Consider the following 180211-nt stretch of genomic DNA (forward strand, 5'->3'; position numbering starts at 1 on the left):
AGTTAAATCAGCGTTGCTAGCGGAAACTGCACATTCGTAAAGGTTTAGTGCAGACCGTGCCGCTAGCGACATTTAATAGATTTTTGATTGCGTCAAAATGAACTTCAGACTTCACGTTTGAAGATTACGGCATAACGCGTTTGGTGAAAGACCAGACACATTCCTTGATGTGGCTTTGAGAAATCAAAGTTATAGGGTCAAGTGAATAAGAGCACATGGTGGATGCCTTGGCAATGATAGGCGACGAAAGACGTGATAGCCTGCGATAAGCTTCGGGGAGCTGGCAAATTAGCTTTGATCCGGAGATTTCTGAATGGGGAAACCCACCGAAAGGTATCGCATACTGAATACATAGGTATGCGAGGCGAACCGGGTGAACTGAAACATCTCAGTAGCTCGAGGAAAAGACATCAACCGAGATTCCGAAAGTAGTGGCGAGCGAAATCGGAGAAGCCTGTTAGTGATAGCAAGACTCTTAGCAGAACAGCCTGGAAAGGTTGGCCATAGCGGGTGATAGCCCCGTATGTAAAAAGAGACTTGTGATACTAAGCTAACGAAAAGTAGGGCGGGACACGAGAAATCCTGTCTGAATATGGGGGGACCATCCTCCAAGGCTAAATACTCATCATTGACCGATAGTGAACTAGTACCGTGAGGGAAAGGCGAAAAGAACCCCGGGAGGGGAGTGAAATAGATCCTGAAACCGTGTGCTTACAAAAAGTAGGAGCCTCGCAAGGGGTGACTGCGTACCTTTTGTATAATGGGTCAGCGACTTACATTCAGTGGCAAGCTTAACCGAATAGGGAAGGCGTAGGGAAACCGAGTCCGAATAGGGCGATTCAGTCGCTGGGTGTAGACCCGAAACCAAGTGATCTATCCATGGCCAGGATGAAGGTGCGGTAACACGCACTGGAGGTCCGAACCGACTAGTGTTGCAAAACTAGCGGATGAGCTGTGGATAGGGGTGAAAGGCTAAACAAACTTGGAAATAGCTGGTTCTCTCCGAAAACTATTTAGGTAGTGCCTCAAGTATTACCGTCGGGGGTAGAGCACTGTTTTGGCTAGGGGGTCATGGCGACTTACCAAACCAATGCAAACTCCGAATACCGACGAGTACAGCTTGGGAGACAGAGCACCGGGTGCTAACGTCCGGACTCAAGAGGGAAACAACCCAGACCGCCAGCTAAGGTCCCTAAAATTGGCTAAGTGGGAAACGAAGTGGGAAGGCTATAACAGTCAGGATGTTGGCTTAGAAGCAGCCATCATTTAAAGAAAGCGTAATAGCTCACTGATCGAGTCGTCCTGCGCGGAAGATGTAACGGGGCTAAGCCAGTTACCGAAGCTGCGGATTTGCAATTTATTGCAAGTGGTAGGAGAGCGTTCTGTAAGCCTGTGAAGGTGGTGGTGTAAACCCTGCTGGAGGTATCAGAAGTGCGAATGCTGACATGAGTAGCGTTAAAGGGGGTGAAAAGCCCCCTCGCCGTAAGCGCAAGGTTTTCTACGCAACGTTCATCGGCGTAGAGTGAGTCGGCCCCTAAGGCGAGGCAGAGATGCGTAGCTGATGGGAAACAGGTCAATATTCCTGTACCGATGTGTAGTGCGATGTGGGGACGGAGAAGGTTAGCTCAGCCAACTGTTGGATATGTTGGTTCAAGCCTGTAGTCGTGCCTGGTAGGTAAATCCGCCGGGCTTAGATGAGGGGTGATAACGAGTCTGCTTGCAGACGAAGTGAGTGATACCCTGCTTCCAGGAAAAGCCACTAAGCTTCAGCTACACACGACCGTACCGCAAACCGACACTGGTGCGCGAGATGAGTATTCTAAGGCGCTTGAGAGAACTCAGGAGAAGGAACTCGGCAAATTGACACCGTAACTTCGGAAGAAGGTGTGCCTTTAGTAGGTGAACCATTTACTTGGGGAGCCCAATGAGGTTGCAAAAAATCGGTGGCTGCGACTGTTTATTAAAAACACAGCACTCTGCTAAGACGAAAGTCGACGTATAGGGTGTGACGCCTGCCCGGTGCTGGAAGATTAAATGATGGGGTGCAAGCTCTTGATTGAAGTCCCAGTAAACGGCGGCCGTAACTATAACGGTCCTAAGGTAGCGAAATTCCTTGTCGGGTAAGTTCCGACCTGCACGAATGGCGTAACGATGGCCACACTGTCTCCTCCTGAGACTCAGCGAAGTTGAAATGTTTGTGATGATGCAATCTCCCCGCGGAAAGACGGAAAGACCCCATGAACCTTTACTGTAGCTTTGTATTGGACTTTGAACAGATCTGTGTAGGATAGGTGGGAGGCTTTGAAGCCGGGACGCTAGTCTCGGTGGAGCCAACGTTGAAATACCACCCTGGTGTGTTTGAGGTTCTAACCTAGGTCCATTATCTGGATCGGGGACAGTGCATGGTAGGCAGTTTGACTGGGGCGGTCTCCTCCCAAAGTGTAACGGAGGAGTTCGAAGGTACGCTAGTTACGGTCGGACATCGTGATAATAGTGCAATGGCATAAGCGTGCTTAACTGCGAGACTGACAAGTCGAGCAGATGCGAAAGCAGGACATAGTGATCCGGTGGTTCTGTATGGAAGGGCCATCGCTCAACGGATAAAAGGTACTCTGGGGATAACAGGCTGATACCGCCCAAGAGTTCATATCGACGGCGGTGTTTGGCACCTCGATGTCGGCTCATCTCATCCTGGGGCTGTAGCCGGTCCCAAGGGTATGGCTGTTCGCCATTTAAAGAGGTACGTGAGCTGGGTTTAAAACGTCGTGAGACAGTTTGGTCCCTATCTTCCGTGGGCGCTGCAGATTTGAGGAAGCCTGCTCCTAGTACGAGAGGACCGGAGTGGACGAACCTCTGGTGTACCGGTTGTCACGCCAGTGGCATTGCCGGGTAGCTAAGTTCGGAAGAGATAACCGCTGAAAGCATCTAAGCGGGAAACTCGTTTCAAGATTAGATCTGCCGGGGCCTTGAGCCCCCTAAAGAGTCGTTCAAGACCAGGACGTTGATAGGTCAGGTGTGGAAGCGCAGTAATGCGTTAAGCTAACTGATACTAATTGCTCGTGCGACTTGACCCTATAACTTTGATTGATTTCAAAGTTGTTATGCCCAAGTGACGCATTCAAAAACTGTGCTCGCAAGAGTGCAAGACATTAAATAAAAGCTGATTTGCTCTATGAATTCGATGGATTGTTCTTTGAACAGTCTGTCAACAAGTTATGCCTGATGACCATAGCAAGTTGGTACCACTCCTTCCCATCCCGAACAGGACAGTGAAACGACTTAGCGCCGATGATAGTGCGGATTCCCGTGTGAAAGTAGGACATTGTCAGGCTCTTACAGCAAGAAACGCCCAGTTGATTCAGTCAACTGGGCGTTTTCTTTTGGGCGAAAGAAAATACAAAATTTAGCGTGCAGCAGGCCGGCGCCTTTCAGCCATCGTTTCAAAAGTGAGAGTTTGCTGCAGAACACGGCCAGGGTTGTCTGCCTTCAGGCGTTAAAGATCAATGCTCCGTTTCGATGGGCTACAACAGAACGTACAAGTTCGGCAGTCAGCTGATCCAGCCAGTCCTCAAATGAAATTGATGCGAAAAACATTTCGCGTATTCGCGCGAAGTAGTTGGTATGCCTAGCCCACTCGAGAAGATCCACAAATGGAAGTTGCTGCTGTTCCAGGAGTTTGAATTTAAGCAGTACCTTTGCCGCGTGATGCGCATGCCGGCTGGGATTGGAGACAAAGACATCTAATCGTTGACGTGCGGATGCCAGCACTTCGGGACGGTAACTAAACACCGGACCGTGGCCGGGTATGACAGTACGCGGGTCCAGGCTTTCGATAAGGTCCAATGTGGCCGCCACCTCGGCAAAAGCGCTGCCTCCCTGCAGCTCGGGAAAGACGACCCCGAAACCACTCTCCCATAAAGCGTCAGCCGAAATCAGGGTGCGTGACTGGGATTCAAAGAAAATCACCGAATGAGGATCGTGGCCTGGCGCCGCATGAATCTGCCAAGCTTTGTCTGCTAGCTGGATCTCACTACCTGGTTGCAGCAAATCGGTGAACTCAAACCGCGGGCACAACTGGCCAGTAGGAGCGTACGTCAAGGCTACAGGATCCCAGGTCGAAACAAAATGCGCTTGCCCGGGCGGAATAAGCGTCTGCAACTCCGGATAAATGGCCTGAAGGGCTGAATTTCCACCGCAGTGGTCGCTGTGCAAATGGGTATTGAGAAGGACATCAAGAGTGCGCCCTTGCAAAGCGCCCACCACAAGGTCGACTGTCTGTTCAGCATGCGTCGCATATCCGCTATCAATCATGGCGGTGGATTGCGCCCCACGAAAAAGAATGTTGTTGGATGACAACCATCCACGTTCAAAAACCAGCAAGCCGGCTGGCAGGTTCGCGTCAGGCATGGCTGTCTGTCACCGATCCGTCGGGTCAGGCGGTAGCACGCAGTTCGCGCCTGAGAATTTTGCCCACATTGGTTTTCGGTAAATCTTCGCGGAATTCGATGTACTTCGGGCGCTTGTACCCCGTCAAATTCTGCTTGCAATACTCACTCACGGCTTCTTCTGTGAGTGTTGGATCGTTTTTCACCACAAAGACCTTGATGGCCTCTCCCTGCTTTTCGTCCGCGATGCCGATGGCTGCGCATTCAACCACGCCGGGGCACGATGAAATCACATTCTCAAGCTCATTGGGAAATACGTTGAAGCCGGAAACGATGATCATGTCCTTCTTCCGGTCCACGATTTTGGTGTATCCGTTCGCGCCCATGATTCCGATGTCTCCGGTACGCATGAAGCCGTCGGATGTGAATGCTTTTTCATTTTCTGCGGGCTGTTGATAGTAGCCCGTCATGACCTGTGGTCCGCGGATACAGATTTCACCGGATTCACCGATGGGAAGCGAATGCCCGTTATCGTCCTTGATCGAGATGTCTATTCCCGGCAAAGGCAGCCCAATCGTGCCTGTGAACTCCCGGTTGAGCACTGGATTGTTGGTGCCGATCGCGCAGGTTTCGCTCATGCCCCACCCCTCGATCATCGGGCTGCCTGTCACCTCCAGCCAATGTCTTGCAGTGCCTTCGGATGCCGCCATGCCGCCTGCCTGCGACACGCATAAGTTGGAAAAATCCACCGACTTGATCTGGGGGTGTTGCAACAAGGCATTGAAGAGGGTATTCACAGCCGGAAGCATGTGAAATGGACGCTTTTTCAGAACCTCGATGAACTGACCGAAGTCGCGCGGATTCGGGATCAGGGTGAGGTGAGAGCCCCAGCGAATTGCCAGCAGACACAGCGTCAATGCGAAGATGTGATACAGCGGCAACGCGGCAATGCCGTTGGTCTTGCTGACATCACCGATACGGCGCAAGGCTGGTGTAAACCAGGCTTCTGCCTGCAGGACGGCGGCGACGATATTCCTGTGGGTCAGCACTGCGCCTTTCGATAGACCCGTGGTGCCGCCGGTGTATTGCAAAAAAGCAATGGAATCGAGGCTGGTTTGAGATGGTTTGAGCGCCATTCCCATCCCCTCGGCCATCACACGCTCGAAGGGCGTCACGGTGCGCCCGTTCGTTAGCGGCAGCTTATAAGCCGGAACCACCTTGGCCAGGTGACGCACCGCAAAAGTGATCCATCGCCCGTACCAGAACCCCAGCAAATCACCCATTGACGCAACCACCACATGCTTGATCGGTGTCTTGTCGATGACCTCTTCGAGGGTAGTGACGAAGTTTTCGAGAATGACAATGGTTGTCGCTCCTGAGTCCTTGAGCTGGTGCTCCAGTTCGCGGGCGGTATACAGGGGGTTGACATTCACGCAGGTATAGCCCGCCCGCAAGATGCCGGCCATGGTTACCGCGAATTGTGGAATATTGGGCAGCATGATGGCCACGCGCGCATCGGGCTCCAGCCCCAAGTGCTGCAACCATGCGCCGAGTGCGGAGGAGAGTTCATCAAGTTCTCCGTAAGACATCCAGCGCTCCATGCACACTGAGAACGGCTTGGCGGCATTTTTCTTGAAGGAGTCCTCAAGCAGCTGATTCAGTGAGCGAAACTGTTCAGGATGAACATCGTGAGGAACACCTTCAGGGTAACTTTTCAGCCAAAACTTATCCATTGACAAACTCCTTGTGCCTTATTGTGTAAGCACCGAGGCTGCAGTTGTATGGGGCTTGTCCTAGTCCAGAGGCGTACCAGCAAGAAGTTGGCTCAAACGGGTCTCACAGGCGACAGGGTCAGCCTCAAACAAGGACCTTATCCAGTTTGATTCGCGCTCTTCCACTACATCCAAAAACTCGGTGGCCCCCTTCATATCGGCAAAGGCATCAAATCCTGACTCCAAAAATCGCTGCAGTGAACTCAATCCAGCGGCTCCGGCAGGCGTTCGCATCACTTTCAACAAGCTGCGTAGACCGCGCATGCGCGTTAGCTGATCCAGCTCCGTACCCAAATGCAGGATCACCTGCAACTGATGTTGCCGTGTCGGAATGTCGGCAACGGCGCGCCAACACTGGATGTACCGGGCCGCTAAAGTGCCGTCGGGGTGTTGCAGCCACTGTTTGGCCATCCTTTCATCCAGCTGCTCAGTGAGCGCATGCACCTCCGCCATTGAGACAGCGGTTTCAACCACCGCGGCGGGAAAGAGGCGCGCAATGGTGTTGGCGATGCGGGAAAACTGTTGATCCCTATGAGCATAGTCCCTGTCGCTGTACAACTCGTTCAAGAAGAAGTTGGCCGCTCGCTGATAGCGAGGACTTTGGAGTAAATCCGCATAACTTGCCTTGAACCGCTGCGCTTGCAGACGCTTGATCTCCAGGCTGGCGGCGTGGTGTACCCGGTCGGCTGCACGTTCTTGCCTCAGCTCGGAAACTGTCTCCATGGCTTCACGAATACGGGTAGCAGAAGGGTCCATATAAACACCGAGTCTATCTAGGTACGGCGCCCTATTGAAACCGATAGGCCTCGTGAGAAACTCACTCGATGCAAAGAAGGACCTTACTCAAGCTTGGCGTGGCGTCGGCAGCCGTTCTCGCAATTGCCGGTGGGGCTGCTGCGTTGCTGTCTCCCGGGTTGACTGACGGCCGACTCAGCCCGGTTGGGCGCGAGGTGTTCAGGTCTATCGGCCGCGCTATTCTCGATGAAACCCTACCACGAGACGAGATATCAAGACAGACCGCGCTGGACGGTCTGCTGAATCGTATCGACGAGTTGTCCATTGCGCTGGCGCCGCATGCGCAAGCCGAGTTGTCGCAATTGCTGTCGCTACTCGCCAGTGCGGCGGGCCGACACGGGCTGGCTGGCCTGAGCGAACCGTGGTCATCGGCGACAGAAGCGCAAATACAGCAGGCGTTGCAAGAAATGCGCTTGTCCAACCTGATGCTGCGTCGCCAAGCCTATGCGGCATTGCACGACATCACGGCCGCCGCTTATTTTTCTGACGCGGCCACTTGGCCCCAACTTGGTTATCCGGGCCCAGTCCGGATTTGAAAGACAGGAATACATGAGCCAGGTTCAAGATCCGATTCGCGAAGGTTTGAAGCGCGGCTGGAAAGTGCGGGGAGGCGCCCTGGGCGAGATTCCGGAATCGATCGTTTGCGATGTCGCCATTGTCGGTAGCGGTGCAGGGGCCGGCATTACCGCCGAGCTATTGTCAAAGGCAGGACTGCAGGTGGTGATCATTGAAGAGGGGCCGCTTAAAAGCAGCGCTGACTTCAACCAGAAAGAGTCGGAAGCTTATCCTCAGCTCTACCAGGAAAGCGCTGCACGAAAAACTGAAGACAAGGCCATCAACATTCTCCAGGGCCGTTGCGTTGGAGGCTCCACCACCGTCAACTGGACAAGTTCATTCAGGACGCCCAAGCCTACGTTGAATTTCTGGCAGGAAAAGTTTCGCCTACCGGACTACACCGTCGAAGCGCTGGCGCCCTACTTCGCGCAGGCCGAACAGCGCCTGAACATTTCGCCTTGGCTTACGCCCCCGAATGAAAACAACGATCTGCTGCGCCGCGGTGCCAGCAAGTTGGGAATTGATTCAGCGGTAATTTCCCGCAACGTCAAAGGATGCTGGAACCTCGGCTCCTGCGGCCTGGGCTGTCCGACCAATGCAAAGCAGTCAATGCTTGTCACGACCATTCCAGCGGCACTGGAGCGCGGAGCGCAGCTGTTGACGGAAACGAGGGTGGAAAGATTTGAGCTGGTCAACGGCAAGGTGACGGCGCTCTATTGCCGGCCTGTCATGCCAAATGGGGCTCTAGCCCTTTCGGTATCTGCGCAAGCAGCTACAAAAATAGTAGCAAAACATTATGTGCTCGCAGCCGGAGCCATCAACTCCCCTGCAGTGTTGTTGCGCTCCAATGCGCCAGATCCGCACGGATTGCTGGGAGCCCGTACTTTTCTGCACCCGGTCGTGATGAGCTCGGCGGTATTCGACCAGAAGATCGAAGCCTGGAATGGGGCGCCGCAAACCATCTACACCGATCATTTTCTCGACACGCAGGCTATCGATGGCCCCATTGGCTACAAGCTGGAAGCACCCCCGCTGCATCCGATTATTTTTGCTTCGACCGTGCCTGGGTTTGGTCAAAGTCAGCAGGCATTGCTCAAAACCTTCGCGAACAACCACACCCTGCTGGCACTTCTGCGCGATGGTTTTCACGACCAGTCACGTGGTGGCAAGGTCAAATTGCGCGACGACGGTTCCGCTGTACTGGACTATCCGCTGACAGACTATGTGATGGACGGAGCCCGCCGGGCCTTGCTGTCGATGCTGGAAATCCAGTTTGCCGCAGGCGCTCGCCAGGTGTTGCCTCTGCATGAAATGGCCGAGCCCTACACGAGCTGGGAGCAGGCGCGTGAGGCGGTCAAGGCATTGCCCATGAAGCCGTTGCTGACCAAGGTTGTGAGTGCGCACGTCATGGGCGGCTGTGGTTTGGGCGGTGACGAAAAGCTCGGTGTGATACGGCCCGATGGCGTGCACTGGCAACTTGAAAACCTGTCCATTCACGACGGCTCCATTTTCCCGACCAGCATTGGTGCAAATCCGCAGCTGTCCATCTACGGTGTCGTGAATCGGTTGGCACAGGAGCTGGCGAGAAAACTTACTGGACGCGCTGTCGCACTAGCCTGAAGCGTAGCCGGCACTCCGTTCTTCATGCTGGCTCGGCTCCAACAACTCATCACCATCACGCTGCTAACTGCAGCGTTGACCTGGCTGGGCTTCTTCTGGGAGCGCTCTGTGGCTCTTGCCTTTGCAGGTTTTGCGATCCTGGTCTTGGGCTACTCTGGCTTTCTGGCGGTGGAGTTTGTGGCCTTGCGCTTCGTCGGCCGGAGCGATTCTGTTCCGCGGCCATCGTGGAAGGAACTGGTTGGTGCGTGGTGGAGCGAGACCCTAACCGCACCGCGGGTGTTTTGCTGGCGCCAACCGTTTCGTTCCAACGCTGTTCCCGACCAACTGTCTGTCGAGTCCGTTGTGCCGGGTCGCTGCGGAATTGTCTTTATCCATGGGTTTTTCTGCAACCGCGGTTTCTGGACGCCTTGGTTGAAACAACTCGCAGGAACGGGGCAGGCGTTTATAGCCCTCGATCTCGAGCCGCCCTTTGGATCCATCGACGATTACGTGCCGCAAATTGAAGACGCTGTTGCACGAATCACCGCGGCTACCGGGGTACCTCCACTGCTGGTGTGTCACAGCATGGGCGGGCTTGCTGCCCGCGCCTGGCTCAAGGTCATGAAGGCTGAAGCGCGCGTCTGCCATGTAGTGACGATAGGCACGCCGCATCGCGGAACCTGGCTGGCACGTTTTAGCTTCGTCGCCAACGGCCGGCAGATGCAGCTGTCCGGCCAATGGCACCGTGAACTGGATCTGGGCATGCCGTCGAACCGGCATGCCTTGTTTACCTGTTGGTACTCCAACTGCGACAATATTGTCTTTCCGAATTCCACCGCAACATTGCCCGGCGCCGACAATCGCCTGGTACGCGGTGCGGCGCATGTGCAAATGGCTTTTTTGCCGATGCTGATGAGAGACACTTTGGCAATGACTGAGGGGCCTCTGTGGAAAAGTACTCAAAAGTAGTAACAAGTTCCACCAATCGGTAACAAATTGTGTAAGCTGGGGCTATTTCCCGCTTGGGTTAACGCTTGGGATCAAGATGCCTCTGATAGTTGTCATGGAAGACGACGCCGCTACACGTACTTTGGTGGCCTCCGTCCTCCGAAAAGACGGATATGACGTGTTGTCGGCAGACAATGGACTTGCTGGCCTTGAGCTGGTGCGCCAAAACAAGCCAGACCTGGTCATCAGCGACGTGCAGATGCCTGTGATGGACGGGTTCTCCATGCTGCAGGCCCTGCGTGCCGACCCCGCGATACTGGCCACGCCGGTTGTGTTGCTGACTTCCCTCCAGGAACGTGCCCACATGCGCATTGGTATGACCAGTGGCGCAGACGACTACATCACAAAACCCTTCAGACCCGGAGAACTGCGGGAGGCCGCCGCGGCGCAACTGAACAAGCGGCATATGCAGGCAGCCGTGCAGGACATGGCCGTCGAGGCGGCAGTTCAGGCTGCGCTGGAGGACCAGAAGCAGCAACTGGCCCGGTTGTACGAGAAAAAGCTCGCTGCGGAGTTGAGCGAAAAATGGCCAGCCGCTGACGCGACAAGTCAGGACGAAAAATTCTCCAATGCCACGGTATTGTTTGTGGACGTGCTGAACTATGCGGGGCTGGCGGAAAAGCTGTCCAGCAGCGATTTGAGCGACGTCGTCAGGCAGTTCTATACCAATGCGGGTGACACCGTGCATCTCTTCGGTGCGCGTCACATGCAGTTTGTCGGCGAAGGGTTGCTGGTGGTCTTTGTGGATGCCACCGACACTACCTCTGTCAACCATGGGCTGCGCGCTGCACGCGCCGCCCTGGGCCTGATCGACTCCGCCAAACGTGTGCAGCAATTTCTCAACTCCCGTTTCCCCGGCCATGACCTGCCGCGCTTCGACGTCAGTGTCGCCCTTAACAGCGGACCTGTGGCGCTGGCCAAGCTGGAGGACCCTCTTCGTGGCGGGGTGCATATTCTGCCGGTAGGCGACACCGTGAGTGCCACCCTGTTGCTGCAAAAACAGGCTTGCAAGGCGGGGTGGCAGATTGCGGCCAGTATCACAATGCTGCGGGGCGTCACCGGGGCAGTCAATACAGGCGGGCGGGCGCTTCTTCCCCTGCCCGGCCGCTCGGCAGCGATCGATGCTGCCGAGTTGCTCGGTCTCGCCTTGGCCTGACCAACGCCTCGACGGAGCGTCATGGGAAAAAGAACGGTTTCACTCCGCCGCGTTCTGGTGACCAGCCTGCTGGCATTTGCCATCGTGCCGTCCGCCCTGGTGGTATGGCTGATGGCCCGCGGCAGTGAACGGGCCGTTCAGGACCTGGCCGGGGGAATTCTCTTCAATGTCGCAGCGCGAATTCAGGCAGGCACAGAAGCGCATCTGAGCCAGGCGCATACGGCGCTCAATGGGCTCTTCCCCGAGAGGCTGAGTGCGGTCCAGACCGAACAAGCCAGGGACTGGCTACGGCAGAGCGCATTGTTTGAGCCAATGGCGTTTGCGCTTAGCAGGCAATCACCAGACGTTCCCAGTCTGTATTTTGGTAACAACCGCGGCGAGTACTTCTCAGTTGAAAGTGCGACGGGAGGCGCCACGGTACTGCTCCGCGGTCCTACGGATACGGGACTGCAGGCTTTTATGGCACGACGCCCCGGCGATCGCAGTCGGCCGTTGGCCGTTTCGCAAGCCAGCTTTGAACCGCGAACCCGGAGCTGGTATCAAGGGGCGCTGGCCGCCAAGGGTCGTGTTTTCTCTGCAATCCAGGTTGGTCCGGGCGAACCGCAGCTGCTTGTTACGCTTTCCCAGCCCGTCTATGACAACGACGGAGGTGCGGCCGGCGTGGCCGGCGTTGACCTGTACCTGCAGCGCTTGTCTGCGCTGCTGCAAACCCAGCGTCTGAGCGCGCACGGTGCCGCTTTTATTGTGGACGAGGCGGGGGCGCTGGTTGCCGGATCTGCGGGTGACGCCCTGTTCCACGACGTGCAGGGGCAGTCAGTGCGCAGAAGCCCACAAAACAGCGCCAACCCGGTTATTCGGGCAAGTTTTGCGGCGCTGCTGTCCGAGCAGGCCCGCAAACGCGACGACACCGTCGCCAGCAACACGGCCTTGCAGAGGCTGCCTATGGGTGAGAGCACCCTGATGATGGTGCAGCGACCGTTTGGAGAGTCGCTCGGGCTGCGGTGGACCCTGGTGGTTGCGGCTCCAGAAAGTGATTTCACCGCAGAAATCACCCGCGCCTGGCAGGTGTCGCTGTCGCTCATCGTCGCAGTGATTCTTCTCGGGGGCGGGCTGGCGTTCTATGTGGCCAACCGCATTGGCAAGCGGCTCAGGCGACTGAGTGTGGCGGCGCAAAAGCTTGGGAAGGGCGAGATTCCCCGCATCGACAGAGGCACGCATTTGCATGAGGTGATGGAGCTGTCGCGTGTGATGCACGCCAGCGCCGAGCAGCTCAAGAGTTATCGCGCCGAAGTGCAAGCCAAAACGCGGAGCATCGAAGAGGCCAATGAGTTGCTGGAAGAGCGCGTGGCGCAGCGCACGGTAGAGTTGTTGGCCTCGCGTGAAGACGCCCTGCAGGCGGCCCGTGCCAAGGCTGCGTTTCTTGCAACGATGAGTCACGAGATCCGAACGCCGCTCAATGGTGTTGTCGGCATGAGCACCCTGCTGGCTGAGACGGCACTTGATGAGGAGCAAACCGACTACCTGCAGACCATCCGGTTGTCGAGCGATCAATTGCTGGCAGTCATCAACGATATCCTGGATTTTTCAAAAATTGAGTCCGGTAAGCTCGACCTTGAGGCAGAGCCTCTGAGTTTGCGCAGCACCATCGAGGAGGCCTGTGACATAGCCGCTTCGCGAGCTCGCGAGAAAAATCTGGAGTTGATTGTCGACATACCGGAAACTTCGGGAAGCGGCGTCCCGCAACTGCCGGTGGCCATTCTGGGAGACGTGACCCGCATTCGCCAGGTTTTGATCAACCTGATAAACAACGCAGTCAAGTTCACTGAACGAGGCGAAGTTACCGTGAGTCTGCGGGCACTACCCAGTCTCGATGCGGACCGGGCACTTGTTGAATTTCGTGTCACGGATACCGGCATCGGCATACCACCAGAGCGCGTCAGTGCACTGTTCCAGGCATTTACCCAGGTGGACGCCTCCACCACCCGCAAGTACGGCGGTACGGGCCTCGGGCTGGCGATATGCAAGCGCCTGGTCGAACTCATGGGTGGAGATATCGGCGTGGACAGTGTTCAGGGCCAGGGTTCTGCCTTTTGGTTCACTGTGCAGGCGCTGCCTGCCGAACTTCCTCCGGCGACTGCGACCGTGGATGCAGCTGCGTTGGCCGGAAAACACGCGATGGTAGTGGACGACCATCTGACCAATGTCCGTGTGTTGTCTCGCCAACTTCAGTTGTGGGGCATGCAAGTCAGCACGGCCGAGTCGGGCGCGCAGGCGCTACAGGCGCTGACCTTGGCGCAAAGCGGTGGTGTATTGCCTGACATCGTTATCACCGACATGCATATGCCCGAGATGGACGGGATGGCGTTGGCAAAAGTCGTCAAAGCCACCCCCGCCATGGCCGGTTTGCCACTGGTGCTGCTGACCTCCGGTTTCATGCCTCCCGGCAATGAAGCGACCCGGCTGTTCGAGGCCCGGTTGCTTAAGCCGGCCCGGCAGAGGCAATTGTTCGATGCGCTGGCGCGCTGCCTGTCGCTGCCTGGCAGCTATAAGCCACAGAACACACTACCTGATGCTGTGGCTAATGCAGAGGCCGTAGCGAACAAGAACCTGACCTTGCTGGTGGTGGACGACAATGCCGTCAATTTGAAGGTCGCTTGCGCCATGCTTGCCAAGCTGGGGTATCGAACGGCGACCGCACTCGATGGGCGAGAAGCTGTGCAGGCTGTAGCAAGCGCTCATGGCGCGGGATTACGCTTTGGTGCGGTGCTGATGGATATCAACATGCCGCGCATGAATGGTTTTCAGGCCACCCAGCAGATACAGGCCATGATGGGCAAGAAAGCGCCCCCCGTCATTGCGTTGACCGCCGCGGCATCGCCCGAAGACCGCGCCCGTTGCATGGCAGCGGGCATGGACGACTATTTGACCAAACCACTGCATGTGGCTGCACTGGCACAGGCGCTGGAGCGTTGGTTGCCCAAGATGCAGAAGGCATCCGAAGGCTCCCCAGGATTCCCAACCGACCGACCCGGCCCCGGCACGACCCATGAGGTTCCGCTCGGGGTGAGTCATCCGGAGCCCCCGCTGATGGATTTGGAACGTCTGGCGCAGTTCAAGGAGTTCGATGATGAAGAACTCAGCATGACGCGCGAGGTGATAGGGCTGTTTATGGCCGACGCCGCACAACGTCTGAAGGCTATTGAGGAGGGCATTCGTGCGAACGATGCTGTCGCCCTGGCGTGGGCAACTCATGCCCTGATCGGCTCCACGAGCAACGTGGGTGCTGTGGCAATGCATTCTGTTTGCAGTGCACTCGAGCGGGCCGCGAAAAGGGGTGTTGTGCCGGCCGATGGACTTGAGCAGCTGGAGAAACTCCGCGCTTATTGGGTACAAACCAAGGTGGTTCTTGACTCTTGGGTCTGACTGGCGACGCTGGAGGGCTCGTCAAAGATTTTGACCCACTTCAATCTCACAAGCAACAATCATAGTGAGTACTTACATTTTTGCCGCATCTCTTGTCTGGTTGAGGTCTTTGGGGTGTGAATTTTTTCACAAAGAACGGGCTACTTAGTTCCTATCCACTTCTTGCGGGTCTTCATACGCTTAACAAGCTGTAACACCCGAGAATGAAGATGAACACCTTGTTGAAAGCCGGTTTTCTGGAGTCCCCCCTCACCAAGGACGTTGGCCGTTTGGACTCTGGCCCGGACGTGCTTTCCCTGTTGATCGATGTGCTTGGGCATGGCGTCATTGTGGTCGATGAGCGGGGGCGGATCCTTCATACCAACAGGGCTGCCCGTACAGAATTGAACCGTCGCCGTGTCATCGACAAAGTGGCTGGAGAGGTTCATGCGGTTTCGCCTGTAGACAGTCGTGTCCTCCAAAATGCCTTGAGCAAGGCGATCGCGGGCAAACGCAGCCTTATCAATGTATCGGCCGATGGGCTGAGCCTGGCGCTGGCTGTGGTCCCGCTCAAGCTGGACGCTGAGGCATGGGAAACCCGGATCGCACTGTTTTTTGCGCGTGCCGAAGTCTGTGAATCAGGCATGTTCGGATTTTTCGCCCGCAGCTACGGCCTGACACAGACGGAAGAGCAGGTGTTGACGATTCTGTGTAGGGGCTTGAGTACGCCGGAAATTGCCGTTCAGATGAAGGTGGCGGTGTCCACTGTACGTAGCCATGTACGCAGCCTCTGCGCAAAAACCGGCTCCAGCGGGGTCCGTGAACTTGTCAACCGTGTGGCCGTATTGCCGCCGGTGGCGCCTTTGCATCTGGCCCAAATTCACTGAAAAGAGCCATTAGCCCTCATGCTGCCCACACCGGCAGCCCGCCGCGTGCTAGATTACGGCTCATCATGAGCACGTCAATACCTCCCAGCGAAGATCTTTATACGCCACTGGTGCCCGAACTGCGGTCACTGGCACGCCGTGGCGTCCTGCGTACTTACCGGAAAAATGCGGTTCTGATCAACGAGGGCGAGTCCGGGGACAGCTTGTTCGTACTGCTCAAAGGCAGCGTCAAGATCTTCGCCATGGACGAAAGCGGGCGTGAAATTACCTATGGAACCGTCGAAGCGGGTGACTATTTTGGTGAAATGTCGCTCGATGGTGGGCCACGCTCGGCTTCGGTCATGACACTCGAACCCTGCACCTGCGCCGTGTTGGGCCGAACGGATGTTAGCGAGCATCTGGTGGAAGAGCCCGAATTTGCCATCAATCTCGTGGTGCAGGTGATACGCCGGGCTCGTTCTGCAACCGAAACGGCGCGAAACATGGCGCTGCTTGATGTGTATGGCCGGCTGGTAGCTCTGCTTGAAGAGCGCAGGGATGAAACAGGTGAAGAGGCGAGCGGCAGCACCACGCTGGAATCCATCACTCACCAAGATATTGCCAACCGCGTGGGTGCGTCGCGTGAAATGGTAAGCCGCCTCCTCAAGGACCTTGAAAAGGGCGGCTATATCGAGCTGGGCATCCGGCGAATCACACTGCTCAAGAAGTTGCCCAGCCGCTGGTAGCCGTGCCGGTAAGTGTTATTCCTTCGGGTCCCTGGCATGCAAGGGGCGCTCAGCCGAGCGTGCCGGTGTGCGCAGGCGTCCTTCGCGTTGAAGGGCCGCACAGATGAAACCCGCGTACAACTGCTTCTGTTTTGCCGTTCCGTCCAAACTCTTTCGCAAGCTCGCCGAAAAAGCCGGGGAAGATGAGGGCAAGCGGCTCAACAGCCACATAGAGCACAGCACGCGACTGCGTACACAGCGCCATGTCTGTTCCAAGCAGGGAGTTGTCCCCCGCACGGTCCAGTCCCCCCAGTCTTTCATGCCGGCTCAGGCCTATCGCCGCAGTATTTTTAATGCAGGCACCGACACCGACCTGCCGGGCAAGCCGGTGCGGCATGAGGGCGACAAACCGATCAGGGACCGCGCTGTCAACCGGGTGTACGACAACACCGGCATCGCCCTGAATTTCTACCACCAGGTGTTCGGGCGGGAATCCCTCGACGACCGCAGCATGCGTGTGGAGTCGGCCGTGCATTTCGGCAAGAACTTCGCCAATGCCATGTGGACCGGCGAGCAAATGGTCTACGGCGATGGCGACGAAAACGTCGGCGGATTCACCGAGGCGCTGGACATCATCGCCCACGAACTGACCCACGGTGTCATCCAGCACATGATTCCGGGTGGGCTGGGCGTGGTCAAGCTGGCGCGCAAGGATCGCGAGTTCGAGGAACAGACACATGCACTCCAGGGCCAGGCCGGCGCCCTTAACGAATCCTTCGCCGATGTCATGGGCAGCATGGTCAAGCAGTGGCATGCGCGCCAGACCGTGACCCAGGCCAACTGGCTGCTCGGCGAGAACATGCTGGCACCGCAGCATGGGTTGGCCATCCGCTCCCTCAAAGACCCCGGCAATCGCAAGCTGACCTGGTACGACGATGACCAGATCAAGACCATGGAACAGTATCTCGACGGTGCCGATGTTCACGACAGTTCAGGCATACCCAACCACGCTTTCTACCTCGCAGCCAAAAAAATGGGCGGATTTTCCTGGGAGAAGGCCGGGTTGATCTGGTATGGGGCATTTGCCAAACTGAAACCCCGGGCCAGCTTTCTGGATGCCGCTCGAGCCACCTGTGCAGCGGCAGAATCCCGCTTTGGCAGTAAGTCAAAAGAATACCTGGCAGTCCACTCGGCCTGGCAAGCTGTGAAGGTCATCACCTAGACCGGGATACTAATGCCTTGCATCACCGGCGGCTGCATGCAAGCATTCACAGGGTCGGCCGGAAAATCGGCCTGTTGTTGAGGATTCAAAGAAAAACATGTCGTTGCGCTGCTTATCCTGCTTGACGGTCAACCCTGACACAAACCGCTTTTGCGGAAACTGCGGTGCCGCATTGGGGCACGGCGTGCTGGATCCGGTCCCGGTCATGGAACCCCTGAGGCCGGAAGTCCAATGGGGCGCCCTCAAGCACGCGACCATTCTGTTCGCCGATATCGTCAGTTCCACCGAGCACGTAGCTGATCTTGACCCCGAGCAGGCCATGGAGCAGCTGCGGCCTGCTGTTCAGCGCATGTGTGACGCGGTGGAGCGTTTTGGCGGAACAGTGGTACGCACTTTGGGCGACGGTGTCATGGCCTTGTTCGGAGTGCCCCGAGCGCTGGAAGGCCATGCCAGTCTGGCATGTGAAGCTGCCCTCGCCATGCAGGCAGCATTCGAAAATCCCGGGGAGCGCCTGCGCATCCGGGTCGGCCTGCACTCGGGCCAGGTTGCGTTGGATACGGGGGCGGTTGACGCAACCAAGGGCGGAGGCGTGCATGGGCACGCCATCCATCTCGCCAGCCGTGTGGTCGGCCAGGCAGAGCCTGGTGGGATCTGCATCACGGCCGACTGCCTTGCTTTGGTTCGTCCAGCCCCCGACGTCAGGCGGATGGGTCCGCATTTGCTCAAAGGCATCGCGGAGCCCGTCGAATTGCATGCATTGCTGGGCATCAAGAGTGATGTGCGGCATCACCAGTTTCACGAGGCAGCCGTGTCTGTCTTCCGTGGCCGCGATCTGGAGCTTGGCATCCTGAAAGAAGCCTTCGACAGTGCGCAGGAAGGCCGTGGTTCGGTGGTCGGATTGTCGGGCGCTCCCGGTACCGGAAAAAGCCGGCTTTGCCACGAATTCGCCCAGTGGTGTCGTGAGCGCCCTGTGCCTGTCTTTGAAGTACGCACCCAGCTTTATGGGCATGCCACGCCGTTGCAACCGGTGTTGATGTTGCTGCGGACCTGCTTTTTTGAGATATCTCCTGTAGACGATGCAGCCACAGCAAGGCGGCGTATCGAACAGGGGCTTGCCAGGCTTGGCGCAGTCTCGGCAGATGACCTGGCACTGCTCCATGAGTTTCTGGGCGTTGCAGACATCAGCAGCCAGCCATGTTCACTGAACCCCAAGGCGCGCCTCGCAAGGCTTTTGGGCTTGCTGGGTGAACTGGTGCGCCATGCCGGCCGCAGTACCTCAGTCATTATTTTTGAAGACCTGCATTGGCTTGACGAAGCCAGTGCGGTCTTTCTTTCGGCGCTGGTGGACGCGGTTGGCGGTACGCACACCCTGCTTCTTCTCAACTACCGCCCTGGCTATCAAGCGCCATGGAAGGATGTCTCTCATTTCCAGCCGCTGGTGCTGGCAGACCTGAGCGCTACCGATACCGAGGCTCTTGTACGCGAGCAGCTTGAGCGCTATCCGGAATTGCAGCGCTTCTTCTCGCTCATCGTGGAACGTTCCGCAGGCAATCCTTTTTTTGCCGAAGAATTGACTCACTCACTGATCGAAAAGCGCGCATTGCTGACCGCCTCGGGGTATACGGACCGTGATCTTGCGGCCCTGGGCCAGGAAGCACTCCCTGCTACCGTGCAGGCTGTGATCGGTGAGCGCCTTGACAGGTTGGTCGCCACCCAAAAAACACTGTTGCATATCTGTGCAGTGATCGGAAAAGAAATTCCGCTGGCTGTTCTTCAAGAGGTGGCCGTCTATCTGGTGAGCCAGATGGAGAGCGGCCTGGACGGGCTCTGTGAGGCCGAGTTGCTGCAGCTGCTGCGTGAAATCGCCGGCGGGCGCCGCTTTGCTTTCCGTCATCCACTCATTCAGGAGGTGGCCTACAGTACCCAGCTCAAGGCCCGGCGGGCCAATCTGCACGCGGCAGTGGCTGCCGCGATGGAAGTGCACTACAGCGCACAGCCGGGAGAGTTCGCCGCGCTGATTGCCTACCACTACGCAGCCGCCGGGCAATTCGTCAATGCTGCGCAACATGAGGCACGGGCGGCAAAGTGGGCCGGCTCCACCAACTCTGCACAGGCCATCAAGCATTGGCGCAAGGTGTGGACGCTGCTGGAGGGGCAGGAACGGTCGCAGCAGGTCAACAGCCTGCGGGCTCTGGCGGGTGGCCGAATCGTTTACCTCGGCTGGCGGGAGGGGCTCAGTCCGCAGGAAGTTCAAGAGATCTGCCAGGAAGCCATAGGGCTTGCGAGAGATGTGGACAACCGGCTGGAGCAATTGTTGCTTTTTGCGCAGGGACGCATCCTGCAGTCGGGCGGTGGCCCGGCAGATGACTATGTGGCGAGCGTTCTCAAGGCGCTTTCGCTGACTCCACCGGGTCAGGATGTCGGGCGTGTTGCGATGCTCAACGTGGCGCTCAGCCAGGCCTATGCCTGGGCCGGTCTGCTGGAGCAGGGGCTTGCGGCAAATGACGCCGCCTTGCTGGGGGTAGAAAACATCGACAAATTCGACCGGGAATTTATTGATTTCAGCATTGAACAGTGGGCGCTGGGGATTCGCGCCCGGTTGTTGATACGCATGAACCGATTGGATGAGGCAGAGGCCTGCTTGCTGCAAATGTTGTCTGTTGACGAAAGGCTGGATGACCCCGTGATTCAGCAGATCACTCATCATTTGCACGTGGAGCTTGCGGCGGTTACCCAGAACGCTGAACTCGCCCAGCGGCATGTTGAAATCGTCGTTGACCTTGGGCAGCGGTATGCCAGCCCATACTCAAAAATCTTTGCTCTTTGGTGCTCCGGCTTGGCTGAAGTAAGCGTTGGAAAACTGACAGCTGCGCAACATTGTTTTTCTCAAGCACTCGAACTTATCGCGAGTTCGAAAGTGGCTCTTGAGTTTGAAGCCGAAATACAGGCTTGCTTGGCCGAGTGCCATCACAAGCAGGGCAACCTTGATCTCGCGCTGGCAGTTGCCCAAACAAACATTGATATATCGAAGCCGAGAAACAATCGCTTGGCCGAATGCCGGGCGTTGATTGTTCTTGGTGGCGTGCTGGGTCAAAAGGCTGATGTCAAATCCCGGCAGGAAGCATTGATCCATTTCAACCAGGCGGAACAGCTGATTCAGCTGACCGGCGCCAAGATTTACGAGCCGCTTTTGCGGAATGAGCGGAGTCGCGTAGTGGGGATCTGACCAAAGCCGGGCGCGACTGCTTAAGTAGTCTTTCGTATCAGCAAGGTGTATTCACGCATTCCATAGCTGTTCAGTATTTCCACGGTGGCGCCAAACCTCTTCTGGCAATAGTTGCTCCACAATTCAGAAGGCGGCCTGTAGAGCTCCGTTATGCCAATTACTCCTTCGGGCAGCGGAGTAAGAAAATTGACCGCAAAACCACGACGACTGGTGGCGTGCATGTTCGCCAATGTTGTTGCGACAAACTGTGTCCACAAGTCGTCAGTTTGGGTTAGTTTCACATTGAAAATTCCGCTGGCAATCGAGTAGTCCGCGATGCGGGGACTGTTGCTTGCTACTACGAATTTCGTTTCGCGCCGCTTGCCCCATAGTTTTTGTGCCTGAGCGATCATGGCTGGTGAGAGGTCTATGCCCAAATAGTTAATTGCCTTGCCGCGAAAGCGTTTGGACAAAAAAGCGAGCAAGGCGCCATAGCCGCATCCCAAGTCGTTAAGCGTCACTGGCGAATCAAAATTACAGAACTTGAGCAACTGCACGAAACGCATTTGCTGGGTAGGCACACATGCCCAATCGACCCCAAGCGGGGTAGCCCCGTAGGTGTCGATTTTTCGGGTGTAGTACTGCTCGACTTCGGCAAGCAATACGTCCATGGGGTTTTGCGAAAAGGTCCCGGCCACTAAACAATACCCGGGTGAACGGATTTTCGGGGAGCGCCCCCGAAAACGCTTTATTTCTTTGCGCCGGGTTTGCTGGCTTTAGTCGCAGCCTTGCTCTGGCGCGCCGCGCTTGCCGCTTGCACTGACTGCATCGGCAATGAAATCGTGAGGTAGTCCTGCTCCAGGTAATGTACGGGGCGGCTCTTGTCTGTGATCTTTACTTGCGCATTTTGTTTTTCACCGCGCATATCGTGGGAGGTAAAAAAAACAGGCAAAGGCGTTTTCGAAGCCAAATTTTTAATCAAGGCATTGACGATTGCAACATCACCGTTCTGTTTGGGACGATTGGAGTCGTGCTTGCTGAGTGCTCCTACCAGGTCGTACCAACGGTTTTTAACTTCATTGTTCCAGGCGCCAAGATTGAGTGCTGTCACACTGGTTTTGAAGGAACGTCCCTTTTTGAAGATCTTGAACTCTTTTTGCAACGCCACCATTTCCTCAATTCCGCCGTGGTGCGTGTCCTTGCCTTGGGGCGGCGCAAAACGCAAATTCAGTTCATCCAACATGCTACCGATGTAGATGTCGTGCTCTTTCATGAAATAACCCATGTGACTCTCCTAATGCTGACGGTTAATGGAATCTCGGCGTTTTGGTAAAAGTTGCAACCTACTGTTAAAGGCCTATCGGAGTTTAGGCCGAAGTTTTTTGTTTGAAAAGGGGCATGGACTCACCTAAGAGAATTACCTCTTTGTTTGGCAACGCGTAGATGCAGCGTGTTGCATCAATGCCAAACCGCCAATGTAAATCGAAAAGCTACATCGCCTCCGTCGTGAAGGGTGTGGCGGCAAGCAGGCAATGGCGCCATTGCGCTACATCGCGTTAAATACTTTCCGGGTAACTTGGGGCGCAGCGTCACTGGTGCCAACCAGACGGACCGCGGACCCGCTGCGAGTGCTCGCACCACGCACGCCTATCAACGCCGCATTTTCATCACTAAATGCTTGAGTGTGAGGTATCTTTACTACGCCGGGGCGTGTGGGACGTGCATGGTCGGGGTCCGGGTTTTGCGGCGAGTAGTTCGCCCACTTTGGGCCTGCAATACGTGTGCCACCGACCGACACTGTCTTGTTACCCGTGGCAATGCTATTGAAATTGCCGCTTCGCCGAATGGGCGTGGGGTTGGTTGGGTCGTCTACCAAGGCCTGCATGTCGTAGAGCGCATCTTCCAAATGCGATTGGCGTATGCCCGTGTGATGCGCAAGAACCTCGTCATCCCGCTCTACATAGGCGTCAATCGTAACTGCACCCGTACCGACATTGGTTAGCTTTATTTGCCAAGCCCCGCTGGGTGCAGTGGCCGTGCCGTCATCAAAACTGAACGTGGGAGCTACAGCGATAAGCGCGCAAGTCCCGTTGCGCCCCGTCGCTACTGCTTCGGGGTAGATCAGTGCGCACAGCGGCTGCGTGCCACCGTCCAGCCACATACGTGATTCGCCAAAGGAAAGTGCGGGTAGTGCTGTGCGACCTGGCGGTGTGATTTCAATTTCGATGCCGGTCGCTCCTTCGGGTAGCCATAGTTCCAGGAAGTTTTGAGATAAATCGGCTGGTTGCCCACGCCAATGGAATGTCACGCGCTCATTTTTTGATAGCGCTGCATTTGCGTGTGTGCGCCACTGGTAGCTGTTACTCACCGGCAAGATTATCTGCAATCGTTTGCCGCTCAAGGCGATCAATTGATCCATAGCGGCTTCCAGGATTGAGCTGCCGTCGTGCGGCCCTGCCAACGTGCCCCAACTGAGATTGACGGCAATTTTGGCGGTCAATGCGCATCTAGACATGATGTACATCAGTCCATCAAGTATGTGCACGTTCATTGCACCGCCTGACGTGTCTCGGATGGTGTCCCAGTCCAACTGAACCGACACGATGTTAGCGCGGCTGGCATCGTCATTGGCGAGATCCCAACTGGGTGGTGCGTCAAACGAGGGCGGCAAATTGGCCACCTGCGCTAGCAGTGTGCGAGGCCCGCAGGCCAGATCCAGCACCTGCGTGCCGTGGTTCAATAGCCTTTGCAGGGCCGTTAGCTTGAACTGCTGATACACAGCACCTTCATCGACCATTCCGCCAAAGGTGTTTTGTTGCATGGCCTGGTTGATTTGGGCCGCCGTGAGTTCATGGCCGTATCCCAATCCAGCAGGTGTACTACCGACACCTTCGCCGTCCTGTCGCCAGAAGTATTGCGTGCGTGCCTTGCCGTTCTTCAGGAAGCGGTTATTCGCAAACGCAAGCCCGCCATCAATTTGGCCAATCACTTTGCCCTGGAGTAGGACCGGGGCCGCACCCGGAGGGGCGGCTGAAGGTGCCGTGGGGTCATCCGTCTGGTGCCCCGCTGGCAGCCCCATCTCTAATCGCTGCACCAATGCATGTAAGCTGCCGCCGAGACGAATGTGTTTAAAAAACGCCGGTTTTACGCGGGCCGTGCAGAACCGTAGGCCCGCAGGCGCTGCGCTGCTCGTATATACGGGCGGCACATGCAGCCACAGGGGCGAACCTGCAGCAATGAATTGAGCGATGCTGACGCCGGGGTTGAGCTCTATGGTGACGGGCAACCACCGAGGTGGTTTGCCGCCATAGCCGGCAAATTTATCAGCCTCGGCCCACACAAGATAGGGGTCAGCTCCAGTAGTAGCTCCGGGCTTCGCCCAGTCTATGCCAGTGAAGCTGCCTTTTGGCAATTTGGTCCAGGACATGGTGGCTTACCTGACTATTGAATTGGTTGCCACTCTTTGGCGGCTTTGGCCCACATGAACGCCATCAATGGCGAGGCGGCAATGCTGCCTACTGCGGAGAGATATTCGTAGTAACCACTTTGGTTGTTGGCCATCGAAACACGTGGATCAAAGTCAATCGTGTGGCCTTGAGCGTCGTGAAACTTCCTGCCGTTAAAACCTCGCTCATGCAGCTTGTTGTTACCGATGCATCGCGCCACGAAAAAATCGGCGAGTCCCGTGCCTAGAAGACGGCCCACCGCACTGTCCACCGGGTAATGCAGTCCGGCCACTGTACGGTTGACGGCTATGCGCGCTGCCTGGCGCTCCAGCTGTTCTTTGTATTTGGCCCCGTGAGGCAGTAGTGCTTGCACGACCGTGGACACCACGTAGGCTTCGGTTGCGTGTCCGCTTGGCCAACTAGCGTGGCCTGGGGTCGGGATCGGCGGTTGGATTTGTGGCGATAGCTCCACAGGCCGAGGGCAGGCGAAAGCATGCTTAAAGCGCATCTCCACGTGCGATGCAAGAGAGAGGCTGAGATCAAGCAGTTCAAGCGTCCACTTGTGGCGATGTGCATGCAAGCCAATGATCGCAGCCGTAAAGGCGAGAAATCCGTTGGCTTGAGTGAGAATTTCACTGCCTCGGTCTTCGCGTAACTCACTGTAGTTGGCAACCAGCTCCAGTTGCTGCTTGAATACTTTGGCTGTGGGGCGAACTAAGCGGATCAAGGTGCGACTCTTGAGCGGTTTTTTGTTCAAGTCGACAAAATCGACCGACACCAACTCCTTCGATTGATTCACGTCAAAGTGCAATCCAGCCAAAAGATCCAATTCGCAGATTTGCATGCGTGGACCCACAGCCCAGTCTGCCAGGCGGTCGGGCTTATCCAGTGGCGTCGGCAAATTGATAGGAAGGGTTGCTCCCTGAAAGGGACCCACCAAAGCAGCTCGACTCAGAGTAATTGCGTTCGCGAGTACTCCTTGGTTGTCCGCGGGGCCCTGACCAAAGCCGGCACCGAAACCGGCTCCAAAACCTGCACCAAAACCGGCACCGAAACCGGCTCCAAAACCTGCGCCCATATTCATCACTCCCTTTTAAGCAATTGACACTCTAAACCTCTGGAACACCTAATGCTCTCAACGCTGCTGCGCAACGCTTCCGAGTAACGCTGGCACCGCTACCGACACCTAGATACGATGAGATGGTCAGCCCCGGTTCTTCTGCCAGTAAAAGCGCCAGCGTTTTTTTTGCATCTTCTAGCAGACCGAATTCAACTTGCGCTGTCAACAGCACTCGAAGCGTAGGCGAATGGTGTCTGTTGGCCCTGAGCGACCGACCCGCTGAGGCGATCGCCCCTTCATGGTTGTTGTTGGCCAACAGCGCCGCCGACCGATGCAACTCGAAGAAATAGGTCAATGGATCTACTGGGGACAGGGCGGCAGCAAACTCCACTTCGGAGACTGACTCAGCCGCGGCGCCCCACATGGTAGACAAGACACTTTTAAACAACCAAGCCAGAGGCTCATTCGGATTCACTGCTACAGCCCGCGACAATCTTTTCTCCGCTACTGCAGCATCCCCCACCAACTGACAGTGAGCGTACCCCTCAACTGCAAGGGCAAGGGCGTTCTCGGGCTCTGCATCGAGAGCTCTCTGAGTCTGCTGTAGGGCCAACTTCCCCTCGCGCTCAGGCGAGGCACTGATCCCGCGCATAACTCTAAGTACATGCCATTTGGCAAGCCAGGCTCTTGCTGTTGCGGCCCGGCTGTGACGCTCAACTACCGCTTCCAGCGCCTCCCTGCTGCGATCAAAGTCTTGCAGTGTGGATCGGTGCATTAGCGAGATGCCGCTGAGAAGCAGGGAGCTACTGTCCAATCTGGGAAGTGGTTGAGCAAGCGCTTGTTGAACTTCCGACTCAACCAGGGTTTTGTGCGCAACGTTCGCTATGCGGGTTATAAGCTCGCTTTGCGCCTGCAATAGATCACCAGTTTCACCTGAGAAACGATCCGCCCAAACTATTCGACTGTTGCGGACATCCGCTAGCTCTGCCATTAAGAGAAGTTTTGTGCCACTAGCGACATAGCTTCCAGAGAGAACAAAAGTGGCATTAAGGTGGCTATTCACCTCACTAAGACTGGCGTCCCGGCCACGGAATACGGTTGTCGAAAGGCGGGAGATCACTCGCAAACCCGACGTACGCGAGAGCTGAGCAATGATGCCGTCTGCGATAAGCTCACCAATCGCAAAGTGTTCTGGCTCATTGCTGCGAGCCTCAAAAGGGATAACGGCAATTGTGGGAAGCAGATCCTTGTGAGGTGTGCGACTAGGCTCCACTATTGACGCATACCCTGGTGGGGTGACGCGATAGACGCGAATGGGTTTGTCAACATGCTTAAGATAGCATTCGCCTAGATCTTCTATTTCCGCGTCCAATGCTGCCGTGAGTTGATCCCGTAGCTCTGCAGACACCACGATTTCGCTGGGCTGGGCCAGTGTGCAGAAGCGCGCAGTCAGGTTGACGTCGGTTCCATAAATGTCGTGCTGGTCAGTTACAAAGCTGGCCAAATGACCGCCTATGCGCAAATGCATTTGCTGCTCGGAGCGCAGCCCGACATTGGCCTGCTGACTGAAATGCTGAATAGCGAAGCTTGCCCGAACGCTGCCTTGAGCCGTGGCAAATTCAAGCATCAGGCCGTCACCCAGGCTTTTGACAATGCGGCCACCGTGCAATGGCAGCACTTGCTGCTCTGCATGTTGCACCAGTTGCTGCCACCGCCGCACAAAGTCATCTTGGTCTTGCTCCATTAACCTGACCGACTCCACCACGTCCATGACCAACAACACTTTCGTGCTTCTTGTCACGGCAACAGGGAGTTCGATCACGGGAGCCTCATCGTAGATGGTGTAACAAAATTTTACCTCCTCCTTTTGTAGGAGGAGTGGTCTGGGGGAGGCAGATGATGAAAGAGTCGCTTAAAACTTGGTGGCGTTGCTTTAGTGCTGAATTATTACTGCCGTGGGGGAGACTCTCCCGCCGCGGCAACGCAGAAGTCATGAGTGGCTATGGCTGGGAAGCCGCGCAAGAATCTCACCGACTGCTACAGGAGAGAAGTTCATGGGTGCAAGCGACACGGTCGCGGGTGGCGGTTAGGGACAGAAGAGCAACAGAAACCGGTTCCCTTGTCGTGCGCAGATTCGTCGAGCATGCGGCGGTAACGGTCGACCTGTTGCGGGAATACCCGGATCAACGAGGTAACTGAAAAGTCTGCATGGGAGCACCGCCCGCGGCGCGCCTGTCGTTGATTAACGACTGTCTGACCAAGTCGCCAACGATATTTTGTAAGCTGGCAAAAGTGCATGTTAGATTGCATTCGGCCACTCGTCCGGGTGGCTATCAATCTTTATTCAGGAGAGTCAGATGAAGAAAGTGCAGTTTGGTGCGGGTTTTATTTCCCCTGCCGTCAAGGCGCATGTGCAGAAAAAGCCGGGAGTCTTGATGGGCGGAGGTTTTATAGCGCCCGCTTTAGCCACTCATCTGGCAAAGAAAAGAGTGGAGATGGGTACCGGCTTGATCAGCCCCGTCGTGAAGTCACATTTGCAGAAGAAGACCGTGCAGATGGGCAACGGTTTGATCAGTCCTGCGGTCAAAGCGCACCTGCAGAAAAAAGTAGTCTTGATGGGCGGGGGCTTGATCACTCCAACTCTGGCAGTTCATCTGGCGAAGAAAAGAGTGGAGATGGGAACGGGCTGGATCAGTCCTGTCGTGAAATCACATCTGCAGAAAAAAACTGTGCAAATGGGCAATGGCATTATCAGTCCAGCCATCAAAACTCACTTGCAAAAACGGACCGTACAGATGGGCGCGGGATGGATTTCCCCTGTGATCAAAGCACATGTTCAGCGGCGGGTTTTGTCCGGGGCGGGAACGATTTCTCCGACTATCAAGACACATTTGCAGAAGAAAACTGTGTTGATGGGTGGCGGATATGTCACACCGACTTTGGCCATGCATTTGGCCAAGAAAAGAGTGGAAATGGGAACCGGCTTAATCAGCCCAATCGTGAAGACACATTTGCAGAAAAAAACGGTTCAGATGGGCAACGGTTTGATCAGTCCTGCGGTTAAAGCACACCTGCAAAAAAGAACTGTGCAAATGGGCGCTGGCGCCATCAACCCAACCGTTAAGGCTCACGTCCAGAAACGGGTGGTGTCTGGCGCCGGACTGATCTCTCCCACCGTCAAAGCACATGTAGCCAGGAAGCCGGTAGTCCTGATGGGCGGCGGCATCATCACGCCGACGCTCGCTGCGCATTTTGCCAAACAAGCCGCTTAAGAAGATCTAGTTAGCACAGGGAAGAAACAAGTCGATGCAGCCGGATAACAATAATTCCGAGGACGGACCTACCGTTACTTTTCACACTGTTTATCCGGCTGCCATCCCGCCCATGCGTGCGGACAAGGCAGCGCTGGGCACCATGCCCACAATGGCCTTCCGCCATTGCGAGCCCATGCGAACAGCCTCGTCATTCGGCTGGTACATCTTTCCCCCCGAGGACATATCGCTCAAATGGAATGGCGCCGACGTTTCCTATCTCGACCTTGAGACGCAAGAGTGGACGCCGCTTTCCCAGGCCTATCTGCCCGGTTTTTCCGACTACTGGGATGAACATGCGCCCGAAGACATCAAGGGCCTGGCGCCTCCCTATCTGTCCGTCCTGCCCATGCGGGGCTTTGTGCAAATATGGTCGGGCTTGTTGTGTGCCACGCGGACGGACTGGAGCGTACTGATTCGTCCGCTGGCGAACATCCGCGCGAGTCACCAGTATTCGTGTTTCGAGGGGCTGCTCGAGTCCGATCGATTCCAGCCCTTTCCCCTGTTCATCAACATCCAGTTGCTCGCAACTGACGTGCCGATCAATATTTCCAAAGTCACACCGCTGTTTCAGGTGCAACCTCTGATGCGCGGTACTTACGGCGAAACTGCCCATAAGTTTGCGGAGCGGGATGGTTTGGGACTCATGGTCAATGGCGAACCGGCAATGACAGCTGAAGACTGGGTGGGTTATCGCAAGACCATTCGGGTGGAAGTCCCCAATGAAGCGCCGGAATCCGGGCAGTACACAGCTGCAACGCGTAAACGCACCAAGCACGAAGAGTAGCCGGTGGTTTTCCCCGTTCTCGGCGCGAGCCTCCTGTCTGCGGCGGCTTCCTTGCCCTTGCATCTCATGCCCCTGCTTGTGGTGGCTTTGGTCGCTGAGTCGCGCCTTCCGTTTGCACAAGCGGGATTGATTGCCAGTGCCTATATGGTGGGGCAGATGGTGGCCACTTTAGGGCTGCCTGCGCTGAAGTTTGCACGCTTGAAGCGCCAACATGCAATGGCTGCGGTGGGTATTCTGCTGACAAGTGTGTTGGTATCGGCCCGGTTGTCTTCCCAGGCCATGATTGCTTGCTGGTTTGTTGTGGGCGCAGCTTGTGGCGCATTGCAATTTCTGGGGGTCACCACTGCCGCAGCTGCGGCCAATCGGCAATCGGCTTTTGCGCTGCGACTCGCCGTTACTTTGATCATCAGCGGCTTTGTCATTGTGGCGGTGCAGTTGACGGGCGGCTTTGGAGGTTATGCGTTCCTGATGGTGCAGTTGGGCATTGTCTTTTTGATAATCACCGGCACTGGTCTTGTGCTTTATCGCGCCCCTGCCGCGACCCTTGCATTAAACAACCCAGCCAAATCAGCAGCCCGGCCTGACCGGCTGCTGGGTCTTGCCGTCATTTTTCTCCTCTTCGTCGGGCAACCCGGATTTTGGGCCTACGCTGTGCAAAACGTTCAGCAGCGCGGCGTGGTGCTTGATCATCTGGCGTACGCCATTGCTTTTTGCAAAGCTGCGGCAGGGTTTGTGCTGCTGTTAGGTGCCATTCGCCCGCCAAGCAAGACAAAAGACGGTCTGCTCTTTCCTGGTTTGGTGGTGGCGCTGAGTGTGGTCGGCATAGCGACAGCTAACGATACCGCCAGCTTCATGTTGAGCTTGCTGCTATGGGAACTTAGTCTCAATGTGCTTTCCGCAAGGCTGCAGGCGGCAGTGGTGCAGGACAACCCTGCAACTGCGGGCCCATGGTTGACCGGCGCTGTGTTCCTGGGTGCGGCGACAGGGCCTTTGCTGCACGGAATGGCCATCCAGGCGCAAGTGCCGCTTGTTTTTGCGGCCTATGCCTGCCTTTCTGCATTGATTCCCGTTGCCTGGGTATATCTGCGCGCTCAGATTGTGCTGGCTAAACCTTCGTAAGGTTTTACGAAAGGCAGCTTGCGCCAGAGCTGTTCCACTTTTCGCCGATGTTCAGTATGGAAGTGCCTCTTCTTCCGCGAGCCTTTCATTCGCTGCTATTTCGGGCAGGCCGCGAAGGCGCTGGTAAATCGGCGTGAAGTCCGGCGCCGTCTTGTCAAACAGTTCCTGAAAACTCTCGATGACAAAGTAGGTCTGCTGGTAGCTGTCGATCTTGTAGCGGGTGCGCATGACGCGTTCGATGTCTAGCGGCAGCCGCTGGGGTTCGGGGCTTTGTACTGAATACTGCAACTCGCCCGAGGAACTCAAAATACCGGCACCGTAAGCGCGCAAACCATCTTTTTGGCGGATCAGCCCGAACTCGATGGTGTACCAGTAGAGTCTGCTTAGCTGCTCGCAGGCGCCCAGCCCGTGGGCCTTTAGCCCGCCTTTGCCGTACTCCTGCATGTGGTCGGCAAAGATGGGGTTGAACAGCAGCGGCACATGGCCGAACAGGTCGTGAAAAACATCGGGCTCGACGATGTAATCGAACTCTTCCGGCTTGCGGATCCAGTCGGTCACCGGAAACTTGCGGTTGGCCAGCAGCGTGAAGAAGGGCACCTCGGGAATCAGTCCGGGCACCGTGACGATTTCCCAACCGGTGGCCTTGCGAAGGCGCTGGTTGATATCTTCAAAGCGCGGAATGTGGTCGCTGGCGCCCAGTGAGGGCAGGGCGGCGATGAACTCGTCGCAGGCCAAGCCGGGCAGCAGCGCGGCTTGGCGCTCATACAGTCGGCGGTAGGTGTCGTGGTCGGCCTCCGTGTAAGCCGCGTAGTTTTGCGGGCAGGTGTAGTCTGCGCCGGCGCGTGTGTAGTCGCCGCGTGGTGGGCGGTCGCTGGCGCCGTAGGATGTGACCCCCACGCTCCCCACTGCGTGTGGTTCGCTGCCCCCCGAGGGGGCCGTCGCTTGCTCGGGGCGGCCCTTCGCGGCGCGAATGGCCTGTTCATCTTCGAGTGGCATGGTGGTTGTCATGCTGTTTGCAGCACGCCGCGGCGCATCTGGTCCAGCTCTATGCTTTCAAACAAGGCCTTGAAATTGCCTTCGCCAAAGCCCTGATTGCCCTTGCGCTGAATGAACTCGAAGAAGATCGGGCCGAGCTGGTTCTCGCTGAAGATCTGCAGCAGCAGTTCGCCCGGTGTGCCGTCCACCAGGATATTGCGCGCCTGCAGCTCGCCCACGTTCTCGCCGTGGCCAGGGATGCGCTTGTCCAGCAGCTCGTAATAGGTGTCGCCTGTCGTCAGCAGCTTCATGCCGCTGAGTTGCAGGGCATCTACCGTGGCATACAGGTCGTCCGAACCCATCGCAATGTGCTGGATGCCTTCGCCCTGGTACCTGTCCAGGTACTCCTGGATCTGGCCGGCTTTCTCGTTGCCTTCTTCGTTGATGGGGATGCGGATCTTCCCGCAGGGGCTGGTCATGGCCTTGCTCTTGACGCCGGTGGCCTGGCCTTCGATGTCGAAGTAACGCACTTCGCGGAAATTGAACAGGCGCTCGTAAAAACCCGACCACTCGGCCATGCGGCCGCGGTGCACGTTGTGTGTCAGGTGATCGATATAAGTCAGGCCGTGGCCTACGGGGTTCAATTCGGCGCCAGGCAGGGGCTCGAAGTCCACGTCGAAGAAGCCGATGTTGCCGATATCACCGTCTTTCGCGCCGTTCTTGCCGCGCCACCGGTCGATGAAGTAAATGATGGAGTCGCCAATGCCCTTGATGGCGGGGATGTTCAGCTCGCCGGGGCCGGCAGTGTGCGCATAACCCCAGGCGCCCAGCGCAATGGCGCGCTCATAAGCGGCCTTGGCGTCCTGCACGCGAAACGCGATGGCGCAAACGCTGGGCCCGTGCTGGCGCGCGAAGCGTTGGGCAAAAGAGTCTGGCTCGGCATTGATGATGAAGTTGATGCCGCCCTGGCGGTACAGCGTCACGTTCTTGTGGCGGTGTTTGGCAATCGGCTTGAAGCCCATCCGCTCGAACAGGGCGCCCATGGCGGCCGGGTCGGGTGCGGCGTATTCAATGAACTCAAAGCCGTCTGTACCCATGGGGTTGTCCCAAGTGGTGGCAGCGGCTGGCCGTGTGGCGGAAGGGGCAGATTTGGTGACGGCAGCATTCATGGGTGTCTCCAGGATTCAAAAAATTCGGATACGACCACTTTAAATGCGGTCAACGTCACTTTTTATGCAAGTTGAGGCGCTGCTATTGAGAAATGCGCAGTAAACCTGCAAAATATGAAAGATGGAAGCACTAGACAAGCTGGATAAGCTCATATTGCGCAGCCTTCAGGTAGACGGGCGCGCCACTTACGATCAGATTGCGGAGCAGGTTAGCCTCTCGCCCAGTGCCGTGTTGCGCCGGGTGAAGCGGCTGGAGGAAAGCGGCGTGATTGACCGCTACGTGGCATTGGTCAAACCTGAGTCGGTGGGTTTGGGGCTCACCGCCTATATCAATGTGCGGCTTGAAAAACACACCGAATCGCACAAGCGCAACCCGATGGACTTGTTTCGTGCCAGTGTGCAGACCTGGCCCGAGGTGGTGGAATGCGCGGCCCTTACCGGCGAGATGGATTACCTGCTGCGTGTGGTGGTGGCAGACATGGGCCACTACAGCCGCTTCATCATGGACACCCTGCTCAAGCACCCCAGCGTGCAGGACTGCAAGACCAGTTTTGTGCTGGACCGCGTCAAGACGACCACGGCGGTGCCGGTGTGACGAGACCGAAAGGGGGTTGATCCCCTTGTTTTTGGCACTTCGGGAGCGCCTGATGGGTGCTGAATTAGGGGGTGGTGCCCGTTTGGGTGTCGACTAATGCCAACACCGGGGCAGCTCAAGGCCCAAAAATACTATCTTTTTGATAGCTGCTGGCGCCCGTACCGCAAGGGGAAAATGCCAATTTGATATAGAAATTGGAGCGTCTGCCCTAGTTTGCAGTACGCAGATGACCGTTGGACTGGACATTCTAGGGAAAACCCTTATATTGAACCCATGGTTACCCCAAGCACCCTGATCAAGGCATCCTTTTCCGCAGGCAAGGAATTCTTCCGCGCGCCTGTGGAAGCCCCGGAGCGCGTCCCACACAAGGCGCCTGTGATGGTGCCCATTCGTTCCCTCGGCCCCAGCCATGGTGAGCGCATTGAAAAACACCTGCTGGCGCTCGATGCGCAGGACCGTTACCTGCGTTTTGGCTATGCCGCCAGCGATGAGCAGATTCACCGTTACGTTGCGGGCCTGAACTTCGAGCGGGACGAGATTTTTGGCATTTACAACCGTAAGCTCGAACTCATCGCCATGGCGCATCTGGCGTTTTCGATCGACCCCGAACTCAAGAGCTGCGCCGAATTTGGTGTGTCGGTGCTCAAGCACGCACGCGGGCGCGGCTACGGCGCGCGCCTGTTCGACCGCGCCGTGATGCATGCGCGCAATGACGGCGTGAGCATGATGTTCATCCACGCGCTCAGCGAAAACACCGCCATGCTGAACATTGCCCGCAAAGCCGGCGCAGTGATCGAGCGCGACGGCTCCGAGAGCGAGGCCTATCTCAAGCTTCCGCCGGCCGATTTGGATTCGCGCGTCACGGAAATCGTCGAAGAGCAGATCGCCCAGACCGACTACCGACTGAAAGTGCAGGCCAAGCAGTTCTGGGACATTCTGGCGATGGTTCAGGAAGTGCGGCAGGGCGTGCGCGACGGGCGCGACCGCATGCCCATATAAAGCCCCCACGGTCGCTCACTGCGTGTAGCTCCCGAGGCCTTGCAGGCTGCGGCTCGCGAGACGCTCCGCCTCTGTCGCCTGTCCAAACCTGCTCAAGCAGGTTTGGAGCCGCAGGCTCCAGCCCCTCGGGGGCCGCTGCGCCTGCGGTCTGGCAAAGCCAGATCCGCGGCCCCTGCTTGAATGGGGATGACCCCAGGCCAACAGTCAATCTGCAGCAGGTTTGTAGCGTCGCGCGCTACTGCCATGGCGCCGGTCGGCCAAAGGAAGGCCGCTCTGCTCCGCCATGACGTTGGCGCGCTGCTGCAGGCGCTCCAGCATGTCTCCGAGCAATGCGGTTTCCTGGGTCGTCAGGGCTGCAAGCACATCGCCGTTGATCTGGCTGACCAGCGGAAACAGCTCGCTGTGCAGCGCAACACCCGCAGGCGTGAGCGTCAGCAGGATGTGCCGTGCGTCTCCCGCACGACTGGTGCGGCTGACGAGCTTTTTGCCGGCCAGTGCCGTCACGGCTTTGGAGGTGCGTGGACGATCCAGGTGCGCCTGCTCCGCCAGCGCGGATGAGCCCATGGGCCCGCGCGCAGCGAGCACGGCCAGGATGCGCCACTCGCGCCGGGTGATGCCGAACTTGCCTTCGCAGTAGCGCACTACGACGCCACCGGCGGCCGCCTGCAGGCGGCTCAGCCGGTACAGCAGGAGGTCGTCGAGTGTCTCGGGCTGCGTCAGGCGCGGCAAGGCGGGAGAGGCGTTCGGCATAAGGGTTTGTACCTGTGATGGTTGATTTCCGCAATCAATAGGGTGGCCGGGACAATCGCGGCTCCCAACCGGAGAATCATCATGTCACTGCCCATCGTGTCCCCACAGTTTGCCTCTAACCGCCGGAAAGTTCTGGTTCATGCGGCCGCAGGGGCGCTGGCCGCCAGCGTTGCGCTGCCGCGCTGGGCAAGTGCTCAAAGCAGTCCGATACGCATCGTGGTGGGTTATCCGCCGGGTGGTGGCACAGACCGCGCGGCCCGTCTCGTGGCTGAGCGTTTGCAGCAGTTGCTCAAACGCACAGTCGTCGTGGAGAACCGCGTGGGTGCGGGTGGCCGGCTGGCTGCGCAGCAACTGGTCAATACACCGCCAGACCAGACGGTGCTGATGATCGGTAATCCGGCCGTGATGAGCGTGTCACCCCTCATTTATAAAGACCTCAAATATGACGTGCAAAAGGACTTCGTACCGGTAGCCGCTGTCACTGATTACGATTTTGGCGTGGCGGTGGGGGCCGCCCTGCCGGTGAAAGAGGTGCAGCACATGCTGGCATGGATTCGCGCCAACCCGAACAAGGCCAATGCCGGTGTGCCCGGCACCGGCAGCCTGCCGCATTTTTTCGCATTGATGCTCAGCTACATGGCACAGGTAAACATCGAGGTCGTGGGTTACCGGGGCTCGGCTCCTCTGGTCACCGAGCTGATTGGTGGGCAGATTCCGTTCGCTTTTGACACGCTGGACTCCTTGCTGCCGCATCACGAAGGCGGCAAGCTGCGCATTCTGGCCACGTCGGGCGTGAAGCGCTCGCCGTTTTCACCCACGGTGCCCACCTTTAAAGAGCAGGGGTTGCCGCTGAGTGCCATCGGCTGGAACACGTTCTTCGCGCCGTCCACCACGCCCAAGGCCACCGTGGAGTTGCTCAGCAAGACAGTGTTCCAGATCATGTCGGAGCCCGACACACGTGCCAAGTTCACGGCCGCCAAAATGGTGCCCGTGGCAATGACCCAGGCGCAGACAGAGGCGTCGTTCAAGGCCTTCAACGTGCAGTGGGCGCCGGTGATCCGGCGTTCGGGCTTCAAGCCCGAGTCCTGAGCGGGTGAACGCTGCCTTGACCGCCTCGCCACGCCCCAACATCGTCTTCATCGTCGCGGATGACCTCGGCTACGCCGACCTCGGCTGCTACGGCGGCCGGGCGCCGGTGTCGCCGGTACTCGACGGCTTGGCCGCTGCAGGCATGAAGTTCACCCAAGGGTATTCCAACTCCCCGGTGTGTTCGCCCACCCGTTTTGCTCTGATGACGGCGCGCTACCAATACCGTCTGCGCGGCGCCGCCGAAGAACCGATCAACAATAAAAGCCGCGGCAGCACCACGCTGGGCCTGCCGCCCGACCACCCGACGCTGCCCTCGCTGCTGAAGGCGAGTGGTTACCGCACGGCCTTGATGGGCAAATGGCATCTGGGCTACCCGCCGTCGTTTGGCCCCTTGCGCTCGGGGTATGAAGAATTTTTCGGCCCCATGTCCGGCGGGGTGGACTACTTCACGCATTGCAGCTCGGGGGGCAGCCACGACCTGTGGTTCGGCGAGGAAGAAAAAAAGGAAGACGGCTACCTGACCGACCTGATCTCGCAGCGCTCGGTGGACTACATAGGCCGCATGGCGGGTGGCGCAAAGGCAGGCACGCCCTTCTTCCTGAGCATGCACTACACCGCGCCGCACTGGCCCTGGGAGACGCGTGACGACGAGGCGCTGGCGCAGGAAATCAAAAGCAACCTGTTTCACCTGCACGGCGGCAACATTCACAGCTACCGCCGCATGATCCACCACATGGACGAAGGCATCGGCCAGATGATGGAAGCCCTGCGCCGGCATGGGCTGGCCGACAACACGCTGGTGGTGTTCACCAGCGACAACGGTGGTGAACGCTTTTCCGACAACTGGCCGCTGGTCGGCGGCAAGATGGACCTCACCGAAGGCGGTATCCGCGTGCCGTGGATTGCGCACTGGCCCGCGCAGATCGCAGCCGGACTTGTCAGCGAGCAGCACTGCATGAGCATGGACTGGTCAGCCACCATGCTGGATGCGGCCGGCGTGCAGGCCGCTCCCGGCTATCCGCTGGACGGCGTCTCGTTGCTGCCGGTGTTGCAGCAGCCCGGCCACCACTTTCACCGGCCGCTGCACTGGCGCATGAACCACCGGGGCCAACGCGCGCTGCGCGACGGCGACTGGAAGTACCTGCAGGTGGACGGCAACGAATACCTCTTCAACATCCCCGCCGACGAGCGCGAGCGCGCCAACCTGGCCGGCCACGAACCCGAACGGCTGGCGGCCATGCGCGATGAATGGACACGCTGGAACGAAAGCATGCCGCCGATTCCCGCCGATGCCACCGTGAGCCTGGGCTATTCGGTCAAGGACATGCCGCAGCGCTAGATATGTTGACCCCCACGGTCGCTCACTGCGTGTAGCTCCCTGCCCCCCGAGGGGGCCGCTGCGCCTGCGGCCCGGCTAAGCCGGTTCCGCGGCCCCTGCTTGGAAAGAGATGCCTTCACGGGCGGCCACTTCTTGACCCGTTCGTCCTGAGCCTGTCGAAGGATGCTCTCCGAGGGGGCGCGGGCGAATACGTTATCCTTGGCAGCTTCGCAACTACCGAACACCGCCCGTGTCCGACGCCCCCCCCAGTAGACCGCCCAAGCCCGAAGACAAACGCGGCTTTCTCCAGAAGCTTGCCGAGATGCTTCACCCCGGGCCCGATTCCAAAGCCGAGCTGATTGAAACCTTGGTTGAGGCGCAGGACAACGAGGTCATAGGCGCGCAAAGCCGCGAGATGCTCGAAGGCGTGATCCGCATGGCCGACATGACGGCCGGGGACGTGATGGTGGCTGCTCCCCGCATGGATGCCATCAACATCGAGGCACCCTTTGACGAGCTGCTGCACCTGGTGATCGACACCGCCCACTCGCGTTTTCCCGTCTACGAGAACGAAAAAGAAAACATCATTGGCATCCTGATGGCCAAGGATCTGCTCAAGCTGCAGCGCGCACCCGAGCTCAACATCCGCGCGCTGCTGCGGCCGGCGGTGTTTGTGCCCGAGAGCAAGGGGCTGAACGACCTGCTGCGCGAGTTTCGCGGCAACCGAAACCACCTGGCCATCGTTATTGACGAGTTCGGCCGCGTCGCCGGGCTCATCACGATTGAAGACGTGCTCGAGCAGATCGTCGGTGAGATCGAAGACGAGTTTGATATCGCCGAGGACGATGGCGACATCTTCGGCCTGACGGACCACACCTACCGCGTCAGCGGCGACACCGACATCGAGCGTGTCAACGAGGCCTTCGGTGTGGAGCTGCCCGAGACCGACTTTGAAACCATAGGCGGACTGGTGGCCCATGAAATGGGCCATGTGCCCAAACGCGGCGAGCTGTACGTGCTGGCCGGCCTGCAGTTCACGGTGCTGCATACCAAGGGTGGGGCGGTACGCTGGTTCAAGGTTTCGCCGGTGGCGGCGAGTGTCTGACGCTTTGCGGGAATAACAACAGATGGGCAAGCATTCGATCCACAGCATGATGTCCCAGTTGCCCACCATGCCGGCGTTGCTGGAGCATATCGGCTACCCCCAGCCGCGCAAGCGTTTCTCGTGGATGGAGCTTGTGATTGTTCTGCTGGCCGGTTGCGCGCATGCCCTCAGCATCGCCTGGCCTTTTTCTTTCGGCCTCGTGCAGGGGCAGCCTGTCTGGTGGCTGCAGTTGCTGGCCATGGCCATTCTTGTGCGCCAGCTGAACAGCCGCAGGCGCTTGGGGCAAGGCCTGTTGCTAGGCTGGGTGTTTGCCACCGCCTGGCTGTGCGGGATTTTCTGGTGGTTGTATATCTCGATGCACGTCTATGGTGGCCTGGCCGCGCCGCTCGCGGTGGTGGCTGTTGTTGGGCTGGCGATGCTTCTGGCTATCTACTATGCCGTGGCCTGTGCGGCATTTGTGGTCCTCGCCCCCATCGGGCCGACACGGCGTGCTATTGTTTTTGCGGCACTCTGGCTGCTGGCCGAATTGGCCCGGGTGGAGTTTTTCACCGGCTTCCCCTGGGGCGAAGCCGGTTATGCGCACCTGAGCGGCTGGCTCGATGACTATGCGCGCTGGGTCGGCGTTCACGGCATCACTTTCCTGGCTGCTTTTCTGGCCGCTGGCTTTGCAGGCCTGGGACGCTCGCGGCGCCATCTTTTGTTGTTTCCGGCGTTGGTGTTGTTGATTGCGGTTTCCCCCGTTCTCGTGGAAAGCCCTGGCTCCACCTCGGCCGGTACCCTGCAGGTCACGCTGCTGCAGGGGAACATTCCCCAGGACGAGAAATTCCAGCCGGGCTCCGGCCTGCCGACGGCACTGCGCTGGTATGGCGAGCAGTTGCAGGGCGCCAAAACGGCGCTGGTGGTGGCGCCCGAGACCGCGCTTCCCTTGCTGCCGCAGCAATTGCCGGAAGGTTACTGGAGCGCCGTGCAGAAGCGGTTTTCCACTGGCCAGCAGGCAGCCCTGATAGGTATTCCGCTGGGCAGCTCCAGCGCGGGGTACGCCAACTCGGTGGTGGGGCTCAAGCCGGGTCAGGCGCAGGCCTTTCGTTTTGACAAACACCATCTGGTGCCTTTTGGCGAGTTTGTGCCGCCGGGCTTTCGCTGGTTCACCAACCTGATGAATATTCCCTTGGGTGATTTTTCGCGCGGCCCGCTCGGGCAGCCCGCCTTTGACTGGCAGGGCCAGCGCCTGGCGCCCAATATCTGCTACGAAGACTTGTTTGGTGAAGAGCTGGGCGCCAGCTTTGGCGATGCGGCCACCGCGCCGACCGTCCTTGTGAACTTCAGTAACATCGGCTGGTTCGGCAACACCATTGCCATTGACCAGCACCTGGCCATCTCGCGCATGCGCACGCTGGAGTTTGAACGCCCCATGCTGCGTGCCACCAACACCGGCGCCACGGCCATCATCGACCACCACGGCAAGGTCACCCACGAGTTGCCGCGCCACACGCGCGGTGCGTTGACGGGCGAGGTTGAAGGCCGCAACGGCATCACGCCGTACGCATGGTGGATCTCGCGTTACGGCCTGTGGCCTCTGTGGGCCCTGGGCCTTGCGCTGGTGCTGCTGGCTGCCGCGCTGCGCCGCCGCTAGGCTGGCCTGGTCTGCGGTTAGTCCGCGCTTAATCCGCAGTGATGCCCGCACCCATCACCTGGTGCAACAAGCCAGGCAGCATGTCCAGCATGCGCAGGGCGTCCTGGCCGGGTGGGGTGCTGCTCGCAAAATAGAGATACAGCGCAATCGGTGCGAAGTCATGCAGCGGCACCGCCGTGAGTGTCGAGGTATCCAGATTGCTGGCCGTCAGAAAGTCGACCACCGTCCAGCCCATGCCGCGCTTGACCAGTTCCAGCGCAAGCCGCGAGGTATGTACCTGCAGATTGGCTGACGCCGTCAAGCCAAGGTTGCGGGCCAACTCGTCAATCGACTGGCACATCGGGTCTTCGCCCACCAGCCGCACCAGCGGCATGCTTGAGAGAAAAGTCATCGGGTTCTGGCGCCGCGCCCGCACGGCGCGTTGCCAGATGTCGCGCGTGACGCACAGATAAAGCGGGCCGGTCACCTGCATGGTGCTGGTCAGCAGCGGATGCGGGTGCTCGTAAAACCCCAGCGCAAAGTCCACGCTCCGTGTCAGCAGGGCCTGCACCATCTGGTCCTGATGCAGGGTGCGCACTTCCACGCTGACGCGGGGATGGCGGGCCATGTGCTTTTCCAGCACCAGCGGCAAAAATTCATGGCTGATGGACGGAATGGCCGCCAGCCGGATCTGGCCCCCATCGGCCTGGCGCAGGTTGACCGCAATGCGCTTGAGCTCGTCAAGCTTGCGGTGAATCAGCGTGGACTCTTCAAACAGAACCCTGGCCTCGGGCGTTGGGGCCAGCGTGCCCTTGGCCCGGGTGAAGAGCTTGTAGCCAAGTTGCAGCTCGGTGTGTGAGATGGTTTTGCTCACCGCTGAGGGGGTGATGCAGATCAGGCGCGCAGCCGCACTCATGTTGCCGGTCTGCATGACCGCCTGGAAAACTTCAAGTTGCCTGAGATTCATGGCGCCGGAGTTTGTGCGGGGCGTGCTGTTCGGGGGGAAACGGCGTGGGAGCAGGTGTTTTGAGAGGGGTGTGAATTTTAGTCACACCCTGCGGCGCATTATGCATCGCTGCTCCTTTTTGGCCTGACTACCATGAGCCACCCGGGAGCCCTCTGGCAGCAAGGTGCCGGCCACGAGCCGGCGGCAGACAGCATTTTGAGCAAGCAACCCGGGTACCAAAAAACTGTGAGGCAATGAAACAGGGCGTTCCCAATGGCCTGTTCTTTGCGTGTGAACTAGAACTATTAATCCCTGGAAGACATGACATGCAAATCAAACTGAAACTTGGAAAACTGGCCGCCGGCTTCGGGCTGGCGTCCTTTGTGGCGCTGGGCACGATGTCCGCTCCGGTTGCCGCGCAAACCAAACCCAACGTGGTGATCCTGGCCACTGGCGGCACCATCGCCGGCGCTGGCGCATCGGCGCTGAACAGTGCCACCTATGCTGCGGCCAAGGTGCCGGTCGACAAGCTGCTGGCAGGCTTGCCCGAGCTGGCCAATGTGGCCAATGTGCGCGGCGAGCAGGTGGCGCAGATCGCCTCGGAAAGTTTTGACAACGAAACCCTGATGAAGCTGGGCAAACGCGTCTCGGCACTCGTCAAACAGGCCGACGTGGACGGCATTGTCGTGACCCACGGCACCGACACGCTGGAAGAAACCGCTTACTTCCTGAGCCTTGTGATCCGCACCAGCAAGCCCATCGTGGTGGTGGGCTCCATGCGCCCAGGTACGGCATTGTCGGCCGACGGTGCGCTGAACCTGTTCAACGCCGTCAGCGTGGCGGGCAGCAAGGACGCCGCAGGCAAAGGCGTGCTGGTCACCATGAACGACGAAATTCAGAGCGGCCGCGATGTCGCCAAGACCATCAACATCAAGACCGAGGCATTCAAGAGCCAGTGGGGTCCGCTGGGCATGGTCGTGGAAGGCAAGAACTACTGGTTCCGCGCACCGGTGAAACGCCACACCGCGCAGTCCGAGTTCAACATTGACGAGTTCGAGGCGCTGGCGCCGGTTGACATCGTGTACAGCTACGGCAACGTGCCGCGCACCCTGGTGGACACCACGGGCAAGTCGGGCGTGAAAGCCCTTATCCACGCCGGCACCGGCAATGGCTCGGTGGCCAACCGTGTGGTTCCAGCCCTGCAGGAAGTGCGCGCCAAAGGCGTGCAGGTGATTCGCTCTTCACGCGTGGCTGACGGCTTTGTGCTGCGCAATGCCGAGCAACCTGATGACAAGTACGACTGGGTGGTTGCGCATGACCTGAACCCGCAGAAGGCCCGCATTCTGGCTGCAGTGGCGCTCACCAAAAATATCGACAGCAAGCAGTTGCAGCGGATTTTCTGGGAGTATTGATCCCGCACCACGCGCCAGGCTTGCTATGTAAATAATAGCTGCTTGCGCAGGTGGAACAAGGGCTGACGTCACATTTGCTTGTGACTTCAGCCCTTTTTCCGTTTGTTGGCCCTATTTGCCCGCGCGCACCAGCCGCCCTGGCCGTGCCGCGGTGACTTCACCCTCGCGCGCCACACACTGTCCTGCAACCCAGGTGCCGATGTAGCCCTGTGCTTTTTGCAGAAAGCGTTTGCCGCCGCCGGGCAGGTCACGCACGAGTTTGGGCACACCCACGCTCAGACGCGCCGGGTCGATGACGTTGATATCGGCACGCAGACCGGGCGCCAGCAGCCCGCGGTCTGCCAGGCCCAGGTAACGTGCATTGCGCGAGGTCATCATCTCCACCGCTTGCTCCAGTGCCAGTCGGTCTTGCGCGCGGTGCTGCACCCAGTGGGTGAGCATGAAGGTTGAAAAACTGGCGTCGCACACCGTACCCACATGCGCGCCGGCATCGCCCAGCCCGAACAGGGCGCGCGGGTGGCCCAGCATTTGGCGCACCGCATCCAGCGAGCCCTGGTTGTAGTTGAAGATCGGGAAGTACACCAGGTTGCTGCCGTCGCCCTCGCTGAAGTGGTCGTACAGCGCCTCCAGCGCGGTGGTGCCGCGCTGTTTGGCGCGCACCAGAAAGCTTTGCATCACGTTGGGCTCGTAGTTGAGCATGGCGTCCAGCGGGAACATGCGCCCGGCAATCATTTCAATACGCGCCAGCAGCATGTCCACCAGCGGCGGAATCGGCGTGCCGTCGCCCGCCAGGCGTTCTGACTTCTCACTCAATATGCGGGCTTTTCGTGCTGGTTCCCGCATGGCGGCTGCGCGAGCAGCTACTGAAAGCATAGCAATTTCCTTGTAGCCCGGAAACCCCATGAAGGGATGAAAACTCGCATCCAGCCCGTTGATGACGCCTATGCCGCGCGCCGCCGTCTGCAAGTAAAGAGGCAGGCCGCGCGCCACTGCGGCCTCCACCCGGGCCTGCATGGCCAGGTACTGCTCGCCCCCGGGGTCGCGCTGCAGCCAGCTCATCGAGAGTGGCCGCCCGCTGGCGGTTGCGAGCTGCTCCACCAGGTCAAACTCGGCGTCAAAGTTCTGCGGACCCTGCATCAGGTCGAAGTCGCTGACCACCTGCACTACGCCGTGTTTCAGCCCGGCAAAAGCCTGCGCAATGCCGGTCAGCTCGGCCGCGCTGGCAATCGAGGCCGGCGTGTCATGCCCTTCGGCCGTGCGGTGGTTGTCCGATCGGCCGGTGGAAAAGCCTGCGGCCCCGGCCTCCAGCGCCGCGCGCAGATGGCTGCGCATGGCCGCAATGTCTTGTGCGGTCGCCACTTCGCGCGTTTCGGCGCGTTCGCCCATCACCAGCATGCGCAGCGGGTCGTGCGGCACCATGGCCAGAAAGTCCAGGCTGTGCGGCATGGCGTCCAACGCGTTCAGGTAGTCGCCAAAACTCTCCCATGAAAATTTCACGCCTTCTTTCAGCGCCACTCCGGGAATGTCTTCCACGCCTTCCATCAGTTTGATCAACCGGTCTTCGCTGCCCGGCCGCAGCGGTGCAAAGCCGACGCCGCAATTGCCCATGACCAGCGTCGTCACGCCGTGGTGAATGCTGGGGCTGAAGGTTTCATCCCAGCTGGCCTGGCCGTCGTAATGGGTGTGAATGTCCACAAAGCCCGGTGTGACCCAGGCGCCGCTGGCGTCCACGGTTTCGCGCGCCGCGGCCGTGATGTGGCCGATCTCCACGATGAGGCCATTGCGTACGCCGACATCGGCCGCGAAAGGTGCAGCGCCGCTGCCATCGACAACGGTGCCGCCCTTAATGAGCAAGTCGAGCATCTTTTCTCCTCCAAAACCAGACCAGCGACAGGCCGCTCACGATATGCCAGATGCCCCACAGGCTGGCAATGATGACCATGCCCAAGTCTGAATTGAACTGCACGGCAATGATGCCCAGCGCCAGGCCCGAGTTCTGCATGCCGCCTTCAATCATCACGGCGCGCCGATCGCGTTCGCTCACGCCCATCGCCTTGCTCGTGGCCCAGCCGAAGAACAGACCACTCGCGTTGTGCGCAATCACGATGCCCAGCATGGGCAACAGGCCCAGCGTGAGCAACTGGCGCTCCTTGATCAGCCCGATCACGATGAAGGCCAGCAGCGCCACCAGCGAAAAATTGCCCAATGGTTTCTGGATGCGCGCCGTCAGCGCAGGCAGCTTGTGCGAGACCAGCAGGCCCAGCGCCATCGGCAGGGCCAGCAGCACAAACAGGCTGATCCAGATGCCGGAGGGGTCGATGTCCAGCTTCTTGAGCCAGCTCGCGGTAGCCGGATTGGCGGCGACCATCCAGCTGAAGTTGAAGGGCGTGGCCACCAGCGCGATCAGGCTGGCGACTGCCGAGACACTGACCGACAGCGCGGCGTTGCCGCGCCCCAAGTGGGTGATGACATTGCTCAGGCTACCGCCGGGGCAGGCTGCCACCAGGATCATGGCGGCTTCGACATTGGGCGGCAGGTCCAGCGCCAGGGTGGCCAGCCAGGTGCCGACGGGCAGAAGGATGAACTGCGGAATCAACCCGCAAACCACGGCTTTGGGCGTTTGCGCGACGCGCCTGAAGTCGTCCAGCCTCAGCTCCAGCGCGACAGAAAACACCATGGTGGCCAGCACCAGGCTCAGGATCAGTTGTTGGGTTGTCATGACACTTTCCTTGTGCACCAGGAGCCTGTCGGACTTGGGAGCCGTCGGCTGCAAATCGACCGCAGCGGTCCATTTTTCACCGTCTTCTTGTCCCATAGCTGGGCTATGGGCCTGCAAACCCGGCAAAAACTGTCCTCGCTGGGGCCGATTTTCGCTACTCGACCCCCAAGCCCGACAGGCTCCTAGGGTAAACCGGAAAAAGCTCCGTAAAATCAAGGGTTTTCGCGGGTTCAGGCCCGTGCGGTCCTTTACCTGCGTTTATCTGCGCTTACCCGCGGCCACGCGTCTCGGCACACCCAATTTATGTTGACCTTTCAGCAAATCATCTTGAAGTTGCAGTCCTACTGGGACGCCCAGGGCTGCGCGCTTTTGCAGCCTTATGACATGGAAGTCGGCGCCGGTACGTCGCACACTGCTACGTTCTTAAGAGCGCTGGGCCCCGAGCCCTGGAAGGCCGCCTATGTGCAACCCAGCCGCCGCCCGAAGGACGGCCGCTACGGCGAAAACCCGAACCGCCTGCAGCACTACTACCAGTACCAGGTGGTGCTCAAGCCGGCGCCCGCCAACATCCTGGAGCTCTACCTCGGCTCGCTCGAGGCGCTGGGCTTCGACCTGAAGAAAAACGACATCCGTTTTGTGGAAGACGACTGGGAGAACCCCACCCTGGGCGCCTGGGGCCTGGGCTGGGAAGTCTGGCTCAACGGTATGGAAGTCACGCAGTTCACCTACTTCCAGCAGGTCGGCGGCATCGACTGCAAGCCCATTACCGGCGAGATCACCTACGGCCTGGAGCGCTTGGCCATGTATTTGCAGGGCGTGGACAACGTCTACAACCTGACCTGGACCGAAGGCGCGGACGGCTCCAAACTGAGCTACGGCGACGTCTACAAACAAAACGAGGTAGAGCAATCGACCTACAACTTCGAACACAGCGACGCCGACTTTTTGTTCACGGCTTTCACCGCGCACGAGAAACAGGCCAAACACCTGATCGAAGTTCAGCTCGCCTTGCCGGCGTATGAGCAGGTGCTGAAAGCCGCACACAGCTTCAACCTGCTGGACGCGCGCGGCGCCATCAGCGTGACGGAGCGCGCCGCCTACATCGGCCGCATCCGCAACCTGGCACGCGCCGTGGCGCAAAGTTATTACGAAAGCCGCGAACGGCTGGGCTTTCCCATGGCGCCGCGCGAATGGGTGGATCAGATGACGAAGAAGGCCGCATAAAAAATGACAACGAAGAACCTTCTGGTTGAACTGTTTGTTGAAGAGCTGCCTCCCAAGGCACTCAAAAAACTGGGTGACGCATTTGCCGGCGTGCTGTTTGAACAACTCAAGGCCCAGGGCCTCACCGGTGCCGATTCCGCGCTGACTTCCTTTGCCTCGCCGCGGCGTCTGGCTGCGCATGTGACGGCCGTCTTGGCACAAGCCGCCGACAAGGCCGTCTCGCAAAAGCTCATGCCGGTGACGGTGGGCCTGGACGCCTCGGGCAATGCCACGCCGGCCCTGCTGAAAAAGCTGCAGGCACTGGGCGCCGACGCGTCTGCTGTGGCCGGCCTCAAGCGCGCGCCCGACGGCAAGGCCGAGGCGCTGTTTTATGACAGCAATGTCAAAGGCGCCACCTTGGTCGAAGGCTTGCAGAAGGCCTTGCTTCAAACCATTGCCAAATTGCCAACTGACAAGAACATGACTTATCAGCTGGCCGATGGCTGGAGCGATGTGAAGTTTGTACGTCCGGCTCACGGCCTAGTGGCCTTGCACGGCAGCGATGTCGTGGCCATTGAGGCGCTGGGCCTGAAGGCCGGCAACAGCACACACGGCCATCGTTTTGAAGCATCGGTGGACCCGGTTGTGTTGAAAGATGCCGACAGTTATGCGGCCACGCTGAAAAAAGACGGTGCGGTGATCGCCAGTTTCGCCGAGCGAAAGACCGAGATCGCCAGGCAGCTCGCTGCGGCGGCTGCCAAGGTCGGTGGCGGCGTCAAGGCGATTGAAGATGACGCGCTGCTGGACGAAGTCACCGCGCTGGTCGAACGTCCGAATGTGCTGGTCTGTGAATTCGAAAAGGAGTTCCTTGATGTGCCGCAGGAGTGCCTGATCCTCACGATGAAGGCCAACCAGAAATACTTCCCGCTGCTGGAAGCTTCCGGCAAGCTGAGCAACAAATTTCTGGTCGTAAGCAACATCAGCCCGGCCGATGCGAGCGCCGTGATCCAGGGTAACGAACGCGTGGTGCGCCCACGCCTGGCCGATGCCAAGTTCTTTTTCGACCAGGATCGCAAGAAGACGCTGGCTTCGCGCGTGGCGGGGCTCGATAAAGTCGTTTATCACAACAAGCTCGGCTCCCAGGGTGAACGCGTCAAGCGTGTGCGTGCGATTGCCGAGGCGATCGCGAACCGGCTGAATGCCAATGTGGCCGACGTGCAGCGCGCCGCCGAACTCGCCAAGACCGATCTGGTGACCGACATGGTGGGCGAATTCCCTGAACTGCAGGGCACCATGGGCCGCTACTACGCGCTGAATGACGGCCTGGGTGCCGACGTGGCCGACGCGATTGAAGACCACTACAAGCCGCGCTTTGCTGGCGACGAGTTGCCACGCAATACCGTGGGCGTGATTGTTGCGCTGGCCGACAAGCTGGAAACCCTGGTTGGCATGTTCGGCATCGGCAACCTGCCTACTGGTGATAAAGACCCGTTTGCGTTGCGCCGTCATGCGTTGGGCGTGATTCGCATGCTGGTCGAGAAAGACCTGCCCCTGGACCTGCGCGAACTGGTTCAGGGCGCCCAGCCGGTGTTTGGCGACAAGATCGAGGACGCCTCCACCGCATTGGTCGATTTTATTTACGACCGCCTCGCCGGTTCCCTGCGCGAGCAGGGTTTCAGCGCTCAGGAGGTTGACGCCGTGCTGGCGCTTCAGCCCCAGCGCCTGGGCGATGTGGCCAAACGCCTGTCGGCCGTGCGTGCCTTCGCCGCGCTGCCTGAAGCCCCTGCGCTGGCAGCGGCCAACAAGCGCATTTCCAACATCCTCAAGAAGGCGCAGGACGTCGATGCGCACGTGAGCGAAGTGCTGCTCAAGGAGCCTGCGGAAGTTGCCCTGTACGCTGCACTGCGCGACGTGGTGCCCAAGGCCAATGCCCAGTTCGAATCCGGTGACTACACCGCTTCGCTGCAGTCGCTCGCCGCACTGCGCGCCCCGGTCGATGCCTTCTTCGACGGCGTGATGGTCAACGCCGAGGCGACGGACTTACGCCTGAACCGGCAAGGCCTGCTTAAAAGCCTGCATGACGCGATGAACCGCGTGGCCGACCTCTCCAAGCTTGCGGCATGATGAGCCCCCACGCTCCGCACTTCGTGTCGTCGCTGCCCCCCGAGGGGGCTGGCCGGCCTTGGGGCGGCCCTGCGGCCGGCCGCTCTTTTTGGTAAGGCAACACCATGAAACTCGTCATCCTCGACCGCGACGGCACTATCAACAGCGACAGCGAAGACTTCGTCAAGTCGCCCGAGGAATGGGTGCCGTTGCCGGGCGCGCTTGAAGCCATTGCACGGCTCAACCATGCTGGCTGCCATGTGGTGATTGCGTCCAACCAGTCGGGTCTGGGGCGCGGTCTGTTTGATGTCGGCTCGCTCAACGCCATGCACGCAAAGATGCACAAGATGCTGGCCGCTGTGGGCGGGCGTGTGGATGCGGTGTTTTACTGCCCGCACAGCCCGGAGGAAAGCTGCACCTGCCGCAAGCCGCTGCCAGGTTTGTTCGAACAGATAGGCGCACGTTTTGGCGTGCCCCTCAAGGGTGTGCCGACAGCCGGGGACTCGGTGCGTGACCTGCTGGCGGGTGCTGCCGCAGGCTGTGAGCCGCACCTGGTGCTGACCGGAAAATCCGCCCAGTACAAAGACGGTGGCCAGCCTGACGGCCTGCCGCCCGGCACACGGCTGCATGCCGATCTGCCGGCTTTTGTGGAACACCTGCTGAGTCGTGGCGCAGTTGCCTGATGCTATTAAAAGCATAGCTACTTGTGCCCGTGTTTAAAGGGCAAAAGCCATAAAACATCATGAAGAACGACAGAAGAGACTTGCCATGCCCTTGATTCGCTCCGTCCTGCACCTGCTGTGGATGATCGTCACCGTGATTCCATGGGCGTTGGCCGTGCTGGTTTTTTCGTTGTTCGGCAGCAGCACGCAGATCTACTGGATGTGCGCGGGCTGGTTGCGCCTGGCCGTCACTGGCGGCACGGTGATTCTTGGTATCAAAAATCGTGTGACCGGCATGGAAAACCTGCCTTCGGGCGAAACCAGCGCCGCTGTGCTGCTGGTCAAGCACCAAAGCACCTGGGAGACTTTTTCCATGGTGACCCTGATGCCGCATCCGCTGGCTTTTGTGTTCAAGCGTGAGCTGCTTTACGTTCCCTTCTTCGGCTGGGCCATGGCGAGGATGGACATGATCCACATCGACCGCAACCAGCGCGCCCAGGCTTTCAACAAGGTGGTGGAGCAGGGCCGCCGCCTGATGAGTCAGGGCGTCTGGGTCATCATGTTCCCCGAAGGCACGCGTATTGAGCGCGGGCAAAAAGGTGTCTACAAGAGCGGCGGCACGCGGCTGGCCATCGAAACCGGCGCGCCAGTCATTCCGGTGGCCGTCACTTCAGCCAAATGCTGGCCGCGCAAGGCCTTCGTCAAGAAGCCGGGCATCGTGGACATTTCCATCGGCAAACCCATCAGCAGCGTGGGCCGCAAGCCCGACGAGCTGATGCGCGAAGTGGAAGCGTGGATAGAAACCGAGATGCGCAGGCTGGACCCTGAGGCTTACCGTTAGCCCCCACGTTCGCGCACTGCGTGTCGCTCTCTGCCCCCCGAGGGGGCGCTGCGCCTTCGGGCCGGCAAAGCCGGACCCGCGACCCCGGCTGGTTTGAAGAGAGAGCCATGCTGCAACACTTGGGCGGCGCTACACTGGTTAGCATGCAACGGCTTCTTCAGTTCACCTTGGACCTCTTTGATCTGGAGCCGGCCAGCGCGACTGAAAATACCAAGACTTCAGAGCCAAAAAAGCCGCCAGCCCTTGTTAGTCCTGCGCCAACAGCTATTGAAAATATAGCGAATGAGCAAAACCATCCACCCGCCCAGACCCTGGAGCAGTTGCTGGCGCCGGCGACCTACCGGCACCCGGCAGCCAGCCGCGAGGCCTTGCTTGAAGGCACGGTGGTGGGCTACCAGTTCCGCCGCGGCAAGCGCCGCACCATCGGATTTTCAGTCGGCGCCGAAGGTCTGGTTGTCAGTGCACCCAAGTGGGTGCCGCTGTATGAAATTGACAAGGCCGTGCAGGAAAAGTCCGGCTGGATCGTCAAAAAGCTGCAGGAAACCCGCGCGCGCCACGACCGCATGGAGTCGGCGCGCATTGAGTGGAAGGACGGCACGACCCTGCCTTTTCTCGGCGAGCAGGTGATTGTGGTGATTGACCCGCGGCACGCCTTCGGTGGTGTCGGCGGTGAGTTGAAAAACACCGCGGCTTCATCCGCGGCCGTGTTGCACACCGGGGCCGGCGCGCAAAACACCAGCCTGCCGGGTGTGGCAGAGCTGACGTTGCATATTGCGCTGGCACATGACGCAACGCCGGAGCAGATTCGCGACTCCGTGCAGGCCTGGCTGATGCGCCAGGCCAAGCGCGTCTTTACCGAACGTCTCAACCACTTCGCACCGCATCTGGGTGTGCAGTGGCGCAAGCTGAGCCTGAGCAGCGCCGGCACCCGTTGGGGCAGCGCCAGTGCCGACGGCTCCATCCGGCTTAACTGGCGCTTGATCCATTTCAAGCAGTCGGTGATTGACTATGTGGTGGTGCACGAGCTCAGCCATCTGAGGGTGATGGACCACAGCCCGCGGTTCTGGGATACGGTGCGCACCGTGGTGCCGGACTATGCCGAGTTGCGCAGTCAACTTAAGGAAGAAGCGCTTCCCCGGTGGTAATTTTGTCCGGGCAAGGGTCTAATAGTGAGGGTTTTGCGACGCATCAAGCGGCAGGCGCTGATCGGGCTGGACAAAAGTGTAATTTTACGTAATATGAAAAATATGATGGAAATGACAGAGTCAGCAGGAAGTCAGCAGGGAAATAGCCTCTCCGGCATCTAATAGCACCCTGGTAAAGGCCTTTATGAACGAAAAACCGATTCTTGTCGTTGAAGACAACCCTGACCATCTGGAGCTGACTGTACTGACCTTGCAGGAACAAGGTGCGGACACGACCATTGTGACGGCGCGCGATGGCGCCGAGGCGCTGGACTACCTGTTTGGCCAAGGGGCGCATGCGGGCCGGGATACGCAAAAGCAGCCCGCCTTCGTACTGCTCGACATGAAACTTCCCAAGTTGTCGGGCCTGGACGTGCTGCGCAGCCTGCGTGCCAATCCTCTGACAGCATTGGTTCCGGTGGTCATGCTGACGTCATCGAGCGAGCAGTCGGACATCATTGCCTGCTACCAGAGCGGCGCCAACGGTTTTGTACGCAAGCCGGTGGACTTCGGCGACTTCACCGAAAAACTCAGCCGCCTGCAACACTACTGGCTGCACGTCAACGAGTCAATCGCTTCGGCTTGATATCTCTCGCGTTTGTGGCTGGGCGGAAGCAAAAACGCCGGCCACGCAAAAACGAATCCTTTTTACTGCAAAGTATCCAGTACAGTCGGGTGAGTTAACCTGAGGCTGGCAGAGTCTGCCCGCCCCGGAAACAGGCCGGCCACATGAAAACTGACTTGTCCTTTCTCCAGGAACCGCCGAAGCGCCTGGCGCTTCATGTTCCCTCCTGCGGGCGGCGCTCCGAACGCCGGTGTGCGCGGGCCGCTGAAGACACCTCTTGTCATTTTCACCCGCGTTGTGCCGCGGCGGGGCTGGCTGAACGCCGGTATGTATTCCGCTCCGGATTGCCCGGTTCATGCTGGAAGGCTGCATGAACTTCGGGACCAGCCTGCGAGCCCGCCTTGTCTTGTTGGTGGTCGTGGCCATCGTTCCGCTGTTTGGACTGTCCATCTTCAAGGCTTTGCACGCTGCTAACATTGCGGTCGAACAGGCCGAGGACGATCTGAGATTCGCCGCTTCCCTTGCGGCGGCCAACCAGCAGCGGATTGCCGACTCGGCCAGGCAGGTGTTGTCGGTCATTGCCTCGTTGCCGGGCATGCAGGATGGTGGCGCAAACTTCGACTGCGACCGCTACTTTTCCGGCCTGACCCGGCAGCTCCCCGAATACGCCAATCTCGGCGTGGTGAACCTGGATGGCCAGACCCGTTGCCATGCCCTGGGCAGTGCAAAAAAAACCTTTCTCGGTGACCGCCCCTATTTCAGGGACGCGATCGCCCTGCGCCGCTTTGTGGTCGGCCTTTACGCCGTAGGTCGGCTCGCCGACAAGCCGGTCCTGACTTTTGCGCAGCCGCTGTTGGGGGGCAATGGCAAGGTGACAGGCGTGGTGTATGCCTCTTTCGACCTGGCGCGGCTGGGCGAATCCATTGCCGGGATAGCCTTGCCCGATGGCGCCGCCGTGGGCATTCAGGATCGCGAGGGCACCCTGCTTGCGGGCAAACCGGTGCTGCCCATCAAGGTGGGGGAAAAGGTTCGCAGCCCTGTCTTGATAGAAGCCCTGAAAACCATGGATGCAGGCGTGCGCCAGGGCGTGGACGGCGCAGGCCGGGAGCGGTTGTGGGCTTACATGGCGAGCAGTCCGCACCTGGAATCGGCCGTGTTTGTTTCGGTCAGCATGGACCGTAACCTCATCGTTGGCCCCAGCCAGCGTTTGTTATGGCTGGAGCTGGCAGCGTTGGCGCTGGTGGCTTTTCTCGGCGGCTGGGTTGCCTGGATGATTGCCGGCAGGGGCATCGTGGCGCCGGCACGGCAAATTCTCCATGCGACATGGAGGCTGGAGAAAGGGCATCTGGACGAACGAATTCCCGTTCACCCCGGTGACTCCCAATCCGAATTCTCCAGAATTTCCGCCGGCTTTAACCTGATGGCGGATTCCCTGGAACAGCGCGCAAAGGATCTGGAAACCGAGCTGACGCGAAACCGCCAGGCCTATGAAACGCTGGAGTTGACGATCAACAGCATGCAGGAGGGCCTGATAGCGGTGGATGCCACCGGCCGCTTGTTGCTGGTCAACGAAACGGCGGCGCACCTGTTTGCCGTGGACGACATGTCCCTGGTGCTCGCGCCGAGTTGGCCGCAGCTGCAGGGTCTGTTTGTGCCGGGCACGCAGACCTTGTACGGTTTCGAGGAACTGCCTCTTTACAAGGCCCTGCAGGGTGACAGCGGAGGGCCGCAGCCCGTACTGATGCGAAACGATCGGGAGCCTGCGGGCCGGCTGATCAGCTGCACCTACCGGCCTGTCGAGGAAGGCGGCCGCATTGTGGGTGCGCTGATGGTTTTTTCCGACATCACCCAGATGGAGCGGCTTCAGCTGGAGCAGATGCGCGGCTATGAGCAGCTGCGCGAAGTCCAGCGCAAGTTGCTTAACGCACAGCGGCTGGGCCGCATCGGCAACTGGGAGCTTGACCTTAGCAGCGGACAGCTCTGGTGGTCCGACGAGGTGTACGAGCTTTTTGGGCTGGCCCCCGAGGCTTTCGATCGCAATCCCGACACCGTGACGGCAATGATTCACCCCGACGATCGGCCCGCGTACACGCGGCAGCGTGACGAGGCGATGCGCGCGGGGCTGGGCCTTGATGTGGAGTACCGGATCATCACGCCCACGGGGCAAACCCGGTGGATCCACCAGATCGGCGAACTTTATGCCGACGACAAAGGCACGCCGCTGTTGCGCGCGGGTGTTGTACAGGAAATTACGAGCCGTAAGTTGGCGGAGCAAGCCGCAGCGCGGACGACGGATTTGTTGCAGCGAACGGGAGAGATGGGAAAGATCGGCGGCTGGGAAGTCGTTCTTGGTGACATGGTGGTGGTCTGGTCAGAGCAGGTTTACCGCATCCACGAGGTAGACCTGGGCACGCCGATCAGCGTCGCCGAGTCCCTGACGTTTTACGCTCCCGAAGTCCAACCCCTGGTAAGCGCGGCCGCACGGGCCGCTGCAGCGCATGGCATACCCTGGGATCTGGAAGTGCCGATGGTGACCGCCAAGGGGCGCCGCATCTGGGTCAAGTCCCAAGGGCGTGCGCTGTGGCAAGACGGCAAAGTGATCCGGCTGGTAGGCGCACTTCAGGACATCACGGAAACACATGAATCGGAGGAGCAGCTGCGTTTGCTGGAAACCGCCATCGCGCGGTTGAACGACATCGTGCTGATCACCGCGGCGGAGCCGATCGACGAGTCGGGACCGCGCATTGTGTTTGTCAACGACGCCTTCGAGCGCCGGACAGGTTACCGGCGCGAAGAAGTGCTGGGACAGTCTCCCAGGTTGCTGCAGGGGCCGGACACGCAGCGCGCCGAACTCGACCGCATTGGCGCGGCGCTCAGGAGCTGGCAGCCGGTGCGTGCGGAGTTGATCAACTACACCAAGAGCGGCCAGGCGTTTTGGGTCGAACTGGACATTGTGCCCATTGCCAACGCCAGCGGCCGGTACACCCACTGGGTGGCGGTGGAGCGTGATATCACCGGGCGCAAGCTTGCAGAGCAGGCGCTTGTCAGCAGTGAACAGCGTTACGCGGTCCTCTTCAAGTCGGCGCCCGTACCGATGTGGATCATCGACGTGCAGACCCAGATGTTCATCGCAGTCAATGAAGCCTGTGTCCGTCGTTATGGCTACACGCGCGACGAATTCCTGACGATGACCATTTTTGACATCCGCTCCGACATCGAAAATCGCCGCTTGAAGGCCGAGATATCCAGCGGGGTGCGCGAAGACGTCAACCGCCGCCTGCATCGCGGCAAGGACGGCGTCGACTTCGACGTGGAAACCGTGTCCCGGACGATTCAATACGAAGGCCGGGATGCGCGTTTTGTGGTCGCCATGGACGTGACGGCGCAAGTCAAGGCCGAAAAAGATGTACAGGACTACTTGTTCACTTTGCAGCGCGCGGCCGACGCAACACAGGCCATTACCAGCCACCACACTGTCGAGGCCACGGTCCAGGAAACCGCGGACCAGGTGCGTGCCGTGGTGGGCGCACACCAGGCCGTGGTGGGGTTGACGGTCATCGGCGAGCAACGGCGCGCGATCAATGCGATCTCGCATTCGGACCGCTACCCCCACTGCCGGGACATGGTGCGCCTTGTCCACAGCAGCGGCCTTGATGTCGCCGTCTGCACAAGCAACCGCCCTCTGCGCTTGACCCAGTCCGAACTGGAGGCTCACCCGGAGTGGCCGGATTCCGGCAACGACGCGGGCGAGGATGCGCTCATGCGAGGTTGGCTGGCCGTGCCGTTGACGGGGCGCAGTGGAGAAAACATCGGACTGCTCCAGATGAGCGACAAATACCACGGTGAATTTACCCTGCAGGACCAGTACGTCGCTGTCGAGCTCGCGCAACTGGCATCCATCGCCATTGAAAACGCCAACCTCTTTGAGCAGGTCCAGCAACTTAACCAGGGGCTGGAAGAAAAAGTCGCAGAACGTACTGCCGCGCTGGCGCGGCAGGAAGTCCTGTTCAGGGCACTGACGGAGCAGGCGCCGCAGGTGGTCTGGAACGCCGATCCCGCGGGCAAGCTGACCTACCTGAACCGCAAGTGGTACGAGTTGATGGGGGGCGCACCCGAAGACTGGATGGGCGACAAATGGCGGGCGGTGATTCATCCCGACGATCTTGCGGAGCTGGCTGCCAATTGGGCCCGGTCACGCGAGAGCCTGAAACCCTACGAAGGCATGCGCCGGCTGCGGGCGCTCGACGGCACTTATCACACCATGGCTTACCGCGGGTCTCCTGTGCTTGATGAAAGCGGGAACGTGCTGTTCTGGGTCGGTATTGATGCGGACGTGACGGAGATCAAATCCATCGAAACTGCCCTGCGCCTGTCCAATCAGGAGCTGGAGGCTTTTTCCTATTCGGTCTCACACGATCTGCGCTCGCCCCTGAACACGGTAGACGGATTCAGCCGCCTGCTGGCCAAGCAGCTCGATCCCAACAACCCCAACGAAAAAATCCAGCACTACCTGTCGCGCATTCAGGCGGGGGTCGCCCAGATGGGGCGCCTGATTGAAGACCTGCTGTCGCTTGCTCAGGTTTCGCGCATGCAAATGCGTCATGAAAATGTGGATCTGAGCGCAATTGCACGGGAGATTGCCGAAGAATGCCGGGGCCGCCAGCCGGAGCGCGTGGTCGACATCCAGGTCGAGGACGGCTTGCTGGTTCAAGGCGACGGACGGCTGATTCGCGTGGTGATGGAAAACCTCGTTGGCAATGCCTGGAAATTTTCTTCCCGGAAAACACACGCAAAAATTCGCGTAGGCCGAACTGTCGACGCGGCAGGGCAACCCGTGTTCTTTGTGCGGGACAACGGGGCCGGCTTCGATATGGCTTATGCCGACAAGCTATTCAATACTTTCCAGCGTTTGCATGCCGTCACCGAATTTCCCGGAACCGGGGTAGGGCTGGCTACCGTCAGCCGTGTGATCGGTCGCCACGGCGGCCATGTCTGGGCAGAGGCTGAACCGGGCAAAGGCGCCACCTTCTTCTTCACACTGCCTGGTCATCCGGTAGTCGCCTGAGTGTGCGGCGGGCAGATGCTGTAAAAAAGTCAAGAATTGATAGACGTTAAATTCAATTGATTAAATCAATTAATTTGTTTAAATTGTCAGATTCATCTTATTGGGTACTTTATGCCGCGCGAACCCCAAACCTTCGAGAACGCCATCACGGCGAACGACTTTTCCAGCGACGACTACTGCGGCACCACCTATGCAGCGAAACTGCTGGGCCTGTCAGTGGCCACCGTGCAGTCGTTGGTTGAAAAAGGCGAAATTGACGCTTGGAAGACCCTGGGCGGCCACCGCCGGCTGTCTTTGCGCGCCATCAACAATTACCTGCTGAAAAACAGCCCGCAACGGGCGCAGGTCGACGCTGACCCCCGCAACCGCCTTAGCATTCTGGTGGTCGAGGATGAAGAAGCCACTTGCGAGCTCTACAAAGCCCAGTTCGACGAATGGAACATGGCCGTGGATTGCAGTTTCATGCCGTCTGCCCTCGAAGCCCTGATGGACATCGCCAGCATGCGGCCCGACCTCCTGATCACCGACCTGAACATGCCCGGGGTCGATGGCATGGAATTGCTTCGTGCGCTCAAGCGCAACCAGCAGCTGGCGTCCATGCAGATCCTCGTGATCAGCGGCTTGCCCAGCGAGGCCATCAAAGAACGGGGCGGCCTTCCTCCCAACTCCCATTACCTTGAAAAACCGATCAACTTCGACTGGTTGCATGGCTACGTCACGGCGCTGCTGGTGGCCAATCGCAAGTGGCGGTAAAAGGTCCGTTCACCGGTCTTTGACGCAAGCTCTGGAACGGACCACCGACTGTGCTCAAGACCTTGCTGAAGTCGCTGGCAAGAAAGCGTCCACCGTTCCTGTGGACGCGCAGCCAGGCAGACGGTGCGGCAAGAGACGCAAATACCCTGCAGGCCGGTCTGGAGCTGACGGGCGAGGGCGTCATCCTGCTGGACGAAAACGGCCGGGTGATCACCTGCAACAGCAGCGCCCACGCGTTGGCGCATACCGCGCTGGCCGATCTGCGGGGTGCTGATTTCTGGGACGCCATTCCCGAAGACATTGCAGAGAGCCATCGCGAAGCTGCCGAGCGGACCCTGCAGGAGCGCGGCAGTTGTAGGTTTGTCGCGCGGTATCCCTTTGACGACCAATGGGTCGACTGCATGTTTCGCCGGCATTCCTCGGGCTTGCTGGTCACGTTGAGGGATGTCAGCGAAACCTACCGGGCCTTCCGCCTGTTGCGGGCCAGCGAGTCCTGCAACCAGAGCCTGTTCGATGCTCATCCCCAGGCGATGTGGCTGTTTGACATCCACTCCCGACATGTGTTGACCGCCAACAAGGCTGCCGCTGAGCTGTACGGCATGACGCAGGCATCTCTGGCGGGTTTTTTTGCGGAAGCACTTTTCCCCGAAGGCGAGGGGGCCGCGCTGCTGGCTTCCCTGCCTCCCGGAGAGTTCCAGCAGGAAATGAGACTCTGCACGCAGAAAAAGGCCGGCGGCGAGTCCATGCTGGTTGAGCTGGCCTTTGGCAGCGTTCAATGGGAATTGCGGCCGGCCATGCTGGTCAGCGTGACCGACGTCGGGGCCCGGCACCTGGCCGACTCGCATCTGTGCAGGCTCAATGAAGAGCTGGAAGCGCGTATCGAGCAATGCACGGGCGAGTTGCAGCACAACCGCAGCGAACACACGGCTTTCACCAGCGCCATGCTGCACGATCTGAAGTCGCCCCTGCATGTGATTGATGGTTTTGCCAGCACACTGGCGGAGCGCTACGGTGCGACGCTGGACGTGCAGGCGCAGCATTACCTGTCGCGCATTCAGGCCAGCACCCGCCAGCTGGCTCGATTGATGGATGACCTGCGCATTCTGAATTACCTGCCGCGCATGAGCCTGGCACTCGAAATGGTGGACCTCGCGCCCCTATGCCAGCACCTGGTGAATGCGATGCGCAAGAAGGCCCCCGAACGGCAGTTGGTATTGGAGATGGAGCCTACGCTTCCCGTGATGTGCGACAAGGGTTTGCTGGTCACCGCACTTTCATGCCTGCTCGACAACGCCTGGAAATTCACCTCCAAAAAGGAGCAGAGCTGGATCAAGGTCGGCCTGCAAGAGGGTGAGCTGCCTGGTGAAATCGTGGTGTGCGTGTCGGACAACGGCGTCGGTTTTGACGCCGCCTATGCCCATAAGTTGTTTACCGCCTTTCAGCGCCTGCACTCCTCCGTTGACTATCCCGGCAGCGGTTTGGGGCTGGCCATCGTCCAGCGGGTGGCGCAGATGCACGGCGGGCATGCGTGGGCCGTTCCTGCGGCCCAGGGCGGCGCCAGTTTTTTCATGTCACTGCCGAACGGTGCCGAGCTATCCGACACCTACAACCCCGAGACAGAGATCATTCAGCTCGCGTAGAAGCGGTAGATGCCGTCGGCATCACGCCGACGCTGAAGCTGGCCCTCAAACCATAACGTATGCAGATGGGCCACCGCCTCGCCCATGGCGAAGGTGGTTTGGTGCAGGTCCAGCGGGCGCTTGAACATCACCGGCAGAATATCGGTGCCGCTGCAGGGGTTGGTGCTGCAGGCCTGCATGACTTCCGCCAGCCGGTCGCGGTGATGTTCGTGCAGCTGTGCAATTCGCGTGTGCAGGCCGCGAAAAGGCTTGCCGTGCGAGGGCAGGGTCAGTGTATCGGGGTGCAGCGGCAAAAACTTGTCGATGGATTGCAGGAACAGCATGAGCGGGTTGGATTCCGGCTCGGTGTCGTACACGCTCACGTTGGTTGAAATGCGCGGCAGAATCATGTCGCCGCTGATGAGAACGCCGACCGGTCGCTGGGCCGCCCCAAGACCGGTCGCACCCCCTCGGGGGGCAGGGGCCGAAGGCGCCGTGGGGGCTAACGACATTTCGGCGCAGTGCAGCGCAATATGTTCAGGTGCATGGCCGTAACCACTGATGCAGGTCCAGCTGCGCCCGCCAATGGCAATCACCTGGCCGTCCATGATGCGGTGAAAATGCCCCGGCACGGCCGGAACCAGGCCGGGATAGTAGTTGGAGCGTGCCCGAATCATCTCCAGCGAGCCGGGGTCGGTCAGGCCGTGCGATGCAAAAAAGGCCGCGGCACTTTCTCCGCCAAACCCCGTGCTGTTCTGCGTGCCAAGGCGGGCTGCGTTGTAGTCTGTGGCGCTGATCCACAGTGGTGCGTTCCAGCGTTCGCACAGCCAGTGTGCCAGCCCGATGTGGTCCGGGTGCATGTGGGTAACAATGACGCGCAGCACCGGCAGACCGTCGAGTTCATTGGCAAAAACCTGTTCCCACTGCGCCTTGGCTTCATCCCTGCTGATGCAGCAGTCCACCACGGTCCAGCCCTGCACCAGGCCTTGCGGGCCGGGCAGCGCATCGCGCAGCAGCCACAGGTTGATGTGGTCCAGCGCGAAGGGCAGCCGCATGCGGATCCACTTGACGCCGGGCGCCACCTCCAACGCGCCACCGGACGGCGGCAGGGTATCGCCGAAAGGGTAGTGGAGCTGGGCTTCCTGTTCATTCATCTTGTAAGATCACTCGTTGAATTGACGTTTACGTTAACGTAAGCATGGTTCATGCATTAAACCTGATTTACCGATCGGCTACACGAGGGCCCTGTCACCAGGGTTTCACCACATGGCAACCACAACCACCCACTCCATCAGCGATCTGGCCAAAGAGTTCGACCTGACCACACGCGCCATCCGTTTTTACGAAGACATGGGCCTGCTGCAGCCGCAGCGCGAAGGCCCGGGTGGGCGCAACCGCGTGTACAGCGCACGCGACCGCACCCGGCTCAAGCTCACGCTACGCGCCAAGCGCCTGGGCCTGAGCCTGACGGAAGCCAAGGAAATCATCGACACCTACGACAGCCCGCGCGACACCGGCCCGCAGCTGACAAAATTCTTGACCGTGCTGGCGCAACACCGTAAACAGCTGGAAGAGCAGATGGCAGATCTGCAGGCCAACCTCGAAGAGGTGAAAGTGCACGAGAAGGAAGCCCGGGCACTGCTGGCCAAGACGGCCAAAAAGACAAAATAGGCCATAATTGACGTTTACGTAAACGTCAACTAAAAACCGGCCATGGAACTTCCCCAATTCGAGCCCCAAACCCCTGGCTACGCGGCGCGTGTGCAAGCCAGCTTTGCACGCCAGGGCGCCATGGCCACCCTGGGCGCGTCGCTCGGAGACATTCAACCCGGCCGCGTGGTGATCGAGATGGCCTGGGCCGCCGGCCTGAGCCAGCAGCATGGCTTTTTACATGCAGGCATGGTGGCCACCGCACTCGACTCGGCCTGCGGTTACGCCGGCTTCACGCTGATGCCGGAGGGCACCGGCGTGTTGACCATCGAATACAAAATCAATCTGCTTGCGCCTGCCAAAGGCCAGCGTTTTCGCATGGTCGGCCAGGTGATCAAACCCGGCCGCACCATTACCGTGACCGAAGGGCGGGCCTACGCTATCGACGACGGCCGCGAAAAACTGATTGCCACCATGGGCGCCACGCTAATGACCGTCACCGGCCGTGACGACGTGAAAAACTGATCATCGAATGCCGAATCAATTCAAGGAGATTTCATGAACAACCTGCCCGGACTCAACTTCCAGCTCGGCGAAGACATTGATGCACTGCGCGATGCCGTGCGCGAATTCGCCCAGGCCGAAATCGCACCGCGCGCCACAGAGATTGACGCCAACGACCAGTTCCCCATGGACCTCTGGCAAAAAATGGGTGGACTCGGCGTGCTCGGCATCACCGTCAGTGAGGAATACGGCGGCGCCAACATGGGCTACCTGGCGCACATGATCGCCATGGAAGAAATCAGCCGCGCCAGTGCCTCGGTGGGCTTGTCTTATGGGGCGCATAGCAATTTGTGCGTCAACCAGATCAAGCGCAACGGCACCGAAGCGCAGCGCCAGAAATACCTGCCCAAGCTGATAAACGGCGAACACGTCGGCGCCCTGGCCATGAGTGAGCCTGGTGCCGGCAGCGATGTCATCTCCATGAAGCTGAAAGCCGAATGGAAGGAGCCAAGTGCCTCGGGGGGCGGTTATTACCTGCTCAACGGAAGCAAGATGTGGATCACCAACGGGCCTGATGCCGACACGCTGGTGGTCTACGCCAAGACCGAACCCGAGCTGGGTGCACGCGGCGTCACCGCCTTCCTGATCGAAAAAGGCATGAAGGGCTTTTCTGTAGCGCAAAAGCTCAACAAGCTGGGCATGCGCGGCTCCCACACCGGCGAGCTGGTGTTCAGCAATGTCGAAGTGCCGGCACAAAACATCCTGGGTGGCCTGAACAGCGGGGCCAAGGTGCTCATGAGCGGGCTTGACTACGAACGTGCCGTGCTCACCGGCGGCCCGCTGGGCATCATGCAGTCCGTCATGGACAACGTTATTCCCTACATCCATGACCGCAAGCAGTTCGGCACCAGCATCGGCGAGTTCCAGCTGATCCAGGGCAAGGTCGCCGACATGTACACCGTGTTGCAGGCCGGGCGCTCCTTTGCCTACACCGTGGCCAAAAACCTGGACCTGCTGGGTACCGAACATGTGCGCCAGGTTCGGAAGGACTGCGCCTCGGTCATTCTCTGGTGTGCCGAAAAAGCCACCTGGATGGCTGGCGAGGGCGTGCAGATCTTCGGTGGCAACGGTTACATCAACGATTACCCGCTGGGCCGCCTGTGGCGTGACGCCAAGCTTTATGAAATTGGAGCAGGTACCAGCGAGATCCGCCGCATGCTGATCGGGCGCGAGCTGTTTGCAGAGACCATGTGAGAATCGGTTGATGTCATCTGAAATCCAAACCCTCTTTGCCCACAACCGTGCCTGGGCCGCGCAAATGGAGCGCGAGCGCCCCGGTTTCTTCACGGGCCTGATCAAGCAGCAAACGCCCCGCTACATGTGGATAGGCTGCTCCGACAGCCGCGTACCTGCCAACCAGATCACCGGGCTGGAGCCGGGCGAGGTGTTTGTGCACCGCAACGTGGCCAACATCGTCGTGCATTCTGACCTCAATGCACTGTCGGCCATCCAGTTTGCGGTTGAGCGGCTCAAGGTCAAAGACATCATGGTGGTTGGGCACTACGGCTGCTCGGGCGTGCAGGCCGCGCTGGAAGGCGCGCGCATCGGCCTGGCCGACAACTGGATACGCCACATCCAGGACGTGCGGCACCGCCACCGGCAGTTGCTCGACAGCTTGCCCGAAGCTGTGCGAGCCAATGCCCTGTGCGACATCAATGTGATTGAACAGGTGGTGAATGTCTCTGTGAGCACGGTCATGGTCGATGCATGGGCGCGTGGCCAGGAGGTCGTGGTGCACGGTTGGGCCTTTGGTGTGCATGACGGCCTGCTGCAGGACCTGCAGATGAGCATCGCCAACCCGGAGCAGCTCGATACGCTCTATAGCAAGGCGGTAGACCGAGTCTGGGACGTCTGGAGCGCTGACAAGTACAAAGACGACAAAAACATCGCTGCAAAGGTCTAGCCGTGTTTCCACAGCGTCTCGACTCCCCGCTTGCCTACGAAATCGCCAAGGCGATGATGGATGGCTTCAACCGCCACTATCAGCTGTTTCGCACCGAGTCGGCCCGTGCCAAACACCGGTTTGAAACCGCTGACTGGCACGGCCAGCAAAGGGCGCAGCGCGAGCGCATCGAGTTTTACGACCTGCGTGTGCGCGAAGCTTCCATGCGCCTGGAGCGCGAGTTCAAGGCGGGTGAACAACCCATGGACGTCTGGCACCAGATCAAGCTGCATTACATCGGTTTGCTGGTGGACCACCACCAGCCCGAGCTGGCCGAAACCTTTTTCAACTCGGTCACCACCAAGATCCTGCATCGCAGCTACTTCCACAACGACTTCATCTTTGTCCGGCCGGCCGTGAGCACCGAATACATCGAAAACGACGAGCTGGCCACGCAGCCAACTTATCGCGCCTACTACCCCCAGCGCGACACCTTGCAGGAACATCTGATCGGGCTCGTCAATGACTTCGAACTGCGTGTGGAGTTTGAAGACCTGGAGCGGGATGCCGGTTATGTGGTGGAAGAGCTGAGCCAGCGCCTTGGCGAGGTGAAATTGCGTGCCAATTTCCAGATCCAGGTGCTTTCCAGCATGTTTTTCAGGAACAAGGGCGCCTACATCGTTGGCAAGCTGATCAACGGTTTCAGCGAGCTGCCTTTTGCGCTGCCTCTGCTGCATGTCAAATCGGGCAAGCTGGCCATTGACTCGGTGTTGATGGGTGAAGACGACCTGCTCATCCTTTTCAGCTTTGCGCGCGCCTACTTCATGGTCGACATGGGGATTCCTTCGGCCTATGTGCAGTTCCTGCGCAGCATGATGCCGCGTATGCCGCGTGCCGAAATCTACAACGCGCTCGGGTTGGCCAAGCAGGGCAAAACACTTTTCTACCGCGATTTTCTGTACCACCTGCGCCATTCGACGGACAAGTTTCGTATCGCACCCGGCATCAAGGGCATGGTCATGCTGGTGTTTGACCTGCCTTCTTTTCCCTATGTGTTCAAGGTCATCAAGGACTACTACCCGCCGCAGAAAGACACGACGCGCGAGCAGATCAAGGGCAAATACCTGTTGGTCAAGCAGCACGACCGCGTCGGCCGCATGGCCGACACCCAGGAGTACAGCGAGGTGGCCTTTCCACGCGAGCGTTTCGACGACGAGCTGCTTGCCGAAATCGAGAAGTTCGCGCCCAGCCAGCTCGAAGTCAGCGACCGTGACGGCGACGGCAACATCGAAGTCATCATCAAGCATGTGTACATCGAGCGCCGCATGATTCCGCTGAACATCTACCTCCAGGAAGCGTTCGACACCGGCGTTGACGACCCGTTTGCCAAGGGCCAGATTGAGCGCGCCGTGGTCGAGTACGGCAACGCCATCAAGGATCTGGTGGCCGCCAACATCTTCCCGGGCGACATGTTGTGGAAAAACTTCGGCATCACACGCCACGGCAAGGTGGTGTTCTACGACTATGACGAGATTGAATACATCACCGACTGCAATTTCCGCAAGGTTCCCACGCCGCGCAATGAAGAAGAAGAGATGAGCGGCGAGGTCTGGTACTCCGTCGGGCCCAAAGACGTGTTCCCTGAAACCTTCGAGCCCTTCCTGTTGGGCAACGACGCCGTGCGCGAAGTTTTCATGAAGCACCACGCCGACCTGCTCGACGCCACCTTCTGGCAGCAGCACAAGGACCGCATTGCCGCGGGCCACGTGCACGACGTTTTTCCCTATGAACGCGAGCGGCGCTTCATACGCAAACACGCGGAGCAGAAAGCCTGAGCACCGCCATGAGAGACGCCTGGGAATACGCCAGCTTTGTAGTAACCGCACTGGCCCTGCCGTTTGCGATTGTTTTCTTTGTGCTCGAGCAGCGCAAGGAGCGGAACAACGAGGAAGAAGCGGCTTATCAGCTGCTGTCAGACGCCTACAACGACTTCCTGAAAGTCGTGCTGGCCAATCCCGACCTGCACCTTCGCACCAGCGAAGCGCTGGAGCACCCCACACCTGACCAGAACGAGCGCATCATGATCATCTACGAGATGCTGATCTCCCTGTTCGAGCGTGCCTACATCGTCGCCTGGAACGAGCGCATGAGCGAGGTCGAGGCGCGCCGCTGGAACAGCTGGGACGACTACATGCGTGAGTGGTGCCGGCGCGAGAATTTTTTCAATGCCCTGCCGCTGTTGCTGCGCGGTGAAGACCCGGGCTTTCAGCAATACATCCTGCGCGTCGCCCAGGAAGAGCGCGGCACCGTCATTCAACCTGCCTGACCTGTTCAACTTACCTGAAGGAGAAAACCATGTCCACTTCCATCGCTGATCCCATCGTCATCCTTGGCGCAGCCCGCACTCCCATGGGGGGCTTCCAGGGCGACTTTTCCAGCCTGTCAGCCCACGACCTGGGCGGTGCCGCCATCAAAGCCGCCATCGAACGCTCGGGCATTGCGCCCGAAAAAGTCGACGAAGTGCTGTTCGGCAACTGCCTGATGGCCGGCCTGGGCCAGGCGCCCGCCCGCCAGGCCGGCTTCAAGGGCGGCCTGCCGGCCAGCACCGGCGCCGTCACCCTCTCCAAAATGTGCGGCTCCGGCATGGAAGCCACCATGCTCGCGCACGACCAGCTCGTCGCCGGCAGCCGCGACGTGATGGTCACCGGCGGCATGGAAAGCATGACCAATGCGCCGCACCTGCTGCTCAAGGGCCGCAGCGGCATCCGCATCGGCCACGACCGTATTTTTGACCACATGATGCTCGACGGTCTGGAAGACGCCTACGAACCCGGCCGCGCCATGGGCACCTTCGGCGAGCAGTGCGCCGAGAAGTACCAGTTCACACGCGAGGCACAGGACGCCTTTGCCATTGCCAGCGTGCAGCGCGCCAAGGCCGCTACCGAGTCCGGCGCCTTCAAGGCCGAGATTACCCCTGTCACCGTCAAGGGCCGCGCTGGCGACACCGTGATCTCCATCGACGAAGGTCCGGGCAAGGTCAAGCTCGACAAGGTCGCTACGCTCAAGCCAGCCTTCAAGAAAGATGGCACTATCACCGCCGCCTCCAGCTCGTCCATCAACGACGGTGCCGCGGCGCTGGTGCTGGCGCGAGCGTCCACCGCCAAAGAGCTCGGCGCCACGCCGATTGCCCGCATCGTCGGCCACGCCACCTTCGCGCAGGCGCCCGAGTGGTTCACCACCGCGCCGGTCGGTGCAGTGCAGAAGTTGTTCAAGAAGATCGGCTGGAGCGTGAAAGACGTGGACCTGTGGGAGGTTAACGAGGCCTTTGCCGTCGTGCCCATGGCCGCAATGAAGGAGCTTGGCATCAGCCACGACATCGTCAACGTCAACGGCGGCGCCTGTGCGCTGGGCCACCCGATTGGTAGCAGCGGCGCTCGCATCATCGTCACGCTGATCCATGCGCTGAAAGCCCGCGGCCTCAAGAAAGGCGTGGCCACCTTGTGCATTGGCGGCGGTGAAGGCACGGCGCTGGCTGTGGAGTTGCTATAAATAAAGTAGCTGCTTGTGCCCACTGCATAAGGGCGAACAGCCAATTTTGCTTGTAAATTTACTGAAATGAGCACTGTCCTCATCGTCGGCGCTTCGCGGGGCATTGGCCTGGAGTTTGTGCGCCAGTACGGCGAGGCCGGTGCGCGCGTGATCGCCACCGCGCGCGACGAAGCGGGGCTGGAGCGGCTCAAGGCGCTCAACGCCATCGCCTTGCGCGTGGATGTGGCGAACCCGGCCAGCATCAGCGGCCTGGCCTGGCAGCTCGACGGCGAGAAGATTGACGTGGCACTGTACGTCGCAGGCGTGTTTCCGCAGGGCGATGCGCTGTCGCCGCCCACCCAGCAGGAGTTTGACCGCACCATGCACACCAACGTCCTGGGTGCCATGCAAGCCCTGCCGCAAGTGGCGCCGCTGGTGGAGGCTGCCGGTGGCTGCTTCGCCTTCATTACCAGTGAGATGGGGTGCATTGGCGAGGTGCCATCCAGCAGCAACTGGACCTACCGCGTCAGCAAGGCCGCGCTCAACATGGCGGTGGCCGCCGCGCAGCATGACTATCCCGGCGCCATCCTGGTGGCGCTGTCGCCCGGCTGGGTACAGACCGAGATGGGCGGCACTGGCGCACCGTTGACCTTGCAACACAGTGTGGAGGCCATGCGCAAGACACTGGCCGCACTGACCCAGAAACACAAAGGCGCGTTCCTCAACTACGACGGATCGCGTTTTGCAACTTGGTGAACTGACATGCTTTTGACGCAAGACCAGCAAATGATCCGCGACGCCGTCCGGGCTTTTGCGCAGCAGGAGCTCTGGCCCCACGCCGCGCGCTGGGACAAGGAGCACCACTTTCCGGTGGAGGCGCATAAAGGCCTGGCCGCGCTGGGCGCTTACGGCATTTGTGTGCCGGAAGAGTTTGGTGGCGCCAACCTCGACTACGTCACGCTGGCCCTGGTGCTCGAAGAAATTGCCGCCGGCGATGGCGGCACCAGCACCGCCATCAGCGTGACCAACTGCCCCGTCAACGCCATCCTCATGCGTTACGGCAATGCGCAGCAGAAAAAGCAGTGGCTGACACCGTTGGCACAGGGCAACATGCTCGGCGTGTTCTGCCTGACCGAACCACACGTGGGAAGCGATGCATCGTCGCTGCGTACCACCGCCGTGAAAGAGGGCGACGGCTACGTGCTCAACGGCGTCAAGCAATTCATCACCAGCGGCAAGAACGGCCACGCGGCTGTGGTGATTGCCGTTACCGACAAGGGCGCCGGCAAGAAGGGCATGAGCGCCTTCATGGTGCCCACCGATGCACCGGGTTACGTCGTCGCGCGGCTGGAAGACAAGCTGGGCCAGCACAGCAGCGACACTGCGCAGATCAACTTTGACAATTGCCGCATCCCCGCCGAGAACCTGATCGGCGCCGAAGGTGAGGGGTACAAGATCGCGCTGGGTGCGCTTGAAGGTGGGCGCATCGGCATTGCCGCGCAAAGTGTGGGCATGGCGCGCAGCGCGTTCGAGGTCGCTGTGTCGTACGCCAAAGAGCGCCAGAGCTTCGGCACTGCCATCTTCAACCATCAGGCGGTTGGCTTTCGCCTGGCAGATTGCGCCACGAAGATAGAAGCCGCGCGCCAGCTGATCTGGCACGCGGCCAGCCTGCGCGATGCAGGCCTGCCGTGTTTGAAGGAAGCGGCCATGGCCAAGCTTTTCGCCAGCGAAATGGCCGAGGAAGTCTGCAGCGCCGCCATACAGACGCTGGGTGGCTACGGTTATGTGAACGACTTTCCAGTGGAACGCATTTACCGTGACGTGCGTGTGTGCCAGATATACGAAGGTACGAGCGACGTACAAAAAATCATCATCCAAAGAGCACTGACCTAAGAGCTTGTCATTGCGGACTCGATCCGCAATCCATGCCGGCATACCGGCGTCGGTAGTTGATGCAGATGGATACCGGGTCAAGCCCGGTATGACAAGAAGCAGCCTAAACTTGCCATGACCATTCACCGATCAGGAGATCAATCCCATGCCCATCACCAAAGGATTCCGCGCCCTCGTCGATGAGGCTATGGCGCAGGTCAAGACTTATTCAGTGAGCGAGGCGCAGGCAAAACTCACTGACCCGCAGGTTCAGATCGTTGACATCCGCGATGTGCGCGAGCTCGAACGCGAAGGCACCGTGCCCGGGGCCCTGCTGGCACCGCGCGGCATGCTGGAGTTCTGGGTGGACCCGGCCTCGCCCTATTTCAAGCCAGTGTTTGGCGACGAAGGCAAGGAGTTCATCCTGTTTTGCGGTGCCGGCTGGCGCAGCGCGCTGGCCACCAAAACCCTGCAGGACATGGGCATGACCAACGTGGCGCATATCGACGGCGGCTTTGCCGAGTGGAGAAAGCAGGGCGCGCCCATGGAAACCCTGGAAGCGCACAAGCAGGCCCACGCTGCGCGCCAGCCCTCCAAAGGCTGACGGTGGCTGCCTGCCCTTGCGGCCGGGCCGATGCGCACGGCCGGCCGATGGCTTACACCGCCTGCTGCGGCCGCTTCATCGAAAATTTTGAGGCCATGCCGGCGCCCGATGCCGAGTCCCTCATGCGTTCGCGTTACAGCGCTTTTGTGCTCGAGCGCGCCGACTACCTGCTCGCCACCTGGCACACCAGCCGGCGCCCGTCAGGCATCGCGTTTGACCCGGGCGTCAAATGGCTGGGCCTGGAAGTGCGCCAGCATCGCCCGCTGGACGACACCCACGCCGAAGTCGAATTCGTCGCCCGCCAGAAAAGCGCGGGCAGCCCGGCCGTCCGCCTGCACGAGCGCAGCCGCTTCGTTCGCGAGTTAGGCCGTTGGTACTATGTTGACGGTGACCACCTGTGATGAGATATAAAAGGTGCTTTCAGCCCTTAATTGACGGGTGCTGATTGCTCCTGTATTAATAGCATCTCGGGTAAAGAATGAATTTCATGAAAGAACAGCGCGCAGCCCGTGCGGCTTCGTGGCGGCGGTGCCAGCCCCTGCTTTGGGCCGGTGTGCTGGGGCTGGTGTTTCTGCTCGGGCTGAATTCCATGCCTGCCGCTGCCGTAGGCACGCCCAACCTGCATGCCGGCAGCCCGAGCCCGGCGTCCTACCCCGCCCCGTTGCAGGTGCTGGAAGGCTTGCCCGCAAGCGCCACCGTTGAGCAGGTTGCGGCCATGGATGCCGCGCTCTTCAAGCCCCTGGTGAGCGGCAAGCGTTATGCGGTGAGTGCGGCCTCACCGCTCTGGCTGCGCATGACGCTGGCGCCGGGTGGCGTGGTCGATGGCGCCGGTTGGCTGCTGGAATTTCCCACCGTGATCGTGGATCGTTATGAGTTCTTTCAGCGCGATGCCAACAGCACATGGCGCATGGCCGTGGCCGGCGACTTTGTGGCGCATGTGCAGTGGCCTGTCGATTCGCTGCGGCCGCGCTTTCCGCTGCCGGAGCCCAGTGCGGACGCGCAGGAGATTTTTGTCCGTGTGGTGCACCGCTTGCCGGTCAACCTGAGTCCTGTGCTGGTGAGTACGGCAGAGGCGTCCCGGCGCGATGTGGTGCAGATGTTGTGGGTTGGCCTGCAGCTGGGGGTGATCATCACGCTGGCTCTTTTCTGCGCCCAGATGGCGCTGGCCTACCGCGACCGCACTTATGCCTGGTATGCGGGCTACCTTGTGTTTACCGTCATGGCCACTCTTTGCTACACCGGCGTGGCCCAGCGTTACCTGTGGCCCCACGCCACAACCTTTGCCAGCCACGCCATTGTGTTGTCTGTGATGGGCGCGCTGGCCTTCAACCTTCAGTTCACCCGGTCCATCTTCGGCGGGCTGCAGGGGCGCAACTTTCACCGCATGGCGCGTGCGCTGGTTGCGCTGTGTCTCGTGTACATGACGGCGAGCCCCTTCGTCGAGCAGTACGACCGCATGGTGCCGATGTTTCACGTCATCACACTCAGCGTTTTTGCCTTCACCATCACCTGCGCCTGGCGCGCCTGGCGGCGCGGCGTGGCCTTCGGCGGCTACTGGCTGCTGGTGTACGTGCCCTACCTCGTCAGCGTGGCGCTGGCGCTCGCCGAAAGTTCGGGGCTCATCAGCGCGCCCTGGCTGCCTAACGAAACCCCGGTCGCCGCTGCCCTGGTGGAGGTGGTCGTCATGATGTTGTGCATCAACGCATGGAGCCGTCTGCGCCACGCCGATACCGTGCGGGAGCAGGCGGCCAAAGAGCACGACCCGCTCACCGGCTTTTTGAACCGGAAGACATTTCGTGAGCGTGCGGCCCGCATCTGGCACGCTGCACCGGAGCTGGGGCGCGACCTGGCCATCATCTACGTGACCGTGGAGCCGGCCGAGCCGGACGGCTTGAACACCGTCGAGGCCGAAGAGCTGCTGGCCCGCAGTGTGCGGCTGGTGCGCACCATCACGCGCGACTTCGACACCGTGGGGCGACTTGGCCGCAACATGCTGGGCATCGTGATGGAGGGCGTGACACCTGGCGAGGCGCTTACGGCCCGCCTGTCCCGGCTGGTGGCCCTGGGCCTGATGCGCGATGCCGACGACCCCACCTCCATGGCGCTGCGCTTCACCGTGGCGGTAGGCAGCCGCCGCAGCGAGGCAGGAGACTTCGCGTCGCTCGACGCGGCGCTACAGGCCTTGATGGTGGACGACGGCAACACCTACCGCGCGATCCGTTTCATGCGTCCCCCCGGAGTCGGTGGCGACTCCATCCCTGTGCGCCGTTTCGGATCCGTCCCTGGCCAGCTGCAATGAGCCGGTTCCGGGCCGGCATTGGTACCATGGCATCTCGCACGCTTCATGCAACAGCGCAGTTCATCATGAAAAGTGACTTCTGCCCTTATTCCACGGGCGCAAGCAGCTCCTGAATTAATAGCATAAACCATGACCCTCAAATTCGATGCCGTGTTGTTTGACTGTGATGGCGTGCTGGTAGACAGCGAACCCATCACCAACGGCGTGTTGCGCGACATGCTGGAAGAGGCCGGATGGGAGCTCAGCAGCGACGAATGCATGCGCCTGTTCATCGGCAAGGCCGTCAAGGACGAGGCCGCCATGATCGAAGCCAACACGGGCCGCCCCCTGACCCAGGAGTGGCTGGACGAGTTTCGCGGTCGCCGCAATGAGGGGTTGGTCGAAGGCTTGCTGGCAATCCGCGGCGCGGTGGAAGCGGTGGCGTTGATTCATGAGCTGTACGACGGCTGCATCGCCTGCGGCTCTGGTGCCGACCGCTTCAAGGTGGAGCTGCAGCTGGAGAAATGCGGGTTCATGCCTTACTTCAAAGACCGCATCTTCAGCGGCCACGAGCTGCCACGCTCCAAACCCGCGCCTGATGTGTATCTGGCCGCAGCTGCGGCATTGGGCGTCGACCCCAGGCGCTGCGCGGTGGTGGAAGACACCGTCACCGGCGTGACCTCCGGGGTAGCCGCCGGCGCCACCGTGTTCGGCTATAGCCCGCCCGAAGCCGGGCACGACGCGCCCGAGGCCCTGAGGCAGGCTGGTGCCAGCGCCATTTTTACCGACATGGCGGCACTGCCCACGCTCCTTGAAGCCTAGGGAAGCGCTGAATAAGTCCTTGCGGATGTGCGGCAGCCGGATCGGGATGGGATGCAAGGCGGATTTCGCAGGCAATAGCTGGCTATTGGCAAGAAATTCAACGCAGCAGACCGCCCGAGCCCGGCTGATCGTACGCCGCAGCGACTTGTTCAGCACTTCCCTAGGCACGGCAGAAAACCGGCAGGCACCAGGAAATGGCGAGCAGTGCTAAGCTGCCAACCCGACTTAGTTCCAACTACTCCGAGAAAACCCTATGCCTGGATTGCTGCCCAACGTTGACCCTGATGGCCTGCTTGAGTTTTCGGTGGTCTACACCGACCGCGCGCTCAACCACATGTCCAAGAATTTCCAGGGCGTGATGACCGACATCTCCAGCATCCTGAAGGAGGTGTACAACGCGCCGTCTGCGGTGCTGGTGCCAGGCAGCGGCACCTACGGCATGGAAGCCGTGGCACGCCAGTTTGCCGCCGGCAAACATGTGATGGTCATTCGCAATGGCTGGTTCAGCTACCGCTGGACGCAGATTTTTGACATGGGCAGCATCCCTGCCTCGTCCTCCGTGCTCAAGGCCCGCCAGACCGGCGCTGGCGCGCAGGCACCTTGGGCGCCAGCGCCGATTGCCGAAGTGCAGGCCGCCATCGCCAAAGAAAAACCCGCCGTCGTGTTTGCCCCGCATGTGGAAACCGCCTCCGGCATGATCCTGCCCGACAGCTACCTCAAGGCCGTGGCCGAAGCTGTGCACGCCGTGGGCGGCTTGTTTGTGCTTGACTGCATCGCCTCCGGCGCCATGTGGGTCGACATGAAAGCCACTGGCGTTGACGTGCTGATCTCGGCTCCGCAAAAAGGCTGGAGCAGCTCGCCCTGCTGCGCCATGGTCATGCTCAGCGAGCGTGCCCGCACCGCCATCGAAGGAACCACCAGCTCAAGTTTTGCCTGCGACCTCAAGAAGTGGCTGCAGATCATGGAAACATATGAAAAAGGCGGCCACGCCTACCACGCCACTTTGCCTACCGACGCCCTCACGCGCCTGCGCGCCGCCATGAAGGAAACGCAGGCCTACGGGTTTGCGAAAGTGAAAGCCGAGCAGGAAGCGCTGGGCAGCAAGGTTCGCAAGCTGTTCGAATCAAGAGGCCTGCCCAGCGTGGCGGTCGAAGGCTTCAAGGCCCCGGGCGTGGTGGTCAGCTACACCACCGACCCCGACATCCAGTCCGGCAAAAAATTCTTGGCCGAAGGCCTGCAGACTGCAGCCGGCGTGCCGCTGCAATGCGACGAAGGTGCCGACTTCAAGACCTTCCGTATCGGCCTGTTCGGGCTGGAGAAATGGCACCACACCGACCGCACGGTTGGCCAGTTGGTTGCTGCGCTCGACCGCATCGGCCTCAAGGCGCCGGTGGCCGAAACGGTTGCCGGTTGAAGCCTGGTCCGCTTCGGTATTCCGCTTTTCCGTTCCTTTTTTAATCTGAAGAAGAGATGTGCCCATGAAATGCGCATTGGTAGGCTCCCGTTTTTTTGCTGCCTCGGTTTTTGAGGCGCTGCGCAAGGAAGAAGGCATAGAGTTCACCAGCATCGTTGCCCCAGCGGCCGATGACCGGCTTGCGCTGGCAGCAAAAGCGGCGGGCATTGCGGTGCATGTGCTCGCCAACCCGAAGATGGTGCCGGGCGAGGCGATTGCCGAGGGCACCGACCTCATCATCGCCGCGCACACGCATGCGCGGGTGAGCGACGAGGCGCTCGCGCGTTCGCGCCTGGGCGGCATCGGTTACCACCCCTCGCTGCTGCCGCGGCACCGGGGCATTGCGGCTGTGGAATGGACCATCCTCGAAGGCGACGCCATCGCCGGCGGCTCGGTCTACCACCTGGCCGACGGCTGGGACGCCGGCGCTATTGCCGCGCAGGACTGGTGTTTTGTCAAAAAGGGCGAAACCGCACGCGAGCTTTGGGAGCGCGCGCTGGCACCCATGGGGCTGGCCCTGCTCAGCAAGGTGGTCCAGATCGCCCGCCTGGAAGGCCGCGTTCCCGCCAACCTGCAAGACACGACCTTCGCCACCCGGGCGCCCATGATTCGCCGGGCTGTGGTGTTGACCGAAGAGGCCTCGCCAACAACCACCTCGCTCGTCGTCTCCATCGTGGGGGCAGACCGCCACGGCATCGTGAGCTCGCTGGCTGAGCGTGCACAGCGCTTCGGCGCCAACTGGGCAGCCAGCCGCATGACCCGGCTGGCCGGCGAGTTTGCCGGCATGGTTCACTTCGAGGTGCCGCACGAAAACGCGGATGCCCTGGCCGCCTCGCTGCGCGGGCTGGAGTCCAGCGGCCTGCAGGTGGTCGTTACCCGCAGCAACGGCGCCAACGTGCCCACCTCGCTGCGCGTGGTGGAGTTGGAGCTTGTCGGCGAAGACAGGATGGGCATCGTCAGCAACCTGACGAAGATGCTGGCCGAGCGCGGCATCAGCATCGAGAACATTCACACCGACATCATTCGCAGCGGTGTGTCGGGCAAGCAGACCTTCAAGGTCGAAGCGCACCTGCTGGTGCCTGGCAGTTTGTCGGTAGACGCGCTACAAAAAGAGCTGGGCACTTTGGCCAGCGAGATGATGCTGGATATTGCGCTGGGTGAGCGGCAGGTTGCTGGCAAGTGATCTGAGTGTCGGCTTGGCGGCCTGACTGCTGACTTCAAATCGCTACTTCAACTCGGCTTTTTGAATGCTTTGCGAGCGTTTTCTGCGCGGGGCCTGATGGTGCATTGCTCTGCATGGTCATTGATCAACCCCATGGCCTGCATAAAAGCATAGACCGTGGTTGGCCCCACAAATTTCCAGCCGAGCTTTTTAAGATCCTTGGCCAACAAATCTGACTGCGCTGACCTCGATACCGACTGGGGCGGAGCTGTTTGCGCTGCGTTGGGTTCATAGCGCCAGATGAACGCAGCCAGCGATCCTTCTTTCTGGACCAGTTCCACCGCCCGAGCGGCATTGTTGATGACCGCTTCGATCTTTCCCCGATGACGGACGATCCCCGTGTCGTTAAGCAAGCGCTCAATGTCACGCTGTGTGTACCGCGCAATCCTGTGAAAGTCGAACGCATGAAAGGCTGCACGAAAGTTTTCCCTTTTTGCAAGAATCGTTCGCCAGCTCAGCCCCGACTGAAATGCTTCCAGGCTGATTTTCTCGAACAGGCGCTGATCGTCACGCGCCGGAAAGCCCCACTCATTGTCGTGATACGCCAGGAACTCTGGCGCCGCCCCGCACCAGCGACACCGCGGCCCCCCATCGGGGCCCATGAACATTTCACTCATGTTCTCGCGTCTCCTTTTTCAATGGCCTCACTGCCAGGCGGTTCAACCAAGCAAAAATTGAAGTCGCTCGTCCACTCTCGATGGCGCAATCTCCGTGATCTCGGCTGTCACCACGTCTGCAGCAACAAAGGGGTCTTCGTTCACCCGCACTTCGAGGTCTGATCTGCTTGTATTGCCAGCCAGCAGTGCTCCGCCCTGGTTGGGTTGAATGTTGCCCACCAAAAGGAAGACGCCATCGTCAAAGCCGCGGTTGATCCACCGCTTGTGCTCATCCATGAGCGGACCAGCCTGCGCCTTGTTGTTCGAGAATTTGAGTAACACGACATACATGGCAGCTTCACTCCTTTTCAAATCGCAAATTTGCTACTTACGCCAAGTGACGGTCTCTGGCCGCCACAACCCGGTCAAGCCACTCATGCATTTGCCGTACTTCCTGAGACACAAAGCGCGCATCCCCAAACGCGTTCGCCAGGGTCGCTACCCCCTGGCTGCAGACAAGGGCATGCGTGGCCAGCGTATTGGCCTCGGCCCCAAAACCGAGTGCTTCGAACTGCTTGGTCAACCAGTTGCCAAACAAGGAGAACAGCAAGGCTGCCTGCTCTTTGGAGGCGTGGCTTAGCTTGGCGAGCTCGGTGCAAAGCGTGCCGACCGGGCAACCGAATTGCATGATCAGCGCTTGGTTAGCGATCAGCAGGTTGATAAAACTCCGAATGCGCTCGACAGGGTCTTCGGAATCCAACTCCCATTGACTCAACATATTCTGGGTGTTTGCCAAACGCAGGTTGATCACTGCACTCAGGATGTCGTCTTTGGTCTGGAAGTGGTAGTAGAAGTTGCCGCGCGAGATATTGACCGAGTTGGCGATATCTGAAAACGAGGTATGTTCGAAGCCGTTTTCATAGAACAACTGGTCGGCGGCTTCAACAATGTGGGCGTTGGTCGGTTTTTCACGCATGGCGTTTTCTCGGGATTAGGACGATTGTCCAAATTTTGGCAAAGTATAGGACAATCGTCCTACGTGTGTCAAATCCCGCCGAACCTCTAAGCCAAAGCTATATGTTTGGCCAGGTGGCTGAACACGGTAGACACCCGCCTCAGGTGGCGTGACTCGGTGTGCGTCAGCAGCCAGAGCTCTGTCTGGCACTCGTCCAGTGCATCCGTCAGCGCCACCAGGTCGTTGCGGCCTCGTGCAAGAAACACCGGCAGCAAACCAATGCCCATGCCTTGCCCCACCATTTCTGTCACGGTCAGGATGCTGTTCACGCGGTAGCGCGGGGCCACTTTGGGAAAGTGCCTCTTGCGCCACACAACAGAAGGATGGTCGGGCAGGGCGTCGTCTGGCGCAACCCAGTGGGCCGCGGCGGCCACGTCGGCATCAAAGCGTTTGGGGCCGCCTTTTTTTGCAGCAAACAGTGCCATGCGTATCGGCCCCACATGTTTGCCCACCAGGTGTTGCGGCGGCCGGCGCGTGGCGCGTACGGCAATGTCGGCGTCGCGCCGCGTCAGGCTGGCCAGCTCATTGCCTGCGTGCAGCTCATAACTCAGCAGCGGGTGCGCCGGCTGCAGCAGCTTGAGGGCGGGCGCCACCAGGCCATGCAAGAGGGTGTCGGTGGTGGTAATGCGCACGCTGCCCGACACTTGCTCCGGGCTGGCCTGTGCGGCAGAGCGGGCTGACTCCAGCTGCACTTCCAGCTGTTCCCCGTGTGTGGCCAGCACTTGCGCCAGCTCCAGCGGCTGGTAGCCCGTGCGCGAGCGTTCAAACAAGCGCTGGCCCAAACCTTTTTCAATCCGCTGCAAAGAGCGGAACACCGTCGAGGCATCCACGCCCAGCCGCTCCCCGGCGCCGGCCAGCGTGTTGGCCCGCACCAGGGCCAGCACCAGCTCCACATCCGGTGCACCTAATTTGTATTGCGTTGCTGCATTCATGGTTTGCGTGGGTGCCTATTTTCATTGCGTTGATGCAATCCTACATTACATCCATCAATTCATTCAATGGAGAAACGCAATGCAAACCTCAACCACCGACCATGCTGCGCCCTATGGCGTGGCCCTGCTGCGCATCAGCTTGGGCGCCATGTGGATAGCCCACGCCCTGCTGAAGTGGCTGGTATTTACCTTGCCCGGAACCGCACAGTTTTTTGCAAGTGTGGGCTTGCCCGGCGCACTGGCTTACCCCGTGTTTGCCGCAGAGCTGCTGGGCGGTACGGCCATCCTGCTCGGGCTGTATGCGCGGCAGGTCTCGCTGGCGCTGGTGCCCATCATGCTCGGCGCCGCCTCGGTGCACTTTGGCAATGGCTGGGTTTTCACCAGCCAGGGTGGCGGCTGGGAATACCCGGTTTTTCTCGCCGTGGCTTCCGTGGCGCTTTGGCTGGCTGGTGACGGCGCCCTGGCCCTGCGCAGCAGCTGGCGTTTTGTGCCCGTGCTGTGATGCAGGCGCCCACCATGAACACGCTCATGCTCACACTCATCAGCCACCCGCTGTGCCCCTATGTTCAGCGCGCGGCAATTGTTCTTGCCGAGAAAGGCATCGCCTTCGAACGCAAAGACATTGACCTCGCCCACAAGCCCGACTGGTTTCTCAAGCTTTCTCCGCTTGGCAAAACACCGGTGCTGCTGGTGGGGGACGAAGCCATTTTCGAATCCGCCGTCATCTGCGAATACCTGGACGAAACCGCCGCGCCTCGCTTGCATCCAAAAGACGCATTGCAGCGTGCGCGGCACCGCAGCTGGATGGAGTTCGGCTCCGCCGTCCTCAACAAGGTAGGCGCGTTTTACAGCGCACCTGATGAAGAAGCCCTCACAGCCCGCGCCGCCGAATTGCGCGCCATGTTCCAGCAGGTAGAAGCTGCGCTTGGGCAGGGTCCGTGGTTCGCCGGCGAAGAGTTTTGCATCGTTGACGCGGTCTTTGGCCCGGTCTTCAGGTACTTCGACGTGTTCGACAGCATTGACGACTTCGGCGTGTTTGCCGGCATGCCCAAGGTCAAGGCCTGGCGGCTTGCGTTGGCGGGGCGAGCCTCAGTGCGCAAGGCTGTCCGGCCAGACTATCCGGCGTTGCTGCGCACCTTTCTGTTGCAGCGTAAGTCTGCGCTTTCAAGCCGCATGGCTATTGCGCCGCCAGCATGAGGGGCGATCACTCATGCGCGGCCGTGCGTGGAACAGCCGATCTTGGCCCGCTCCACATCGCTGGCGATGCGGTGTCCGCCTTGCCCGAGTCCGGGCCTGCGTCCAGCTCAGTTCGCATAGATGCCGGCGGCTTTGATCACCGGCGTCCATCGGTCAAGTTCGCTTCGCAGAAAAGCGCGATGCCCGGCGGGCGTTGCGCGGACGTCCTGGACGACCTGGATGCCGGCGGCCGATTGTGCCCGCTTGAAAGCCTCGTTTTTGACACTGGCCAGCAGCGCTTCATTGATGCGTTTTAGAATCTCCGGGGGTGTGCTCTTGGGGGCATAAACGGCGTACCAGATGCTCAATTCGGAATCGACGATGCCAAATCGAGCGGTCGTGGGAACCGCGGCCAGCGGTGTGCCGACCAGCGGCTTGCCGGAGGTGACAGCGATGGCCTTGAGCTTGCCGGACTGCACGTGCGGCATGGCGTTCGCGGTGAGGTCGCACATCAGATCGACGTGGCCGCCCAGTAGATCCGTCATGGCGGGCGCGGTGCCCCGATAGGGGATGGTTGCCATGCGGATTTTCAACGCCTCCTGGATCAAGAGGCCGCACAGGTGCGACGCGGAGCCGGCCCCCGCGTTGGCCAGTTTGACTTGGGGTTGTACCGCCATCCATCGAATCAGGTCCACCACGGAGCTTGAAGGCACCTGGGGCCGCGCGACAAATACCAGGGGCGATTCGACGATGACGCCCAGCGGCTCAAAATCTCTGTCCGGCTGAAATCCCAGATTCCGGTACAGGGCCGGCGAAGTGGCCATGCTGATATGGTTCAACAACAAGGTGTAGCCGTCCGCCGGTGCTCGCATGGCAATGGTCGTCCCGAGGTTGCCGCCCGCACCCGAAAGATTCTGGATGACGACAGGCTGCCCCAGCCGGGCCTTCAGGGGTTCGGCCAGCTCCCGCGCAAGCTTGTCCATGGGCCCGCCCACCGGGAATGGCACGATCAGCGTGACGGGCCTGGCCGGATAGGTGCCCTGCGCCAGGGCCCCGGTTGCCGAAGATGCGAGTATCAATACAAGGAAGATTATTCGGAACATAGGGCTCTCCTGGGTGGTTGGGCGGGTAGGGCCGCAGCGGCCTTCCTGACCGCGGCTTCTCTCAGCGTGCGCCGCGCCTGCGTGGCGGCGAGGCACTTCTGGACGATGTGCGCCTCGGACGTGCGGGGTGTGCCGCCTGGAAACGGAGGCTCGGGGTCGTACTCGATCTGCAGCTGGATTTCCTGGGCGACAGCTGGCCCGCAAAGGATCGCGACCACCTTGAGGGCCATGTCAATGCCGGAAGTCACGCCGCCCGAGGTGTAAAGATTGCCATCGACGCACATGCGATCCTCGCTCGTGATGGCGCCAAAGTACGGGAGGAATTCTCTTGCCTGCCAATGGCAGGAGCTGCGACGCCCCTCGAGCAGGCCGGCGGCGCCCAGCAGCAGCGAGCCCGTGCAGATGCCGAAAACATACCGCGCGGTGGCCGCCTGCCGGCGCGTGAATTCGACCCATTCGGCATCCAGGATCGCGTCATCGGTACCCGGCCCTCCCGGCACGACGAGAAGGTCGCAGGCTTCGGCCAGGGCGATCGTGGTCGATGGCACAAGCATCAGCCCCCGGTCCGAGCGAACCGGGTGCGCGGTCTTGGCGACAAGTTCGATCTCGAATCCGGGTGCGCGCGCCAGCACTTCATAGGGACCCGTCAGGTCCAATTGTGTTACCCCGGCAAAAAGCAGAAAATGAACCTTCATGGTTGCTCCTCATGTCGGCTAGCGTAGATTCAAACAAGGCCGGATGTGCGCCAAAGATGCCCGTCTTTGCGCCAATTTCGGTGGCATTCCTGCTCTTCAATGGCTTCCAGCCCATTGACATGACCGGCCCGTGGCAGGCGTTCTGCACCGCGAATGAAGAGCTCGGCCGGCCGTTCTACCGGCTTGAAACCCTGGGCTGGACGGCAACTGCCCTGTCGGCTGATGGCGGCCTTTGCGTTCATGTCGGAACTGTCATCGGCGACGTTGCGCTGCCGGTCGATATGCTCATCGTGCCGGGAGGCCCAGGGGTGCACCAGTTGAACCAGCAGGCCGGGACGAGCGCTTGGTTGCGCGAGATGGACCGCTCGACCCAACGCACCTGCAGCGTCTGCACAGGCGCTTTTGTGCTCGCGGCGGCAGGGCTCCTGGACGGACGCAGGGTGACGACGCACTGGCGGTCGGCGCAGCAGTTGCGCCTGTCGTACCCCCAACTGCGGGTGAACGATGAGTTGATCTATTGCGAAAGCGGCAAATACTGGACAACAGCCGGCGTCACGGCCGGCATAGACCTTGCCCTGGCGCTGATCGAGCGCGATTGTGGTGCCGACGTGGCGCTCAGGGTGGCGCGGCGTCTGGTCGTTTACCTGCGCCGGGATGGCGACCAGCGCCAGTTCAGCCAGATGCTGCGGTTGCAGGATCGGGCGGCTGCGCCGTTCAGAGAGCTGATCAGCCAGCTGGAGGGCTCACTGGAGCAGGATTGGCCGGTGGACAGGATGGCTGAACGATGTGGCATGTCCAGGCGGTCATTCCAGCGCAAATTTACCGAGAGCTTCGGCATGTCGCCTGTCGCGGCACTGAGTTCACTTCGCCTGGAGCACGCGCAGCTTCTCACCCGTGCGGGCTCCCTTTCCAGGAAGGCCATAGCGAGGGAGGTGGGGCTCCAGGAGTTGCCACCGCAAGAAGCCTCGTAGCGCCTCGGGCTCAGGGCTTGCGTTGGCGGCATGCCCAAGGGCAAGGCCTGGCGGGGCCAGCCTCAGTGCGCAAGGCTGTTCGGCCAAGCTATCCGGCGTTGCCGCGCACCTTTCTGTTGCAGCGTAAGTCTGCGCTTTCAAGTCTCATGGTTGGCCGGTCTAGCGGTCTCCAATCAGTTGCTGCGGTGGAATGAAGATGAGGAAATAGGTACTTTGGTGTCGGCCCCAAGGCGGAATTTTGCACATTGATGAAACAGAAAAAATGCCTTAAGGTGGCGTGCCTGCCCGGGAAGGCAGGCGCGCCGGGTTCAAGAACGATAAGGAGTACACCTCATGCAAAGAACGCTCGCATATTTGATCGCGGTTATGGTCTCGATGGCATTGACCGCGTGCGGCAGCTTCTCAAAAATTGGAACTGCACCTCCTGTTGGCGTCGACGGCGTGGCGTGTGTGGGCACGGTAGCCGACTCGCTTGCCCAGGCCATTGACACCACCGATACAGCATCGCTCAACGAAGCGCGCGCTGCCTCCGGCAAGGGCGGGGTTTGCGCAGGCAAAGCCTTTGTGGTGCAGCAACCGATCAAGGTCTACCGCGTTTTTGATTCAAGCCGCAGCAGCTCCGCTTTTGGAAGGTGGTGGTCCCTGGACAAGCCGGCAGGTGCCAAAGAAAAATATCGCCAGGACTTTGCAATCTGCAATGCGTGGAGCGCCCTGGATCGCCTGACCTCGTGCGAAATCAAACCGGGCTCAACCCTTGTCATTGGCACCACGCAGAGTGTGGTGTGCGAAGAGGGCACCTATCCAAAATCTGCCAACCTTCAGGTCTACCTGCAAAACGACGCACCAGCCAACAAACTCGTTGTCGAGAACTGCCGCGACGAGGGTGCGTGGCCGTAACCTGCTGCCGTGAGCCATACCGCTTCGATGCGGTGAAATCAGCGCCTATTTCAGTGCTATCAGCTTGAACCGTTCGCCCTGCGGCTTTGCGCAGGGCTGCTTTTTTTGCGGCTTTCATGTCGAAATACGGGCGCCCCGTTCGTCGTGCAGGTGTAACGTTCAAAACCTGAAAGGAACCTGCCATGAAATACCTGTGCCTCGCCTACTACAACCCCGAAAAATTCGCCGCCATGGCACCTGCCGACGTGCAGGCGCTGGTGAGCCAGTGCCCGGCCAAAGATGCAGAACTCAAGAAAACCGGACGCATGGTGGTCAGCGCGTCACTCGACGGCCCGCAAGCCGCGTTTGCCCTGCGCCCAATCGGCGGCAAGACGGTTGTGACCGATGGGCCCTATGCCGAAGCCAAGGAAATGGTTGGGGGTTTCTTCATCATTGAAGCAGCGGATCGGGAGGAGGCGGTGCGGGTGGCTTCGCTGCATCCGGCGGCTACATTGGGCGAGAGTGTGGGATGGGCGATTGAGCTGCACCCTATTGGGTTTTTTGAGATGGACCGTACACGCGGCACATAAGGCATTGATGGATATTCTGCGTTCGATGGCGGTACTGATCAGCCAACCCTGGCTTGCCTTGATGCCTGCGGCCTTGTTTGCCGTGTGTGCAATGGCAACAAAGAGCCGGACGGTATTTGTTGTGGCGGCCCTCTGGCTTCTGTATGGCCTCTACGAGCTCGCGATGAAATTCCGCGTCCTCTGTTCTGGTGAATGCAACATACGCATCGACCTGCTGGTGTTGTATCCGCTCCTGCTCGTGGCTACGTTGGTCGGGTTGGTGACGGTTGTGCTCGCGGCAGTGCGGCGGGCTCAAGCGTAAGGGTGAATGGATGGCCGAGGAGCGGCTGGCCGGAATAGACCCTAACGAGCCGCCATGCCGAAACCGCGGAGAAAACTCTCTACAGCGGCAGACCAAACAGGTAAACCATCCTGGGCGTAGAAAAGCAGGTGTCCGTCATTGCCATGCGGCGGGCCCATGACAAAGCGCCCCTTCCCACCCGCAGACTGAAACGCGTTGTACCAGGCCCTCGAAGCGGCGGGGCCGAAGTACTTGTCGTTCTCGGAATACAGCCACAGCACCGGCACGGTGGTGGTGCGCGCGTAGCCGGATATGACGTTGGCCATGGTGTCGGCTGCGCAGGGAATGCCGTCTTTGCCGTTTCCGCCTCGCCCGCCCGACATGTTGATTACCGCTACGACACCCTGCGGGTTCAGCGCCGCCGTTGCCAGCGAAGCGAAACCGCCAGCCGACTGGCCCATAAGAACAATGCGCCGGTGATCGAGTGAAGGGCGCTTGCGCACGAATTCAATCGCCGACAACACGTCGCGGGCGGCTTCGCTTCCTGCCCGGTCGTACCGCGGGCCGTTCTCGCAGGAACCGGTGCTTTCGGCGTAGTTGCCTGGCGAGGCGCCATAACCTCGCCGCATGGGCACGAGTACGGCGAAACCCAGTCGCAACATTTCCTTGATCTGCGGGATGAGTCTGTAGCGGCCCATGATGTCGCGGTCGCGCGCGCGGGAGGGGCTGCCGTGACTGAGCACAATGACGGGAAACGGCCCGGTGCCCTGTGGCTGAAAAAGCGTTCCGGTTAACGGAAAGGCCTGTTCCTGCGCAGTGGCCGCATGCAGCGGAATCGTGACGATTTCTTCGCGCAGTTCCGGCAAAATTTCCTGTGCACTGCCCAAGGCGTTTTTCCATGAATCGTCTTGCCCGCGTGCGGGCAGGGATGTCAGGGCGATTGCGGCAAGCAAGACGGCGCACCCCGTCTGCAAATGAAGTTTGGCCATCAGTCATTCTAGGCAGTGCTTGCCGATCAAAGCCACTATTTCAGTGCTTACCTTCTTGCCGCTTCGATGCCGCATACGTAATGAGGCTCAAGGCCTTCATCGCTTGGCCCGGGTGGCGCTGCCGGTAGCGCCGGCAACCGCGCGGGCTTTGGCTGTCTTGGCAACCTTCGTCGCATGGCCGCCTTTCGCAGGCCGGTCCCAGGGCGCAACATCACCACTGAAGCGCTTAGCCAGAAAGTCCAGCATCACGCGCAGCACCAGGGGCTGGTGCTGGCGCGACAGGTACACCGCGTGAATGCCCAGTGTTTCCGGTTCGTAGCCCGGCAGCAGGCGCACCAGCCGGCCCTCGGCAACGTCTGCGCTGATGAAGTAGGTGGGCATCAGCGCAACGCCCAGGCCGTCCAGCGCAGCCTGGCGCGTTGCGGCCACTTCGTTGCTTTGCAGCGGCCCGCTTACCGGCACCTTCACGGTTTTGCCATCGCGTTGCAGGCGCCACTCGGTCGGGCCCACGTGGGCGTGCGTCAGGCAGCGGTGTGTGCGCAACTGCTCTGGCGTGGTGGGCGTGCCGTGGGCGGCCAGGTAGGCCGGGGCTGCGCACACCACGGAATGGCAACTGGCCAAACGCCGCGCCACCAAGGTGTCGTCGAGCTGGTTGCCAATGCGTATGGCCAGGTCCATGCGCTCTTCGACCAAATTCACTGTGCGCTCCAGCGCGATCAACTCAATCTGCGTTTGCGTGTGCTGCTTCAGGAAGTCAGAAACCGCAGCCGCCAGGTGAGCCTGCGCGAAGGAGGTGCTGGCGGTGATGCGCAGCTTGCCGGTGGGAACCGTGCTGCGCGCGCCGGCGGCGGCTTGAACATCATTCGTCAGCTCCAGCACCTGGCGGCAGCGCGGCAGGGCCTCTGCACCGGCGTCGGTCAGGCTCACGCGCCGGGTGGTGCGGTGCAGCAGGCGTGCACCCAGCCAGCTCTCCAGGCTCTCCAGGTAGCGCGACACCATGGCACGTGAGATGTCGAGCGCCTCGCCCGCCTCGGTCAGGCTGCCGCGGTCGGCCACCTCTGTAAACACCTGCATTGCGCGGATTCGATCCATAGAGCGGCGCGGCTAATTAGGCCGATTTAGTAGACAAATTGATGTCTAGTCTACTGTTTATCTCTTGAGATAGAGCTAATAAAGTTCAATCTTCTTCAACACCAACCGAAAGATTGAACATGTCCACCTTCAAAACCCTGGTCCGACTGATTGCTCCCGCTGCCCTGACGCTGGGCGTAGCCGCCACCGATGTTGCGGCGCAAACAGCTGCTGCGCCGTTGACCCTGCAGGTCTACAACGCCGATGCCAACAGCTTCCATGTGAATGCCGTGCTGGTCGCCGGCCAGACCGACGCCGTTCTGCTGGACACCGGCTTCACCCGTGCCGATGCCCTGCGCATTGCGGCCATGGTGCTGGACAGCAAGAAGACGCTCAAGACCATTTTTATCAGCCAGTCCGACCCTGACTATTACTTTGGTATCGAGGTGCTCAAGCAATATTTTCCGGACGCCAAAGTGGTGACCACTGCACCGACGCTGAAAAAGATTCAGGCGACCCTGGCCACCAAGCTGCAGGTGTGGGGCCCGCGCATGGGTGCCAATGCACCCAAAAACGTGCCGCTGCCGGAAGTGCTGGCAGGCAACAGCATTGCGCTGGAAGGCCAGACGCTTGAAGTGCGCGGCCTCGACGACAGCCTGCCGCACCGCAGCTATGTGTGGATTCCATCCCTCAAGGCCATTGCCGGCGGCGTGAACGTTTACGCCGGCCTGCACCTCTGGACGGCCGATGCGCAAAGCGTGCAGGAGCGTGCTGACTGGTCGAAGAAACTGGGCGTCATGGCTGCGCTGCAACCTGCGGTTGTGATTCCTGGCCACAGTGCGTCGGGCGCGAAGCAGGATGCATCGCAGATCGCGTGGAGCCAGGCCTACCTGACGCGCTTTGAGCAAGAGCTGCCCAAGGCTGCCAACAGCGGCGCTTTGATTGGTGCAATGAAGCAGGCTTATCCCGATGCGGGCCTGGGCATTGCGCTGGATATCGGCGCCAAGGTCAACAAGGGCGAAATGAAGTGGTAAGCCTCCTGGGCGCCCGGATTTATCCGGGTGCCCGGTTCACGGCTAGCCGAAAAGATTGAAACGGAACAGGACAACAACCATGTCAACCACGACTCTGCATTACATCCATGACCCGCTATGCGGGTGGTGCTACGGTGCAGCACCGCTTGTTGCTGCCGCCCGCAAGGTAGTGGCGGTGCAGGCGCACGGCGGCGGCATGATGGCAGGCCAGAACCGGCAGCCCGTCACGCCCCAACTGAGCGCCCATGTGGTTGCGCATGACAGGCGCATCGCTCAACTGAGCGGGCAGCCATTTGGTGACGCCTATGTCAATGGGCTTTTGCGCGACACATCGGCCGTGTTCGATTCTGAGCCACCCATTGCGGCCGTGCTCGCCGCAGATGAAGTCGGCTCTCGTGGGCTAGACATGCTGGCGCGGCTTCAGGTGGCGCACTACGTGGAGGGCCGGCGCATTGCAGATCGCGCCGTTCTCGTTGCGCTTGCTACGGACTTGGGGATGGAACGCGTAGCGTTCGAGCAAGCGCTGGATCGCGTAAGCGGCGAAGCGACGCAGCGCCACGTGGCGGAGAGCCGGGCCCTGCTGGCGCGCGTGGGCGGCGGAGGTTTCCCGACCTTCGCGCTCGAACGCGATGGGCGTACGAGCCTCATAGACTTCGGCCAATACCTTGGGCGGCCGCAGGAGTGGCAGGCATGGCTGAAGACCCAGGTTCCGGCGGAGGCAGCATCCGCGGCCGCGACGGAGTTTGGCTGTTCACCCGATGGATGCGTCATTCCCGCTCCCACCAACACGGATCAGACAAAATGAAAACCAACATCGACATCATCAAGGCCCACTATGCAGCCTCTGACCGCCTCGACATCGCCGCAATGATGGCCGACGTTTCGCCTGAAGTGCGCTGGACCGAAATGGCAGGCTTTCCGTGTGCCGGTACCTGGGTCGGGCCACAGCAAGTCGTCAACAACGTTTTTGCTGTGTTGGGTTCAAACTGGGAGGGCTATCGGTTCAAGCTGGAGCGCCTGATCGATGCCGGCGACAACATCGTGGGCATCGGCGACTACCAGGGAAGGTACCGCACCAGCGGCAAGTCGATGCAGGCGCGGGTTGTCCATGTCTGGCAGCTGCAGGGTGGCCAGATTGTTGCCTTCGAGCAGTTCACGGACACGCTGCTTGTGCAAAGGGCAATGGCTTAGTTGCGGCTAGTCTTGTTGGTGTGCAGAGAAATCCAGAATCGCCTGGATGACGGGTTCGCTGTCCCCGCACCACCAGAAATGATCGTCCCCTTCGAGCGGGCGCCAGACTGCACCGGGAATGTTTCGCGCAAGATGTTCGCCCGCTTCAAAACGGACTGCCCGGTCGCCTCGCCGGTGCATCACAAGTGTTGGCACGGCGATGCGCTCCAGATCGGCGCGCATGTCGGTATCGCGCAGGCCTGCAAGAATGGTTTCGAGCCCTCCGGGAGACGCCGCATGCCGCACGAGGCGCGCCCACCAAGCGCGTAGCGCGGGGTCGTCCTTCTCGCTTGGCGCAAACGTCTCGATGCCTACCGGCCCGCCCCAGGCCGCACTGAGCCGCTCCAGCCACACGCCATACGCACCTGCGGACAAAGCCCAGGGGTAGTCGGGAGCAGCGGAGCCTCGGGCCAGTGATCCAAACAGGCATAGGCCCTGGATCCGGTCCGGATGATCGATGGCCAGGCGCATCGCTCCCATGCCGCCCTCGGACGATCCGAAGAGCCATGCCTTGGGCACGCCCGCATGCTCGAGGATGGCCGCGATATCGGCAGCCATGGCAGAAGGCGTGCTGGTTGCGCCCAGGCGCTCGGATAAGCCGACACCGCGCCGGTCGAACATGATCACCTGGAAGCGATCCGTCAATGCCTCGATAAGTGCGCGAAACGGTGGGTATTCCAGCACGATCTCAATCTGGCAAACGAAGCCGGGAGCGATCACCAGGGTTTGTTCGCCTGCTCCGAGTGCCGTATAGGCAACGACGCCAAAACGGCTTTCGGCGAAACGCACGTTCGGCCGAACCATCCGGTTGGACGACACACGCTTCAGGTCTTCCGTCAATCGCAGGTAGGCCTTCTCGGTTTGCGGGCCAGGCCGGATGCCGAACTCCGCTCTCAAGGCGTCCGCACAGCGCGTGTAGGCCGCCTCGACGCCGGCGCTATGGCCCTGGCGAGCGTGCAACTGCATCAGCAGCACGTAGCTCGGTTCACGGTACACGTCCTGCGCAATTAAAACTTCGGCAAGCTCCAGCGCCGGCGCCAGGTCGCTCTGCCTGCCAAGCGCGTCAATCAGGCGCTCGAGCAGACGCGCCAGCAGGCGCTCGTGCTCAATGGAGGCTGCCTTGAGCCAGTCGTCAAAAATGTCAGACCCGAAAGCGATACCTTGCAGCAGTTGGCGGCGCGCCCGCTCCACCCATTGGCTGGCTTCCGTCAGGGCGTTGTCGTCGAGAGCCGCCGCAGCGACTGCTCCACGGGCGAAAAGCATGAATTGAAGTGCATCGATCTCGACCACCTGGGCAATGAGCGCGAGGCAATCATTGTTGGAAGAAAAAATCCTGCTGCTGACCGCGCCTTCGATCGTATAGATCAACCTGCGCAGGCGGGCGCGCCCCCGCGTTTCGTCCGCGTCCGGCCACAGTACGGTTACCAGATGCGCCCGTGGTACGGGCCCGGTGTTGAAGGCGAGATAGGCGAGCAGCGCGACGGCGCGCTTTAGCGGGAGTGGTGTTTCACGTCCCTGTACGAGGGTCAGGGGCACGCCGAAGATTTGCAGTTGCAGCGCGGGTGATGGAAGGTGCGGCGGCATGGGGTGTTTATAGCGGCGCAGGCGTTTTTTGCATAGGGACGTTCAAGGGACGCCAACCTTCTAACCTTGCGCACATCGCTATGCCATTCCATATACCCAAGAGGCTTTCGCGATATGCTGCGGCAGCCAGGTCAAGCGCTCGGGCGCTGCACATGCTTCCCCATTCTTGCCTCAGCGCGCAGCGCCGGGGCGTCAGTTCATCTTTGCAAACAGGAGGTCGCCCATGCGCGGTCTGTTTTCGTTTCTCTACGGCGTGATTGCCTACATGGCCGGTATGTCCGCTTTGCTGTACTTCGTTGGCTTCAGCGGCAACCTGTTGGTGCCCAAGTCGGTGGATGTTGGCGGGAGCGCACCTACGGGCGTTGCCGTGTTAACTGATGTTCTGCTATTGGCCCTGTTCGGCATTCAGCACAGCGTGATGGCCCGCCAGGGCTTCAAGCGCTGGTGGACACGCATCGTCCCTCCCGTCGTGGAGCGCAGCACCTATCTGGTGGCCACATGTACCGTGCTGGCGGCGATGTTCTGGTTCTGGGTGCCGATAGCCGAGCCGATCGTGTGGCGGGTCGAACACGGCACCACTGCGGCATTGCTGTGGGGCCTGTTCGGGCTCGGTTGGTTGCTGGCTCTGGTCAGCACCTTTTTGATCAACCATTTCGAGCTCTTCGGACTGCAACAGGTCCTTGTACGCCTGATGCGGCGTGCTCAGCCCGAGACCCAATTCAGGACGCCACTGCTTTACCGCTATGTGCGGCACCCGCTGTATGCAGGTCTGCTGCTGGGCCTCTGGGCTGTGCCGGTCATGACGGCCGGGCGACTGCTGTTCGCCCTCGGGCTTAGCGCCTACATCCTGATCGGCATCGCCTTCGAGGAACGCGACCTCCTCAAGCAATTCGGTGACCGCTACCGCAGGTATCGCGAGCAGGTCGGCATGCTGATTCCCCGCGCGGGATCTTCCACGGGAGTGACGGGCGGTCGCCTGGATGCCGAGGACCAGTGATTTCTGCAGATTTTTCCAACGAGGACCTGAGTATGGAATCAGTGACACACAGTCCGCGCGCATTCGATGCGGCCCACGACCCCTTTGACGATGGCCGCGCCCTGCAGGACCGCCTGCAGGTACATTGCTTCGGCTGCGGCACGCTCAATGAACGGGGGTTGCACATCAAGAGCCGCTGGGACGGTGGCGAGTTCGTCTGCATCTGGCAACCCGGGCCCGAGCACATAGGGTTCCCGGGCTACGTCTACGGCGGCACGATTGCGTCTGTTGTTGATTGCCACGCCATCTGGGCGTCGGTGTCAATGCATTGCCGGGAGACGGCGCATGACCTGAACAGCGGCCCACCGCCCTTTGCCGTGGTGACTGGCAGCTTGCGTGTGAACTACCTTAAACCGGCATTGGTGGCCCAGGCGCTGGAATTGCGCGCGCGTATCGTCGAGCATGGTGAGCGCAAGTCGATCGTGGCCTGCAGCGTGCGCCAAGGTTCGGTGGAATGCGCCACAGCCGAAGTGATCACCGTGCGCGTGAAGGCATTGGGCTGAGATGCGCGCCGTCATCTGCAACAGCTTCAACGGCATTGGCGCACTTGAGTTTGGTGAGATTGCTGACCCTGTCCCGGGTCCGGGTCAGGTGCTGGTTGACGTTCATGCGGCCGCAGTCAGCTTCATGGACACGCTGATCGTATCCGGCCGCTACCAGTTGAAGCCGGTCCTGCCTTTTGTTCCTGGCAGCGACGCCGCGGGGATCGTGCTGGCTGTTGGCGAGGGCGTCCAGCGGGTGCGCGTGGGGGACAGGGTGGCCTGCAGCCACTGGTACGGTGGCATGGCCGAGCGCATGGTGACACCCGAGTGGGGGGTCACGAAACTGCCGGACAGTGTCAGTTTTGAGATCGGCTCGACGGTGCGATACGCCTACGGTACCGCTCACTACGCGCTGACTCGCGCACAGTTGCAGCCGGGGGAAACCGTGTTTGTCAGCGGCGCGGCCGGTGGTGTTGGCATGGCCGCTGTCAACCTGGCGAGCCAGCAGGGTGCCACGGTGATTGCCGGCACCAGCTCGGCAGCCAAGGGCGACGCGGCACGCGAGCAGGGTGCGGCCCATACCATTGACTACTCTTATGAACCAGTACGCAGCCGGTTATTGGAACTGACCGAGGGTCGTGGCGTGGACGTTTATTTCGACAACGTCGGTGGTGCCCTGTTCAGCACCGTGTCGCGGGTGATGGCTTGGGGTGGTCGCATTCTGCCGATCGGGTTCACGGGCGGCGAAATACCCAGCCTCGCCATGAACCTTCCGCTGATGAAGAACTACAGCGTGATGGGTTGCTACTGGGGCGCCTGGACGGAGCGGCAGCCGCAGGAAAGCCATCTCGCTGACGAGCAACTTTTTGCTGCGGTGGGGCAGGGCACTCTTCGGCCCCAGGTCTCGGAAGTTCTGCCCTTGCCGTCATTCGCCGAAGCCTTGCAGCGGCTCGAACGCCGTGAAGTGATGGGACGGATTGTCCTGCGCGCAAAACAGGGCCCTGACGCGCCCGCATGACGCCGATGAGGCAGCGACGGGTTACGGGAGGGGCTGTTACGCACGCGACAGCCGTCGCGCAGGTTGTCCCCCAGAGCGCGGCAAGCTGGCACTGACCACCGCTGCGGCCAGCGTGACGAGCCACGAGTAATACACCCACACCAGAAAGGCCAGCAGGGGCGCGAAGGCTCCGTAGATCGTGCGGTAGGTGGGCACGTTGGCCAGGTAAATCGCAAAGCCGTGCTTGCCCAGCTCGAAGGCAACGCCGGCCAGCAGGCCGCCCACGATGGCGTCACGCCACCGCACGACGGTGTGCGGCACAAAGCGGAACAGGCAGGCAAAACCGGCAACACCCAGAGTGAGAGATCCCAGGTTCAGGGCGTGAGGCACCCACGCGGGCCGCGGCCCCACCAGGCCAGCCGAGGCGGCCGAGAGATAAGACGCAGCCCACAGGCTGGCGCCGATGATCACCGGGCCGGTGAGCAACATGGAAACGTAAAGAACCAGCCGGCGCAGCACGGTGCGCGGCTTCTTCACTTGCCATATCCGGTTGAGCGTGTTCTCCATGCTCAGGAGCATGGTCAAGGCCGACACCAGCAAAATCACAAAGCCCACCTGCGTGAGGCCGCCGGCGTTGCCCGCGAACTGCGCCAGATGTTTCAACACCGTCTTGGCGATGTCGGCCGGCAGCAGGCCGCGCAGCAGGTGGCCGCGAATCGCTTCGCCAGTCGTACGCAAGGCGGGGACCTGCGCAAACAAGGCGAAGCTCACCGCCAACAGCGGCACCATGGACACCACCATCGTGAACGTGAGGCCACCCGCCGCCTGGGCAAGGCGTTCCTCCCGGCCACGCCGGAGAATGAGGCTGATCAGGTTGCCCTGTTTTCGGCTTGTGTTTGTCATGGAAGCGATGGATTTACGCCAGTCAGACCAGGATGTGCGCCTGTGGGCTTAACCCAATATGCGCACCAGTCCATAGATGGAAAGTATTCCGCATAGCACCAGGAGTGCGGTTTTTGCTGTGCGGGCACCGACCAATGTACCGATGACGCTGCAGGCCAGGATGGCGCCGAAGATGTAGCTTGTTTTCATGCCTCGATGGTAAAGCCTCGCCTGGCCCGACATACGGCGTGGGTTGAGGATTCGCAACACCCTTACCCCTGCGAACCCTTGCGAAATTCCCCGGGACTGGTTCCCGCCCATGCCTTGAACGCCCGGGTGAAACTTTTTTCGTTGGTGAATCCTGCGGCCGCTGCCACTTGCTTGACCGGCTTGCTGCTGCGGTACAGCAGTTCTTTTGCCCGCTCGAAGCGCACTTCGTCTTTCAAGGCCTGGAGTGAAGCGCCTTCTTCCTTGAGCTGCCGGTGCAGCGTGCGCGCAGAAATGTTCAATAAAGCCGACACGCCCTCGGCGTTATGGGCCAGATCAGGGTGCGTAGACAAAACCTGCCGGACCTGCTGCACCAGCAACCTGTCCCGGCGGTATTGAAGCACCGTCAGCGGCAGGGCGCGTTGCAACATCTGCTGCAAGGCCTTTTCATCGCGGCGCAGCGGCAGTGCCAGGTAACGCGCATCGAAACGGATTTCGGCGTGTGCGGCATTGAAGCGCAGTGGGCCGGGAAACATCAGTGTGTAGGCGTCTTCATGCGGCGGCGCGGCAAACGGAAAACGCGCGCCTTGCAGCGGAATCCGCGAGTCGATGTACCAGCAGGCCAGGCCGTGGATGTTGCGCAGCACGTGCACCAGGCAGAACTCGCGCGCAGCTTGCCCATGGCGAGCCAGGTCACCGCGCTCCTCGATCTGGATGGCGGCGCTGTCGCCGGTGATCACCAGCTTCAGGCGGATGTCATATGCCAGCAGGCCATGGTGGCGACACCATCGCTTCAGCGCCACGCCCAGGTCGGGCGCGCTGAGCGAGGCCCTGGCCAGCATGCCGTAGCTGCCCCAGGGCAGTTTTCTGGAGAAGGCGCCCAGGGCTTCATCATCGAGCTCCTGCATCGCGGTGCCGGAAAGAATTTCCATCTGCCGGGCACTGATGTGGGCCGCAGCTTGCTGCAGTTTGGCTGGCGTGATCTGTGCCAGCTTGAGGGCGTTATGGGGGCTTTGATGGCGTTGCTGGTAAGCCGCAGCAATGACCCGTGCAAAAGCCATGGGTGTAGCAGCGGGGGCTTGGACGGGGGCGGTGTTCGGCGTGCTGGCGAGCATGCACCGAGTTTGTCTCAGCTTGGCACGATTTGCAACCTGCATGGCGGCTACAGGACGGGATTTGGGCCTAAGCTGGCGGATTGGCGGTAAGGTGTGGCTTGGCCGCGCCTGGCCCGAACGCGAGATGCGTTTGCACCCCAAGCCGCGCGATTCGAATCGAGGAGACACATGCCAGTTCTGGAAACCAAACTCAACGCCCGCTCTGCCGACTTTCAGGCTAATGCTGCCGCCATGCGCGCGCTGGTGGACGACCTGAAGGTGCAGGTGGCCAAGGCCGCTGCCGGCGGCGGTGAGGCGGCCCGTGCCAAACACGTGGCGCGCGGCAAGCTGCCGCCGCGCGAGCGGGTGCAGATGCTGCTGGACCCGGGCACGCCTTTTCTGGAGCTGGCTCCGCTGGCCGCCCTGGCGATGTACCCCGACCGTGACGGAACCGACAGCGCGCCGTGCGCCGGCCTGATCACCGGCATAGGTCGTGTCAACGGCGTGGACTGCATGATTGTCTGCAACGACGCCACGGTCAAGGGCGGCACCTACTACCCGATGACGGTCAAGAAACACTTGCGCGCGCAGGAAGTGGCGCAGCAAAACTGCCTGCCCTGCGTTTATCTGGTGGACTCGGGCGGCGCCAACCTGCCCAACCAGGATGAGGTGTTTCCCGACCGCGACCATTTCGGCCGCATCTTCTACAACCAGGCCAACATGAGTGCGCAGGGCATTGCGCAGATTGCTGTCGTCATGGGCAGTTGCACGGCAGGTGGCGCTTACGTGCCGGCCATGAGTGACGAAAGCATCATCGTCAAGAACCAGGGCACGATTTTTCTGGGTGGCCCACCGCTGGTCAAGGCTGCAACAGGCGAGGTGGTCACGGCCGAAGACCTGGGTGGGGGCGACGTGCATACCCGTCTCTCGGGTGTGGCTGACCACTTGGCCCAGGACGACCTGCACGCCCTCGCGCTGGCGCGCAATTGCGTCAAGAATTTGAATAAAAATACGGCTCCAGCCCTTATTGCACGCGCGCCAGCAGCTCCTAAATTAGTAGCGGAAGAGCTTTACGGCGTGATTCCGGTGGACACGCGCAAACCCTTTGATGTGCGCGAGATCATTGCCCGCATCGTGGACGGCAGCGAGTTTGACGAGTTCAAGGCACGCTATGGCACCACGCTGATTTGCGGCTTCGCCCTTATTGAAGGCATGCCGGTTGGCATCATCGCCAACAACGGGATTTTGTTCAGCGAGTCGGCCCTGAAAGCCACCCACTTCATTGAGCTGTGTTGCCAGCGGAAAATTCCGCTGGTGTTTTTGCAGAACATCACCGGCTTCATGGTGGGCCGCAAATACGAAAACGAAGGCATCGCCCGCAACGGCGCCAAGATGGTGACGGCCGTGGCCACCGCCCAGGTGCCCAAGTTCACCATCATCATTGGCGGGAGTTTTGGTGCAGGCAATTACGGCATGTGCGGTCGGGCTTATTCGCCGCGTTTTCTCTGGATGTGGCCCAACGCGCGCATCAGCGTCATGGGGGGTGAACAGGCCGCTGGTGTGCTGGCAACAGTCAAGCGCGACGGTATTGAAGGCAAGGGCGGCAGCTGGAGTGCCGAAGAAGAGGAAGCGTTCAAGGCCCCGATACGCCGCCAGTATGAAGACCAGGGCCACCCCTATTACGCTAGCGCACGCCTCTGGGATGATGGGGTGATTGACCCGGCCGATACCCGCCGCGTTCTGGCACTGGGTTTGAGGGCCTCCCTTAACGCGCCGATTCCCGAAACGAAGTTCGGCTTGTTCCGGATGTAAGCCATGAAACATCTTCAACTCAACCTGCAGGGCAGCGTGGCAACGCTGGTTCTCAACCGCCCCGAAGTGCGCAATGCCTTCAATGACGAGGTGATTGCCGAATTGACCCAGGCCTTTACAGAACTGGGCCAGCGTGATGAGGTGCGCTGCATTGTGCTGGCCGCAGAGGGCGTGGCCTTTTGCGCCGGCGCCGACCTGAACTGGATGAAGCGCATGGCGGACTACACGCGCGATGAAAATGTTGCCGACGCCGGTGCGCTGGCCGAAATGCTGCGTGTGGTCTACACCTGCCCCAAACCGACGATTGCCAAAGTGCAGGGTGATGTGTATGCCGGCGGTACCGGGCTGGTCGCAGCTTGCGATATTGCGGTGTCGGTGGATACAGCCGGCTATTGCCTGAGCGAGGTCAAGCTGGGCTTGATACCGGCAACGATCAGCCCCTACGTGATTCTCGCCATGGGCGCCCGCGCGGCCCATCGCTACTTTCTGACGGCCGAGCGCTTCAGTGCGGCGGAGGCCTTGCGCATTGGTTTTGTGCATGAGGTGGTGCCCGCCGCTGAGCTTGATGCGAAGGTGGCGGAAATAGCCAAGTCCCTGGTCAATGCCGGACCACAGGCGGTTCGCCTCTGCAAGAAGCTGGTGCAGGACGTGGCGGAGCAGGAGATCACGCCCGCGCTGATCAAGGCGACGGTGGAAGGCATTGCCGACATCCGCGTCAGCCCGGAAGGGCGTGAGGGCGTGCAGTCTTTTCTGCAGAAGCGCAAGCCTGGCTGGTTTGGGCAGACTTGATCGTTGTATGGGACCTTTACGCTGTATCGTCCCCCACCAGGGCCTGGTTCAGGCAAGGAGTGTTGCATGGCTGCTGCGATGAGAAACGTTTTTTGTTCCGTCCTGGTGCTGGCCACGGGGCTGTCCGGGCACGCGATCGCGCAGGCGCCGTTGGCCGACACGATCACCGAGGCACAAGCCAGAGCTTTGCTGCTAACGGCCGCTCATCGGATAGGCCATGCGCTGGCACCGTTTTGCGCGCCGAAGGCGTTTGCGAATGCTGGCGCCCTGGTTCTCACACTGTCCAAAGACCCGTCACACAGGGTCCAAGCGTTCGCTGTTGTTGAGGGTGGGCCGGCTTATCTTGCGGGTTTGCGTAATCGTGATACGGTGCTGTCGGTCAATGGCCGGGTAGTCGTCGCCCAGACCCAGCTTGAATTGATGCAACAGGTCTGGCGGCCGGCCGTCAACGCGGCTCTGGATGGGCCGCCCATGGCGTTGCGCATCAGAACCGAAGGCGCGGACGCGCAGGAGCGCGAGATCAGCATCAAGCCGGTGCCGACCTGCTACGGCGGCGTAGCGCACCTGAAAGCGCGGGAGCTTGATGAAGAACTCCGGGTCGCCGGAACAGTCGGGCTCGATCCCTCCACGGTAATGATATTTTTGCAGGCGCGCACCTCGGGTTTCGCGGCGGTGGAGGCCAATAGCTACGGCCACTCTTTGAAGTCTGTCGGCCAGGTGTTGAACCTCTTTGCCGCTATCACGGGTAAGCCGACGTCCGACACGCTACGCGACGTGACGCCTTATATGCAGGCCGACCATCTGCGCGCGGACTTCGTGGCGATGCTCGCGCTGTTGCGGGCCGGCCAGGCGCTGGACAAATACCTGGACTACCTGGGCCAAAACCCTGCCCTGCACGGGACCGAAATGGGCGTGAAGCGCCAGAACGTCAGCTACAGCACCGACCAGCTGAATCTGCTCAAAGAAGTCATGCAACTGGTGGTTGCCCGTGAGTTCGGAGCGGCAGCCCAAAAGGTGTCGTTCTCCCTGCCGCCGGGCCTGGCGACGCCCCCTGCCGCGATGGCGGGAGTGTCAAACGTTCCGGTGGCGCCATCGGCTATGGAGGCGTCTGTCTCAGCGCCTGTTGCTCCCGCGCCGGCTGTGGCCACCGCCGTGCCAGCCGTTGAAGAAAAGCGTGTGCCAGCTCACGCGCAGCCCGTGCCGCTGCCCTCCGGTTTTGCCCCTGATACCAGCCCTCAATTCCTGCCGCGAAAACTCGGGGATAAAAGCTTCAGCATTTACGAACGTTGGCTCAAGGCCCCGGCACCCAAGGCGGTCGCGATTTCCGGGCGCGGTGCGATAGGTACGGGTCGCGGCTTCAACGCCATGCAGGATGCCCTGGCGCTGTGCAACCAGCATGGCGCCGTGTGCGCACTTTATGCGGTGGACGATCATGTGGTCTGGGACCCTTCCAGCGAAGCGGCATTGGCGGCTGCGGCTTACCGGCGCAAGCTGGAACTGCCTGCTCCGGACGCGACCGGTTTTGCCGCGTTGGACGATATCGAAGCCGTGCCTCGTCTGAGTGCCAAAGGGCGGGAGCTTTATCGCGAATGGCTGGACAAGCCCTTTCCGCGTGCCGTGGCTATCTCGGAGAAAGGTGCGATCGCGCGCGGATACGGGGATGTGGGGGTCGCCAAGGCCCTGGAAAATTGTGAGCGCTTCAAGTCGCCCTGCCGCCTGTATGCCGTCAATGACAAAGTGGTATTCGTGCCCTTTGCGCCAAAGTAAGGTCGCGTCGCAACATGCAAGCTATGGACACCGCGCAACTGATTGCCCTCGCCGGTGCGCTGGGTTGGGCCAGTGGCGTGCGGCTTTACCTTGTGGTTCTGCTCACCGGCTTGGCCGGATTCATGGGCTGGATCCAGTTGCCGCAGGGGCTCCACCTGTTAGCGCATCCGGTGGTGCTAGGTGCCAGCGGCTTCATGGTGTTCGTGGAGTTTTTTGCAGACAAGATTCCCGGGCTCGATTCGTTGTGGGATGTGGTCCACACCATGATCCGCATCCCAGCCGGTGCCGCACTCGCGGCGGGCGTGTTCGGCGCTGACAGCGGGTTGATGGCGCTGGTGGCAGCGCTGATGGGTGGCACGCTGGCGGCCACCAGCCACGCGGCGAAGGCCACAACCCGCGCAGCCATCAATACCTCGCCGGAACCTTTTACCAACGTGGGGGTTTCGCTGCTGGAAGACGGCATGGTTCCCGCGGGCTTATGGCTGGCGATTGCGCATCCCCTGGTGTTTTTGGTTTTGCTGATTCTCGTGCTGATTCTCAGCGTGTGGTTGATCCGCATTTGCTGGCGCTTTCTGAGGCAGCTTTTTGCCCGGGTGGCGCGCATCTTCAGTGGCAAGCCCGATATTGGGCCGTCACCGGCTTTCACCCTGAAATCTCCCTTCTCAAAGAACGATCGACATGTTTAAAAAAATACTGATTGCCAATCGCGGTGAAATCGCCTGCAGGGTGGCTGAGACCGCCCGGCGCATGGCGATCCAGACCGTGGCTGTCTACTCTGATGCGGACGCTGGCGCCAAACATGTGAGCGTGTGCGATGAAGCCATCCACATCGGAGGCAGCGCGCCCAAGGACAGCTACCTGCGCTGGGAAAAAATCATTGCTGCAGCCAAGGCCACTGGCGCGGAAGCGATTCACCCCGGTTACGGTTTTCTCAGCGAGAACGAGGAGTTTGCCCAGGCCTGCGGTGACGCCGGACTGGTTTTCATCGGCCCACCTGCTTCGGCCATCAAGGCCATGGGGTTGAAAGCCGAGTCCAAGCAGCTGATGGAAAAAGCCGGTGTTCCGCTGGTGCCCGGTTATCACGGCAGCGACCAGGATCCGGCTCTGCTCAAGCGGGAGGCGGACCGCATTGGATACCCTGTGCTGATCAAGGCCAGCGCCGGTGGCGGTGGCAAGGGCATGCGCGCGGTGGAGAAGTCGGAAGATTTCGAAGCGGCATTGGCTTCCTGCAAGCGCGAAGCCATCAACAGCTTTGGCGACGACGCGGTGCTCGTGGAGAAGTATGCGCAGCGTCCGCGTCATATCGAAATCCAGGTGTTCGGCGACACGCACGGCAACTACGTTTATCTGTTCGAGCGTGACTGCTCGGTTCAGCGCCGCCACCAGAAGGTGCTGGAAGAAGCCCCGGCGCCAGGCATGACGCCAGCGATGCGCAAGCAGATGGGTGAAGCGGCGGTGGCGGCTGCCCGCGCCGTCAATTACGTTGGGGCGGGTACGGTCGAGTTCATCGTTGAGCAGCGCAGCGATGGAACCATGAATTTCTTCTTCATGGAGATGAATACGCGGTTGCAGGTCGAGCACCCTGTGACGGAGGCCATCACGGGGCTGGACCTGGTGGAGTGGCAACTGCGCGTGGCTTCGGGCGAGAAGCTGCCGCTGGCGCAGGAGCAGTTGCGCATCCACGGTCATGCGATTGAAGCGCGTATCTGCGCCGAAAGTCCTGACAACAACTTCCTGCCGGCCACAGGCACGCTGCACGTGTACGGCTTGCCGCCTTCGGTGTCATTTGAGCGCGGCCTGGTACGTGTGGACGCTGGCGTGCGCGAGGGCGATGTCATTTCGCCGTTTTACGACTCGATGATCGCCAAGCTGATCGTGCATGGCGACACGCGTGAGCAGGCGCTGGCACGCATGGACGAGGCGTTGGCGCAGGTGCACATCGTGGGCCTGAGTACCAATGTGCAGTTTTTGCGGCATGTGGTGCAAAGCCGCTCGTTTGCCGAAGCCGACCTGGACACCGCGCTGATTCCGCGCGAACAGGCGGTGTTGTTCAACCAGGAGAAGATTGGATTGCCTGCGGCTGCCGCGGCTGCCGTGGCCTTGAGCTTGTTGGAAGAAAAGGCGCAGGAAACCGACGACCCTTTCAGCAAGCGCGATGGCTGGCGTTCGCACGGTGTGACCCTGCGGCGGTTTGAGTTCGAGTTCCATGGCGAGCCGGCCCGGGCCGCGCTGACCTATCTGCATGACGGTGGGCTGCGTCTGGCCGTGGGCGGTGCGGATGACACCCTGGTGTTTGCCAGCAAAGGCGGCGCGGTGGATGTCCGGTTCGGCGAGCAGCGGTTCAGCGCGCATATCTATCGCCGCGGCGAAACCGTGCATGTGTTCGCGCGCCAGGGTGCCACGCAGATCACGGTTATTGACCAGTTGGCCCATGCCGGTGAAGCCCATGGCGAGGCCGGCCGGCTGACTGCGCCCATGCCTGGCAAGGTGGTGTCGTTCGCCGTAAAGGCCGGCGACAAGGTCGCCAAGGGCCAGGCGCTGGCTGTGATGGAAGCCATGAAGATGGAGCACACGATTGCGGCACCGGCCGATGGCGTGGTGCAGGAAATTCTGTACGCACCCGGCGACCAGGTGACCGAGGGCGCAGAACTGCTCAAGATGGTTGCTTAGGGATGATGGTCTGCACGCTTGTGCAGACATGACGTTAACGCGCGGCACAATCACGGCATGAAAATTTCCTTCTGTTGCACTGATACCAAAGCCGAACCCTGGCTGGCCGGATTGCGCGCTGCCCTTCCAGGTGACGAGGTTGAGCAATGGGAGCCGGGTGCTCCGCCCGTCGACTATGCCGTGGTGTGGATGCCGCCACAGCAATTTCTGGATGAGCAGCCACAGCTCAAGGCCCTGTTCAATATTGGTGCGGGCGTAGACGCGTTGATGAAGATGCGCCTGCCTTTGCATGCCGCTGTGGTGCGGCTGGACGATGCCGGCATGTCGGTCCAGATGGCTGAATATGTTAGCCACGCGGTGATCCGGCATTTCCGCGAGTTCGACGGCTATGAGGCCGATGTGAAGCAGGGAAAATGGTCCTACCGCAAGCCCCGACTACGCACGGACTTCCCGGTCGGCGTAATGGGGCTGGGGGTGCTGGGTGAGCGCGTCGCCACGACACTTCGGCAGTTTGAATTTCCGGTGCTCGGCTGGAGCCGATCCCCGAAAGAAATTCCGGGTATGCAGTGTTTTTCGGGCGATGCGGGATTTGAGGATTTCCTGTCTGCAACCCGCATCCTGGTGTGTTTGCTGCCGCTCACACCCGGCACCCAGGACATCATGAATCGGAAAAACCTGTCCCGACTGATGCCGGGCGGCTATGTCATCAATGTGGCGCGCGGCGCACATCTGGTGGACGAAGACCTGATTGCGCTGATCGACAGTGGTCACCTGGCCGGCGCGACACTGGATGTGTTTCGCACCGAACCGCTGCCGCCGGCACACCCGTTCTGGCAGCACCCCAGGATCACTGTCACGCCACATACCTCGGCGCGTACCCTGCGTGAGGAGAGCATTGCGCAGATTGCGGGCAAGATCGCGGCGGTCCAGGCGGGGCTGACCATTTCCAGTCTTGCCGGTGTGGTTGACCCGAAAAAAGGATACTAGACATATGCAATTACCTTCCAAAGTCAAAATTGTTGACGTCGGTCCGCGCGACGGCCTGCAAAACGAAAAGGCGCCAGTACCGGCTGCGGTCAAGATCGAGCTGGTGCATCGCCTGCAGGACGCGGGCCTCACTGAGATCGAGGTCACGAGTTTTGTGTCGCCTAAATGGGTGCCGCAAATGGCTGACAACGCGGAAGTGATGATGGGCATCAAGCGCAAGCCCGGCGTGCGTTATTCGGTGCTTACACCCAACATGAAGGGGTTCGAAGCTGCGGTGTTGTCCAAACCTGACGAAATCGTGGTGTTTGCTGCAGCCAGCGAGGCATTCAGCCAGCGCAACATCAACTGCTCGATAGAAGAAAGTATTGAACGCTTTCGTCCGGTGACTGAAGCTGCACTGGCCAAGGGCATCCGCGTGCGGGGAGCCATCTCCTGCGCCGTCGGTTGCCCTTATGAAGGCGAAGTGGCGCCGGAGCGTGTGGAGATGGTGGCACGTCTGCTGAAAGACATCGGCGTACAGCACGTTGGGGTGGCCGACACGATTGGCGTGGGCACGCCGCTGAAAGTGCGACGCGCAATGGAAGCGGCGCTGCAGCACTATGACATCGACGACGTGTCGGGGCATTTTCACGATACCTACGGCCAGGCCCTGGGTAATACGCTGATTTGCCTGGAAATGGGTATCTGGAATTACGACACCTCGTCGGCCGGCCTGGGCGGCTGCCCGTATGCCAAGGGCGCAACTGGCAACGTGGCTACAGAGGACGTGGTCTACATGTTGCATGGAATGGGCATAGATACAGGCATTGATCTGGACAAGCTGATCGACGCCGGCAAGTTCATCAGTGACTTCCTGGAGCGCAAGCCCAACTCGCGCGCGGCCACCGCACTGCTGAACAAGAGGGCTGGCTGATGTGTGGCGCGGAGTTGACTGTGTTGCCTGAGGGTGTGCGGCGTGTGGCTGCCGTGCTGCAGGCTCAGGGCCACCCCCATATGCCCGTTATGTTGGACGATGCAGCCCGCACTGCGCAGCAGGCGGCGGATGCACTGGGCATTGCGCTCGGACAAATTGCCAAGAGCATTATCTTTCGCCGTAAATCCGATGATGCAGCGGTGCTGGTCATCACGGCGGGTGATCAGCGGGTAGACGAGAAGAAGGTGGAAGCCCTGATTTGCCCGGACGGAAAACGACTCGGGCGGGCCGATGCCGAGTTTGTGAAAGCGCGTACCGGTTTTTCGATTGGCGGCGTATCGCCTATCGCGCATGCCACGCCGCCTGTCACGCTGATCGACCAGAGCCTGTTTCGTTTCGACGAAATCTGGGCAGCGGCCGGCCATCCGCACGGCGTCTTCAAACTGGAACCGCAGCAATTGGTGACATTGACCGGCGCGCCGGTGGCCGATGTGGCCGTAGACCCGGTTCAGGAAAAGCTGACGCAGGCTCGCGCTATCTATTTGGTAGCTGCCCGGGCCGATGAAATAAGGGCTTTAACCGAAAACATCCCGTCTCCCTGCATCTCGGTGTGCCGCATGGATGCAATCAGCGGGTTGTGTGAGGGCTGCTTCAGGACACGTGATGAAATTGCCGCCTGGAGCCAGGCAAGCGATGCCGGCAAGCGGGGCGTGTGGAACCTGATCGAACAACGGATGGCAGCGTTGCAGTTGTTGGCCGCTTCATGAAGCACATAACCTTTTACCTGGACTTCATCTCGCCTTACGCCTATCTGGCGTTCGAGAAATTGCCTGAAGCATTGAAAGGCATCAGCTACAGCGTGACCTACAAGCCGCTGCTGTTTGGCGGGTTGCTCAAGCATCACGGCCAGCTCGGTCCTGCGGAAATTGGCGGCAAGCGCGAATGGACTTACCGCCAGGTGTTGTGGCTGGCCCATCAGCAGGGCGTTTCCCTGCAACTGCCTGCCAGCCATCCTTTCAATCCACTGCCGCTTCTGCGACTGGCCGTGGCGAGCGATACACACGGCACGCCCAATCGTTATGTCTGCGAGACGATTTTTCGCCATGTCTGGCAGACAGGCCTGGACGCCACGGATGCGCAGCGCACCGACGCACTCGCGGCGCAGCTGGCTCCTCAGCGCGAGGTCAACGGTGGAGACGTCAAGGACCAATTGAAATCTCACGGTGACGAGGCTATCTCGCAAGGGCTGTTTGGCGTGCCTGCGATGGTGGTGGACGGCAAGGTGTTCTGGGGGTTTGACGCCTTGCCGATGCTGCGTGCCTACCTGCACGGTGATGCGTGGTTTGACGGCGCCGAATGGAATGGCGTGGCCAGAATACCCAGTGAGCAGCGCAAAAAATAGCGAGCCGGCAACGTAAGGGATCGGTACGCGATCTGTCTGCTTTCCGTAGAGAGGTGGCTACAAGCTGAAATTTTGTTCGGGTTTTCCCTTGAGTTGTCAGGAGCCAATAAGTTTGGCGCAAGGTTCTGTTGGTTTCACGTCAGAGCTGGGTCAGTCACTCCAAAAATAATTGCGCAAGCCTCCATGTCGGGGGCCTTTATTTTTTGGAGACAAGATCATGACAACAGCTGTCGCCAACAGGCCGATGACGGGTGAGGAGAAGAAAGTTATCTTCGCTTCTTCCCTCGGTACTGTTTTTGAGTGGTACGACTTTTATCTTTACGGTTCGCTGGCCCCCATCATTGCCAAGCAATTCTTCAGCGGCGTGGATGCTGGTTCGGCCTTCATTTTTGCCCTGCTCGCATTTGCCGCCGGTTTCATCGTGCGCCCCTTCGGTGCGCTGGTGTTCGGCCGGCTCGGCGACATGATCGGCCGTAAATACACCTTCCTGATCACCATCCTGATCATGGGTTTGTCGACCTTTATCGTCGGCTTGCTGCCAAGTTACGCCACCATTGGCGTTGCCGCTCCGGTCATCCTGATCGCACTGCGCATGCTGCAAGGCCTGGCACTGGGTGGTGAGTACGGTGGCGCAGCCGTGTACGTTGCAGAACACGCGCCTCAGGGCAAGCGTGGTGCTTACACCTCCTGGATTCAAACCACCGCTACGCTGGGTCTGTTCCTGTCGCTGATGGTGATTCTGGGTACGCGAACCGCCTTGGGCGAAGCCGCGTTTGCCGAATGGGGCTGGCGCATTCCCTTCGTGGTCTCCATTCTGCTGCTGGGCGTGTCGGTGTACATCCGCCTGAGCATGAACGAGTCGCCGGCTTTCACCAAGATGAAGGCTGAAGGCAAGACCTCGAAGGCACCCTTGTCCGAATCTTTCGGCCAGTGGAAAAACCTGAAGATCGTTATCCTGGCACTGATCGGCCTGACCGCCGGCCAGGCCGTGGTCTGGTATTCGGGCCAGTTCTACGCGCTGTTCTTCCTGACACAGGCGCTCAAAGTGGACGGCGCAACGGCCAACATCTTTGTGGCTGTTTCGCTGCTGATCGGTACGCCTTTCTTCATCGTGTTCGGTGCGCTGTCGGACAAGATAGGCCGCAAGCCCATCATCATGGCCGGTTGCCTGCTGGCTGCGCTGACCTACTTCCCCGTGTTCACCGCGCTGACGAAAGCCGCTAATCCTGATCTGGCTGCTGCCCAGGCGAAGAACAAGGTGGTTGTGACTGCCGATGCGAACGAATGCTCGTTCCAGTTCAACCCCACGGGTACCGTCAAGTTCACCAGTTCTTGCGACATTGCCAAACAGGTGCTTGCCGGAGCCTCAGTGAGTTATGAGAATGCACCGGGCGCCGCCGGCACACCTGCCAGCATCGCCATTGGTGACACCGTCATCCCCGGTTATTCCGCCAAGGGTCTGCCTGCCGACGAAGCCAAGAAGAAAGACGCCGAGTTCAAAAAAGGTGTGGCTGACGCACTGAAGACCGCGGGCTACCCCACCAAGGCCGATCCGGCGAAGGTGGACAAGTTCATGGTGATCGCCATCCTGACTTACCTGGTGCTGCTGGTGACCATGGTTTACGGTCCGATTGCAGCCATGCTGGTGGAGATGTTCCCGACACGCATTCGCTACACCTCCATGAGTCTGCCGTACCACATCGGCAACGGCTGGTTCGGCGGCCTGCTGCCAACTACCGCGTTTGCCATCGTGGCCCAGACCGGCAACATGTACAACGGCTTGTGGTATCCGATCATCATCGCTGGAGCCACGGTTGTCATCGGCACCTTGTTCATCAAGGAAACCAAGGACGTTGATATCTACGCTGACGACTGAAGCGAGTTATGAAAAACAGGCGGTTCTGGACACAGACGACCAGACCGCCCAGAGCAAGTTCGCAGGCTCCCCTTTGAACGGGAGCCTGTTTTTTTTTGGAGAAACCTCATGTGGAAAATTGCAGTAGGATTTATTATTTTTGCGGGGCTGGCCCTGTTTATGTTGAGCAAAGGCGGCGACATCGACATGGGTGGCGAGAAACACGGCGCTGACGCGGTGCATGCGCCCGAACCCGCCGCCAGCAGCGCGAAGTAAAACAGGATTTTTTATGCGTTACGTCAAGACTGAAGCCGGGCAGAAGGCGCTGAAGGACCGGTCGTTGCTGGCGCCGCGGCAGCGCTCCGCTTTCATTCTTTTTGACGGAAAACGCTCGCTGAAAGAGGTGCTGGAGGCCACAGCGGGCCTGGGCGTGACGTCCGACGAGCTGGTGCAGCTGGTGGAACTCGGTTTACTCGAACCCGATCCGCAGTCTATTCGTGAGCAGACGGACAAGTTGGCAACGGCGGCTGCCGTGGTGGCGGGGAAAGAAAGCAGCGACGCTGCGAACGACCGCTACAGGAAGGCCTATCCGCTGGCCGTCCAGCTGACCAGTGCCTTGGGCTTGCGTGGCTTCAGGCTGACCCTGGCTGTGGAGGGGGCAGCCGACGTCGAGGCCTTGCGCGCCTTGCTGCCCAAGATCAGAGACGCGGTCGGCGCGGACAAGTGCCGCGAGCTGGAGCAGGCACTTAACGCCTGAATTTTCCGTCGGTGCCGATGATGGAGAGATCGGCGAAGTCAAGGCCGGTATGGTCTTCGGGTGAAAAGTTCACCTCCAGGCCGCCGATGTCGAGCTTGCGTATGCTTTCAAGCGCGACCTGGATTTTTTCGCGGGTTGGTTTCGGGCCGGCGCGGCGCAGGCCTTCGACAAGCACCTTCGCGGCAGCAAATCCTTCAAGCATGGCCGGGCTGATGTCGCTCGCACCTTTGGCTTTGGCCATTTCCTGGGCTTCCTTGACCATGCCGTAGGAAATCGAACGCTCATAAGGGAAGACCTGGGTCACGATCACGCCGCGCGCATTCTCACCCAGGCTTTTGATGAAGCCACTTGACGCATTGTTCGACAAGGTCACGATCTGCGCCGCGGAACCCGCTGCGCGGAAAGCCTTGGTGCCGTCCACCACGGCTTGCCCCGAGGCCACCATGATGACCGCTTGCGCATTGGACTGGACAATCTTCGGCGTAATGAGGGTGAAATCAGGCTTGCTTCGATTGAATTTTTCCAGCACTGCGGGCTGCAGCTTGGCGGTGGCCAGGCCTTTTTGCGCACCAGCCACGCCATCTGCACCAAAGCTGTCATCGGCGTGAACAATGGCAATGCGCGTGATGCCCATGGAGTGCAGGTGTGTGATGGCTTTTTCAGCCTCGCGCTGGTAAGTGGCGCGCACATTGAATACATATTTCTTGACGGGCTGGTGCAGCACCATGGCGCCAGTGGACGGACCCACCAATGCCACACCATGTTTTTCAAGGTGCGGAAGGATGGCCTCGGTATGTGGTGTTCCGCGTGTCAGGAAGAGCGCCACCACGTTTTTTTCCTCAATCAGCAGCCGGGCGTTTTCACTTGCGGTCTTGGGATCAAACTTGTCGTCCATCGAGATGAGTTCGATCTTCTGGCCGTTAACTCCGCCTTTGGCATTGATGGCATCAATGTAAAGTTTTGCGCCGTCCGTCGTTTCTTTCACACCCGCGCCCACCGGGCCGGTAAATCCGGCGGTTTGCCCGACCAGGATTTGTGCCTGACTGGCGTGAGTCAGTGCGGCCATGACAAGGGCTGCGCACCATAAGCTGGGTTTTCTCATTGAAAGCCTTTAACGGGTTGATTTGTTGTAGAAAATTGGAGCATCAAAGCGCGAACTTCGCAGTAGGACAAACCGCATACAAGTGCAAATCAGTGGTCCAAGTGGTTTTGACCCCACACGGTGCAGACGCAAAAAGCGCTGACTAGAATGTTTGACCTACAGGAAAGCACCCCACCCATGTCTCAGGGAATCATCCGCATTCGCGGCGCGCGTCAGCACAACCTCAAAAACCTCGATCTCGACATTCGCACCGGGGAGATGACGGTGGTCACGGGCCCCAGCGGCTCCGGCAAGTCATCGCTGGTGTTTGACACCTTGTTTGCCGAGGGCCAGCGCCGTTACGTGGAAACTTTTTCGGCGTACGCGCGGCAGTTTCTGGACCGCATGGACAAGCCGGCCGTCGACAAGGTCGAAGGCGTGCCGCCGGCGATTGCCATCGACCAGACCAACCCGGTGCGCAGCTCGCGCTCCACCGTGGGCACGATGACGGAGCTCAACGACCATCTCAAACTTCTGTATGCGCGCGCTGCGCAGTTGTTCGACAAAAAAACAGCTCAGGCCGTGCGGCATGACACGCCCGAATCGATTTATGCCGAGCTGATGGCACGCACGGCCTCGACCGATCCGAGAGTGATCATGACCTTTCCGGTGGAGCTGCCTGGCAACACCAGTGCCGAAGAGGTGACGCAGTGGCTCTCGGCCAGCGGTTTCACGCGTGTACATGCCGAGCGCGATGTGGCCACGCCGGCGGGGCCGCACAAGCTGCTCGACGTGGTGGCCGATCGTTTCCGTGTTCATGCCGCCGAAAAGTCGCGTGTGGTGGAAGCGATTGAAATGGCACTCAAGCGTGGTGGCCGCCTCAATGTGTATGTTCAGGCGGCAGAGGAAGGAGGCGCTGAACAGATGTGGCGCTTCTCGACCGGCCTGCATTGCCCCGACAGTGACCTGCGTTATGGAGAGCCGACGCCTTCGCTGTTTTCTTTCAACTCGGCCATGGGCGCCTGCGAAACCTGCCGTGGCTTTGGTCGTGTCATCGGGGTTGACTATGGCCTGGTGATTCCCAATGACAAGCTGACCCTGCGCGCCGGCGCGATCAAGACCTTGCAAACCCCTGCCTGGGCCGAAAACCAGGACGACCTGATGCGCCACGCCGAAGCCGCAGGCATTCCGCGTGATACGCCCTGGTACAAGCTCACGCCAGCGCAGCAGCATTGGGTGATCCACGGCACGCCGGGCTACAAGGACGGCCAGTGGAAGAAGCAGTGGTATGGCATCAAGCGTTTTTTCGCCTACCTGGAGACCAAGGCCTACAAGATGCACATTCGTGTGCTGCTGTCCAAGTACCGCAGCTACACGCCGTGCGAAACCTGCGGCGGCGCGCGCCTGAAGCTCGAGGCCTTGCTCTGGCGCCTGGGCTCCAAAGAAGCGGCTGACGCCGTGCTGCCACCCGGCAAACGCTTCATGCCGGTTGGTGTGGACTGGACTCGCACCCAGCTCGAAGCCTTGCCCGGCCTGAGCCTGCATGACCTGATGCAACTGCCAATTGATCGCCTGCGCGATTTTTTCAACGGGCTGGCACCAGTCGCACTGCAGGACGGCAGCGCACCCGATGCTGAATTCAAGGCGCTCAAGTCGCTGTTCGAGGAAATCCACACCCGCCTCAAATACCTGTGTGATGTGGGCATCGGTTACCTGACGCTGGACCGGCAAAGCCGCACGCTGTCGGGCGGCGAGGTGCAGCGCATCAACCTCACGACGGCGCTGGGTACCTCGCTGGTCAACACGCTGTTTGTGCTTGATGAACCTTCGATTGGCCTGCACCCGCGCGACATGAACCGCATCACCCAGGCCATGCACCGCCTGCGCGACGCCGGCAACACGCTGGTGGTGGTTGAGCACGATCCCGCGGTCATGCTGGCGGCCGACCGCATGATCGACATGGGCCCCGGCCCCGGTGAAAAGGGCGGCCAGATTGTTTTTGACGGCACACCCGAAGACCTCAAACACGCCGACACACTGACCGGTGCCTACCTCGGTTCACGCAAGCAGGTGGGCATGGGCTTCAAGCGACCAGTGAGCGACAACACGCCGCGTCTCATTCTGGAAGGTGCGCGTGACCACAACCTGAAGAACCTGACGGTGGAATTTCCGCTGCAGCGCCTGGTATGCGTCACAGGCGTCAGCGGGTCTGGCAAGTCCACGCTGATGCAGGACATTCTTGCACCGGCCCTGCTGCGCCAGTTCGGCAAGGCGACGGAAACGCCGGGCCTGCATGACAGGCTGATGGGTGCGGACTACCTGACCGACGTGGTGTTCGTGGACCAGTCGCCCATCGGGAAAACGGCGCGCTCGAACCCAGCGAGTTATGTGGGTGCGTGGGACGCCGTGCGCGAACTTTTCGCCCAGACCCCGATGGCGAAGCAGCGCAGCTATACCTCTTCCAAGTTCAGCTTCAACAATGGCGACGGGCGCTGCCCGACCTGCGGTGGCTCGGGGTTCGAGCACGTGGAGATGCAGTTTCTCAGCGACGTGTACTTGCGTTGCCCCGACTGCGATGGCAAACGTTACCGTCCAGAAATTCTGGAAGTCACGATCGAACGCAAGGCAATGGGGGATGTGCGTCCGCGGCTGATGAGTGTGTCGGACGTACTGGATCTGACGGTAAGCGAGGCCTGCGCGCTTTTTGCGCAGGACCGCGAAGTGATACGCGCGCTGCAGCCGATTGTTGATGTGGGCCTGGAGTACGTGAAACTGGGCCAACCTGTGCCGACGCTGTCAGGCGGCGAAGCTCAGCGCCTCAAGCTCGCCGGGTTTCTGGCGGGCGCATCCAAAACAGCCAGCAACAGCCGCCAGCCACTGGCGTTGAAAAACATCAACCGCGGAACCTTGTTCCTGTTTGACGAGCCCACCACCGGACTGCACTTTGACGACATTGCCAAGCTGATGCGCGCCTTGCGCAAGCTGCTTGACGTCGGCCATTCGCTGATCGTCATCGAACATAACCTCGACGTCATCCGCTCGGCCGACTGGCTGATTGACCTGGGTCCGGAAGGCGGGGAAGCCGGCGGCCTGCTGGTTGCCCAGGGAACACCTGAGACGGTGCGCGAGCACCCGACCTCGCATACAGCGCTGGCGCTGCGCGAGTACGAGCAGGCCATGGGCAAGGTGCACGGTGTGGAAGAAGCACGCGCCAAGGCCTGGACCACCAAGCCGGCCTTCTCCAACCTGATCCAGATCGTCAATGCCAAGGAGCACAACCTCAAAAGCCTGTCGGTCAACATTCCGCGCGGCCAGTTCAATGTGGTGACCGGCGTGTCGGGTTCCGGCAAGTCCACGCTGGCTTTTGACATCCTGTTCAACGAAGGCCAGCGGCGCTACCTTGAATCACTCAACGCTTATGCACGCAGCATTGTGCAGCCGGCGGGCAGGCCCGAGGTGGATGCGGTTTATGGCATTCCGCCCACCGTGGCGATCGAGCAGCGCCTGTCGCGCGGTGGGCGCAAGTCCACCGTGGGCACCACGACGGAGGTCTGGCACTTTTTGCGTTTGCTGTATGTGAAGCTCGGTATCCAGCACTGCACCAAAGACGGGGCCGCCGTGATGCCGCAAAGCGCTGACAGCATTGCGGCGCAACTGCTCAAGGCCTACCGCGGCCAGCACATCGGCCTGCTCGCGCCGCTGGTGATCAACCGCAAGGGCGTCTACACCGAGCTGGCTGACTGGGCGCGGCCGCGTGGCTACACACACCTGCGTGTGGACGGCGAGTTCTTGCCGACCACCGGGTTTCCGCGCATCGACCGTTTCAAGGAACACACGGTGGAGCTGCCGATTGCCGACATCCATGTGACACCGGCCAACGAAGCCTTGTTGCGCCAGGCGCTGGCCACCGCGCTGGAACATGGCAAGGGCATCGTCCATGTGCTGGCCCCACTGGACGGACTGCGCGGCGCCATGATGGCGGGCGTGTCGACCAAACAGATAGGCGCGTTGCAAGCCTCGTCGACCAAGCGTGCTTGCCCGGTGTGTGCCACCTCTTACCCTGAGTTGGATCCGCGTCTTTTCAGCTACAACAGCAAACACGGCTGGTGCCCGGACTGTGTCGGCACCGGCGTCAAGCTGACCAAGGAGCAGCGCAAGGTGTTTGACGACTCCGTGCGTGACGACGACAACAAGGGCCGCGAGCAGAGTTTTGCCGAACCGGAAGCCGAAGACGTGGTGGACGCCGCCTGCCCGACCTGCCAGGGCACACGCCTGAACGCGCAGGCGCGCGCCGTGAAATTTGCCGGCGTCGGCATTTCCGATATTGCGGCTTTATCTGTGACCGATGTGCGCGCCTGGGTAGAGAAGCTCGCGCTTCTGGGCCGCGAGGCGGGCATTGCGCGCGACCTGATCCCTGAAATCAAAAGCCGCCTGGAGTTTTTAGAGGACGTCGGTCTGGGTTACCTGACGCTGGACCGCGGCGCACCCACACTCTCGGGCGGCGAGGCGCAACGCATCCGGCTGGCGGCGCAACTGGGTTCCAATCTGCAGGGCGTTTGTTATGTGCTTGACGAGCCGACCATCGGCCTGCATCCGCGCGACAACCAGATTTTGTTGCGCGCCCTGGGCAAGCTCAGTGAGCGCGGCAACACGCTGGTGGTGGTTGAGCACGACGAAGACACGATTCGCCGTGCCGACAACATCATCGACATCGGCCCCGGCGCCGGCAAGCGCGGCGGCCAACTGGTGGGGCAGGGAACGGCCGCGCATCTGGCCACACTACCGGATTCACTCACGGGGCGTTACCTGGCCCAGCCGCTGATTCATCCCCTGCAGCTTCGGCGCGAGACACGCACAGGCGCTGCGCCGGCTGCCGCCGTGCTGGTGCTGCCCGTTGCTGTCGGCGCCAAGCCTGTGAGCAAGCAGAAGGCTGCGGCCTTGAAGGCACAAGCACTGAAAGCGGCCGCCGCGAGCGCCAGTGCGCTGCACAACGCAGCGCCTGCGGCAGCCGGGCCCTTCACCTCCTGGCTGAATGTGGTGGGCGCCGATCTGCACAACCTCAAGAATGTGTCCGTCACCGTGCCGCTGTACCGGCTGGTGGCCGTGACGGGTGTGTCAGGCTCGGGCAAGTCAACCCTGGCGCGCGACGTGCTGCTGGCCAATGTGCAGGCCGGCGTGGCGCAACGTTCGACCAAGGCCGGGCGCGATGCCGACAACGCCGGCAAACACCCGACGTGGACCGGCTGCGAGCGCATCGAAGGTTACGAGGTGGTGGACCGCGTGCTGGAAGTGGACCAGACGCCCATCGGCAAGACACCGCGCTCATGCCCGGCGACTTACATCGGCTTCTGGGACACGGTGCGCAAGCTGTTTGCCGACACGCTGGAAGCCAAGGCACGCGGCTACGGCGCCGGGCGCTTCAGCTTCAACACCGGCGAGGGCCGCTGCCCGACCTGCGAGGGCGCGGGCGTGCGCACCATCGGCATGAGCTTTCTGCCGGATGTGAAGGTGCTCTGCGAAACCTGCCACGGCGCACGTTTCAACCCCGAAACCCAGGCTGTCACCTGGCGCGGCAAGAACATCGGCGATGTGCTGACCATGGAAGTGGACGAAGCTGTCGAGTTCTTCGCCTCCATGCCGGCCATTGCGCATCCGCTGCAGTTGCTCAAAGACGTGGGCCTGGGTTACCTGACTCTGGGCCAACCGTCGCCGACGCTGTCGGGCGGTGAGGCGCAGCGCATCAAGCTGGTGACCGAGCTGTCCAAGGTGCGCGACGACATCACGCGGCGCGGCCAAAAGGCGCCGCACACCCTCTATGTGCTGGACGAACCTACGGTGGGCCTGCACATGGCCGATGTGGAAAAACTCATCCACGTGCTGCACCGGCTGGTCAACGGCGGCCACAGCGTGGTGGTGATCGAGCACGACCTGGATGTCATTGCCGAGGCTGACTGGGTGATTGACCTTGGTCCCGATGGCGGCAACGCCGGCGGCCGGGTGGTCGCTTCCACCACGCCGGAGCAGGTGGTGAAGCTGGGTACCGCGACTGGAAAGGCGCTGAAGGGCGTTCTGAGCCGGGTTGGTGTCAGCGGTGTGCTATTGAATCAGTAGCTACTCGCGTCCGTGAAATAAGGGCTGGGTGCCGATTTGGCTTGAAACTTCTGTTGCAATGGCCGCTAGGGGCCGCAGAAACGCATTCAGCGGGAGCGCGCCGCCAGCAGGGCGGCTGCCAACTCGGCAAAGCCCGCGCCCCGTTCACCGTCAGTGATGTAGCGCGGTTTGTGGCTCAGCTCCGCTTCAAAGCGGCGGATGTTGGCCACACCCACCGAATGCGGGAAGGCCTCGAACATCAACTGGTCGTTGGTCGAGTCGCCCACGTACACCCACTGTTCGATCTCCGCATCCAGATCACGGCCGAACAATTCGCGGACGATCCAGCGCGCGCCTTCGAGCTTGTTGTGCGCGCCGAACCAGCCGTTGATGTGGATGGAGCTCACCGTCGCGTTCATGCCTTCGCTCTGCATGATCTGCATCGCCCGGGTGATGTCCTCCGGCGGAAGGTGCACAAATTCGCTGTGGTCAATGGCAATGTCGGTTTCGCGGCCCGGGCTGTCTTCGGACAACACGGCACCAGGGACTTCACGCACCACGCGGCTGCCCACCTGCTGCATGCGGGCATAGTTGGCGGCGCGTGTCGGTGCATCCTGTTGATATAGTTTTGATAGCGCCTCACGCCCGCCGGATAAGGGCTGGAGGCTATTTCTATTGGCAAGAAGCGCCACGGCGCCGTTTTCAGCCACGATGGCATCGACCGGCCAGCTCAACGCAAACGGCTCGCTCCAGCCGACCGGCCGGCCGGTGATGGGAATCACGTGCAAGCCGGCGGCCTTGAGATCGCTCAGCGCCTGCAGCGCATCGGGTGTGATGGCGCCCTCGGTGGTCAGGGTGTCGTCGATGTCGGTGAAGACGCCGAAAATCTGGGCACGCTCATTGGCGAGCCAGCGGGTAAGTGGGTGCATCAGCTTCCTCAGGGGGCGTTATTCGTTCGTTGGATCTCAGCCGCGCAGCCAATACCAGGAAATCAGTCCCACGCCGGCGACACCGGCCAGCAGCCAACCAGACCAGTTCGGGCCTTGCTGTCCCGGAGGACGGCTGCCTTCTTGCCGGGGCGAGGGGCGCGCTTGTGTACCGTGGGTCGCTTCCGTGGGCGGCGCGAAATCCGGGTCCTCGACAAGCCCGGTGGACTGTATGGGAAGCGGGTTGTCAAGTTGCTCCAGGAGCGAGCGCCAGTCCAGTAACTCGCGCGCAACAGCCGGGGTGAGGCAAATTGCGCTGCCCGGTTCATAGATAGCTACGTCGCCGGTCTGGATAGCGGTGGCGGCCAGCTCGACCACCAGGGCATAGAGCATCGCCGTCCTGTGCCGGGGAATGGTGGCGACATCGAGCTCCATCAGGTGCACAAGGCCCTCGGGCTTCAGGGCGGGGGGAACCAGCTGGTCATCTTGCGCCAGCAACGCTGATACGTCCTGGCGAATCTTCCTTGCTGCATCGCCGGCATCAAAACGCAGGATATGAGTCTCGCCCGGCGGCCTGGCAAGAACACCACCTGCCTGGTATTCGGGGTGAACGATGGGATCTGGCTGCCAATGCACCTCCAGCCCGTTGCGCTCACTGTTCTGAGAAAGCTTTACTTCGAAATCTGACGTTTCCATGGCAGCTTCCGCGGCGCGCAGGTCAAAGTTGTCGAGAGCTTTTGCGAACAGATAGAGGCAAATGGTCTTGGGTTCTTGCATGGTGAAATTTTCTCACGAGTAATGTGGCCCCCACGGTTGCTCACTTTGTGTAGCGCCCTGCCCCTCGAAGGGGCTGCTGCGCCTGCGGCCTGGCGAAGCCAGTTCCGCGGCCCCTGTTGGTGCATTGCCCACGGATTGGTATAATTCAAAGTTCCTGAGGAGCGTTGCAACCCACGACATGTGGTCTAGGCTCAGGACTTTCATTTGCAACCACGCTCACCCGCATGTGCTCTCAAGCCGGGTGAGACAACAGACTCCCCCGCCGATTTGAAGCCATGTGGCCGTGGCTATTTTGCCGAATTGAACCTTTGATTTTGGAGATACCCCATGAACGCCGTATTGAAACCCGCTGCTGCCGACCACGTGATTGCCGACATTTCGCTTGCCGCCTGGGGCCGGAAGGAACTGAACATTGCCCAGACCGAGATGCCCGGCCTGATGGCCATTCGTGAAGAGTTCGCGAAGGCGCAGCCGCTGAAGGGCGCGCGCATCACCGGCTCGCTGCACATGACCATCCAGACCGGCGTGCTGATCGAGACGCTGCAAGCCCTGGGCGCCGACGTGCGCTGGGCCTCGTGCAACATCTTCTCCACACAAGACCACGCCGCCGCCGCCATCGCCGCCGCCGGCACGCCGGTGTTCGCCATCAAGGGCGAAACCCTGGCCGACTACTGGGACTACACCCACCGCATCTTCGAATTCACCGGCGCCAAGGGCACGCCCGAAGAAGGCCCGAACATGATCCTGGACGACGGCGGCGATGCAACGCTGCTGATGCACCTGGGCACCAAGGCCGAAAAAGACGCCAGCCTGATTTCCAAGCCCGGCAGCGAAGAGGAAATCTGCCTGTTCAACTCGATCAAGGCCAAGCTCGCGATTGACCCGACCTGGTACAGCCGCCGCCTGAAAAACATCATCGGCGTGACCGAAGAAACCACCACCGGCGTGCTGCGCTTGAATGAAATGTCGGCCAAGGGCACGCTGGCCCTGCGCGCCATCAACGTCAATGACTCGGTGACCAAATCCAAGTTCGACAATCTGTATGGCTGCCGCGAATCGCTGGTCGACGCCATCAAGCGCGCCACCGACGTGATGGTCGCGGGCAAGGTCGCTTGCGTGGCCGGTTATGGCGACGTGGGCAAGGGCTCGGCCCAGGCCCTGCGCGCGCTGTCCGCACAAGTGTGGGTGACTGAGATTGACCCCATCAACGCCCTGCAGGCCGCGATGGAAGGCTACAAGGTCGTGACCATGGAATACGCTGCCGACAAGGCCGACATCTTTGTGTCCGCCACCGGCAACAAGAACGTCATCACCTATGACCACATGGCCAAGATGAAAGACCAGGCCATCGTCTGCAACATCGGCCACTTCGACAACGAAATCGACGTCGCTTCGCTCGAAAAATGCACCTGGGAAGAGATCAAGCCGCAAGTTGACCACGTGATCTTCCCGGACGGCAAACGCATCATCTTGCTGGCCAAGGGCCGCCTGGTGAACCTCGGCTGCGGCACCGGCCACCCGAGCTTTGTGATGTCGTCCAGTTTCGCCAACCAGACCATTGCACAGATCGAACTGTTCACCAAGCAGGCTGCTTACGAAGTGGGCAAGGTCTACGTGCTGCCGAAACACCTGGACGAAAAAGTGGCGCGCCTGCACCTGAAGAAGGTCGGCGCGATGCTGAGCGAGCTGAGTGATGAGCAGGCTGCGTACATTGGTGTGTCAAAAGCTGGCCCCTACAAGGCCAACACCTACCGCTATTGATTAGGGCTACTGCGCGACCCGATCTCGGCGTTGCGGGGCCCGATCAGGCAATCCTCATGCACCTGAAGTGCATTCCGGTTGCCTGCCACCCGCGCCTTGATATCGGGGCGCTCGCTACGCCCTTGAGGCTGCAGGAGATTCATGCGCGCTGACTTATTCCTCGTCGAACACGGCCACGCCGCCACCCGCTCCCAGGCCCAGCGCCTGATTGCTTCGGGTGTGCAGTGGCGTGCCGAAGAAAGCGCGCCGTGGAAAAAGGTGGCCAAGAACGGCGATGAAGTGCCGGACGGGGCCGAGATCCAGGTGCCCGACACCACCGAAGCCAAGTACATCTCGCGTGGCGGCTTGAAACTGGAAGGTGCCCTCAAAACCACCGGTGTTGATGTGGCGGGTCTGCGCTGCCTGGACATCGGCCAATCCACCGGCGGCTTCACCGACTGCTTGCTGCAGCACGGCGCTGCCCAGGTGGTGGGCGTGGACGTGGGCCATGGCCAATTGCACGGCACCATGCGTGATGACCCGCGGGTTGTCTGCATCGAAGGGGTCAATGCCCGCTCTTTGACAGCGGATGAATTGGCGGCGCACTACAGCCGCGCCACTCAGGATGACGACGATGCAGCCTACGAAGATCACGGAGATCAAGAAGGTGACTCCGGCTTCAATCCGGTGTTTGACTTCCTAACAGGTGACTTGTCCTTTATTTCATTGACGCTGGTGTTGCCGGCCGTGGTGCGTTTGCTTAAGGCCGATGGCCACCTGCTGATGCTGGTCAAGCCACAGTTTGAACTGCAGCCTGGCCAGGTGGGCAAAGGCGGCATTGTGCGTGACCCGGCGCATTTCGAGTTTGTCGAAAAACGTCTGCGTGACACCTGCGCCGCGCTGGGCCTGGACGTGCTGGGCTGGCTGGACTCGCCGATAGCAGGAGGCGACGGCAACCGCGAGTTTTTTGTTCACGCAAAAAAAGGCCACAACGCTGTCGATGAAGACCAGCCGCTGGTGGCGGCGCCCGCCCGCAACCTGCCCAAGCGCACGCCACGCAGCGAGCTGCGCGCCCTGCATGAGGCACACGAGGACTCAGAAGAAGCACACGCTGGCCAGCCTGGCCCGGCACGCGGCAAGCGACGCGACAAGAAAACAGACAAGGATTGAGGTTGGCAATGAATTTCCCCATCAGCTTTGAATTTTTTCCGCCCAAGACGCCCGAAGGCGCAGACAAGCTTCGCCTGGCGCGCAGAGCGCTGTACGCCTACAAGCCCGAGTTCTGCTCCGTCACCTTTGGGGCCGGCGGCTCCACGCAGGACGGCACCTTCGGTACTGTTGGTGAAATCCTGAAAGAGGGCGTTGACGCAGCCTGCCATTTTTCCTGCGTCGGTGCGACCAAGGCCACGGTGCGCCAGCAGCTCGCTGCCCTGCAAGCCATGGGCGTAAAGCGCCTGGTGGCCTTGCGCGGCGATTTGCCCAGCGGCTACGGCGCTGGTGGCGAGTTCCATTACGCGAGCGACCTGGTGGCTTTCATCCGCGAATTCACGGGTGACGCCTTCCACATCGAGGTGGCGGCCTACCCCGAGATTCACCCGCAGGCCAAATCGGCCGACGCCGACCTGCAGGCGTTTGCCGCCAAGGTCAGGGCCGGCGCCAATTCGGCCATCACCCAGTATTTTTTCAACGCAGACGCTTACTTCCGCTTCGTCGACGACGCAAAGAAGATGGGCCTGGACGTGCCGGTTGTGCCCGGCATCATGCCCATCATCAGCTCCACGCAGCTGATGCGTTTTTCCGATGCCTGCGGCGCGGAGATCCCGCGCTGGATCCGCCTGCGCCTGCAGGGCTTTGGCGACGACCTGGCTTCCATCAAGAGTTTCGGCCTGGACGTGGTGACCGACCTGTGCGACCAGCTGCGCAGCGCAGGCGTGCCCGGGATTCATTTCTACACCATGAATCAGTCGCAGGCGACGGTGGAAATCTGCAAGCGGCTCGGGAGGTGAATGTGGTGTTGATTCATCTACGCTGGTCGATCCCCGCAAGCGGGACCCCTCGCCCTACGCTTCGTCGTCTCCAGTCGGTTGGATGAGGGATTGATTTTGTCCACCGGCGCTGTAAGGCTCTGGATCGCCACCAGCCTGCTGGTGTTGTCAGGCTGCACAACGCCACCTGCCTCCGACACTGCGCCTCCCGCGCCCGGCGCTTCTTCCCGCCCGGCGGCCAGGACACCCGCTGAGGCAAGCGTTGCGGCCGAACCTGCACCGGTTGCCTCACCGCTGCTGCCAGCCGGTGAGGCGCTCAGGGAGTTCGAGCAAGGCAAGGCTTCCTGGTACGGCCCCCGCTTCAACGGGCGGCGTACCGCCAGCGGCGAGCGCTACAACATGCACGAGCTGACGGCTGCGCACAGGACACTGCCTTTCGGTACGCTCGTGCGGGTGCGCAGCCTGGTCAACGGCAAAGAGGTGGATGTGCGCATCACCGACCGCGGGCCTTTCAGCCGCGGCCGCGTGATTGACCTGAGCCGCGCCGCTGCCGAGGCGATCGGCATGCTCGGGCTCGGCGTGAAGGACGTGTTGCTGCTGGTGCCGGAGTCCACCCCGCCGGTGGCCCAACCGCCAGCGGCCACAAAACGGCAGCGTACCGTCAGGCGGGTACCCGGCCCGCGCTGACGGTACCGTGGCTGGAGCCGGGTACAGGCAACAAATCGGCCTCCAGCCCTTATTCAGCAGGCGTAGGCAGCTCCTGAATACATAGCAATTTCATGGTAATGCAGAAGGCAGCACCATGCGAAAGCTGAAGCCATGGCGCTCAAAATCCAGCGAATCGTAAAACGCATGTGCCTTCTCACGTTTGAGGTTGGACGACAGCGCGAGCTTGTAACAACCGCATTCGGCGGCCAGTGCCATGGCATGGCGCATCAGGGCCTTGCCTATGCCCTGGCCATGCGCAGCGGGGTCCACCGCCACGTCTTCAACCACCGCCGATGGCGCGCCCAGGTGGCCGAGGTTGTCCATGATGAGCAAGGCAAAGGTGCCGACCACGCGCTCCTCCACCAGGGCGACATAGAGCGTGTAGTTGGGGTAACTTGCCATGCGCTCCCAGATACGGGTGGCGTCCGGCAGGGCAAGAACATCGCCGTCGTCAATGTCGGGCTGGGCGTAGAGGCGCAGCACAGCAGGCAGATCGGACTCGAGGGCGGGGCGCAGGGTCAGTGAATTGTTCATGGCTGCACTTTTCATGGACAGCATGTCGGTGAGATGACAAGTCCACGCCCTTGCCGTGAAAATCCGCTATCGTGGCGGGTCACTGGAGGCAAACATGAAACTTCGCGGCCGGGTTGTTTTGTTCGTTGGTTTGGCAGCGTTGCCCTTCGCTGTGCTTGCGCAGGAGAAGGCGAATGCGCAACAGGAACGCGGGAATCATTTCAACGATCCCTTTCTGCAAGTGACCTCGGCCATGCCCGGCTGCCCAGTGCCCGAGGGCCCGATGTTCACGCAGCAACAGGTGCGTGCCGAAGCACATGTGCGTGCCCAGCACGGCGGCAGCTGCTTCCGCTCGGGCCGGTGCCGCCTCCCCAACTCCTATCTCTACGACAAGGAGATCATTCCCCGCATGGTCAGCTACCTGCAGCAAGACGGCCGCTTCAACAACACCAGCGTCTGGGTGCTGGGAGAGCGGCGGCTGGTGACACTGATGGGTTGCGTGCAGTCTCAGGAACAGTCCCGGGCGATGGAGCAGGCTGTGATGCTGGTTGATGACGTCATGGGCGTGGTCAATTATTTGAGTGTGGGTACCACGTCCAAGTCGAAATACGGCGTCGCGGCGGTGGAGTCGAAGACGGCTCGGTAAGTACCGGCCTCAGTCGTGGGTGTCCCGCGACTGGAACTCGATGCCCCCGATGTAAGGAAACAGCAGGTTGTAAACCCAGCATCCGATCGCGACTGACAGGTAGCCCATGACCAGGTAGATGACGGGAAAAGCCAGAATGGCCAGCGCCGACATGCCCGCGCCCTGGTGCGCGAAAGGAGCGGCGATCAGCATGAAGGGAATCACGAAAACCAGCGAGCTCACGGCCATGAGCACTGCGAAAACCTTGGCGTTTTGGTGTGGGGAAAAGCGTTCGATTTGTTTTTTCATGATGTGGCGTCTCCATGCGCCTGAGGGTTGATTCATCGGCACGATGGCCGCTCGCTTGCTCGTAGATGCTATCGGGTCAGCTTTGACGATATGGCGTGTTGAAGTCTAGTCAGACAGCCTTTCTCCATAACCACGACGGCATCAACACGGACATCGTTGTCTAGCTTGAAAATAAAATGATCTGGCTGCGGCAAGTATTTGACATAACCGGACCCGTGTGGTCCGGTTGTTACGTGCATTGGTACGGCGATTCCCGGTTTAAATTCACCAACCTCTTTGAGCTGCTCGTACGTTATGCAAATCACAGAGGGGCTAAAGCTGGTCTTGACAGAGCCTGTGTAAACCTTGTCAACGCCCGCGTTAAATCTGATCTGTGTGTTCCAGACCGCATTGGGTCTGGACGAGTAAAAAACGATTTCCTGATCGTAGGGCTGATTCGGTGGGGAATTGCTCGTATCAAGGCCAAGGTACACGGTTATCCGGCGGCCTATGGGTATGTCAACTTTCTGAATAAATTCCCGATACCGTTTTGGCCACGTATCCGGAATGGACTCGAAAGACGCGCATGACGTCAATAGGAGTGCTGTCACCAACCCCACAGTTGTGCACTTGATCGTTTTGAAGAGTCGGCTCATAAATTCCTCGAATAAGTCCCAGACGTGCACGCACACTGCTATTGAGTTGTCCAAGCCTTTAAGGCCGCAATCGCCCCGCAGCCACATCGTGCCAAAAATCCATCGATACGCCGGACGCCAGAATCGCTGCGACAGCCGTTCCCGGTGCGACCCACTTGATGTAAGGCGTTGGGTCGCCTTTGATCACCTCGAACTTCACCCGCGTTCCGTACGAGTGGGCGACGCCTTGAACCGGGTTGGCCAGTTTCCCCTCCACCCAGTCTGCATAGTCGGGCGTTGAGTCTTCGTTCTCCCTGAAGTGGAGAAGCCGTTGGTAATCCGACTGCGACACCTCGACCCAGCAGATACATCCCAACGGATCACCCTCAGTTTCAGCCAGCGGCAGCTCGATCTCGCAATGCACAAAGAACTGGTTGTCCGCCGCGTGGCACATCGATTTGCTGTCTTCCTCCACATCAATGACGCGGCCCCGGTCTGTTTCCGGCGCGTTCCACATGAAGTAGCGGGGAAGTTCGTCGTGCGTGTTGCCGCAGTGTGCGCATTGGTAGGGCATGGGTTCCTGAGCGAAAAAGAAAGTTGGGTGGTTTCCTGCGGGATGTGTTGTCTCCGCTTGACAGTCAACTGCCTCCGCCAAAGCTCGAAAACGGAAAACAAACCACGGAAACAATCTTCGGAAAACAAATGCCGAGTGTGACCCCAAGGACTATGGACCCCAAAGCCCACCAACCCAAGGTAGACAGAGAGACCGGCAAGGGACCAAGCGCGAGCCTGCCAAGAATGCCGATCCAGAAGCAGCCCATGCCTCCGATGAGGGCGCCGACGATGCGATCACGCCGCGTCACCGGGGCGTGCCACCACCGCGCGAAGTTTTGAAATCTGCGCCGGAAAAACCCGTTCATCATTTTTTTAGCGTCTGATGTGAAATGAAGTGGCTACGCTGCCACCTTGTTGGCGTACCAGCGTGCGCCTGCGCCGGTAAACAGCCAGTACAGCGCGACTATTTCCAAAATTGAACTGAGCCAGATATTGGCCTCTGTCCACCATGGCGCAGGTATTTCAGACGGCAATAAAAAATACCCGGCGGCGCTGATGACGGCGAAAACGAGCAAGGTGATTCGCGCCCAGTTTTTGCGCCTTGCCGCAAAGGTGATCAACGTGGCATACAAGCCCAAAAGAACCAGAAAAACAATGACAAGGAAAGCTGTTTCACCAGCCATGTCGGGCTCGGGAAACATCAGCGTGAGACCTGCATCGACAACGACCAGCAGTTGCGTGATCCAGAGCAGGATGATGGCCTGGCGGACTTGGGGTGGGATATCGGGTTGGAACATTTGTTTTGTGTTGACAGGGCCAGACATCATTCGTCATTGCCCCACTGGCTGATGTCGTCGACGGGTTGTGGAAGACGCTCCTCAAGCCACTTGGCGACAGTATCAGGTCTGAAAGTGGAATCTGAGCACTCTATAACCCAGGAAAGAAACTCGCTTGGCCCACCGTTCATGTAAGGCGGTGGCGAGACGGGTTTGAATACGGTTGGCAGACGCTCTTCGACTGAAAGATAGTTCAAAACGTGGCCAAGTTCTTGAACCACATGCCAGGCGAGCTTGTTGTCAATGTCGATGGAGAACTTGACCCACCACAGGCCATCGTTCTCCAACCCGTGACCCAGGGAGGGATGGACACCGGGGATCGACTTGAGGAAAGACTCAAGGGAGATGAAGTCGCGCTCGGTTTTCATGACGTTCCGTGTTGGCCGACTAGTTAGAGTTCATCGCTCGATCCTGCCGACACAGATAGTAAGGAAGAGAGAAAAAAGTAGGAGCAGGCCGCCGATGGCCGCCAACCAGCCTGCGTAATGAGCAAACGCTCCGCTTGCTGCGAGAGCCTGAAATGTAGACGCCCAAGTTTCCGGATTTCCCACGGTGTTTCTCACAGCTATCACTGCCTACGCGAGGGCCACAATACCTAATGCGATGAGCCAATTGCGCAGAGCGCGCAGAAATTCTAGGCGAGCGAGACGGCTCAATTGATCATGCGAAGAGATCGGCATCAATGAACTCTACGTTGACGTAACCGGCGACCAGGAATAGATGCGCGGGAAGCGCACGAACGCATCTGGGCGACCGTGTTGACTGACCAGCTGGACCGGACCGCCGCGGCAGGATTGATCACTTGTTCGTGCTCCCCAAGCCATTTGACGCCGAAAGGCACAGCGCCTTTCCTTCGTCGATGAGCGGTTCGAATGCTGACTTCGTATCGTTGTGAATCGAAAGAACGTTCCAGGATAGATGGTTGATTGCCTCGTCCAACTGCTCCAAAGCGCCCTCGATTTCTTTCAGATTCATCTTGTTGTCGACATAGAAGGCGTCTTCATTGCCTCGTGCGGTTCGATGCGCGATGTTGAAATGCCTCCAGTTCTTGATCTTCGCCAGAGGACTGCTCTTTTCCGACAAGCACGCCTCTGCTTCTGGAAGCAGGGTCTTCAATTCGGCATCCCCATACCTGCGCACCAACGTGATCAAGTTTGGTAGGGAGTATGTGCTGCCAGTGGAGTCAATGATCGTGCCCACCTTCGCGAAAAGGGCGTCAAAGATCCCGCGCCACAGCTGCTCTAGCAACCAAGGAAAGCGCTGGACAACGGCCGGTGAAGCCTTGGAGCCCTCATGCACTCCCTTCAGCAAGTAGAAGTAGCTCCAAGCCTGAGCCATAGCTTTACCAAGTGCCTCGACCATCGCTTCGAGGTTCGCGCGCTGATCTGGATTCATCTTTATCGTACGGTTCAACGTCGAAGGTAAGAGGCGCGTAGTCGGCTCGCCGGCGGAGCGTCCCTCTTGACCGAAATGTTAGACATAGGCAACGTGGCCCTAATAGAGTTTGATTTCCAAGACGAGATCAGTGATTCGATGTGCAATGCTCTCATGATTTAGCCTTCCAGAAAGCTCCAGAAGGTTCTGTTTTTTGGTTCCGTTTTTGAATTCCGGGTCACCTTCGGTTTCCCAATAAAACGTTTTTGGAACGATGATGTGAGCAATATCAGCATAGTCAAAAGGCTGGCTCCAAAGACCACCATCTTCGATTTGAGTATCAAGAATTTCCGAATAGTCAGGAACGCCACAAGTCCAATAGTGAATCCCACCAAACTTCAACGCTCGAAAGGTTGTCCATGCGCACCATGACTCGCTAAGGCGCGAGTTATGGGCTCCTTGCCCAAGGACCTCGCGACACGCGAGAAAGAATTTTTTCCACTGGTCATTGCGCATGATGTCTAACGTAATGTATAGAGCAAGATCTGCTCGATAAACTGGCCCGTGCTCGATATTCTGGGTCTGCCAAATGTGCACAAGTCGTTGTTTTTAAAAGAATATTCCATCTTTGCCGCTACTCCTCAGCCAGATAAATAAGCGCCAAACCCCGCAGCCGGAGTTTAGGCGCTGCAGAGCGCGCCGCGCATCTCCCATTTGGACGGCCCTTTTTGCCGACCGCAAAACCCCTAGATCGCCATGGCAAAAACCTTGAACCTTGATCTGCGTCATTGATTTCCTATAATTTCAGTAATTCCTGAAAATTCAAGAAAATCAAGCCATGAACCTCGCCCCCCTGACCCAGCGTTTTGTTCTGCACTTCGGGGAAATGGGCAGCCGCTGGGGCATCAATCGGACGGTGGGGCAGATCTATGCGCTGCTTTATGTCTCACCGCGCGCGCTTAATGCCGACGACATTGGCGAGGCGCTGGCGTTTTCGCGGTCCAACGTCAGCATGGGTCTGAAGGAGTTGCAGTCGTGGAATCTGGTGCGGCTGCAGCACTTGCCGAACGACAGGCGCGAGTACTTTCAGGCACCCGAAGATGTGTGGGCCATTTTCCGCACGCTGGCCGAAGAGCGCCGCAAGCGCGAGATCGATCCCACGCTGTCCATGCTGCGCGACGCGCTGATGGAGCAGCCCGCCAGCCAGGACGACATTCACGCCCAGGCGCGCATGAAGCAGATGCATGACCTGATTGAGCTCATGACCGGCTGGCTGGCCGATGTGCAGAAGATGGACTCGGCCACGCTGATCAAGCTGATGAAGATGGGGGCCAAGGTGCAGAAGCTGCTGGAGATCAAGGACAAGGTTACCGGCTCGGTCAAGGCGGGTTTGACAGGGCGCCCGGCAACGCCCACAGTGGCTGGGCAGCCCGCCGACACGCTTGACGACAACAGGAGCTGACGATGGATGGTTTTGACGCATTCCTGCTGGCACGCATTCAGTTCGCGGCCAACATCACCTTTCACATCCTGTTCCCGACCATCAGTATTTCGCTGGGCTGGGTGCTGCTGTTCTTCAAGTTGCGGTTCGTTAAAACCAAAGAGCAGCACTGGATGGACGCCTACCAGTTCTGGGTGAAAATTTTTGCGCTGACCTTTGCGCTCGGCGTGGTCAGCGGCATCACCATGAGTTTTCAGTTCGGCACCAATTGGCCGGGCTACATGGAGAAAGTCGGCAACATTGCCGGGCCGCTGCTGGCCTATGAGGTGCTGACGGCCTTCTTCCTGGAGGCCACCATGCTCGGCGTGATGCTGTTTGCGCGTGAACGCGTGAGCGAAACCATGCACACCGCGGCCACACTGCTGGTAGCGGGCGGCACCACGCTCTCTGCCTTCTGGATCCTGGCGCTCAATTCGTGGATGCAGACGCCCGCGGGCTTTGAAATGATCAACGGCCAGGCGCATGTGACAAGCTGGTTCGAAGTAATTTTCAATCCTTCATTTCCCTACCGCCTGGTGCACATGCTGCTGGCCTCGGGCCTGACGGTGGCCTTCCTGGTGGCGGGTATTTCCGCCTACCGCTGGCTGCGCGACGACAAGACCCCCGAAGTGATTGCCAGCCTGAAGACCGGCATCTACATGGCCGCCATGCTGATTCCGCTGCAGATCATTGCGGGTGATCTGCATGGTCTCAACACCATGGAACACCAGCCGGCCAAGCTGGCAGCGATGGAAGGCATCTGGAAGACGGAGAAGGGCGTGCCCGCCGTGCTGTTTGCCCTGCCGGACGAGAAGGCCAAAACAAACCACTACGAAATCGCGATTCCCAAACTCGCGTCGCTGTACCTGACCCATTCGCTGGACGGCGAGGTCAAAGGCCTGGACCAGTTTGAAGGTAAACATCCGTCCGTGGCGCCAGTGTTCTGGGCCTTTCGCATCATGGTGGGTGTAGGCGTGCTGATGTTGCTGGTCAGCTGGGCCAGCGTGCTACAACTTTCACCATGGAAGAAGGGCACGGCACGCGAACTGACGGTGTGGCATGCGCGCCTGTTGGTGGCCATGACTTTTGCCGGATGGATTGCCCTCGTGGCCGGCTGGTACGTGACCGAGATTGGCCGCCAACCCTGGCTGGTGACGGGCGTGCTGACATCTGCAGAGGCGGCTTCCAAGGTGCCGGCGCCGCGCATTGCACTCACCTTGAGCATGTATTTGGCGATGTATGCGGTGCTGCTGACGTCTTACATCTCGGTGGTGTTCTACCTGGCGCGCCACAAAAAGCATGCGGGAAAACCGGTCGGGGACGACAACACGGCCGGCGAGATCGAGAAAGCACTCAACGTGGTGAATTACCCCGAGAAGGAAGGAGCTCCCAATGCTTGATCTTGCCCCCGACCTTACGCAAGCCGCAGGATGGATGCCCATCGTCTTTCTGGCGGTGATGGGCCTGGCCATGCTGGCCTATGTGATCCTCGATGGTTACGACCTCGGGGTTGGTGTGCTGATGCGCCGCGCCAGCGACGACGACAAGGACACCATGATTGCCAGCATTGGCCCCTTCTGGGACGCGAATGAAACCTGGCTGGTGCTGGGCGTGGGCATCCTGCTGACGGTGTTTCCGCTGGCGCACGGCGTGATCCTGGGTGCGCTGTACCTGCCGGTTGCTTTCATGCTGATCGGGTTGACGCTGCGCGGCGTGGCTTTCGACTTTCGTGTGAAGGCGCGCACGGCGCACAAGCCGCTGTGGAACCGCATGTTCTACACAGGCTCGCTGCTGGCCAGCTGGAGCCAGGGCTACATGCTGGGCTCCCTGATTACCGGGTTTGCGACCAGCTGGTGGACGCTGGTGTTCAATGCCGTGATCGGGCTCGCCCTGGTGGCGGCGTATTGCCTGCTGGGTGCGGGCTGGCTGATCATCAAGTCGGAAGGCGCGCTGCAGCTGCAGGCGGTGCGGTGGGCGCGCTCCAGTCTGTTGTTTACCGTGGCTGGCGTTGCGGCCATCTCAGTGGCCACGCCACTGGTCAGCCAGCAGATTTTCGATAAGTGGTTTTCCTTTCCCAACATCGTGCTCCTGCTGCCGATTCCGGCGGCAACGGCGGTGCTGTTCGCGGTGATCTACCGCAGCCTGCAGCGCCTGCCAGTGCGCCTGGCCCAGGGCAATGAATACGGCGCCTGGGTGCCTTTTGGCGCGACCGTGGGGGTATTTTTGCTGGCTTTCTACGGCCTGGCCTACAGCCTGTTTCCCTGGCTGGTCATTGACCGGATCACGATCTGGCAGGCGGCTACCGCGCCCGAGGCCATGGGTGTCATTCTGGTGGGGGCGCTGGTGGTGCTGCCCATGATTGTGGGCTACACCGTGTTTGCCTACAGGGTGTTCTGGGGAAAGAGCACCGCGCTCAAGTATTAGGGCGCGGGGAACGTTTGAACGATAGAATCCACGGCACAACATCCCCACCCCATGAGAGCGCAGAGCAAATACAACGCATCACTCCTGTCGGCAGTTCCGCTGACAGATGAGCAGCGACAGGCCGCTGAAGAGAAGTTCCTGCGAACCCTGGAACGCACCTTGGGCAGCGCTTCGGCCGTTCGGGGGGCTTACTGCGAGTGGCTGGCGGCATGCTCACTGCGCGCGGAGAACCCTCTTGAGGCGAGTGCTCCCGAAGAACTGCAAGCCATTGCGCGCTGGGAAAAAGCCGCAGACGCTGCCACGCGCCATGTGCTTGGCCTGATGAAGATTCCCGAGACCGGGGCTTTCTTCGAACTTCACGTCTGGAATTCCAGAACCCACTGAGCACGCCCGAAGGGCAGGCAGACGCGGCGAGCGTGGGGACTACCTCTCGTCGTAGCTGATTCGTACGTTGTCACTCAGCGGCCGCGCTTGGCAGCTCAACACAAAGCCCTTCTTCACTTCCCAGTCTTCCAGGGTGAAGTTTTTCTCCATTGCAACCTCGCCTTCCAGCACCTTGGCGCGGCAGGTGCAGCAGACACCGCCCTTGCAGCTGTAGGGCAAGTCCAGCCCGGCCGCCAGCGCCACGTCGAGTACGCGTTCGTGTGCAAACATGCGCAATTCGTGCGCCTTGCCGTCAAGCTGTACCGACAGGCGTATGGCGCCAGCTTGCAAGCTATTCTGGCCATTGGCCCTTGTGCTGCCTGCGTCAATAGCTCTTGATTTGATAGCGAATGCAGGTTGCCCGGCAGTCGTGAAACGTTCGGCATGGATGCGCTCCCTCGGCACGCCGGCTGCCAGCAGGGTCTGCTCGCAGCTTTCGATCATGGCTTCCGGGCCGCAGACAAAAGTCTCGTCGATGCTGGCCGGCGGAATCAGCGTCGCCAGCAGTTCGCTGACCTTGGCGCCGTCGAGGCGGCCATTGAACAGAGCGACTTCCTGCGACTGGCGCGAGAGCAGATGAATCAGCGTGAGGCGTGCGGGATAGCGGTCTTTCAGATCCTGCAGCGCTTCGTTGAACAAAATGCTGCTCGTGCGCTGGTTGCAATACACCAGCGTGAAGGTGGAGTCCGGCCCACCCGCCAGCGTGCTGGCAATGATGGACAGCAGGGGCGTGATGCCCGAGCCGGCGGCCCAGCCGACGCGATGCACGCCGCCCGTCAGGCGCGGCGTGAAACGGCCCTCCGGCGGCATCACCTCCAGCGTGTCGCCGGCTTGCAGCTGCGTGGCCCAGTTGGAAAAAACGCCGCCTTCGACCGGCTTGATGCCGACCTCGATGTCATGTTCTGCCACCAGACGTTGCGTGCTGCTGCAGATCGAATAACTGCGGCGCACCTGCTCGCCATCAATCGTCGCCTTGAGCGTGAGGAACTGGCCGGGCGTGAAGCCATAGATCTCGCGCAAGTCGGGCGGAATGGCAAAGCTGATGGCCACGGCGCCGGCGGCTTCAGGCGTGACGCGCTTGATGATGAGCGGGTGGAAGTGGGGAACGGACATGCGGGAACCTGGTCAGTAAGGCTTGAAGTAATCGAAGGGTTCCAGGCAGTCCAGGCACCTGTACAGCGCCTTGCAGGCGGTGGCGCCAAAGTGCGAGGTTTCGGTGGTGTTGACCGAACCGCATTGCGGGCAGGCCACCGCATCCGCGGCCTGGCGTCTGGATGCGAAGCGGATGACCTTGTCGCTACCCGGCGTGGTGGTGTGTGGCGGCGCAATGCCATAGCTGCGCAGCTTGGCCTTGGCGGTCGCGGTCATCCAGTCGGTGGTCCAGGCCGGGGCCAACTGGGTGGTGATGCGCGCGTTGAGCTGGTGCTGCGCCAGCGCCGCGCGAATGTCGTCCTCGATCTGGCTCATGGCCGGGCAGCCGCTGTAGGTCGGTGTGATGATGACTTCCACACCATCGCTGACGTGGCGCACGTCGCGCAGAATGCCCAGCTCGCGGATGGACACCACCGGGATCTCGGGGTCGGGCACGGCTTCGAGCACGTCCCAGACATGCTGCAGGGTGTTCATCACCAGCGAGCGTCCGGGTGGGCGCGCGCCAGGCTTTGCATCTCGGCCAGCAACGGCGCCAGGTGTTCGCTGTGCTGGCCGTTCTTGCCTTGCGGCAACCCGGCACGAAGCGCAGGACGCTGCAGGCCGGCTTCCTGCAACGCGTCGTTGACGAGATCGTCCCAGCTGCTTTTCAGCGCAGCAGCATCAATGGCCCGGTCTTCCTGATCTGCTACTGTCTCGATAGCTGATGGCGCCCAGTACTCCTGGGTGTAAGGCAATAAATGCTTCAAGACGGCCTGTGTGCGGGCGTGCGATTCGGTGGTGCCATCGCCAAGACGAACCAGCCAGTCGCGCGAGTGGCGAAAGTGGTAACGCACTTCCTTGAACGACTTGCCGGCAATGGCGGCCAGCTGCGCGTCCTTCGATTTCTGCAAGGCCTCCCACAGTAGCAACATCAGCGCGCTGTAAAGGAAATTGCGGACGATGGTCACCGCGTAGTCGCGCTCCGAAGCGTCGGACGCATGCGGCAGCTCGAGCAGTGTGTAGTTGCGGAACTCGTCAGGGCCGCGGAAGTAGGCGAGCGAATCCTCCGTTGCGCCATCGGCGGCCACCGTGGCTGCGTGCTGGTACAACATGCGCGCCTGGCCGATCAGGTCCAGGCTCATGTTGGCCAGCGCGATGTCTTCCTCGAGCACCGGGCCGTTACCGCACCATTCGGCGTTGCGCTGGCCGAGCACCAGCGCGTTGTCGGCCAGGTGCAGCAGGTAGTCCAGCGGGGCTGTCCTGACGGGAGCTTCGACGGTTTTCACATGTGGCCCACTTCGTCGGGGATTTCATAAAACGTTGGGTGCCGGTAAATCTTGTCGGCCATGGGTTCAAAAAAAGCGGCCTTGTCGTCCGGTTCGCTGGCGGTGATGATGTTCGACGGCACCACCCAGATGCTCACACCTTCCTGGCGCCGGGTGTAGACGTCGCGCGCCATCTGCAACGCCTGCTGTGCATCGGCAGCATGCAGGCTGCCGCAGTGTTTGTGCTCCAGGCCTTGTTTGGAACGGACAAACACTTCCCACAAAGGCCAGTCGTTGTGTGAATTGCTCATGCAGCCTCCTTCATCTGGCGGGCTTGCTGTTTCGCTGCATAAGCTTGCGCGGCATCACGCACCCACTGGCCGTCTTCATGTGCTTTCACGCGGTTGGTCAGGCGTTCCTTGTTGCAAGGTCCGTTGCCGCCCACCACGGCCCAGAAATCGTCCCAGTCAATCGCGCCGTAGTCGTGCTGCTGGCGCGCTTCGTTCCATTTCAGATCGGGGTCGGGCAGGGTCACGCCCAGCACCGCCGCCTGCGGCACGGTGGCGTCGACAAACTTCTGTCGCAAGTCGTCGTTCGAAATGCGCTTGATGCCCCAGCGCATGCCTTGCGCGCCGTTGGTACTGTCGGCGTCGGGCGGGCCGAACATGGCCAGCACCGGCCACCACCAGCGGTTCACCGCGTCCTGCACCATGGCGCGCTGTTCGGGCGTGCCCTGCATCTGCACCATCAGGCTTTCAAAGCCCTGGCGCTGGTGAAAACTTTCTTCCTTGCAGATGCGGATCATGGCGCGTGCATACGGCCCGTACGAGCAGCGGCAGATCGGCACCTGGTTCATGATGGCTGCGCCGTCGACCAGCCAGCCGATCACCCCGACGTCCGCCCACTGCAGCGTTGGGTAGTTGAAGATGGAGCTGTACTTGGCCTTACCGGTGTGCAGGGCGTCGAGCAATGCGTCGCGTCCCACGCCCAGGGTTTCGGCAGCGGAATACAGGTAGAGGCCATGGCCGCCTTCGTCCTGCACCTTGGCCAGCAGGATGGCCTTGCGCTTGAGCGAGGGCGCGCGCGAGATCCAGTTGCCTTCGGGTTGCATGCCGATGATTTCGCTGTGCGCGTGCTGGCTGATCTGGCGTATCAACGTGCGGCGGTAGGCCTCGGGCATCCAGTCCTGCGGTTCGATCTTCTGATCGGCGTCGATTTTTTCGTCGAAACGGGTTTGCAGCGCGTCTGGATTTGCCACCGGCGCAAGGACAGGCGCCGACGAATCGGGAAGGTCGAGTGATTGTGTGTACATGCGTTGTCTCCTGGTCACCTGGCTTGCAGGGTCAGCAATCCATCGCAGTATAGCGAATTAACCGACCGATCGGTCGGTTAATTGTTGACTTCGCCGTGTGGGGGTCAGGCCGCCTGGTTCAGGTCGGCCAGAAGGGCTTGCGCCGACGCGTAACGAGCGTCGGGATTTTTAGCCATCAGCCGGTTGATGATGGGTTGCAGGTCGGCATGGACAACGGGCAGGGCCGGGGTGTCCGCATGCAGGTGTTTGGCCAGCAACAATTCGAGCGACTCGGCCATGAAAGGGCGACGGCCGTCCAGCATCTCGAACAGCATGACGCCCAGGCTGTACAGATCGGAGCGAACTGTTACCGCCTTGCCGATGACCTGTTCAGGGCTCATGTAGAAAGGCGTGCCGACCACGTCGCCATGGCGGGTCTGGGTGAAGCCCAGGCTTTCGGCCTGCAGCATGGACTTGGCGATACCGAAGTCGGCCAGCGCGACCGATCCGTCGCTGCGCAGCATGACGTTTTCGGGCTTGATGTCGCGGTGCACGATGCCGTGGCTGTGAATGGCTGCGAGCGCCTGCGCCAGCTGCCGCCCTATCTCCAGCGCGCGAACACGCGTCATGCCGGGGCCGAAGAGCGTGCGCAGGTCACCGCGCTCGAAATACTCCATGGCGATGTAGGCGTGTTCGTCGCTGAAACCCTGGTCATGGATGCGGATCACGTGCGGATGATTAATCTTGCTCAGAAGCGCATATTCCTGGATGAAGCGCACCAGGTGTTCCGAGGCCTCCTTGCCGCGCGAATCAAGAACTTTGAGCACGATGGGCAAGCCATCGGTTTCGCGCTCCGCCAGGTAGACCTCGGTCATCCCGCCCGAGCCGATTTTCCGGGTCACCCGGTAACCCTTAAGCCGCACCGGCTCGTTGCCGGGCTCAAAGCGCTGCTCTTTCAAGGTGGCCAGCTTGGACTGCAATGCTTCCTTGACGGCCCGGGCCGTGATGTCGGAGTTGGTGCGCACTGCAGCACTGATCTCGCTGGCCCGCTCGGTCAGGCTGGCCATGCCGTGAATCTTGTCGTCGATGCCGGTCACCATGCCGGTAATTTCAAGGACGTCGAGCGTCAGGTTCTTGCCGGGAACGGCCAGTGTGTCCCGCGTTCCAACTTCGATGCCGTCGCCTGCCGCTTCCATCACCGCGCGGCTGGCCAGCACCGTCCAGCCGCGTTCGCGTGTGGCCACTTCCAGGCGCGCCGCCAGGCTGACCGTATCTCCCACCGGCATCAGGTCGGGGCTGCCCGGTGGGCCCATGCGGCACAGCGTGACTTCCCCGCTGTGCAGCCCGATGCCAATGGCAAAAGGCGGCAGGCCGCGCGCGGCAAAACGCTGCGCCAGCCAGTCGCGGAACTCATGCGCTGCCAGCGCCATTGCCAGGGCCGCAGAGATGGCGCGGCGTTGCGCGGGCAGTGGCGAGCCGCTGAGGGTGTTGGCAAACACGGCCATCAGGCCGTCGCCGACGAACTTGAGGTGCCGGCCACTGTTCTTGAGCACGGGCTGGCAGCTGCGTTCGAAGTACTCGGTGAGCAACTGCGAGACCTCGTTGGCTTCGAGCTTTTCGGCCAGCGAAGTGAAGTTGCGAATGGAAGACACCAGCACCGTGGCGTTGATGACGTGCGCGTCGTCGCTGTCAGGCGGCGCTTCCACCGCAAACGCTTCGGGTTGCCGGCCACCGATGTCGCTGCCGAAAGCGGTGCGCAGACGTGTTTCCAGTGCGGCAAGGCCGGAGGCCATGCGTGCATCAACCAGGTTCTTTTTGCGCAGCTGCGCATTCACCGCCTCGAGCAGCTCGGTGCGTGTGAAGGGTTTGGACAGGTAATCGTCGGCGCCGGCCGTCATGCCGCGGCGCATGCTGTTGCGGTCGTCCAGCGCGGTCAACAGCATGAAGGGGGTGGTGGCCAGTGCCGCATCGGCGCGGATGGCTGCGAGCAACGCGAAGCCGTCCATGTCGGGCATGTTCACGTCCGAGATGATGAGGTCCGGCGCGCGCGCCCTGGCGTGGGCCAAGCCGCTGCGGCCATCGGCGGCCGACACGGCCTCAAAACCTTCGAGCGTCAGCAGACGGGAGATGTTGCTCCGGATCGCGTCGTCGTCTTCAACAATCAGGATCACATGCATGGTCAGGCTCGTGTCTGCCGGGTTGTTTTTTAGCCGCCGTGATCCAGCGTGAACCCGGCATTGCGGTCTTGCCCCAGGCGCGCCACCATTTGCGGCAGCGCGGCTTGCAGTTCGGCCTTGAGCGTGTGCGGCGGATTGATCACGAACATGCCGCTGGCCGGCAGTCCGGGGCGCTTGACGTCACCGGTCTCGTCGGTGGTGAGCTTGCTGGACTTGACGGTCAGGGTGGCATGGAGCCAGCTGCGGCCGGCCTTGGTTGCCAGGGTTTTGAGCTTGCGTGGCAAATCATGCGCTTCGGGGCGCGGAATGATGGGGTACCAGACCACGTAGGTGCCTGTGGCAAAACGCTTGACGGCGTCGGCCATGCAGACCGCCACCCTGGCGTAGTCGGTCTTGATCTCGTAGCTCGGGTCGCACAGCACCATGGCGCGGCGAGCCGGCGGCGGCAGAAAGGTTTTCAGCACCTCGAAGCCATCCTCGCGTGCAACGCTGACCTGGCGCCCCACACCCAGCTGGGCAATGTTGCCGGTCAGGGACTTGAAATCGGTGGGGTGCAGCTCAAACAGCTTGAGTTTGTCGCGGCCGCTGAGAAATTGCTGCTCAATGAAGGGCGAGCCGGGGTAAATCTTCAGGTGCGCCGGATCGCCGCTCTGGGCCAGCTGCGGGTTCAGGCTGCACAGGAGGTCCACATAGTCCTGCAGGACGGGGGCGAGGGCCTCCACGGGAGGTGTTTTGGCGGTGGCCCCGGCCTTCTTTGTTGCTATTGTTTTTGTAGCTGTTGACGCAGATGCAACAAGGGTAGAGGCTGCTTTTGTTACATTAAAAAGGCGAAAAACGCCCTCCTGGGCCTCGCCGCTGGTTTCGGTGTAGTCGCCGTCCAGGCGGTACAGCCCGGCGCCGGCGTGCGTGTCGATCACGGTCAGCGCCGTGTCTTTCTGGGTTAAATACTTCATCAACGCGATCAGCGTGGTGTGCTTGAGCACATCGGCATGGTTGCCGGCATGGAAGGCGTGGCGATAACTGAACATGGCGCTATGTTAACGGCCGCCGTCTTCTCCGCGCGCCGCCGCGCTTGCAATTGGCAACACAATCCTGACAGGCGCGTCGTTTTGCGTGCCAAGTTGCCTTGACGCAAGCCTGACGGCCATGCCTAATTGCGGTCCAACGATTTTTGCTGTCCATGACCGTTTCCCCCAGTCCAACCCCTGTTTCCCTGATCACCCATGTTGATGCCCTGCCGGCGGGAACACGCCTGGCCGAGTTCGAACTGCTGGGTTTGCTGGGGGTCGGTGGTTTTGGCATGGTCTACCAGGCGTTTGACCACTCGCTGCAGCGGCCGGTGGCCATCAAGGAGTTCATGCCTTCGGCGCTTGCCTGCCGGGGTGCGGACGGCGCAGTGACGGTTCGCGATCCTGCAGACCAGGCGGCCTTTCATGCCGGACTGCAGTCTTTTGTGACCGAGGCGCGCTTGCTGGCACAGTTTGACCATCCCTCCCTGGTGAAGGTTTTCCGCTATTGGGAAGAACACCAGACAGCCTACATGGTGATGCCGTTTTACCGCGGCATCACGTTGCAGGCGGCGCGCATGCAGATGCGAAGTCCTCCTACCGAAGCCTGGCTGCGCAAGGTGCTGTGGGGGGTGCTTGGCGCGCTCAAGACCCTGCACCAGGGTCGCGCTGTGCACAGGGATGTCTCGCCGGACAACATCTTCCTGCAGGATTTTGGCCCTCCGGTGTTGCTGGACCTGGGCGCTGCGCGGCACGTCATGGGCGGCAAGACCCAGGACCTGACCGATGCCTTCAAATTGAGCTACGCGCCGCTGGAGCAGCACGCCGGTGCGCCGGACATGCGGCAGGGCCCTTGGACCGATCTGTACGCACTTGCCGCCGTGGTGCATGGTTTGCTTTGCAACAAGCCGCCATTGCCGGCCACTTTCCGGGCCGTGCGTGACCGTCTGCCGTCGTTCTCGCGCGTCGCTCGCACGGTGCAGGAGCAGTTCGGCCTGGGTTATTCCCCGGCATTCGTTCAGGCCATGGGCCAGGCGCTGGCGATTGATGCCAGGGACCGTCCCCAAACCGTGGCGGCCATGGTGCAGGCCATGGCGCTGGAGACCCCCAATGGCATGTCGAGGTTCGATTGGCGTGCCGAACTCGGCCCCATCTGGGCGCCACCCGGTGTGTCTGTGTCGGGGCCTTTGCCCATGGAGCCATCTGTGCCCGGTCAGCAACACATGGTTCCGGCACGCAATGACGGCCCGACGCAACCCTTGTCGGTCCCTCGGAGGAAGGTCGCCACTGTCCATCGTCAACCTGCTCCGCCCGTGCCGGTGGCGGAGGTGGCGGCCGAGGTTGCCGCACCGTCACCAACTCCTCCTGCTCCTGTTGTCACCCGGTCTGGCCGATCCTGGCGCCTGGGCGCCGGGGTACTGGCTGTTGCGGCCGTCGCCCTCGTGTTGGGTCTGATGCTTGGGCGGGGCAGCCGCTCTCCCGACGGCAGGCTTGCGGCGCAGGTGGTTCCTTCCGCCGCAGAGGGCCAGCCAGCAAGCCAGGCAGTGCCCGCTAATGCTCCGCAGCCCGTGCTTGCTGTTGCCTCCGTGGCCGCGCCCGCGGTCGCTGTGCCGGAGGTGCCAGCTGCTTCCGTCGTTCAGCCACTTCCGTCCTCGTCACCCAACCCGGTGACACCGGCCCGGCGGGTGACAACGAAGAAAAATGCCCCGGCGGAGGTGGTTAATCCGCCGCCGGTGGTGCCGGTGGCCACGACAGCCGTGCCGGAACGCGTGAAAGCGCCACAACGAGCCGCGCCGGGGGATCCGGTGGCTCTGTGCGCCGACAGTAACTTCATGACCCGACCGATGTGCATCTTCCGCCAATGCCAGAAACCAGAGATGGCCACGCTTGCAGTGTGCGTAGAAAACAACGCCCGCCTGCAAAATAGCCGCCGTTCTGAAGGCTTGTAGCCAAAAAAAAGCCGGAAAGAGGCGGAAACAACCGTTGGAACAGCGGTTTGGGCGTCGTTGCTGCCCCAAATACCCCTTAGAGCTCCCGATTTTGTATAATCGTGGGCTTCGCAGCGATTGGCTGGCCCCGCGGCGAAGCTTGAACCCCACCTAAGAGGTTTCCATCAGAGAAACACCGACCGTGGAAAAGGGCTGCTCAAACCAACTTTTAAAAGTAAACCATGACAACTTTCAGCGCAAAACCCGCTGACGTGGTGCATGAGTGGTTTGTGATTGACGCGACCGACAAGGTCCTCGGACGAGTAGCCAGCGAAGTTGCTCTCCGTTTGCGCGGCAAACACAAGGCCATTTATACGCCCCACGTCGATACAGGTGACTTCATCGTCATCATCAACGCAGCCCAGCTTCGTGTCACCGGCGCCAAGTCGACTGACAAGATCTATTACCGCCACTCGGGTTACCCCGGCGGTATCTCGGCCACGAATTTCCGCGACATGCAAACCAAGTTCCCGGGCCGTGCCCTGGAAAAAGCCGTCAAGGGCATGCTGCCCAAGGGCCCGCTCGGTTACGCCATGATCAAAAAACTCAAGGTGTACGGTGGTGCAGAGCATCCGCATACCGCCCAACAGCCTAAAGTGCTGGAAATTTAAGGAGCCTTGAGATGATTGGTGAATGGAACAATGGCACCGGCCGTCGCAAATCAAGCGTCGCCCGCGTGTTTATCAAAAAAGGCACTGGCAAGATCACGGTCAACGACCGCGACATCCAGACCTTCTTCGGTCGTGAAACCTCGATCATGATCTGCAAGCAGCCCCTGTATCTGACCAACCATGCCGAAACCTTCGACATCATGGTCAACGTACACGGCGGCGGCGAGTCCGGTCAGGCCGGTGCAGTGCGCCACGGCATCACCCGCGCGCTGATCGACTATGACGCCACCCTCAAGCCGGTGCTGAGCCAGGCCGGGTTTGTCACGCGCGATGCACGTGAAGTCGAACGTAAAAAGGTCGGTTTCCGTTCGGCACGCCGCCGCAAGCAGTTCAGCAAGCGCTAATCCGCTTTTGCTGTTCCCGAAAAGCCGCCTGGTTTATTCCTGGCGGCTTTTTTCATGGCCGCGCCGGATTTGCCGTGGGAGTTGGAGATGCAAATCCTTACCGCTGCTTTCCATGACGTGCCGACGTAGGGAGCGTCTGAGTGCACAATGCACTCCCCCAGTCAAAAAATGCAGGGCCGTTTTTGAAATTTCGCCTGTTTCGCCGCCGCCTGACCATCAGTTCGCCGCGCGTGGCCATCCGCACTTCCTTGCCGTGGCCACTGCGTTGGGCGCTGGGCGCGATGATGCTCGGTTTTTCGGCGGCTATCGCGTTGTGGACTTTCGAGCTGGGCGTCAGTATTGCGGGCCTCGACAAAGATGCGAAGCTCGAACTGGGTAAATTGCGGGAAGAAGTTTCGGCGCTGCGCGCGGAGCGCGACAAATCGCAATCGGTGGCCAATATTTCGGGCAGCCTATTGACGGCAGAAAAAGCCGCGCAGGAGAAGATGATGGGCCAGATCAGGCAGCTGGAGTCGGAAAACCGGTTGCTGCGTGATGACCTTGGCTTTTTCGAGAAGCTTCTGCCGGCTGGCGGGGCAGAGAGCGCGGCCATTCGGGGCCTGCAGGCCGAGATGCTTTCCGGAATGCAACTCAAGTGGCAGGTACTCGTGATTCAGCCTGTCAGGGACGCGCCGGTTTTTAACGGAAAGCTGGAATTGACGGTAAATGGAACCTTGGCCGGAAAGCCATGGACAGTTGGCCTGCCGGGGGGCGCACAAACTTTACAGTTCAAACAGTACCGTCGCGTGGATGGTGTCCTCGACTTGCCCCCCCAAGCCGTGGTACAAACTGTTACAGCCAAGCTGATTGAGGGAACTGTGGTTCGTTCCGTGCAGATCACTAAGTTGTAATCTTTATCACAGGAATTCCCCATGTTTGGAAAAAAAGCGCAACCCCCCATCAAAAGCCTGATTGCTCAAGGCAGCTGTATTGAAGGCAACCTTAAATTCACCGACGGTTTGCGTATCGATGGTGAAGTGATTGGTGATATCCGCGCCAATGAAGGCAGCCCCAGCATTCTGGTGATCAGCGAGTCGGCCTGTGTCACGGGCCACATCTATGCCGATCACGTCATCATCAATGGCCGTGTCATGGGGCCGGTCCATGCTGCGGAACTCCTGGAGCTGCAGCCCAAAGCCAAGATCCAGGGCGATGTGGCCTACAAGGCGCTTGAAATGCATCAAGGCGCCGTCATCTTTGGACAGTTGCGACCTACCAATCATGAGGTCAGCGACAAACCCCTCCTCACGCTGGCTGCCAATAACGGCTAAAGCGGCTGAGGCCTTTGTGAGGTAAGTGCTCACCACTGGGTTCAAACCAGCGTGGGCCTTATGGTTGATCAAATTGCTGTACTATTAATCGAATTGAGTTGAAACGGAGTCCCCATGAGCGCTGTTGCTGAAACCATTCCCACCGAAATGCCTGCCCCTTTTGTCTTTACCGACAGTGCAGCGGCCAAGGTGGCGGACCTGATTGCCGAAGAGGGCAATCCGGACCTGAAGTTGCGCGTGTTTGTGCAGGGCGGCGGTTGCTCCGGCTTCCAGTACGGCTTCACTTTTGACGAGATCACCAACGAAGACGACACCACCATGACCAAAAATGGCGTGTCGCTGTTGATTGACGCGATGAGCTACCAGTACCTGGTTGGTGCCGAGATCGACTACAAGGACGACCTCGAAGGTGCTCAGTTTGTGATCAAAAACCCCAACGCCACCAGCACCTGCGGCTGTGGCTCAAGCTTCTCGGCTTGAGATATTGCCAGCAGGCGAAAAAAGGACCTTCGGGTCCTTTTTTATGGTCGCTGCCCAGCGGCGGAGCAGTAGGCGAGCAGGGGATCTTCATTTCAAGTCAGGGCCGCGGAACCGGCTTTGCCGGCCCGCAGGCGCAGCGGCCACCGAGGGGCTGGAGCCTGCGGCTCCAAAGCTGCCTGAGCAGTTTTGGACAGGCGACAGAGGCGAAGCGTCTCGCGAGCCGCGGCCTGCAAGGCCCCGGGAGCTACACGCAGTGAGCAACTGTGGGGGCCAAATACAACGCGCCCAGCACCCGGGGGCCACGCGCACCTGTCACTTCCACCAGGTTACCTGGTTGCCGCTGATGCCAGGCATGTGCGAGCCATGCAAACGCGGCGGCTTCTACCTGTAGGGGCGGCAGTCCATGTGCCGCCGTTGACTTGACAGGCACGCCAGGCAGGGCCAGCGCAAGCTGGCGCATCAGCTCGTCGTTCAATGCGCCGCCGCCGCACACCAGCAATTCTTCCGTGCCAGGCGCGTGGCGGAGCAGGTCGCGCGCGCAGGCCTGGGCGGTCAGTGCGGTGAGGGTGGCTTGTACATCCTGTGGCGCGCTTTGCTCAAACCCCTGGAGTTGCGTGGCCAGCCAAGCGGGGTTGAACAAGTCGCGTCCCGTGCTTTTCGGGGGCGCCTTCGCGAAATACGGGGCGTCCAGCAATTTGGACAGCAGCCCCGGGATGGGGGTGCCTGAGGCGGCCCAGCTCCCGCCGGCGTCATAGCCGGCCCCCGTATGCCGCGCGCACCAGAAATCCATCAGCGCGTTGCCGGGGCCACAGTCAAAGCCTTGTATGTTGGTTTTGTTGCTTCCGGAAAGCAGCGTGAGGTTGCTGATGCCGCCTATGTTGAGAACAGCAATATGTCGCTTGGGTCGGGCGAAAAATGCGTGATGAAACGCGGGCACCAGCGGCGCTCCCTGGCCGCCTGCCGCGAGGTCTGCTGTGCGAAAGTCGGCAACCACGGCAAGCCCCGTCAGCTCGGCCAGCAGGGCCGGATTGTTCAGTTGCAGCGTGTAGCCCGCACTCACACCACCACTGAGCGAGTCATCCCCGAACTCCTGAGGTCTATGGCGCACGGTCTGGCCATGTGCACCTACTGCACGGATCTCGCCGGGCTTGATGCCTTGGGAGCTTGCCTGCGCCAGCAGGGCATGCACTACACGGGCATAGATGCCCGCGAGTTGGTTGGCAGCGAGGGCTGCCCGGTGCAGCTCATTGGCGCCGGCGGTATTGAGGGCCAGCAATTCATCACGGAAGGCAGAGGGAAAATCGGCAGACGCGGATGCGATGACGCGTGCGGCCCCATTCTCGAAAGCAACCAGAACCCCGTCTGCACCGTCGAGCGAGGTGCCCGACATCAATCCCATGTAGTAATCAGCCATGCGACATTTTGCCGTACATGCGCAAAAGGCTAAACCGCAAGGGGACCGTGGAGGTTCTTCAACTCCGCAGGCGGCGCAAGTACGGATTGCTAGATGGAGTCCTTTGACAAGTGCAGACGAACGGACAGGTAGTGGCGACCGTAGGGCTCTTAAGTCCAGCAGGGGCAGCGGAGCGGAACCGGCTTTGCCGGGCCGCAGGCGCAGCGGCCCCGAGGGGCTGGAGCCTGCGGCTCCAAAGCTGCTTGAGCAGCTTTGGACAGGCGACAGAGGCGAAGCGTCTCGCGAGCCGCGGCCTGCAAGGCCTCGGGAGCTACACGCAGTGAGCGACCGTGGGGGTCAACTATTCAGCGCGCGTTTGCGTGATGTCTGCAGCCGCCTGAAGTTGCTGTTTGACGTTGCCGGCAAGCTGGCGGAACAGGGGTTGGGCGGTGACGGACAGTGGAATGGTTTCACTTTGCTTGGCAATGTTCATCGGGTCCTGGTGCATGCCGTTGACACGGAATTCAAAGTGCAGGTGCGGGCCGGTGGCCCAGCCGGTCGAGCCGACCGCACCGATGTGTTGACCCTGGCTCACGCTCTGGCCTCTTTGCACCCCAATGCGGCTCAGGTGCGCATAGACAGTTGTGTGGCTGTTGCGGTGTTTGATGAACACGACGTTACCAAAACCGTTTTGCACACCGGCAAATTCCACGATGCCATCGCCGACGCTGCGTACGGCTGTTCCGGTGGGTGCCGCGTAGTCAACGCCAAGGTGTGCACGCCAGGTTTGAAGAATGGGGTGGAAACGCATCTTGAAGCCGCTGCTTATGCGGGAGAACTCCATGGGTGAAGCCAGGTAGGCGCGACGCAGGCTCTGGCCGTCAAGCGTGTAGTAACCGCCTTTGGCAACTGCGCCGGCCACGGTATTGGAAGCCGGGTCACGGAACCACATGGCTTGCAGCGTTTTTCCGTTGTTCACAAACTCCGTGCTGAGCACGCGGCCGGTGCGCATGGCTTCGCCGTCGGCTTCCAGCGTTTCGTAGACCACGCTGAAGCGGTCGCCCTTGCGCAATGCACGGTGAAAATCGATGTCGCCGGAGAAAATTTCTGCAATTTGCACGGCCACGGCGTCGGGGATGCCGGCATCGTCGGTGGCGGCAAACAGCGAGGTGCGAATACTGCCGCTGGCCAGTCGCGTTGAGCTGGTGTACGGCGCGGTTTCCACACGCGAGGAAAAACTGTTGTCGGGCTTGCGTTCAACCACCAGCCGGGTGAATTTCTCTTCGTCGTCGGTGGCCCAGCGCACGGTCAACTTGAGTAGCTGGTTGCCGTCCGTAGCTTCAACCGCCACACTTTTGCCCGGACGTCCCATCAGGGTAAGGCGGCCGTTGCTATCGCTGCGCAAGAACGCCGCGGCCGCGGTGTCGTCGATATTTAGCCGCTTAAGCAGGGCATCGGCAGTGTCGGTGCTGCGGGTGGTTTCACTGCGGAACAGTTTGAACTGGAAACTGCCCAGGGCTTCGGTCTGCACTTCGGTCGGCAGGCTTTGAACGGACTCCAGAATCTGGCGAACCGGCAGGTCTGCGGCGTCTGGCGCCAGCGGCGCAACACCAAACGCGGTGACTCCGGTACCCAGCAACAGGACAGCGAGTGTGGAAGTGATTCTTTTGGGGTGGCTCCGTACGAGCTGGGTGACCGCTTGCAGTCCGTACGCGAGATTATTCTTGTACTTGATCAAAACTGGAATTCCCAAACGTTGTAGGCTTCAGGCAGCAAAAAGCAGCCTGATAGCGACTGATCATGAAAGCGTCATTGCCACTAAAAAAGTGACGGCGGCAACAACTTAGAATTGGTTTGCAATTTGTGGGCCAATCCGCGTGGGGGCCCCGCAACGGCAGAACAGCGAGTATATCTGTCAGACAACTGCCGGACATGTGAAAAACCCTTATGAATCAAGAGCTTGTTACAAAATTTCCCCTGACGGATAGCGTCAGGGAAGCCTTGGCCGTGACCTTGCGAGGTTGTGAGGAATTGCTACCGCAAGACGAATGGCTTACAAAACTGGCGCGTTCAGAGGCTACGGGCGTTCCGCTGCGCATTAAATTGGGGCTGGATCCTACCGCGCCTGACATTCATGTCGGACATACCGTGGTGCTGAACAAAATGCGTCAGCTCCAGGATCTTGGGCATACGGTGATCTTCCTGATTGGCGACTTCACCAGCCTGATCGGCGACCCGTCCGGCCGCAACACGACCCGGCCACCACTGACGCCCGAGCAGATCAAGGTCAACGCCGAGACTTACTACCGCCAGGCTTCCCTGGTGCTGGACCCGGCCCGGACCGAGATTCGCTACAACAGCGAATGGAGCGACCCGTTAGGTGCGCGCGGCATGATCGAGTTGGCCGCCAAATACACGGTGGCGCGCATGATGGAACGCAACGATTTTCACGACCGCTTCAAGGCCAATACGCCCATCAGCGTGCATGAGTTCCTCTACCCGCTGATGCAGGGCTATGACTCGGTCGCGCTGAAGAGCGACCTGGAACTCGGCGGCACGGACCAGAAATTCAACCTGCTGATGGGCCGGCACCTGCAGGCCGAATACGGCCAGGAGCCGCAGTGCATCCTGACCATGCCGCTGCTCGAAGGCCTGGACGGCATCGAAAAGATGTCCAAGAGCAAGAACAACTACATCGGTATCAGCGAAGACGCCAACACCATGTTTGCCAAGGTGTTGTCGATCTCCGACGTCCTGATGTGGAAGTGGTACACCCTGCTGAGCTTCAAGACCGAGGCCGAGATCGCCGCGTTGAAGAAAGAAGTCGAAGGCGGGCGCAATCCGAAAGATGCGAAGGTGGCGCTCGCCAAGGAGATCACGGCCCGTTTCCACTCTGCTGCCGCGGCAGACGCCGCCGAGCAGGACTTCATCAATCGCAGCAAGGGCGGTGTACCCGATGAGATTCCCGAGCTGTCGCTCTCCGGCGCACCTCTGGGCATTGCCGCACTGCTCAAAATGGCCGGGCTGGCCGCCTCTACCGGTGAAGGCAATCGCCTGATCGACGGTGGCGGCGTGCGTGTGGACTCGAACGTGGTCAGCGACAAGGCGCTGAAGCTGGGCGCAGGGACTTATGTGGTGCAGGTCGGAAAACGCAAGTTTGCGCGCGTGACGCTGAGCTGAATACGCCCGTTCCATGAGCCGTTCATGAAGCTGCCCAGCCTGCAATCGCTGACGCCGCAGCGCCTGCTGATGGCTTCGGTGGTGGTGGCGCTCGTCACCATTGTGCTGAAAACCGGGGCTTGGTACATCACCGGCTCGGTGGGCTTGCTGGCCGATGCCATGGAGTCTTTCGTCAATTTGGCCAGCGCAATTTTCGGGCTGACCATGGTTACGATTGCGCAGCGGCCTGCCGACGAAGATCATCCCTATGGGCACCACAAGGCCGAGTATTTTTCCTCCGGGTTTGAGGGGGTGCTGATCATCGCCGCGGCGCTGGCCATCATCTGGGCGGCGGGGCACAGGATCTTTGACCCGCAGCCCCTGCAGCAGGTGGGCTGGGGTCTGGTGCTGTCGGTGGCCAGCTCGGGGCTCAACGGCCTGCTCGCCTGGTTCATGTTCCGTTCCGCCAAAGCACATCGCTCGATCGCCCTTGAAGCGGACGCCAGGCACCTGGTCACCGACGTCTGGACCTCGGCGGGCGTGGTGGTCGGCATCGGCGCCGTGGCGCTGACTGGCTGGCTCTGGCTCGATGCCCTGGTGGCCATCGGTGTGGCGCTGAATATTCTCTGGGAGGGCTTTCACCTGATGTGGCGCTCGTCGCAGGGCTTGATGGACGAGGCGGTCGAGCCCGAGGTGCTGGCCGAGATCAACCAGACACTGGCCGGTTTTGCCCACGCCACCATTCGCTTTGACCACATCAGCACGCGGCGCTCCGGGCAGCGGCGCTTTGTCGATCTTCACATGCACATGCCGGGCAGCTGGTCTCTCGGCCGCGCAGCGGCGCTGCGCACCAGTGTCGAGCAGGCGCTGATGAGTGCGGTGCCGGGACTTCGCGCCACCATCCAGTTGCTGCCTTCCGATGTGGAAGCGCATTTTGATGATGAAAAGGATTTGATTTGATCAGTGTGATTCAGCGCGTGAGCCAGGCGCGTGTGGTGGTGGACGGCGAGGTGACGGGTGAGATCGGCGCCGGCCTGCTGGTGCTGCTGTGTGCAGAACGCGGTGATGCCGATGCGCAGGCCGACAGGCTGCTCGCCAAAATCCTGAAACTGCGCATTTTTGCCGACGAGGCCGGCAAGATGAACCGCAGTGTGCAGGACGCGGCGGGGGGCCTGCTCATTGTCAGCCAGTTCACTCTGGCGGCCGATGTGTCTGCCGGCAACCGGCCAAGTTTCACCGGTGCAGCAGCACCTGACGAGGGCCGGCGGCTTTACGACTACTTTGTGGCACAGGCCAGGCTGGCGCATCCGCAGGTAGAGACCGGCCAATTTGCAGCAGACATGCAGGTGCACCTGGTCAATGACGGGCCGGTGACGATTCCTCTGCGCATGGATCCGCTATTGATTTAATAGCTACTCGCGCACGCTCAATATGGGCAAACTGCCAATTTGGCACATGAAAACTCACCGATAAGGGTTTTTGACGCCCAGACCTGCCAGTATTTCAATCTCGCGCACTTCCATCGCCTGCGCATCTTGCTCGCTGGTCTCATGGTCCCAGCCCTGCGCATGCAGCGCGCCGTGCACCAGCAGGTGCGCATAGTGCGCCTGTAATGTTTTGCCGTTCTCGCGCGCTTCTTTGGCAATCACCGGCGCGCACAGCACCAGATCGGCCGTGACGATGGGCTCTCGCGTGTAGTCGAAGGTCAGGACATTGGTGGCGTAGTCTCTCTGCCGGTAGCTGCGGTTCAGCGCCTGGCCTTCTTCGGCGTCCACGATACGTACGGTGATCTCGGCGTCACAGTCCAGCGCATGGCGAATCCAGCGCGCCACGCTGTGCCGCGGCAGGGCGGCGCGGTGGCGTTTGGCGTCCTGAATGTCGCCGAACTGCAGCGACAGGGTCAGTTGTTTAAGAGCCATTTCGGCTTTTCGTCCTTGTGGGTCGTGCGACAGGCACTATCGAATCCATAGCATCGTCGATGTCCGGGGTTTTTCCCTTGTAGCCGTCATAGGCGTCCACAATGCGCGCTACCAGCGGGTGGCGCACCACGTCGGCGCTAGTCAGGCGGGTGATGGCAATGCCCTTGACGCGTTTGAGCACACGTTCAGCGTCGATCAGCCCGCTCAGCTGCGTGCGCGGCAGGTCGACCTGGCTTACATCGCCGGTGATCACGGCCTTGGCGCCAAAACCGATGCGTGTCAAAAACATCTTCATCTGCTCGGGCGTGGTGTTTTGCGCTTCGTCCAGAATCACAAACGAGTGGTTCAGCGTGCGGCCGCGCATGAACGCCAGCGGGGCAATTTCGATCTGCTGGCGCTCGAATGCTTTCTGCACGCGCTCAAAACCCATGAGCTCGTACAACGCGTCGTAGAGCGGACGCAGGTAAGGGTCCACCTTCTGGTTCAAATCGCCGGGCAGAAAGCCCAGGCGCTCGCCGGCTTCGACCGCCGGGCGCGTCAGCACGATGCGCTGCACCGCGCTCCGCTCCAGCGCATCAACCGCGCAGGCCACGGCCAGGTAGGTTTTGCCGGTACCGGCCGGGCCGATGCCGAAGGTGATGTCGTGCGTGGCGATGTTTTCCAGGTAAGCGCCCTGGTTGGTGGTGCGTGCCCGCAGGTCGGCGCGGCGGGTGGACAGCGCCATGACGCCGTCCGGCGCCACGCTCAGCGCGGTGTCGCCGGCCAGCATCAGCTGCACGGTTTCCTCGGGAATCGGGCGCTGCGCCATTTCATACAGCGCCTGCAGCACTTCCAGCGCCTGCTGGGCCTTGACCTTGGGCCCGTCGATTTTGAATTGCTCGAAGCGGTGCGCAATCGTGACCTGCAGCGCCGCCTCGATGGTGCGGATATGCGAGTCCATAGGCCCGCAAAGGTGGCCCATGCGGGTGTTGTTCGGCGGGGTGAAGGTGTAGCGGAGGATCAAAAGCGGGTTTTCCTTGAAGCAAGGCAGGCAGATGGGTGATTGTCCCCCCATATTCAAGTCGTTGGGCACACGCACGACTGCTAAGATTTGCCCATGATCGGACGAATAAGTGGCCTGCTGGCCGAAAAGAACCCCCCGGAACTGCTGGTGGACTGCAACGGCGTGGGCTACGAGGTGATGGTGCCCATGAGCACCTTCTACAACCTCCCCGGTCTTGGTGAAAAAGTCTCGTTGCTGACCCATTTTGTGGTGCGCGAAGACGCGCAGATTCTCTACGGCTTCGGCAGCGCCAGCGAACGGGCCGCCTTTCGCCAGCTGATCAAGATCTCCGGCGTCGGCCCGCGTACCGCGCTCAGCGTGCTCAGCGGCATGAGCGTCGAAGAACTCTCCCAGGCCGTGACCCAGCAGGAGGCTGGCCGAATCATCAAGGTGCCGGGCATCGGCAAGAAAACCGCCGAGCGTCTGCTGCTTGAACTCAAGGGCAAGCTGGGCGCCGACATGGGCATCACCGTCAGCGTGGCCAACGATGCGCAGTCAGACATTCTTCAGGCGCTGGTGGCGCTGGGCTACAGCGACCGCGATGCGGCACTGGCGCTCAAGGCCTTGCCTAAAGACATTGGTGTGAGTGACGGCATCAAGCTGGCATTGAAGGCACTGGCGAAATGAGCATACAAACCGACGACTTCGATATGTCGGGCGTGCCGCCAGCCAAGCGGGTCATGTCGGCCGCGCCTGCGTCGCCCAATGAAGAGGCGATAGAACGCGCTCTCCGGCCCAAGCTGTTTGACGAGTACGTCGGCCAGTCCAAGGTGCGTGAGCAGCTCGAGATTTTTATTGGCGCGGCCAAAAAACGCAGCGAGGCCATGGACCACGTGCTGCTGTTCGGCCCGCCCGGCCTGGGCAAGACCACGCTCTCCCACATCATTGCGCACGAACTCGGCGTGAACCTGCGCCAGACCTCAGGCCCGGTGCTGGAAAAGCCGAAGGACCTGGCGGCGTTGCTCACCAACCTTGAGAAAAACGATGTGCTCTTCATCGACGAGATACACCGCCTGAGCCCGGTCGTCGAGGAAATCCTCTACCCCGCGCTGGAGGACTACCAGATCGACATCATGATCGGCGAAGGCCCGGCAGCGCGCAGCATCAAGCTCGATCTGCAGCCTTTCACGCTGGTGGGCGCCACCACCCGGGCCGGTATGTTGACCAACCCGCTGCGTGACCGCTTCGGCATCGTGGCGCGGTTGGAGTTCTACAGCGCCGAAGAGCTGGCTCGCATCGTCAGGCGCAGCTCGGGCCTGCTCAACGTGCCCATGGACGAAGACGGTGGCTTTGAAATTGCACGCCGCTCGCGCGGCACGCCGCGCATTGCCAACCGCCTGCTGCGCCGCGTGCGCGACTATGCAGACGTCAAAGGCGCAGGCCACATCACCCTGGACATCGCCAACAAGGCACTGGCCATGCTGGACGTTGATCCCCAGGGCTTCGACGTGATGGACCGCAAGCTGCTGGAAGCCGTGATCCACCGCTTTGACGGCGGCCCGGTCGGCCTGGACAACATCGCTGCCAGCATTGGCGAAGAGCGCGACACGATTGAAGACGTGATCGAGCCTTATTTGATTCAGCAGGGCTATTTGCAGCGCACGCCGCGCGGCCGCATCGCCACGCTGGCCGCTTACCGGCACCTGGGGGTAACCCCGCCCAAATCGGGTTCGGAACTTTTTGAATGAGCCCGGAGTTTTGCAGCGGGCGCCTTATCCGGCCGCGTTGATGTAAATCAACAGGCCGGAGGCGACGCGGCGTCACAGTCTGGTGACGATGAAACGGCACTGGATATGGCTTGCAGTAATCATGGCGGCCATTGTGGCGGCGGTGTTGGGGTGGATGACCCTGCGCAGCCCCCAGGTTGCAGCCGTCGAAGTGCGCTATGCGCCCTTGCTCCGCACTCTGCAATTTTCTGCCCGCGTGGCGACCCTGTCACGCGTCGATGTTGGCAGCACCTTGACCGGGCGCGTCGCGCGGGTCGCAGTGGCCGAGGGCGCCCAGGTGCGCGCGGGCGAGGTGCTGGTCTCGCTTGAAACCGATGAGCTGCGCGCGACCTTGGCGCAAGCCGTGGCGGCTGAGCGCCAGGCCGAGGCCACCCTGCAAGCGGCCAGGGCCACCCTGCGGCGAGTGCAGCAACTGGTGGTTCAGGGCTTCTACAGTGCGGCGCAACTTGACGATGCGCTGCGCGCAGCAGATGTCGCGCTCGCGCAGCAGGGATCGGTGCGGGCTGCGACGGCGGCGGCCCGAGCCCGCCTGTCGCAGGCGGCCGTGCTGGCACCCACCGATGCGCGCGTGTTGACACGCGATGTCGAGCCGGGGCAGATCGTGCAGCCCGGCAAGGCCCTGATGAGCCTGGCGCTGGCCGGCCCCACGCAACTCACGGCGCAGGTGGACGAGCGCTTCCTCGACCAGTTGCAACCGGGGCAGAAGGCGGCCGTGGTGGCCGACGCTTTTGCCGACCAGCGTTTTACCGCCCGCGTGTTGTCGATTTCCCCTGCGGTGGATGCGCAGCGCGGCGCGATCGAAGTCAAGTTCGCGCTCGAGCAGCAGGCCCCCGCCTTTTTGCGGGAAGACATGACGCTTTCGGTCGAAGTCGAGACCGGCCGGCGTGAACGCGCCCTGGTGCTGCCGCTGAGCGCCCTGCGCACGCAGCCGTCGTCCGGCACGGCGACGGTGCTGGTTGCCGACGCGGGCCGCGCGCAAGAGCGCAAGCTGCGCCTGGGCCTGCGCACGCTGGACGCGGCCGAGGTGCTCGAGGGCCTGGCTGAAGGGGACGCCGTGCTGTTGGGCAGCAGCGTCCCGGCCGGCGCCCGGATTCGCGCGCGCGCCGTGGCCTGGGCGCCGGGGCAGCCGGTCGCCAGGGCCGCAGCCACATCCGAAGCGGGCTCGGCCATGACCAGCGCCGTGGGGCGCTGAAGCGTCTGCCGCCACATGACCCCCGGCTTCGGTTTTGAATGGCGCGTGGCGCTGCGTTTCCTGCGCGAAGGGCGCATGCAGACCGTGCTCATCATCGTTGGCGTGGCCGCCGGGGTGGCAGTCATCGCCTACATTTCGGCGCTGATCAGCGGCCTGCAGGGCAGCACCTTGACCAAGACGCTGGGCGCGCAGGCGCACATCAGCGTGCATGCGCCGGACGATGTGGTCACGCCCGCCTGGCCTGCCGTGCCGGGCACCAACACACTGACCGACACCCAGCCGCGCGCACAGCGCCTGCGCTCGGTTGCTAACTGGCAGGCCCTGGTGCCGCTGCTCGAAGCAATGCCGGCCATCGCCGGCGTGTCCCCCATGGTGTCGGGCGCCGGCTTGGCCCTGCGCGGCGAAGCCACCCAGGCGATTGCGTTGATGGGTGTGGACCTGGACCGCTACGACCGCGTCGTCGGGCTGCGCAGCAAGGTGATCAGCGGCACCGCGCGGCTGGCGCCGGGCGAGGCCATCGTGGGCCGTGAGCTTGCCGCCGACCTGGGCGTGCGCGCCGGTGACCGCCTGACCGTGCAGACCGGCCTGGTCAGCGACTCGGTGCGTGTCACCGCGCTGGTGGACCTGGGTATCAAGGACCTGAACCGGCGCACTGTCATCGTGCCGCTGCGCGCGGCACAAAACCTGCTGGGCCTGCCCGGCGGCGCCACCAGCCTGGACCTGACGGTGAAAGACGTCTGGTCGGCCCAGGAGTTGGCCAGTGACCTGCGACAGCAGTTTCCCTACAAAATTGAAAGCTGGCAGGAGAGCAACGCGCAGCTGGTGTCGGCCCTCAACGCCCAGTCGGTCAGCACCGCGCTGATACGCGGGGTGGTTCTGGTGGTGGTGGTGCTGGGCATTGCCAGCGTGCTGGTCGTGTCGGTCGTGCAAAAGCGCCGCGAGATCGGCATCCTGCGTGCCATGGGTGCCACGCGCGGGCAGATCCTGCGGCTTTTCCTGGTGCAGGGCGCGGTGGTGGGCGCCCTCGGTTCGGCGCTCGGCATTGCGCTGGCCGTGCTCATGATCTGGCTGTTCACGAAATTTGTGCGCGGCTCCGACGGGCTGCCGCTGTTTGTGATTGGCCTGCCGCTGGCCACGGCCGTGCAGGTGGCGCTGATCGCCACCGTGTGTGGTGTGCTGGCCGCGGTGGCGCCGGCGCGCCGTGCCGCGGCGCTGGACCCGGCGCAGGCAATACGGATGTGACCCCATGACGGCTGCCACCAATTCCCGCGCGCTGATCGACATGGGCGAGGTCCGCAAGAGCTACAACCTGGACCTGCCCAGCGAGGCCGAGGTGCTGCACGGCGTGTCGCTGCAGGTGCAGCGCGGCGAATTCATCGCGTTGATCGGCCCCTCTGGCTCCGGCAAAAGCACGCTGCTCAACATCGTTGGCCTGCTCGAGGGCATGACGACCGGCAGCTACCGGCTGCAGGGCCAGGAGGTGCACGGCCTGGACGACGCGGCACTGACCCTGCTGCGGCGCAGCGCCCTGGGCTTTGTGTTCCAGTTTCATCACCTGCTGCCTGCCTTCACGGCGCTGGAAAACGTCACACTGCCCGCGCTGATGCGGGGCGGGCGCGTCAGTGCGAAGCAACGCGAGCATGCCCGCGCGCTGCTGGCCTCGGTCGGCCTGGCCAACGCCATGAACAAGCGGCCGGGCGAGCTGTCGGGCGGCATGCAGCAGCGCGTGGCAATTGCCCGCGCCCTGGTGATGGAGCCGGCGCTGGTGCTGGCCGACGAGCCCACCGGCAACCTTGACACCGCCTCGTCCGACGAGGTGTTTGTGCAGCTGCGGCGCATGCACGTCGAGCTCGGCACCACCTTTGTGGTGGTCACCCACGATCCGCGCCTGGCCGCCCGTTGCGATCGGCTGGTCGAGCTGATCGACGGGCGCATCGCGCGCGACGAAGCCGTCGCCCCCACGCCGGCCTGAGTGGTCTTCAGGCCGGGCGGGTGGCCAGACGGGCATTGTGTACGATCAGGATCTGCGCCAGGGGCAGCGGCGAGGCAAAACGGCTGTAGCTGAGCCGCATCGAAAGCGGCTTCAGGGGCAGGCCGGAATTGTTGGCTGAAAGAAAAAATAGGGGGGAGGACATGGTTGATTCAACCGAGGCTTATTCGCGCGAGTTTCACGCCTCATGGAGGAGCTCCACCGGCAGGGTGACAGTGGTTGTCATCGTGATTGCCTTGTTGCTGTCGGCTTTTGGCCTGCTGGGCCCTCATCGTCCCCTGTCATGGCTTCTTCTGGCCGGCGCCGCTTTGATGTACTGGTTTGCGTGGATTCTGAGCCGCCAGATACTGGGCAAGAAGCCCGCGCTGCGTGTCGGGCCTCGTGGCATCAGGGCGAATGTTCTCAAGGACAGGAAACCTTCCTGGAGCGACATTGCCGACGTGCGTGAGGAGTCGGTCCAGGGGCATACGCACATCGTGCTGTCGCTGGCTCCGGGCGCTGCCGCGGCTTTGCAGGGTTCACGGCTGAGCGGCAACAAACGTGAACTCCGGATACCGCTGGGCGCGATCAGGAAGAAAGACCAAGCCGATGCTGTTCAGGCAGTTGTCGAGGGGTTTCAGCGCTATGGCGGTACCCAGGCAAAGAAGGCAGCCGAGGCATACATCGAAGAGCTTCTGGCCGAAGCGGACTTTGAGCTTCGCCTGAGCAAGATGACGCCCGTGACCTGGGCGCTGTATCTGATGGTTGCCCTGAACGTGGGTGTATGGCTTGCCAATGTCCTGTCCGGCGTCAGCGCATTCAAGCCCTTGCCGTCCGACCTGCTGCGTTGGGGTGCCAACTCTGCCGCCTCCGTGGTGGAAGACCACCAGTACTGGCGCTTGCTGAGCGCAACTTTCCTGCACGCCGGTGTGCTGCATATTGCGCTGAACATGCTGGGCCTGTGGGAAGCCGGAAAACAGCTGAACCGCCTCTACGGCAACGCCCAGTTTCTGATTATTTATTTCGCCAGTGCTCTGGTGGGCAGCGCGCTCAGCCTTCACTTTTCCGCGCAGCAGGCGGTGTCTGTGGGGGCGTCCGGTGCCGTGTTCGGTGTGCTCGGTGCCCTCTTGACGGCGATGTACCGGCATCGCGGCCGCATTCCGGGAACGATGAGCAAAAACGTCATGTCGAGCCAGCTGGTTTTTCTGGTCTACGCACTGGGCCAGGGGTTTGCGAAGGAAGGTATCGACAATGCCGCCCACGTAGGCGGCCTGTTGGCCGGCAGCCTGCTGGCCTGGTTGCTGGCTGGAAAAATGGACGAGACACAGGGCTTGCGACGACGGCAGGTGACAGTGATGGCAGGCCTGTTGATACCCGCTGCAGCTGTGGCCGGTCTGGTCCTGACGACGCCTGAGCCCAGGGTTCATCATCGCCAGTTGTTTGAGTTTCATGCCGGTATGGCCCGCATCCTGCCGGATCTACAAGCCGCGGAGAAGGCCTTGCAGGCAGACGGAAAGGCGGCGAGCACAGGCAAGCTGACGACGGCGCAGTTTGTCCAGGCAATCGAAACACGGCACCTGCCGGCCTACAGAAAAGTAGAGAGCGCGCTCGCACCGCTGGATGTTCCGCCCAACGACCGGGCGGCACCACTGGTGCAGGACATCAAGCGTGGCAACACCCTGTTGGTGGCGATGATGCAGATCGAGGTCACCCGGGCGAACAACCCGGGTCAGGTCGACCCGGTGCTTGAGGCCAAATTCAAGGCCATGGGTGATGAGCTGAAACTCATCAAAGCGCGTTCTACCGAGAGGGACCAGGCCAAAAAGCCTGGCAAGTAATGCGCATTTAGGTTCGGCGACTGGCCGCTCGCCGCGACTGATGGTTAAACCATTTGTCCGACAAGACGGACCATTCCACGCACTCCAGGCTCGCGACGAACATTGAAGCCGCTTGACTGGAACTTGGCGACCAGATAGTCAGGTGATAACCGAAGTTTTCTGTAGTGACTTACCTGCGTTTGCCAACCGTCCGGTGTGCGCTGATGAAGGATGTCATGGACCAGGACAGTCTCTGACTCGTACTCCAGAAAGCAAGTCAGTATGCGACTGTCATCGCTTCTCACCGGGATAAAGCGCCCGTTCCCAACCAGAGGCACGGAATAGTCCCGGAAAGAAACGACGAACGTGCCGCCAGGCGGTAGTTCGGTAGATGCTCTTTCAATGAGGCTCTCGACGGCCTTGAGATCAGGCAAGTGAGTGATCGTGTCGCCCATGCACAGGATCGCGGACGGCGGTTCTGAAATGTGGCGCTGAAATTCAAGCAGCTCATCGTTGACTGTTTGAATAGGTAAGCCACTGCCAATCTCTGTGAGCGTACGCAGCAGCTCCGCCGACGTATCGATAGCGATTACGCGTGCGCCTCTGCGTGCGAGAGGGATGGAATGCATGCCAAAGCCAGCGCCAAGATCGAGTACGACGGCCCCGTGAGTGAGTGGCAAGTTCAACGCTCCAATCTCAGCGGCGCCGGCCTCAAGCGCAGCGGCAGCGCCTCCCGCCATCCAAAGGTAGATGGGGGCGAGGTGCTTTGCATAGTGTTCTGTGACGGTGGTCATACGGGTAGTCCGAAAACATTTAATGAATTCACCGGCCTGCGCGGCAATCGCCTTGGAGAACTGGTGTCATGGGTGGTTCCTGGCTGGGCAATGAGTTAGACCGCTCCAGGGTCAGTGTCGATCACGTGTTGAATATTCTCGAGTGTCTGGACTTGAGTTCCTGATAGCAACTTACGCATACGATTGCCATGCGGTTGAACTCACGGAATGCTTCGGTCTTGTCATCCTCGCGCAGGAACATTTCCTCACAGTCCTCGCACCAGGCCTGAAGATCGTTCGGGTCATCGCTGTTCTCGACAAAACCAACGGGAACGACTTTGGAATCGATCATGTGACCGCAGACGACCGCAGCGATGCAGGTGTCGCCGTGTGTGTTGCAATTGATTGTCGGTGGGCTATCGTCCAACATGGCTGTGCGGTTTAACAACTATGTGGACCGGCACCATCGGTTTCAGTGTCAAACAACAAGTTAAGTAATCAGTTTGTTTTCTCACGGGAAACAGCAGCTCCCTCTGAATTTCTTTGCTGTCGCCTGATGAAAGCTTCTTGCTTTTTGATTCTTGCCACCTCGGCGTTAAATTTTACTTGCAGCCTATACAGCCAAATTGAAAACATACTGATAAAAATCCAGAAGGCGTAATGATTCCAGAAACTCCTTTTTGCCCTGCTTAATTTGTACTGAGGGTTGCCAAGCAATTGATTCGAAATACTGTCGGGCAGATTTAGATAGCGTTCGCTATCCATCATTTGAACCATGGTGCAGTCCCACGTAAATACATCTGCCCAGAAAACTCCAAAGTGCGAACATTTGTACCCTATTTTTATCGACAAGGACTGCGGTTTCCCCATGATGGAAAATTCACTTTGAAAATTTTCGACCTCAAAAAGTTCCTCTCCCCAATTGATGATTCCTAGTCCCCGTTTTGCGTAGGCATTGGTAGAAAAAACCAATATCACCAAAGACAATGCCAGTGCCAATTTTTTAGCGGTGTATCGCATGGTATGTGGTCCTTCGTGCAAATCTAAAGTGGGTATTTGGTCAACGGAAATGCCTCGGTGGCAGGCCACAAAGGATAAACCATACTTCCTGCTGCTCGGTATATCTCGTAGTGTCCATGCGGTGTTGCAGGGGAAGGCGTTCAGAGTTTTTAACGTGAAAATGACTGGATCACCAACACTCGCGGCGAAGCCACCTCTTGCCGTTGAGGGGAAGTCCATATAGAAAGGGTCAGGCACCGCGTAGGGTCTGGTGGGGATTGCATAGAGACTTGGCGCTAGGTTGAGGTGCCGTACTTTACATAGCAGAGAAGGGCAAGAACCGAACCCACAACAAGCCAGAACTCCCAGGTACGGTGTGTGAACCGTTTTCGTAGCAAACGCTTGGCAAGCTTTTCGGCCCGATCAATGGTTTCGTTGGCTTCTGCAAAAACACGCTGACCACGCTGGTGAGCATCCTCAAGTTTCTTGGCAGCTGAAAGGTACACCTCCTTCTCTGAGGGGTCGACTTCCTTTGCTGCAAGGGCGCGCATTGACTCTGCAGCTTTGGCAAAACCGTCAGGTACTTCGATCTTGGGCATTTCGTGAAGCCTAACCTTGATACATCCCACAAAACCGCGAAATAACAGGGAAACTAGCCAGACAACAGGACGCGGAGAAATCTAAGAAGATGTTTGTATTCATGACCTTAGCTGGATTGACTGCGTGTTTATACAGGCATATTGAATTTGACAAAGCCGCCGTCAGTCTTTCAACGCAAGGTGTGTCATTCTCAGCGAACTTCGGCACTTGGGCCATCCCCCAGTCATTCCATTCGCAACGGGTCATCCACGATGAATACCAAGGCTGAACATTTTGGGTTCCCTGGTATTCGCCGCCATGACTAGCAAAGCACCGCTCAGTGGTCGTACCTTCGTCAAGGGGCTCGCTCCGCCTGACTACACTGATGCAGATGAGCGCCCCTCCACAACCACCCAGCGTGCGAGACCGCCTGACTTCCTATTTCCGCAGTGGCGACGCCATGCGCAGCCGGAGCGTGAGTGATGTTGTGCTGTCTAGCACGGTCGATGTGCCCGCACCTCCTGCCAGGCTGGTGGCCGACTGGGAAAGGGAGATCTCGTTGCACCTGGAACTGGAACCCGGCGACGTCGAGGCCTTGCCTTTGGTGCGAGCGCGTGCGCGCTGGCCGGACTACCGGCACTGCGTCCAGGCGATTTCCGACTGGACACACACGCTGGGCCTGCACGATGAGCTTGCTTCTGCCGAGGTCGCCCTGATGGCCTGCCGCGGCGCGAGGTACCACCATGATGGCGCGCAGTATGGCGGCGCGGCCTTCTGCAACCTCTTCCTGGGCGAGGACAGGGGCCTGGACCTTCATTTTTCGGCAACAGATCTTCGCATTCCCCTGCGCAGGGGAACGGTGGTGGTTTTTGATACCGGTCAGCCGCATGCGGTGATCGAGCGCCGCGGCGCAGGCTTTGATGCGGCCGATTTCCCAGCCGGGCGGGATTGCAGCCTGGCGTTCCTGACCTGGGAGCTTCCCATTGAGAACGCCGCTGTCTGCCAGGCACTGGGGATCAGCTTCGACACCGATCCTTCAACCGCCCTGCTGCTGGAGGATGAGCAAGTCTGGTTGAACGGCGCACCGGCCAGCGTGTGCCCGGTGTCCGGTCGCTGGCGCTAGTAGCCCATTTTTCCCTGGAGTACCGCAATCAGATGTCCTTTGGCCTCGGCAAGCTGCGCCTTGTCGCTGTCGTGCACTTTCCTGAAAAATGCGGCGCATTCAGGCGAGCCGGCTTGTTCTGCATCCTTGATGTATTGGTCGTAGGCCATGAGGGCCTGCGCCTTGTTCTGGATCAGCGTGACCCAATCGTAGGCAAGGTTGCTGAGAGGATGGCGGTCGGTAGATTGCTCTTGCATGAAAATTCCTGTTTAAATGCAAAAGCATATGAATCCTTGACGCCGCATTTGTAGGAGCGCACCGACGATTCAATTTCCATATCGCCGCAAAAAGCCGTATCGCGGCTGCCCGGTCAGTTATCTAACAGTTGCGGGGCGGCGGGCCGCGCATTGTGCACGATCAGGACTTGCGCCAGGTAGTAGGTACTGAGCACCCAAAGTGGCGCCATGGCCAGCGACACAGCAAACCGGTTGGTGGCCAGCAGCGCATCACTGAGCATGAAGAAACCTGCGCCAACGGCCACGCTCAGCGCAGCCTTGTCGCGCAGCACGGTGGCGCGGCCTATCGCCTGCGCGGCCATGAGAGCAATCACCACCACATAGGCTGCCACGGCAAAACGCAGCACCGGGTTGAGCCCATTGAACAGGAAGGCATACATCAGCGCACCAATGCCCAGCGTGGCCGCGAGTGCCCGTCGGCTGGGAAACCATGGCTGGCCCTGTTTGAACAGGGCGATGTAAAACAGGTGTGCCACCAGGAAAGACAGCAGGCCAGGGATGAAGAAGCCGGGAAACATCAGGAAAACATCGCCGGCGAGGGAACAGGCCAGCCCCGCCAACAATAACAAATCAAATCGGCCTGCAGCCCTTATGGGGTAAGCGCGAACAGCTACAAAAACAAGAGCAAAACAAAGCGCCAGTGGCTTGAAGACACGGTGGAGTTCCACCAGCCCCAGGGCGCTGGTTGCGGTTGCCAGCGCTGCCGCTTCGATGAGCAGCACTTCGGTCAAGCTCAGGCGACCCTGCAGGGCGGCGCTCACGGCCCAGAGCCCGGTGGCCAGCACACCGAGCCAGATGGCGGACTGGGATGCAGGCATGCTCTCGGCGTGCCACAGAAAAAGCGCCACGCCCTGCAGCAACACGATGAACTGAATAGCGCCAAACCACATTGCGGTGCGGCTCAAGGGCGGGTGATAACGCTGCAGTTGTGTGATGTCAAAGGGCGGTTTGGGGAAACGCACGGCCACGTCTGCTGGGCGCCAGCCCGGCGGCTTGAACCAGACGCGCAGCTTGTCGTCCCAGTTTTTGGCATGCCAGGAGTCTTTGGCCAGCGCCCAGTACACCTCGGCGTTGGACCACAGCGGATCCCAGCTGTTGAGCGGGCTGCGGGTGCCGTACACACATTTCTCGTCTTCCTCGCGGAAGCTGCCGAAGAGCCGGTCCCAGATGATCAGGATGCCACCGTAGTTTCTGTCGACATAGGTGTCATTGACCGCGTGGTGCACCCGGTGGTTGGAAGGCGAGCAGAACCAGCGATCGAACCAGCCGAGCTTGGGCACGTGTTCGGTATGCACCCAGAACTGGTAGAGCAAGTCGATCAGCACGACCACGCCGAACACCAGCGGTGGCACGCCGGCAATCGCCATCGGCACATAGAAGATCCAGCCGAGCAGCGCGCCGCTGCTGGTCTGGCGCAGCGCAGTCGAGAGGTTGTAGTCCTGGCTCTGGTGGTGCACCACATGCGCGGCCCAGAAGATCGCGCTTTCATGGCCGGCGCGGTGCAGCCAGTAGTAGCAGAAGTCGTAGAAGACCAGAGCGATCAACCAGCCGTACCAGGTGGTCCAGAAGGCTTCGTTGGGGTAAAGCGCCACCGACGTATAAATGGCGGTGTAGATGCCAATGCGAAACAGCCGCGTGAACACCGCGCTGATCTGGCTCAGCATGCCCAGGCTGATGCTATTGATGGCATCGTTGAGGCGGTAGGTGTTGCGGCCTTTTGCGTAACCCCACGCGAATTCGATCGCAATCAGCAGAAAGAAAACGGGGGTAGCAAGGACAATGATCTGACTGGGGGTCATCCCCCGATTCTGGCCGGAATCAGGTCAAAGCACCTCTGGCATCAACCCTGATGATTTGTTCGACCTTTCCATGCGCCAAGCCGCCTCGCACCCCCAGCAGGTGGTTGTGCAGGTTGACGGTCGGATCGCAGTGGCCGGGTATCAGCCAGACGGTGTCGCCGAGGGCCGGCAGCACCGCGCCGCGCAGGATGCCGTGTTCGTCGCCCCCGTTGGCGTATTCCAGTGCCATTCCGTGCACTGCCGGCAGGCCCGAATCAATGGCGTGGCTTTTATGGCCTGCGTCCACCACCGCGTGGCTGGCGCTGACGCTGATGACCTGGCTTTTGACAAACAGCGCGTGCTCGAACTGTGGCTGGGCAGGGTCTTGTTCATTGCCCGCGTAGTCGCGGTCCATGAAGAGGTAAGAGCCCGCCTGCAGCTCGCCGTACACCCCGCTAGCGGCCTCAAGCGCGAAGGTGCCGCTGCCTGCGCCGGTGACCAGCGGCACTGCGTAACCCGCCGACTCCAGCGCGGCCTTGGTGGCCTTCACGTCTGCAATGACTTGTGCAATGGCTTGCTTCCGATCGGCCAGCGTGCGCAAGTGCTGGGCGCGGCCGTGGTAGGCCTGCAGGCCGCCGAACTGCAACTCCGGGTGGCGTGCGATTTCCGCGACCAAAGGAACAGCTGCAGCGCCGGGCGCCACGCCGCAACGGCCCTGGCCCACGTCAATTTCGATGAATACGCGCAGGCTGATGTGCTGGCCGCGCGCCGCCTCGGCCAGCCGGCGCACGCCTTCCCGGCTGTCTACGGCAATGGCCAACTCGCCGCCAAGTGCTTCCAGTTCCCTGGCCACTGCAACTACACGCTTGAGCTTGAAAGGTGACACCACCTCGTTGCTGATGTAGATGTTGCTCACGCCCACTGAGGCCAGCGCTTCGGCCTCCGAGGTCTTTTGCACACACACGCCTACCGCGCCCCGCGCCATCTGCAGTTTGGCGAGGGTGGCGCTTTTGTGCATCTTGGCGTGCGGCCTGAGTTTCATGCCATGCTGCGCTGCAAATGCAGCCATGCGGTCCAGGTTGCGTTCCATGGCGTCGAGGTCAACCACCAGCGCCGGTGTATCGATGGCCGCGGCAGTGCGGCCCAGCAGGTCAGACAGCAGATGCATCAGGTGCTCGTTTCATCCAGTGTGTCGGTGTCAAGGTGTTGGGTGTCGGCCCAGCCGACCAGCGTGAAGCCTTCAGGCGTCCAGAGCAGGCGGTTGATGGCTGCATTGCCCAGTGCCCAGGTGCGCGGTGCCTGGATGTCCAGTCGCGTTGCGGCGCGGTACAGGACATCCATCACGCCACCATGGCCGACCAGCACGATTTGCTCGCCTGCATGACGGGCAGCCAGCGCCTCTGCAGTAGCGACCACCCGTTCGCGCAACTGCAGCAGCGACTCCCCGCCCGCCGGTGCAAACCGTGGATCGCGTGTGCGCCACAACCGGGCCTGTTCTGGCAGCGCGACTTCAATTTCGGCAAAGGTTTTGCCCTGGAACTCGCCAAAATGCCGCTCGCGCAAGCCGGGTTCGGCAATGACCGCAACGCCGGTGGTGCGGCCAATGGCTTCCGCCGTGGCATACGCCCGGCCCAGATCACTGGCATAGATGGCGGTAATAGGTTCCTCGGCCAAAGCCTGCGCCACACGCTCGGCTTGCCAGCGGCCGATGTCATTGAGCCCGACATCCAGCTGACCCTGGATGCGTGTGTCCACGTTCCAGGTGGTTTCGCCGTGGCGTATCGCGAGAACGCGCGCAGCTTCGCTCACCGCACCGCCTCGGCGGGACTATCCTTCGACAAGCTCAGGACGAACGGAAAATCAGCGGACGAACTTGAGGACAGCATCTCCTTCAAGCAGGGGCCGCGGGTCCGGCTCCGCCGGCCCGCAGGCGCAGCGGCCCCCCCGGGGGGCAGCGTAGTACGCGAAGCGACAAGCGTGGGGGCCAACATCCTACCGGGGTATCTCGATATTTATCCGCCGCGTGTCGGCCGGAGGAACAGGAAAGCCGCGCAGCGCAGCTTCCAGCATGGCACCCACGACCGGGCCGCTGTCGTGCCAGGGGCCGTCGCCTACGGCGCGTGTTTCATACACCACTGCGTTGCTGCGCAGTTCCCGCATCACGATGCTGACCTCGCGCCGATAAAGCGGCGGCTCCATGCCGCCGAACGGGAAGCCAAAACCGAACCCGATGGAGCTGCCCCCGCCGCCTATGCCGCTGCCGATGAAAATATTCGGTCCGCCATACGGATAGCCCCCGTAGCCGCCGTCCCAACGTGAGCGGATCACCGGCAAGGTGCTGGCGTTGACCAGGACACTGAAGCTTGCGGCTTGCGGGTTGTACTGCAAGCCGACTTTGGCCAGCGCTGCCTGGGCCAGGCCTTCAAGCTGGGCCTGTTGTGTTTCGGTCTGCTGCTGGGACGGCAAGCGCTCAAAGCGATACGTGCTGCCCGGCGCAGGTGGCGCCGGCGCCCAGCGGGCAAAGCTGGTGACTTCGCTGTCCACCAGGCGGGTGCTGGAACAACCGCCCAGCAGCCCGAGCAGGGCTGAACCAGCAATGAGGGCTGCCAGTACTTTTTTCATAGGACCTCCAGGATGGTTGGGGCCAGAAGAATCAGGACAAACTCACCACCGACACGCCGGGCCGGGCTGGTTCAAAAAACTCTTCGGCATCAAACGCCTTGTCGCCGTCGGGGTCCGGCATGCCGGTGCTGCGTATGCCCTTGAAGTCGTGCTGGTTGTTGTCCATCAAATGCGAGGGCACTACGTTTTGCAGCGAGGTGAACATGTTCTCCAGCCGGCCGGGGAATTTCTTATCCCACTCCCGCAGCATGTTGCCGACCTGCACGCGCTGCAGGTTTTGCTGGCTGCCGCAGAGCGTGCAGGGAATGATGGGAAAGTCGCGCACCTGGGCCCACTTGATGAGGTCTTTTTCAGTGACATAGGCCATGGGCCGGATCACCACGTGCTTGCCAGTGTCGCTGACCAGCTTTGGCGGCATGCCCTTGAGGCGCGACGCAAAAAACATGTTCAGGAAGAATGTTTGCAGCATGTCGTCGCGGTGGTGTCCCAGCGCAATCTTGGTGGCGCCCAGCTCTTCGGCCACGCGGTACAGAATGCCCCGGCGCAGGCGTGAGCACAGCGAACACATGGTTTTCCCCTCTGGGATCACGCGCTTGACGATGCTGTAAGTGTCCTGCGTCTCGATGTGGAAAGGCACGCCGAGTTTTTCCAGGTACTGCGGCAGGATGTGGTCGGGAAAGCCGGGCTGCTTCTGGTCGAGGTTGACGGCGATCAGCTCGAAGTTGATGGGCGCGCGCTTTTGCAGCTTGAGCAGGATGTCCAGCATGGCGTAGCTGTCCTTGCCGCCCGAGACGCAGACCATGACCTTGTCGCCTTCTTCAATCATGTTGAAGTCCACGATCGCACGGCCGACTTCGCGGCACAGGCGTTTTTCGAGTTTGTGTTCTTCGCGCTCGATTTTCAGGCCCGCTGTTTTCGCATCGGCCGCGCTGCCGGTTTCGGTCGCGTCGTTCATCACATCATTCAATACGGCACTCATATCGTTTCCATCCATCAGGTTCGCCACTGTCCTACCACTGCCCGGTCTCGACGCGAATGGCTACTTCGCAGTCGTCAAAAATTTCAAGTTTCGCAATTTTCACCCGCACGCCCAGCACCCCGGGCAGCAGCATCAGCCGGTGCGCCAACTTGCCGATCAGGCTTTCGAGCAGGTTGACGTGTTCGGCCGTGCACTCGTTGATGATGATCTGGCGCACCTTGCGGTAATCAAGCACATGGTGAATGTCGTCGTCGCTCGGCAACATGGGTTGGGTGCCGAGGTTAAGTTCGGCATCCACCTGAATCGGCTGCGGCGCGTTTTTTTCCTGTTCAAGAATGCCCAGGTTGGCGTCAAAGCGCAAACCGGTCAGCGTCAGGATCTGGGTGCCACGGGTGTTGAACATGGTGATTTCAGTCTGCATGGGTTGCAAAAGACGGCGTTGTAGGAAGGCGCGCTCACATCAGTGAGAAATCGCGCTCGAATTTCATCAGGTGCTGGCCGCCGTCCACCAACAGGGTGGTTCCGGTCATGGAGCTGTTCTCCAGCGCGAACTTGACTGCGGATGCCACATCGGCAGGGCTGGATGAACGGCCCAGTGGTGCGAGCTTGTGCAGGGCCTGGAATTTCTCGTCGCTCAGCAGGTGACTGGTCAGCGTCAACCCTGGCGCCACACCCACCACACGCACCAGCGGCGCCAAGGCAATGGCCAGCATGGTGTTGGCTGCCTCCAGCGCCGCCTTCGACAGGGTGTAGCTGAAAAAATCAGGATTCTGGTTCCACAGCTTCTGGTCCAGCAGATTGATGACCGCAAACTGGCCGGTTTGCTCAGCCACCGCGCCCTGTGCTTGCCGTGCGGCCACATGCGTGTGCAGGGCCTGCGCCAGCACGATGGCGGCACCGGTGTTGCTGCGCATGTGTTTTTCCATCGCCTCAAAGCTGAACCCGGCGACGTTGTCGTGTTCGAAGGTAGAGGCGTTGTTGACAACCGCGTCTACCTGGCCGAAGTGTTTGATCACTTGCGGAAGCAGGGCGCGGACCGAGGCCTGGTCTTCCAAATTTGAATGAAAATGGGCTGCACCCTCCGTCAGTCGGCCGCAGTCAGCTACCGTTTTGATAGCGTCTTCAGCGGAATGCCGGTAATGCACGGCCACTCGCCAGCCGCCGGCTGCGAGCGCCAGCGCAATCTCGCGGCCTAGCCGTTTGGCGGCGCCGGTAACGAGAACAACAGGAGCGGCAGGCGCAGGGTTCATGTGAAAGAGGTTTGGGAGCCAACAGGCAGGGCAATCGCCGACAATTCACGGGTGAGCATTTCTCCCATGACAACACCCCCTAGTTTAACGAGCACCCTCGCTTTGCACATTCGCGAGGTCATAGCCGCAGCCGGCGGCTGGATTGGCTTTGACCGATTCATGACCCTGGCCCTGTACACCCCGGGCCTGGGCTATTACGCCAACGATTCGCGCAAATTCGGCCTGATGCCCGGCTCGGGCAGCGATTTTGTCACCGCGCCCGAGCTTTCACCACGTTTTGGCCGGGCGCTGGCCCGGCAGGTGGCTCAGGCGCTGGAGGCCACCGGGACCACCGAGGTTTGGGAATTCGGGGCCGGCTCGGGTGCCCTGGCAAGCCAGTTGCTGGAGACCCTGGGACCGAAGCTCACGCGTTACACCATTGTGGATCTGTCGGGCAGCCTGCAGGTGCGCCAGCGGGAGCGTTTGGCGGCCTGGGGCGACACCGTGCAGTGGGTCAGCGAACTGCCGGCGCAGATGCAAGGCGTGGTTGTCGGCAACGAGGTGCTCGATGCGATGCCGGTGCAGTTGCTGGCCCGTGTCGGCAGTGCCTGGCATGAGCGAGGTGTAGTGGTTGCTGGCGATGCATTTGTCCACGCTGACCAGCCGACCGCCTTGCGGCCACCGCTGGAAGTGCCGGGCAACCACAACTACCTGACCGAAATTCACCCGCAGGCCGAGGGTTTTGTACGCACGCTGGCGGACCGGCTGCAGGCGGGCGCCGTGTTTCTGATCGACTACGGTTTTCCCGAACACGAGTATTACCACCCGCAGCGCAGCATGGGCACGGTCATGTGCCACCGCGGCCACCTGGCCGATGCCGATGCACTGGAAGATGTGGGAGAAAAAGACATCACCGCCCACGTGAACTTCAGCGGGATCGCGCTGGCCGGGCAGGAGGCAGGTTTTCAGGTGCTGGGGTACACCAGCCATGCGCGCTTTCTGTTGAATTGCGGCGTGCTTGACGGCATGGAAGATGCGCCGCTGGCCGAACGGGTGATGGTGCAGAAGTTGATCAATGAGCATGAGATGGGGGAGTTGTTCAAGGTCATCGCTTTTGCCGTTGACTCTGGGGCTTGTCCTTGGAGTGGGTGGCAGGCGGTTGGGTTTGGGGAGGGGGACAGGAGTCACACCCTGTAGCGGTTGCATTGCTTCCGACTGTCAAGGCCGGATTTGTTAAAGATCTCTTTGCTTCGGATGTTTTGGGTTTGCCCGCAAGCCGGGGGTTGCCCGGCGGCAACTCACTTTCTTTTTGCGTCGCCAAAAAGAAAGTAAGCAAAGAAAAAGGCGACCCTACTGTCTGCGTCCCCCTTCGCTGTCGCTACGGGGGCAACCTGCGGTGCTCGGTCCAGCCGGGGCCGGGCTCGAACTCGCTACGCTCAGACAATCGCCCGTCCTGATCCGTCTGGCCCTGCGCTCCTCGGCGCATACAGAAGGGTGGGGGATGAAAGCGGGAGCAGATTCGGGTACGCAACCGGGCTCCGGCGAGGACGCGCAAAGCGCATCCTCGCCTCCCCGAATTGGTATTGGTTTTCGATCTTCTTCCCCCCACCCGTCGGGCTGGGCCGAGGAGCGCAGCCGAAAATGGACCAGGGCGAGCGATTGTCTGAGCGAAGCGAGTTCGAGCTCGACCCCATTTTCGGCGAGCACCGCAGGTTGCCCGTAGCGAAGCGAAGGGACCCAGACCATCGGGTCGCCTTTCTTTTCCTTAGGTTTCTTTGGCGAAGCAAAGAAAAGTAAGTCGCCCGCCGGGGCGAGACCCGGCTTGCTGGCGAGCCACTGCAACTCGCAACAACCCTGCAACGCGGCGCAAGGCGCTTGCCTCTAAACTAGCCCCATGATTCGCTGGATGCTGGTGATTTTCCTCGCGCTGATGTTGATCAGCTGGTTCACGCCCCTGCTGCACAAGCTGGGCTTTGGCAAACTGCCGGGCGATTTCCGTTTCAAGCTGTTTGGCCGCGAGTGGTTCATCCCGCTGACAACCACTATTTTCCTGAGCCTGGTGGCCAGCCTGATCAGCCAATTGATTTGAGCAGGCCCATTGATGAATATCCCGGTATCGACATCCCTAGAAGCTTCTTCCTGCCCCGATATTCGCCTTTCGGCCGGGGCGGCGCCTGTCGCCTGCGTGGACGTTGGGGGCACCAAGGTTGCAGTCGGCGTGGTAGACCACCGGGGGGTGCAGGGCCGGCGGGTGGAGCCGACGGCCAAGGAGGGTGCGCCTGATGCCCTGGCGCAGCAGGTGCTGCGCATGATCAATGCAAGCTGCGAGGTTGCGCAGATCCGGTCCGGGGATATTGCTGCGGTTGGCGTGGCATCCTGCGGCCCGTTTGTGCTGAACCAGGGCTGTGTCGAGCTGGCGACGCCCAATATTTGTGGCGGCCTCGCCGGCGCTGCGCGCGGATTGCCCAACAACTGGACCACGGCCGTGCTGGAAGCGCCGCTGCGCGCGGCTTTCGCTTCCGTGCGGGTCGAAAACGACGGCATTGCCGCGCTGGAAGCCGAGCGCCGCTGGGGCGCGCTGCAGGGGCTGGACCACTGCGCCTACGTGACCTGGAGCACGGGCATTGGTGTTGGCCTGTGTGTGGATGGGCGGGTACTGCGCGGCAAAAACGGCAATGCAGGTCACGCGGGGCATATGTTCGTCAGCGACAACAACGACGCCTTGTGCGGCTGCGGCAACGTCGGCGATGTCGAGGCGCTGGTGGCCGGCAATGCCATGCCGCGGCGGTTTTCAAAACTCGGCTACACCGATGCTGCTTCCATTTTGATAGCTGCTCGTTCAGGAGATACGGGGGCTACGGCCATTATTGATGATGCATGCCGGGTGCTGGGTCGGGCTTTGTACAACCTGGTGGTGACACTGGACCTGCAGCGCATCAGCTTGGGCGGCAGTGTGTTCTGGCATCACCGCGACTACCTGCTGCCGCGCCTGCAGGCCCAGATCAGCGGCAAGCTGCCGGCGCTGACCGGAACGTTTGCGCTGGTCCCGGCCGGCCTGCGGGAACAGGTCGGCGACTACGCGGCGCTGGCGCTGGTGGTCTGACCCCGTTCGGCCTTCAGGGCAGCAGCGTCCATTCGTGGCTGCATTTGCGGCACTTCACCCGCACGCCGTCATGGCGAGCATCGTCTTCCACCACGTTGAGCAGCCCGTACGCTGTACAGACGGGGCAGTTGGCCTGTTCGGCCAGGGCTTCTGCATGGGACAGCAGATACAGGTAGCGGCGCAACGCCCACAGCCCCACAGCGCCGCTGATCATGAAAAGAAGGGTGTTCAGCAGTTTTTCGCCGAGCGTGCCGCCCTGAAAAAGCTCCAGGGTGGCCATCAGCGCAATCGTGCTCAGCAGCGCCAGCAGCATGTGGGCGTGGCTGGACAGCAGCTCATGCTCATACCACTTGCGAAAGCCGACTTTGCGGATGCCGTCAGCCAGCGAGCGGTTGAGGTAGTTGTGGGTGGCCATGTCGGTCCAGTAGGTACCGAATGGTTACACAATGCTGCTTTTTCCGCCAGCCGGGGGCCAGACGGGAAGTTTCAGTCAGGCTCTATCTGCGACAGGGTGTCCAGGAAGCTCTTGCGCCACCAGTGCACGTCCTGGGCGCGTATCCGCTCAAGCAGTTTCTGGTGGCGACGCTGGCGCTCGTGCAGCGGCATTTGCAGTGCCAGCTGAATACTCTCGGCCGTGCCATCCGTGTCGTAGGGGTTCACCAGCAGCGCTTCCTTGAGCTGCTCGGCTGCACCGGCAAAGCGAGACAGTACCAATACCCCAGGATCAGCCGGGTCCTGCGCAGCGATGAATTCCTTGGCCACCAGGTTCATGCCGTCGCGCAGCGGCGTGACAAGAGCGACCGCAGCCACGCGGTACAGGCCGGGCAGGCGCTTGCGAGCGACGTTGCGGTGAATGTAGCGCACCGGCATCCAGTCCAGCTCGCCATAGTCGCCGTTGATGGAGCCGCACAGGCTCTCCAGCTCCTGAAGCAGGCCAGAGTAGGTGTCCAGCGCTTCGCGGCTTGGCGATGCAATTTGAATCAGGGTTGCGCTCTTGAGATTTTCAGGATACTTCTGCAGAAGTTTCCGGAACGCCCGCAGGCGTTGCGGCAGACCTTTGGAATAGTCCAGCCGCTCCACACCCAGCAGAAGACGGCGCCGGGAATATTCGCCCTTCATCCTCTCCAGCATCTCGCGCGCTTCCTTGCCGTGCGTCAACGCCGCGAACTCATCCACGTCGATACCGATGGGAAAGGCCTGGGCATGCACTGTGCGGCCAAAGGCGCGGAACTGGTGCTTGCTCATGGCCTCAGCGCCGGCCTCCTGGCCGACATACCGCGAGAAATGCTCCACATCAGACTCACTCTGGAAGCCCACCAAGTCGTACGCGAACAGCGACCGGATCAGCCATTCATGCTGCGGGATGGCGGCCAGGATGAGCGGTGGCGGCAAGGGAATGTGCAGGAAGAAACCAATGCGGTTCCTGCAGCCCATGGCGCGCAGCTCGGCGGCCATGGGAATCAGGTGGTAGTCGTGGACCCAGATGATGTCGTCGGGCTTGACAAGCGGCATCAGCTTGCGCGCCATCATCTGGTTGACACGCCTATAGCCGCCAATAAAGCCAGCGTCAAAGTCGGCCAGGTCCAGCCGGTAATGAAACACCGGCCAGAGCACGCCGTTGCTGTAACCTAGGTAATAGCTGTCGTGGTCTTCGCGGCACAGGTCCACCGTGCTCAGCGTCACATTGCCCGCCTGTTGGGTGTGGACCTCGCCTTCACCCGGCGTGCCTCCCTCGACAATCGTGCCGCTCCAGCCGAACCACACACCGCCGTTGGCCGACAAGGCATCACCCAGCGCAACGGCCAGGCCGCCCGCAGCAGTCTTGCGCGGATCCGCAACGCGATTCGATATGACGACCAAGCGACTCATGAGGCACTACCCGCGCTGCGATGTTTGACTGTGGCCAGCAGGGGCCGCGGAACCGGCTTTGCCGGGCCGCAGGCGCCGCCCCCTGGAAGGGGGGGAGGGGCTACACGCAGTGAGCCTCCGACGGGGGTAAACCAATCCTTCATACCTGACTGTCCCAAGGTGCGGAGAGGCGCACGGCAGCGTTGATGATGCCGACCATCGAATAGGTCTGCGGAAAGTTGCCCCACATCTCGCCGGTCACCGGGTGGGTGTCTTCCGACAGCAGGCCCACATGGTTGCGGGCGGCCAGCATGGTTTCAAAAATTTCGCGCGCCTGGTCTTTGCGGCCTATGCGTGCGAGCGCGTCAATGCGCCAGAAGGTGCAGATGTTGAAGGCGGTTTCGGGTTTGCCGAAGTCGTCCGGTGCCTCGTAGCGTCGCATGTAGGGCCCGTCGCACAGGTGCTTTTCCAGTGCGTCCACCGTCGCAACAAAGCGCGGGTCTTTCGGGTCGATGAAGCCGACCTCGATCATCAGGAGCACGCTGGCATCCAGGTCCCGGCCGCCGAAACTCTCGGCAAAGGCCTGGCGTTCCTCGCTCCATGATTCGCGAAGGATGCGCTCTCGCATGATGTTCGCGTGGCCGTGCCAGTAGATCGCGCGGTCTGGCTGCTTCAGGGTCACTGCGATCTTGCCGAGGCGGTCGCAAGCGGCCCAGCACATCAGCGCCGAGGAGGTGTGTATCCGGGCGCGCGTGCGCAGCTCCCACATGCCCGCATCGGGCTTGTCATAGTTGCGGACGGCCTGTTCGCCCACGGCCTCCAGGCGCGCAAACTCGGCCTCGCCGGCACGGTGGAGCAGGCGGTGGTCGTGAAACGACTGCGCAGCGCCCAGCACCACGTTGCCATAAACATCGTGCTGGAAATGCTCCTGGGCCTGGTTGCCCACACGTACCGGCCCCATGTTGCGGTAGCCGCCCAGGTGTTCGTAACAGGCCTCGGGCAGTTCGCGTTCCAGGCCGATGCCGTACAGCGGCTGAATGTGGCCCCCGCCGGCCTGCACCACGACGTTGCTGAGCCACCGCAGGTAGTCTTCCATGGTGCCGACTTCGGACAGGCTGTTGAGCGCCCGCACCACAAAAAAAGCGTCGCGCAGCCAGCAAAAGCGGTAGTCCCAGTTGCGTCCGCTGTTGGGCGCCTCGGGGATGCTGGTGGTCATGGCCGCGACGATCGCGCCGGTGTCTTCAAACAGCGAAAGCTTGAGCGTGATGGCCGCGCGTATCACGGCCTCCTGCCATTCCAGCGGAATATGCAGTCGCTGGCTCCATTTGTACCAGTAGGACAGGGTTTCTTCCTCGAACAGTCGCGCGGTATCGGCAATGCCGTCGGCCAGCGATTCGTCGGCGCCCAGCAGGAAGTTGTGCTCGCGTGTCAGCACGAAGGGCTGGCGGGACTGCAGGTGCGACAGGGGTGCGTCGGTGTTGAGCCGCAAGGTCAGTGCGTCGCCCACGTAACGCAGGTGGTTGCTGCCCTGGGTGACGACCGGCTTGCTGCGACCCCAGTCGTAACGGATGTCCAGCGACACGCGGATGCGCGGTGCGCCCTGGATGGGCTTCACGCGGCGCACGATGGTCATGGGACGGAAAAAACGAGACCGGCGGTAAAAGCGCGGCGCAAAGTCGGTGATTTCTATGCCTTGACCGCTGTGGTCGAACAAGCGGGTGCGCAGCACCGCGGTGTTCGCCTCGTACGATTGCGTGGCATGGGAAAAATTTTCAATCTCGATCGCAAAGGCACTGCCTTTGTCGCCGGGGTCCAGCAACGCATTGAAGACAGGGTCGCCGTCGAAGCGCGGCAGACAGCACCAGACAATGCGCGCCTGCGCGTCCACCAGCGCGCTGAAAGAGCAGTTGCCGATCACGCCGACCGATAACGAAGGCGGCGCGGGCGGCATGAAGGCGGCTGCCGCTGCAGATGAAGGGGAGGTGGTCGTAGCGCTCATGCAGGAAGCTTTCTGGGCCCGGGTTGGGGGCTGGCCCGGACGGCTTCTGTTAAAGCCGATTCAAGCCAGGTGCTCAGTTGCTGCACGTCGACGCAGCGATGCCGCGCGATTGTTTGTCCGGCGCCGACTTTCACCGCATGGCCGCCCATACGCTGGACCTGGGAGAAACCTGACTCGTCAGTGACGTCGTCACCGGCAAAGATGGGTGTGCGGCCTGCGAAGGGTGTCTCGGTCATGAAGGCCGCAATGGCGGTTCCTTTACTGACACCTGAGGGTTTGAGGTCAATCACATATTTGCCCTGTATCAGTTCGAGGCCATTGCTGCGCGCAACAGCCGCGCGCATCACGCTCAGGCAGAGCGCTTCAAGCTCGGGAGCATGGCGGTAATGCAGGCTCAGGGCCAGGTTTTTTTTCTCGAGTTTCAGCCCGGGGTGGCTGTCCAGCAGGTCTTGGGCGGCCCGCAGCACGTAGCGCATGTCTGCCGATGGTGCACTGATCAGAAGGCCTTCTGCGTTGCGGCGTTGCGCGCCGTGCTCTACCGCGGAGGGCAGTTGCAGCGGTGCAAGGAAAGCGTCGAGGTCAAGCAGGCGCCGGCCGGACACCAGCGCCAGCGCACCGCCCAGATAAACATACAGGCTGGCCAGCGTGCCCGGAAGAGAAGGGGGAATAACAACAGCCTCCGGCTGGGCGGCCAGTTCGACCAGGGTCCCATCAAAATCCAGGAAAAGGGCACAGTGTTCAGTGATCGAGGGGAGTGTATCGACGACCAGGTTTTTTTGCGTTGTTTGCATCACGCTTCACCTTAGCAGACTCCTTTTTGCCCGCTTGTAGGTCAGAGGCGCATTTGAAGTCCGGCAGATTGGCTGGACAAGGCGCGAGAACGCGTCAGGCTGGTGCGGCGGGATTCTCAAGCCAGGTCCGCACGGCCTGAGCCCGCGCAGCATGTATTTTTTCCCCGATCTGGGGGCCGGACAGGCCCGCTGCCTGCGCTGCCTGGGCGACAGTTTCCGTGACCACGGTTTGCGCAGCTGCCAGCACGGAGGCCAGCCGCAGCCTCTGGGGATAGGCCTCATTTTCCAGGCCGAGGCGTCCGCGTGCATCACATTCGCAGGCCAGCAGGACTTCGGCAAAACGCGCGGGCTTGCGAAATGCATCGCAGCGCTCGAGCAGGCGCACCAGCGCGGCCGCGCTGAATTCCGCACTGCGGTGAATATTGCCGTGTTCAAACGCCACCACCGCGGCCAGCTCGCGGCAATCGGTGGGTATGCGCAGGCGCTCGCACACGTTTTTGAGCAGCTTGGCGCTGCGTTCCTCGTGGCCGATATGTTTGGGCAGCACATTGGCCGGCGTGGTTCCCTTGCCGAGGTCGTGGCCCAGGCAGGCAAAACGTACGGCCAGGCTGGCTTCCAGTTGTGCCGACATGTCCAGCACCATCATCAGGTGCACACCGGTGTCGACCTCGGGGTGGTATTCCGCGCGCTGCGGCACGCCCCAGAGCCGGTCTACTTCGGGCAGCAAATGCCGCAGCGCTCCGCATTCGCGCAGCACCTCGAACATGCGGGAGGGCTTGCGCTCCATCAGGCCGCGGGCCAGTTCCTGCCAGACGCGCTCGGCAACCAGCGCGTCCACCTCGCCTTGCGCCACCATCTCGCGCATCAGCGCCATGGTCTCGGGGGCCACTGTGAAATCGTCAAACCGTGCGGCAAACCGGGCCAGCCGCAGGATGCGCACCGGGTCTTCCCGAAATGCATCAGTTACGTGGCGCAACACCTTGTTCTGAATATCCCGTTTTCCCCCGTACGGATCGACCAGGGTGTCGAGGTTCGCTTCAAAAGTGCCACTGGCCCTTGCGGGACGGGAACTTGCAGCTATTGAATTGATAGTGAGATCGCGCCGCGCCAAGTCTTCTTCCAGCGTGACTTCGGGCGCTGCATACACCTCAAAGCCGCGATAACCGCGCGCCGTGTTGCGTTCGGTACGCGCCAGGGCATATTCCTCGCGTGTCTGCGGATGCAGGAATACCGGGAAGTCCTTACCTACCGGCAGGTAACCCAGGGCAACCAGTTCTTCAGGCGTGGCGCCGACGACGACCCAGTCGTGGTCCTGCACAGGCAGGCCCAGCAAGGCATCGCGCACCGCACCGCCGACCATGAAAATTTCCATGGGGGCAGTTTAGCGGCTCGGGTGAGGCGAGCCCGACGCGCGACTCAGGAAAAGACCGGGCGGAAAAAGCTGCGTTCGTAGCTGACAATGCACCGAGTTTCTTCGGCATACCTGAATGCGGCCTGGCATTCGGGGTCGTCAAAAGACCGCTGGCGGTAAGTTTCGTAGGAGGCCAGGCTGTCAAAGGTGAACAGGGCCAGGGCGATATTGCTGGCGCCTTCACTGGGCATGAAATAGCCGTGGTGTTTGCCGCCGAATTTCTCCACCAGCGGAATCCACAGCTTGCCGTAATGCTCGAACTCCTTGAGCTTGGTGGTGTCGAGAACGTAACGCAGGTAAATCGTAACCATGGTGCTTCTGGCCATGATCAGCGCGACAGCCTGTAGGGTTCCTCGAATTCCCTGAAGTCTTTTTCCTGAAGGGCATCGTCCACCCAGGCCTTGATGCCTGGCAGTGCGCTCAGTCGCTCGACATAGGCGCTGATCTCTGCCGGCACGGGCAGGGCGTACCTGCTTAGCCGCATCGCGACCGGTGCGAAGTAGGCGTCGGCAATGGTGAAGTTGCCGAAAAGCAGGGGGCCCTTGTGGGCTGCCAGCAGCTCACTCCACATGGCAACAATGCGCGCAACGTCGGCGCGTACCGCGGGTTTGTCACGCCAGATCAGGCGGCCGGTGGCGCTGAGCTCAGCCTCGATGTTCATCGGGCAGGCGCCGCGCAGCGCGGTAAAGCCGCTATGCATTTCGGCGCAGATGCTGCGGGCACGGGCGCGCGCCTTCACGTCGGCAGGCCACAACTGTTTGTCCGGAAACTTCTCGGCCACGTATTCGGCAATCGCCAGCGTGTCCCAGATGGCCAGGTCACCGTCCAGCAAGACGGGCACCTTGCCGACTGGCGTCACGCTATTGATCTCCTGCTTGAAAGTGGAGGTAGCGTCGAAGGAGTCAAAACGGACCTTGACCTCTTCGAATGCAATCCCGGCCTGCTTGAGCAGCACCCAGGGGCGCATGGACCAGGAGGAGTAATTCTTGTTGCCGATATAAAGTTTGAGCATGGATTCCCCGGAGAAAAAAGACCGGCCATCCTAACGCGCGGCAGGCCAGGCATTGATGCCAAAAAAGCGCGTTATTGATGCGCTGCCCGAGCGCATCAGGGCGTTAAAGCGGCGTCAAGAGCGTCCGGCGCTCTTCCGCTTGAGCGTCAGGTTGCTGCGCAAACCCCAGCCTCCGCTGCCCGGACCAAGGTAGGCCGGTGCCACGGCTTCCAGTGCCGCGGGTGTGATGCCCATGGCTTGCAGGCCCGGCAGGTTGCCGCTGGCAATATTAGGTTGGGTCATGGAGGCCAGGTTGTCGCGGCTCATCAGGGGTTCACCCGGCGCAAACTCCATCAGCCGGGCCTGCAGGCGGCCGAGGGCAGCAGGCAAGGCAATCACGGGCCTGCCGCGACCCTGGTTGATGCCGCTCAGGCGTCCCGCCATTTCGACGAGTTGCCGGAGTGTGAAAATGCCCGGCCCGCAGGCATCGAAGGTCTGGTCCGCAGTGGCATGGAGATGCTCATCCTTCAGGCAATGCACGATGGCGCTTGCCACGTCCTCCACCCACACCGGCTGGAACAGCGCGTGGCTTGCCGCCAGTGGAACCACAGGAAAAATTTTCTGGAGGTGGGCAAAGACATTGAGGAATTTGTCGTCGGCGCCGAACATGACGCTTGGCCTGAGCACAGTCAGGTCCAGTGCTGCGTGATGCAGCGCCACCTCGCCATGGCCTTTGCTGCGCAGATACATCGATGGCGCGATATCCGGGTTTCGCATGTCGGCGCCCAGCGCGCTGACATGCACCACGCGCCGCACACCGGTTGCGGCACAGGCACGCGCGAGCTTCTGCGGCAACTCTACGTGCACCTTGTCAAAAGCAGTTTTTGTGCCGTGCAGGATGGCGATCAGGTTGACCACTGCGTCATGGCCAGCCACGAGCCGCGTGAGTACGGCTTCATCGTGCACGTTGGCCTCAAACACGTCGAGTGAGGGCAGCATTTGAATGTTCCGGGCATTCGATTCCTGCCGTGTTGGAACCGTCACGCGCCACTGAAGCTGGGTGAGTTTTTCACATACATGGCGGCCCACGAAGCCGGTGCCGCCCAGAACAAGTATTTTTTTCATAGACATAAGCCTGATTAGACCTCTTCACCGGGGTGCTTGCAAAACATGTTTTAAAACGCTGCCATGTAGGTTCCCGCCTGAATGAAGCCCGGCTATTGACCTACACTTTTTCCCCAGAGGCCTCAGGATAATCTGGAGATGAATATTTTTGAAGCCCTCCGCATCAGCCACGATACCCAGCGCGGCCTGGCCGACAGCCTGATCAAAACATCCGGAGACAGTAAGGAGCGCAGCCTGCTTTTTAATGAACTCAAGGCCGAGCTGGCAGCGCATGCGGCTGCGGAAGAGCGTTTTTTCTATGTGCCGCTGATCAAACATGACATGACGCAGGAGCCTTCGCGCCACGGCATTGCCGAACACCATGAAATGGATAAGTTGGTGGAGAAGCTGGAAGAGATCGACTTCAGCTCCCCGGCCTGGATTGCCGCTGCCAAAGAGTTGCACCACAAGGTTTTTCATCATCTGAGCGACGAAGAGCAGGGCATTTTTCAACTTGCCGGAAAAGTGCTGGGCGAGGCTGAAAAAATCTCGCTGGCCAAAGGCTACGAAGGCGAGTTTGTGTCGCAGCGCATCAAGGCCTGAGCACCCATCCGGGCGTCATCTCTTCCGGGGTTCCTGCAGGGTAAGGGTTGAACAACATAACCCGTGCCTTGCCAGCGGAACGCAGGTCAACACCTGCAAGCTGCAGGGCGCTGCGACCAGTTGGCGTGCAGTAGTCTCAGGGCAATTTTTCGTCCGGAGGCGGCGCAGAGGCGTCACGCGGCCCCACCGTGCCCAGCCTGGCCTTGAGCGACTGGGGTTGCCCGGTCAGCAGGGCGGCGTAGTTGGTGGTGTTGGACAGCACTTTCTTGACGTAGTCGCGCGTTTCGGCAAAGGGCACGTTCTCAGCCCAGATGGCCGCTTCCATCACCGGTCCGTTGCGCCAATTGCGCGGCCTGCCGGGGCCGGCGTTGTAGGCTGCCGCAGCCAGCGCCATGGAGCCGCCGAAGTCGTCCAGCGCGCGTTTGAGGTAGGCCGTGCCGATGACGATGTTGGTATCGCGGTTGTTGATCTGGTTTGCAGTGAATCCCGTCAGGCCGATATGACGTGCCGTTTCACGGGCGGTGGCTGGCATGACCTGCATCAGGCCTGAAGCGCCCACGCCCGAACGCGCATCCATGATGAAGCGCGATTCCTGACGGATCAGGCCGTACACATAGGCCGGGTCCAGGCCGATGCTCTGGCTGCGCTGGAGGACCGCTTCGCGATAAGGGGTGGGAAAGCGCTGCTCGAAGTCCATCGCTGTCGGGGTGCGTTCGCTGGTGTTGATGCAGCGATCCCAGATGGCACGGTCGCAGGCAAACTGGGCGGCAGCCAGCAATTCACGCTCGTCCAGGCCGCCGCGCTGGTGCAGGTTGGTGCTGTAGTTCCATTCGCGCACGCCTTCCGGACGCAGGCCCATGGAAATGGCGTAGGCCGCGCGGTTCAAACCGGCGTTCAGGCGCGCAGCTTCTTTTTCTTCCGGCGTCACGGCGGGTGGCTTGGCGGGCGCGGTGATTTTCTGGCCCAGCTCTTCGAGGGCCAGTTGTTCGTAGAAGCCACGCACGGATGCAATCGATTGCAAAAGGGCCAGCGCCTCCGCGCGTTGCGGTGGCACCGGCGCGCTCGCTGCGGCGGCTGGCGCATTGCTCAGGAGCGCACGTGCTTTCCAGTAAACCCAGGTGGGTTGCTTGCGAGCTTCTTCGCTCATGGAATTGATGGCACCCAGCACCAGGGACCAGCGCGGTGTGCTGCCGGCGCGCAATGCAGCGCGCGCTTTCCAGCCCAACATGTCGTCGCTCAGGTCGGCGTCCTTGCTGACCTTCGCAAAGTAGCCCAAGGCCTCGTTGCTCAACTTGCTGGCGGCCTGCCTGCCGATGGCACCCCACACCCAGTTGCGCTCTTCGCCGGCGAGTTGCATGCCCCACTTGTCTTCGACAAAACGTGCAGCGCCGTCGGCGTCGGTGCTCGCCAGTTTCACCAGTGCCAGCACGATGATCTCCCGGCGAACGTCCCTGACGGCGATCATCTTGCTCGACAGGAATTTGGCGGGGCTGGCGTTCAGCTCCGTCACCAGGTTCAGGGCTTCGGGGGCGATGATTTCAACAGCGTCGCGCGCGGCGCGCGGCCGGTTCGCTTCCATGGCCAGGCGGGCCTTGACCCAGACGTCATGGGTTGAAAGGTTTTTGTTGCCCACCAGCCGCGAGGCCGCAGAAGTGCAGCCGTCGCTTGCCTCGCGCTGGGCCAGCCAGTTCTTGCGAATTTCTTCGGCAATGCGGATATCTGCGCCGGGATTTTTCAGGTGCTCGATCAGCAGCGCATAGCAACGCACGTCTTTGTCATCGCCCATGCGGTAGTTGGGGTATTCGGCAGCAAACGCGGTCCAGTCGCGACGCTGGCCGAGCAGCAGCAACCAGTCGTTGCGCAGCCGGTCTTCCTGGTAGCTGCCGGCGTAGCGGGCCATGAAGTCCTGCACTTCCTGGGTGCTGGCTTCACCCAGCCGCGTCCGCAGTTCCCAGTAGGCGGCCCAAGGCTCCAGAGCATGGCCGCGCGCCTGGGGCAGCAGCTGGGTCAGCCTGTTTTTGTCACCACGTTTGAAGGCCTGGTTCATCTCGAGCAGCACGTCGTCGCCGCGTGAACCGTTGTTTTGCGCCCATGTCGGCGTCAGTACAAGAAAGCAGGAGAGGCCCGAAATCAGGGCTGTACGAATAAAGTTGGATAGCATCGGGTCATTATGGACAAATTAACTGCACGAAAGGCCTTGATTGAGCAACGCCTGAACCTGTCGGATCGTCTACAGCGCGCCGACCTGTTGCAACGGGTCATGCGAATCTGGCTGGTGGGTCGCGAAGACGCTGTGATTGGGGCCTATTGGCCGATCAAGGGAGAGTTTGATCCGCTGCCTGCGTTGTACCGCTGGCAGGAAGACGCCATTTTAAGCCAGGAGTCAGAAGGAAATCACGGCCAGGCCCTTGAAGGACGGGCGGAGATAGCTACTGAAAACATAGCAAACCGCTCACCGCGCAAGATCGGCCTGCCGGTGGTCAACAAGGTCCACAAGACCCTGACCTTCCATGCCTGGTACCCGGGCTGCCCGATGGAAGAGGACGCGTACGGCATCCCCAAGCCCAAGGACACCGAGGTGATCGTTCCGACCCTGCTGTTTGTGCCCTGCGTCGGTTACGGCCCGGGTGGTTTCCGGCTTGGTTACGGTGGTGGCTTTTACGACCGCACGCTTGCAACGCTGCAGCCCAAGCCGTTCACCGTGGGGCTGGGCTACAGCCACGGGTGGCTGCCGGATCTGGAGCCGGAACCGCATGATGTGCCGCTGGATGCGATTCTTAATGACAAAGGGGTGGTTTGGCCGGTGTGATTGTTGGATTTTGTCGCTTGCATCACGCTGCGGCTGTTGTTCGCTCTGGACAGTAGGACGGACTCCCCACTCCCACCCCTAACCCCTCC

Annotated in this window: 168 protein-coding genes, 2 rRNA genes and 1 riboswitch; of the genes, 100 read left to right on the forward strand and 70 right to left on the reverse strand. The window is 60.6% G+C overall.

From position 1 onward, the window contains the following. Positions 1–195: 195 nt before the first annotated feature. Together B0B52_RS08010 and rrf are read left to right on the forward strand one after the other, a co-directional pair. Positions 196–3074: ribosomal RNA gene (locus B0B52_RS08010) — 23S ribosomal RNA — on the forward strand. Positions 3075–3218: 144 nt separating this feature from the next. Continuing rightward, positions 3219–3331: ribosomal RNA gene (gene rrf, locus B0B52_RS08015) — 5S ribosomal RNA — on the forward strand. Between the two features lie 155 nt (positions 3332–3486). Here the strand turns inward: rrf and B0B52_RS08020 are convergent. Genes B0B52_RS08020 through B0B52_RS08030 form a run of 3 tightly spaced genes read right to left on the reverse strand, consistent with a single transcriptional unit; the run spans position 3487 to position 6913 of the window. Continuing rightward, entirely contained in the window at positions 3487–4407 is a 921-nt protein-coding gene (locus B0B52_RS08020) for an MBL fold metallo-hydrolase (RefSeq protein ID WP_077593098.1), read from the reverse strand. A 25-nt stretch (positions 4408–4432) separates the two neighbouring features. After that, positions 4433–6118, reverse strand: coding sequence for an AMP-binding protein (locus tag B0B52_RS08025; protein ID WP_077593099.1), 1686 nt, complete (start codon positions 6116–6118; stop codon positions 4433–4435). A 60-nt stretch (positions 6119–6178) separates the two neighbouring features. After that, positions 6179–6913 carry a hypothetical protein gene (locus B0B52_RS08030; protein WP_077593100.1) on the reverse strand — a complete coding sequence of 245 codons (735 nt, stop codon included), beginning with the start codon at positions 6911–6913 and terminating at the stop codon, positions 6179–6181. A 68-nt stretch (positions 6914–6981) separates the two neighbouring features. Here B0B52_RS08030 and B0B52_RS08035 point away from each other — a divergent pair, with 68 nt between their 5' ends. The 9 genes from B0B52_RS08035 to B0B52_RS08075 all read left to right on the forward strand — a co-directional run bounded on the left by B0B52_RS08035 (position 6982) and on the right by B0B52_RS08075 (position 20711). Then, the gene (locus tag B0B52_RS08035) at positions 6982–7488 is read left to right on the forward strand and encodes a hypothetical protein (protein WP_077593101.1); all 507 of its coding nucleotides are present in this window, start codon (positions 6982–6984) and stop codon (positions 7486–7488) included. 13 nt (positions 7489–7501) lie between these two features. Further along, positions 7502–9127: a GMC family oxidoreductase gene (locus tag B0B52_RS08040; protein ID WP_077593102.1), complete on the forward strand. Its 1626-nt coding sequence runs from the start codon at positions 7502–7504 to the stop codon at positions 9125–9127. A 24-nt stretch (positions 9128–9151) separates the two neighbouring features. Beyond that, positions 9152–10075, forward strand: a complete 924-nt coding sequence (locus tag B0B52_RS08045; protein WP_077593103.1) for a triacylglycerol lipase — start codon at positions 9152–9154, stop codon at positions 10073–10075. A gap of 76 nt (positions 10076–10151) precedes the next feature. Further along, entirely contained in the window at positions 10152–11270 is a 1119-nt protein-coding gene (locus B0B52_RS08050) for a response regulator (protein WP_077593104.1), read from the forward strand. 21 nt (positions 11271–11291) lie between these two features. Beyond that, on the forward strand, positions 11292–14693 hold the full coding sequence (locus B0B52_RS08055; RefSeq protein ID WP_077593105.1) for a response regulator: 3402 nt from the start codon (positions 11292–11294) through the stop codon (positions 14691–14693). Between the two features lie 209 nt (positions 14694–14902). Next, a complete protein-coding gene (locus B0B52_RS08060) occupies positions 14903–15559 on the forward strand; it encodes a helix-turn-helix transcriptional regulator (RefSeq protein ID WP_077593106.1) in 657 nt (218 codons plus the stop codon). Positions 15560–15624: 65 nt separating this feature from the next. Beyond that, complete coding sequence (locus B0B52_RS08065) at positions 15625–16284, forward strand: Crp/Fnr family transcriptional regulator (protein WP_077593107.1); 660 nt, start codon at positions 15625–15627, stop codon at positions 16282–16284. 103 nt (positions 16285–16387) lie between these two features. After that, a complete protein-coding gene (locus B0B52_RS08070) occupies positions 16388–17485 on the forward strand; it encodes a M4 family metallopeptidase (RefSeq protein ID WP_077593108.1) in 1098 nt (365 codons plus the stop codon). A 205-nt stretch (positions 17486–17690) separates the two neighbouring features. Beyond that, on the forward strand, positions 17691–20711 hold the full coding sequence (locus B0B52_RS08075) for an AAA family ATPase (RefSeq protein ID WP_077593259.1): 3021 nt from the start codon (positions 17691–17693) through the stop codon (positions 20709–20711). Between the two features lie 20 nt (positions 20712–20731). On the opposite strand, the gene B0B52_RS08080 is transcribed toward B0B52_RS08075, so the two are convergent. The 5 genes from B0B52_RS08080 to B0B52_RS08100 form a co-directional block, all read right to left on the reverse strand. Beyond that, positions 20732–21361 carry a class I SAM-dependent methyltransferase gene (locus B0B52_RS08080; protein WP_077593109.1) on the reverse strand — a complete coding sequence of 210 codons (630 nt, stop codon included), beginning with the start codon at positions 21359–21361 and terminating at the stop codon, positions 20732–20734. A gap of 77 nt (positions 21362–21438) precedes the next feature. Beyond that, entirely contained in the window at positions 21439–21975 is a 537-nt protein-coding gene (locus B0B52_RS08085) for a hypothetical protein (protein ID WP_077593110.1), read from the reverse strand. Between the two features lie 261 nt (positions 21976–22236). Next, on the reverse strand, positions 22237–24117 hold the full coding sequence (locus tag B0B52_RS08090; RefSeq protein ID WP_077593111.1) for a hypothetical protein: 1881 nt from the start codon (positions 24115–24117) through the stop codon (positions 22237–22239). A 14-nt stretch (positions 24118–24131) separates the two neighbouring features. After that, positions 24132–25214 (reverse strand): phosphatase PAP2 family protein, encoded by a 1083-nt coding sequence (locus B0B52_RS22560; RefSeq protein ID WP_217349790.1) that lies wholly within the window; start codon positions 25212–25214, stop codon positions 24132–24134. Between the two features lie 31 nt (positions 25215–25245). Further along, positions 25246–27018, reverse strand: coding sequence for an adenylate/guanylate cyclase domain-containing protein (locus B0B52_RS08100; protein ID WP_077593113.1), 1773 nt, complete (start codon positions 27016–27018; stop codon positions 25246–25248). A 535-nt stretch (positions 27019–27553) separates the two neighbouring features. Between B0B52_RS08100 and B0B52_RS08105 the strand changes: the two genes are divergently transcribed. The 3 genes from B0B52_RS08105 to B0B52_RS08115 all read left to right on the forward strand — a co-directional run bounded on the left by B0B52_RS08105 (position 27554) and on the right by B0B52_RS08115 (position 30413). Next, on the forward strand, positions 27554–28468 hold the full coding sequence (locus tag B0B52_RS08105) for a hypothetical protein (protein WP_077593114.1): 915 nt from the start codon (positions 27554–27556) through the stop codon (positions 28466–28468). A 34-nt stretch (positions 28469–28502) separates the two neighbouring features. Next, complete coding sequence (locus B0B52_RS08110; RefSeq protein WP_139351863.1) at positions 28503–29294, forward strand: hypothetical protein; 792 nt, start codon at positions 28503–28505, stop codon at positions 29292–29294. A gap of 399 nt (positions 29295–29693) precedes the next feature. Next, positions 29694–30413 (forward strand): hypothetical protein, encoded by a 720-nt coding sequence (locus tag B0B52_RS08115; RefSeq protein ID WP_139351864.1) that lies wholly within the window; start codon positions 29694–29696, stop codon positions 30411–30413. A gap of 51 nt (positions 30414–30464) precedes the next feature. Here the strand turns inward: B0B52_RS08115 and phhA are convergent, their stop codons facing one another. Then, complete coding sequence (gene phhA, locus B0B52_RS08120; RefSeq protein ID WP_254425664.1) at positions 30465–31421, reverse strand: phenylalanine 4-monooxygenase; 957 nt, start codon at positions 31419–31421, stop codon at positions 30465–30467. Continuing rightward, entirely contained in the window at positions 31418–32557 is a 1140-nt protein-coding gene (gene hppD, locus B0B52_RS08125) for a 4-hydroxyphenylpyruvate dioxygenase (RefSeq protein WP_077593117.1), read from the reverse strand. Before hppD ends, phhA begins: the two co-directional genes overlap by 4 nt. A 121-nt stretch (positions 32558–32678) precedes the next feature. Between hppD and B0B52_RS08130 the strand changes: the two genes are divergently transcribed. Then, complete coding sequence (locus tag B0B52_RS08130) at positions 32679–33152, forward strand: Lrp/AsnC family transcriptional regulator (RefSeq protein ID WP_077593118.1); 474 nt, start codon at positions 32679–32681, stop codon at positions 33150–33152. A 273-nt stretch (positions 33153–33425) separates the two neighbouring features. Beyond that, on the forward strand, positions 33426–34151 hold the full coding sequence (locus B0B52_RS08135; RefSeq protein ID WP_077593119.1) for a GNAT family N-acetyltransferase: 726 nt from the start codon (positions 33426–33428) through the stop codon (positions 34149–34151). Between the two features lie 204 nt (positions 34152–34355). Here the strand turns inward: B0B52_RS08135 and B0B52_RS08140 are convergent, their stop codons facing one another. Beyond that, positions 34356–34901 (reverse strand): MarR family winged helix-turn-helix transcriptional regulator, encoded by a 546-nt coding sequence (locus B0B52_RS08140; RefSeq protein ID WP_077593120.1) that lies wholly within the window; start codon positions 34899–34901, stop codon positions 34356–34358. 81 nt (positions 34902–34982) lie between these two features. Here B0B52_RS08140 and B0B52_RS08145 point away from each other — a divergent pair, with 81 nt between their 5' ends. The 4 genes from B0B52_RS08145 to lnt all read left to right on the forward strand — a co-directional run bounded on the left by B0B52_RS08145 (position 34983) and on the right by lnt (position 40046). Next, complete coding sequence (locus tag B0B52_RS08145) at positions 34983–35990, forward strand: Bug family tripartite tricarboxylate transporter substrate binding protein (RefSeq protein WP_077593121.1); 1008 nt, start codon at positions 34983–34985, stop codon at positions 35988–35990. A 4-nt stretch (positions 35991–35994) separates the two neighbouring features. Beyond that, the gene (locus B0B52_RS08150; RefSeq protein WP_139351865.1) at positions 35995–37329 is read left to right on the forward strand and encodes a sulfatase; all 1335 of its coding nucleotides are present in this window, start codon (positions 35995–35997) and stop codon (positions 37327–37329) included. A 229-nt stretch (positions 37330–37558) separates the two neighbouring features. Further along, a complete protein-coding gene (locus tag B0B52_RS08155; protein WP_077593122.1) occupies positions 37559–38413 on the forward strand; it encodes an HlyC/CorC family transporter in 855 nt (284 codons plus the stop codon). Positions 38414–38435: 22 nt separating this feature from the next. After that, complete coding sequence (gene lnt / locus B0B52_RS08160) at positions 38436–40046, forward strand: apolipoprotein N-acyltransferase (protein WP_077593123.1); 1611 nt, start codon at positions 38436–38438, stop codon at positions 40044–40046. Positions 40047–40074: 28 nt separating this feature from the next. Here the strand turns inward: lnt and B0B52_RS08165 are convergent, their stop codons facing one another. Further along, positions 40075–40992: a LysR family transcriptional regulator gene (locus B0B52_RS08165; protein ID WP_077593124.1), complete on the reverse strand. Its 918-nt coding sequence runs from the start codon at positions 40990–40992 to the stop codon at positions 40075–40077. 377 nt (positions 40993–41369) lie between these two features. On the opposite strand from B0B52_RS08165, the gene B0B52_RS08170 reads away from it, so the two are divergent. Beyond that, a complete protein-coding gene (locus B0B52_RS08170) occupies positions 41370–42383 on the forward strand; it encodes an asparaginase (RefSeq protein WP_371327388.1) in 1014 nt (337 codons plus the stop codon). Positions 42384–42494: 111 nt separating this feature from the next. Here B0B52_RS08170 and B0B52_RS08175 read toward each other — a convergent pair whose 3' ends face one another. Then, positions 42495–44246, reverse strand: coding sequence for an amidohydrolase family protein (locus tag B0B52_RS08175; protein ID WP_077593126.1), 1752 nt, complete (start codon positions 44244–44246; stop codon positions 42495–42497). Continuing rightward, the gene (locus tag B0B52_RS08180; RefSeq protein WP_077593262.1) at positions 44227–45102 is read right to left on the reverse strand and encodes a bile acid:sodium symporter family protein; all 876 of its coding nucleotides are present in this window, start codon (positions 45100–45102) and stop codon (positions 44227–44229) included. Before B0B52_RS08180 ends, B0B52_RS08175 begins: the two co-directional genes overlap by 20 nt. A gap of 303 nt (positions 45103–45405) precedes the next feature. On the opposite strand from B0B52_RS08180, the gene glyQ reads away from it, so the two are divergent. The 9 genes from glyQ (at position 45406) to B0B52_RS08225 (ending at position 59118) form a co-directional block, all read left to right on the forward strand. Then, positions 45406–46326 carry a glycine--tRNA ligase subunit alpha gene (gene glyQ, locus B0B52_RS08185; RefSeq protein WP_077593127.1) on the forward strand — a complete coding sequence of 307 codons (921 nt, stop codon included), beginning with the start codon at positions 45406–45408 and terminating at the stop codon, positions 46324–46326. Positions 46327–46329: 3 nt separating this feature from the next. After that, positions 46330–48429: a glycine--tRNA ligase subunit beta gene (glyS, locus tag B0B52_RS08190; protein ID WP_077593128.1), complete on the forward strand. Its 2100-nt coding sequence runs from the start codon at positions 46330–46332 to the stop codon at positions 48427–48429. 104 nt (positions 48430–48533) lie between these two features. After that, a complete protein-coding gene (gmhB, locus tag B0B52_RS08195) occupies positions 48534–49091 on the forward strand; it encodes a D-glycero-beta-D-manno-heptose 1,7-bisphosphate 7-phosphatase (RefSeq protein WP_077593129.1) in 558 nt (185 codons plus the stop codon). Positions 49092–49176: 85 nt separating this feature from the next. Further along, complete coding sequence (locus B0B52_RS08200) at positions 49177–49911, forward strand: 1-acyl-sn-glycerol-3-phosphate acyltransferase (protein WP_077593130.1); 735 nt, start codon at positions 49177–49179, stop codon at positions 49909–49911. A gap of 143 nt (positions 49912–50054) precedes the next feature. Beyond that, positions 50055–51056: a M48 family metallopeptidase gene (locus B0B52_RS08205; RefSeq protein ID WP_077593263.1), complete on the forward strand. Its 1002-nt coding sequence runs from the start codon at positions 50055–50057 to the stop codon at positions 51054–51056. 184 nt (positions 51057–51240) lie between these two features. Further along, positions 51241–51681 carry a response regulator gene (locus B0B52_RS08210; RefSeq protein ID WP_077593131.1) on the forward strand — a complete coding sequence of 147 codons (441 nt, stop codon included), beginning with the start codon at positions 51241–51243 and terminating at the stop codon, positions 51679–51681. Between the two features lie 349 nt (positions 51682–52030). Then, positions 52031–56725: a PAS domain S-box protein gene (locus B0B52_RS08215; protein ID WP_168173502.1), complete on the forward strand. Its 4695-nt coding sequence runs from the start codon at positions 52031–52033 to the stop codon at positions 56723–56725. Between the two features lie 111 nt (positions 56726–56836). Continuing rightward, positions 56837–57478, forward strand: coding sequence for a response regulator (locus B0B52_RS08220; RefSeq protein WP_077593133.1), 642 nt, complete (start codon positions 56837–56839; stop codon positions 57476–57478). A gap of 50 nt (positions 57479–57528) precedes the next feature. Further along, complete coding sequence (locus B0B52_RS08225; RefSeq protein WP_077593134.1) at positions 57529–59118, forward strand: ATP-binding protein; 1590 nt, start codon at positions 57529–57531, stop codon at positions 59116–59118. On the opposite strand, the gene B0B52_RS08230 is transcribed toward B0B52_RS08225, so the two are convergent. Beyond that, positions 59106–60251, reverse strand: coding sequence for an MBL fold metallo-hydrolase (locus tag B0B52_RS08230; protein ID WP_077593135.1), 1146 nt, complete (start codon positions 60249–60251; stop codon positions 59106–59108). The genes B0B52_RS08225 and B0B52_RS08230 overlap by 13 nt on opposite strands. 112 nt (positions 60252–60363) lie before the next feature. Here B0B52_RS08230 and B0B52_RS08235 point away from each other — a divergent pair, with 112 nt between their 5' ends. The 15 genes from B0B52_RS08235 (at position 60364) to B0B52_RS08305 (ending at position 74933) form a co-directional block, all read left to right on the forward strand. Continuing rightward, on the forward strand, positions 60364–60768 hold the full coding sequence (locus tag B0B52_RS08235; RefSeq protein ID WP_077593136.1) for a MerR family DNA-binding transcriptional regulator: 405 nt from the start codon (positions 60364–60366) through the stop codon (positions 60766–60768). A gap of 42 nt (positions 60769–60810) precedes the next feature. Then, positions 60811–61272, forward strand: coding sequence for a PaaI family thioesterase (locus B0B52_RS08240; RefSeq protein ID WP_077593137.1), 462 nt, complete (start codon positions 60811–60813; stop codon positions 61270–61272). A gap of 33 nt (positions 61273–61305) precedes the next feature. Then, entirely contained in the window at positions 61306–62505 is a 1200-nt protein-coding gene (locus B0B52_RS08245; protein ID WP_077593138.1) for an isovaleryl-CoA dehydrogenase, read from the forward strand. A gap of 10 nt (positions 62506–62515) precedes the next feature. Further along, complete coding sequence (gene can / locus B0B52_RS08250) at positions 62516–63214, forward strand: carbonate dehydratase (protein ID WP_077593139.1); 699 nt, start codon at positions 62516–62518, stop codon at positions 63212–63214. A gap of 2 nt (positions 63215–63216) precedes the next feature. Beyond that, positions 63217–65028, forward strand: coding sequence for a bifunctional isocitrate dehydrogenase kinase/phosphatase (gene aceK / locus B0B52_RS08255; protein WP_077593140.1), 1812 nt, complete (start codon positions 63217–63219; stop codon positions 65026–65028). 8 nt (positions 65029–65036) lie between these two features. Then, a complete protein-coding gene (locus B0B52_RS08260) occupies positions 65037–65519 on the forward strand; it encodes a hypothetical protein (protein ID WP_077593141.1) in 483 nt (160 codons plus the stop codon). A gap of 29 nt (positions 65520–65548) precedes the next feature. Further along, a complete protein-coding gene (locus B0B52_RS08265; RefSeq protein ID WP_174575480.1) occupies positions 65549–66742 on the forward strand; it encodes an acetyl-CoA C-acyltransferase in 1194 nt (397 codons plus the stop codon). A gap of 66 nt (positions 66743–66808) precedes the next feature. Continuing rightward, positions 66809–67477 (forward strand): SDR family oxidoreductase, encoded by a 669-nt coding sequence (locus tag B0B52_RS08270; protein WP_077593142.1) that lies wholly within the window; start codon positions 66809–66811, stop codon positions 67475–67477. 6 nt (positions 67478–67483) lie between these two features. Next, positions 67484–68614 (forward strand): acyl-CoA dehydrogenase family protein, encoded by a 1131-nt coding sequence (locus B0B52_RS08275; RefSeq protein WP_077593143.1) that lies wholly within the window; start codon positions 67484–67486, stop codon positions 68612–68614. A gap of 145 nt (positions 68615–68759) precedes the next feature. Next, positions 68760–69197 (forward strand): rhodanese-like domain-containing protein, encoded by a 438-nt coding sequence (locus B0B52_RS08280; RefSeq protein ID WP_077593144.1) that lies wholly within the window; start codon positions 68760–68762, stop codon positions 69195–69197. Positions 69198–69244: 47 nt separating this feature from the next. Then, positions 69245–69598, forward strand: a complete 354-nt coding sequence (locus B0B52_RS08285; RefSeq protein ID WP_168173510.1) for a YchJ family protein — start codon at positions 69245–69247, stop codon at positions 69596–69598. Positions 69599–69684: 86 nt separating this feature from the next. Continuing rightward, positions 69685–71496: a 7TM diverse intracellular signaling domain-containing protein gene (locus B0B52_RS08290; RefSeq protein WP_168173503.1), complete on the forward strand. Its 1812-nt coding sequence runs from the start codon at positions 69685–69687 to the stop codon at positions 71494–71496. 129 nt (positions 71497–71625) lie between these two features. Then, a complete protein-coding gene (locus B0B52_RS08295) occupies positions 71626–72297 on the forward strand; it encodes an HAD family phosphatase (RefSeq protein WP_077593146.1) in 672 nt (223 codons plus the stop codon). Positions 72298–72550: 253 nt separating this feature from the next. Beyond that, the gene (locus B0B52_RS08300; RefSeq protein WP_077593147.1) at positions 72551–73711 is read left to right on the forward strand and encodes an aminotransferase class V-fold PLP-dependent enzyme; all 1161 of its coding nucleotides are present in this window, start codon (positions 72551–72553) and stop codon (positions 73709–73711) included. Between the two features lie 64 nt (positions 73712–73775). Beyond that, on the forward strand, positions 73776–74933 hold the full coding sequence (locus B0B52_RS08305; protein WP_077593148.1) for a formyltransferase family protein: 1158 nt from the start codon (positions 73776–73778) through the stop codon (positions 74931–74933). 47 nt (positions 74934–74980) lie between these two features. Here the strand turns inward: B0B52_RS08305 and B0B52_RS08310 are convergent, their stop codons facing one another. The 4 genes from B0B52_RS08310 to B0B52_RS08325 form a co-directional block, all read right to left on the reverse strand. Then, on the reverse strand, positions 74981–75589 hold the full coding sequence (locus tag B0B52_RS08310) for a DNA-3-methyladenine glycosylase I (RefSeq protein ID WP_077593149.1): 609 nt from the start codon (positions 75587–75589) through the stop codon (positions 74981–74983). A gap of 42 nt (positions 75590–75631) precedes the next feature. After that, positions 75632–75919, reverse strand: a complete 288-nt coding sequence (locus B0B52_RS08315; protein ID WP_077593150.1) for a YciI family protein — start codon at positions 75917–75919, stop codon at positions 75632–75634. A 37-nt stretch (positions 75920–75956) separates the two neighbouring features. Then, complete coding sequence (locus tag B0B52_RS08320; RefSeq protein WP_077593151.1) at positions 75957–76544, reverse strand: TetR/AcrR family transcriptional regulator; 588 nt, start codon at positions 76542–76544, stop codon at positions 75957–75959. 86 nt (positions 76545–76630) lie between these two features. Then, positions 76631–77515, reverse strand: a complete 885-nt coding sequence (locus B0B52_RS08325; RefSeq protein WP_077593152.1) for a LysR family transcriptional regulator — start codon at positions 77513–77515, stop codon at positions 76631–76633. A 79-nt stretch (positions 77516–77594) separates the two neighbouring features. On the opposite strand from B0B52_RS08325, the gene B0B52_RS08330 reads away from it, so the two are divergent. After that, a complete protein-coding gene (locus B0B52_RS08330) occupies positions 77595–78017 on the forward strand; it encodes a DoxX family protein (RefSeq protein ID WP_077593153.1) in 423 nt (140 codons plus the stop codon). A 14-nt stretch (positions 78018–78031) separates the two neighbouring features. Beyond that, positions 78032–78712, forward strand: coding sequence for a glutathione S-transferase family protein (locus B0B52_RS08335; RefSeq protein ID WP_077593266.1), 681 nt, complete (start codon positions 78032–78034; stop codon positions 78710–78712). 107 nt (positions 78713–78819) lie between these two features. Here B0B52_RS08335 and B0B52_RS08340 read toward each other — a convergent pair whose 3' ends face one another. Together B0B52_RS08340 and B0B52_RS08345 are read right to left on the reverse strand one after the other, a co-directional pair. Next, complete coding sequence (locus B0B52_RS08340; RefSeq protein ID WP_077593154.1) at positions 78820–79794, reverse strand: tripartite tricarboxylate transporter substrate-binding protein; 975 nt, start codon at positions 79792–79794, stop codon at positions 78820–78822. Then, positions 79782–80489, reverse strand: coding sequence for a DJ-1/PfpI family protein (locus B0B52_RS08345; RefSeq protein ID WP_077593155.1), 708 nt, complete (start codon positions 80487–80489; stop codon positions 79782–79784). Before B0B52_RS08345 ends, B0B52_RS08340 begins: the two co-directional genes overlap by 13 nt. Before the next feature lie 56 nt (positions 80490–80545). Here B0B52_RS08345 and B0B52_RS08350 point away from each other — a divergent pair, with 56 nt between their 5' ends. From B0B52_RS08350 to B0B52_RS08365, 4 genes are all read left to right on the forward strand, one after another. Next, positions 80546–81460, forward strand: coding sequence for a GlxA family transcriptional regulator (locus B0B52_RS08350; protein WP_077593267.1), 915 nt, complete (start codon positions 80546–80548; stop codon positions 81458–81460). A gap of 333 nt (positions 81461–81793) precedes the next feature. Continuing rightward, positions 81794–82357 (forward strand): hypothetical protein, encoded by a 564-nt coding sequence (locus B0B52_RS08355; protein WP_139351866.1) that lies wholly within the window; start codon positions 81794–81796, stop codon positions 82355–82357. Positions 82358–82539: 182 nt separating this feature from the next. Beyond that, positions 82540–82926, forward strand: a complete 387-nt coding sequence (locus tag B0B52_RS08360) for a YciI family protein (RefSeq protein WP_077593157.1) — start codon at positions 82540–82542, stop codon at positions 82924–82926. Positions 82927–82933: 7 nt separating this feature from the next. Beyond that, positions 82934–83227, forward strand: coding sequence for a hypothetical protein (locus B0B52_RS08365; protein ID WP_077593158.1), 294 nt, complete (start codon positions 82934–82936; stop codon positions 83225–83227). A 41-nt stretch (positions 83228–83268) separates the two neighbouring features. Here the strand turns inward: B0B52_RS08365 and B0B52_RS08370 are convergent, their stop codons facing one another. Then, the gene (locus B0B52_RS08370; protein WP_077593159.1) at positions 83269–84195 is read right to left on the reverse strand and encodes a S9 family peptidase; all 927 of its coding nucleotides are present in this window, start codon (positions 84193–84195) and stop codon (positions 83269–83271) included. A gap of 96 nt (positions 84196–84291) precedes the next feature. Then, positions 84292–85287: a LysR family transcriptional regulator gene (locus B0B52_RS08375; RefSeq protein ID WP_077593160.1), complete on the reverse strand. Its 996-nt coding sequence runs from the start codon at positions 85285–85287 to the stop codon at positions 84292–84294. A gap of 119 nt (positions 85288–85406) precedes the next feature. Between B0B52_RS08375 and B0B52_RS08380 the strand changes: the two genes are divergently transcribed. From B0B52_RS08380 to B0B52_RS08390, 3 genes are all read left to right on the forward strand, one after another. Further along, the gene (locus tag B0B52_RS08380; RefSeq protein ID WP_077593161.1) at positions 85407–86300 is read left to right on the forward strand and encodes an MBL fold metallo-hydrolase; all 894 of its coding nucleotides are present in this window, start codon (positions 85407–85409) and stop codon (positions 86298–86300) included. 79 nt (positions 86301–86379) lie between these two features. Further along, positions 86380–87105: a DsbA family protein gene (locus tag B0B52_RS08385; RefSeq protein ID WP_077593162.1), complete on the forward strand. Its 726-nt coding sequence runs from the start codon at positions 86380–86382 to the stop codon at positions 87103–87105. Next, positions 87102–87491 (forward strand): nuclear transport factor 2 family protein, encoded by a 390-nt coding sequence (locus tag B0B52_RS08390; protein WP_077593163.1) that lies wholly within the window; start codon positions 87102–87104, stop codon positions 87489–87491. The genes B0B52_RS08385 and B0B52_RS08390 overlap by 4 nt, the downstream gene beginning before the upstream one ends. A 6-nt stretch (positions 87492–87497) precedes the next feature. On the opposite strand, the gene B0B52_RS08395 is transcribed toward B0B52_RS08390, so the two are convergent. Then, positions 87498–89114: an alpha/beta hydrolase gene (locus tag B0B52_RS08395; RefSeq protein ID WP_077593164.1), complete on the reverse strand. Its 1617-nt coding sequence runs from the start codon at positions 89112–89114 to the stop codon at positions 87498–87500. 223 nt (positions 89115–89337) lie between these two features. Between B0B52_RS08395 and mddA the strand changes: the two genes are divergently transcribed. The 3 genes from mddA to B0B52_RS08410 are packed head-to-tail and all read left to right on the forward strand — an operon-like array spanning position 89338 to position 91650. Beyond that, the gene (gene mddA / locus B0B52_RS08400) at positions 89338–90111 is read left to right on the forward strand and encodes a methanethiol S-methyltransferase (RefSeq protein WP_077593165.1); all 774 of its coding nucleotides are present in this window, start codon (positions 89338–89340) and stop codon (positions 90109–90111) included. Between the two features lie 32 nt (positions 90112–90143). After that, positions 90144–90653, forward strand: a complete 510-nt coding sequence (locus tag B0B52_RS08405; RefSeq protein WP_139351867.1) for a PaaI family thioesterase — start codon at positions 90144–90146, stop codon at positions 90651–90653. 1 nt (position 90654) lies between these two features. After that, positions 90655–91650, forward strand: coding sequence for an NADPH:quinone oxidoreductase family protein (locus B0B52_RS08410; RefSeq protein WP_077593167.1), 996 nt, complete (start codon positions 90655–90657; stop codon positions 91648–91650). 36 nt (positions 91651–91686) lie between these two features. Here B0B52_RS08410 and B0B52_RS08415 read toward each other — a convergent pair whose 3' ends face one another. The 3 genes from B0B52_RS08415 to B0B52_RS08420 all read right to left on the reverse strand — a co-directional run bounded on the left by B0B52_RS08415 (position 91687) and on the right by B0B52_RS08420 (position 93779). Beyond that, complete coding sequence (locus B0B52_RS08415) at positions 91687–92532, reverse strand: YhjD/YihY/BrkB family envelope integrity protein (protein WP_077593168.1); 846 nt, start codon at positions 92530–92532, stop codon at positions 91687–91689. A gap of 48 nt (positions 92533–92580) precedes the next feature. Continuing rightward, positions 92581–92721: a hypothetical protein gene (locus tag B0B52_RS22450; protein ID WP_168173504.1), complete on the reverse strand. Its 141-nt coding sequence runs from the start codon at positions 92719–92721 to the stop codon at positions 92581–92583. A gap of 62 nt (positions 92722–92783) precedes the next feature. Next, positions 92784–93779, reverse strand: a complete 996-nt coding sequence (locus tag B0B52_RS08420; protein WP_371327385.1) for an AraC family transcriptional regulator — start codon at positions 93777–93779, stop codon at positions 92784–92786. Positions 93780–94001: 222 nt separating this feature from the next. Between B0B52_RS08420 and B0B52_RS08425 the strand changes: the two genes are divergently transcribed. The 12 genes from B0B52_RS08425 to B0B52_RS08475 all read left to right on the forward strand — a co-directional run bounded on the left by B0B52_RS08425 (position 94002) and on the right by B0B52_RS08475 (position 106764). After that, entirely contained in the window at positions 94002–95624 is a 1623-nt protein-coding gene (locus B0B52_RS08425; RefSeq protein ID WP_077593170.1) for a carboxyl transferase domain-containing protein, read from the forward strand. Positions 95625–95627: 3 nt separating this feature from the next. Beyond that, positions 95628–96413, forward strand: a complete 786-nt coding sequence (locus tag B0B52_RS08430; protein ID WP_077593171.1) for an enoyl-CoA hydratase/isomerase family protein — start codon at positions 95628–95630, stop codon at positions 96411–96413. 66 nt (positions 96414–96479) lie between these two features. After that, the gene (locus B0B52_RS08435; RefSeq protein ID WP_077593172.1) at positions 96480–98180 is read left to right on the forward strand and encodes a PDZ domain-containing protein; all 1701 of its coding nucleotides are present in this window, start codon (positions 96480–96482) and stop codon (positions 98178–98180) included. 14 nt (positions 98181–98194) lie between these two features. Then, a complete protein-coding gene (locus tag B0B52_RS08440) occupies positions 98195–98866 on the forward strand; it encodes a DUF4126 domain-containing protein (protein WP_077593173.1) in 672 nt (223 codons plus the stop codon). Next, a complete protein-coding gene (locus B0B52_RS08445; protein ID WP_077593174.1) occupies positions 98859–100850 on the forward strand; it encodes an acetyl/propionyl/methylcrotonyl-CoA carboxylase subunit alpha in 1992 nt (663 codons plus the stop codon). The genes B0B52_RS08440 and B0B52_RS08445 overlap by 8 nt, the downstream gene beginning before the upstream one ends. A 57-nt stretch (positions 100851–100907) precedes the next feature. Continuing rightward, positions 100908–101837 (forward strand): glyoxylate/hydroxypyruvate reductase A, encoded by a 930-nt coding sequence (locus tag B0B52_RS08450; RefSeq protein WP_077593175.1) that lies wholly within the window; start codon positions 100908–100910, stop codon positions 101835–101837. Between the two features lie 4 nt (positions 101838–101841). Continuing rightward, entirely contained in the window at positions 101842–102750 is a 909-nt protein-coding gene (locus B0B52_RS08455; RefSeq protein WP_077593176.1) for a hydroxymethylglutaryl-CoA lyase, read from the forward strand. Next, a complete protein-coding gene (locus tag B0B52_RS08460; protein WP_077593177.1) occupies positions 102750–103517 on the forward strand; it encodes a YbaK/EbsC family protein in 768 nt (255 codons plus the stop codon). Before B0B52_RS08455 ends, B0B52_RS08460 begins: the two co-directional genes overlap by 1 nt. Beyond that, the gene (locus B0B52_RS08465; protein ID WP_077593178.1) at positions 103514–104152 is read left to right on the forward strand and encodes a 2-hydroxychromene-2-carboxylate isomerase; all 639 of its coding nucleotides are present in this window, start codon (positions 103514–103516) and stop codon (positions 104150–104152) included. Before B0B52_RS08460 ends, B0B52_RS08465 begins: the two co-directional genes overlap by 4 nt. A 217-nt stretch (positions 104153–104369) precedes the next feature. Then, positions 104370–106028 carry an MFS transporter gene (locus B0B52_RS08470; RefSeq protein WP_077593179.1) on the forward strand — a complete coding sequence of 553 codons (1659 nt, stop codon included), beginning with the start codon at positions 104370–104372 and terminating at the stop codon, positions 106026–106028. A gap of 108 nt (positions 106029–106136) precedes the next feature. Further along, positions 106137–106283, forward strand: coding sequence for a hypothetical protein (locus tag B0B52_RS22455; RefSeq protein WP_168173505.1), 147 nt, complete (start codon positions 106137–106139; stop codon positions 106281–106283). A 13-nt stretch (positions 106284–106296) separates the two neighbouring features. Further along, positions 106297–106764, forward strand: a complete 468-nt coding sequence (locus tag B0B52_RS08475) for a hypothetical protein (RefSeq protein ID WP_077593180.1) — start codon at positions 106297–106299, stop codon at positions 106762–106764. Here B0B52_RS08475 and B0B52_RS08480 read toward each other — a convergent pair. Then, positions 106754–107866 (reverse strand): ABC transporter substrate-binding protein, encoded by a 1113-nt coding sequence (locus tag B0B52_RS08480; RefSeq protein WP_077593181.1) that lies wholly within the window; start codon positions 107864–107866, stop codon positions 106754–106756. The genes B0B52_RS08475 and B0B52_RS08480 overlap by 11 nt on opposite strands. Positions 107867–108043: 177 nt before the next feature. Between B0B52_RS08480 and uvrA the strand changes: the two genes are divergently transcribed. Beyond that, the gene (gene uvrA, locus B0B52_RS08485) at positions 108044–113956 is read left to right on the forward strand and encodes an excinuclease ABC subunit UvrA (protein ID WP_077593182.1); all 5913 of its coding nucleotides are present in this window, start codon (positions 108044–108046) and stop codon (positions 113954–113956) included. 86 nt (positions 113957–114042) lie between these two features. On the opposite strand, the gene B0B52_RS08490 is transcribed toward uvrA, so the two are convergent. Both B0B52_RS08490 and B0B52_RS08495 read right to left on the reverse strand, forming a co-directional pair. After that, complete coding sequence (locus B0B52_RS08490; protein WP_077593183.1) at positions 114043–114864, reverse strand: HAD family hydrolase; 822 nt, start codon at positions 114862–114864, stop codon at positions 114043–114045. Positions 114865–114900: 36 nt separating this feature from the next. Further along, complete coding sequence (locus B0B52_RS08495; RefSeq protein ID WP_168173506.1) at positions 114901–115638, reverse strand: hypothetical protein; 738 nt, start codon at positions 115636–115638, stop codon at positions 114901–114903. 150 nt (positions 115639–115788) lie between these two features. Next, a riboswitch (S-adenosyl-L-homocysteine riboswitch) is annotated at positions 115789–115863 on the forward strand. Positions 115864–115965: 102 nt separating this feature from the next. On the opposite strand from B0B52_RS08495, the gene ahcY reads away from it, so the two are divergent. The 4 genes from ahcY (at position 115966) to B0B52_RS08520 (ending at position 120050) form a co-directional block, all read left to right on the forward strand. Continuing rightward, positions 115966–117399, forward strand: coding sequence for an adenosylhomocysteinase (gene ahcY, locus B0B52_RS08505; RefSeq protein ID WP_077593186.1), 1434 nt, complete (start codon positions 115966–115968; stop codon positions 117397–117399). A gap of 141 nt (positions 117400–117540) precedes the next feature. Beyond that, on the forward strand, positions 117541–118548 hold the full coding sequence (locus tag B0B52_RS08510) for a TlyA family RNA methyltransferase (protein WP_077593187.1): 1008 nt from the start codon (positions 117541–117543) through the stop codon (positions 118546–118548). A gap of 8 nt (positions 118549–118556) precedes the next feature. Then, positions 118557–119384 (forward strand): methylenetetrahydrofolate reductase [NAD(P)H], encoded by an 828-nt coding sequence (gene metF / locus B0B52_RS08515; RefSeq protein ID WP_077593188.1) that lies wholly within the window; start codon positions 118557–118559, stop codon positions 119382–119384. A 90-nt stretch (positions 119385–119474) separates the two neighbouring features. Then, positions 119475–120050 carry a septal ring lytic transglycosylase RlpA family protein gene (locus B0B52_RS08520; protein WP_254425666.1) on the forward strand — a complete coding sequence of 192 codons (576 nt, stop codon included), beginning with the start codon at positions 119475–119477 and terminating at the stop codon, positions 120048–120050. Positions 120051–120140: 90 nt separating this feature from the next. Here the strand turns inward: B0B52_RS08520 and B0B52_RS08525 are convergent, their stop codons facing one another. After that, the gene (locus tag B0B52_RS08525; protein WP_077593269.1) at positions 120141–120605 is read right to left on the reverse strand and encodes a GNAT family N-acetyltransferase; all 465 of its coding nucleotides are present in this window, start codon (positions 120603–120605) and stop codon (positions 120141–120143) included. A gap of 94 nt (positions 120606–120699) precedes the next feature. Here B0B52_RS08525 and B0B52_RS08530 point away from each other — a divergent pair, with 94 nt between their 5' ends. Beyond that, positions 120700–121230, forward strand: a complete 531-nt coding sequence (locus tag B0B52_RS08530; RefSeq protein ID WP_077593189.1) for a BON domain-containing protein — start codon at positions 120700–120702, stop codon at positions 121228–121230. Between the two features lie 9 nt (positions 121231–121239). Here the strand turns inward: B0B52_RS08530 and B0B52_RS08535 are convergent, their stop codons facing one another. From B0B52_RS08535 to B0B52_RS08570, 6 genes are all read right to left on the reverse strand, one after another. Next, positions 121240–121518 (reverse strand): hypothetical protein, encoded by a 279-nt coding sequence (locus tag B0B52_RS08535; protein ID WP_077593190.1) that lies wholly within the window; start codon positions 121516–121518, stop codon positions 121240–121242. Positions 121519–122211: 693 nt separating this feature from the next. Beyond that, positions 122212–122706 (reverse strand): DUF2199 domain-containing protein, encoded by a 495-nt coding sequence (locus tag B0B52_RS08545; protein WP_077593192.1) that lies wholly within the window; start codon positions 122704–122706, stop codon positions 122212–122214. A 379-nt stretch (positions 122707–123085) separates the two neighbouring features. Then, the gene (locus B0B52_RS08555; protein ID WP_139351868.1) at positions 123086–123484 is read right to left on the reverse strand and encodes a hypothetical protein; all 399 of its coding nucleotides are present in this window, start codon (positions 123482–123484) and stop codon (positions 123086–123088) included. 26 nt (positions 123485–123510) lie between these two features. Further along, positions 123511–123891, reverse strand: a complete 381-nt coding sequence (locus tag B0B52_RS08560; protein ID WP_077593195.1) for a hypothetical protein — start codon at positions 123889–123891, stop codon at positions 123511–123513. 430 nt (positions 123892–124321) lie between these two features. Next, positions 124322–124918, reverse strand: coding sequence for a hypothetical protein (locus B0B52_RS08565; protein ID WP_077593196.1), 597 nt, complete (start codon positions 124916–124918; stop codon positions 124322–124324). A gap of 99 nt (positions 124919–125017) precedes the next feature. After that, entirely contained in the window at positions 125018–125413 is a 396-nt protein-coding gene (locus B0B52_RS08570; protein ID WP_139351869.1) for a hypothetical protein, read from the reverse strand. 322 nt (positions 125414–125735) lie between these two features. Between B0B52_RS08570 and B0B52_RS08580 the strand changes: the two genes are divergently transcribed. From B0B52_RS08580 to B0B52_RS08595, 4 genes are read left to right on the forward strand one after another with little or no spacing between them, the layout of a single operon-like run. Next, entirely contained in the window at positions 125736–126359 is a 624-nt protein-coding gene (locus B0B52_RS08580; protein WP_077593199.1) for a GbsR/MarR family transcriptional regulator, read from the forward strand. A gap of 2 nt (positions 126360–126361) precedes the next feature. After that, the gene (locus B0B52_RS08585) at positions 126362–127777 is read left to right on the forward strand and encodes a cytochrome ubiquinol oxidase subunit I (RefSeq protein WP_077593200.1); all 1416 of its coding nucleotides are present in this window, start codon (positions 126362–126364) and stop codon (positions 127775–127777) included. Beyond that, positions 127770–128801 carry a cytochrome d ubiquinol oxidase subunit II gene (locus B0B52_RS08590; RefSeq protein WP_077593201.1) on the forward strand — a complete coding sequence of 344 codons (1032 nt, stop codon included), beginning with the start codon at positions 127770–127772 and terminating at the stop codon, positions 128799–128801. The genes B0B52_RS08585 and B0B52_RS08590 overlap by 8 nt, the downstream gene beginning before the upstream one ends. A 51-nt stretch (positions 128802–128852) precedes the next feature. Continuing rightward, on the forward strand, positions 128853–129185 hold the full coding sequence (locus B0B52_RS08595; RefSeq protein WP_077593202.1) for a hypothetical protein: 333 nt from the start codon (positions 128853–128855) through the stop codon (positions 129183–129185). A gap of 39 nt (positions 129186–129224) precedes the next feature. On the opposite strand, the gene paaE is transcribed toward B0B52_RS08595, so the two are convergent. The 7 genes from paaE to B0B52_RS08630 form a co-directional block, all read right to left on the reverse strand. Further along, positions 129225–130337 carry a 1,2-phenylacetyl-CoA epoxidase subunit PaaE gene (paaE, locus tag B0B52_RS08600; protein ID WP_077593203.1) on the reverse strand — a complete coding sequence of 371 codons (1113 nt, stop codon included), beginning with the start codon at positions 130335–130337 and terminating at the stop codon, positions 129225–129227. 12 nt (positions 130338–130349) lie between these two features. Continuing rightward, positions 130350–130850 carry a 1,2-phenylacetyl-CoA epoxidase subunit PaaD gene (gene paaD / locus B0B52_RS08605; protein ID WP_139351870.1) on the reverse strand — a complete coding sequence of 167 codons (501 nt, stop codon included), beginning with the start codon at positions 130848–130850 and terminating at the stop codon, positions 130350–130352. Then, positions 130850–131641 carry a 1,2-phenylacetyl-CoA epoxidase subunit PaaC gene (paaC, locus tag B0B52_RS08610; protein ID WP_077593205.1) on the reverse strand — a complete coding sequence of 264 codons (792 nt, stop codon included), beginning with the start codon at positions 131639–131641 and terminating at the stop codon, positions 130850–130852. The genes paaD and paaC overlap by 1 nt, the downstream gene beginning before the upstream one ends. Continuing rightward, a complete protein-coding gene (gene paaB, locus B0B52_RS08615) occupies positions 131638–131931 on the reverse strand; it encodes a 1,2-phenylacetyl-CoA epoxidase subunit PaaB (protein ID WP_077593206.1) in 294 nt (97 codons plus the stop codon). Before paaB ends, paaC begins: the two co-directional genes overlap by 4 nt. Continuing rightward, the gene (paaA, locus tag B0B52_RS08620) at positions 131928–132932 is read right to left on the reverse strand and encodes a 1,2-phenylacetyl-CoA epoxidase subunit PaaA (protein ID WP_077593207.1); all 1005 of its coding nucleotides are present in this window, start codon (positions 132930–132932) and stop codon (positions 131928–131930) included. Before paaA ends, paaB begins: the two co-directional genes overlap by 4 nt. A gap of 104 nt (positions 132933–133036) precedes the next feature. Further along, positions 133037–135088, reverse strand: a complete 2052-nt coding sequence (locus B0B52_RS08625; protein WP_077593208.1) for a protein kinase — start codon at positions 135086–135088, stop codon at positions 133037–133039. Positions 135089–135117: 29 nt separating this feature from the next. Further along, a complete protein-coding gene (locus B0B52_RS08630) occupies positions 135118–136116 on the reverse strand; it encodes a 23S rRNA (adenine(2030)-N(6))-methyltransferase RlmJ (RefSeq protein ID WP_077593209.1) in 999 nt (332 codons plus the stop codon). Positions 136117–136268: 152 nt separating this feature from the next. On the opposite strand from B0B52_RS08630, the gene B0B52_RS08635 reads away from it, so the two are divergent. The 6 genes from B0B52_RS08635 (at position 136269) to erpA (ending at position 140888) form a co-directional block, all read left to right on the forward strand. Beyond that, on the forward strand, positions 136269–138044 hold the full coding sequence (locus B0B52_RS08635; protein ID WP_077593210.1) for a serine/threonine-protein kinase: 1776 nt from the start codon (positions 136269–136271) through the stop codon (positions 138042–138044). Between the two features lie 221 nt (positions 138045–138265). Continuing rightward, a complete protein-coding gene (gene rplM, locus B0B52_RS08640) occupies positions 138266–138694 on the forward strand; it encodes a 50S ribosomal protein L13 (RefSeq protein ID WP_077593211.1) in 429 nt (142 codons plus the stop codon). A gap of 11 nt (positions 138695–138705) precedes the next feature. Then, complete coding sequence (gene rpsI / locus B0B52_RS08645; RefSeq protein WP_077593212.1) at positions 138706–139098, forward strand: 30S ribosomal protein S9; 393 nt, start codon at positions 138706–138708, stop codon at positions 139096–139098. 182 nt (positions 139099–139280) lie between these two features. Then, positions 139281–139988 (forward strand): DUF6776 family protein, encoded by a 708-nt coding sequence (locus B0B52_RS08650; RefSeq protein ID WP_077593213.1) that lies wholly within the window; start codon positions 139281–139283, stop codon positions 139986–139988. A 21-nt stretch (positions 139989–140009) separates the two neighbouring features. Further along, complete coding sequence (locus tag B0B52_RS08655; protein ID WP_077593214.1) at positions 140010–140408, forward strand: polymer-forming cytoskeletal protein; 399 nt, start codon at positions 140010–140012, stop codon at positions 140406–140408. A gap of 114 nt (positions 140409–140522) precedes the next feature. Then, positions 140523–140888, forward strand: coding sequence for an iron-sulfur cluster insertion protein ErpA (gene erpA, locus B0B52_RS08660; RefSeq protein ID WP_077593215.1), 366 nt, complete (start codon positions 140523–140525; stop codon positions 140886–140888). Positions 140889–141132: 244 nt separating this feature from the next. Here the strand turns inward: erpA and B0B52_RS08665 are convergent, their stop codons facing one another. Both B0B52_RS08665 and B0B52_RS08670 read right to left on the reverse strand, forming a co-directional pair. Next, positions 141133–142302 (reverse strand): anhydro-N-acetylmuramic acid kinase, encoded by a 1170-nt coding sequence (locus tag B0B52_RS08665; protein ID WP_077593216.1) that lies wholly within the window; start codon positions 142300–142302, stop codon positions 141133–141135. 340 nt (positions 142303–142642) lie between these two features. Beyond that, complete coding sequence (locus B0B52_RS08670; RefSeq protein ID WP_077593217.1) at positions 142643–144019, reverse strand: M23 family metallopeptidase; 1377 nt, start codon at positions 144017–144019, stop codon at positions 142643–142645. Positions 144020–144228: 209 nt separating this feature from the next. Between B0B52_RS08670 and tyrS the strand changes: the two genes are divergently transcribed. Genes tyrS through dtd form a run of 3 tightly spaced genes read left to right on the forward strand, consistent with a single transcriptional unit; the run spans position 144229 to position 146849 of the window. Next, positions 144229–145461 (forward strand): tyrosine--tRNA ligase, encoded by a 1233-nt coding sequence (gene tyrS / locus B0B52_RS08675; protein WP_077593218.1) that lies wholly within the window; start codon positions 144229–144231, stop codon positions 145459–145461. A gap of 24 nt (positions 145462–145485) precedes the next feature. After that, positions 145486–146400, forward strand: a complete 915-nt coding sequence (locus B0B52_RS08680; RefSeq protein WP_077593219.1) for a cation diffusion facilitator family transporter — start codon at positions 145486–145488, stop codon at positions 146398–146400. Beyond that, a complete protein-coding gene (gene dtd / locus B0B52_RS08685) occupies positions 146397–146849 on the forward strand; it encodes a D-aminoacyl-tRNA deacylase (protein ID WP_077593220.1) in 453 nt (150 codons plus the stop codon). The genes B0B52_RS08680 and dtd overlap by 4 nt, the downstream gene beginning before the upstream one ends. Positions 146850–146903: 54 nt before the next feature. Here dtd and ybeY read toward each other — a convergent pair whose 3' ends face one another. Both ybeY and B0B52_RS08695 read right to left on the reverse strand, forming a co-directional pair. After that, positions 146904–147359, reverse strand: a complete 456-nt coding sequence (gene ybeY / locus B0B52_RS08690; protein WP_077593221.1) for an rRNA maturation RNase YbeY — start codon at positions 147357–147359, stop codon at positions 146904–146906. Next, complete coding sequence (locus B0B52_RS08695; RefSeq protein ID WP_077593222.1) at positions 147349–148362, reverse strand: PhoH family protein; 1014 nt, start codon at positions 148360–148362, stop codon at positions 147349–147351. Before B0B52_RS08695 ends, ybeY begins: the two co-directional genes overlap by 11 nt. Before the next feature lie 93 nt (positions 148363–148455). Here B0B52_RS08695 and ruvA point away from each other — a divergent pair, with 93 nt between their 5' ends. From ruvA to B0B52_RS08720, 5 genes are all read left to right on the forward strand, one after another. Continuing rightward, a complete protein-coding gene (gene ruvA, locus B0B52_RS08700) occupies positions 148456–149028 on the forward strand; it encodes a Holliday junction branch migration protein RuvA (protein WP_077593223.1) in 573 nt (190 codons plus the stop codon). After that, positions 149025–150089, forward strand: a complete 1065-nt coding sequence (gene ruvB, locus B0B52_RS08705) for a Holliday junction branch migration DNA helicase RuvB (protein ID WP_077593224.1) — start codon at positions 149025–149027, stop codon at positions 150087–150089. The genes ruvA and ruvB overlap by 4 nt, the downstream gene beginning before the upstream one ends. Positions 150090–150177: 88 nt before the next feature. Next, entirely contained in the window at positions 150178–151320 is a 1143-nt protein-coding gene (locus B0B52_RS08710; RefSeq protein WP_077593225.1) for an efflux RND transporter periplasmic adaptor subunit, read from the forward strand. Positions 151321–151335: 15 nt separating this feature from the next. Continuing rightward, a complete protein-coding gene (locus B0B52_RS08715) occupies positions 151336–152562 on the forward strand; it encodes an FtsX-like permease family protein (protein WP_077593226.1) in 1227 nt (408 codons plus the stop codon). 4 nt (positions 152563–152566) lie between these two features. Further along, the gene (locus B0B52_RS08720) at positions 152567–153292 is read left to right on the forward strand and encodes an ABC transporter ATP-binding protein (RefSeq protein WP_077593227.1); all 726 of its coding nucleotides are present in this window, start codon (positions 152567–152569) and stop codon (positions 153290–153292) included. Between the two features lie 7 nt (positions 153293–153299). On the opposite strand, the gene B0B52_RS22460 is transcribed toward B0B52_RS08720, so the two are convergent. Next, complete coding sequence (locus tag B0B52_RS22460; RefSeq protein WP_168173507.1) at positions 153300–153455, reverse strand: hypothetical protein; 156 nt, start codon at positions 153453–153455, stop codon at positions 153300–153302. Here B0B52_RS22460 and B0B52_RS08725 point away from each other — a divergent pair. Next, a complete protein-coding gene (locus B0B52_RS08725) occupies positions 153454–155127 on the forward strand; it encodes a rhomboid family intramembrane serine protease (protein ID WP_077593228.1) in 1674 nt (557 codons plus the stop codon). The genes B0B52_RS22460 and B0B52_RS08725 overlap by 2 nt on opposite strands. Before the next feature lie 44 nt (positions 155128–155171). Here the strand turns inward: B0B52_RS08725 and B0B52_RS08730 are convergent, their stop codons facing one another. The 4 genes from B0B52_RS08730 to B0B52_RS08745 all read right to left on the reverse strand — a co-directional run bounded on the left by B0B52_RS08730 (position 155172) and on the right by B0B52_RS08745 (position 157477). Further along, complete coding sequence (locus B0B52_RS08730; RefSeq protein WP_077593229.1) at positions 155172–155900, reverse strand: bifunctional 2-polyprenyl-6-hydroxyphenol methylase/3-demethylubiquinol 3-O-methyltransferase UbiG; 729 nt, start codon at positions 155898–155900, stop codon at positions 155172–155174. Positions 155901–156021: 121 nt separating this feature from the next. Next, entirely contained in the window at positions 156022–156309 is a 288-nt protein-coding gene (locus B0B52_RS08735; protein ID WP_077593230.1) for a hypothetical protein, read from the reverse strand. Positions 156310–156377: 68 nt separating this feature from the next. Continuing rightward, complete coding sequence (locus B0B52_RS08740) at positions 156378–156899, reverse strand: hypothetical protein (protein ID WP_077593231.1); 522 nt, start codon at positions 156897–156899, stop codon at positions 156378–156380. A 275-nt stretch (positions 156900–157174) separates the two neighbouring features. After that, on the reverse strand, positions 157175–157477 hold the full coding sequence (locus tag B0B52_RS08745) for a hypothetical protein (RefSeq protein WP_077593232.1): 303 nt from the start codon (positions 157475–157477) through the stop codon (positions 157175–157177). Between the two features lie 371 nt (positions 157478–157848). On the opposite strand from B0B52_RS08745, the gene B0B52_RS08750 reads away from it, so the two are divergent. After that, complete coding sequence (locus B0B52_RS08750) at positions 157849–158580, forward strand: hypothetical protein (protein WP_077593270.1); 732 nt, start codon at positions 157849–157851, stop codon at positions 158578–158580. Here the strand turns inward: B0B52_RS08750 and B0B52_RS08755 are convergent. The 8 genes from B0B52_RS08755 to B0B52_RS08790 form a co-directional block, all read right to left on the reverse strand. Next, positions 158577–158816, reverse strand: a complete 240-nt coding sequence (locus B0B52_RS08755; protein ID WP_077593233.1) for a hypothetical protein — start codon at positions 158814–158816, stop codon at positions 158577–158579. The two genes, B0B52_RS08750 and B0B52_RS08755, sit on opposite strands and share 4 nt — an antisense overlap. A 113-nt stretch (positions 158817–158929) precedes the next feature. After that, a complete protein-coding gene (locus tag B0B52_RS08760; protein ID WP_077593234.1) occupies positions 158930–160654 on the reverse strand; it encodes a lysoplasmalogenase family protein in 1725 nt (574 codons plus the stop codon). A 19-nt stretch (positions 160655–160673) separates the two neighbouring features. Next, entirely contained in the window at positions 160674–161801 is a 1128-nt protein-coding gene (locus tag B0B52_RS08765) for a DSD1 family PLP-dependent enzyme (RefSeq protein ID WP_077593235.1), read from the reverse strand. After that, positions 161801–162442, reverse strand: a complete 642-nt coding sequence (locus B0B52_RS08770; RefSeq protein ID WP_077593236.1) for a histidine phosphatase family protein — start codon at positions 162440–162442, stop codon at positions 161801–161803. The genes B0B52_RS08765 and B0B52_RS08770 overlap by 1 nt, the downstream gene beginning before the upstream one ends. 183 nt (positions 162443–162625) lie before the next feature. Further along, positions 162626–163255 (reverse strand): DUF4136 domain-containing protein, encoded by a 630-nt coding sequence (locus tag B0B52_RS08775; protein ID WP_077593237.1) that lies wholly within the window; start codon positions 163253–163255, stop codon positions 162626–162628. Between the two features lie 31 nt (positions 163256–163286). After that, entirely contained in the window at positions 163287–164210 is a 924-nt protein-coding gene (gene ttcA, locus B0B52_RS08780) for a tRNA 2-thiocytidine(32) synthetase TtcA (RefSeq protein ID WP_254425671.1), read from the reverse strand. Positions 164211–164265: 55 nt separating this feature from the next. Then, positions 164266–164637 carry a dihydroneopterin aldolase gene (locus B0B52_RS08785; RefSeq protein WP_077593271.1) on the reverse strand — a complete coding sequence of 124 codons (372 nt, stop codon included), beginning with the start codon at positions 164635–164637 and terminating at the stop codon, positions 164266–164268. A gap of 52 nt (positions 164638–164689) precedes the next feature. Beyond that, positions 164690–165484, reverse strand: coding sequence for an SDR family oxidoreductase (locus B0B52_RS08790; protein WP_077593239.1), 795 nt, complete (start codon positions 165482–165484; stop codon positions 164690–164692). Positions 165485–165550: 66 nt separating this feature from the next. Here B0B52_RS08790 and B0B52_RS08795 point away from each other — a divergent pair, with 66 nt between their 5' ends. From B0B52_RS08795 to B0B52_RS08805, 3 genes are all read left to right on the forward strand, one after another. Then, the gene (locus B0B52_RS08795; protein WP_077593240.1) at positions 165551–166660 is read left to right on the forward strand and encodes a class I SAM-dependent methyltransferase; all 1110 of its coding nucleotides are present in this window, start codon (positions 165551–165553) and stop codon (positions 166658–166660) included. 697 nt (positions 166661–167357) lie between these two features. Then, positions 167358–167552, forward strand: a complete 195-nt coding sequence (locus B0B52_RS08800; protein ID WP_077593241.1) for a DUF2905 domain-containing protein — start codon at positions 167358–167360, stop codon at positions 167550–167552. 12 nt (positions 167553–167564) lie between these two features. Further along, positions 167565–168566 carry an ROK family protein gene (locus tag B0B52_RS08805; RefSeq protein ID WP_077593242.1) on the forward strand — a complete coding sequence of 334 codons (1002 nt, stop codon included), beginning with the start codon at positions 167565–167567 and terminating at the stop codon, positions 168564–168566. Positions 168567–168579: 13 nt separating this feature from the next. On the opposite strand, the gene B0B52_RS08810 is transcribed toward B0B52_RS08805, so the two are convergent. From B0B52_RS08810 to B0B52_RS08845, 8 genes are all read right to left on the reverse strand, one after another. Further along, positions 168580–168981 (reverse strand): MJ0042-type zinc finger domain-containing protein, encoded by a 402-nt coding sequence (locus tag B0B52_RS08810; protein WP_077593243.1) that lies wholly within the window; start codon positions 168979–168981, stop codon positions 168580–168582. A gap of 71 nt (positions 168982–169052) precedes the next feature. Further along, a complete protein-coding gene (otsA, locus tag B0B52_RS08815; RefSeq protein WP_077593244.1) occupies positions 169053–170435 on the reverse strand; it encodes an alpha,alpha-trehalose-phosphate synthase (UDP-forming) in 1383 nt (460 codons plus the stop codon). Between the two features lie 139 nt (positions 170436–170574). Beyond that, positions 170575–172413 (reverse strand): glycoside hydrolase family 15 protein, encoded by a 1839-nt coding sequence (locus B0B52_RS08820; RefSeq protein ID WP_077593245.1) that lies wholly within the window; start codon positions 172411–172413, stop codon positions 170575–170577. After that, entirely contained in the window at positions 172410–173204 is a 795-nt protein-coding gene (otsB, locus tag B0B52_RS08825) for a trehalose-phosphatase (RefSeq protein ID WP_077593246.1), read from the reverse strand. The genes B0B52_RS08820 and otsB overlap by 4 nt, the downstream gene beginning before the upstream one ends. Before the next feature lie 94 nt (positions 173205–173298). After that, positions 173299–174576 carry a multifunctional CCA addition/repair protein gene (locus B0B52_RS08830; RefSeq protein WP_077593247.1) on the reverse strand — a complete coding sequence of 426 codons (1278 nt, stop codon included), beginning with the start codon at positions 174574–174576 and terminating at the stop codon, positions 173299–173301. A gap of 44 nt (positions 174577–174620) precedes the next feature. Next, the gene (locus B0B52_RS08835) at positions 174621–174926 is read right to left on the reverse strand and encodes an NIPSNAP family protein (protein ID WP_077593272.1); all 306 of its coding nucleotides are present in this window, start codon (positions 174924–174926) and stop codon (positions 174621–174623) included. Between the two features lie 17 nt (positions 174927–174943). After that, positions 174944–175627: a glutathione S-transferase family protein gene (locus tag B0B52_RS08840; protein WP_077593248.1), complete on the reverse strand. Its 684-nt coding sequence runs from the start codon at positions 175625–175627 to the stop codon at positions 174944–174946. A gap of 114 nt (positions 175628–175741) precedes the next feature. Beyond that, a complete protein-coding gene (locus tag B0B52_RS08845; protein ID WP_077593249.1) occupies positions 175742–176731 on the reverse strand; it encodes a complex I NDUFA9 subunit family protein in 990 nt (329 codons plus the stop codon). 138 nt (positions 176732–176869) lie between these two features. On the opposite strand from B0B52_RS08845, the gene B0B52_RS08850 reads away from it, so the two are divergent. Beyond that, complete coding sequence (locus B0B52_RS08850) at positions 176870–177313, forward strand: hemerythrin domain-containing protein (RefSeq protein WP_077593250.1); 444 nt, start codon at positions 176870–176872, stop codon at positions 177311–177313. A 136-nt stretch (positions 177314–177449) separates the two neighbouring features. Here the strand turns inward: B0B52_RS08850 and B0B52_RS08855 are convergent, their stop codons facing one another. After that, a complete protein-coding gene (locus tag B0B52_RS08855) occupies positions 177450–179474 on the reverse strand; it encodes a lytic transglycosylase domain-containing protein (RefSeq protein ID WP_077593251.1) in 2025 nt (674 codons plus the stop codon). Positions 179475–179483: 9 nt separating this feature from the next. On the opposite strand from B0B52_RS08855, the gene B0B52_RS08860 reads away from it, so the two are divergent. Continuing rightward, the gene (locus tag B0B52_RS08860; protein ID WP_077593252.1) at positions 179484–180122 is read left to right on the forward strand and encodes a 5-formyltetrahydrofolate cyclo-ligase; all 639 of its coding nucleotides are present in this window, start codon (positions 179484–179486) and stop codon (positions 180120–180122) included. Positions 180123–180211: the final 89 nt, after the last annotated feature.

It is taken from the genome of Polaromonas sp. A23, assembly GCF_002001015.1.
Classification (GTDB): Bacteria; Pseudomonadota; Gammaproteobacteria; order Burkholderiales; family Burkholderiaceae_C; genus Polaromonas.

What these genes read in the sequence shown, in the direction of transcription:
- B0B52_RS08020 (WP_077593098.1), bottom strand. Translation starts at nt 4,407, where the DNA reads ATGCCTGACGCGAACCTGCCAGCCGGCTTGCTGGTTTTTGAACGTGGA.
- B0B52_RS08025 (WP_077593099.1), bottom strand. Translation starts at nt 6,118, where the DNA reads ATGGATAAGTTTTGGCTGAAAAGTTACCCTGAAGGTGTTCCTCACGAT.
- B0B52_RS08030 (WP_077593100.1), bottom strand. Translation starts at nt 6,913, where the DNA reads ATGGACCCTTCTGCTACCCGTATTCGTGAAGCCATGGAGACAGTTTCC.
- B0B52_RS08035 (WP_077593101.1), top strand. Translation starts at nt 6,982, where the DNA reads ATGCAAAGAAGGACCTTACTCAAGCTTGGCGTGGCGTCGGCAGCCGTT.
- B0B52_RS08040 (WP_077593102.1), top strand. Translation starts at nt 7,502, where the DNA reads ATGAGCCAGGTTCAAGATCCGATTCGCGAAGGTTTGAAGCGCGGCTGG.
- B0B52_RS08045 (WP_077593103.1), top strand. Translation starts at nt 9,152, where the DNA reads ATGCTGGCTCGGCTCCAACAACTCATCACCATCACGCTGCTAACTGCA.
- B0B52_RS08050 (WP_077593104.1), top strand. Translation starts at nt 10,152, where the DNA reads ATGCCTCTGATAGTTGTCATGGAAGACGACGCCGCTACACGTACTTTG.
- B0B52_RS08055 (WP_077593105.1), top strand. Translation starts at nt 11,292, where the DNA reads ATGGGAAAAAGAACGGTTTCACTCCGCCGCGTTCTGGTGACCAGCCTG.
- B0B52_RS08060 (WP_077593106.1), top strand. Translation starts at nt 14,903, where the DNA reads ATGAACACCTTGTTGAAAGCCGGTTTTCTGGAGTCCCCCCTCACCAAG.
- B0B52_RS08065 (WP_077593107.1), top strand. Translation starts at nt 15,625, where the DNA reads ATGAGCACGTCAATACCTCCCAGCGAAGATCTTTATACGCCACTGGTG.
- B0B52_RS08070 (WP_077593108.1), top strand. Translation starts at nt 16,388, where the DNA reads ATGAAACCCGCGTACAACTGCTTCTGTTTTGCCGTTCCGTCCAAACTC.
- B0B52_RS08075 (WP_077593259.1), top strand. Translation starts at nt 17,691, where the DNA reads ATGGAACCCCTGAGGCCGGAAGTCCAATGGGGCGCCCTCAAGCACGCG.
- B0B52_RS08080 (WP_077593109.1), bottom strand. Translation starts at nt 21,361, where the DNA reads ATGGACGTATTGCTTGCCGAAGTCGAGCAGTACTACACCCGAAAAATC.
- B0B52_RS08085 (WP_077593110.1), bottom strand. Translation starts at nt 21,975, where the DNA reads ATGGGTTATTTCATGAAAGAGCACGACATCTACATCGGTAGCATGTTG.
- B0B52_RS08090 (WP_077593111.1), bottom strand. Translation starts at nt 24,117, where the DNA reads ATGTCCTGGACCAAATTGCCAAAAGGCAGCTTCACTGGCATAGACTGG.
- B0B52_RS22560 (WP_217349790.1), bottom strand. Translation starts at nt 25,214, where the DNA reads ATGGGCGCAGGTTTTGGAGCCGGTTTCGGTGCCGGTTTTGGTGCAGGT.
- B0B52_RS08105 (WP_077593114.1), top strand. Translation starts at nt 27,554, where the DNA reads ATGAAGAAAGTGCAGTTTGGTGCGGGTTTTATTTCCCCTGCCGTCAAG.
- B0B52_RS08110 (WP_139351863.1), top strand. Translation starts at nt 28,503, where the DNA reads ATGCAGCCGGATAACAATAATTCCGAGGACGGACCTACCGTTACTTTT.
- phhA (WP_254425664.1), bottom strand. Translation starts at nt 31,421, where the DNA reads ATGACAACCACCATGCCACTCGAAGATGAACAGGCCATTCGCGCCGCG.
- hppD (WP_077593117.1), bottom strand. Translation starts at nt 32,557, where the DNA reads ATGAATGCTGCCGTCACCAAATCTGCCCCTTCCGCCACACGGCCAGCC.
- B0B52_RS08130 (WP_077593118.1), top strand. Translation starts at nt 32,679, where the DNA reads ATGGAAGCACTAGACAAGCTGGATAAGCTCATATTGCGCAGCCTTCAG.
- B0B52_RS08135 (WP_077593119.1), top strand. Translation starts at nt 33,426, where the DNA reads ATGGTTACCCCAAGCACCCTGATCAAGGCATCCTTTTCCGCAGGCAAG.
- B0B52_RS08140 (WP_077593120.1), bottom strand. Translation starts at nt 34,901, where the DNA reads ATGCCGAACGCCTCTCCCGCCTTGCCGCGCCTGACGCAGCCCGAGACA.
- B0B52_RS08145 (WP_077593121.1), top strand. Translation starts at nt 34,983, where the DNA reads ATGTCACTGCCCATCGTGTCCCCACAGTTTGCCTCTAACCGCCGGAAA.
- lnt (WP_077593123.1), top strand. Translation starts at nt 38,436, where the DNA reads ATGGGCAAGCATTCGATCCACAGCATGATGTCCCAGTTGCCCACCATG.
- B0B52_RS08165 (WP_077593124.1), bottom strand. Translation starts at nt 40,992, where the DNA reads ATGAATCTCAGGCAACTTGAAGTTTTCCAGGCGGTCATGCAGACCGGC.
- B0B52_RS08170 (WP_371327388.1), top strand. Translation starts at nt 41,370, where the DNA reads ATGTCCGCTCCGGTTGCCGCGCAAACCAAACCCAACGTGGTGATCCTG.
- B0B52_RS08175 (WP_077593126.1), bottom strand. Translation starts at nt 44,246, where the DNA reads ATGCTCGACTTGCTCATTAAGGGCGGCACCGTTGTCGATGGCAGCGGC.
- B0B52_RS08180 (WP_077593262.1), bottom strand. Translation starts at nt 45,102, where the DNA reads ATGACAACCCAACAACTGATCCTGAGCCTGGTGCTGGCCACCATGGTG.
- glyQ (WP_077593127.1), top strand. Translation starts at nt 45,406, where the DNA reads ATGTTGACCTTTCAGCAAATCATCTTGAAGTTGCAGTCCTACTGGGAC.
- glyS (WP_077593128.1), top strand. Translation starts at nt 46,330, where the DNA reads ATGACAACGAAGAACCTTCTGGTTGAACTGTTTGTTGAAGAGCTGCCT.
- gmhB (WP_077593129.1), top strand. Translation starts at nt 48,534, where the DNA reads ATGAAACTCGTCATCCTCGACCGCGACGGCACTATCAACAGCGACAGC.
- B0B52_RS08200 (WP_077593130.1), top strand. Translation starts at nt 49,177, where the DNA reads ATGCCCTTGATTCGCTCCGTCCTGCACCTGCTGTGGATGATCGTCACC.
- B0B52_RS08205 (WP_077593263.1), top strand. Translation starts at nt 50,055, where the DNA reads ATGCAACGGCTTCTTCAGTTCACCTTGGACCTCTTTGATCTGGAGCCG.
- B0B52_RS08210 (WP_077593131.1), top strand. Translation starts at nt 51,241, where the DNA reads ATGAACGAAAAACCGATTCTTGTCGTTGAAGACAACCCTGACCATCTG.
- B0B52_RS08215 (WP_168173502.1), top strand. Translation starts at nt 52,031, where the DNA reads ATGAACTTCGGGACCAGCCTGCGAGCCCGCCTTGTCTTGTTGGTGGTC.
- B0B52_RS08220 (WP_077593133.1), top strand. Translation starts at nt 56,837, where the DNA reads ATGCCGCGCGAACCCCAAACCTTCGAGAACGCCATCACGGCGAACGAC.
- B0B52_RS08230 (WP_077593135.1), bottom strand. Translation starts at nt 60,251, where the DNA reads ATGAATGAACAGGAAGCCCAGCTCCACTACCCTTTCGGCGATACCCTG.
- B0B52_RS08235 (WP_077593136.1), top strand. Translation starts at nt 60,364, where the DNA reads ATGGCAACCACAACCACCCACTCCATCAGCGATCTGGCCAAAGAGTTC.
- B0B52_RS08240 (WP_077593137.1), top strand. Translation starts at nt 60,811, where the DNA reads ATGGAACTTCCCCAATTCGAGCCCCAAACCCCTGGCTACGCGGCGCGT.
- B0B52_RS08245 (WP_077593138.1), top strand. Translation starts at nt 61,306, where the DNA reads ATGAACAACCTGCCCGGACTCAACTTCCAGCTCGGCGAAGACATTGAT.
- can (WP_077593139.1), top strand. Translation starts at nt 62,516, where the DNA reads ATGTCATCTGAAATCCAAACCCTCTTTGCCCACAACCGTGCCTGGGCC.
- B0B52_RS08260 (WP_077593141.1), top strand. Translation starts at nt 65,037, where the DNA reads ATGAGAGACGCCTGGGAATACGCCAGCTTTGTAGTAACCGCACTGGCC.
- B0B52_RS08265 (WP_174575480.1), top strand. Translation starts at nt 65,549, where the DNA reads ATGTCCACTTCCATCGCTGATCCCATCGTCATCCTTGGCGCAGCCCGC.
- B0B52_RS08270 (WP_077593142.1), top strand. Translation starts at nt 66,809, where the DNA reads ATGAGCACTGTCCTCATCGTCGGCGCTTCGCGGGGCATTGGCCTGGAG.
- B0B52_RS08275 (WP_077593143.1), top strand. Translation starts at nt 67,484, where the DNA reads ATGCTTTTGACGCAAGACCAGCAAATGATCCGCGACGCCGTCCGGGCT.
- B0B52_RS08280 (WP_077593144.1), top strand. Translation starts at nt 68,760, where the DNA reads ATGCCCATCACCAAAGGATTCCGCGCCCTCGTCGATGAGGCTATGGCG.
- B0B52_RS08285 (WP_168173510.1), top strand. Translation starts at nt 69,245, where the DNA reads ATGGCTTACACCGCCTGCTGCGGCCGCTTCATCGAAAATTTTGAGGCC.
- B0B52_RS08290 (WP_168173503.1), top strand. Translation starts at nt 69,685, where the DNA reads ATGAAAGAACAGCGCGCAGCCCGTGCGGCTTCGTGGCGGCGGTGCCAG.
- B0B52_RS08295 (WP_077593146.1), top strand. Translation starts at nt 71,626, where the DNA reads ATGACCCTCAAATTCGATGCCGTGTTGTTTGACTGTGATGGCGTGCTG.
- B0B52_RS08300 (WP_077593147.1), top strand. Translation starts at nt 72,551, where the DNA reads ATGCCTGGATTGCTGCCCAACGTTGACCCTGATGGCCTGCTTGAGTTT.
- B0B52_RS08305 (WP_077593148.1), top strand. Translation starts at nt 73,776, where the DNA reads ATGAAATGCGCATTGGTAGGCTCCCGTTTTTTTGCTGCCTCGGTTTTT.
- B0B52_RS08310 (WP_077593149.1), bottom strand. Translation starts at nt 75,589, where the DNA reads ATGAGTGAAATGTTCATGGGCCCCGATGGGGGGCCGCGGTGTCGCTGG.
- B0B52_RS08315 (WP_077593150.1), bottom strand. Translation starts at nt 75,919, where the DNA reads ATGTATGTCGTGTTACTCAAATTCTCGAACAACAAGGCGCAGGCTGGT.
- B0B52_RS08320 (WP_077593151.1), bottom strand. Translation starts at nt 76,544, where the DNA reads ATGCGTGAAAAACCGACCAACGCCCACATTGTTGAAGCCGCCGACCAG.
- B0B52_RS08325 (WP_077593152.1), bottom strand. Translation starts at nt 77,515, where the DNA reads ATGAATGCAGCAACGCAATACAAATTAGGTGCACCGGATGTGGAGCTG.
- B0B52_RS08330 (WP_077593153.1), top strand. Translation starts at nt 77,595, where the DNA reads ATGCAAACCTCAACCACCGACCATGCTGCGCCCTATGGCGTGGCCCTG.
- B0B52_RS08335 (WP_077593266.1), top strand. Translation starts at nt 78,032, where the DNA reads ATGAACACGCTCATGCTCACACTCATCAGCCACCCGCTGTGCCCCTAT.
- B0B52_RS08340 (WP_077593154.1), bottom strand. Translation starts at nt 79,794, where the DNA reads ATGTTCCGAATAATCTTCCTTGTATTGATACTCGCATCTTCGGCAACC.
- B0B52_RS08345 (WP_077593155.1), bottom strand. Translation starts at nt 80,489, where the DNA reads ATGAAGGTTCATTTTCTGCTTTTTGCCGGGGTAACACAATTGGACCTG.
- B0B52_RS08350 (WP_077593267.1), top strand. Translation starts at nt 80,546, where the DNA reads ATGCCCGTCTTTGCGCCAATTTCGGTGGCATTCCTGCTCTTCAATGGC.
- B0B52_RS08355 (WP_139351866.1), top strand. Translation starts at nt 81,794, where the DNA reads ATGCAAAGAACGCTCGCATATTTGATCGCGGTTATGGTCTCGATGGCA.
- B0B52_RS08360 (WP_077593157.1), top strand. Translation starts at nt 82,540, where the DNA reads ATGAAATACCTGTGCCTCGCCTACTACAACCCCGAAAAATTCGCCGCC.
- B0B52_RS08365 (WP_077593158.1), top strand. Translation starts at nt 82,934, where the DNA reads ATGGATATTCTGCGTTCGATGGCGGTACTGATCAGCCAACCCTGGCTT.
- B0B52_RS08370 (WP_077593159.1), bottom strand. Translation starts at nt 84,195, where the DNA reads ATGGCCAAACTTCATTTGCAGACGGGGTGCGCCGTCTTGCTTGCCGCA.
- B0B52_RS08375 (WP_077593160.1), bottom strand. Translation starts at nt 85,287, where the DNA reads ATGGATCGAATCCGCGCAATGCAGGTGTTTACAGAGGTGGCCGACCGC.
- B0B52_RS08380 (WP_077593161.1), top strand. Translation starts at nt 85,407, where the DNA reads ATGTCCACCTTCAAAACCCTGGTCCGACTGATTGCTCCCGCTGCCCTG.
- B0B52_RS08385 (WP_077593162.1), top strand. Translation starts at nt 86,380, where the DNA reads ATGTCAACCACGACTCTGCATTACATCCATGACCCGCTATGCGGGTGG.
- B0B52_RS08390 (WP_077593163.1), top strand. Translation starts at nt 87,102, where the DNA reads ATGAAAACCAACATCGACATCATCAAGGCCCACTATGCAGCCTCTGAC.
- B0B52_RS08395 (WP_077593164.1), bottom strand. Translation starts at nt 89,114, where the DNA reads ATGCCGCCGCACCTTCCATCACCCGCGCTGCAACTGCAAATCTTCGGC.
- mddA (WP_077593165.1), top strand. Translation starts at nt 89,338, where the DNA reads ATGCGCGGTCTGTTTTCGTTTCTCTACGGCGTGATTGCCTACATGGCC.
- B0B52_RS08405 (WP_139351867.1), top strand. Translation starts at nt 90,144, where the DNA reads ATGGAATCAGTGACACACAGTCCGCGCGCATTCGATGCGGCCCACGAC.
- B0B52_RS08410 (WP_077593167.1), top strand. Translation starts at nt 90,655, where the DNA reads ATGCGCGCCGTCATCTGCAACAGCTTCAACGGCATTGGCGCACTTGAG.
- B0B52_RS08415 (WP_077593168.1), bottom strand. Translation starts at nt 92,532, where the DNA reads ATGACAAACACAAGCCGAAAACAGGGCAACCTGATCAGCCTCATTCTC.
- B0B52_RS22450 (WP_168173504.1), bottom strand. Translation starts at nt 92,721, where the DNA reads ATGAAAACAAGCTACATCTTCGGCGCCATCCTGGCCTGCAGCGTCATC.
- B0B52_RS08420 (WP_371327385.1), bottom strand. Translation starts at nt 93,779, where the DNA reads ATGGCTTTTGCACGGGTCATTGCTGCGGCTTACCAGCAACGCCATCAA.
- B0B52_RS08425 (WP_077593170.1), top strand. Translation starts at nt 94,002, where the DNA reads ATGCCAGTTCTGGAAACCAAACTCAACGCCCGCTCTGCCGACTTTCAG.
- B0B52_RS08430 (WP_077593171.1), top strand. Translation starts at nt 95,628, where the DNA reads ATGAAACATCTTCAACTCAACCTGCAGGGCAGCGTGGCAACGCTGGTT.
- B0B52_RS08435 (WP_077593172.1), top strand. Translation starts at nt 96,480, where the DNA reads ATGGCTGCTGCGATGAGAAACGTTTTTTGTTCCGTCCTGGTGCTGGCC.
- B0B52_RS08440 (WP_077593173.1), top strand. Translation starts at nt 98,195, where the DNA reads ATGCAAGCTATGGACACCGCGCAACTGATTGCCCTCGCCGGTGCGCTG.
- B0B52_RS08445 (WP_077593174.1), top strand. Translation starts at nt 98,859, where the DNA reads ATGTTTAAAAAAATACTGATTGCCAATCGCGGTGAAATCGCCTGCAGG.
- B0B52_RS08450 (WP_077593175.1), top strand. Translation starts at nt 100,908, where the DNA reads ATGAAAATTTCCTTCTGTTGCACTGATACCAAAGCCGAACCCTGGCTG.
- B0B52_RS08455 (WP_077593176.1), top strand. Translation starts at nt 101,842, where the DNA reads ATGCAATTACCTTCCAAAGTCAAAATTGTTGACGTCGGTCCGCGCGAC.
- B0B52_RS08460 (WP_077593177.1), top strand. Translation starts at nt 102,750, where the DNA reads ATGTGTGGCGCGGAGTTGACTGTGTTGCCTGAGGGTGTGCGGCGTGTG.
- B0B52_RS08465 (WP_077593178.1), top strand. Translation starts at nt 103,514, where the DNA reads ATGAAGCACATAACCTTTTACCTGGACTTCATCTCGCCTTACGCCTAT.
- B0B52_RS08470 (WP_077593179.1), top strand. Translation starts at nt 104,370, where the DNA reads ATGACAACAGCTGTCGCCAACAGGCCGATGACGGGTGAGGAGAAGAAA.
- B0B52_RS22455 (WP_168173505.1), top strand. Translation starts at nt 106,137, where the DNA reads ATGTGGAAAATTGCAGTAGGATTTATTATTTTTGCGGGGCTGGCCCTG.
- B0B52_RS08475 (WP_077593180.1), top strand. Translation starts at nt 106,297, where the DNA reads ATGCGTTACGTCAAGACTGAAGCCGGGCAGAAGGCGCTGAAGGACCGG.
- B0B52_RS08480 (WP_077593181.1), bottom strand. Translation starts at nt 107,866, where the DNA reads ATGAGAAAACCCAGCTTATGGTGCGCAGCCCTTGTCATGGCCGCACTG.
- uvrA (WP_077593182.1), top strand. Translation starts at nt 108,044, where the DNA reads ATGTCTCAGGGAATCATCCGCATTCGCGGCGCGCGTCAGCACAACCTC.
- B0B52_RS08490 (WP_077593183.1), bottom strand. Translation starts at nt 114,864, where the DNA reads ATGCACCCACTTACCCGCTGGCTCGCCAATGAGCGTGCCCAGATTTTC.
- B0B52_RS08495 (WP_168173506.1), bottom strand. Translation starts at nt 115,638, where the DNA reads ATGCAAGAACCCAAGACCATTTGCCTCTATCTGTTCGCAAAAGCTCTC.
- ahcY (WP_077593186.1), top strand. Translation starts at nt 115,966, where the DNA reads ATGAACGCCGTATTGAAACCCGCTGCTGCCGACCACGTGATTGCCGAC.
- B0B52_RS08510 (WP_077593187.1), top strand. Translation starts at nt 117,541, where the DNA reads ATGCGCGCTGACTTATTCCTCGTCGAACACGGCCACGCCGCCACCCGC.
- metF (WP_077593188.1), top strand. Translation starts at nt 118,557, where the DNA reads ATGAATTTCCCCATCAGCTTTGAATTTTTTCCGCCCAAGACGCCCGAA.
- B0B52_RS08525 (WP_077593269.1), bottom strand. Translation starts at nt 120,605, where the DNA reads ATGAACAATTCACTGACCCTGCGCCCCGCCCTCGAGTCCGATCTGCCT.
- B0B52_RS08530 (WP_077593189.1), top strand. Translation starts at nt 120,700, where the DNA reads ATGAAACTTCGCGGCCGGGTTGTTTTGTTCGTTGGTTTGGCAGCGTTG.
- B0B52_RS08535 (WP_077593190.1), bottom strand. Translation starts at nt 121,518, where the DNA reads ATGAAAAAACAAATCGAACGCTTTTCCCCACACCAAAACGCCAAGGTT.
- B0B52_RS08545 (WP_077593192.1), bottom strand. Translation starts at nt 122,706, where the DNA reads ATGCCCTACCAATGCGCACACTGCGGCAACACGCACGACGAACTTCCC.
- B0B52_RS08555 (WP_139351868.1), bottom strand. Translation starts at nt 123,484, where the DNA reads ATGTTCCAACCCGATATCCCACCCCAAGTCCGCCAGGCCATCATCCTG.
- B0B52_RS08560 (WP_077593195.1), bottom strand. Translation starts at nt 123,891, where the DNA reads ATGAAAACCGAGCGCGACTTCATCTCCCTTGAGTCTTTCCTCAAGTCG.
- B0B52_RS08565 (WP_077593196.1), bottom strand. Translation starts at nt 124,918, where the DNA reads ATGAATCCAGATCAGCGCGCGAACCTCGAAGCGATGGTCGAGGCACTT.
- B0B52_RS08570 (WP_139351869.1), bottom strand. Translation starts at nt 125,413, where the DNA reads ATGCGCAATGACCAGTGGAAAAAATTCTTTCTCGCGTGTCGCGAGGTC.
- B0B52_RS08580 (WP_077593199.1), top strand. Translation starts at nt 125,736, where the DNA reads ATGAACCTCGCCCCCCTGACCCAGCGTTTTGTTCTGCACTTCGGGGAA.
- B0B52_RS08585 (WP_077593200.1), top strand. Translation starts at nt 126,362, where the DNA reads ATGGATGGTTTTGACGCATTCCTGCTGGCACGCATTCAGTTCGCGGCC.
- B0B52_RS08590 (WP_077593201.1), top strand. Translation starts at nt 127,770, where the DNA reads ATGCTTGATCTTGCCCCCGACCTTACGCAAGCCGCAGGATGGATGCCC.
- B0B52_RS08595 (WP_077593202.1), top strand. Translation starts at nt 128,853, where the DNA reads ATGAGAGCGCAGAGCAAATACAACGCATCACTCCTGTCGGCAGTTCCG.
- paaE (WP_077593203.1), bottom strand. Translation starts at nt 130,337, where the DNA reads ATGTCCGTTCCCCACTTCCACCCGCTCATCATCAAGCGCGTCACGCCT.
- paaD (WP_139351870.1), bottom strand. Translation starts at nt 130,850, where the DNA reads ATGAACACCCTGCAGCATGTCTGGGACGTGCTCGAAGCCGTGCCCGAC.
- paaB (WP_077593206.1), bottom strand. Translation starts at nt 131,931, where the DNA reads ATGAGCAATTCACACAACGACTGGCCTTTGTGGGAAGTGTTTGTCCGT.
- paaA (WP_077593207.1), bottom strand. Translation starts at nt 132,932, where the DNA reads ATGTACACACAATCACTCGACCTTCCCGATTCGTCGGCGCCTGTCCTT.
- B0B52_RS08625 (WP_077593208.1), bottom strand. Translation starts at nt 135,088, where the DNA reads ATGCATGTGATCCTGATTGTTGAAGACGACGACGCGATCCGGAGCAAC.
- B0B52_RS08630 (WP_077593209.1), bottom strand. Translation starts at nt 136,116, where the DNA reads ATGTTCAGTTATCGCCACGCCTTCCATGCCGGCAACCATGCCGATGTG.
- B0B52_RS08635 (WP_077593210.1), top strand. Translation starts at nt 136,269, where the DNA reads ATGACCGTTTCCCCCAGTCCAACCCCTGTTTCCCTGATCACCCATGTT.
- rplM (WP_077593211.1), top strand. Translation starts at nt 138,266, where the DNA reads ATGACAACTTTCAGCGCAAAACCCGCTGACGTGGTGCATGAGTGGTTT.
- rpsI (WP_077593212.1), top strand. Translation starts at nt 138,706, where the DNA reads ATGATTGGTGAATGGAACAATGGCACCGGCCGTCGCAAATCAAGCGTC.
- B0B52_RS08655 (WP_077593214.1), top strand. Translation starts at nt 140,010, where the DNA reads ATGTTTGGAAAAAAAGCGCAACCCCCCATCAAAAGCCTGATTGCTCAA.
- erpA (WP_077593215.1), top strand. Translation starts at nt 140,523, where the DNA reads ATGAGCGCTGTTGCTGAAACCATTCCCACCGAAATGCCTGCCCCTTTT.
- B0B52_RS08665 (WP_077593216.1), bottom strand. Translation starts at nt 142,302, where the DNA reads ATGGCTGATTACTACATGGGATTGATGTCGGGCACCTCGCTCGACGGT.
- tyrS (WP_077593218.1), top strand. Translation starts at nt 144,229, where the DNA reads ATGAATCAAGAGCTTGTTACAAAATTTCCCCTGACGGATAGCGTCAGG.
- B0B52_RS08680 (WP_077593219.1), top strand. Translation starts at nt 145,486, where the DNA reads ATGAAGCTGCCCAGCCTGCAATCGCTGACGCCGCAGCGCCTGCTGATG.
- ybeY (WP_077593221.1), bottom strand. Translation starts at nt 147,359, where the DNA reads ATGGCTCTTAAACAACTGACCCTGTCGCTGCAGTTCGGCGACATTCAG.
- ruvA (WP_077593223.1), top strand. Translation starts at nt 148,456, where the DNA reads ATGATCGGACGAATAAGTGGCCTGCTGGCCGAAAAGAACCCCCCGGAA.
- ruvB (WP_077593224.1), top strand. Translation starts at nt 149,025, where the DNA reads ATGAGCATACAAACCGACGACTTCGATATGTCGGGCGTGCCGCCAGCC.
- B0B52_RS08710 (WP_077593225.1), top strand. Translation starts at nt 150,178, where the DNA reads ATGAAACGGCACTGGATATGGCTTGCAGTAATCATGGCGGCCATTGTG.
- B0B52_RS08715 (WP_077593226.1), top strand. Translation starts at nt 151,336, where the DNA reads ATGACCCCCGGCTTCGGTTTTGAATGGCGCGTGGCGCTGCGTTTCCTG.
- B0B52_RS08720 (WP_077593227.1), top strand. Translation starts at nt 152,567, where the DNA reads ATGACGGCTGCCACCAATTCCCGCGCGCTGATCGACATGGGCGAGGTC.
- B0B52_RS08725 (WP_077593228.1), top strand. Translation starts at nt 153,454, where the DNA reads ATGGTTGATTCAACCGAGGCTTATTCGCGCGAGTTTCACGCCTCATGG.
- B0B52_RS22460 (WP_168173507.1), bottom strand. Translation starts at nt 153,455, where the DNA reads ATGTCCTCCCCCCTATTTTTTCTTTCAGCCAACAATTCCGGCCTGCCC.
- B0B52_RS08730 (WP_077593229.1), bottom strand. Translation starts at nt 155,900, where the DNA reads ATGACCACCGTCACAGAACACTATGCAAAGCACCTCGCCCCCATCTAC.
- B0B52_RS08735 (WP_077593230.1), bottom strand. Translation starts at nt 156,309, where the DNA reads ATGTTGGACGATAGCCCACCGACAATCAATTGCAACACACACGGCGAC.
- B0B52_RS08740 (WP_077593231.1), bottom strand. Translation starts at nt 156,899, where the DNA reads ATGCGATACACCGCTAAAAAATTGGCACTGGCATTGTCTTTGGTGATA.
- B0B52_RS08745 (WP_077593232.1), bottom strand. Translation starts at nt 157,477, where the DNA reads ATGCCCAAGATCGAAGTACCTGACGGTTTTGCCAAAGCTGCAGAGTCA.
- B0B52_RS08750 (WP_077593270.1), top strand. Translation starts at nt 157,849, where the DNA reads ATGAGCGCCCCTCCACAACCACCCAGCGTGCGAGACCGCCTGACTTCC.
- B0B52_RS08755 (WP_077593233.1), bottom strand. Translation starts at nt 158,816, where the DNA reads ATGCAAGAGCAATCTACCGACCGCCATCCTCTCAGCAACCTTGCCTAC.
- B0B52_RS08760 (WP_077593234.1), bottom strand. Translation starts at nt 160,654, where the DNA reads ATGACCCCCAGTCAGATCATTGTCCTTGCTACCCCCGTTTTCTTTCTG.
- B0B52_RS08765 (WP_077593235.1), bottom strand. Translation starts at nt 161,801, where the DNA reads ATGCATCTGCTGTCTGACCTGCTGGGCCGCACTGCCGCGGCCATCGAT.
- B0B52_RS08775 (WP_077593237.1), bottom strand. Translation starts at nt 163,255, where the DNA reads ATGAAAAAAGTACTGGCAGCCCTCATTGCTGGTTCAGCCCTGCTCGGG.
- ttcA (WP_254425671.1), bottom strand. Translation starts at nt 164,210, where the DNA reads ATGAACGACGCGACCGAAACCGGCAGCGCGGCCGATGCGAAAACAGCG.
- B0B52_RS08785 (WP_077593271.1), bottom strand. Translation starts at nt 164,637, where the DNA reads ATGTTCAACACCCGTGGCACCCAGATCCTGACGCTGACCGGTTTGCGC.
- B0B52_RS08790 (WP_077593239.1), bottom strand. Translation starts at nt 165,484, where the DNA reads ATGAACCCTGCGCCTGCCGCTCCTGTTGTTCTCGTTACCGGCGCCGCC.
- B0B52_RS08795 (WP_077593240.1), top strand. Translation starts at nt 165,551, where the DNA reads ATGACAACACCCCCTAGTTTAACGAGCACCCTCGCTTTGCACATTCGC.
- B0B52_RS08800 (WP_077593241.1), top strand. Translation starts at nt 167,358, where the DNA reads ATGATTCGCTGGATGCTGGTGATTTTCCTCGCGCTGATGTTGATCAGC.
- B0B52_RS08805 (WP_077593242.1), top strand. Translation starts at nt 167,565, where the DNA reads ATGAATATCCCGGTATCGACATCCCTAGAAGCTTCTTCCTGCCCCGAT.
- B0B52_RS08810 (WP_077593243.1), bottom strand. Translation starts at nt 168,981, where the DNA reads ATGGCCACCCACAACTACCTCAACCGCTCGCTGGCTGACGGCATCCGC.
- otsA (WP_077593244.1), bottom strand. Translation starts at nt 170,435, where the DNA reads ATGAGTCGCTTGGTCGTCATATCGAATCGCGTTGCGGATCCGCGCAAG.
- B0B52_RS08820 (WP_077593245.1), bottom strand. Translation starts at nt 172,413, where the DNA reads ATGAGCGCTACGACCACCTCCCCTTCATCTGCAGCGGCAGCCGCCTTC.
- otsB (WP_077593246.1), bottom strand. Translation starts at nt 173,204, where the DNA reads ATGCAAACAACGCAAAAAAACCTGGTCGTCGATACACTCCCCTCGATC.
- B0B52_RS08830 (WP_077593247.1), bottom strand. Translation starts at nt 174,576, where the DNA reads ATGGAAATTTTCATGGTCGGCGGTGCGGTGCGCGATGCCTTGCTGGGC.
- B0B52_RS08835 (WP_077593272.1), bottom strand. Translation starts at nt 174,926, where the DNA reads ATGGTTACGATTTACCTGCGTTACGTTCTCGACACCACCAAGCTCAAG.
- B0B52_RS08840 (WP_077593248.1), bottom strand. Translation starts at nt 175,627, where the DNA reads ATGCTCAAACTTTATATCGGCAACAAGAATTACTCCTCCTGGTCCATG.
- B0B52_RS08845 (WP_077593249.1), bottom strand. Translation starts at nt 176,731, where the DNA reads ATGAAAAAAATACTTGTTCTGGGCGGCACCGGCTTCGTGGGCCGCCAT.
- B0B52_RS08850 (WP_077593250.1), top strand. Translation starts at nt 176,870, where the DNA reads ATGAATATTTTTGAAGCCCTCCGCATCAGCCACGATACCCAGCGCGGC.
- B0B52_RS08855 (WP_077593251.1), bottom strand. Translation starts at nt 179,474, where the DNA reads ATGCTATCCAACTTTATTCGTACAGCCCTGATTTCGGGCCTCTCCTGC.
- B0B52_RS08860 (WP_077593252.1), top strand. Translation starts at nt 179,484, where the DNA reads ATGGACAAATTAACTGCACGAAAGGCCTTGATTGAGCAACGCCTGAAC.